Raw genomic sequence first — 190,315 nt, forward strand, 5'->3', positions numbered from 1 at the left:
CGCGTAGTAAGAGGAGCGGGCCACATGCAGAACCCGGCACAGCAGAACTCAATCGTCTGCTGCTGTTCGCGGTTCTCCCGCCGCAGCAGCTTGAGCTCCTCGCGTTCGTCACCGCTCAAGTCGCCGGGAGTGCCCTCGCCCCGGTTCGCCTGGGCCTTGCGATACCTGCCACGCAGGGACTGGGAGCTGATGCCGAGTTCCCGGGCGACCGCCGTGACCGTCTTTCCCGAAGAGTCGACGAGCGCGATCGCGTCCCGCCTGAACTCATCGGTGTACCGCTTCGTGTACTTGCTTCCCACCTGGTGCTACTTCCTCTGGAACCTCAAGATCCCAGTCTCCAGGTGTCCAAGATCCAGGGGAAGCTTCAGTCTTGGCTGATCAAGGATTCTGTTGCGCGACTTGGGAGCAGCGTTCGTCGGCAGTGTGCGCGGTGATGTTCGCGCTGAGGTGTCGGCCCTCGTTCAGTTCGAATATCACGGTGAAGCAGCGGTCGACCGTTGCTTCGGATGAGCCGAACAGGACCAGCGAGCGCTCGTAGGAGCGGGTGAGCTGTATGACGACTTCAGTACGGCTCTTGGTGGGCTCCATCGAGAAGAGGAGGCCGTTTTTGTTGTCTGTGGAGGTGTCCAGAGCCGTTTGGATGTCCTGCCGTTCGGTGGGCAGGGTGTTGCGCTGGGCGACGACGCTGTCGGCGAAGCGCTGCGCATCCGTTCGGGTCGCCTCGAAGGCTGAGTGTTCGCGGTCGGTTTCCCGCGAGCTGCCGATGCTGTAGGCGACGATGATGGCCGCGAGCAGGGCAAGAAGGACCGCCCCTAAGGCTTTCGCCCATGGGGCGGTCCGTCCGGTCTGACTGGTCGTCATCGCTGCCTAGAGGTTGTTCACCGCACGGCGGAACGCCTGGGCGTATGCGGAAGTGCCTACGCCGTTGGGATGATAGCTCTCACGGCTGATGCACCATGTTTGCCCGAGGGTGCAGGTGAAGTCGCCGTCGCCTTGCTGAGCCTTCACAATCTTGTTGATGCCCTCGTTGGAGTCGCAGGCCCGCTTACCCTCGAAGTCGCTGTCGGGTGACTCGAAGCTCACAGGCAGCCCTTGTGCCTTGAGTGTTTCGACCAGTTGCTTCTGTTGGGCGGTCATGTAGTCGCCCATGTAGTTCAGCCGGTTCATCCCGGCTCCTCCGACGCCGCTGATGCACGTGGTGGCGCTGGCGTTGAAGAGCCGTGGATACCCCATCAGAACGATCTTGGCGTTGGGTGCGGCTGCTTTGATCTCACGCAGCACGCTTTCAACCCTGGGGATGGTGTTGTCGATGTCACGCTTGACGTCAGCTTCGGCTGGACAGCCAGTCGTGGCACACATCTGCATCACCACCGGGAAGCCGGCGTCGTTGCCGCCGATGGTCAGAGCCACGAGGGTGGTGTCGGCGCTGAGGATGCCGGAGTCGATCTGAGCTTTCTCGCGGAAGTTGCCGTCCCGGCCCCACGGGGTTGGGTCACCGGGTGTGACTCGATTGGTGAAGGCGCCGGAGCAGGAGACGTTTTGCATGTCGAGAGAGGCGTCGTAGGAATCGGTCAGCTGGCCTATGGTGGAGGAGTACCCGGGCAGGGTGGTCTTACGGGCCCAGGAGTTCTGGCTGCGTCGGCAGGCGTTCCATTGGCGGTCACCGTTGGGGTCGTAGTCCTTGTTGCTTTCTGCGGAGTAGACGCCCGCGCCCTCGCCGGAGGTGTAGGAGTCTCCGAGGATGGCGACGGACTGCTTGGGTTTGCTGCCGATGGGCTGGAATGCGACAGCGTCCCAGGCGACGTCATCGTCGCCGGTGCCGTCGCTGGCCTGGCTGGCCAGCTGGACGCGAGGAGTACCGCTGATCTTGTAGACGCCGAGTGTCACCCAGGTGTTGGCACCGTATTCCTGCCCGATGTAGCGGTGGCGCGTGAAGGCACCGGTGCCGGTGTCGATGTCATAGCGGGCTTGCTGGGTGTGGGCCCCGTGGTCGGGGGTGTGGACCATGATACGAACCCACTGGTCAAGGGTGCGGCCAAGTGTCCAGGTCCCGGTGGTCTTCAGCCGATCTCCGTCGGTAGTGCCGTTCGGACGGGTGTGGGTGAACCAGAAGTGGTTGCCGTAGCCGGCACCGATCTGATGGAGGTCGATCTTGCCGGGATAGGTGCTGTTCCAGGCGGTGAAGTCGAACTTGAAGGTGCCCGCCGAGGAGATGGCGCCGCACGTATGGCCCGATGTTCCGGCTGGTCTAGTTCCGTTGGGGACGTCGTCGACGACGAGGGCGCCCGTGGGCAGGCCGGAGTTGGAGGCGCAGCGGGCCGGATAGGAGGCGTCCTGGTTGGGCTGCTCGGGGTAGTCGGTGTCGTTGAAGCGGTGGATGGGGTTGCCGCATGCGGCAGCCGCGTCACAGTCCTTCCACTTCACGGCCTCATGCCACCAGCACTTCAGGTACAGCGGGTCGGTTTCGCTGGGGTCTCCGGGCAGCTTGCACGGACCCTTGCCGGTCTGGTTCGACGCACCGTCACTGATCTTGGAATTGTCGCAGTCGTTCGAGGTGGTGCAGAAGATCATGATGGGCGGCTTGGCCTGGGTGCGAGCCTGATTGTTGTTCCACCAGGCGGCCCGGTAGCCGGGCTGCATGTCGCCAGGCTTGAACATGGCGGAGATCGGCCGGGCGGCCCAGCCGATGACCTTCTCCTGGTAGGGCCAGTCCTGCGGATGGGCGGCGTGGCTGTAGTCATCTCCGCCGCTGGCTGATTCGAGGAAGGGCAGCCGGTTTTCCTTCCACAGCGGGTTGGCCGGGTTGTTGGTCCAGCCCACGCCCCACTTGCCGCTGTTGCTGGAGGCCGCGGACTTCGGGTGGTAGCCGGAGTTGTAGGCCCATAGGGCGAAGAACCAGTTCTCGATGTACTTCGGCTTGCCGCCGTTGACGATCAGTCCGTCCTTGCGGGTCTCGTTCCACTTCGAGGTGAGGATGTCCGCGCCGTAGGCGATGTTCGCGGTGTAGTCGAGGGCCGCGGCTTCCTTCTGCTCGTTCGACAACGCGGTGCTGGACTTGCGCATGCCGTCGGTGACCTGGGTGATGCCGTATCCGCAGTCGGATGAGGCCCAGTTGATCGCCCATGGGTCGCCCTGGCTGCCGTCGGCGGCGTACTTGATGCCGTAGTAGTTGCCGATCAGCGAGTTCCCGGTCAGGCCGGGCACCACGGTCCGGGCGGCCTGCCACATGTTGGATTCCTGGGCGGTGATGCCGAGGAGGACCTGCGAGGGGATGTGCCACTCGTCCGCGCGGTCGATCACCCCGTTGGGATCGCCTTCGAGTACGTGCAGCGGGAACAGACGGCTCTGCGGACTGTAAGCGATCATGCCGGTGCCGTTCCAGTTCGCCGGCCGACTGATCCAGTTGTCCAGTTTGTTGATGACGGTCTGGTTCACGGCCCACTCCACCTGCCGCGGAGTGGGCTGCAGGGCCTGCTTGGTGAGGCTTCCTCGCGGGACGGCACAGGTGCGTTCGTCCTCGACCGGGTTGTTGGGGTCGGCGGCCAGCAGGTTCGCCTGGGGAGCAGGCGCGGGTGCCTTAAGGGCAGGTGAGATGGCGGCGCCCTGCCGTAGGCGCGGCGCGGACACGGGCCGGGCGCCGGGGGTCGTGGTGAGGCGAGTGCTGTGGCCGGTGGCAGCGGTGTCGATCTGGGTCGTCACCGGACGGGTGGCGAGGATGTCGGTGCCTTTGGGCGGGCGCTTGGCGTGTTGCCACTGTGTGCGCACCAGGGCCTCGCCGTGGGTGGATGCTGTTGCGTCCTTTGCGGCACCGGAGTTCTTCACACTGCCCGGCAGGAGGGCGGTGATTTTGGCCTTGCCGGTGATGAAAACGGTCCCGTCAGCCGAAGCCGTCAGGTCCATGTCCGCGAGCCGGCCCTGGGCCAGGGTGGTGGTCTTTCCGGCGTGGGCCCGTTTGACGCTGCTCCTGTCGCTGGCAGTGCGGTCCAGGAAGACCAGTCCGCCGTCGCGGTCGCTGCGCAGCTGGAACGGCACACCGGATGCGGCAGCGAGTGGAGCTCGTTTGCCGTCTGGGCTCACCTTCACTACGCGGTAGCCGTCGGCCGCAGCGATCCCGTCTTGGTACGGAATGGCGGAGGTGACCTGTCCGTCGAGTCTGAGGGGGCGGCCGGCGGTGCCGGCGAGGGCATCGACAGCGACCAGCCGTGTGGCGTTGTGGGCGGAGCTGTCATCGGTGAACTGCGAGACGACGGCCTTCTCACCGCGACCGCAGCCGGGTGAGAAGTAGGCGAGGGAGGACTGCACCGCGAGCTTGGTGACCTTACCGCTGGTCAGGTCGACGATCGCAGTGAAGGCGCCGCGGGTCATGAGCTCGGGCTCGTTGGTGAAGGTGCGTGGCGCGTAGACGGCGATGGCCCGCTTACCCGAGGCGGTGACGCAGGCGTTGCCGATCCACGCGTCGGCGTCGAAGCCGGGCTCCGACAGGGTGGCCGCGGTCTTCCACGTGTAGCCGGTCTTCTTGTCGGCGGTGAGGAGGTGGAAGCCGTTCGCGTCCGAACTGGTTGTCCACACGCGGTCGGTGGAGGATTCCCAGTTCTCGCCGAGTACGTCCGCCCTTTGTCCGCGGGGAACGGCTGGCGGCGAGTCGGTTGTGCCCTGGCCGGTGGGTGCAGGCGCTGTTGCTGCTGGGGAGGGGAGGCTGTCAGCCACGGCGGCGGTCTGAATGAGCCCGGTCAGGACGGCGGCGGCCGCGAGGCCGGCCACCCCCGCGCGGGCAGGTCTGAGCACTCTCAACGGGACTTCCCTCTCGCATCTGGAGACGCTGGACAGGGCATATCGCGGTCGGCCGCCGCAGGGTGTACGGGAATCTTGCGGCGGTCGGCCGCAGGGCAGAGCCGCCGGCGCGAATGGCAGCAACCGAGCGTCAGCGGCTAACCGATGGCGCGCCAAGGCATGCCGCCTGCCGGTGCTGCTGCAGGTTCACCGGCAGGCGGCGTAATAGTGCAACCGAGAGATCTAGCGGTCGGCGGCCTTGGCCTTGGCCACGGCCTGGGCGGTGGCGGCCTTCACGTCGTCGAGTTCGTCCTGGTGCTGGGCGATTGCCGTCTGCTGCAACTTGGCCTCGGCGTCGAACCAGACCTTCTCTACCTGGTACTTGTCCCGGCAGGCGACATCCGCGGTGGCCGTGGCGATCTCCGTGCTGCTGATCGTGTAGGGGTCGGCGAAGGCGGGGTCGTCGTTGGCGTCCATGGGCTTGGCGTACGTGTAGCCCTTGGCCTTCATACAGGACGCCCACTGGTTGAAGACGGCCACCACATTTGTGGCCTGATCGGCCCCGCGGAAAGCGTCGCCGCTGATCTGCTGGACCAGATCGACAACTGGACTCGCCGGTGCCACCCCATCGACCTGGGAGACGCAGGCGCGCACCGCGGAGTCGTCGGCACCGGACTTGTCGACGGCGCCGACGCTAGCCGCCTCGTCGTAGGCGGCCTGCTGCGCCGGGTCCGGGTGGTAGCCGTTCTTGGCCGCGAGAGCGGCGTCGTGGATGCCGTAGCGCCAGTCCGTCAGAGTCTTACCGCCCACTACGGGCAGGTCCGGCGGCGGCGTCCAGGCGGGGTAACCGGCCTTGTCCATGCACGCGTCCAGGAGGTCATCGCGCGTTCCGGAAATCAGACGGGTCTGGGCCTGCGTCGGCATGTACGCCTCGATGGGCAGCCTCCACGTCGCAGGGTCCTCGGGGTCAGCGGCCACGGCCTGCTGCGGGGCGGCCTTCGGGGCGGATCCCCCGCTCGGCGGCTTCGCAGCACGGGTGGGCGAGGTGTCCGGCAAGCTGGTCGAGAATGCTACGGCGCCCACTGCGACGGCGACCAAAGCGGGAACTCCGGCCTTCGCGAGGGTCCTCATTCGTGCGTTCATGCTGCTTCCCCCCGGCCTCAGCTCGTCCACTGGAAGGACGCGTTCTCGTTGTAGACATTACGGAAACGGTCGATGTACTGGTACGGGGCCATCACGTCCTGGGCGCCCTTGTAGCCGCTGTTGAAGTACACATGCGCGGTGTATCTCGGGTGTGTGTTCTCACCCGAGGCGGCGTTGTTCTTGATGCGCGTGCCAGCCCCCGCCGGTGGGGTGCTCGCTGAGTCTGTCAAGCAGAACTTGAGCTGATAGGTGCCCGGGTTGCTGCCGCCAGGCCGCAGTACGTCGAAGTTGTAGACGCGGTACCCGATGTTCCTCCAGGCACCCTTCTGCACGGAGTTGTAGTAGATGTGGAACTTGAAGGCAGATTCCTCGGGAAACTTCGAGCAGGCCTCCACGCTCATCAGGTTTTCGTCGTCCCACTCGTTGTCATCCGCTGTAGCCTGGGGCATGGCCAGGCACAGTAATGCCACGGCTCCCGCCACGCTTCCTAACGCTCTTCGCAATGTTCCTCCTGTCGTTGCGTGCTCCAAATGCGGAGCACGGATGAGAAGCCAGAAGAGCCCTCACCGGCAGCTTTGGCTGCCCTTGCCACATCTAGCACAAGGGGCTCCCTGGTACGCGTGTATCTGGTGTCTGGCTACGGCATCGGCTTGGACTGGCTCAGAGTCATCGGCTTGAACTACACCGAATCCGCTCGAGCGTTGCAGGCGTTTCGGCCGGAGGTGAATAGACCCAGCTCTTGGGCTCGAGCGCCCAGCGCTACACGGCCCGTGGCGCCGAGATGGTGCATCAGGTTACCTACGCGCCGCTGAACGGTCCGATGCCCGATACCTAACTGACGTGCAACCACAGCATCGTTGAGTCCTTGATGCAGCAACTCAAGGATCTGGTGATCAATTTCCTCGATGTGCGTCCCCGTGGCACCCAAACATCCCCCTCATCAAGTAGCCGTTTGCCGCTACTTGATGAGGATTCTATTAATATCACACAGGAAACAACAGCCCATCAAGTCACACCAAATCAGACAGATAGGAGGATCGGGTGTGGCGTATTTGCGCCATACCGGCTACCGGCGCATGGGTGAGTACATCGAGAGGAACGGAGAAATCCCTGATCAAGCCGCGCGTGAGGCTGGCACCTGAATTCATCCTAGCGAGTCAGCCGCTTTGGCACTGTGCAAATTTGCGCCGTCCGGAATGGCCAATTCCTAGTGATAGTCCCGGCGTGATTCGGGGGTGCGCCGTCAGGCACCGTCCTGGTGGAGGATCGTCATGACATCCCCGGATGTGACGGTCTGCTCGCCTTCCGGCAGATGGACTGTGACGGGCTTGCCGACATCCTTGAACTGCATCGAGAATGACCGGCCCCCCTCGACCTGGTACTCGGCAAGCACGGCCTTCGGGCTGCCCTGCGCCGGGACATAGACCCGGATCGTCACCGGCCCCTTGGTCTTGGAAAGAGAACGCAGACGTTGCCCGTCGCGCACTGTCACCGGCCCGGAGGTCACGTCGCCGACGGCCGTCGCGGCACCTGCGAGCAGCAACCCTGTCTGGCACACCGGCGCGATACCTTCCGTCTCCGGCACGTCGCCGGGCAGAGTGGTGACCATGTACGCGCCGCGCAGCAGCTCGGTCGCAGCCCACTGCGGGTCCTGCGTCAGGTCTGCCGCGGGATCGACTACGGCGACCTCCGAGTCTCCTGCCAGCCTGCTCACGGCCTCAGGCAGCGCGCTGTCGGCCCAGCGGGTCCATACCTGCTTGCCGACCAGGACACTCTCCGCGCCTCCGACTGTTCCCGCGCAGCCTCTGCGGCCGTCGAGGGCTGCTTCGAATCGGACTTTCGCTCCGCCGGAGCTGTGAAACTCCCCAGTCATCCGGAACGACTTCGCCTGATGCAGTGGCTGAAGCGCGTCCTCGAACGCCTGAACCTCCCTGCTGCGCCCGTCGACTGTGCACGATGCCGCCAAGGCAACCGCTGACGCCACTGCCATAGACACCCGGCCACCACGCACCATGCGCACCTGCATCTCCCCGCCCTGACGACCCATCGCACTCAACTCTCCTACAAGACTGCACACTTCACTACTTCGGCCTGTTTTAGGAAGCGGCAGCCCTGCCAGCTATGCGACGGCGTCTGTCGGAAGAGGCGGCGGTGCCGTGTGGCCTGCGCTCATCCAGTTCTCCCTGGAGGTCGTCCATTCACCGTCGTGGCAGACAGGGATCTGGGGCTAGCCACAGCAAAAGAGACGGGCTTGACTGCAGCGGCAGTTGTATGCCGAGGGATGCCGCTCGGGTGGCAACCGGTGGATAGGCCGTGGCGACCGGAAATGCCCTGGCCTCGGCAGCCCGTGTCGGTGTCAGGGCCCTGTTGCTGGTGTGGTGGTTGGTGTCATCCCGTCAGCGCGGGTGGTTAAAGTGCAGATCGGTGCTATGTCGGGTCCCGTTATTGGGTATCGTCTTGTCATGGAAGTTCAGATCACACGTAATGTCGCCCGTGTCCTGAAGGTGTTCACCGAGGATCCGGGCACGCCCCGCTTCGGCATGGAGCTCATGAAGTTGATGGCCATGTCGAGCGGCACCCTGTATCCCATCCTCACCCGTCTGGCCAAGGCCGGATGGATCGACGCACACGATGAGGACGTCGACCCGAGCACCGCCGGACGGCCGGCCCGCCGCTATTACACGATGACCGGCGAACAGGCCCGACAAGCTCGGCTGGAACTCGCCCAGTTCACTTCCGAAATCAGCCCCTACCCCGCGCGGCCTCTGGGATGGACTCCCGGTGCAACCGACGTCACCGGAGGCCTCCGGTGACGATGGAGAACACGATGCCGGGCTACCTCTCCGCCGCAGCGGCCACGGCTGAAGGCGGCCCCACCTTCCTGGGCGAGGACTGGACGGGCTGGAGGACCGCGTTGATCGCGGCGGTCGTAGCGGCCCTCGCCTACGAGGCCACCCTCGCCTTACTGCGCGTGTTCAAGCCCCGAGCTGTCCGGTTCGTGACGCTGCGCCTGCCGTTCCTGCTGCTTGCGACGGCCCGGCTCACCGTGCCGCCAACCGCGTGGAAGGAGCTCTACGGGCCGTTGAAGGCCGACCTGTGGGACGTCCTCGACGACGGCGAACGCAGCGCCATAGGCCGTTTCGCAGCTGGTATGGCCTTCTCCGCCTCGCTCGTCTTCGGCGGCGCGGTGCGCACGGCCCGGGCCATGGACATCACGAAGCCGGAAACCAAGGCGAAAGGGCAGTCCCCGCGGACTCGGGAAAGCTCACGGAGGGCGCGACGCCTCGCCATCGGCACCGCCGTCACCGTCGCCCTTGCCGGCATGAACGGCCCCTGGCTGTACAGGTATCTCAGCCAAGACGACGGGTCCTTCTTGGGGACGCTTCTCCTCATGGTCAGCGTCGGGGGAGCCGTTGTCACCGCTGTGACGGCAATGCTGTCTGCACGGAGCGCCCTTAAGACGGCCAAGCTGATCTCAGCTGCTGACAGGCTGGAATCGGCTCGACGCGTACCTGAAGACCAGCCGAAAAAGTGAGCCGTGTCCTCAACCTGGAGGCGCCGTCGTCCTTCCAGGCCGGGGACACTCCCGAGTCGGTAGCACCAGGTGAACCGGACCGCTCCGAATTTCTGGAACAACCCGGACTGCAAATCCGCCGCTGCTGCCGCGCACATGAAGCGCTCCGGGTCTGGTGGAGGCTCCGGACTGTCCTGAGTTGGGTGGAGTCGAGGTGCTTGGTTTCAAGCTGGTGGGGTGCGGAGTTCGTACTCCACCGGGCTGAGCATGCCCAGTGCGGAGTGTCTGCGCTGTCGGTTGTGGAAGATTTCCAGGTACTCGAAGAGCGCGGTGGACAGCTCCAGACGGGTCCGCCATCGTCTGCGGTTGAGTAGTTCAACCTGGACTCGGGCCCAGAAGGACTCCATCATCGCGTTGTCCACGCAGTCCCCGATAGAGCCCATCGAGGGCAGCAGGCCGGAGGCCCTCGCGCGCTGGGTGAACGCCCAAGATCCGAACTGCACTCCGTGATCGGAGTGGATGATGGTGCGGCCCGGTCGCGGGGAGCGGTTGCCGCGGGAGTCGTACGCCTTGTCGGCCCGCCCCCGGTCCGGCCGCTTGCGCGGCCTGCCGAGCCCCACCCTCGGAACCCAGATGGCCTCCAGGACCGCTTCGAACTGCAGGGAATCGCTCCGCTGCCCGGCCGTGATCACGACCGACAAGGGCTTTTGCCCCTGCTCGACCGCGAGGTGGATTTTGCTGGTCAGCCCGCCGCGGGCGGGATCGCTTTTGCCGTCCTGTCCGCTTTGTTCCTCGGACGTTCCCCCCTTTTGTGAGACCGCCTCCTCCAGCGCCGCCAGGGTCTGTTCGCTGACCCGCATACCAGCCGCATCAAGATGGGCCCGTGTGGTGGTGGAGTCCGCGCTGACAGGGAGATGTCGATCTCGTCCTTGCGGGTGGCCTTGGCGATCGCCTCTTCCAGCAGGGCCACAAAGACGCCCGCGTCGCGCCCACGCATGAAACGGTTGTAGACGGTCTGCCAGGCGCCGAACCGCTCGGGGTACGGGCCGAGCCTGCCTACCGGCAGAGACGGCCCGATGAACTCCCACTTGCTGTCGGTGAGTTGCGCACGCGTCCCAACACAGTCCTAGGGGAACTGCGGGATCAGCCCCACGACCCGCAGTCGCCCATCAGCCGACTTGCCCCATACCTGCGGCGTTGGGCCAACTCTGCGCATTCGGCCACCCGGTGGCCGGCGCAGCGGAGAGCTCCTCCGGGGCTCCCGGCGCAGGGGCCGTCATCCCCCGGACCTGCGCGGCCGTGAGCCCCCCTCGGGCCGGAACTCCCGGCGGAGTGGGCCCACTCGGCGTACCGAAGGGCATCTGGGCCGGAGCGGGCGGGGCGGGTGCGGGCATCTGCATGGGGGCGGGAGCCGGGACCGGGGCGGGCGCCGGAACCGGCGCCGGCATCTGGGCCGGCATCGGCATCCCCGCTCCCATGGACTGCGCGCCCATGGAAGGCGCCGCCATCGCCACCGGCTGGGCGACCGGCATCGGAGCGCCGACGCCACCGACCATCCCCCCGCCGCCTACGGCCATCGCCGCGAGGCCCTGCATACCGGCGCCGTTGGTCTGGCCGACCAGCCGGTCCACTGCCGCCGTACCCGAGCTGTAGCTGGTCCCTTGAGCGAGCTCGGGCACGGCGGCTCCCCTCCTGGTCCCGTAGAGCACCTGTTCCAGGCCGGACACCAGGCGACGCACGTCCACCTGGGGGCGCACCACGAGCCGCAGGAAGCGGCTGGAGGACCCGATCTTGTTGCCGCACTCGCGGACGAGGATCCGGTGCTCGGTGAGCATCCGGTCCCGGACCACGGTGCCCTCGGCGCCCACGGGCAGGCGCACGAAGAGGAAGTTCCCCTGCGAGGGGTAGACGGTCAGACCGGGCAGCGCGGCGAGCTGGCTCGCCATGTCGAGCCGGTCCCGGCGGACCTGGTGGAGGCTCTGCGCGTACTCGGCGCCGTGCTCCTTGAGCATGAACACCACGTACTCGGCGAAGGCGTTGAGGTTCCACTTCGGCAGCATCGAGCGGACCCGGCCGGCCAGCGAGGGGTTCGCGACCATGTAGCCGAAGCGGATGCCGTGCAGGCCGAAGTTCTTGCCGAGGCTGCGCAGCACGATCACGTTGGGCCGGATCATCGCCTCCTGGACGACGCTCGGCTCCTGCTCGGCGTCCGCGAACTCCAGGAACGACTCGTCGATGACGATGAGGTCCAGGTCGGCCATGGCGTCCATGAACTGCACGAGCGCGTGCTTGTGGAGGAAGCCGCCGTCGGGGTTGTTCGGGTTGCAGATGACCGCGACCCGTGTCCCCCGGGTGCGTATGAACTCGGCGTACTGCGCGAGGTCCAGGGCGAATCCGCTGGACTCCTGGAGCGGGAACATGTCGACCCGCTTGCCGGTCTCCATCGGCTGGTCGGTCCAGCGGCCGAAGGTGGGGACCGGGACGGCGAGGGACTCACGGACCAGCAGGTGGTCGATCCAGGTGATCAGTTCGGTGGAGCCGTTGCCCATCGCCACGGCCTGCGGCGGGAGTTGGAGCAGATTGCACAGCTCCGCGGTGATCGTGTCGGCACTGCTGGGGTAGTAGGTGATGATGTCCTTCAGCCGCGCGGCCATGGTGTCCATCATCGCCGGAGTGGGAAAGTAGGGATTGCAGGGGATACAGAAGTCCACCGGCCCCGTCCCGTCACCGCCCTCTCGCGCCAGCGCCGCCATGGACGGGCTGTGCGCAGTGGTGCTGCGGAACAACGAGGTGACGTTGTCGGCCATCGAACCTCCGTATGGGGCGGGCCCGGCGGGGACGACCGGGCCCGTCGTCATTGGGTGGCCCGCGCGGGGGAGCACGGGCCGCCCTTACATACGGATGCCTGCGTGGCGCTGTTCAACGGGTGTGAAAGAAGTGTGAGTTCGGGAACCCCACGCCCGATCCCGACGTCTCAGCAGGTCAGGCGCCGAACGAGTGGACCGTCGTCGTCCTGTACGTCTGTCCCGGGCGCAGCACCGTCGAGGGGAACGACGGGTGGTTCGGCGAGTCCGGGAAGTGCTGTGTCTCCAGGCACAGGGCGTCGCCCTGGCGGTAGGTGCGACCGCTGGTGCCGGTGAGGGTGCCGTCGAGGAAGTTGCCCGAGTAGAACTGGAGGCCGGGCTCGGTGGAGGCGATCTTCAGGGTGCGGCCCGAGCGCGGGTCGCGCAAGGTCGCCACGTGCTCCGGTTCGGCCGTGATCCCCTTGTCGAGGATCCAGTTGTGATCGAAGCCCTGGGCGGCGAGGAGCTGGGGGTGTCCGGTGCGGAGGTCCCGGCCGATCGGCTTCGCCTCGCGGAAGTCGAACGGCGTGCCGCTCACGGAAGCGAGTTCACCGGTCGGGATGAGGCCCGCGTCGGTGGGGGTGTAGCGGGACGCGGCGATCTCCAGCTCGTGGTCCTCGACGGTGCCGGTGCCCGCGCCGCCGAGGTTCCAGTACACATGGCTGGTGAGATTGACGACGGTGGCCCTGTCGGTGGTGGCCTCGTAGTCGATGCGCCAGTCGCCCCGGTCGGTGAGGGTGTACGTCACCTTCACCCGGAGCGTGCCCGGGTACCCCATCTCGCCGTCGACGGACGTGCGGGAGAGGTGCAGGCCGACGTCGGAGCCCTCGGTGAACGGCTCGACGTCCCACACCCGCTTGTCGAAGCCCTGGGTACCGCCGTGCAGGCTGTTGACGCCGTCGTTGACGGAGAGCTGGTGGCTCTCGCCGTCCAGCGTGAACCGCCCCTGGGCGACGCGGTTTCCGTAGCGGCCGATCAGCGCGCCGAAGTACGGGGACCGGGTGGCGTAGTCCTCGATGGTGTCGAGGCCCGCGGAGACGTCGGCGTGGTGCCCGTGCCGGTCGGGGAGTTCCAGGGACTGCACGACACCGCCCCAGGACAGGACCTTGAGCCGGGTGCCGCCGTTGGCCAGCGACCAGATGTGCACCTTCGTGCCGTCGGTGAGGGTCCCGAAGAGCCTGCTCGACGGTGTGGGGGTGCGGGCCCCGCCGGTCGTTCCGGCGGGGCCCGACAGGTGCGTCATGAACCGGACTTGCGCTTGTTCCACACGTCGAAACCGACCGCGGCCAGCAGGGCGAGACCCTTGATGACCTGCTGCCAGTCGGTGCCGACGCTCAGGAGGTTCATGCCGTTGTTCAGCACGCCGAGGACCAGACCACCGATGATCGCGCCGAGGACGGTACCCACGCCGCCGCTCATGGACGCGCCGCCGATGAACGACGAGGCGATGGCTTCGAGTTCGAAGTTCAGGCCCGCCTTCGGGGAGGCCGCGTTCAGCCGGGCGGCGACCACCAGACCCGCCAGGGCCGCGAGCACGCCCATGTTCAGGAAGACGAGGAAGGTGACCTTCTTGTCCTTGACGCCGGACAGCTTCGCGGCCGGCAGGTTGCCGCCGATCGCGTAGATGTGCCGGCCGAAGACCGCGTTGCGCATGACGTAGCCGTAGCCGACCACCAGCGCGCCGAGGATGATCAGGATGATCGGGGCGCCCCGGTAGCTGGCGAGCAGCATCGTGACGGTGAGGACCGCGGCGGAGATGGCGACGAGCTTGATCAGGAACAGGTTCCTGGGCGCCACCTCCAGGGAGAACTCCTGCTGACGCTTGTGGTCCCGGATCTCCTGGAGGAGCACGAAGGCCAGCACGACGAAGCCCAGCAGCAGGGTGAGGTTGTGGTAGTTGGTGTCGGGGCCGACCTCCGGGAGGAAGCCGTTGCCCATCTTCTGGAGGCCGTCGGGGAAGGGGCCGAGGGTCTGGCCCTTCAGGAAGATCTCCGTCAGACCGCGGAAGATCAGCATGCCCGCGAGGGTCACGATGAAGGACGGTATGCCGAAGTAGGCGATCAGGAAGCCCTGTGCCGAGCCGGCCACCGCGCCCACGGCCAGGCACAGGAGCAGTGCGACGGGCCATGGCACATGGTGCTGCACCGTCAGGACGGCCGCGAAGCCGCCCACGAACGCGGTCAGCGAACCGACCGACAGGTCGATGTGGCCCGCGATGATCACCAGCATCATGCCGATCGCGAGGATCAGGATGTAGCTGTTCTGGAGCACCAGGTTGGAGACGTTGCGCGGCAGCAGCAGGTCGCCGTCGGTCCACACCGCGAACAGCACGACGATCAGACCGAGCGCGATCAGCATGCCGTACTGGCGCATGTTGCGGCGCAGGCCGTTCAGCATCAGCTGGAGCAGGCCGTCGGAGGCCGAGTCCCCGCTCTTGCCGGGCGGCGCCGAGGCCGGGATCTTGGTCACATCGGTGCTCATCGCGTTACCTCTTTGTCCTTCGTCATCTGGCGCATCAGCACTTCCTGCGTGGCCTCCGCCCGCGGGACCTCACCCGTCAGCCGCCCGGCGGACATGGTGTAGATGCGGTCGCACATGCCGAGCAGCTCCGGCAGCTCGGAGGAGATGAAGACGACCGCCTTGCCCTCGGCGGCCAGCTGGTCGATGACCGTGTAGATCTCGTACTTGGCGCCCACGTCGATACCGCGCGTCGGCTCGTCCAGGATCAGCACGTCGGGACCCGCGAAGATCCATTTGCTGAGGACGACCTTCTGCTGGTTGCCGCCGGACAGCCGGCCCACCGTCTCGAAGACGGTCGGCGCCTTGATGTTCATGGACTTGCGGAAGCGCTCGGCGACCTTGCGCTCCTCGTGCTCGTCGACCACACCGCGCTTCGCGACCTTGCCCAGGGCGGTCAGCGAGATGTTGCGGTTGATGTTGTCGATGAGGTTGAGGCCGTAGTGCTTGCGGTCCTCGGTGACGTACGCGATGCCGTGCTCGACCGCCTCGGCGACGGTCTTCGTACGGATCTCCTCGCCGTCCTTGAAGACCTGGCCGCCCGCGTGCCGGCCGTAGGTGCGCCCGAACACGCTCATCGCCAGCTCGGTGCGTCCCGCGCCCATGAGTCCCGCGATGCCGACGATCTCACCGCGGCGCACGTGGACCGACACGTCGTCGACCACCTTGCGGGTCTGGTCGATCGGGTGGTGGACCGTCCAGTTGCGGATCTCAAGGGCCGGGGCCGCGTCCGACTCGCCCTCGTAGGGGGTGCGGTCGGGGAAGCGGTGGTCGAGGTCGCGCCCGACCATGCCCGTGATGATCCGGTCCTCGGTGGTCTCCGGGGCCTTCACGTCCAGGGTCTCGATCGACTTCCCGTCGCGGATGATCGTTACCGAGTCGGCGACCCGGCGGATCTCGTTGAGCTTGTGGGAGATGATGATCGAGGTGATGCCCTGCTTCTTCAACTCCAGGATGAGATCCAGGAGTTTGCCGCTGTCCTCGTCGTTCAGAGCCGCGGTCGGCTCGTCGAGGATGAGCAGCTTCACCTTCTTGGACAGCGCCTTGGCGATCTCCACCAGCTGCTGCTTGCCCACGCCGATGTCGGCGATCCGGGTCTCCGGGTGGTCGCTCAGACCCACCCGGCGCAGCAGCTCGGTGGCGTGCTTCAGCGTCTCGTTCCAGTTGATGAACCCGCCCGAGGCGTGTTCGTTGCCGAGGAAGATGTTCTCCGCGATCGACAGGAACGGCACCAGGGCCAGTTCCTGATGGATGATCACGATGCCGTGCTGCTCGCTCGCCCGGATGTCCTTGAACGAGACGACGTCTCCCTCGAAGAGGATGTCGCCCTCGTACGTGCCGTGCGGATGGACGCCGGAGAGCACCTTCATCAAGGTGGACTTACCGGCGCCGTTCTCACCGCAGATGGCATGGACCTCGCCCTGACGGACGGTCAGAGTGACGTCCGACAGCGCTTTGACGCCGGGAAAGGTCTTGACGATCGAGCGCATTTCCAGGACGGGTCCCGCCATGGTCGTGCCTTTCAATCAGGGGGATGGACCGACAGGGGAGGGACCGGCTAGTTGAGCTCGCTCGCCTTGTAGTAGCCCGTGTCGACCAGTTCCTTGGTGTAGTTGCTCTTGTCGACGCTCACCGGCTGGAGCAGGTAGGCCGGGACGACCTTGGAGCCGTTGTCGTACGTCTTGGTGTCGTTGACCTCGGGCTTCTTGCCGTTGAGGACGTCGTCCACCATCGTCGAGGCGACCTCGGCGAGCTTGCGGGTGTCCTTGTAGACGGTCTGCGTCTGCTGGCCCGCGATGATCGACTTCACCGAGGCGAGCTCGGCGTCCTGGCCGGTGATGACCGGGAGCGCCTTGCTGCCGGAGCCGTAGCCGTCCGACTTGAGCGCGGCGAGGATGCCGATGGAGATGCCGTCGTACGGCGAGAGGACCGCGTCGACCTTGGCGCTGCCGTAGGTCGAGGTGAGGATGTCCTCCATGCGCTTCTGGGCGGTCGCCCCGTCCCAGCGCAGGGTGGTGACCTGGGTGAGCTTGGTCTGGCCGGACTTGACGACGAGCTTCTTGCTGTCGATGTACGGCTGGAGCACGCTCATCGCGCCGTTGAAGAAGTACTTGGTGTTGTTGTCGTCGTTGGAGCCGGCGAACAGCTCGATGTTGAAGGGGCCCTTGCCGCTCTTCAGGCCGAGCTTGTCGACGATGTAACTGGCCTGGAGCTCACCGACCTTGGTGTTGTCGAACGACGCGTAGTAGTCGACGTTCGGCGTGCCGAGGATCAGCCGGTCGTAGGCGATGACCGGGATCTTGGCGTCCTTGGCCTGCTGGAGCACGTTGTTCAGCGACTTGTTGTCGATGGCCGCGACGATCAGGCCCTTGACGCCCTGGGTGATCAGGTTCTCGATCTGCGAGACCTGCTGGTCCGGGTCGTCCTCGCCGTAGACCAGCTTGGTCTTGTAGCCCTTGGATTCGAGGTTCTTGACGACGTTGTTGCCGTCGGCGATCCAGCGCTCGGAGGACTTGGTCGGCATCGCGATGCCGATCGTGCCCCCCTTCGAGCTGCCGGTCGACTCCTTGCTGCCGCCCTCGCTGTCCTGGCCGCAGGCGGAGAGGGTGAGGGCGAGGGAGGCGGCGCCGGCTATGGCGGTGAGTGCGGCTCGACGAGTGCGCATGATCATCATCCTTGATGTCGTGACCGAGAACAGGTGTGTGGGATTGTGTGCGGCTGCGTCTGCTTCTGTGAAGAGGCGTTGCCTGGAACGTTATGAGGGTGTTCCGAACCGTTGCAGTGCGCCCGGCAGCCGGGAGCCGAGCGGCGCCATGTCGCCGTCCGCTCCGTGCCGCGCGAGCAGGTCCAGAGCGAGCCGCCCCCGCCGCACCCGTTCCCTGGCCGTGTTCAGGGTCAGGTCGCGCATGTGGTGGCCGTAGGGGTAGATCCCGGGAGCCTTGGACAGGCCGAACTTCAGGTAGAGCGGTGCGCCGCGCCGGATCAGCTCGGCGACCTCGTACATCCGCACATAACCGCCGAGGTCGTCGGGGGCCTCGATGTACATGTCCATCGGGGCGGCCGACACCCGCCGGATCTCGGTGAGGTGATCGAGCGTCAGATCGCTGGGCACGTTGATGGAGTCGGCGCCCAGGTTCTCGTAGACCGCGAACGAGACCGGGTTGACCGGACCGACGAGCGCGCTCAACTTCAGTGTGGTGTCGGCCGGGATGATGCCCGCGGCGCGCGCCCGGTGCAGCGTCCACAGCACGCCCTCGTCGGCGACGAGCAGGCACTGGACGCCCAACTCCGTTGCCCGGACGGCGTCTTCGACACATCCGGCGACCGCGTCGTGGCCGCGGGCCCGCAGGCCGCCGCCGCGCGAGTCGGTCCGGACCGAGCCGCCGATGTCCCAGGTGCCGCGCGGGCCGGTGAACAGGCAGAGCTCGATGTCGCGTTCGCCGGTCGCCTCGACCATCTCGGTGATCTCGGCGTCGGTCAGCATCCACACACCGCTGCCCTGGCTGATCCGGTGGATCGGCACATCGAGCCGCGAGGCTTCCTTCAGGACGACGGCCAGCGCTTCGGGACCCTCGCACGAGGGGATCTCGGTGCGCCACTTGCCGCCGCCGGGGAAGGTGTGCGGCGAGGCGTCGGCAGGGTCGAGGGCGGGCGCGCCCAGGCCGAGCGCGGTGAGGGCCTGCTCACCGGGTCGGCGGGCCTCCGTGGCGGAAGCGTCGGTCGTCACAAGGTGTCCTTCGGGTTCGATATTTCGGACAAGGTTCGCGGCCTGATGTGTGCGGGGCTTGGGGTACGCCGGTACGGAGTGGTCAGGACACCCCGTACCGGCGTACGTCTAGGGGCGGAGCAGTACCTTGCCCACCTTCGGATCACCGGACCCGACCAGCTCGATCGCCTCCGGGAACCGGTCGAGCGCCAGCTCGTGCGTGACCAGCGGCAGCGGGTCGAGCAACCCGGCGCCGAAGACCCGCACGGTGTGCGCCCAGGCGTCCGGGGGTGCCCCGAACACGGTGTGCACCTCCAGCTGCCGTACGACGAGGTCCGTCGGGTCCAGGCCCTCGGCGCCCGGCGCCGGGATGCCCGTCAGGACCAGACGGCCGCCGCGCCGGAGCAGGGAGGCCGCGGTGCGCGCGGCGGACGCGGACCCGGCGGTCTCGATCACGACGTCGAAGTCGTCGGGGAGCTCCTGGTCCCGGGTACGGAAGTCCGTGGCGCCGAAGGCCTTCGAGAGCTCCGCCCGGTCGGGCCGGGTGCCCACCACGAGCAGTTCGGACGGCGAGCCCGCCTTCAGGAACTGGACGGCGAACATCCCGAGCGTCCCGGTGCCCACGACGGCCACCCGCTCGCCGGGAACGGCGTTCGCCTTGAGCGCGGCGGCCGCGATGCAGGCGGCCGGCTCCAGCAGGGCCGCGGCGGTCAGGTCCGCGTCGTCCGGCAGGACATGGAGCAGGCGCGCGGGCAGCGTGAGCGTGCCGGCCATCGCGCCCGGCTGGGTGAACCCCGTCTCCTCGTACCCGGAGGTGCACAGCGTCGTCTCGCCCGCGTGGCAGCGGTCGCACACCTGGCAGTTGCGGAAGCCCTCACCGACGACCTTGCGGCCGACGAGGGTGGTCGGCACACCGGTGCCGACCGCCTCCACCGTCCCGGACCACTCGTGGCCCGGCGTGAGCGGGTAACGGACGTACCCCTCGGGCCGGTTGCCCTGGTAGACCTCGCGGTCGCTGCCGCAGATGCCGACGGCGTGCACGCGCACCAGCGCCTCGCCCGCCTCCGGCTGCCGAGGGTCGTGCGGGTCCAGGCGATGCTCGCCCGGCGCCTCGATGACGACTCGTGTGCTCACTGGGAGCCCTTCGGCTTGCGCTGCTCCCAGCCCTCGGCCCACAGGTCGAACCGGGCCTGCTGCTGCGGGAACTCCGCCGCCGCGTCCACGTCCAGCTCGACGCCGAGGCCGGGCGCGTCGGAGAGGTGGAAGTAGCCGTCCACGACCTCGGGCGCCCCCTTGACCACCTTCTTGATCTCCGCGTCCGCGAAGTCGTTGAAGTGCTCCAGGATCTTGAAGTTCGGGGAGGTGAAACCGACCTGGAGCGAGGCGGCGGTCAGCACCGGGCCGCCCACGTTGTGCGGGGCGACGAGCACGTAGTGCGTCTCGGCGGTCGCGGCCAGCTTGCGGGTCTCCCAGATGCCGCCGATGTGGCCGACGTCGGGCTGGATGATGTCCACGGCCTGGCTCTCGAAGAGCTCGCGGAACTCGATCCGGTCGTGGATGCGCTCACCGGTGGCGACCGGGATGTCGACCTTGGCGGCGACTTTCTCCAGCGCCTTCAGGTTCTCCGGCGGGCAGGGCTCCTCCAGCCACGCGGGCTTGAAGGGCGCGAGGTCCTTGGCGAGCCGCACGGCGGTGGCGGGGGAGAAGCGGCCGTGCATCTCCAGCATCAGCTCGGCGTCCGGGCCGATGGCGTCGCGGACGGCCTCGATCAGGGAGACGGCGTACAGGCTCTGCTCGTGGTCCAGCTCGAAGTGGCCGGTGCCGAAGGGGTCGATCTTCAGCGCCTTGTACCCGCGCTCCATGACCCCCTGAGCGGCCTTGTGGTACGCCTCGGGGGTGCGCTCGGTGGTGTACCAGCCGTTGGCGTACGCCTTGACCTTGTCGGTGACCTTGCCGCCGAGCAGCTGCCAGACGGGGACGCCGAGGGCCTTGCCCTTGATGTCCCAGCAGGCCATCTCGATGACGGCGATGCCGGACATGACGATCTCTCCGGCCCGGCCGTAGTCGCCGTACTTCATCCTCTTGACGAGGTCCTCGACAGCGAACGGGTCGGAACCGAGAATGTGGTTGGTCTCGGCCTCCCGCAGATAGCCGAGCAGGGCGTCGGTGTGGCCCAGCATGCGGGTCTCGCCGACGCCGGTGAGCCCCTCGTCGGTGTGCACCTGGACGTAGGTCAGGTTCCGCCACGGCGTCCCGACCACGTGCGTGCTGATTCCCGTGATGCGCACGGTACTCCCTAGTCCTCTTTGGATTGTTCGAGATTTCGTCACTTGTTCGAAATGCTGTCGCGACAGTAAGGAGGACCGGGCGGGGGTGTCAATGGTCCGGACGTAGAACCCTGTGGGTGTCTTGGACGGCCGCCGTCCGTTCCCACATCGCGGGGCGACACCCCTGTCACCCTTTGTCTGCCGCGTTATCCAACCGTGACGGCCCCCTTCGCGCAGCCCTCTTGACCGCCGTTGATTGTTAGCGCTCACAATGACGTCCGCATTCGCCGGTCGTCACCGGGCGACAACCTGAGGGGGTCGATGGCGAAGCAACAGCGGTCCAGACCAAGGGACTTGTCCGCAGCCGAACGTCAAGGGGGTGCAGCCGTGGGCCACTTGCAGACCGATGTACCGCAACGGCCGCCCACCATGGCCGATGTGGCCCGGCTGGCCGGGGTGTCCCACCAGACCGTGTCCCGGGTGCTGGGGGACCACCCCAACGTGCGGGACGAGACCCGGATCCGGGTGCAGCGCGCGATCGAGGAGATGGGCTACCGCCGCAACTCCTCCGCCCGTGCCCTGGCCACCCGGCGCACCCGCACCCTCGGGGTCGTCGCCTCCGACACCACGCTCTACGGGCCCGCCAGCACGCTGTTCGCGCTGGAGGAGGCGGCGCGCGCCGAAGGGTACGTGGTCTCGACGGTCGGTCTGCGCAGACTGACGGTGGAGACGGTGGCCGAGGCGCTGGACCACCTCAGCGAGGGCGGGGTGGAGGGGGTGATCGCCCTCGCCCCGCAGCGCTCCGCGGTCGAGGCCCTCATCGAACTCCGCCGGCCCTTTCCGGTGGTGGCCGTGGGGACCGGCTCCGGTGTGGAGATCCCCAGCGTCAACGTGGACCAGTGCGCCGGCGCCCGGCTGGCCACCGGCCATCTGCTCGCCTCCGGCCACCGCACGGTCTGGCATCTCGCCGGGCCGGAGGACTGGCAGGAGGCCGTGGACCGGGCCGACGGCTGGCGGGCGACCCTCGAAGAGGCGGGTGTCGCACCGCCGGTGCCGCTGGGGGGTGACTGGAGCCCGCTGTCCGGCTACCGTGCGGGCCAGGAACTGGCCGGCTGGGTGGGCCGCGGTCTCACCGCCGTCTTCGTCGCCAACGACCAGATGGCGCTGGGGGTGTTGCGGGCGCTGCGGGAGGCGGGGGTGCGCACCCCCGAGGACGTCGCGGTGGTCGGCTTCGACGACATCCCGGAGTCGGAGTTCTTCGCTCCGCCGCTCACCACCGTCCGGCAGGACTTCGCGACGGTGGGCAAGCGGAGCATCGGCCTCCTCCTCGACCTCATCGAGGGCCGCACGCCCGACGAGTCCTCCCGGATCGCCATCGAGCCCCAACTCGTCGTCCGCGCCAGTACTTTCCCGTACCTCCCGCAACCGGGCACCGCTCCCGGCTGACCCGGCACCACCGGCACCGACTGATCGACTTCCCCTCCCGTATGTCCGATATCTCGAACGATGATCGACAGGCTGGACGCAGTGCGGCCGGTCCCATCGAGCACCAGTGGTCCGGCCCCGGACCGGCTCTTCAAAGGAGAAGAACATGCTCAGCAGAAGGAACTTCCTCACCGCGGCGGTCGGCGTGGCGGCGGCGACGGGCCTGGCGGCCTGCGCCAAGGAGGACGACAGCTCCTCCACCGGCTCCGGCGGCAGCAAGGCGCTCGTCCTCGGCTTCTCCCAGGTCGGCTCCGAGAGCGGCTGGCGCAGCGCCAACACCGACTCGGTGAAGGCCGCCGCCAAGGACGCGGGCTACACCCTCAAGTTCTCCGACGCGCAGCAGAAGCAGGAGAACCAGATCTCCGCGATCCGCAGCTACATCACCCAGGGCGTGGACGTCATCGCCTTCTCGCCGGTGGTCGTCACCGGCTGGGACGCGGTGCTCAAGGAGGCCAAGGCCAAGAAGATCCCGGTGGTCCTCACCGACCGCTCCGTCGAGACCTCCGACGAGTCCCTGTACGTCACCCTGGTCGGCTCCGACTTCACGGACGAGGGCCGCCGCGCCGGCAAGATCCTGGAGAAGGTCATCGCGAAGGCCGGCCTCAAGGGCGACGTGAAGATCGCCCAGCTGGAGGGCACCACCGGCGCCGCCCCCGCGATCGAGCGCGCCAAGGGCTTCAAGGAGGTCATGGAGGCCGACCACGCGGACGACTGGAAGATCGTCGTCAGCCAGACCGGTGACTTCACCCGCGCCGGCGGCAAGCAGGTCATGGCCGCCTTCCTCCAGTCCAACCCGGACATCAACGTCCTCTTCGCGCACAACGACGACATGGCCATCGGCGCCATCCAGTCCATCGAGGCGGCCGGCAAGAAGCCCGGCAAGGACATCCTGATCGTCTCGATCGACGGCGTGAAGGACGGCTTCGTGGCCATGTCCGAGGGCAAGATCAACGCCATCGTCGAGTGCAACCCGCTGCTCGGCCCCCAGCTGATGGAGGTCGTCCAGAAGGTCAAGGACGGTCAGTCGGTCGAGCGCTGGATCAAGACCAAGGAGGGCGACTTCATGCAGGACCAGGCCGCCGCCGCCCTCCCCACCCGCAAGTACTGACCGACCGCGTTCATCCCGGGGAGTCCCCACGCACGGGGGCTCCCCGCGGGCCTGAACCAGATCCAAGATCCAAGAGGAGCGCTGCCATGGCAGAGCCGCGGCCCGTCCTGGAGATGACGGGCATAGTCAAGGAGTTTCCGGGGGTACGGGCTCTGTCGGGTGTCGACTTCCGGCTCTTCCCCGGCGAGATACACGCCCTGATGGGCGAGAACGGCGCCGGCAAATCCACCCTGATCAAGGTGCTGACCGGCGTCTACTCGCTGGACGGCGGAACCGTCACCCTCGACGGGAAGTCCGTCCGCATCGCCAGCCCCCTCCAGGCGCAGCAGGCCGGCATCAGCACCGTCTACCAGGAGGTGAACCTCTGCCCCAACCTCTCGGTGGCGGAGAACATCTTCATCGGCCGTGAGCCGACCCGCTTCGGCCGCATCCAGTGGAAGCAGATGCGCAAGGAGGCCGCGGAACTCGTCGACCGCCTCGGCCTCGACATCGACGTCACCGCGCCGCTGTCCTCGTACCCGCTGGCCGTGCAGCAACTGGTCGCGATCGTACGGTCGGTGGGCACCGGCGACAGCGACGGCGCCGGAGCCGGCACCAAGGTGCTGGTCCTCGACGAGCCGACCTCCAGCCTCGACCGCGACGAGGTCCTCGAACTCTTCCGCCTGATGCGGCAGTTGAGGGACGAGGGCGTGGCGATCCTCTTCGTCTCGCACTTCCTCGACCAGATCTACGAGATCTGCGACCGCATGACCGTCCTGCGCAACGGCACCCTCGTCGGCGAGCACATGGTCAGCGACCTGGACCAGGTCGGCCTGATCCAGCTGATGATCGGCAAGGCCATGGACCAGCTGGAGGGGCTCCACGAGCACCAGCTGCACGCCGAGGTCGGCGAGCCGCTGGTCCGGGCGGACGGTCTCGGCAGGAAGGGCGGCATCGACCCCTTCGACCTGGAGGTCAACAAGGGCGAGGTCGTCGGCCTCGCCGGTCTCCTCGGCTCCGGCCGAACCGAACTCGCCCGGCTGCTCTTCGGCGCCGACCAGCCCGACAGCGGCAAGGTCACCATCGACGGCAAGCAGGTCTCGATGAGCGCCCCGAACGACGCCATCGGCGCGGGCGTCGCCTTCTGCTCGGAGAACCGCAAGACCGAGGGCCTGGTCCCCGACCTCACGGTGCGGGAGAACATCATCCTCGCCCTCCAGGCGGCCCGCGGCTGGACCCGCCCCATCCCGGCCGCCCAGCGCGACGAACTCGTCGCCAAGTACATCAAGGCCCTCGACATCCGCCCCGCCAACCCGGAGGCCCGAGTAGGGCAGTTGAGCGGCGGCAACCAGCAGAAGGTGCTCCTGGCCCGCTGGTTGATCACCCAGCCGAAGCTGCTGATCCTCGACGAGCCGACACGCGGCATCGACGTCGGCGCCAAGGCGGAGATCCAGAAGCTCGTCGTCTCGCTCTCCGAGGACGGCATGTCCGTGCTGTACATCGCGGCCGAGCTGGAGGAAGTCCTCCGGCTCAGCCACACCATCGGCGTGCTGCGCGACCGCAAGCTGGTCGCCCGGATCGCCAACGGGCCGGAGATCACGCCCACCCGGATCCTGGAGACCATCGCGAGCGGAGAGCACCAGTGACCACCACGCCCCGTTGGCGAGCGCTGACGCAGCACCACCTGTTCTGGCCGGTGGCCGTGCTGGTCCTCCTGCTGCTGATCAACGTCCCCTTCACCCCCGACTTCTTCGCGATCAAGATGACGGACGGCCACCTCTACGGCAGCCTCGTCTCCATCGTGCTGTTCGGCTCGCCGCTGATCCTGGTGGCGGTCGGCATGACCCTGGTCATCGCGACCGGCGGCATCGACCTCTCCGTCGGCGCGGTCGTCGCCATCACCGGCGCCCTGACCTGCTCGTACATCAGCGACCAGTCGGACCAGGGCGCCCTCGCCGGAGTCTTCCTGGCGATGGGCATCGGCCTGGTGGCGGCGGTGGTCTGCGGTCTGTGGAACGGCTTCCTGGTCGCCCGGATGGGCATCCAGCCCATCATCGCCACGCTGATCATCATGGTCGCGGGCCGCGGTGTGGCCCAGCTGATCACCGACGGCCAGATCATCACCATCAACAGCGAGCCGTACAAGCTGATCGGCGGCGGCTACTGGCTGACCCTGCCCTTCTCCATCTTCGTGGTCGCCGCGGTCGTCGCCGTCACGGTCGCCCTCACCCGCAGGACCGCCCTCGGCCTCCTCGTCGAGGCGGTCGGCGGCAACGCCGAGGCCAGCCGTCTGGTCGGCATCCGCTCCCGCCGTATCAAGATCATGGTGTACGTCTTCTGCGCCCTGTGCGCGGGCATCGCGGGCCTGATGATCAGCTCCAACACCTCGGCGGCGGACGGCAACAACGCCGGCCTGTGGATCGAGCTGGACGCGATCCTGGCCGTCGTCATCGGCGGTACGTCCCTGCTCGGCGGCCGGTTCTCGATCGGCGGCACGGTGGTCGGGGCCCTCGTCATCCAGACCCTGACCACCACGATCTACACCATCGGCGTACCGACCCAGACCAACCTGGTCTTCAAGGCCGCCGTCGTCATCGTCGTCTGCCTGCTCCAGTCCCCGAAGTTCCGCGCGAAGGTCTTCGGCGCCAGGTTCGGCGCCAAGGGCGGCGGCAAGCCGTCCGCCACCCCGACGGACACCACCCCTTCGACCGCGACGGCCCCCAAGATGGAGGTGTCGTGATGAGCACGGCCACCCAGACCCCCACGGCCACCGACAGCGGTCGTACGCCGTCCAGGGCCACGCGGCTGCTCGGCGACCGGCGCCTGCCCGTCCTGGTGACCGCCACGCTCTTCCTCGTGATGTACGGCGCGGGCCTGAGCCGCTACACGAACTACGGCTTCGGCGAACCCCAGGTCTTCCTCAACCTGTTCATCGACAACGGCTATCTCCTGGTCGCCGCCGTCGGCGCCACCTTCGTGATCCTCTCCGGCGGCATCGACCTGTCGGTGGGCTCGGTGATCGGCTTCACGACCATGCTCACCGCATGGCTGGTGGAGAAGCAGGGCCTGCCCATCCTGGTCGTCGTCCCCATCGCCCTGGGCGTGGGAGCCTTCGGCGGCTTCCTGATGGGCTATGTGATCCACAACTTCGAGATCCAGCCCTTCATCGTGACCCTCGCGGGACTCTTCCTCTTCCGGGGCCTGTGCCTGGTCATCAGCAAGGAGTCGATCTCCATCGGCGACTCCACGGTGAGCAGCCTGGCGCAGGCGCAGGCGTCGCTGGGGGTGGGCTTCCTGTCGGTCGGCGCCATCGTCTCGCTCGTCGTCCTCGCAGTCGCCTTCTACGTCCTGCACTACACACGCTTCGGACGGCGGGTGTACGCCATCGGCGGCAACGAGCAGTCGGCCCTGCTGATGGGCCTGCCGCAGGGCGGCACCAAGATCGCCGTGTACACGGTGAGCGGCTTCTGCTCGGCCCTGGCCGGGCTGCTCTTCACCCTGTACATCCAGTCCGGCGACCCGCTGCACGCCACCGGCATGGAACTCGACGCGATCGCCGCGGTCGTGATCGGCGGCACGCTGCTGACGGGCGGCTCCGGCTATGTCCTCGGCACCCTCTTCGGCGTCCTCGTCCTGGGCCTGATCAAGAGCATCATCCAGTTCGAGGGCACGCTCAGCTCCTGGTGGACGAAGATCGCCACCGGTGTGCTGCTGTGCGCGTTCATCCTGATCCAGCGCGCCATGACGGCCCGCAAGAAGACCTGACCCGGACCGGAGCGGTCGCTCGCGGAGTACCCGCGCGAGCGACCGCTCCGGTGCGTCGGGAGGGAGATGGTGCGGAATGGTGCGCCTTGACCTCAACTGCGCTGACGCGAACCGCCAGTTCCGCACCGAACCTTCACGGGAATCCCTAGGTGCGCTCCCTGAGCGGAACTTATTCTTCCCGCGTCATGGACTACTGCCACCCGTGCCGACGGCACCTCAACGGCGCCCTCGCCTGCCCGGGGTGCGGCACCTTCGCCGAGCAACTGAGCACGTACGCGGCCCAGCCCTACGTGCCCGCGCAGGCTCACTACCAGCCACAGCAGGTACTGCCGACGCCGGTACCGGTCGGCACGGGCGGATACGCCGACGGGGCTGTCCCGTACAACGGCCACGAGGTCGTCCCGTACACGGGCGTGCCCGAACAGCGCGGACCGGCGGAGATCCAGGTCACGGGGAGCGGCGCCGAGATCCGGGGTCACGACGACGTCCGGGGTTACGACGACTCCGCGGGCCCCGGCGACGGGGGAGGCGGCGACGACGGCCGGGGCGGTGGCCACGGCAGCGGCGGCGGCGGTGGCGGTGGCGAGGGCCGCGACGATCACGACGACTTCGACGATGACGACCCGGACGACTCCGACGACCCCACGGCGGGCGCGAGCCGACGTGACCGCAAGGCCGCGGCCCACCGCCGCCGCCGTCGCAGAACCCTCCTGGTGGCCGCCGGATTCGTCCTCGCGGCGGGCGGCCTCAGCCTCGCGGAACTCGGCATGGACGCACCGGGCAGCTCCACCAAGCCGGCCGCGGCGGGCGACGACACGACCGAGGACGACGCGAGTTCGACTCCGAGCAAGTCCGCGGAACCGGTCTCCGACCCGAGCGGAATCGTTCCGTCGACCTCCCCCGACGGGGAGCCTTCGGAGTCCCCGTCCCCGTCGGCCTCGAAGAGCGAGGACGCGGACAAGGTGAACGCCACCAGGTCCCCCCAGTCGGCCCCGACATCAGCCGCGTCGACCCCGACCGGCACGAACACCCCCACGACCGCACCGACTTCGGCATCCCCGACCCCGGAGCCTTCGCCGTCGGAGACGTGTACGCAGTTCCTGTGGTGGTGCAGCTAGGGCGCCATGACGGGTGAAGGCCGCTGCGCAGCAGCGCCTTCAGGGGCGCGGGGCTGTGTCGATTTGCGGCTCCGCCGCGGGGCGCGACCAGCCACGACGCGGCCGCAGACGAAAACGGAGTTCAGCGAACGCTCACGCCTCCAGCATCCGCCGCAAAAGATCCCGCAACGACTCCTGCTCGCCCCGCGACAACCCGGCCAGCGGCTCACGGGCGAACCGCAGCCCCTCCCGCAGCCCGCGCGCAACGGCCCGCCCGGACTCCGTCGCCGCCGCCACCTTCACCCTCCGGTCCGCCGGATCCGGCCGCCGCTCCACGAGCCCCCGCGCCTCCAGCCGGTCCACGATCCCCGTGACGTTCGACGGCTCGCACCTCAGCTTCCGGGCCAGCTTGCGCATGGGCAGCGGCTCCAGGGACAGCAGACTCAGCAGCCGCGCCTGCGCCCCGGTCAGGGCGTGCTCCGCGGCCGCGTCCTCGTAGTCCGAGTAGAAGCGGGCCACCACATCGCCGATGAGTTCCACGACTTCCATGGTCAGCGCGTCCGGCCGGGTCTTGTGAGGAGTGGACATGGGCTCCAGGGTACCCCGTTACTTGACAACCTGAAATATTCAGAGGCATGGTTGTTTCAGGTACTGAAGTAAATGGAAAGGTCCAGGCATCATGATCAACCGCGAATGGCACCTCCTCTCCCGCCCGGTCGGCGTGCCCAAGCCCGAGGACTTCGCCCTGGTCGAAGCCGAGGCCCCGACCCCCGGTGAGGGCCAGGTGCTGGTCCGCAACAAGTACCTCTCGGTCGACCCGTACATGCGCGGCCGTATGAGCGCCGCGAAGTCGTACGTCGCCCCCTTCGAGCTCGGCAAGGTCATGCAGGGCGGCGCGGTCGGCGAGGTCGTGGAGTCCAACGTCGAGGGCATCGCGCCCGGCGACCACGTCCTGCACTTCCTCGGCTGGCGCGAGTACGCGGTCGTACGCGGCGAGAACGCCGTCAAGGTGGACGCCGACGCGGCGCCCCTGTCGACGTACCTCGGCGTCCTCGGCATGACCGGCCTCACCGCCTACGCCGGCCTGCTGCGCACCGCGTCCTTCAAGGAGGGCGACTCGGTCTTCGTCTCCGGCGCCGCGGGTGCAGTCGGCGGCCAGGTCGGCCAGATCGCCAAGCTCAAGGGCGCCTCCCGGGTCATCGGCTCGGCCGGCTCGGACGAGAAGGTCAAGCTGCTCGTCGAGGAGTACGGCTTCGACGCGGCCTTCAACTACAAGAACGGCAAGGTCAGCGAGCAGCTGCGCGAGGCGGCCCCGGACGGTGTCGACGTCTACTTCGACAACGTCGGCGGCGACCACCTGGAGGCCGCGATCGGCCAGCTCAACCAGGGTGGCCGGATCGCGGTCTGCGGCATGATCTCCGTCTACAACAACACCGAGGCCGCGCCCGGTCCGCGCAACCTCGCCCGGCTGATCCAGACCCGTGGCCGCATCGAGGGCTTCCTGGTCGGCGACCACTACGACCTCCAGCCCGAGTTCGTCGCCGAGGTCGGCCCGTGGGTGGCCTCCGGACAGCTCAAGTACCGCGAGACGGTCGTCGAGGGCATCGAGAACAACGTGGAGGCGTTCCTCGGGGTCCTGCGCGGCGACAACACCGGAAAGATGATCGTCAAGCTGTAGCCCTGTGCGAGATTTCCGACATGCGGTAACTTCTTTCCGAATTCCGTCGTCGATCGTGGGCGCGAGTCGCGGCGGACCGAGAAGGAAGACAACCGCATGCCGGAAATCCAGCAGTCCGACGTCCTCTACACCGCCGTCGCCACCGCCGAGAACGGCCGCGACGGCCGGGTCGCCACCGATGACGGCCGACTCGACGTGGTCGTGAACCCGCCCAAGGAGATGGGCGGCAACGGCAACGGCACCAACCCCGAGCAGCTCTTCGCCGCCGGTTACAGCGCCTGCTTCCAGGGCGCCCTCGGCGTCGTCGCCCGCCAGGAGAACGCCGACATCTCCGGCTCCACGGTCACCGCGAAGGTCGGCATCGGCCGCAACGACGACGGCTTCGGCCTGATCGTCGAGATCTCCGCGACCCTCCCGAACACCGACGCGGCCACCGCCAGGGCCCTCCTTGAGAAGGCCCACCAGGTCTGCCCGTACTCGAAGGCGACCCGCGGGAACATCTCCGTGACCCTCGTCTGACGGAGCCCGCCGGTCGCACCGGACGGAGGCGGCACCCCTGGACGTGGGGTACCGCCTCCGTCTCCGTCATTCGGCCGGAGCCGTTTCCGTCATACGGCCAGAGCCGCCTGGTGCACGGCCCGCACGAACCGCTCGTTCTCCGGCGCGGCCCCGCCCGGGAACGCCATCCGGCGGCGGGTGTAGCCGTAGGCCAGGCCGCTGCGCGGATCGGCGAAGGCCTGGGAGCCGCCCGCGCCGCTGTGGCCGAAGGCCCCGGCGCCGAGGAACGGGTACCACATGTCGGCCGTGGCCTGGAAGCCCAGGCCGTACGACTTGTGGGCGCGGGCCACCAGGTCGTGGCCGATGGAGTGGATCTGGCCCACCTCCGCGATGGTGTCCGGCTTCAACAGGGGCGGCCGCTCGGCGACTTCGCTGATCGCCGCCGCGTACATCCCGGCGAGCCCCCGAGCCGCCGCGACCCCGCCCGCCGACGCCGGGCCCTTCGCCCGTACGGCACGGGAGTTGGCGTAACCGACGAGGTCCCCCGGATTCGGCACCTGCTGGTTGAAGGCGATCGAGGCCAGGGTGTGCGGCCCGGTCGGCACCGCGTCCAGCAGGGCCTGCTGCTTGGCCGTCGGAGCCATCGGCTGCACCGGGCGGTAACGCGGTTCGAGGGACTCGGGCAGGCCCAGGTGGAAGTCGAGGCCGTACGGTGCCCGGATCCGCTCCTCGTACACCTCCTGGAGGGTGCGGCCCGTCGCGCGCCGCACGATCTCCCCGGTCAACGCCCCGATCACCAGGGCGTGGTAGCCGAACGCCGTGCCCGGACGCCAGAACGGCCGCTGGTCCGCGAGCCGTTCGGCCATCGCCCGGTCGTCCGTCAGCTCCTGCGCGGTGAAACCGGAGTCGAGCCCGACCACCCCGGCCCGGTGCGCCAGCAGATCACGCAGGGTCAGCTGCCCCTTGCCCTCGGCCCCGAACTCCGGCCAGTAGTAGGTGACTTTGCGGTCCAGCTCCAGCGTGCCCTCCTGCACGAGGAGCGCGACCACCAGATGGGCGGCACCCTTGGTCGACGAGAACACGCCGTGGAGGGAGTCCGGTCCGGCGCCCTCGCCGGCCCACAGGTCGACGACCTGCCTGCCGTTCACGAACGCGCTCAACTGCCCCTCGTAGTCGGGCCGTTCGCCTGCCACGAACGCGGCGAACTCCTCGCGCGCCGCTTCGAAGCCGTCCGCGACGGTGCCGTGGATCTCCTGCGTCATCCGCTCTCCTCAACTTCAGCCGCTGCTCGCGTGTGCCATGGTGAACAATGCCCGCCCGACCTGGGCGAACTCCCCTTTCGGATGGTTCCGGAAGAGAGGCTCGGTACCGAACAGGACGGCTCGCGGACCGCTGATCACAGAGGCCCGCCCGGCCGCCGCCGAGGGCCCGCCGGAGCCGTCCGGCAGGGGCCGCCAGTGCCCGGAGACCAGCGGGTTCCCGGTGGCGTACGACTGCTCGACCCGCACCCCCGGGCCGAGACCGGTGAACCAGACCGGCGCGTAGACGAACCCGTGGTCCGGGGCGCCGTCGGTCACCGGGCCCGAGTTCCGCACCCGCACCACCCCGTTGGCGTCCCCGTTGCCCTCCACCGCCGTAGCCGCCAACAGACCCGTGGCGGCGCTCAGTTCGGCACCCACGCTCCCGCGCCCGACGAGCCCGTGCCCGGCGCCCAGGAAGGCGTCCAGGGCCGTGCGGGCGCCCGTGGTGAGGGAGTCGCGGTCGAGGCCCGCCGACACGAACAGCACGTCCACCGCCGACCAGTCGAAACCGGCGTTCAGGACGGCCGTCGACACCGGCACGGCCTCGAAGCCCATCTCCCTGAGCGCGAACAGCTCCCCGGAGGTCACGGCGGCGGCCACCCGCGTGCGGCGGAACTCCGCGGTGCCCTTCTGCCGCGTCGCCTCGAACACCACGTCGTGGACGCGAGCGGCCTCGGCGGCCAGGGCGCGCGCGGACGCGGGCACGACCGCACTGCCGTCGGCGGCCCGCCGTACCGGAACACCCTGCTGGAGAAGGGAGTTGAGCGCCGCGATCTCCTGCGGGTCGGTCAGCCGCAGCCGCAGGTCCCCGCGCGCGGCCACCCGCCCCACGTCCGAGGCGGCCCGGACCGGCCGCAGCGGCACCCCGGCCAGGCTCCCGGACGGCACCGGCGTGACCTTCGCGCCCCACAGCCGGCCCAGGCTCCAGCCCGAGATGTCGTACATCACCGAGACCTTGCCGCTGATGTCCCGCCCGTCCGCGAGCAGCGAGTTGGCCAGACCCCGCTTGGGCTGGCGCATGTCGACGACGTACGACCCCTTCGCGTACGACCGTCCGCCGAGCCGGAAGTCACCGGCCGCGCGGCTCACACGGACGTCGTCGGCGATCAGGTGGTCGACGAGCCGGGCGGCGGCGGTGTCGTTCCCGCCCGCCGGAATCACGTACGCGCGCGGGAACTCGGTGGTGTACACGTCCTCGGGCCCGATGCCCGGCACCCCGGGGACCGTCGCCTCGGACACCGGCACCTGGGCGGCCCCCGCCGCACCGCGCCGGAAGACCTCGATCTGGTCGGCGATCAGCGAGGTCCGCCGCTTCCGCACGAAGTCGAGCGTGGCGTCGACGGCCGCGCCCGCCACGGCCGTGTTGATCGCGGACCGCCGCCGCAGCTCGGCCACGGGCAGGCTGTCGTAGAGGGAGTTGTTCACGGCCAGCGGGATCTCCACGGTGTGCGCGGCGACCGTGCCGTGGAAGGCCGCGTACTGCGGGGTGAAGATCGGCGGCCAGTCGTCCCAGCCCTCCTCCTGGTCCCGGAAGGGGATCTGCGCGGGCTCCACACCGTCCTTCGCGGGCGTGTAGTCGAGGCCGTTGACGGCGGACTCCATGCCGAGCGCGTTGGCGTAGGTGTTCTTCAGGAAGAGGTCGTACTCGTAGTTCTCGCCGTGCGGGGGAGTGGTCGGCTCGATCAGGGTGCCGTTGACGTAGCCGTGCAGGTCGAGCAGCACGGCGGGCTGCTTGTCGATCTCGATCTGCCGCATCGCCCGTGTCTCGGGCTGCGAGGCGGTCACGAAGTCCCGGTTCAGGTCGAAGCCGTTGGCGTTCGCGCGGGTCCCGGCGATCCGGCCGTCCGGGTTCGCCGTGATGTTGAAGTACAGCCGGGAGTGGGCGAGAAGATCCTCGGTGCGGGCGTCCGTCGCGGTCGCGAGCCGCTCCACGGCCTTCAGGGAGGCGTCCGTGCCCTCCCACTCGTTGCCGTGGATGTTGTTGTTGACGAAGACCGGCGTCTTGTAACCCGCCCTGATCTCCCGGGACTTGGCGGCGGTCGCGGGCGCGTTCTCGATCAGCTCGCGCATCCGCTCCTGGGCGCGTGTCTGCGCGGTCGTCTCCGGTGCGGTCACGGTGACGAGGTAGAGCCGGTGCCCGCCCGCCGAGCGCCCCGCGACCTCGACGCTCACCCGGTCGCCGAGCCGCTGGAGGGCGTTGAGTCTCGGGGCGATCGAGTGGTACGGGGTGAGGCCCAGCTTGATGGACCTGTCGGCCGGGTTCTCCGGGTCGGGGGTGAGCACCTGTTCGCGCGGATAGCCGCGGGTGGTGCCGGTGAAGCCGGTGGCCGGGGCGGTGAGCGCTCGTAGCGCCGCGCTCTCCGGGGCCCGGGCCGGGCCTTGGTCGCCCGCCCTCTCACGGGTGGGGGGTTCGGGGTCCGCGGTCGCGCCATTCGGGACGAGCAGCAGCGAGCCGGTGAGGGCGATGAGCAGGACGGGTCTCGCAGAAACGGTTCTCGTGGTGTGCACGCGTACCTCCTCCGGAGCTTCCTGAGATCGGTACGGCGAGATGTACCTGTTCGACTCAACCGCAACAAGAGGGAGTTCGTGGCGCGGATGCCCCGGATGGCGCATCTCGTGCCGCCCGGACGGGGCATGCTGAGGGGGTCGGAAGCGGGCGGCGAGCGATTCCCACAGCGATTCCACAGGAGAAGCCCATGGCCACGATCCCTTCGCTCCCCAGCAGGGACGACGTCCTGCGCATGGCACGCAGCACCACCGACATCACCGGCCAACTCCTCGACACGGCCGGGAACATCACCAGGATCGCGATCAACACCCTCGACCCGCGCGACGGTTCGGGCGCCGAGGCGCTGCGCGTGCTGCGCGAGACGACGGCGGAACTGGCCGAGGCGAGCGCCTCCCCGCAGGCCCAGGAGGCGTTCTACCGGATCGTCGACACTCTCACCCGCCTCGGCACCACCGGCGCCCCGCTCGCGGTGCACCCGGTGAGCGAACCGGCCCAGGCCCTGCTCGCCGCCCTCGGCGACAGCCTGCTGCCCGTCCTGGACGCGGTGGAACCCGCGGTCGAGGAGTTCGCGACCGCGCTCGGCGAGCTGGTCGAGGCGACGTCACCGCTGCTCCCCGCGGCGGCGGGCGTGGCCGCCGGAGCCCTCCTCGCCCTCACCCCGCTGATCCGTGCCGCGACCGGGGTGCTGGAGGACTCCACACCCGAACTCCGCCGGGTCGCCGACGCGTTGACGGCCGCGCTGGCCCCGCTGATGCCCCTCCAGGTGGCGCTGGCCGAGCGTGCTGCCGCCGCCGGCGCCGGGGTCGTACGCGCGACGCTCCCGCCGCTCGCCGACCTGACGGACGCGGCGGCGGCCACCGCGAAGGCGGCCCGTCCGGTGCTGATCGCCGGTGAGGAACTGTTCGTGTCGGGCCTGGAGCGGCTCCAGCCCGCGCTGCTCGCCGCCGCCTCCCGCACCGGCGGCGTGGCCCGGGCGGTGGCGGTCAGGGTGTCCGCGGCGGTGGCCCCGGCGGCGGACCGGGGGGTCGTGGTGGCCGTATCTCCCGCGTGACGGGCACCCGATAGGGTTCTGGCCATGCGTGATCTTGCGGCGGGCTTCCAGTACCTCCTGAAGGGCCAGCGCTGGGTGGCCCGGCACGGCAGGCAGTACGGCTTCGGCCTGATCCCGGGCCTGATCACCCTCGTGCTCTATGTGGCGGCCCTGGTGGCGCTCGCGACCTGGGGCGGGGACGCGGTGTCCTGGGCGACGCCGTTCGCCGACGACTGGTCGAGCCCGTGGCAGGGCCTGTTCCGCGGCTTCCTCACGGTCGTGCTCTTCGCGCTGGCCCTCCTCCTCGCGGTGCTCACCTTCACGGCGGTCACGCTCCTGATAGGGCAGCCCTTCTACGAAAGCCTCTCCGAGCGGGTCGACCGGGACGTCTCCCCGGACGGCACGGCCCCCGAGTCCGGCCTCCCGCTCTGGCGCGACCTGTGGATCTCCGCGCGGGACAGCCTCCGCATCGTGATCCGCGCCCTCCTGTGGGCCGTGCTCCTCTTCGCCCTGGGCTTCGTCCCCTTCGTCGGCCAGACCGTGGTCCCGGTCGTCGGGTTCTTCGTCACCGGCTTCTTCCTCACCGAGGAACTGACCGCGGTCGCCCTCCAGCGCCGCGGTGTCGACCTTCGCGCCCGCCTGACCCTCCTCCGCTCCCGCAAGCCCCTGATCTGGGGCTTCGGCACCCCGCTCGGCCTGGCCTTCCTGGTCCCCTTCGTGGCGGTCTTCCTGATGCCGGGCGCGGTGGCGGGAGCGACACTGATGGCCCGCGACCTGCTGGGGGAGGAGACGCAGGACGAGGAGGACCCCGAGCAGGAGCCGACCCCGGACGAGCCGGCTCCCGGCTGAATCCGTAGCACGCCCTAGGCGTCCGCCCCCAGCGCCACCGCCACGATCGCCCGCACCTGCGCGATGATGTCCACCCGGTTCCTCACGAACCCCGGATCGGTCACCGTCCCCGTCGCCGGGTCCGTGTTCCCCGCCCCGAACTCCAGGACAGGCGTGTGCACATGGCCGCCCGGCAGCACGTCGTGCAGCCCGAGCCGGTCCCGCAGCAGCGTGGCCCGGTAGGCGATCTCGTTGGACAGGTAGTCCCCGCCGCCCCCGGCCCGCGCGGCGGACCCCTCGGTCGGTCCGTCCGGCTGCACGACGGGCTGTGTGCCGCCCGCCGGGATCTCGGTCACACTCGTGTGGTCGTACACCGGGAACCGCCCGGTGCCGGCGGCGACGATCTTCTCGTACGGCAAGGTCGTGGTCGTCCACTGCGGCTGCGAGGCCGGGTCGGAGACCGGCACCAGGCCCGTCACCCCGACGTTGTCGTTGTCCGGGAACCCGCCCCGCCAGGCCCCGTTGGTCCGCTCCACGTCGAAGCGCCCCACCCGTCCCTGACTCACGGTCGTGAAGAGGTCCACCTGCTTCAGATACGGCCGCAGCGCCCGCTCCACCGTCCCGTCGGTGAAGTCCCGCCACCGCACGGGGAACACCACGGTCTCCACCCGGGCGGGCCCCGCCGCGGTCTCGACGACCGTTCCGTCGAGCGCGAGCGCGGTCGCCCCGGACGGGTTGGAGATCCGGATGTCCCGGTCCAGCGTGAACGGATCGAACCCGGTGACGAGCACCCGCTTCAGCCCGTGCCGGTGCGGGAAGCGCACCGAGGTCTGCCCGCGCGAGGTCCGCTCCAACTCGTCGAGCAGGGCGGCCCGTTGGGGGGCCGACAGCCCGAACGACGGCTCCCAGGTGCGCACTTCACGGGTCATCGTCAACCGCGCCCAGTACAGCGGCCGGTCGTCGTCCCGGCTCAGGTCCCCACCGGCGGGCCCCCGCCCCTGCGCCCGGTCGACGGCCCGCTGCCACAGCCCGGCCCCCTGCCGTTCGACGACCTTCCTGGCCTCGGCGTACGACCCGGCCGCCCCGAGCGCCCGGCTGAAGCGGAGCGTCACGGCGTCGAACCCGGACCGCTCCAGGATCTCCCGCGGTACGGCCTTGTCGAGCCGTTTCTCCTCCACCGTCGGCGAGGGCGCGGCCGTGGCGGCGGCTGCCGGGGTCACGGGGGCGGCCAGTCCCGCCAGCAGGGCCAGTCCGAGGAATCCGATCCGAACGCGTAGGGATCTCAAGGCAGTTCAGGCCTTCCGTCGCTGTGGGGCGCGAGTGGTGCCGGACGACCGCAGTATCGCGTGGGGAAGTGGTCTACGCCAGCGTGGCGGGCGTGCGCGGAATCCGCCCCGCCGCCTCCCGCAGCGCCCCGACGAACGCCTCCGCCGCCGGTGGCAGGGACCGCCCGCGTACCGTCGCCGCGTACACCGCCCGCGCCGGAGCCCCCTCGTCCAGCACGGGGAGCAGCGCGATGTCCGGCCGTACGGACTCCGCGGCCAGCGCCGGGACGAGGGCCACGCCGAGCCCGGCGGCGACGTACCCCTGCTTGGCGGTCCACTCGCCGACGACATGCGCGATCCGCGGCCGGAACCCCTGCCGCAGCGCCGCGTCGAGCAGCGTGCCCTCGGGCCGCGGGCTCCCGGAGATCCAGTCAGCGCCGGCCAGCCGCCCGAGCCGCACGGGACCGCCGCCCGCCAGCGGATGCCCGGCCGGGACGGCGACGTACAGCGACTCGTCGAGCAGATGGCGGAGTTCGTACGACGACAGCGGCGCGCCGCTCGTCGTGGAGACGACCGCGAGATCCAGCCGCCCCTCGACGAGCCGGTCCAGCAGCGCCGGCGTGAGCCCCTCCTCACGGGACACCCGCACCCCGGGGTGGCGGCTCCCGAAGACGCCGAGGGCGTGCGGGACCAGCGCCGCGTCCGCCGTCGGGAACGCCCCGAACCGCAGCCGCCCGCCCGCGAGTTCACGCAGCGCCGCCAGCTCGCGCGCGGCCGTGTGCAGGGCCCCGGTGACGGCCTCGGCATGCGGCACGAGCGCCCGCCCGGCCTCCGTCAGCCGCACCCCTCGCGGCAGCCGGTCGAACAGCGGCGCCCCGCCCAACGCCCCCTCCAGCGAGGAGATCTGCCGGGACACCGCCGACTGCGTCCAGCCGAGCGCACGCGAGGCCACGGTGAACGAGCCGTGCCGGGCGACCTCCAGGAACACCCGCAGCCAGACGGTGGACAGGTCGGGGACGTCGGTGCGATGCGGATTCGGCATGCCGCCCATGCTGGACATTCGCTTGTCGCATCGCAAGCGCGGACCTAGCGTCGACGGCATGCGGATCACCCTCGACAACCCCGCCGGCGCGCCCCGGCCGCTGAGCCCCTACTACTCTCAGGTCGCCCGGGTCGAACAGGCCGACGGCAGCGCCCTGTTGTTCGTCTCCGGCCAGATCGCCGAGGGCGGCACACTCGCCGACCAGACCCGCGCAATCTTCGAGACCCTCACCGCCCTCCTGGCCGCCCACGGCGCGGCCCTGTCCCATGTCATCAACATCCGCACCTACCTCACGGACATCTCGGAACTGGAGCAATACGGCACGGTGAGAAGGGAGTTCCTCACCGGCACCCCGCCCACGAGCATGACCTTCGAGGTCCCCCGCCTCTTCCGCCCGGAGGCCCGGATCGAGATCGAGATCGTGGCGGCGGTCCCGGCGGCCGGGTGATACTGCCGTCCATGAAGGCAGTCAACCTGGGCGTTCTCTTCCTCGTCGAGCTGGGCGCTCTGGCGGGCGCCTCGTACTGGGGTTTCACCCGGCACGTCGCCACCCCGCTGACCTGGTTGCTGGGCCTGGCCGCCCCCGCGCTGCTGATCGCCCTGTGGGCGCTGTTCGGGGCGCGGAAGGCGCCGTACAAGACGCGCGGTCTCGCCCGGGTCGGCTTCGAGGCGCTGTGGTTCGGGGCCGGGGTGCTCGCGCTGGTGGCCGCGGGGGACACCGGCGGGGCGGTGCTGCTCGGGGCTCTCGTCGTGGTGAGCAAGAGCCTGGCGGCGGTCTGGAAGCAGTGAGTTGACGGGCCGTCAGTCCGTTGGTTCGCCCAGCAGGTGCAGGAAGTCGCGGAACGCGCCCGGCATGTCCACCGACTCCGGGTCCAGGAGCCACTGGTACTGGAGTCCGTCCATCACGGCGACGAGCAGCGGGGCCGTGCGCTCCGGGGTGAGGCCGTTGGGGAGGCGGTCGCCGTACTCGGAGCGCAGGGCCAGGGCCATCGTGTCGCGGACCCGGGTGTAGCGGTCGGTGAAGTACGCACGGGCCGGGTGGCCCTCCGTCACGCTCTCGCCGAGGAGCGCCGAGAAGGTCTGGATGATGCCGGGCCGCATGGCGTTGTACTCGACCAGCGAGGCGAGCAGATCGATCCGCCAGCTGCCGTCCGGCACCGCGTCCCACTTGTCCCGCTCCTCCAGGACCGCGACCAGCAGCGCGTCCTTCGTCGGGAAGTGGTGCAGCAGCCCCTGCTGGGTCAGCCCGACCCGCTCGGCCACCGCCGCCAGACTCGCCCCCCGGTAGCCGCGCTCGGCGATGACCTCCAGGGCCGCCCGGACGATCTCCGCCCGGCGCTCCTCGCTTCTGGTCCTGGTGCTCATGGCGTCACCGTACGGCATCCCGACGAGCCAAATATAACGGCAGAATAACGAAACCTACCGCTCGCCAGGTAAACGATGCACGATGAGACGAGAGGACCGCACGGACTTCAACGAGGAGGCACCGCCATGGCGGAACCCGAGGCACCCCAGGGGACCACCCCCGCCGACCAGGCCCGCGAGGCCGCCGTGGAGACGGCCCTCGCCGCGCTCGACCTGGACGCCAAGGCGGGCCTGCTGTCCGGCCAGGACATGTGGACCCTGCCCGCGCTCCCGGAGATCGGCCTGGCCTCCCTCGTCATGTCCGACGGCCCGATCGGCGTCCGGGGCGTGCGCTGGAGCGCCGACGACCCCTCGATCGCCCTGCCCTCCCCGACCGCGCTGGCCGCCACCTGGGACCCGGAACTCGCCCGCAGGGCCGGCCGGCTGCTCGCCCAGGAGGCCCGCCGCAAGGGCGTCCACGTCCTGCTCGCCCCCACCGTCAACCTCCACCGCTCCCCGCTCGGCGGCCGCCATTTCGAGGCCTACAGCGAGGACCCGTACCTGACGGGCCGGATCGGCGCCGGGTACGTGAACGGCGTCCAGGAGGGCGGAGTCGGCACCACCGTCAAGCACTTCGTCGCCAACGACGCCGAGACCGACCGCTTCACGGTGAACAACCTGGTCTCCGAACGCGCCCTGCGCGAGCTGTACCTGGCGCCCTTCGAGCACATCGTCGAGAACGCCCACCCGTGGGGCATCATGACCGCCTACAACACGGTCAACGGCACGACGATGACCGAGCACCACTACCTCGTCAACGAAGTCCTGCGCGGCGAATGGGGCTTCGACGGCTACAACGTCTCCGACTGGATGGCCGCCCGCTCCACCAAGGCCGCCGTCGAGGGCGGCCTCGACGTCGCCATGCCCGGCCCCCGGACCGTCTACGGCGCGCCCCTCGCACAGGCCGTGCGCGACGGCGACGTCGAGGAGTCCTCGGTCGACACCGCCGTACGCAATGTGCTGCGGCTCGCCGCCCGCGTAGGCATCCTGGCCGGCGCCGAACCCGTCGTCACCGAACTGCCCGAGAGCGTCGACGGCATCGGACTGGCCCGCGAGATCGCCCGCCGCTCCTTCGTCCTGGTCCGCAACCAGGGGGCGCTGCCCCTGCGGCAGGGCACGGTCGCCCTCACCGGCGCCGCCGCCCGCGACGCCCGGGTCCTCGGCGGCGGCTCCGCCACCGTCTTCCCGGACCGGATCGTCTCCCCGCTCGAAGGCCTCACCGCCGCCCTCCCCGAGGGCGCCCTGACCTACACCGTCGGCGCCGATCCCAACACCGAACTCGCCGTCGCCGACAAGGGGTTCGGCCTGAGGGCGGTCTGCCGTGACGCGGCCGGCACCGTCATCGGCACCGCCTCCGCGCCCAACGGCCAGATCCAGTGGATGGGTTCGGACCTCCCCGAGGGTGTCACCCACGACCGCCTGCACTCCGTAGAGCTGACCGGCACCTTCACCCCGCGCGAGACCGGCACCCACACCTTCGGCACCAAGGGCCTCGGCGCCTTCCGGTTGGTGGTCGGCGGCACCACGTACTACGACGACGTCCAGACCACCGACGAGGACGACCCGTTCGTCTCCTTCTTCGGCGCCCCCGAGCCGCGCGCCCGGGTCGAACTGACCGCGGGGGAGCCGGTCGAGGTCTCCCTGACGCACACCGTGGTCTTCCCGGACGACGTCCCGATGAAGGTCGTCGGCTTCTCCCTCGCCCACCAGGAACCGCGGCGCGACCCCGACGAACTGATCGCCGAGGCCGTCGAGTCGGCACGCGGCGCCGACACCGCCGTCGTCGTGGTCGCCACCACCGACCGCGTCGAGTCCGAGGGCTACGACCGCAAGGACCTGACCCTGCCGGGACGCCAGGACGACCTGGTCCGCGCGGTCGCCGCCGTCAACCCGAACACCGTCGTGATCGTCAACTCCGGCTCCCCGGTGGAGCTGCCCTGGCGCGAGGACGTCGCCGCCGTCCTGCTCAGCTGGTTCCCCGGCCAGGAGGGCGGCGCGGCCCTCGCCGACGTGCTGACCGGCGCCGAAGAGCCCGGCGGCCGCCTCCCCACCACCTGGGGCACCCTGGCCGCCGCCCCGGTCACCCGGGTCACCCCCACCGACGGCCAACTCCCTTACGAGGAAGGCGTGTTCATCGGATACACCGCCTGGGAGAAGGCGGGCCGCGCTCCGGCGTACCCCTTCGGCCACGGCCTCGGCTACACCGACTGGACCTATGAGTCCGTCGAGGTCCAGGGCGCCACCGTCCGGGTCCGGCTGCGCAACTCCGGCACCCGCCCCGGCCGCGAGGTCGTCCAGGTCTACCTGGCCCCCGCCGAGCCCGACGCCGAGCGCCCGGCCCGCCGGCTCGCCGGGTTCGCGGGCGCCGAGGCCGGTCCCGGCGACAGCGTCGAGGTCACCGTCGAGATTCCGCGCAGGGCCTTCGAGATCTGGGACGAGAAGACCTCATCGTGGTCGTATGTGAAGGGTTCGTACGAAATCCAGGTCGGACGCTCGATCGAGGACCGTCGGGTGACCGCGACGATTAACGTCTGATCCCAGAGGGCACAGCCCTCGCACAAGCAGCCCCGGCCCGGGACCTGACCCCTGGGCCGGGGCTCGTTTCTTTCACCGGCCGCAAAGCCCTGCCGGCAGGAAGCCCTACCAGCTGGAAAGCCCTACCGGCTGGAGAACCCGTACACCGTCTCCGAGCGGTAGACCTCGCCCGGCCGCAGCACGGTGCCGGGGAACTCCGGGCGGTTCGGGGAGTCCGGGAAGTGCTGGGTCTCCAGCGCGATGCCGTCGCCGGGCGCGAAGGGCTCGGTCAGATGGTCCGCGGTGTACAGCTGGAGCCCCGGCTCGGTGGTCGCCACCGTGAGCACCCGCCCGGACGCGGGGTCGTACAGCTCGGCGACCTCCAGGGCCTGCTGGGTGACCCCCTTGTCGAGCACGAAGTTGTGGTCGTAGCCCGCCCCGGCCTTCCGTGCCTCGCGGAAGTCGAAGCGCGTGTCCGCGACCTCCTCGACACCCGTCGGGATCAGGTCCGCGTCGACCGGCGTGAACCGCGAGGCGTCGATCCGCAGTTCGTGCCCGCCCGCGTTCCCGGACCCGGCCAGGTTGAAGTAGCTGTGGTTGGTCAGGTTCACCGGGGTCGGCGCGTCGGTGACCGCCTCGTACGCGATCCGCAGCGCCCCCGACTCGTCCAGCGAGTACGTCCCCGAGACCTCCAGCCGCCCCGGGAAACCCTCCTCGCCGTGCTCGCTGACCCGGCTCAGCCGCACCCCGAACTCCCCGGCGGGCGCCATGTCCCAGACCCGCTTGTCGAAGCCGTGCTCGCCGCCGTGCAGGGAGTTGGGCGCGTTGTTGGGCGCCAGCGCGTACGTCAGCCCGTCCAGCTCGAAGCGGGCGCCCGCGATCCGGTTCGCGTACCGCCCGATGAAGGCGCCGAGATACGGACCGGAGTGCTCCAGGTACCCCTCCAGGTCGGCGAACCCCAGCACCACGTCGGCCGTACGCCCGTCCCGGTCCGGGACCTCGACGGACTGCACGATCCCGCCGTACGACAGAATGCGCACCCGGACACCGGCGCGCTCCAGCGTCCAGCGGTGGACCTTCGTGCCGTCGGAGAGTGTGGCGAAGAGTTCGTTCATGTGCGGAACTTTAGGTCACGGACGTGATCCGGCGATACGCGATCTCGGCCAGCCGCGCCTGTCCGTCCACACTCGGATGGAACCAGTCCCAGTGGCTGAGCTGGTCGGTGCCGAACCGGTAGTCGTACACCGCGCCGCCGTCGTACCGGCACCGCTCGTCCTTCGCGCACACCGCCTTCAGTACGGAGTTGTAGGCCTCCACCCGGTCCTGCACGGTGTCCCGGCGCGCGGTCGCCGCCGCGTCCAGGGAGTCCGCGTCGGCGAGCATCGACGGACACAGGCCCAGCTTCCACACCTGCTTGCCCACCGGGTTGGTGCGCCCCTCGGACCACAGCCGCTTGAGGTTCGGCACGCTCGCCACGTACACCTGCGCCTTGGGCGCCTTCTCGCGCAGCACGCTCAGCGCGTCCTCGAAGCCGGCCCGGAAGTCGGCCACCGAGGTCATCGCCGCCGTGGAGTCCCGGCAGGCGTCGTTGGCGCCCGCCATCACCGTGACCAGACCCGGCGCGCGTGAGGCCGCCTGTGCCATCTGCGTGGACAGGTCGGCCATCCGCGACCCGGACACCGCGTAGTTCCAGCTCCGCTCGGCCGCCTTCGCGCGCCCCAGCAGCCGTACGGCGAGCGAGTCGACCTTGGTACTGGCGCCGGTCGCCCAGGACACCTCGGGGCAGTCGGTGAGCACCGAGCAGGCGTCGAAGCCGCGGGTGATGGAGTCGCCCACCGCGGCCACCGAACCCGGGCTGCTGTCCCACGCGGGCGTCGGCCTGGCCGAGGGACTGGGCTTCTGGGTGGGGCCCGCCGAGTCGCCCCCCACCGCGTCGCAGCCGGCGACGCCCAGGAGAGCCGCGGTCAGGACGGCGACGCCGGCCCGCGAGCGGTGGCCCTGCTTCCGCATCCGTGGTGATCCCCTCGTGAAATGGTCGTCCTCCTATGACAACGCACGGGAGTTCCCGACGGCCCCGAGGGAACGATCGGGACCCGTACTAGCGTCCTGCCGGGTGAATGGCGGGCGTTTCGGGGCATCGGGACCGACGGTACGTCACACTCCTTGCGCCGCCGCACGGTAGCCTCGCCATCAACGTGGCTGCCTGCCATCGCCGCCATGCCAGCCAGCAAGACTTGTCCCGCTCTGCCCGGAGGTCCCGGTGACGACACGTGGAGTTCTGTACGTGCACTCCGCGCCGCGCGCGCTGTGCCCGCACGTCGAGTGGGCCGTCGCCGGGGTGCTCGGCACGCGCGTCAACCTCGACTGGATCCGGCAGCCGGCCGCGCCCGGCACCTGGCGCTCCGAGTTCTCCTGGAAGGGCGAGGTCGGCACCGCGTCCAAGCTCGCCTCCGCCCTCAGAGGCTGGCACCTGCTCCGCTTCGAGGTCACGGCCGAGCCCTGCGCCACCGCCGAGGGCGAGCGCTACAGCTGCACCCCCGACCTCGGCATCTTCCACGCGGTGACGGGCATCCACGGCGACATCCTGATCCCGGAGGACCGCCTGCGCGCCGCGCTCACGCGCTCACAGCAGGGCGAGACCGACCTGGAGTCGGAACTGTCCAAGCTGCTGGGCAAGCCCTGGGACGACGAACTGGAACCGTTCAGGTACGCGGGCGAGGGCGCTCCGGTCCGCTGGCTGCACCAGGTCGTCTGAGTCTCCCGGTCGTCCGAGTCTCCCGGGCATCCGAAGGGCCCCCACCGACCGGTGGGGGCCCTTCAGTTGCGTACGGACGATCCTCAGACCGTGCGGAACGCCAGCACCACGTTGTGCCCACCGAAGCCGAACGAGTCGTTCAGCGCGGCGATACGGCCCTCCACGGGCAGCTTGCGGGCCTCGCCGCGGACCACGTCCGCGGCGGCCTCGGCCTCGGGGTCGAGGTTCTCGACGTTGATGGTCGGCGGAGCCACCCGGTGGTAGAGCGCGAGCACGGTCGCGACCGTCTCCACGCCACCGGCACCACCCAGCAGATGGCCCGTCATGGACTTGGTGGCCGAGACCGCCATGTGGTCGGCGTCGTCCCCGAACACCTTGCGCAGGGCCTTCAGCTCGGCGATGTCACCGGCGGGCGTCGACGTCGCGTGCGCGTTGACGTGCACGATCTCCGCCGGGTCCAGGTCGGTGCGGTCCAGCAGGTGCTGCAGAGCGGCGGAGATGCCCCGCCCCTCCGGCTCCGGCTGCACGATGTCGTGGCTGTCGGCGGAGATGCCCTGACCGACGGCCTCGGCGTACACGCGGGCCCCGCGCGCCGCCGCGTGCTCCGCGGACTCCAGGACGATCACACCGGCGCCCTCGCCCATGACGAAGCCGTCACGGCCGACGTCGTAGGGGCGCGAGGCGCCCTCGGGGTTCTCGTTGTTCTTGGACATCGCCATCATGTTGCCGAACGCGGCGATGGGCAGCGGGTGGATCGCCGCCTCCGTGCCACCGGCGACGACGACGTCGGCCCGGCCGGTACGGATCATCTCGATGGCGTAGCCGATGGCCTCGGCGCCCGACGCGCAGGCGGAGACCGGGGTGTGCACACCCGCGCGGGCGCCGACGAGCAGACCCACGTTGGCGGACGGGCTGTTGGGCATCAGCATCGGCACGGTGTGCGGGGAGACCCGGCGAACGCCCTTCTCCTTCAGCACGTCGTACTGGTCGAGCAGCGTCGTCACACCGCCGATGCCGGAGGCGATGACGGCGCCGAGGCGGTCGGGGTCGACCTTCTCGTCGTCACCGGCCTTCGCCTCGAAACCGGCGTCGGCCCACGCCTCCTTGGCCGCGATCAGCGCGAACTGCGCCGAGCGGTCCAGACGGCGGGCCTGCGGCCGGGGAATGACCTCGGAAGGTTCCACGGCGATCTGTGCGGCGATGCGGACCGCCTGATCGGCGGCCCACTCCTGCTCCAGGGGCTTGACGCCGGACTTGCCGGCGACGAGACCCTCCCAGGTAGAGGCTGCGTCGCCACCCAGCGGTGTGGTTGCGCCGATACCGGTGACGACCACGGTGCGATTGGTCGGGCTCACGGGAAATCTTTCTCCAACGGTACGAGGATTAAGCGGCGCCACCGCCGGGTGGCGGGGCCGGTCAGCGTCCGGCCCAAGCAGTGGCTCAGGCCTGGTGCTTGAGGATGTAGTCGGTCGCGTCGCCGACCGTCTTGAGGTTCTTGACGTCGTCGTCCGGGATCTTGACGTCGAAGCGCTCTTCGGCGGCGACGACGACCTCGACCATGGACAGCGAGTCGACGTCCAGGTCGTCGGTGAAGGACTTGTCCAGCTGGACGTCCTCAACCGGGATGCCGGCGATCTCGTTCACGATGTCGGCGAGACCGGCGACGATCTCTTCCTGAGTGGCGGCCATGTTGGCGCTCCTTCGTTTTCTTATCCAGAGGGTTGGCAGTGCTTCCCGCACCGGACCGGGTGATCCGGCACGGAGTGCCTAGGGGAGGGTAACGACAGTGGCGGCGTAGACGAGACCCGCCCCGAATCCGATGACGAGCGCGGTGTCGCCGCTCTTCGCCTCGCCGGTCGCCAGGAGCCGCTCCATCGCGAGCGGGATCGAGGCGGCCGAGGTGTTGCCGGTGGTGCGTACGTCACGCGCGACCGTGACATGCTCCGGCAGCTTCAGTGTCTTCACCATCGAGTCGATGATCCGCTCGTTGGCCTGGTGGGGAATGAAGACGTCCAGGTCGTCCGGGCTGATCCCGGCCGCGTCCAGCGCCTGCTGGGCGACCTTCGCCATCTCGAACACGGCCCAGCGGAACACCGCCTGGCCCTCCTGCGTGATCGCGGGGAACTTGACGTTGCCCTCGCTGTCCAGCGGGAGCTTGGAGACGTCGCCGAGCCGGAACTCGTTCCACGCCACCGTCTGCTTGATGGTCTCGGACTTGTCGCCCTCGGAGCCCCAGACGGTGGGGCCGATGTGCGGCTCCTGCGAGGGACCCACGATCACCGCGCCCGCGCCGTCCCCGAACAGGAAGGCGGTGGCCCGGTCCTCCAGGTCGGTCAGGTCGGAGAGCCGCTCCACGCCGATGACGAGGACGTACTCTGCCGAGCCCTCGACGATCATGCCCTTGGCGAGGGTGAGCCCGTAGCCGAAGCCCGCGCAGCCCGCCGAGATGTCGAAGGCGGCGGCCTTGTTCGTGCCCAGCTTGTCGGCGATCTCGGTCGCGACGGCCGGGGTCTGCTTGAAGTGCGAGACCGTCGAGACGATCACGCCGCCGATCTGCTCGGCGGAGATCCCGGCGTCGGCGATCGCCTTGCCGGACGCCTCGATCGACATGGCGGCGACGGTCTCCTCGTCGTTCGCCCAGTGCCGGGTCTGGATGCCGGAGCGCGAGCGGATCCACTCGTCGGACGAGTCGATCGTCTCGAGGATCACCTCGTTGGGCACGACCCGGGTCGGACGGTAGCCGCCGACGCCGAGGATGCGCGCGTACGCGGCGCCCTTGCTGGGCTTGATCTTCGACATGCTCTCGTGCTCCTTCTCAGGCACCGTGCTCGGCGATGAGCTCGCGAGCAGCGTCGAGGTCGTCGGGGGTCTTCAGGGCCAGCGTCGGTACGCCCTTCATCGCGCGCTTGGCGAGACCGGTGAGCGTGCCGCCGGGGCACACCTCGATCAGCGCGGTCGCGCCGAGGGCGGTGAACGTCTCCATGCACAGGTCCCAGCGCACGGGGTTCGCGACCTGGCCGACCAGCCGCTCCAGCACCTCGGCACCGGTCGCGACGGTCTGCCCGTCCTTGTTCGAGACGTACGGGACCGTCGGGTCGCCCGGCGTCAGACCGGCGGCGGCCTTGGCGAGCACGTCGACCGCGGGGGCCATGTGATGCGTGTGGAAGGCGCCGGCGACCTTGAGCGGGACGACCTTGCGGACGCCCTCGGGCTTGTCGTCGTTCAGCACGGCGAGCTGCTCCAGCGTGCCCGCGGCGACGATCTGCCCCGCGCCGTTGACGTTCGCCGGGGTCAGCCCCAGCTTCTCCAGATGCGCGACGGAGACCTCGGGGTCGCCGCCGAGCAGCGCCGACATCCCGGTCTCGGTGATCGCGGCGGCGTCGGCCATGGCCAGACCCCGCTTGCGTACGAGGGTGAGGGCGGCGGTGTCGTCCAGGACACCCGCGAACGCGGCGGCGGTGATCTCGCCGACGGAGTGCCCCGCGACCGCACCAGGAGTGACGGCACCGAGTGCCGAGGCGGACAGGAGCCCGGCCGCGACCAGCAGCGGCTGGGCCACGGCGGTGTCGCGGATGGCGTCCGCGTCGGCCTGTGTGCCGTAGTGGGCGAGGTCCAGCCCGATGGCGTCGGACCACGCGGCGACGCGGTCCGCGGCACCGGGGAGTTCGAGCCAAGGGGTCAGGAAGCCGGGCGTCTGGGCGCCCTGGCCGGGAGCGACGAGTACGAGCACTCTCACACTCTCTCTTGAGGGCGGCCCTGGCCGCCCGTGGGGACAGGGACGAAGAACATGAGGGGGTTTTGTGGGCCCCCGACAAAAGCCTAGGGCTGGAGATCTCCGTCGGCCAGACGCCCCAGGATGAGCGCGATCCGCAAGGTGAACGCCGAACGTACATCGGAGGGCGACCAGCCGGTGACGTCAGTCACACGTCGAAGCCGGTAGCGCACGGTGTTCGGATGCACGAAGAGCATCCGGGCCGCGCCTTCCAGACTGGACGCCTGTTCGAGGTAGACGGAGAGTGTCTCCAGGAGCGCGGAGCCGGCCTCCTCCAGCGGTCTGTAGATCTCCTCCACCAACTGCTCGCGCGCGCTGGGATCCCCGGCGATCGCGCGTTCCGGAAGCAGGTCGTCCGCCAGGACCGGGCGCGGGGCGTCCTGCCAGGCCGAACACGCCTTGAGCCCCGCGGCGGCGGCCTGCGCGGACCGGGTCGCGGCCAGCAGATCGGGTACGACGGGACCGGCGACCACGGGTCCGGCCGCATACGGCCCGATCAGCGACTTGGCCACGGCGAGCGGGTTGTCGCTGCCGCCCGCGATGACGACCAGCCGGGTCCCGAGCACTCCGGTCAGGACCTGGAGCTTGGCGTGCCGGGCGGCCCGGCGGATGGCCTCGACGGTGAGCTCGGAGTCCCCGTCGGGGGCGGTGCCCAGCACCACGCACACATGCTCGGGCGCGTTCCAGCCCAGCGCCGCGGCCCGGCTCACGGCACCCTCGTCGGCCTCCCCGCTGAGCACGGCGTTCACGACGAGGGACTCCAGGCGGGCGTCCCAGGCACCGCGTGCCTCGGCGGCCTGGGCGTACACCTGCGCGGTGGCGAAGGCGATCTCACGGGCGTAGACGAGCAGCGCCTCCCGCAGCACGGACTCGTCACCGGGGGCGGCGACCTCGTCGATCGCGGACTCCATGACCTCGATGGTGGTGCGCACCATCTCCACGGTCTGCCGCAGCGTGATGGCCCGGGTCAGCTCGCGCGGAGCCGTCCCGAACACGTCGGTGGAGATCGCCTGCGGGGCGTCGGGATGCCGGAACCACTCCGTGAAGGCCGCGATGCCGGCCTGTGCGACCAGCCCGATCCAGGAACGGTTCTCCGGGGGCATGGCCCGGTACCACGGCAGCGTCTCGTCCATCCGCGCGATGGCCTGCTGCGCGAGAGACCCGGACGACTTCTCCAGCCGCTTCAGGGTCGCGGAGTGGGGATGGGCACCGGGTGCGGTGGGATCGGACTTGCGGAGTTCGGGTTCGGGCACGGGGACAAGACTGCCTTATCCGGACGTCAGTGCGCGCCGCCGGGTACCGACTGCACCGCCACCCGCGGCCCGTCCCGGGACTACGGTGGTCCCGTGACGGACGTACGGCGCGCGGCGGAGCGCTATCCAGGCGGGGACCCCGGGGCGGGCATCGAGTCGTGGCACGCCTTCTCGTTCGGGCCGCACTACGACCCCGACAACCTCCGGTTCGGCGCGCTGATCGCCTGCAACGAGGAGCGGCTGCTGCCCGGCGCCGGGTTCGACGAACATCCGCACAGCCACACCGAGATCGTGACGTGGGTGGTCGAGGGGGAGCTGACGCACCGGGACTCCACGGGCCGCGCGACGGTCGTACGGGCCGGTGACGTCCAGCGGCTCAGCGCCGCCGCGGGCGTCCGGCACGTCGAACGCAACGACGCCGGCACCCCCCTGACCTTCGTGCAGACCTGGCTCGCCCCCCTGGAGCCCGGCGGCGAGCCGTCGTACGAGATCGTCCGCGGCATCGCCGACTCGACGCCGTACGCGATCCCGGAGGCGGGCGCGATGCTCCACGTGCGCCGCCTGACCGCGGGGGAGCGGACCGCGATCCCGGACGCGCGGTGTCTGTACGTCCATGTGGTGCGCGGCGAAGTGCGGCTGGACGGCGAGGAGTTGGGGCCCGGTGACGCGGCCCGGATCACCGGCGCCAAGGAACTGGACGCGGTGACGGCGACCGGGGCCGAGCTGCTGGTGTGGGAGATGTCCTAGAGGCCGGCGAGTACGGCGTCGGTGAAGGCCGGCCACGCCTCGACCGCCCACGGGCCGAAGGCGCGGTCGGTCAGTGCCACGCAGGCCGCTCCCGCGTCCGGGTCGGTCCACAGGAACGTGCCGGACTGGCCGAAGTGGCCGAAGGTCCGGGGGGAGGACGAAGAGCCGGTCCAGTGGGGGGACTTGGAGTCGCGGATCTCGAAGCCGAGGCCCCAGTCGTTGGGGTTCTGGTGGCCGTAGCCGGGCAGGACGCCCTTGGTGCCCGGGTACTGGACCGTCATCGCCTCCGCGACCGTGCGCGGGTCCAGGAGGCGCGGGGCCTGCACCTCCGCCGCGAAGCGCAGCAGGTCCTCGACCGTGGAGACGCCGTCCTTCGCGGGGGAGCCCTCCAGGGACGTCGACGTCATGCCCAGCGGCTCCAGGACCGCCTGGCGCAGGTACTCCGGGAACGGGATGTCCGTGGCCTTCGCGACATGGTCGCCGAGCTGCTCTAAGCCCGCGTTCGAGTACAGCCGGCGCTCCCCGGGCGGTGCCGTCACCCGGTGCTCGTCGAAGGCCAGCCCCGAGGTGTGCGCGAGGAGGTGGCGGACCGTCGAGCCGGTCGGCCCGGCCGGTTCGTCGAGCTCGACCGCCCCCTCCTCGTACGCGACGAGGACGGCGTAGGCCGCGAGCGGCTTGGTGACCGAGGCCAGCGGGAAGCGGTGGGCCGTCGGGCCGTGGGTGCCGAGGACGGTGCCGTCGGCACGCACCACGCCCGCCGCGGCGGTGGGGACCGGCCAGTTCTCGATCAACACGAGGCTCTGCAAGGACATGGCGTCGAGCCTAAGGCGCTCAGAGCCTCAGAATCATCGTGGGGTCCGGCTTGTGGACGAAGCCGAGGTCGGCGTAGAGCGGCTCGGCCTCGGCGGACGCGGTCAGCATGACCTGGCCCGCGCCGCGCTCGCGGAACCACTCCAGGAGTTCGTCCATGCACGCGCGCGCGTACCCGCGCCGCCGTGCGGCCGGGTCGGTGGCGACGCTGAAGACGTATCCGGAGCGCCCGAGCGGGCTGCCCGCCTTCCCGATGCGGTAGTCGATCGTGCCCACGACGAGCGCGCCCAGCGCTCCCGGCCGGTCCGGGTGGTCGACGACGAAGGCCGCGAAGTCCCCGTCGGCCTCGCCGAGCCTCTCCCGCAGGGCCGGCAGCGCCTCCGTGTGCCAGGCCCTGGACGGGTCCCCGCCCGGCAGCGAGTCGATCATCACCTGGCGCAGCCGCAGCACTTCAGCGGCGTCCTCGGTCGTGGCACGGCGTACGAGACTCATGGCCCGCACGCTAGCGACCGCGCCCGCCCGGCGTCCTGGGGATTTCTTACCGGTTCCGCTTGCTTGGAGTGCACTCCAAGGCCATAGCGTTGGGGTCATGACGGTGATGGAGACCACGGGTACCAGGACCGACAGCTGCGCCGCCCCGCCACACCCCCACCGGCGCCCTGCGGGCCAGGACAGCTACACGATCAGCGAGGTCGTCGCCTTCACCGGCCTGACCGCGCACACCCTGCGCTGGTACGAGCGCATCGGCCTGATGCCGCACATCGACCGCTCGCACACCGGCCAGCGCCGCTACAGCAACCGCGACCTGGACTGGCTCGACTTCGTCGGCAAGCTCCGGCTCACCGGTATGCCGGTCGCCGACATGGTGCGCTACGCGGAGCTGGTGCGCGAGGGCGACCAGACCTTCGGGGACCGTTTCGAACTGCTGGAGGCGACCCGCCGGGACGTACTGGCCCGGATCGCGGAGCTCCAGGACACACTCGCCGTGCTCGACCACAAGATCAGCTTCTACGCCGAGGCGGGTCGGGCCGACTGGGAGAAGGAGAAGGCCGGATGACCGACAACAGGATCGCCACCGCACGGCTGGGCGACACCGGCCCGGAGGCCGGCGTCCAGGGCCTCGGCTGCATGGGCATGAGCTTCGCGTACGGCCCCACGGACGCGAACGCGTCCCGGGCCACCCTGGAGCGGGCCCTGGAACTCGGCGTCACGCTGTACGACACCGCGGACGCCTACGGCAACGGGGAGAACGAGAAGTTCCTGTCGCCGTTCTTCAAGGCCCACCGCGACGAGCTGGTGATCGCCACCAAGTTCGCCCTGGCCATCCCGCCGGAGGACCCGACCCGGCGGATCATCCGCAACGACCCGCCCTACATCCGCCAGGCCGTCGAGGCGAGCCTGAAGCGCCTGGACGTCGAGGCGATCGACGTCTACTACATGCACCGGCGCGATGTGAACGTGCCGATCGAGGACTCCGTCGGCACCATGGCCGAACTGGTGCGCGAGGGCAAGGTCAAGCACCTGGGCCTGAGCGAGGTCACCGCGGCGGAGCTGCGCGAGGCGCAGGCCGTCCACCCCATCGCCGCCGTGCAGTCCGAGTGGTCCCTGTTCAGCCGGGACATCGAGGCCCAGGTGGTCCCGGCCGCCCGTGAACTGGGCGTGGCCCTCGTCCCGTACTCCCCGCTCGGCCGGGGCTTCCTCACCGGCTCCTTCACCAACGCCGACAAGGAGCTCACCGCCGACGACTTCCGCCGCCAGCAGCCCCGCTTCACGGGCGACAACGCCACGGCCAACGCGGCCCTCCTGGCCCCGATCCGCACGGTCGCCGAGGCCCACGGCGTCTCCCTGGGCCAGATCGCCCTGGCCTGGGTCCAGCAGCAGGCCGAGGTCCACGGCCTCCCGGTCATCCCGATCCCCGGCACCCGCAAGCCGGGCCGGGTGGCGGAGAACGCGGCGGCGACGAAGATCGAGCTCACGAAGGAGGAGCTGGAACTCCTGGAGCCGATCGCCGGGCAGGTGGCGGGAGACCGGTACGCGGACATGCGGTTCTCGTCGGCGGGCCGGGAGTGAGCTAGAGCTCCGCCAGCAGCTCCGCCTTCTTCACGGAGAACTCCTCGTCGGTGACCAGTCCGGCCTGGTGCAGCTCCCCGAGATGGCGGATCCGCTCGGCGATGTCGGCGGGGTCCCGGCGCGGCGCGGTCGCGGCCGGGACCGCTGCCGCGCCGGGACCCCGCTGCCGTACGGCGGCCAGGACCGCCGCCGCGAACGGCAACGACTCGTGGACGGGCCCGTACCCCAGTCCGAACACGACGGCAGCAGGATCCTGGTCTGCCTGCGCAGGCCCCGACTCCCCGCGCAGCAGCCGCAGATGCCCCTCGAAGACCTCCGGCGAGCGCCACTCCACACCCGTCAGCTCGGACACCGGGAAGCTCTGGTCGCCGGCCTTCCACTTCGCCGAGGACGCCCCCGTCCAGAACCAGCGGAAGTTCACGGTCCGGCCGTCGAAGGACGCCTTGCCGTCGTACGCCTTGAACTGCAACGGCACCTCGGGCGCGGCCACCAGGAAACGTTCCGCCGGTTCGGCGTCCTCCTTCAGCAGCGCGCGCAGCTCGTCCGCGTAGTACTCGGCGAGCGTCTCCTTGTCGGCCGGCAGCACCAGCCGGTACGGATCGCACCCTTCCTTCAGCTGCCCCGCCGCCGCCTCCATGAGCGGATCCGCCCCGGGCCGCGGCTCGGCGTGCAGCACCACCGTGCCCCGCTTGCCGGGCGTCAGCGTCACCCCGGCGATCGCCTCCAGGGGGATCCGGCGTTCCCCCAGCCCCTGGAAGAGCTTGGGTGTTCGAATCCCTCGTTCGTAGCGGATGAGCACGGAGTCGGACTCGAACTCCCAGGCGGCATGAAATCCGGCCAGTACGTCACCCATGCGGCTCATCGTATGCGGCACGAGCTCCTTCGTCCCCTCCCCGCGCAGACCGCAGTTCCTGCAGTCTCTACGCGCGTCCGGCCGTGGCCGTGCCGGACAAACCGGCGCGGCAGGCTTCGTCCTCGTGGGCGCAGTGCACCGAGCGGTATGCGCCAATGCCGATCTCGGCGAAGTTGAGCAGACTCTCCGTTCCGGGTTGGAAGTAGCCGGCGTGGCCGTCGGCGCCCCGCGCGGACAGCACGCGCGCGCCGAACGCGGCGGAGACCGGGTCGGCGCCGTGGCCGAGCCCGCCCACCTCCAGGTACGGCACGTCCTGGATCCAGTCGTCGGTGTCCCGCATCGCCCACACCCGGGCGGACGTCCGCAGGTGGGCGGCGTTCGCGACCCGCATCCCGGGGCTGCCGGCCACCGCGATGTCGGCCACCCGGCCGGGCAGCGCGTGCGCGGCGACCCCGCACACCACGGAGCCGTAGCTGTGGCAGAACAGGGAGACGGGCGCGGCGCCGGGCAGCGCGCGCACCAGCGCGTTCAGCCGGACGGCGCCGTCCTCGGCGCGCATCGCGGTGGCCGAGTCGATGCCCAGTCCGGCGGGCGCGGTGTAGTCGGCCCAGGCGATGACCGCCGTACGCGTCGAAGGGCTCGCCTCGCGCTCCGCCTGGTACAGGGCCTTGGCCATGCCGACCGGCGCGGAGTAGCTGCGGTTGGTGCGCTGGAAGGTCAGCACGTCGGTGTCGACGCCCGGCACGACGACGGAGACCCGCTCCGCCGTGCGCAGGTCGCCGAAGACCTCGGCGACCCGTCCGGAGCCGTCGGGGTCGAAGGCGAGGATGTGGCGGTCAGGGGTCGTGAGCGACTCGAAGCGGTGCATACGGCGGCCCGCCTCCTGCTGGCCGGCGGGCGTGAGCCGGGCGTCGTGCATGCGTTTGCGCTCGACGGTGCGGGCCTGCATCAGCGCCAGCCGGTTGGCCTGGTAGCGCAGTCCGACGGGGGCGCCGTTCATGTTGCCCACCGCCAGCGGGTAGCGCTGGGCGAGCCGGACGCGCTCCGGCGAGGTGAGCGAGGCGAAGAACCGGGCGAGCAGGGCGGGGGAGGCGTCCGGGTCGGGCAGCCGGTGTCCGTGGACCCGGCCGTGCGCCCAGGAATCCAGGGAGGCCTGGAGCGGGGTGGCCTCCCGCTGGTTGCGCAGCGCGGTCCAGCCGGTGGTCGCCAGCATCACGAACACGACGGCCAGCGCGAGCAGTGCGCGCCAGACGTTCAGTTGCGGGGAGGTGTCGAAAGAAGTCACTGAAAGGACACACTAGGAGAACGGGACGGTCTCGGGTTAATCGAGTGACACGGATCACGTTTTGGTGTAAGGAGCCCAGTTGCCGGTCAGCGCGGGACCGAGCAGTTCGAGGTACGACACCGTCAGCTCGCGCATCGCCTCCAGGCTGAAGTCCCCGTCCGTCAGCCACTGGCGTTCCGTCACCCGCATCACCCCGCTGAAGACGGCCACCGTGAGCCGTGGACGCGGGTCGGTGGCCAGGTCGAGCCCCTCCCGGTCGGCGAGCAGGCGCGCGAGGATCTCCTCGACCTCCACGGAGCGCCGCAGATGCGCTGCGAGCAGCACGGGCGTCGACTCGATCACCCGGTACATGCCCAGGAACCGCTCCACCGGCACGACCGACTCCACGACCTCGTGCAGGGTGTCCCAGCCCTGGAGCACGGCCTGGCGCAGCGCCTCCAGCGGTGCCTCGTGCGGCGGGCGGGCGCGGACGGCGTCGACGAAGTTCGCCACCGTCATCGCGTCCAGGGCGAGCGCCGCCTCCTCCTTGCCGGCGAAGTACCGGAAGAAGGTGCGCTGAGAGACACCGACGGTGTCGGCGATGTCGTCGACGGTCGTCCGCTCGTAGCCCCGGGTGGTGAACAGCTGGATGGCGGCCCGCAGCAACGCCTCGCGGGTGCGCTGTTTCTTGCGTTCGCGCAGTGTTTCCATTGGTGTCAGTTACCGACTTGTGAATTGGTTTGTCAATTGTCAGTGGCTGTCATTAGCCTCGATCGCATGACTAGTCAGACGATCGACACGACGGGGTCGGGGGACCGGGCACCATCAGCCCCGTCGGATCAGCCGCCCGCCTCGGGGCTGCGCGGCCACCCTTGGCTCACCCTCCTGACCGTGGCCGTCGGGGTCATGATGGTGGCCCTCGACGGCACCATCGTGGCCATCGCCAACCCGGCCATCCAGGCCGACCTCAAGGCGAGCTTCGCGGACGTCCAGTGGATCACCAACGGCTACTTCCTCGCGCTGGCCGTCGCCCTGATCACCGCGGGCAAGCTCGGTGACCGCTTCGGCCACCGCCAGACCTTCCTGATCGGTGTCGTCGGCTTCGCCGCGGCCTCGGGTGCGATCGGCATGTCGAACAGCATCGCCGCGGTCGTCACCTTCCGCGTCTTCCAGGGCCTGTTCGGCGCCCTGCTGATGCCGGCCGCGCTCGGCCTGCTGCGGGCCACCTTCCCGGCCGAGAAGCTCAACATGGCCATCGGCATCTGGGGCATGGTCATCGGCGCCTCCACCGCGGGCGGCCCGATCCTCGGCGGTGTGCTCGTCGAGCACGTGAACTGGCAGTCGGTGTTCTTCATCAACGTGCCGGTCGGCATCCTCGCCCTCGTCCTCGGCGTCCTGATCCTGCTCGACCACCGCGCCGAGAACGCCCCGCGGTCCTTCGACCTCCTCGGCATAGCCCTGCTGTCCGCCGCCATGTTCTGCCTGGTGTGGGCGCTCATCAAGGCCCCGAGCTGGGGCTGGGGCGCCGGGCTGACCTGGAGCTTCATCCTCGCGTCGGTCGTGGGCTTCGTCCTCTTCGCCTTCTGGGAGACGAAGGTCAAGGAGCCCCTGATCCCGCTCGCGCTGTTCCGCTCGGTGGCGCTGTCGGCGGGTGTGGTCCTCATGGTCCTGATGGCGATCGCGTTCATGGGCGGCCTGTTCTTCGTGACGTTCTACCTCCAGAACGTGCACGGCATGAGCCCGATCGACGCCGGTCTCCACCTGCTCCCGCTCACCGGGATGATGATCGTCGGCTCGCCGCTCGCGGGCGCGATGATCACCAAGCTCGGCCCGCGCATCCCGCTGGCCGGCGGCATGGCGTCCGTCGCGATCGCCATGTTCGGGATGTCCACGCTGGAGACGGACACCGGCAGCGGTGTGATGTCGCTCTGGTTCGCCCTCCTCGGCCTCGGCCTCGCGCCCGTCATGGTCGGCGCCACCGAGGTCATCGTCGGCAACGCGCCCATGGAGCTGTCCGGGGTGGCCGGCGGTCTCCAGCAGGCCGCGATGCAGATCGGCGGCAGCCTCGGTACGGCCGTCCTCGGCGCCGTGATGGCCTCCAAGGTCGACGGCGACCTCGCGGCCAACTGGAAGGACGCGGGGCTGCCCGCGCTCACCCCGGCCCAGCTGGACCAGGCCTCGGAGGCGGTCCAGGTCGGTGTGGCGCCGGTCGCCAAGGGCACCCCGGCGGAGGTCGCGGCGAAGATCGCCGACGTCGCGCACGACACCTTCATCTCCGGCATGAGCCTGGCGTCCCTGGTCGCCGCCGGGGTCGCCGTCGTGGCCGTCTTCGTCGCGCTGCTCACCAAGCGCGGGGCGAACGCCGAGGCCGGGGCGGGTGTGGGCCACATCTGACCGCTGACGGGACGTCAGCGGACTTCGCCTATCAGGGTGAAGGGGCTAAAGATTTCTCGCCCTCGGTACGCGCCGCAGGTCACAGTGGGTCAAGTCCTCCGCACGGAATGGGAGGACGGATCGGCGCTGCGGCGCGCTGCCGGAGGGGGGCGGCGCGCCGCAAGGCCGGAGGATTAACCGCCGGTACCGGGGTACTCGCATCGTTGAACCCGAGACGAACCCAACCAACCAAGGGTGTCAGGGAGTTGATGATGACGGGCTTCGGACACGGAACGCGCAGGTACCCCCGCTCGCGTGGCCGGACGTGGTCACGGACCGGGCCGGATCGCGCGACGCTCGGGATCATCGGAGTCATCTGCGCGGTAGCGGGCTTCTTCGTACTGGGCATCATCCTGGGCCCCGTGGCGATCGTCTGCGGCTGGCTGGCCATGGGCCGCACCTGGTCGGGCGGCAACCGCGCCTGGCCCACACTGGTCGCCTTCGTACTGGGCGCCATAGACACGCTCCTGGCGATCATCTGGATCGTCGGAGCGTCCTCCCCGGGCGGCGGTCTGTTCTGACCCGGGGCGCGTGAGGGGAAGGGCCCCCGGTGGGACGACCGGGGGCCCGTCCGCGTCGTCAGCCGCTCACGGATGTCCTGCGCAGGGCCGCCACTTCCGCCCTCAAGGCCCGGACCTCCTCCGTCAGCGCCCGGATCGCCTCCGTCTGCTGGCGTTCCTCGACGTCGTCCTTCTCGAAGCGTTCGATGAACCAGGCGGCGATGTTCGCGGTGACGACACCGAGGAGGGCGATGCCCGACAGCATCAGGCCCACCGCGATCATGCGGCCCAGGCCGGTCGTCGGGGCGTGGTCGCCGTAGCCCACGGTCGTCATCGTCGTGAAGGACCACCACACCGCGTCACCCAGCGTCCGGATGTTCCCGTTCGGGGAGTCCCGCTCCACCGAGAGCACGGCGAGCGAGCCGAACATCAGCAGCCCGACGACCGCCCCGCCGACATAGGTCGTCACCCGGATCTGCGAGGCCATCCGGGCCCGCCGCCCCACCAGCATCAGCGTGGAGACCAGCCGCAGCAGGCGCAGGGGCTGTATCAGCGGCAGCACCACCGCGCACAGGTCCATCCAGTGCTGCCGTACGAATCCGCGGCGGTCCGGAGAGAGCGACAGCCGCATCAGGTAGTCGACGGCGAACACCCCCCACACCACCCACTCGGCCACCGTGCACGCCGCCGTCAGCGAGTGGCCCGCCGAGGTGTCCACGATCGGCACGGCGTAAGCGACGGCGAACAGCACCGCGAGCGCCAGAAGGGGCCGCTGAGTGTGCTGTTCCCAACGGGCCTGCGCCGACAGTTCTTTCATGCCCGCATCGTAAGGAAACGGTGAAGGGCAGGGGAGCCGAGGCCCACCTGCCCTTCGTTCGTCCGGGTCGGCCGCAGTGGTCAGGCGTCCCCGCCGGCCGCACCGGGATCAGCGGCGGACACATCCAGCAACTGGTACCGGTCGATCGCCTGCTTCAGCACCGACCGGTCCACCTTGCCCTCCCGCGCCAGCTCCGTCAGCACCCCCACCACGATCGACTGCGCGTCGATGTGGAAGAACCGCCGGGCCGCCCCCCGGGTGTCGGCGAAGCCGAACCCGTCGGCGCCCAGCGACTGGTACGTCCCCGGCACCCAGCGCGCGATCTGGTCCGGAACCGCCCGCATCCAGTCGGACACGGCCACGAACGGCCCCTGCGCCCCGGCCAGCTTGCGCGTCACGTACGGGACCCGCTGCTCCTCCTCGGGGTGCAGCAGGTTGTGCGTCTCGCACTCCACGGCCTCGCGCCGCAGTTCGTTCCAGGAGGTCGCCGACCAGACGTCCGCCTTGACGTTCCACTCGTCCGCGAGGATCTTCTGCGCCTCCACCGCCCACGGCACGGCCACACCGGACGCCATGATCTGCGCCGGGATCGACCCGGAGGTGCCCTCGGAGTAGCGGTGGACGCCCTTGATGATGCCCTCGGCGTCCACGTTCTCCGGCTCGGCCGGGTGCTGGATGGGCTCGTTGTAGACGGTGAGGTAGTAGAAGACGTCCTCGCCGTGCGGGTGCTCCTCGGAGCCGCCGTACATACGGCGCAGCCCGTCCTGCACGATGTGCGCGATCTCGAAGCCGAACGCCGGGTCGTACGCCACACAGCCCGGGTTGGTCGACGCGAGCAGCTGCGAGTGGCCGTCCGCGTGCTGAAGGCCCTCACCGGTCAGAGTCGTACGCCCTGCGGTCGCGCCCAGGACGAATCCGCGCGCCAGCTGGTCCGACATCTGCCAGAACTGGTCGCCGGTGCGCTGGAATCCGAACATCGAGTAGAAGACGTAGACCGGGATGAGCGGCTCGCCGTGCGTCGCGTACGCCGAACCCGCGGCGATCAGCGAGGCCGTGCAGCCCGCCTCCGAGATGCCGTCGTGCAGCATCTGGCCGGTCGGCGACTCCTTGTACGCGAGCAGCAGTTCACGGTCCACCGACTCGTACTGCTGGCCGAGCGGGTTGTAGATCTTCGCGCTCGGGAAGAACGAGTCCATGCCGAAGGTGCGGTACTCGTCCGGCGCGATCAGCACGAAGCGCTTGCCGATCTCCTTGTCCCGCATGAGGTCCTTGAGCAGCCGTACGAACGCCATCGTCGTGGCGATCGACTGGTGCCCGGAGCCCTTCTTCACGGTCGCGTACGTCTTGTCGCCCGGCAGCGCGAGCGGCTTGGAGCGCACCACGCGCGTGGGGACGTAACCGCCGCAGCCCTTGCGGCGGTCGTGCATGTACTGGATCTCCTCCGAGTCCCGGCCCGGGTGGTAGTAGGGCGGCGCGCCCGACTCCAGCTCCTTGTCGGAGATCGGCAGGTGCAGCCGGTCGCGGAAGCCCTTGAGGTCGGCGACCGTCAGCTTCTTCATCTGGTGCGTGGCGTTGCGGCCCTCGAAGTTGGGACCCAGCGTCCAGCCCTTGACGGTCTTCGCGAGGATGACCGTCGGCTGGCCCTTGTGCTCCACGGCCGCCTTGAACGCCGCGTAGATCTTCTTGTGGTCGTGACCACCGCGCCCCAGGTGCAGGATCTGGTCGTCGGTCATGTTCTCGACCATGGCGCGCAGCCGCTGGTCGTCGCCGAAGAAGTGGTCGCGGATGTACGCGCCGGACTCGGTCGCGTACGTCTGGAACTGGCCGTCCGGCGTGGTGTTCATCCGGTTGACGAGCAGGCCGTCGCGGTCCTGCGCGAGCAGCGGGTCCCAGGAGCGGTCCCAGATCAGCTTGATGACGTTCCAGCCGGCGCCGCGGAAGACCGACTCCAGCTCCTGGATGACCTTGCCGTTGCCGCGCACCGGGCCGTCGAGGCGCTGGAGGTTGCAGTTGACGACGAAGGTGAGGTTGTCGAGGCCCTCGCGCGCGGCGATGGTCAGCTGGCCGAGCGACTCCGGCTCGTCCATCTCGCCGTCCCCGAGGAACGCCCACACGTGCGACTTGCTGGTGTCCGCGATCTCGCGCGCGTGCATGTAGCGGTTCATCCGGGCCTGGTAGATCGCGCCGATCGGGCCGAGGCCCATCGACACGGTCGGGAACTCCCAGAAGTCCGGCATCAGCCGCGGGTGCGGGTACGAGGACAGGCCGTGCGGCGCCTTCGACTTCTCCTGGCGGAACGCGTCGAGGTTGTCCTCGCTGAGGCGGTCGAGCAGGTACGCGCGTGCGTAGATGCCCGGTGAGGCGTGGCCCTGGAAGAAGACCTGGTCGCCGCCGTCGCCCTCGTCCTTGCCGCGGAAGAAGTGGTTGAAGCCGACGTCGTAGAGCGAGGCGGAGGACGCGAAGGTGGCGATGTGGCCGCCGACGCCGATCCCGGGACGCTGGGCGCGCGAGACCATCACGGCCGCGTTCCACCGGGTGGCGTTCAGGATCTTGCGCTCGATCTCCTCGTTGCCGGGGAAGAACGGCTCCGCCCTGGTCGGGATGGTGTTCACGTAGTCCGTGCTGCGCATCTCGGGCACGGCCACGCGCTTCTCACGGGCTCGCTCGATGAGCCGGAGCATGAGGTAGCGGGCCCGCTCCCGGCCGCGCTCGTCCACGGCGGCGTCGAGGGAGTCGAGCCACTCCTGGGTCTCCTCGGGATCGAAGTCAGGAACCTGACTCGGAAGGCCGCCAATGATGATCGGGTTGCGATCGGATCCGGAAGCCACGCTGTTCCTTACCTGTCAGAGGGCCTTATTTCTGTATGTCTGCACCGCTCCCCATCGTGTACCTCGGGGGGCCAAACGTCATCTCTACTCCGGGGTAACCCGGGGGTGAGCGCCCGGGTATGGTTCCCAAACACGCAAAGGGGGCAGAAAGGTGTGGCATGTGTCACCCGGAGGCCGTGATGATGTGTCTGGAGTTGCGGTGACACCGTCAGGAACGTCACCGTTTCGGCGGTCTGAACGGCCGGGTACTTGCGCGATCCGCCCCGCCCGTGTGGACTACGGCCAATGCTTCGCGCGTGCGCGAAGCTGAGACACTCATCAAGACATGATCAGGAGGCAACCCGTGAGCGCGACCGCGGACCACGCGGAGACGAGCCCTGCCGTGAGGCTGGGGTTCCAGCCCGAGCAGGTGGTCCAGGAGATCGGCTACGACGACGACGTAGACCAGGAGCTCCGCGAGGCCATTGAGGAAGTCATCGGCAGCGACCTTGTGGACGAGGACTACGACGACGTCGCCGATGCCGTGGTGCTCTGGTTCCGCGACGACGACGGCGATCTGACCGATGTACTGGTGGACGCCACCACGTACATCGAGGAGGGCGGCTCGATCCTGCTGCTGACGCCGAAGACCGGCCGTGACGGCTACGTGGAGCCGAGCGACATCTCCGAAGCCGCGACGACGGCAGGGCTATCCGCCTCCAAGAGCGTCAGTGTGGGCAAGGACTGGAGCGGCAGCCGGCTGGTGACGCCGAAGGCGGCCAAGTCCAAGAAGTAGCCCCGTGGACGGACGGGCCGGCGCGAACCGGCCCGTCCGCTTCTCTGCGGTGATCGCTGCGTAGGGTGGTTGCGTCACCCGAACAGCCCCCGAAGGGACATCCACGCGATGGCGATCCAGGTCGGCGAAAAGGCCCCCGGCTTCGAGCTCAAGGACAACCACGGCAGGACCGTGAAGCTGTCCGACTTCCGCGGCGACAAGAACGTCGTGCTGCTCTTCTACCCCTTCGCCTTCACCGGCGTGTGCACCGGTGAGCTGTGTGAGCTGCGTGACAACCTGCCGCAGTTCTCCGACCGTGACACCCAGCTGCTCGCGGTCTCCAACGACTCCATCCACACCCTGCGCGTCTTCGCCGAGCAGGAGGGCCTGGAGTACCCCCTGCTGAGCGACTTCTGGCCGCACGGCGAGGTCTCCCGCGCCTACGGTGTCTTCGCCGAGGACAAGGGCTGCGCGGTGCGCGGCACCTTCGTCATCGACAAGGAGGGCGTGGTCCGCTGGACCGTCGTCAACGCCCTGCCGGACGCCCGTGACCTGAACGAGTACGTGAAGGCGCTCGACACCCTGTGATTGTTCGGGCCCAGGGACTGCGTGGGCCGGGAACCCGTCACTAGGATCGAATCGTTGATCCGGCAGCATCTTCAAACAGCAAACCTATGGAGGACTCGTGGGAGTCAGCCTCAGCAAGGGCGGCAACGTATCGCTGACCAAGGAGGCCCCGGGCCTGACCGCGGTCATCGTCGGTCTGGGGTGGGACGTCCGCACCACGACCGGCACCGACTTCGACCTGGACGCCAGCGCACTGCTGCTGAACTCGGCCGGCAAGGTCGCCAGTGACGCGAACTTCGTCTTCTTCAACAACCTCAAGAGCGCCGACGGCTCCGTCGAGCACACCGGTGACAACATCACCGGCGAGGGCGAGGGTGACGACGAGCAGATCAAGGTCAACCTCGCCACGGTCCCGGCCGACGTCGACAAGATCGTCTTCCCGGTCTCGATCTACGACGCCGAGAACCGCCAGCAGTCCTTCGGCCAGGTACGCAACGCGTTCATCCGCGTCGTGAACCAGGCCGGCGAGGCGGAGATCGCCCGCTACGACCTCTCCGAGGACGCGTCCACGGAGACGGCGATGGTCTTCGGCGAGCTGTACCGCAACGGCGCGGAGTGGAAGTTCCGTGCCATCGGCCAGGGCTACGCCTCCGGCCTGCGCGGTATCGCCCAGGACTTCGGCGTCAACGTCTAGGACCACCCTGCACACCTCGTCCGGCGCCGCGCGGTTTGCGTGCGGTGCCGGACGTGCAGGTACAGCACAGAAGCACACTCTCGGGGAGGGAACAGCACATGGGCGTCACGCTCGCCAAGGGAGGAAACGTCTCCCTGTCCAAGGCCGCACCCAACCTCACCCAGGTGATGATCGGGCTCGGCTGGGACGCGCGCTCCACCACCGGAGCCGACTTCGACCTCGACGCCAGCGCCCTGATGTGCGCCGACGGGCGGGTACTGGGTGACGAGTACTTCGTCTTCTACAACCAGCTCAAGAGCCCGGACGGCTCGGTCGAGCACACCGGCGACAACCTCACCGGTGAGGGCGAGGGCGACGACGAGTCGATCCTGATCGACCTCTCCGCGGTGCCGGCCCGGTGCGACAAGATCGTCTTTCCGGTCTCCATCCACGACGCCGACAACCGCGGCCAGACCTTCGGCCAGGTCAGCAACGCCTTCATCCGGGTGGTCAACCAGGCCGACGGCCAGGAACTCGCCCGCTACGACCTCTCCGAGGACGCCTCGACCGAGACCGCGATGATCTTCGGCGAGGTCTACCGCTACCAGGGCGAATGGAAGTTCCGGGCGGTGGGCCAGGGCTACGCGTCGGGCCTGAGGGGCATCGCACTCGACTTCGGAGTGAACGTCTCATAGCGCGATATGAGCAAAAGCCGGGGCCTGGTGGGGTGCGGAGGCCGCCGGACTACACTTCGCTTCAAAGTTTCGTAAAGCCGAGTGCGGCACGGGGGCACCCCGTACACGTACGGATTGGGTAGCCAGTGGTTCTCAAAACCTTCGGCTGGTCGTTCGCGGTCACCGCGCTCGGCCTGGTCGCCGCCGTCTTCTACGGGGGGTGGGAGGGCTTCGGCATCGTGGCGATCCTCTCCATCCTCGAGATCTCCCTGTCGTTCGACAACGCGGTGGTCAACGCCGGAATCCTGAAGAAGATGAATGCCTTCTGGCAGAAGATCTTCCTCACCATCGGCGTCCTGATCGCCGTGTTCGGCATGCGGCTCGTCTTCCCCGTCGTGATCGTCGCGATCAGCGCCAAGATGGGGCCCATCGAGGCCGTCGACCTCGCGCTCAACAACAAGGACCACTACCAGGAGCTGGTCACCGACGCGCACCCGGCGATCGCCGCGTTCGGTGGCATGTTCCTGCTGATGATCTTCCTGGACTTCATCTTCGAGGACCGGGACATCCAGTGGCTGCGCTGGATCGAGCGACCGCTGGCCAAGCTCGGCAAGGTCGACATGCTGTCGGTCTGCATCGCCCTGGTCGTCCTGCTGGTCACCGCGTTCACCTTCGCGACCCAGGCCCACCAGCACGGCGGGACCCATGTCGACAAGGCGCAGACGGTCCTGATCTCCGGTATCGCGGGACTGATCACCTACATGATCGTCGGCGGTCTCTCCGGCTACTTCGAGGACAAGCTCGAAGAGGAGGAGGAACGCGAGCACGAGGAGGAGGAGCGCGCCGAGCGTGAGGGCAAGCCCAAGTCCGCGGTGCTGATGGCCGGCAAGGCCGCGTTCTTCATGTTCCTCTACCTGGAAGTGCTGGACGCCTCCTTCTCCTTCGACGGCGTGATCGGCGCCTTCGCCGTCACCAACGACATCGTGCTGATGGCCCTGGGCCTCGGTATCGGCGCGATGTACGTGCGGTCGCTGACCGTGTACCTGGTCCGCCAGGGCACCCTCGACGACTACGTCTACCTGGAGCACGGCGCCCACTACGCGATCGGCGCCCTCGCGGTGATCCTGATGGTCACCATCCAGTACCAGATCCACGAGCTCATCACGGGCCTCGTAGGTGTCGTCCTGATCGGCTGGTCCTTCCTGTCCTCCGTCCGCCGCAACAAGGCACTCGCGGCCGCGGAGGGAAAAGCCGAGGGCTCGGACGAGAAGACTGAGGTCTCGTCCGGGGTGTGACACCCTTCCTGGTGAGGAACGCTCTGAGCGGGGCGGCCGGCCTCCGGCCGCCCCGTCGGGCTTTTCATGAGTGGACGTGGGGGCGGGAATGGGCTTCTTGGACGGACTCCGAGGCGGCCGCGAGGTCGACTTCGACTCGGGCAGCGCGGCCAGCAACGCGATCGAACTGACCAAGCGGCACAACCGGGTCTCGCTCACCAAGCAGGGCGCGGCGACCGGGAACCTGCGCGTCAACCTGACCTGGCGGATGCGGACGTCCGACATCGGGGGCTCACAGCGGGAGTCGCTGCTGCGCCACCCCTTCAAGGCGCTCAAGCCGCCGGAGGTCATGGGGCACAGCCAGAGCATGGTCAACGTCGACCTCGACCTCGGGTGCCTGTACGAGCTGGCCGACGGCACGAAGGGCGTCGTACAGCCGCTCGGCGGGCTGCTGGGGGACGTCAACGCGCCACCGTACGTGAAGCTCAGCGGGGACGACCGGTTCGGGTCGGCGTCCGGCGAGACGATGTACGTGAACCTCGATCACCGGGAGCAGATCAAGCGGCTGCTGGTCTTCGTGTACATCTACGACCAGACGCCGGCGTTCGACCGTACGCACGCGATCGTGACGCTGTATCCGAGCAACGGACCGCGGATCGAGATAGGTCTCGACGAACGGCATCCGCAGGCTCGGTCCTGCGCGGTGGTGATGATCGAGAACGTGAAGGACGAGCTGATCGTGCGGCGCGAGGTGCAGTTCGTGTACGGGTTCCAGGGGGAGCTGGACCGGTTGTACGGGTGGGGGTTGCAGTGGGGGCGGGGATACAAGGCGAAGGCGGACAGGTGAGTTGCCGACTGTCGGTCGTCGGTGGCTGGTCGCGCCGTTCCCCGCGCCCCTGAATGTCCCTACCGTCCGATGAACTGCGGGCCTTGCGGGGGCATGCGGAACTCTCCCGCCGGGACCGGGACCGGGGCCAGCGGAGGGGGGTAGCCGTAGCCCGATGCCGGGGCCGTGGCCGGTGGGGTGGTCGGCTGGGGGTAGCCGTAGGCCGGCTGGGTCGGGACCGAGGTGGCCGACTGGGCGGGCTGTTCCGGGGGGAGGGGCATGGACGTGGGCTCGGGGTCCGCGGGCTCCGTCTCGTCCACCGTGATGCCGAACTCCGTGGCGAGGCCCTGGAGGCCGTCCAGGTAGCCCTCGCCCAGGGCACGGAACTTCCAGGACTCGCCGCGGCGGTACAGCTCGCCGCAGATCAGGGCCGTCTCCTCGCCGGTCTCCGGCTTGATGTCGAAGTAGGCCAGCGGCTCGCTGCCGGCGGCCGTGGCGTCGTACAGCAGGATGCGCAGGCCCTGTACGCGGTCGAAGGTGACGCCCTCCGCCGAAGCGACCAGGAGAATCTGGCTGACGTCGGGCTCGACACCGGTCAGATCTGTCTGGATCGTGTCGGTGGGGCCCTCGGCGACGCGTTTCTTGCCGAGGAGCCAGACCTTGCCCGAGGGGTGCCGGGGCTGGTTGTAGAAGACGAAGTCCTCGTCGGAGCGCACACGGCCGTCGGGGCCGAGGAGCAGCGCCGAGGCATCCACGGCCGGGACCCCCTGCCCGGGCGCCCAGCGCAGCACGGCGCGTACCGTGGTGGCCTTCAGCGGGACGTTGGACCCCTTCTGCATCGCGTGCGTCATGCGGTCATCCTGCCCTCTCGGTCCTGGTCACGACAACGCGGGGGTGGCGGTCGCCGGTTCATGTCGTACCGGCGTCGACATGGCCGTGTATGTCTGCGTTACCTGAAATTCATGCCCGGTGGGAACCTCGGACATGGGTCTCTACGTACTATTACCGGCCACCTGTGAACCGTTCACAGGTTGCACCGCAGCCACGGGGGAGTCATATGCGTCATTTCGGGCACGTAGCCCCTGAGGTGCGTCAGCGCCTCTTCCACCAGGAGCCCTGCGCGTTCACCGCGGACTCCCCGGCCCGGCTGCTCTCCGCGGCCCTGGGCGCCACGCTCTACAGTCCGGCGACGCGGCCCCGGCTGGCCGACGACATCGTGAAGCAGACCGAGCGCGGCGTGGTCTCGATGGTGCTGTGCCTGGAGGACTCGATCGGTGACGACGACGTCGCCGAGGGCGAGGAGAACCTCGTCCGGCAGTTCGCCGACCTCGCGGAGCGGGCGGTGGACCTGCCGCTGCTCTTCATCCGGGTCCGTTTCCCCGAGCAGATCCCCGATCTCGTACGACGCCTCGGTCCCGCCGTCCGGCTGCTGTCCGGGTTCGTGCTGCCGAAGTTCACCGAGGAACGCGGCATCCCCTTCCTGGAGGCCCTCTCGGCCGCCGAGGCCGCGAGCGGACGCCGGCTGTTCGCCATGCCCGTCCTGGAATCCCCGGAGCTGCTGTACCGGGAGACGCGCGTAGAAACCCTGGAGGGCATCGCCCGCGCGGTCGACAAGTACCGCGACCGGGTCCTCGCGCTGCGCCTCGGCGTCACCGACTTCTGCTCCTCCTACGGCCTGCGCCGCGCCCCCGACATGACCGCCTGGGACGTCCAGATCGTCGCCTCCGTGATCGCCGACGTGGTGAACATGCTGGGCCGCGCCGACGGCACCGGCTTCACCGTCACCGGGCCGGTCTGGGAGTACTTCCGGGTCCAGGAGCGCATGTTCAAGCCGCAGCTGCGCCGCAGCCCCTTTTTGGAGGGCCAGGCCGAGGAGCTGCGCGAGGCGCTCATCGAGCACGCCATGGACGGACTGCTGCGCGAGATCACCCTCGACCAGGCCAACGGCCTGCTCGGCAAGACCTGCATCCACCCCTCCCACGTCCTGCCCGTGCACGCGCTGTCCGTGGTCAGCCACGAGGAGTTCAGCGACGCGCAGGACATCCTGCGGCCGGAGCGCTGCGGCGGCGGTGTGCTGAGGTCGCAGTACACGAACAAGATGAACGAGGTGAAGCCGCACCGGGCCTGGGCCGAGCGCACCCTGCTGCGCGCCGAGGTCTTCGGGGTGGCCAACGAGGACATCGGCTTCGTGGAGCTGCTCGCCGCCGGAATACCCGGCTGACCGATCCGTGGACACCAAGGGACGCATGAACAAGGCAGTGAACGACGGGACACCGGGCGAGGTCTGGTCGGGGACGTGGGTCGCCGACCGGCTCGGCGTCGAACTCGTGGGCGACGCCCGACTGACCGACCTGCTGGGCCTGGCCCTGCGCCGCAACCCCAAGCGAGCGCATCTGCTGGTCTCCAACGTGCTCGGCAAACACGTCCCGCAGTCCCCGTCGGTGGTCTACGGCCAGGGCTTCGCGCTGGGCCGAAGGGTCCGTGACCTGCTCGGCGACGAGGAGGCGGCCCGCGCGGTCGTCCTCGGCTACGCGGAGACGGCGACGGGACTCGGCCACTCGGTGGCGGACGGCATCGCCCTCGCCCCCTACCTCCACTCCACCCGCCGCCCCGTCCCCGGCGTGGCCCCCGCGGGCGGCTTCGAGGAGTCCCACTCCCACGCCACGAGCCACCTCCTGCTCCCGGAGAACCCCGCACTCCTCGCCGGCGAGGGCCCCCTGGTCCTGGTCGACGACGAGTTCTCGACGGGCAACACGGTCCTGAACACCATCTGGGACCTGCACGAGAGGTATCCCCGGGACCGCTATGTCGTGGTCGCCCTGGTGGACATGCGCTCGGAGGCGGACACGGGTCGGCTGGAGTCCTTCGCGCGGGAGATCGACGCGCGGGTGGACCTGGTCGCGGCGGCATCGGGCACCGTACGCCTGCCGGAAGGCGTGCTGGAAAAAGGGCAGGACCTTGTAGCGAGGTATGAGGACGCCGGCCTGGGGGCGCGGGGCTGTAGTGAATCTGCGGCTACCGCCGCGCGGGCGCGACCAGCCCTCACGCACCCGCACCCGGCAATCCACCGCGTAGACCTGATGTGGCCCCGGGACCTCCCCGACGGCGGTCGCCACGGCTTCACCCCGGCACACCGAATACGCCTGGAGAACGCCCTCCCCGCAATGGCCGCCCGCCTGGCCGAAGCTCTCCCGGCCGATGCGGACCGCGTACACATCCTCGGCTTCGAAGAGCTGATGTACGCCCCGCTGAGACTCGCCCGCGAACTCGAACAGGTCGCTCAGGACACCGAGTTCACCTACTCCACCACCACCCGCTCACCCGTGCTCGCCGTGGACGACCCGGGTTACGCGATCCGCACCCGCCTCACCTTCCCCGCCCACGACACCCCCGCGGACGGCCCCGGCGACCGCTACGCGTACAACGTCGCCGGCGCCCGCTTCGACGCCGTGGTCGCCGTCGTCGACGACACCGCCGACACTCCCGAACTGCACGCCCCCGACGGCCTGTTGGCGCAGCTCGCCGAGCACGCCCCGCACGTCGTCCTCGTGGTGGTCCCCAGCCACACCCCCGAAAGGCCCCCCATGCTCCCCGAGCCCCTACGCGGCCCCGCGTTCTCCTCCTACGCCCCGGAGGACGTCGGCTGGCTGCTCCAGGACCTCTCGGACGTGACGCTGGAGGCGCCGACCGAGGAGCGCGAGGAGGCCATCCAGAGCGGCGGCGCGCACTACGCGGAGTCGCTGCCGGTGGAGTACCAGCCGAGCGACCACTACCAGGAGCTGTTCCAGGCGGCCCTGACGGAGTCCTCCGCGAGGCTCGCCCAGGCCGTCGGCGCGGTCACGGAGATCGTGCTCCAGGAGCGCTCGCCGCACCCCGTCCTCGTCTCCCTGGCCCGCGCGGGCACCCCCGTCGGTGTCCTGATGCGCCGCTGGGCGCAGTTCCGCCACGGCCTCGACCTGCCGCACTACGCGGTCTCCATCGTCCGCGGCCGCGGCATCGACGCCAACGCCCTGCGCTGGCTGGCCGAACACCACGACCCCGCCGACGTCGTGTTCGTCGACGGCTGGACCGGCAAGGGTGCGATCACCCGCGAACTGACCGAGGCGATAAGGGAGTTCGAGGCGCAGGGCGGCCCCGTCGGCTTCGACCCGGAGATCGCCGTACTGGCCGACCCGGGTTCGTGCGTGCGGACGTACGGCACCCGGGAGGACTTCCTGATCCCCTCCGCGTGCCTCAACTCCACGGTGTCGGGTCTGATCTCGCGTACGGTCCTGCGCGCTGACCTGGTCGGTCCGGATGACTTCCACGGCGCCAAGTTCTACCGCGAACTCGCGGGCGCGGACGTGTCGGTGGACTTCCTGGACGCCGTGGCCGCCCGCTTCCCCGAGGTCGTCGAGGCGGTCGGCGCGCAGGCCAAGGAGCTGCTGGCCGGGGACCGGGAGCCGACCTGGGAGGGCTGGGCGGCCGTCGAGCGGATCAGCGAGGAGTACGGCATCCACGACGTGAACCTCGTCAAGCCGGGCGTCGGCGAGACCACCCGGGTGCTGCTGCGCCGGGTGCCCTGGAAGATCCTGGCGCGGGCCGGGGCGGGCGCCGACCTGGACCATGTACGCCTGTTGGCCGAGCAGAGAGGTGTCCCGGTGGAAGAGGTCGCCGAACTCCCGTACACCTGCGTGGGGTTGATCCACCCCAAGTACACGCGGGGCGCCACCGGCGCCGACGGCAGGGCGGTGGCCCTCTGATGTCCGCCCAGGCCCCGGTGCTCGTCGCCAGCGACCTCGACCGCACCCTCATCTACTCCGCCGCCGCCCTCGCCCTCACCATGCCCGACCCGCGCGCGCCCCGGCTGCTGTGCGTCGAGGTGCACGAGAGCAGGCCGCTGTCGTACATGACGGAGACGGCGGCCCAACTGCTCGCGGATCTGGGGGACTCGGCGGTCTTCGTGCCGACGACGACCCGTACCCGCAAGCAGTACCAGCGCATCAACCTCCCCGGCCCCGCGCCGACTTACGCGATCTGCGCGAACGGCGGCCACCTGCTCGTCGACGGCGTCAGCGACCTCGACTGGCACGCCCGGGTCACGGCCCGGCTCGCCGACGAGTGCGCGCCGCTGGACGAGGTGCGTGCCCATCTGGAGGAGACGGCCGATCCGTTGTGGCTGCGCAAGCTCCGGATCGCCGAGGACCTCTTCGTCTACCTCGTCGTCGAGCGCGAACTGCTGCCCGAGGACTGGGTGAAGGAGTTCGCGGTCTGGGCCGAGGAGCGCGGCTGGACGGTCTCGCTCCAGGGCCGCAAGATCTACGCCGTCCCCAAGCCGCTCACCAAGAGCGCGGCCATGCGCGAGGTGGCCCGGCGCACCGGGGCCTCCCTGACGCTGGCCGCGGGCGACTCCCTGCTCGACGCCGACCTGCTGCTCGCCGCCGACCGGGGCTGGCGGCCGGGCCACGGCGAGCTGGCGGACGCCGGCTGGACCGCCCCGGCGGTCAGCGCGCTGCCCGAGCGGGGTGTGCTGGCGGGGGAGCGGATCCTGCGGGAGTTCCTGCGGGGGGCGCGGCAAGGGGCGGTCTGAGGGGTCTGAGCGTCCGGGGGCCTGGCGTACGCCGGGGGACGGTGGCTGGGGCTGGGGCTGGGGCTGGGGCTGGGGCTGGGGCTGGGGCCGGGGCCGAGGGCTGGGTTCCGGTCCCTGGGCCCGTCCGCCTACGACACCGGCTCCACGGACTCGCGTTCACGCCCCGCGTCCGTCGCCCCCGCCGCGCCCGCCCTGCGCCGCCCCGTCCCCGGGCGCCGGGACAGCCGTACCGCGACGAAGACCGCCACGGCCAGGACCGCCGCCACGAGAACCACCTTCGAGTACGCCGACACGACCTCGGTGACCTGGGCCCAGTTGGCGCCCAGGGCGTGGCCCGCGAGGACGAACGCCGTGTTCCACAGGGCGCTGCCCAGGGTGGTCAGTGTCAGGAACACCGGCAGCGGCATGCGTTCGACGCCGGCCGGTACGGAGACCAGGCTGCGGAAGACCGGGATCATGCGGCCGAAGAACACCGCCTTGGTGCCGTGCCGCAGGAACCAGGCCTCGGTCCGCTCGATGTCCGAGACCTTCACGAGGGGCAGCCGGGCCGCGAGCGCCACCGTGCGGTCACGGCCGAGGAGTGCGCCGACGCCGTAGAGCGCGAGGGCGCCGATCACCGAGCCCGCCGTCGTCCACAGCAGCACGGCGACCAGGCTCATCCGGCCGGTGCTCGCCGCGAAGCCCGCGAGCGGCAGGATCGCCTCGCTCGGGATGGGCGGGAAGAGGTTCTCCAGGGCGATGGCGACCCCGGCGCCGGGCGCGCCCAGCGTGTCCATGAGGCCGTTGACCCACTCGATGGCTGACATGGGCCCACGCTAGGGAAGCGGACCTGAAGCCAACCTGAAGAGGCTTTCGTACGGCGGTCAGCCGCAGCAACCGCCGCCGCAGCACCCTCCGCCGCCGCCCGCCTGCGGGGCCGGAGCCGACGCGGACGCCGAGCCGCCCACCGCGACCGTCGACAGCAGCTTCACCGTGTCGTCGTGGCCGGCCGGGCAGTCGGCGGGGGCGGAGGACTCGGCCATGGGGCGGCTGAGTTCGAAGGTGTCGCCGCAGGTCCGGCAGCGGTACTCGTAGCGAGGCATGGGGACAGGTTAGCCGTGCGCGCCGCCGCGCTCCTCACGGATCTGGGAGACCACCCGCGCCACCGACTGCCGTACCGCCTCCGTCTCGGTCAGGAAGTGCCAGTAGTCGGGGTGGCGGCCCTCCAGGGAGGCGACCGCCCGGTCCAGGCGGGCCACCGAGTCGTCCAGGGGGCGGGCATGCCGTGGGTCGGGGGTGTTGCGGCCGCTCATGGCGAGGCGCTGGGCGTCCCGGATGGCGAAGCGGGTGCGGTCGATCTCCTGCTGGGGGTCCTTCTGCACGGCGTTGAGGCGGCGCAGCCGGTCGCCGGCGGCGGAGACGGACTCGTCGGTGGTGTTGAGCAGCGCGCGGACCGTGGAGAGCAGGGAGGTCGCGTCCGGCCAGCGCTGTTCGTCGCGCGCGGTCCTGGCCTCGCGGAGCTTCCGCTCGGCCTGCCGGACGTTCTCCGCGGCCTGGTCCGGGACGTGCTGGAGGTCCTGCCAGCAGGCGGCCGTGAAGCGCCGGCGCAACTCGCTGAGCACCGGGTCGACCTGGCCCGCGCGCGTGGTGAGGGCCTCGGCGCGGGTGCGCAGGGAGACCAGCCGGTGGTCGATCTCCGCGGCCCGCTCCGGCAGCCGCTCGGCCTCCACCCGGATCGACTCGGCCTCCCGGGCGACCCGCTCGGCCCGCTCCAGGGTCGTCGGCACGCCGTGCTGTCCGGCGCCCTGGTTGAGCTTGGTCAGCTCGGGGCCCAGGGCGGCCAGCCGGGCGGCGAGGCCGTCGGCCTTCAGCCCCGACTCCCGTACGGCGTCCAGGGCGTTGGAGGCCGCCAGCAGACCCTGCCGGGCGCGCTCGACGGCCGGGGCGAGCCGGGCCAGCTGGGTCTCGGCCTTGCCGAGGAGCGGGCCGAGGCTGTCGCCGAAGCGGTCCAGCTCCTTCTTGACGTTGCCCAGGTCGTCCTTGGCCTGGGTGAGTTCGGTGCGCGCCTGGACGGCGACCGAGGCCTCCAGGTCGTCCCGGTCGAGGTCGTGGGCGTCGACGGCCTCGATGTAGCGGTGGCTGGCCTCGTCGATCCGCCCGCTGACCGCCGCGAAGTCGGCGACCGCCCGCCGGGCGGCGGGGGAGTCGTCGACGGCCGTGATGGTCTCTATCGAGATCCGCAGGTCCCGCTGGGCGGTGTCCAGTTCGTAGAACGCGGCCGCGGCGGCGTCCTTCGCCGCCTGCGCCTCGGCCCGCTGGCTCTCCGCCCGGCCGCCGAACCAGCGCCGGGTGCCGCCGCCGGCGAACGCGGCCGGCAGCGCGAGCGCGGCGAGCAGTGGCAGACCGACGAGGGTGAGGGTGTCCTTGAGCGCCCGGCGCTGTGCGCGCGGCACCGATGACGAGTACGGCTGCGATGGAATCGCCGTCACATCCCTCTCCCGTGCTGTGTTCCGTCCTTGCGGTGCCCGGTGTCATTCTCCCACCGGTGAAGGACGAACACACGGGCCGGTCAGTTCGCGGTTCGCACCGTGACCTTCCCGTCTCCGCTCTGGGCGGACACGAGGTGGTCGCTGGAGTCGGAGCGGGGCACGGACACGTCGACGCCGCCGTCACCGGTCTTCGTGTCCACGCGGTAGGTGGCCTTCGGCAGCTCGACGGTCACCGAGCCGTCGCCGCTGCGGGTCTCCACGCGGTCCGGTACGGCGGCCAGGCGCAGGTGGACCGAGCCGTCGCCGGTGCGGGCGGTGACCTGGCGGGAGGTGACCTCCGCGCGCATCGAGCCGTCGCCGGTGCGCAGCTTCAGGGGGCCGCTGGAGTCGGTGACCCGCACGGAGCCGTCTCCCGTGCTGATGTCGAGCGGCTGGGTGAAGCCGCGGGCCCGCACGCTGCCGTCGCCGTCCTCGACCTTCACGGCGATGTCCCGGGGCACCTCGATGCGGTGCTTGGCGGCGCAGTCGGCTATGACGCCGCTGCACTTCATCCGCAGCTTGAGCCGGTCGCCCCGCATCGACCAGGTCACCTCGGGATCCTTGCCGACCGCGACGGTGCCCTGGAACCAGCGGGTGACCTCGACTGTGCCCGACTTGTTCGAGTCGGCGGCGACGATCTCCAGCGCCGAGTCGTCGGAGTCGATGGTGAGGGTGCGGCCCTCAAGGGCGAAGGACTTGTGGTCCGGGGTCTTGTCGTCCCCGGCGGAGGCACCGCAGGCGGTGGCCCCCGCGACGACGAGCGCGACGACCCCGGCCGCGGCGGCGGCACGTGCGGGAACGGAACGGACCATGACGATCTCCCCCTGATCTGGGCCCCGGACGGGGCCGGTCGCGGGCACTCCGCGACCCTTGCTCCGACCCTAGGGACCGGGGCGGTGACCGGGGATCCGGGTCGCTCCCGGATTCGGGGTGGGGTTTTCCCCCGTACCGACCCTGAGTCCGCCCGGACCCCCGAGTAAGGGTTTGCAGGACAGGGCCCAGGGCAAGGTAGGCTGTCGACTCGTCTCGGGTGCGTAGCTCAGGGGTAGAGCGCCTGCCTTACAAGCAGGATGTCGGCGGTTCGAAACCGTCCGCGCCCACACCGAAGAGGACCCCGGCCGATCTCGGCCGGGGTCCTTCGGCGTTCACCCGGTCCGCTCCTCCCGGGGTTCGTGCGCGTGCTTCAGGCTGCTGCGGGCTTCGACGCGCTCCGGGTCGGCCACGTCCGTCCAGAAGCGGTGGGTGGTGACGAAGACCGCGAGTTCGTGTTCGCGCTGCCGGAGCTTCTCCACCTCGGCCTGTTCGTCCGGGGTCCAGCCGGGGGAGGCGGGGCGCTCCACCTTCCGCCAGCCGTTGGTGTCGCTGAAGCCGTCCAGGGGCGCGACCGACCAGGGGAGCCGCTTGAGCAGGGCCGACAGCTCGGCCCGGACCTGATGCAGCTCCTCCTGACCGGCGAGGAGGTCACTCGGAAAGTCATAGGTCTTAGCCACGCCACAATGCTACGCCTGTTCGATTTTGGGTTGCGAGTGTCTTCTGGAGGTTCATGCGAACGGACGGCACCGCCCGGCTAGCGTGGCCCCTCATGACGCACTCGGAGATCGAGATCACCGCGGAACTGGTCCGGGAACTGCTCCTCGAACACCATCCCGACCTGGCCGGACTCCCGGTGCGGCTCGGTGCGCGGGGCTGGGACAACCAGGTGTGGCGGGTCGGCGACGATCTCGCCGTACGGCTGCCCTGGGCGACGCCCACCGCGGACGAACTGCTGCGCAAGGAGCACGCCTGGCTGCCCGTGCTCGCCCCCGGGCTGCCGCTGCCGGTTCCCGTCCCGCGCCGCCTCAGCGAGCCCTCCGAGCGGTTCCCGCGGCCCTGGACCGTCACCACCTGGGTGCCGGGCACGCCCGCCGACCTGGCGCCCGCCACGCGCGCGGAGGCGGCCGCCGACAGCCTGGCCGCGTTCCTGACGGCCCTTCACCGGCCCGCCCCCGACGGGGCACCGGTCAGCCGTGACGGCCGGGGCGGGCCGCCGGCCGAGCACGCCGAGGGGTTCGCCCGGGGCCTGGCCGCGGTCACCGAGGCGGGGCTGATCCCCGACCCGGACGCCGTCCGCGCGGTGTGGGAGGACGCCGTCACCGCGCCCGTGTGGACGGGCCCGGCGATGTGGTTGCACGGCGATCTGCACCCGGCCAACGTCCTCACCGCGGACGGCACCTTCTGCGGGGTGATCGACTTCGGCGACCTCTGCACGGGCGACCCGGCCTGCGACCTCTCCGCCGCGTGGAGCCTCCTGCCGGACGGCGCCGTCGACCGCTTCCACGCCGCGTACCGGCCGGCCCCGGACCCGGCGACCCTGCGCCGCGCCCGCGGCTGGGCCGTACTGCGCGCCTTCGGCGGCCTCCTCATCGGCGAGGCCGGCCGCAAGGGCCGACCCGGAGGCAAGCCGACATGGGGTCCGCCCGCCGAGGCCGCGCTCAGGAGGCTTGTCGGGACGGCCCGTGCGGTCGGCCGCTGATGGGTGCTCGGGGTGGTGGGGGCGATGGGGGCGCTCGGGGCGCTCGGGGCGATGGGAGTGGCGGGTCGGCGGCGTCGGGCGGACCGGACGAGCCCGTGTCCGTCCATGGCGGTCCCATGCCCGTCCATGGCGGGTTCGTGTCCGTCCACGGCGGGCTCGTGTCCGTCCACCGCGGGCTCGTCGTGCTGGTCGGTCCGCCCGCCTCCGGCAAGACCGCCTTCCGCCGTGAGCTGGTCGCCCAGGGGCGGATCGACCCGGAGGCCGTCGTCTCCAGCGACGACATCCGCGCGGAGCTCTTCGCCGGTTCGCCCTCCGCCGACCCGGAGGTCTTCGACGAGCGGGACCGGCGGATCGGCGCGAGGCTCGCGGCCGGGCTCGTCGCCGTGGCCGAGTCGACGAACGTCACCCCCGAGGCACGCGCGCGACTGGCGGCCCTCGCACGGCGGTTCGGGGCCCCGGTGACCGTGCTGCGGTTCGCCCAGGACGAGGACGTACTGCTCCGGCAGCACGAGGAACGGGCGCGGGACGACATGTCCGCCGCGGACGTCAGCGCGTACGCCGCGGTCATGCGGCGGCACGCGAGCCGGGACCAACTGCTCGCGGAGGGCGCGGCGTTCGTCCACGACGTGCCCGGACGCGGCCAGGGCGTCACGGCCGCGGAGGCCGCCCGGAGGTTCACCTTCGGACGGCCCTAGGACACGGGGCGGCGGGCGGGCACGGTCAACGACCAGGTCTGGTCAACGAGCAGGCCCGGTCAGCGGCGGCCGCCGAACTCCCAGTCGTGCACCTCGACCGCGGCGTACCGGACCGGATCGAGGACGGCGCGGGCCCGCTCCGGTCCCGGGGCCCGGACCAGTGCCGCCGTGCCCAGCCAGGTGTCGCCGTCGTCGGAGAGCAGCGGGCCGAACGCGATCAGGTCGTCCCGGTCGGACGGTACGGCGAGTTCGGCGGGGTGTGCCGGGCCGAGCCCCAGGACCAGGTACCGGTCGCCCCCGGTACGGCCGCCCGGGAAGTCCCACATCGTGCGGCCCAGCAGATCGCGCCAGCGCCGCAGCAGCACGTCCCGGTACGCGCCCGCCTGGTAGTTGGGCTCGTCGAAGGCGAACGCCCGCGCGGCGGCGGGATCGGGCAGCTCGACGATGTGCACGCTCCCGGTGGGCGTCTCGCCGTCGGCGCCGAACGTCGGCCCACGGGCGATCAGTTCGGCCTCGTAGCCGTCCATGTAGGACCAGTGCGCCTCCCCCAGCTCCTCGCGCAGCGGCAGCGAGCCGGGCCGGTCACGGTGGTAGCAGAAGAACTCCATGACCCCAGAGCCTCGTCCACCGTACGACGGCTTCTCAACGGCATTTGGCGCAGCCTTCGTCCAAGTGCCGCCGTTCCTTTGTCCATGGACCCGGTGCGCCGCCGGGGGCGAGGGTCGGTGCATGAGCGTGGATCTTCAGAGGCACCGTGCGTAGGCGGGCGTACCGTGCGTAGCCGAGCACACCGTGCCTAGGCGGGCGGCCGGGCGGAACCCGATGCCGGCCGGGCTCTTCGCGCTGGCCCTCGGCGGGTTCGGCATCGGCCTGACGGAGTTCCTGATCGCCGGGCTGCTGCCGCAGGTGGCGTCCGGCTTCGGGGTGTCCGAGGCGGCAGCGGGGCGGCTGATCTCCGGGTACGCCCTGAGCGTCGCCATCGGTGCGATCGCGTTGACGGCGGCCACGGCACGGCTGCCCCGCAAGCGGGTCCTGGTCGGACTGGTGGGCCTGTTCGTCGTGGGCAACCTGCTGTCCGCTGTCGCGCCGAACTATCAGGTGATGCTGCTCGGGCGGATCGTCGCGGCGCTGTGCCACGGCTCGTTCTTCGGCATCGGCTCGCTCGTCGCGAGCGGACTGGTCGCACCGGAGCGGAGGTCCCGTGCCGTGGCGGTCATGTTCGCCGGACTGACCCTCGCGAACGTCCTGGGCGTGCCGTTCGGCGCGCTCGTCGGCGAACGGTGGGGCTGGCGGGCGGCCTTCTGGGCGGTCACCGCGATCGGCGTGCTCGCGCTGGTGGGGATCGCCGCCCCGGGGGCGGTGGGGGCGGGCGGGACGGCGCCGACAGGGGGGTCCGCCTCCGGGCTGCGGGCCCAGCTCGGGGCGTTCCGGTCCGGGCAGGTCTGGCTGACGCTGGCGGCGACCGCGCTCGGCTACGGCGGGATGTTCGGGGCGTTCAGCTACCTCGCCTACACCTTCACCGAGGTCGGCGGATTCGCCCCGGGGGACGTCGCCTGGCTGCTCATGGTCTACGGCGTCGGCCTGGTCGTGGGGAACCTGATCGGCGGGCGCGCAGCCGACCACGACCGGGACCGCGCGCTGGTGCTCGCGCTGGCCGGTCTCGCCGTCACCCTGGCCGTGTTCGGGCTGCTGGCGGGGAGCGCTCCGGCGTCGGTGGTGCTGGTGTTCCTGACCGGGTTGTTCGGGTTCGCCGGGGTGCCCGGCATGATCACCCGCGTCACCGACCACGCCCGGGGCGCGGCCCTGGCCGCCAGTGCCAACGTCTCCGCGTCCAACATCGGCAACGCCCTGGGCGCCTGGGCCGGCGGCCTCGCGATCTCGGCGGGCCTCGGCTACACCGCACCGCTGTACGTCGGTGCCGGGATCGTCCTGGCGGGCGCGGCCGTCATGGTCGTAGCGGCGAAGCTGGTCCCTTCCAGCGATGAGTTTCCGGCGCGGGCGGGGTCGTACGAAGGGTCCTACGAGGGACCAGGAGTGTGACCGGAGAGGGTTGAACATGGCCGCAGGACAGGGCACGCGGCGGGTCGGCACGGGGTTGCCGGAGCCGGAACCGCAGACCGCCGCAGGCAAGCTGCTCTGGCACTTCACGATGTCGCTGGACGGGTTCGTGGCGGGGCCGGAGCACGGGATGGACTGGATGACGGGGTGCTCGTTCCGGGACGGGCTCGTCGAGGAGTACGCCGGGACGACCGGGGCGATCCTCGGCGGCCGGAACGGCTGGGACGCCTTTCCCGACGTCAGCGGCGTCTACGGCGGTGCCTGGCAGGGACCGGTGTTCGTCCTCACCCACCACCCCGAGGACGTCGGGCCCACGACCGGCGTGACCTTCCTCGACTGTGACGTGGCCGAGGCCGCCCGGATCGCCCTGGAGGCCGCCGCCGGAAAGAACGTCGAGGTGTTCTCCGCCGACGTGGGCCGCCAACTCCTCGACCGCGGCCTCCTCGACGAGATCGACCTGCACATCGCCCCGGTCCTCCTCGGCACCGGCGTCCGGCTCTACGACAACCCCGACGGCACCCCGGTCCGCCTGGAACTGCTCAACGGCGGCGACCGGACCGCCGCCGTGAGCGTCCGCTATCGGCCCGCTCCGAGGGACCCCAGCCAGTCCGTGAGGTGACGGTTCACCTCCTCGGGACGCTCCTGCTGGATCCAGTGCCCGCAGCCGTCCAGGAGATGGGCGGCGTACAGGCCCGGGAGGGTGTCGGGGAAGGCGTCGATCGCGTCGGCGAGCCAGGTCGTGGAGGCGTCCAGGGTGCCGCCGAGGAAGAGCGAGGGCTGCCGGACGGGCGCGCCCGCGTGACCGGCCAGGTCCTCCCAGTCCAGGTCCATCGCGCGGTAGCGGTTCAGGGCACCGGTCAGCCCCGTGCGCTCGAACTCCCCGGCGTAGACGTCGAGATCGGCGTCGGTGAGCCAGGTGGGGAGGCGGTCGGTGGGGAAGCGGTCGCGGAGGCGGGCGCCGGGGGTGACGAAGTGGGGGTCGGGGAGCTGGGACCGCTGGTCCGCCGTTCGGCGGGGGTCGCCGGGCAGGGCCTGCCGGTCTGCCTCCCGGTGCGGTTCGGCGGGCATCGATCGCAGGTCGGCAGCTGGGCGCGTGTCGGGGGAGAGGGCCGTGTAGAAGCCGGCCAGCCAGCCGCGTACGTCCGGTTCGATCTCGCGCTCGGCGCGGCCCGGCTCCTGGAAGTAGGAGACGTAGAACTCCTCCTCGCCGCCCATCCGCGCGAAGACCTCGCTGGGGCGGGGGCCGCCGGGCGGGGTGTACGGCACGCTCAGCAGGCCGACCGCGTGGAAGACGTCCGGCCTCAGCAGCGCCGAGTGCGCGGCGATCGTGGCACCCCAGTCGTGCCCGACGACCACCGCGGAACGCTCGCCGAGTGCCTCCACGACGGCCACGTTGTCCGCCACCAGCTCGGTCGCCCGGTACGCCGACACCGCCGCCGGCCTCGATGAGCGGCCGTATCCCCGTACGTCCACCGCCACCGCGCGGTACCCGGCCGCGGCCAGCACCGGCAGTTGGTGGCGCCAGGAGTACCAGGACTCCGGGAAGCCGTGCAGAAGCAGGACCAGGGGCCCGCTGCCCTGCTCCACGAGATGGATCCGGCCGGCGGGACCGGGGATCAGTCGGTGGGTGGGGTGGGGCATGTGTCCTCCCTGCGTACGGCTGGTGCGCTACGGCGATCCTGTGCCGTACGGCGGCGCGGCGCGAGGTGTGTTGCCGGTTCGGCAACAAGGGGTGTGCCGCGGGGGCGGGGAGTGGGCCTCCACGGGGCCCGCATCGGGACCGGGGCACTGTCGGACCCGGCGTCTACTGTGGCGGTATGGATGAGCAGACGGTGCGGCTGGTGGGGTGGGGCGAGGAGGACTTCTGGCTGTTGGAGAGGGTCAACAGTCCGGAGATGACCGAGCACTTGGGCGGGCCCGAGAGTGCGGAGAAGCTTGTCGCGCGGCATCGGCGGTATGTCGAGCCGGGCTCGGGGCGGATGTACCGGGTCACGCTCGCGGAGGGCGGCGAGACCGTCGGGTCGGTGGGGTTCTGGGAGCGGGAGTGGCGGGACTCGCTGGTGTGGGAGACCGGGTGGGGGATCCTGCCGGAGTTCCAGGGGCGGGGGCTGGCCGCGCTGGCGGCCCGCGCCGTCGTGGTCGAGGCGCGGGCCGCTGGGGAGCACCGTTATCTGCACGCGTTCCCGAGCGTGGAGCACACCGCGTCGAACGGCGTCTGCCGCCGGGCCGGTTTCACGCTGCTCGGACAGGCCGAGTTCGAGTACCCGAAGGGGCACTGGATCACGTCGAACGACTGGCGGTTCGATTTGACCGACGGCCAGGGGTGAGAGGTGAGGGGTGAGCGGTGCCCTCGCCCTCGGGGCCCGTCAGCTGTCGTCGGCCGTCAACTCCCGTACCACCCTGGTCGTTACCGGTGCCGGCACGCCGTGCCGCTGCGCCGCGCGCAGCAACGCCCCGCCGATCGCGTCCAGTTCGAGCGGGCGGCCCGCTTCCGCGTCGCGCTGCATGGACGACTTGGTCCCGGGCGGGAAGGCGTCGTAGCGGGCGAGGGCCTGGGCGGGGTCGGAGGGGCCGCCGTTCGCCGCGCTGACCGCGGCCGTCTCCTCGACCAGGGCGGTCAGCTCCTCGCGGTGGTGCGTGCGGACGTCGCCGAGGGGGAGGCGGTGCAGGGTGGTCAGGAGGGCGAAGGGGGCGAGGAACGACATCTTGGCCCACAGGGTCGCGGACTCGTCGTCCAGGACCCGGGTCCTCGGACCGGCCGCGGTGAGGGCGGCGGCGAGGGTGTCGAGGCGGGCGCGCGGGACGGTGTCGCCGGTGAGGTCGATCTCGGCGAAGGGGCTGCCGTGTTCGATCACGCCGGGGGACACCCGGGTCGACTCGACGCGGATCACCGCGGGGGCGACCTGGTCCGGGCGGTAGCGGGCGCGGAGGGTCGCGGGGTGTTCGACGCCGTTCAGGAGCGGGACGAGCAGGGTGTCGCCGAGGGTCTTGGGCGGGACGCGGTCGAGGGCCTGGTCGAGGGTGGTGTGCTTGACGGCGATCACACAGGCGTCGACCGGTCCGCGGAGTTCGGTGTCGGCCTCGACGGGGGTGGTGAAGTCGCCGTAGAGGCCGCTGCGGAGGTGGATGCCGGTGGTGCGGAGCGTGGCCGCCGTCTCGTCGCCGGCCAGGCAGATCACCCGGTGGCCGGCCCGTGCGAGGAGTGCGGCGAGGAGGCCGCCGGTGCCGCCGGGGCCGAGTACGGCGACGGTGAGCTGTTCTTGTGCCAAGTCGTGCGTCATGCGCGGGTGTTCCTCTCGTGGGTCGGCCCCCGTGGTGGGTGGCCGCCGCTGAAGCAGGGGCGAGTTCTCTCTCCCGGAGGCAGACTTGTCGTCATGTGCCGAAGTATCAAGACGCTCCGTCCGCCCGTCCTGCCCGAGGAGGCCACGGAGGAGGAGATCCGGGCCGCCGCCCTCCAGTACGTCCGCAAGGTCTCCGGCTTCCGGGCCCCGGCCGCGCACAACCAGGAGGTCTTCGACCGAGCCGTCTCCGTCATCGCGGAGGCCACGGCCGAACTCCTGGCGGGGCTGGAGGTCCGGGGGACTCCACGCCGCGAGGCAAGCTGACCAGATCAGATCTGGCCTGCCTGACGTGTGCTCGGTGCCGAGGCGGCCCGGGGTCGGTTCCGCCCGCCCGCACCGGCGCGGCGCCACTTCCATAGGCCGCGAGCAGCGCCACGACTGCCCGCGGCTACGGCGGCATGTCGACAACCGGCGACCTCAACCCACCCAGGGGCGCGGGGAACGGCGCGACCAGCCACGACGTACCCGCAGAGGCGCGAGAACCGGACCCGGCACTACCACCCTGCCGCCGCCGACACCCGCACCCGCACTACCTACCCCGCCACCGGCCGCCGCCGCATCACGAACGCCGCCCCCGCCACCGCCCCGAACAACGCCGCCACGGACACCCCCGTGGCCAGCCACGTCGCTCCCAGCCAGTGCGCGCCGAAGTAGCCGAGGGCGACGCTGTACGCCGCCCAGGAGAGGCCCGCGAGGGCGGACCAGGGGAGGAAGTCACGGGCCCGGCGGTGGGCGGTGCCGGCCAGGAGGGAGACCACGGAACGGCCCGCGGGGGCGAAGCGGGCGAGGACGACCAGCGCCCCACCACCCGCGGAGAGCGCCTCGCCGAGACGTTCCTGCGCGGTGGTGAGCCGACGGGAGCGCGCGATGGCCCGGTCGAGCCGTTCACCCCCGCGCCAGGCGAGCCGGTACGCGGCCAGGTCACCGAGCACGGACGCCGTCGTCGCGCACAGGATCAGCGCCATCACGTCCGGCACCCGCCCCGTCGCCGCACCTCCGGCCGCCGCACTGCCCGCCGCGGCGGCCGTCGCGGCCGTGATGACCAGCACCCCGCTCGGCAGCAGTGGCACGAACACGTCGAGGAGCACCGACAGCGCGACCATGGCGTAGATCCATGGACTGCCGGTCAGCGACCCCAGATTCTCCAACACCGCGACTCCCCGTGCATTCCCCCGTAGACAGCCATACAGCGTACGCCTGGGGTGGGACAGGAGATTCACGGGGGGCTCATGGGATGGGCGCGACATGTTCACCCGGCTGGCGCGTCCCGGGGGCGGCCAGGGGGCTCGTCCCGTAGCACGGAGAACGGGCGATCACCCGACCGTCCCACCCGCACGCGAACGCAAGGGACGGTACAGATCATGGTGGCAGGCATATGCGCGAGCGCCCTCGCCGCGGCCGTACTCGCAACAGGCCCCTCCGGACCGGACGGCTACTGGATGAGGACCGACGCCCGCTTCGCACCCCCCACCGCCCTCCTCCCGTCCGCCGCCGTCACGTACGACATGGACCTGGTCCCGGCCGCCGCCTGGATCGAGGTGAGCCAGCGCACCGAGGAACAGGGCGCGACCACCGTGCGGCTGAGGGTGGCGGGACTGCGGCCCGGTCACGCGTACGGCGTCCACGTGCACCAGAAGCCCTGCGCCGCCGACCCCGCCGCGGCGGGCGGCCACTACCAGCACCGCCCCTCCACGGACCCCGCCGACGTCAACGCCGACAACGAGGTCTGGCTCGACTTCACGGCCGACGACGACGGTGCGGGCGAGGCGAGCGCCCGGCACGGCTGGGGTTTCCGCCGGGGCGAGGCGTCCTCGGTCGTCGTCCACGACATGCCCGGCACCCACGGCACCCGCGTGGCCTGCTTCACGGTCCCCTTCGGCTGGACCGCCGGCACCTCCTGAACGGGACCGGACACACCGGTGCCCTCCCCACGAACGCGGAGGAGGGCACCGTACGCGATGGACTCGGACGGCCACCGTCTCAGACAGCCACCGGCTCCGCCGCCGGCCTCCGCTCCCGCACCGCCCGCTTCACGAACAGCCGGTCCAGGCCGAACGCGCCGGAGCCGGTGAAGACCAGCAGCAGGAAGGCCCAGCAGAACATCGCGGAGGCCTCGCCGCCGTTCTCCATGGGCCACAGGCCCATCGGCTGGTGGACCTTGAAGTACGCGTACGCCATGGAACCCGAGGCGACGAACGCGGCGGCGCGGGTGCCCAGGCCGAGCAGGACGAGGCCGCCGCCGACGAGCTGGATCACGGCGGCGTACCAGCCGGGCCAGGTGCCGGCTTCGACGGTGCCGCCGTCGGTGCCCGCGGCGCGGCCGAGGACGCCGAAGAGCGAGGCGGCGCCGTGACAGAGGAAGAGCAGGCCGACGACGATGCGGTAGAGGCCGAGGGCGAATGGCTGGGCGCTGTTGAGGCGTCCGGTCATGTGGGGGACTCCTTCGGTCGGCCGGTCCCATAGGGGTCACCTAGAGCGTGTCTCTTTGATGGGTTGGTCGGTTGATCGGATATGCCTGTCCGGTTAGTGATCACTGATGCGATGTGGGACCGGATCGAGCCGCTCATGCCGGCCGATCCGGCCCGGGGTCGAAGGTGGGCCGACCACCGTCGAACCCTTGAGGCCATCGCATGGAAGTACCGCACCTGCTCCCCATGGCGGGATCTTCCCTGTGAGCTGGGCTCGTTCCAGACCGCGCATAAACGCCTGCTCAGATGGGCCGTTGACGGAACCTGGGAACGGATTCTCTCGGCAATTCTCGCCGCAGCGGACGCCGGTGACGACGTGGGCTGGACGGTGTCGGTGGACTCAACTATCTGCCGGGCCCACCAGCACGCAGTCGGTGCCAGGAAAAGGGGGCAGCCGAACGATCAGAACCTCACGATCATGCGCTCGGACGCTCCCGCGGTGGCCTGAGCACGAAAGTCCACCTAGCCAGTGACAGCCGGGCGCGGCCGTTAGCCCTGCACGTCACCGCTGGACAGGCCGGTGACGCCCCGGCCTTCGAGGCAGTCATGGCCAGAATCCGGGTTCCAAGAACGGGACTTGGCAGACCGAGGACTCGACCGGCACTCGTCCTCGCCGACCGGGCCTACTCCTCCCGCGCAATCCGCACGCATCTCCGCCGCCGCGGCATCCGAGCCGTCATCCCGCAGCCTGCCGACCAGATCGGTCACCGCCTCAGGCGAGGCCGCGCTGGAGGCCGTCCACCAGGCTTCGACGGCGAGGCATACAAAGAACGCAACAGCGTCGAACGCTGCATCGCGCGCCTCAAACAGTGGCGGGGCCTGGCCATGCGGACCGACAAACTCGCCCTTGCCTATCAGGCCGCACTTCACCTTGCCGCCATCCTCATCTGGACCAGCAGCTGACCTCCGACGATTACGGGAACGCCTCACAGAGGCGGACAACGGCGCGCGAAGATGAGCGCATGGACGACCTCCTGAAGTTCCTCCGTGCTCGCATCGAGGAGGACAACCACGCCTACGCCTACGTCGCCCAGACGTTCGGCGGCGAAGCACTGCTCGACAGTCACCTGCCCATGCTCGACCTAATCGACATGCTGGTACGGGACTACACGGCCATGGATCCTGAAGACCCGCGTCACGAGGGCCTCACCTATGCGATTCGTCTCCTTGCCCAGTCGTATGCCGAGCACCCCGCCTACCAGCCGGAGCGGCACTCTTAGAAATCTTCGAGGAGACAGGCCCTAGGGGGGTGGGACCGGATGAGCCATCCACGTTAGGCAGGCCTAATCAACGCTTGCAAGTTCAACATTCGGCCATGAGTTCGCCTCAGGTTTCCCCTCCGTCCCGGCGGTGGCCGCACGTAGAACCGCTCTCGCCACCGCGTCCGCGTCCGAAAGTGTGACCGAATCCACGCCCGGACGGGCGCCCGCCGCGGTCACCCAGTGCACGCCCTCCGTGGGCACCCCGAACGCGAACCGCCTTGTGTGGGAACGTCCTTGACGGTCTATCAGGTGATACGGGCGCCGGCTGACGTCCAGTCCGCCGGTCTCGTGGCCGTCCACGGTGTGCGGTCGGCACTGGCCCGTCTTCAGCAGCCGGGCGAGCAGGTCGTCGGCAGTGCGGCGCAGGTCGGGCTCCGGGAGCCGGGCCTCGACGAGGGTGGTCACGCGTACGGCGGACCCCGGCACCTCGGGCGACCGCGCGAGCCAGCCCCCGTGCTCCTCGCGCACCTCCAGGCGGGGGCCCAGCACCTCGACCACGCCCGCCTCGACCAGCGCGGCCAGCTCCTCGATCCGGCGGCGGGGCGGGCCGATGGAGAGGAAGGCGTTGAGCGGGGTGTACCAGCGGTCCAGGTGGTCCCGGCGGGAGGGGCCCGCGAGGCCGCCGTGGTCGACGATCCGCCGCAGTTCGTTGCGCAGGTCGCGCAGCACGTCGAGGGCGGCCTTCAGCGGGCCGTCGACATTGCCGCGGGCGGCCTCGGCGGCGTCCTGCCGGAGATGGCCGAGCAGCCAGGTCCGCCAGCCGTCCGGGTCCGTGAAGACCTGTCCGGCGTACGGCCGTGAAATCCGGTCCCAGGACCAGCGGTCGGCGTGCGGGACGCCGAACTCGTCCAGTACGGCGGCCTCTTCGGGACCGCGGTGGTCCGCGGCGAGGAAGCGGTCCCGGAACTCCCCTTTCCTCACCAGGGCTTGGTAGTAGACCGTCTCCACCTCCTTCGCCACCAGCGGCCATATCTCCGTCAGGAAGTCGGGGGCCTCGCCGGAGTCGGCGCGTTTGCGGAAGCGGGCGATGGTCTCCTCGGTGAGGACGAGGGGGAGGTGGCGGCCGTAGGGCCCCTTGGTGTTGTCGCCGCGCGCCTGGTACGGCACGCCACGGCGTGAACCGGCGTACAGGCGCGGCTCGTTGCCCGAGGGGAGGTAGCGCGGGGCGCCGGTGGACGAGCGGACGAAACGGCCGCCGCGGCCGGTCGTGAGCAGGGCCATGTGGTCGAAGAAGTTCAGGCCGAGGCCGCGCAGGAGCACCGGCTCGGCAGGGCGGACGCGGGACAGGTCCACGTCGGCGGGGTTGGCGGGCGGGACGTGCAGCAGGCCGTGCCGCTCGGCGTGGGCGCCGTGCCGCCGCTGCGCCGCGTCGGCGACGACCGGCAGATGCCCCTGGGCGAGCACCACGGCGGACAGGCCGCCCAGCACGCTCCCGTCGTCCAGCGTCAACTCCTGCCGTCCGTCGGGCCGTTCGTCGAGCCGTACGGCCCGCGCGGGGTGCGTCCGAACCGCCACCGTCCCGGGCGCCTCCGACACGACCCGAGCGAACACCCACTCCAGGTAGCGCCCGTACCGGGCCCGCGTCGGATAGTCGTCAGGCCCCAGCCGCCCCTCGCACCCCAGCCGCCCCTCCGGCTCCCCGCGCGCCCACTCCCACAGGCTCGGCCCCGGCCGTACCGGTCCCGAGCAGTCCACGCTGTCGTCCGTGAACAGGGTCACCTGGGAGGCCACCGTGTTCATCAGCAGGTCGGGGGACTGGGCGGGGCGCCACACGCGGCCGGGGCCCGGTGGGGACGGATCGACGACATGGACCGTCAAGTGGGTGCCGGGCGGGAGGAGTTCGGGGGCGGAGGCGCAGAGGCGTTCCAGGACGCTGGTGCCGCGGGGACCGGCGCCGACCAGGGCGACGGAGACGGGCACGGGGTCCGGAGTCGGTGCGGGCAAGGGGAGGACTCCCGGGCGTGTGGGGCGCGTGGCGGAGCCGTGGAGCTTCGCCGGAAGCGGACGGTCCGCCTCATCATGCCGTCGGGAGCAGGGGGTGCCGGGGCCGGGGCGCGGGGCTGTGGGATGCGTCACGAGCATCCCGTGCCACGGGCACAGCAAAGGGCCGGAACAGGTCGATCAGCGGGTGATTCGGGACTTCTTGTGCCCGCTCTCACCGGTGAGTTCGGACTCGGAGACGGTCCGCAGCCGTACCCGCCCGTCCGTCTCACGGGCCTGTTCGAGCCGCAGCCGGGCCGAACGCCCGCTCAGCGTCAGGGTCATGAGCTGGTTGCCGAACCAGGGGCCGCCCGTGTGCCGCCAGGACACCGGCGGTCGCTCGCAGCGGCCGTGCCGGGCGAGCCGCCGCCCGAGCGCCCGGGCCGTCGCGCTCCAGCCGAAGCGGAAGCCGAACCGTATCCAGCGCGGCACGGAGTTGTGGACGGGGGAGCAGGTGAGCTGGAGGACCCGGGCGTCGGGCCCGCCGGTGTACCACTTCGGCTCGGCCACGTACGCGTGGTGCACGTCCCCCGACAGCACCAGGACCGTCGCGGGCGCCTCGGGCCCGGACCCGGCCTCGGCGATCAGATCCGCCAGTGCCGTGAAGGACTTGGGGAACGCCGCCCAGTGCTCCAGGTCCGCCTTGCGCCGCAGGTCCTCCCCGAACCGGGCCCAGCGCGCCCCGCGTTCACCCCGGCACAGCGCCGCGTCCCACGCCTCGGCGTCGTGCACCAGGTGCGGCAGCAGCCAGGGCAGGGAGGTGCCGATCAGGAGGTGGTCGTAGGAGACGCGGTCCGCCAGCACCTGTTCGCGCAGCCACTCGGCCTCGCCGGGGTCCAGCATCGCGCGGTTCGCCTCGTCGAGGACACGGGCCGCGCGGGAGTCCACCATGAGCAGCCGCACCCGCCCGAAGTCGCGCCGGTAACTCCAGCGCACGGCGGCCGGGTCGGCGTCGGCCTTGCAGGCGAAGGCGCGCAACTCGTCGGTGCCGTCGGGGGATTGGCGTACGGCGGCGTAGAGCGGGTCGGTGGCCAGCTCGGCCGGGGCGAGGTTGCCCAGGTGCTGGTAGACCCAGTACGACATCAGGCCGCTCAGCAACCGCTCCCGCCACCAGGAGACGGCGCGCATGTCCTCGACCCAGGACGCGGAGGTGTTCCAGTCGTCGATGATGTCGTGATCGTCGAAGATCGCGCAGCTCGGCACGGTGGACAGCAGCCAGCGCACCTCGGGATCGAGCCAGGACTCGTAGTAGAGGTGGGTGTACTCCTCGTAGTCCGCCACCTGGTCGCCCGGCGGCTCGCGCAGATCGCGACGGGCGGCCAGCCATGCGCGGGTGGCCGGGGAGGTCTCGTCGGCGTAGACCTGGTCGCCCAACAGCAGGAGCACGTCCGGGCGTTCGCCGTCCGGGTCGGCGGCGATCCGGGCCGCGAGGGTGTCCAGGGCGTCGGGTCCGACGGGGTCCTTCTCGCCCTCGGGCGGCGCGGCCCAGCGGCAGGAGCCGAAGGCGACACGGACGGTGGCGTCCGCGGCGGGGGTGTGGATGACGGACGGCGGGAAGGGCGCGTCGGGCAGCGGCCACACGCGGGTGCCGTCCAGGAAGACCTCGTACGACCGCTCGGTGCCCGGGGTGAGGCCGTCGACCGGGACGAGGGCGTAGTAGTGGCCGGCGACCTGGAAGGTCCGGGCCTCCCCGCGCACGCCGTCCGAGCAGCGCACCTCGGCGGCGCACGGACGGCTCGTCTCGACCCACACGGTCGCGGACGAGCCGTCGACGTACCTCAGCAGTGGGCCCAGTCGCAGATCCGCCACGTGATCCTCCTCCGTCGCCCCGTACGGTACGGAACGACGGAGGTCCGCGGGGAGGTTCCGTTACTGAATCGTCAGCAGTTGGCGAGGTAGCCGGTGAGGGCGCTCTTCTCCGCCGAGTCGACCGAGAGGTCGTAGTAGTACTTCACCTGGACCCAGGCGCGCACGTAGGTGCAGCGGTACGAGGTGAGGGACGGCATCCAGGTCGCCGGGTCCTGATCGCCCTTGGACTGGTTCACGTTGTCCGTGACGGCGAGGAGCTGCGGGCGGGTGACGTCGTTGGCGAAGGCCTGGCGCTGGGCGGTGGTCCAGGCGCTGGCGCCGGAGTCCCAGGCCTCGGCGAGCGGGACCAGGTGGTCGATGTCCACGTCGGAGGCGGCGGTCCAGGTGGCGCCGTCGTACGGGGAGTACCAGCTGCCGCTGGTCGCGGTGCAGGCGGAGTTGGTGACGACGTTCGAGCCGTCGCGCTTGAGGATGTACTCACGGGTGTTGCAGGTGCCGCTGATCGTGATCCACGTCGGGAACAGGTCGCGGTCGTAGCCGGTGCGGCTCTCCGTCGCCACGGTGAGCTGCGAGAGGTAGCTGCGGGCGGTGGCCGCGCTGACCGGGGTGGGGAGGGCGGCGGAGGCGGACGGGCCGTTGAGGACGGCGACGGAGGCTATGAGGGCGGTCAGTGCACCGAGTATGCTGAGCCGTCGACGCGCGTAGAACTTCGACATGCGAACTCCCTTGCGGGGTGGGGGTGTTGGAGCGCGGGCGAAGGAATGCTCGCCGCGCCGTGTTGCCGGGAGGTGTGCGCCCGGTAAGAAGTTAGTGACGCGTACATGACACGACAAGGTTTATCGCGAAACGATCACGTAGACTGGTCGGAGTTGAAGGGGAGTAGCTCTTCGCCGGACCGTCGACATACTGCTCAGCTCGTCTGAGCCGGCGCCCGGAGGCGGACCCGCGTGACGGGGGTCGGCCAGCGAGACCTTCGGCAAGCAGTGCACGCCCGTGCCACCCCTAGCTCGGGTGCCGTGTGTGCTGCCGTGCCGAGGTGTCTTCGTGTGAGGTGCAGCACTCTCGGTGGGGCAGCCCGACCGATTGAGGACCCTTGATCAGCTTCACCGTGACGGCCGTCGTGTTCGGCGTCGTCTTCCTCGCCGAACTGCCCGACAAGACCGCGCTCGCCGGCCTCGTCCTCGGCACCCGCTACCGCGCGTCCTACGTCTTCGCGGGCGTCGCCGCCGCCTTCGCCCTCCATGTGGCGCTCGCCGTCGCGGCCGGCAGCGTGCTGACCCTGCTGCCCCAGCAGATCGTCCAGGCGCTCACCGGTGTGCTCTTCCTCGGCGGCGCGGCCGTCCTGCTCCTGAAGAAGGACGACGGCGACGAGGAGATCCGCAAGCCCGAGGACCAGTCCTTCTGGAAGGTCGCCGGGGCCGGGTTCATGCTCATCCTGGTCGCCGAGTTCGGGGACCTCACCCAGATCATGACGGCCAACCTCGCGGCCCGTTACGACGATCCGCTCTCCGTCGGCCTCGGCGCGGTGCTCGCGCTGTGGGCGGTCGCCGGACTCGGCATCGTCGGCGGAAAGGCCCTGATGAAGCGGGTCCCGCTCAATCTCATCACCAAGGTCGCCGCCCTGCTGATGCTCGCCCTCGGACTGTGGAGCCTCTGGGAGGCCGTGGCCGGCTGAGCTGAACGGTGAGTGAACTGTTCCGGGCGGATCCCGGGGGCGGTGGCGGAAACCCGTCCCGGTTTTGTACCGTAGAGAAACAAAGTGGCTCCCGCCCGTTCTCCCTGACCGGCGGGCGGGGCCGCCTTGTCTCTTCCGTCCCGCCCTTGGAGTTGCCGATGCCGGCCCCCACCGTGCTCACCGCCCGCGCCCTCCTGCTCGACATGGACGGCACCCTCGTCAACTCCGACGCCGTCGTGGAGCGCATCTGGCGCGGCTGGGCCGAGCGGCACGGCCTCGACCCCGACGAGGTCATGAAGGTCGCCCACGGCCGCCAGGGGCACGCCACGATGGCCGCCCTGCTCCCCGACCGCCCCGTGGAGCAGAACCTCGCCGACAACACCCGCATGCTCGCCGAGGAGACCGCCGACACGGACGGCGTCGTCGAGATCCCCGGCGCCGCGGCCTTCCTCGCCTCCCTGCACGGACTGCCCCACGCCCTGGTGACCTCCGCCGACGTCCCGCTCGCCACGGCCCGCATGGCGGCCGCCGGCCTCTCGCTCCCCGAGATCCGCATCACGGCGGAGTCGGTGGGCGCGAGCAAGCCGGACCCGGAAGGCTTCCTTAAGGGCGCGGCGGAACTGGGCGTGGCACCGGCCGACTGCGTGGTCTTCGAGGACTCGGGCGCGGGGATCGCGGCCGGAAAGGCGGCGGGGATGCGCGTGGTCGGCATCGGCCCGCGGGCGGGCTTCCACGGCCCGGACGTGACCGTGCGCGACCTGACCCAGGTGAAGGTGGAAGCCGGAGCGGACGGCACGATCCGGCTCCACGTGGGGTAAGTGCCTTCAGCGCCGCGGGGAGCGGTGCGACAACCCTTTACGGGTCCCGCACCCTACGGCTCCGTCGTCTCGGACTCCAGCCGCTCCCGGGTCACCAGGTCGTACACCCCGTACTCCGCCGGCTGAATCCCCCGAGCCCACTGGTACCGGCTCACCGCGTCCTCGACACCCTCGTTGTAGTGCCCGCTCGCCTTGCGCGTGTACAGCTGCGGCTGAGTGACCTGGGCGAGCCGCAGCTCCAGCTCCACGACCTCGGGCCCCTCCGACCCCCGCCGAAGAGCCGGCGGTACGGCCTCCCGCTCCGCGTCGGACTGGCTGGCCGGACCCTCCGTCGCGCTGGACGCCGTAGGAGTCACGGAGGGCTCGGCCGACAGGGACGGCGTGGGCGAGGCGCCGGACGGGGATGGGGACGGCGAGCCCGACGGACCGGCGCTCCCGGCCGCCGACGGCGACGCGGAGGACGGTGACACGGGCGCCGACGGCACCACGGCCGTGGACGGGGAAGCCGAGGCAGCGGTCGTGGTCATGTCCGGCACCGCGGGCCGCAGATCCCCCGGCCCGGCGGAGTCCCGGGACGGCGGCTCGTAGGCGAACAGCCCACTGGCGAACCCGGCCGCCGCGACCACGGCGACGACGGCTCCGGCGGTGGCGGCGAGGAGCAGCCCGCGCCGCCGAGGACGCTTCTCGCCGGAGAGGGGTGCTGCTTCCGTGTCGAACGGGCTCGGATCGACGGAAGCGGGCGGAGCGGGGACGGCACGCAAAGGCATGGTGGCGTCGGAGACGACGGGCACCACGTCCGTGGCCGCGGGCGCGGAGTTCTCGCCCTCCAGCTCCACATAGGGCCGTATACGCAGCGGATCGAAGTCCTCCGCCGCGGCCGCCTCCGCCGTACGCGCTTCCCGCAGCGCGTCCGACGCGCGCTGTGTGCACCCGCAGGACGGGGTGTTGTCGGCGCCTCTGGGTGCCCCGCACTCCGGGCACTGATGGCCGTTCGTATCCGCCATGTGTTCGTCCCTCCCCTCGCAAACCCCAGAGATTATGCAGAACCCCTTCACAGGCATGGTGAGGAAGCCCCCGGAATACCGGCTTCCAATGGGACTCGACAGGCCATAAACGGTCACACCGACCACGATGGAAAGGTAACGAGAGCCCCGGGAGGTCTTCATGACCGCGGATGCGCACGGTATGACGGGGAATGTGCGAGACACGCGAGATCCACAGGTGTCCGGCAACGTCCTCGTCTCGATCGGGGCCCTGCTGCTCGGGATGCTGCTGGCCGCGCTCGACCAGACGATCGTGTCCACCGCGCTGCCCACCATCGTGAGCGACCTCGGCGGCATGGAGCACCTGTCCTGGGTGGTCACCGCGTACCTCCTGGCCTCCACAGCGGCCACACCGCTGTGGGGCAAGCTCGGCGACCAGTACGGACGGAAGCGGCTGTTCCAGACCGCGATCGTCATCTTCCTGATCGGGTCGGCGTTGTGCGGAATGGCCCAGGACATGACCCAGTTGATCGCCTTCCGGGCTCTCCAGGGCCTGGGCGGCGGCGGGTTGATGGTGCTGTCGATGGCGATCGTCGGCGACCTCGTGCCACCCCGTGAACGCGGGCGCTACCAGGGCCTGTTCGGCGCGGTCTTCGGCGCGACGAGCGTGCTCGGTCCTTTGCTGGGCGGGCTGTTCACCGAGCATCTGAGCTGGCGGTGGGTGTTCTACGTCAACCTGCCGGTGGGCGCGGTCGCGTTGGCCGTGATCGCCGTGGTGCTGCGGATTCCGCGCAAGTCGAAGAAGCATGTCATCGACTACCTGGGAACGTTCCTCATCGCCGCGGTGGCCACCTGCCTGGTCCTCGTGGCATCACTGGGCGGCACGACATGGGGATGGGATTCGCCCCAGATCATCGGACTGTCTCTGCTGGGAGTATTGCTGGCGGTCGGGTTCGTGTGGGCCGAACGCCGGGCCGCCGAACCGGTGTTGCCCTTGAAACTGTTCCGGGTGCGGACCTTCGCGCTGTCCGCCGTGATCAGTTTCATCGTCGGTTTCGCGATGTTCGGCGCGATGACCTACCTCCCGACCTTCCTCCAGGTGGTGCAGGGCGTCTCACCGACGATGTCCGGCGTCCACATGCTGCCGATGGTGTTCGGACTGCTCCTCTCCTCGACGGTGTCCGGGCAGATCGTGAGCCGCACCGGGCGGTGGAAGGTCTTCCCGGTGGCGGGGACCGGGGTGACGACACTCGGCCTGCTGTTGCTGCACCGGCTCGACGAGAACAGTTCCACGTGGGTGATGAGCGCGTACTTCCTGGTCTTCGGGCTGGGACTCGGCCTGGTCATGCAGGTGCTGGTGCTGATCGTCCAGAACGCCGTGTCGTACGAGGACCTCGGCGTGGCCACGTCCGGCGCGACCTTCTTCCGTTCCATCGGGGCGTCGTTCGGAGTGGCCATCTTCGGAACGGTCTTCGCCAACCGGCTCGGGGACAAGCTCGCGGAGGCACTGCGCGGCACCCAACTCCCGCCCGGCGTCTCGGTGTCCGGCATCGAGTCGGACTCCCGGGCACTGACGGAACTCCCCGCCGCCCTGCGCCCCGCGGCGCTGCACGCCTACGCCTCCTCCATCACCGACGTCTTCCTCTACGCCGCTCCCGTCGCGTTCCTCGGCTTCGTGCTGGCGTGGTTCCTCAAGGAGGACCGTCTGCGGGGTTCCGTCATGGCCCCCGACGTCACCGAGACCCTCGCCTCCAACCCCGTCGAGCGGTCGTCCTACGACGAGGTGTGCCGGGCGCTGTCCCTGCTGGGCACCCGGGAAGGACGGCGGGAGGTCTACGAGAAGATCACCCTCCGCGCGGGGTACGACCTGCTGCCGGCGGCGAGCTGGCTCGTACTGCGCATGCGCAAGTTCGGCTGGGTGGAGCCCGCGCTGCTCGCCGAGCGCACGTCGGTCCCGGTCACCGTGATCATCGAAGGTGCCCGACAACTAGAGGAACGCGGCCTCGCCGAACGCACCGGCCTCGAACTCCTCCTCACCGCCCGCGGCCGAGAAGTCGCCACAGACCTCGCTTCGGCCCGGGAAGCGTCTCTGGCCGAGCTGTTGGGGGACTGGTGGGGTCCGGATCGACCTACCGATCTGACGGATCTGGTACGCGAGCTGAACGACGAGCTGTGCGGGTCTGATCGGGAGCGGCCGGGTGGGGGGAGTGTGGCGCGGTTGTAGGGTGCCGGGTTCGGTTGTTTGGCGTGTGCGGGTGCGTCGTGGCTTGTCGCGCAGTTCCCCGCGCCCCTGAGGAGTTGCAGCTGGCCTGCGCCGATACACGCTCCCCTCGACCGCGGCGCCCCACGCGCGCCACCACGGGCCGCTGGTCGCCGACGGCGCGCAGGGGACGGGGTGGGGGGTGTCCGCCCGCAGCGGCCGGCGTCCATAACCGAGCACCTCTTTGAGTGACCGAGCCGCCGGACCGAGGACGGATACCCCCCACCCCGGCCCCGACCCCACCACCGGACCGAACGCGCTACAGCAGGCCCCACCGGGGCCGAGCGGGCCGCCGCAGGCCCCAGGGGCGCGGGGAACTGCGCAAAACGCCCGCCCCCACCGAACCCGCAGACACAGACGCGTACTTGTCGGCATGGCCCGATTCTGGCGCACACACATGCGGAGGCGGTTTGAATAAATTGTTCAGGGCAACCCGGCAGACATGTCAACAGGCCTGATCATCGCTTTGATCGTGATCGTGGCGGCCGTCCTCGTCGTGGCGGCCGTAATCACCCTACGCACCCGCCACCCCCAGCACGGCCGCAGCCTGAAGCGCCGCTTCGGACCCGAGTACGACCGGACCGTGGCCCGGCACGACGGGGACGAGAAGGCCGCCGAGCGCGAGCTCACCGAGCGCGTGGAGCGGCACGGATCCCTGCGCGAGCAGCCGCTGGAGCCGGCGGAGCGCCAGCGGTACGAGGCCCGCTGGACCGCCGCCCAGGAGCGCTTCGTCGACTCCCCGAGGGAAGCCGTCGCCGAGGCCGACCGGCTGCTGGCCGAACTCGCCGAGGCCCGGGGTTTCCCAGGCGGCGGGAAGTACGACGAGCAGTTCGCTGCGCTGTCCGTCCACCACGCACACCATGTGCACGGGTACCGGAGGGTGCACACGGCTGACGGCGGGACGGAGACCGAGGACATGCGCGCCGCCATGGTCGAGGCACGGGCCCTGTTCGAGGACCTCGTCGGGGCGCCGGGCAAGCGCGAGGAGTCCCGTACGCCCACCGACGGGGCCCATCCGGACGCGGGCCAGCCGCGAGACGGTCGCAGCGACAGTCGGGGCCATCTGCCGTGGGCATTCAACAGGCGTCAGGCGAAGGGAAGTTGAACGGCATGGCCGACAAAGCCACGGAAGGACACAGCCCCCTGGTGACCCCCACCCAGTCGGAGGCCCCCACCACCGCCCGCGAGACCGAGACCGCACCCCCCGGCCGAACCCCCTTCGGCAAGGAGACCGACCGACACCACGACACCCCGACGGGCAAGGGCACCCGCACCAACACCAACACACCCACCGGAACCCCCGACCACACCTCCCCTCTCCTCCCTCACGACGAGTCCGACAAGCTCACCACCCGCCTCCACCAAGCCGTCGCCACCTTCGTCGACGAACCCCGAACCGCCGTGGAGGAGGCGGACCGCGTCCTGGAGGAAGCCGCCACCCGCTTCGCGGACGCGCTGAAGCAGCGCCGCGGCACCCTGCGCACCTCCTGGGAGACCGGCAACGACAAGGCCGCGACGGCCGCCGACACCGAGCAACTGCGGCTGGTCCTGCGGGACTACCGCGAGCTGGCGGAGCGGCTGCTGCGCGGCTGACGTACACCGCACGTGCGACCGGCTCGCCGCCCTTGGGGAGGCCGCGGGCCGGTCGTACACGTGCGTTGGCGCCGGACACCGCCGGACACCGCCGTGCCGGGCGATTTATCATGCGGCGGCGGTGGTCCAACGGGGGCGCCGCGCAAGGAACGTTCAGGAGGAGCGCACGTGCTCGAACTCACCATGGCCGTCGTCACCGCGGCGGAGGAGGGTGCCACGGCCGGGATGCAGATGGCCGAAGCGCCCAGTGACCCGGGCACCGTGCTGCGTGTGGGCCGGGACCAGTCCGTGTGCCGGCTCTCGACGCCGGACGACTGGCTGTTCGTCTCCAGAGTGCATCTGGAGTTCCTGTGCGGCCCTGAGGGTGTCTGGCAGGTGACCTGGCTCCAGGGCTCGCAGCCCGATCCCTCGTCCGAGGTACAGCTGGTGGCCGGCGCGTACGCGCAACCGCTCGTCTACGGCGGCAGCGTGACCCTGCCCCGGGGCGGCAACGGCGAGATCATCATCCGCGACCGCACCGCCCCGCGCAGCGTCAACGTCGGCTTCTATCACGAGACCTGACCGGGAACCCCGACCACGAGACCTAGGCCAGCACCCGCGCCAGCGCAAACCCGTCGTACCCCTTGCTGCCCACCGTCTGGATCGCCGTGGCGCTCAACTTCGGGTGGCGGCCGATCAGTTCGAGGGCGGTGCGGGTGCCCTGGACGTCGGTGGCCGGGTTGGCCGGGTCGGCGACCCGGCCGCCTCGTACGACGTTGTCCACGACGATCAGGCTGCCCGGAGCGGTCAGCTTGATCGCCCACTCCAGGTAGTGCGGGTTGTTGCCCTTGTCGGCGTCGATGAAGACGAGGTCGAAGGGCGGCGGGTGCTGCTCGGCCAGGCGGGGGAGGGACTCCAGGGCCGGGCCCACCCGTACCTCGACGACCTTGTCGAGGCCGGCGCGGGCGAGGTTGCGGGTGGCGACCTCGGCGTGGACCGGGCTGTACTCCAGGGAGACCAGGCGGCCGTCGGCGGGCAGGGCGCGGGCCAGCCAGATGGTGCTGTAGCCGCCGAGCGTGCCGAGTTCCAGGACCGTGCGGGCGCCCTGGATCTGGGCCAGGAGCTGGAGGAGCTTGCCCTGGGGCGCGGTCACGGCGACGGGCGGCAGCCCGGCGGCCTCGCTGTCGCGGACGGCCGCCCGCAGCGCCTCGTCCTCGGGTGCCAGGTGGGTGGTGAAGTAGTCGTCGACGTCGTCCCAGAGCTGCGACTCGCTCATGCGCCTGCGCCTTTCGTGTGGCCGGCCACACCGGTAGTTAGGTCAGCTAACTAGTGGCGCTGACGAATATAGCCCGGCGGTCACCGCTGCGGGGGCGAACCGGGCAGCGGCCGTCCCGCCGACTCCGTCATGAACCACACCGCCACACCGCCGATCACGGCCGCGGCCATCATGTAGTAGGCGGGCATCATCATGTTCCCGGTCGCGCCGATCAGGGCCGTCACCACCAGCGGGGTCGTCCCGCCGAAGAGGGACACCGAGATGTTGAAGCCGACCGACAGGGAGCCGTAGCGCACCCTGGTCGGGAACAGGGCGGGGAGCGCGGACGGCATCGCCGAGGTGAAGCAGACCAGGAGCAGGCCCAGCGCGCCCATGCCGAGCGCGATGGCGAACAGGCTGCCCTGGCGGATCAGCAGCAGCGCCGGGACGGAGAGGCACAGGAAGCCCGCGCAGCCCGCGGCGATCACGGGACGGCGGCCCACCCGGTCGGTCAGTGCGCCCGCGAACGGCTGGACGATCATCATCAGCGCCATCACGGCGAGGACGACCAGCAGGCCGTGCGTCTCGTCGTACTTGAGTTCGCTGGTCAGATAGCTCGGCATGTACGACAGCAGCATGTAGTCGGTGACGTTGAAGACCAGCACCAGACCGACGCAGAGCAGCAGCGCCCGCCACTGGCCGGTGATCATCTCGCGCAGCGGGACCTTCGGGCGGCTCGTCTCGGCCTTCTCGACCTCGGCCGCGAACGCCGGGGTCTCCTCCAGGCGCAGCCGCAGATAGAGGCCCACGACGCCCATCGGGCCCGCGATCAGGAACGGGATCCGCCAGCCCCAGGACACCAGGTCCTCGGTGGACAGCAGGGCCGTCATGAGGGTGACCAGGCCCGCGCCGCCGATGTAGCCGGCCAGCGTGCCGAACTCCAGCCAGCTGCCGAGGAAGCCGCGCCGCTTGTCGGGGGCGTACTCGGCGATGAAGGTCGACGCGCCCGCGTACTCGCCACCGGTCGAGAAACCCTGGACTAGACGGGCCAGGAGCAGCAGCAGGGGCGCTCCGACGCCGATCGTGGCGTACGACGGGATCAGGCCGATCGCGAAGGTGCCCGCCGCCATCATGATCATGGTCAGCGCGAGGACCTTCTGGCGGCCCACGCGGTCGCCCAGCGGGCCGAAGACCAGGCCGCCGAGCGGGCGGACCAGGAAGGCCGCGGCGAAGGCGCCGAACGTCGACAGCAACTGCGCCGTCGGGTTGCCGGACGGGAAGAAGACCTTGCCCAGCGTGACGGCGATGTAGCTGTAGACGCCGAAGTCGAACCACTCCATGGCGTTGCCCAGCGCCGCCGCCTTCACCGCGCGCTTGACGAGCGCGGGGTCGACGACGGTGGGTTCGGGGGTGCGGACGGGGGGCGCGAGGACCGGAGCTGCCGGCAAGGCTGCGCTCACCTGCCTTTCGACGGGGACACGGACGGTGGTGCCGTGTCCGCCTGCCCGGTGACCGGTCGGGAATGCGTCTTTCCTGGCCACATGTGATCCATCTCGCGCCCCGGGTGCGGGACGACTCTCCTGGGCGGACTATCGTCATTCGGACAAAAGGTAGGCGGCTGTCAGGTGAAGCGCGGGTTTCCCGCGTCTCACCCCGGGGACGCGTACCGAAGCGAGCGGGAGGCCGACGCGGCGTGGCTAATGCGGAGCACAGTGGGCGACCGGTGACGACTGTCCAGGCGCGGCTGCGCGCGGCCAGACTCGTCCTGTGGCTGGTGGCGGCCGTCCTCGCCGCGAGACAGCTGGCCGTCGTCCTCAGGACCCCCGAGGGCGACCGGCTGACGGACCTGGAGACCTGGGTCGGCCCGGACGGCGTCCTGCACGTGAAGGGGGCGCTGTACGACACGACGGAGTTCACCGGCACCCCTTTCGGGGGACTCGTCCTCAAGCCGCTCACCCGGGCCGCCGAGCAGGCCCTCGGCTGGGGCTGGACCTTCGGCACGCTCCTGCTGGTCGTCGCGCTCGGTCTCGTCGTCGCCCGCGCCCTGCCCCAGCCGGTCACCCGCCGGGCCTCGCTGCTCGCCGCGCCCGTCGCGCTCAGCCTCCTCATGCTGTCGCTGCCGGTGCGCAACACGCTCTACCTCGGGCAGACCAGCGTCATCCCGGTCCTGCTGGTCCTGGTCGCCTGCTTCACCGTCCGCGGGGAGCGGCTCAGCGGTGTGCTGATCGGCCTCGCCGCCGCCCTCCAGCCGACAGTCCTGCTCTTCGCGCCCCTGCTCTGGTTCACCGGCCGCCGCCAGGCCGCCCTCACCACGGGGGTGACCTTCGCCGCGAGCACCGCGCTGGCCTGGGCCGCGATGCCGCACGACTCGTACACCTACTGGGTGCACCACATCGCCGGGACCGGGCTCGGCGGCTCCGCCGACGACCTCGCGAACCAGTCGCTGCACGGCCTGCTGCTGCGCCTCGGCGTCTCCGGGCCGCTGGAGATCGGGCTCTTCCTGGCCCTCGGCGCGGGCGTCGCCGTGCTGGGCGTGCGCCGGGCCGTGCGCTACGCGCGCGACGGACAGCTGCTGCTCGCCGTCGCGATCACCGGGTGCGCGGCGATCGCCGTCTCGCCGACGACCTGGCAGCACCAGCTGCTGTGGGTGCTGCTCGCGGTCGTCGGGCGGGTCGGCAAGCGGGCCTCCGACCGGCTGGTGTGGCCGGTCGCGGTCGTCGTGGTGATGACCCTGCCGGCGAAGATGCTGCTGCCGCACATCTCGGCGCTCTACACCCTGCGGGACAACGTGGTGCTGCTGGCCGCGCTCGCCGCCGCCACGGTGATCCCGTTCCTGTCCCGGACCTCCCCGTACTACCGGACGCCGATCCCCACGGAGTACGCCGCCCCGGTCCCGGCGCGGCTGCGCTGGGTGCCGTTGCTGCCGTTCCTGCGGCGGGTGCTGACGCGTCCGAACCTCCTTCTCGAGTTGATGCTTATTCGTGTCACCTACGCCGCGTACCAGCAGGTGCGGCTCGCGGCGACCGGGGGCAGCAACTCCGCGGGGCGGCTGACCGCCGAGAAGCACGGCCACCAGATCCTGGACATCGAGCGGTGGCTGCACATCGACATCGAGCACTGGGTCAACCACGCGGTGGTCAAGGTCGACTGGCTGCGGAACTTCTTCGACTTCTACTACGAGTCGTTCCACTTCGTGGTGCCGCTGAGCGTGCTGGCCGTCCTGTACTGGCGGCGGCCGGTGGACTACCGGTGGGCCCGGGCGTCGCTGGGGTTCACGACGCTCCTGGCCCTGGTCGGGTTCTGGCTCTATCCGCTCGCCCCGCCGCGCCTGATGCCGGAACTCGGGATCATCGACACCGTGCACGGCGTGCAGGACTTCTCGAAGCCGGACTACGGGACTCTGACCGCGCTGACGAACCAGTACGCGGCGATGCCCTCGCTGCACTTCGGGTGGTCGCTGTGGTGCGGGGTCGTGATCGCGGTCATCGCGCCCAAGTGGTGGATGAAGGCGCTGGGGTTGCTGCATCCGTTGTTCACGGTGTCGGCGATCGTGGCCACCGGGAATCACTGGGTGCTGGATGCGGTGGGGGGTGCGGTGGTGGTTGCCGGGGGGTTCGGGTTGTCTTATGTGTTTCAGGGGCCTCGGGCTCGGTCGGAAGGTGCGGCGCCGTCGTGGCTTGTCGCGCAGTTCCCCGCGCCCCTAAAAGACAAAAGACAGAAGACCTCAACTGAGCGTGACCTGTAGCTCCTTGACCCCGTTGATCCACGCCGAGCGCAGGCGGCGGGGGTCGCCCGCCGGGCGTAGGTTCGGCATGGCGTCGGCTATGGCGTTGAAGATCAGGTCGATTTCCAGGACGGCCAGGGACTTGCCGAGGCAGTAGTGGGGGCCTCCGCCGCCGAAGCCGAGGTGGGGGTTGGGGTCCCGGGTGATGTCGAAGACGTCGGGGTCGGTGAAGACCTCGGGGTCGTGGTTGGCGGCGGCGTAGAAGATGCCCACCCGGTCGCCCTTCTTGATCTGCTTGCCGCCGAGCTCCGTGTCCTGGGTCGCCGTGCGCTGGAAGGCGTTGACCGGGGTGGCCCAGCGGACGATCTCCTCCGCCGCCGTCGAGGGGCGTTCGGACTTGTAGAGGTCCCACTGGTCGGGGTGGGTGAGGAAGGCGTGCATGCCGTGGGTGATGGCGTTGCGGGTGGTCTCGTTGCCCGCCACCGCCAGCATCAGCACGAAGAAGCCGAACTCGTCGGAGTTCAGGTTGCCTTCGTCCTCCGCCGCCACCAGCGTGGTGACGATGTCCTTCGCCGGGCACTGCTTGCGGTCGGCCGCCATGTTCATCGCGTAGGCGATGACCTCCATGGCCGACTCCTGCCCGACCTCCTCGCTGATCGCGTACTCCGGATCGTCGTACGAGATCATCTTGTTGGACCAGTCGAAGATCTTCGCCCGGTCGTCCTGCGGGATGCCGATGAGCTCGGCGATGGCCTGGAGGGGCAGTTCGCAGGCGACCTGGGTGACGAAGTCGAAGGAGTCGCCGGGGTGCGCACGGGCCGCCTCGACGATCGCGTGGGCGCGGTTGCGCAGGCGTTCCTCCAGGGCGCGGATGGCCCTCGGCGTGAAGACCCGCTGGACGATCCCGCGGACCCGGGTGTGCTCCGGCGGGTCCATGTTCAGCAGGATCAGGCGCTGCGCGTCGATCGCGTCCCGCTCGATACGGTCGTTGAAGCGGATGATCGCCGTGTTGAGGTACGACGAGAAGATCTCGGGGTGCGTCGAGACGAACTTGACGTCCGCGTGCCGCGTCACCGCCCAGTACCCCTCGTCCTGGAAGCCGGCGAGATTGCTCGACTGCGGGATCCAGCGCACCGGTTCGGCCCGGCGCAGTTCGGCGAACTCCGGCAGCGGCACTCGGCTCTGGAGCAGGTCGGGGTCGGTGAAGTCGAATCCGTCGGGGAGCGCTGGACAGGTCATCGGCAACTCACTCCAGCTGTCTGGAAGCTTTCTGACGATCCATCAGGAACAGAGCTGCCGTGAAGGTAGTAACGGGTTCTACAAGAGGCAAGGGGTGCGGAGACCCCAATTGCCTGCAAGACCCTTGCGGTGGTGGCCGGATCGTCAGCAGACTGCAAGCAACGCGCTAACTAGAACACGTACTAGTTCCAGGGATCCGTTCGGAGGAGAGGACCCGCACCCATGGCCGCCGAACCCGTGATCGTCGAAGCCGTCCGCACCCCCATCGGCAGGCGCGGCGGCGCGCTCGCCAATCTCCATCCCGCCTATCTGCTGGGCGAGACCTACCGTGAACTCCTCGGCCGCACCGGCATCCCCGCCGACGCGGTCGAACAGATCGTCGGCGGTACGGTCACGCACGCCGGCGAACAGTCCATGAACCCCGCGCGCACCGCCTGGCTCACCGTCGGGCTGCCCTACGAGACGGCGGCGACGACGGTCGACTGCCAGTGCGGCTCCTCCCAGCAGGCCTCCCACATGGTCGCCAACATGGTCGCGGTCGGTGTCATCGACGTCGGCATCAGCTGCGGTGTCGAGGCGATGTCCCGGGTGCCGCTGGGGTCCGGCTCCAAGCACGGGCCCGGGAAGCCGTTCCCGGACGAGTGGAACGTCGACCTCCCGAACCAGTTCGAGGCAGCCGAACGCATCGCACGGCGCCGGGGGTTGACCCGGGAGAACGTCGACTCGCTCGGGCTCATCTCCCAGGAGCGGGCGGCGGGCGCCTGGGCGGAGGAGCGGTTCAAGCGGGAGACGTTCGCCGTCCAGGTGCCGACGACCGAGGACGAACAGCGGGCCGGACAGGGCATGTGGCGGCTCGTCGACCGGGACGAGGGGCTGCGGGACACGTCCATGGAGGCGCTGGCCGGACTCAAGCCGGTCATGCCGACGGCGATCCACACGGCGGGCAACTCGTCCCAGATCAGCGACGGCGCCGCGGCGATCATGTGGGCGTCCAAGCGGATGGCGCGGGCGCTGAAACTGAAGGCACGGGCCCGGATCGTCGCGCAGGCGCTGGTGGGGGCCGACCCGCACTTCCACCTCGACGGACCGATCGACGCGACCCGTGCGGTGCTGGGCAAGGCGGGGATGTCCCTCAAGGACATCGACCTCGTCGAGATCAACGAGGCTTTCGCCTCGGTGGTGTTGAGCTGGGCCCAGGTCTTCGAACAGGACCTGGAGAAGGTCAACGTCAACGGCGGTGCGATCGCGCTCGGGCACCCGGTGGGGTCCACCGGGGCCCGGCTCATCACGACGGCCCTGCATGAACTGGAGCGCGCGGACAAGGAGTTCGCGCTGATCACGATGTGCGCGGGCGGCGGACTCGCCACCGGCACGATCATCCAGCGCTTGTAGACGTCCAGTTGACGAAGGTGGTGAACATGGCGGGGTCGATCGTGAGGATCGGTCCCGCCGGGGTCTTGGAGTCGCGGATGGCTACGGTGGTGGTCGCTTCGGCCACCTCTACGCAATCGCCGCCCTGGTCACTGCTGTACGAGGACTTGTGCCAGGAGAGGTCTCCGAGTGGCATGCATTCGACGCACTCGCCGCCCTGGTCGCCGCTGTAGCTCGACTTACGCCACTTGCTCGCCATATCGGTCCTCCATCACGCGCCGCATCAACTCCGCCGAGTCCTTGAGGGATAGAGCGGCGGCCCGGAGATGATCGTAACGGAGTGAGCAGTCCTTGACGCTGTCCGGGTTCGCGGTCGGATGCCCGCTGCTGTACCCCTCGGTGTAGACAATCGTTGGGTCGCTGGAGAAGCGGAAGAGGGTGAACGAGCCTTGCAGGCCCGCGTGAGAACCGACCGAGAACGGCAGCACCTGGACGTTGATCCGGGGGTTGTCCTCGAAGGCCAACAGGTGTGCCAGTTGACCCCGCATGGTGTCCTTGCCGCCGATCTCCTGGTAGAGCGCACCCTCGCTGATGACCATCCAGAAGATGGGCGGCTCCTCCTTCTCGAAGATGCGCTGGCGGGCCAGTCGTACGGTGGTGCGGTCGTCAAGGTTGGTCCGGTCGAGCGCGCCGAGCACCCCGCGGGCGTAGTCGTCGGTCTGGAGCAGACCGTGGATCATGTGGGTCTGGAAGGTGGAGATCTCGATGGCCCGTGCCTCAAGCTCCGCAACTTGCTGAAACCAGCCCGGCAGTTGGCTCCGCAGCACCAGCTGGACGAGTCGCGACAGTAAGCCGTCCGACCCCAGCGCCGCGTCCGCCCGGACGCTGAACTCCGGTGTGGGGATCTTCCTCGCCGTCTCGATCTGGCCGACCATCGAGGCCGTGTAGTTGACGATTCCGCCTAGTTGACGCTGTGTCAGATGGGCCGACTCGCGCAGTCGTCGCAGTTCGTAGCCGTAGTAGTCGAGCGGGGACGCGCCGGGGTCGAGTGCGTGGATACCGGTCATGTGAGGTCCCCTCTCGGGCGGGTGGAGCGGACTGCCGCACGGGTTGTATCTGTTCGGTAGCCCAGGGTAGTTCTGGCAGATCAGGCTCGTCCCGTGAACTCATACATTTCCCACTGGCGCCTGGCGCTCACCGCGGGCGCCCACTCCGCCTACCACATCCGCCGTATCGTCCGCTCGCTGCTGATCGAGTGGGAGCTGGCGGAGCTGTCCGAGGCCGCCGAGCTCGGTGTGACCGAGCTGGTCGCCAACGTCGTACGCCATGTTCCGGACCGCAGGTGTGTGGTCGTACTGCTGCGGCTGCCCGGCGGAATCCGGGTGGAGGTGGGGGACGACCACCCTCAACTGCCGCTCATGGCATCCGAGTTGTCTCTGGAGTCGGAGGGCGGCCGGGGGCTCGCGCTGCTGGACGCGGTGGTGGACAAGTGGGGGGTGGGGCGGCGGTCGGGCGGGGGCAAGACGGTGTGGTTCGAGTGCGCGGGGAGTCCGTTGCCGGAAACACCCGGGCGGGGATGAGTACGCGCACTCATGCCGGGGCGTGCGCGCCGGTCCATCGTGAGGGGCATCGACCCGGACCGACCCGAAGGACCACCGATGCCGAACTCCCTCCGACCGCAGCTGCGCCGCCTGTTCGCGCTCGCCACGGACAACTGGCTCGCCCGCGGCTATCTGGCCGTGGTCGCCGGTTCCGTCCTGGTCATGCTGCTCTTCCCGGACAGCGTGCTGGCGCCGGGCCCGCTGCTGCTCACGGCGCCGCTGTCCTTCGTGACGGTGATGTTCCCGTTCGGGCCGGGCACCGAGGGCGGCGGGGCTGCCGAGGTGGCGGCCGTCGCCTTCTGGGTCGTATGGCTGCTCGGGTGCGCCTTCGTGAACGCGGCGGTGCTCGGGGCGCTGGCGGCGAGGTCGACGACCGCCGCCGCCCGGCCGCGGGTCCGGGACACGGGCCGGGACGCGGGCCGGGTGCGGACGTTGCTGGCGCCCGCCGTGGACAACTGGCTCGCCCGCGCCTACCTCGCCGTGGTCGCGGTGGCGCTGGGGTTCTTCCTGGTCGCGGTGTACGTGCTGCCGGACCCGGGGTTCGCCGGGATCTGGCCGCTGATGGCCACGGCGCCGTTCAGCTTCGTCGCGTTCCTGGTGTCGATACCCGGCGAGTACTCCTCGCTGGACTGGCTGAACACGGTCGTCTTCACGGTCGGGTCGGCGCTGTCCGGGCTCTTCAACGCCGTGCTGATCGGCCGGCTCGCCCACCGGATGCGGCCCGAGGGGGGTGCCGGGGCGGCGGTCGTACCGGCTCACCGATGAGTCCGGCCGGGGCACCGGCCCGGTCGATGCCACGGCCGGTGCCCCCGCTGATGGTGTAGCGGGCTACACCCGGAGTCCGGGAGCGCGGTCCATCGTGGCGGCGGGCGCGGGACGGGATGGTGGATCACGGATCGAAAAGGTCCGTCCTCCCAGGTCATCCCACCGTTTCCCACCGTTAAGGAAGATCCCGTGTCCTCTGCGCTCGCCTCCGTGAAGTCCTTCCTCGCCGACCTTCTGCTGTGGACCTTCTTCGTCGCCGGCCTCGCCGCGAGCGGCGCCGCGGGCTCCGTCCTCGACGGCACGCAGAAGGACGTGGCGACCTACGCAGGCGGTGTCGTCGCCCTGATCGCCGGATCCCGGATCGCGAAGAAGCCCAGGATCAAGGCCTTCCTGTCCCGCCCCGGCACCCTGTGGTTCCTCTTCCTCTTCAACGGCGCCATGGCCGTCACCCTGTACTTCGCCCTCGGCGGCGTCGAGGGCGTCATCGCCGCCTCCGCGATGGGCGTGGTCTCCCTGGGCGCGGGCGGCGGCCTGATCGCGGGCCGACGCAAGCGGGCGGAGGAGGCGGCGGCGACTCGGCGGTCGGCTCCTGAGGCTCCTTGGGCCTGAGGTCCGCGTGACGTCCGCGTACTCGTCCGTGTACTCGTCCGCATGCTCCTCCCGTACGACTCCCGTACGACTCCCGTGCGACTCCCGTACGACGACGAGGCAGGGCCTGTCCGGCCGGCGGGGACTGGGACCGGACAGGCCCTGGGATTCGGGGGCGCCCGCTACACCGCGAGCCAGGCCGCCTGGTCCGGGGCGAGGCGGCCGTCCTGGACGGGACCGCTGGTCAGCAGGACCGAGGTGTGGCTGGGGAGCGGGTACGGCTCCGACGACAGGTTGACCACGCACACGAAGCCGGGCTCGCGGCGGAGGGCGAGGACTCCGGCGGGGGCGTCCAGCCAGGTGAGGGTGCCGTCGCCGAGGGCGGGGTGCTCGTGCCGCACCCGGAGAGCGGCCCGGTAGAGCTCCAGCATCGAGGTCTCGTCACCGGTCTGGCGCTCCACCGTGCGCGGTGCCCAGTCGGTGGGTTGCGGCAGCCAGGGTGAGGTCGCGGAGGCGTCGGGTGCGTCGGGTGTCTCGGGTGCGTCGGGGCTGAAGCCGTACGGCGGGGCCTCCCCGGACCAGGGGAGCGGGACACGGCAGCCGTCGCGGCCGCGGTCGGTGTGCCCGGAGCGTTCCCAGACGGGGTCCTGGAGCACGGCGTCGGGCAGGTCCTCGACCTCGGGCAGGCCCAGCTCCTCGCCCTGGTAGACGTAGGCGCCGCCGGGGAGGGCGAGGGTGAGGAGGGCGGCGGCGCGGGCGCGCCGGGTGCCCAGGGTGAGGTCGCCGGGGCCCGCCGGGACGTAGGACTCGTTGGCCACCCACTTCCTGGCGGCTCTACGGCCGTAGCGGCTGACGTGGCGCATGACGTCGTGGTTGGACATGACCCAGGTGGCCGGGGCGCCGACCGTGCCGAGCGTCGCGAGGGTGTCGTCGATGACGGCCCGCAGGTCCTCGGCGTTCCAGTCGGTCATGAGGTAGTCGAAGTTGAAGGCGGTGTGCAGGCCGCCGGGGCGGAGGTAGGCGGCGAGGCGTTCGGGCGTCTCCGTCCACGCCTCGGCGACGAAGGCGCGGTCGCCGGGGTACTCGTCGGCGACCTTGCGCCAGGCGCGGTAGATGTCGTGGACCTCGTCGCGGTCCCAGAAGGGGTGCGCGCCGCCGATCCGGCCCGCCAGGTCGGGCAGTTCGGGGTCCTTGACCAGCCCGTGGGCGACGTCGATGCGGAAGCCGTCCACGCCCCGCTCGAACCAGAACCGCAGGACGGACTCGAACTCCCCGTGGACGTCCGGGTGCTGCCAGTTGAGGTCCGGCTGCTGAGGCGTGAACAGGTGCAGGTACCACTCGCCGTCCGCCACCCGGGTCCAGGCCGGGCCGCCGAAGCGGGAGTCCCAGTCGTTGGGCGGCAGGGAGCCGCCGGGTCCGCGCCCGGGGCGGAAGACGTAGCGCTCGCGCTCGGGGCTGCCGGGGCCCGCCGTCAACGCCGCCCGGAACCAGGCGTGTTGGTCGGAGGAATGATTCGGGACGATGTCGGAGACGATGCGGATGCCGTGCGCGTGCGCCTCCTCGACGAGCCGTTCCGCCTCGGCCACCGTGCCGAAGAGCGGGTCGATCTCGCGGTAGTCGGCCACGTCGTAACCGTGGTCGGCCATCGGGGACTTGTACCAGGGGTTGATCCAGAGGGCGTCCACACCCAGGGACTTGAGGTACGGCAGCCGGGAGCGGATGCCGGCGATGTCGCCGACCCCGTCACCGTCGCCGTCGGCGAAGCTGCGGATGTAGACCTGGTAGATGACGGCGCTGCGCCACCAGGGGGCGGTGGGAGACACGTTCGTATCGCTCCTCGGGCGTTCTGAGGTGGGGGAGTTACTGGGCCGGGCCGGTGGTCAGGGTGTGGCGGCCCTGGCTGTCCGTGCTCGGTGTGAGGCCGTGGTAGATCCGCGGCGCGCCGTCGAGGGTCAGCGTCACGCTGCCTCCGGTGACGGGGAGTTGGCGGCTCCGCCCGACCGCGTCCACCTCCTTCACGGGGGCGCTGGCGGCGGCCACCAGCGGGGTCTTGGTCGGCCAGGGGTCGGTCCACATCTCGGGGGCCGGGAAGTGCCAGTCGGCCCGCTGGCCCTGGGTGTTGAGCAGATAGCCGTCGGCGCGGTTCCACAGCACGACCGCGGGGCCGTCCGGGGTGTCGAACCACAGGCCGAAGGTCTTCGGGTCCGGGAAGGTCAACCAGCCCTGGAAGGTGGCCTGGTCGAGGGTGCGGGCCGCGGTCGCGTAGGCGAGGAGCGACGGCTTCGGGCTGAGGTCGCGGTTCATCAGGCCGTAGTGGTACTCGACGTTGTCGGGGTCGGCGACCTGCGGCATGCCGAGCACGCTGTCGTGGAACTGGTACCAGCACACGCACCGGACCCCCTCGGCCTTGGCCAGCGCGAGGGTGAGGAGCACGTTCTCGGCGGCGTGCCGGTAGGTGTCGTGCCACCAGCTGTTGGGCTTGGTCGGCGCGTACGCCTCGGTCAGCCAGATCTCCTTCGCGCCGTGCGCGGCCATCAGCGTCTTCAACTGGCGCAGACCGCCGTAGAAGTTCCAGTAGGTGCCGTCGCCGTCGGTGGTCCAGGTGTCGCCCGGCGGTATGTAGTCCGGGGTGAAGTTGCCGCGCCCCGGGTGGTAGGCGAAGGCGTCGATGAGGTCCCAGCCGCCGGCCGCGACGAAGTTCTCCACCCACGGCTTGTCCATCCCGGCAAGGCCGTTGTTCATCAGCTTGACGGTGTCCCCGGTGACCGCCCGCCGGTCGAAGACCGGCCGCAGCGCCTTGTCCAGGTACGCCTGCGCGGCTGTGCCGGTGTTGAACGGTCTGTTCAGTTCGTTGCCGACCTCGAAGTAACCGGCACCGGCTCCGGCCGCCACCGCCAGATTGTCCGCGGCCCAGGTGGCCGCCTGGGTGTCGCTGACGGTCAGCGAGGGCTGGAGCTCGATGTTGTGCCGCATCCCGCGGGCGTCGAAGGCGGAAGGCGGCAGCCCGGGACCGCCGTCGTAGGCGATCCGGACCAGGCCGATGCCGACCTTCTGCCACAGGTCCAGCAGCGCGTCGGCGCTCGGGCGTTGCAGCCAGGGGTAGTTGGCGATCCCGAACATGCTGTCCGCGCCCGCCTGGTAGTCGTACGGCGGCAGCACCGCGAGGTTGGTGCGGGCGAACGCCTCGTCGTCGCCCGAGCCGACGACCACTTCGGCCAGGGCGATTCCGGCGGCGGGGGCGGTCAGGGTGAAGGTGTGCTGCCAGGTACCGGCCGCGGGGACGCTGCCGGTCACCGTCGTGGCGGCCAGTTGCGTGCCGTCGAAGTCGCGTGCCCACAGGGCCAGTTCGACCGACTTGGCGGTGCTGCCGCCGTTGGCCACCAGGGCGGTCAGCGCCATCGGCTCGCCGGGGGAGTCGTACAGGTTGAAGTCGCTGTCCGTGGTGAGTTCGAGACCGAGTTCGCGGCCCGTGCCGATGGTGGCGGTGGCCGATGGGCGGGTCTCGGAGAAGAAGAAGTCGGCCCGGCTGGTCCAGCCGCCGGCCGGGTCGACGACACCGGGCGAGTGGATCCAGGTCGCGTTCGTCCAGGCCTGGCGGGAGCGGTCGAGCAGGAACAGGCCGTGCAGCGCGCTTCCCCACGTGGAGGTGTGGGCGACGCCGAGGGTGTCCTCGTAGGGGATGCCGCCGCCCGCGTCGCGGACCCACTCGGTGATCGCCACGTAGTCGTCGGGCGCGGTCGGCGCCTGGATGGCCCGGCTGAACAGGAACCCGTCCGGGACCAGCGTGTCCGCGCCGGTGACCCGCCACTCCAGTACGGCGTGGGAGGTGCCGACGCTGAACCAGCCGGTGACGGTGGTCGCCCCGGCGGCGGAGTCGAAGGTGTAGTCCATGCGGATCGCCGGGGTGCCGTCCGCGAGCGCGCTCAGCGTCGGGGTGCCGCCGGTGGAGACGTGGATGCCGGTGGCGCTGTCCTTGACCTGGAACTTCGACCCGGCCGACCGGGTGACACCGGCCGCGTCCCGGATGGCGAGCCTGCCGCCCACGCTCGCCAGCAGGCTGATCCCGCCGCCGGTCAGGGTGACATCGCCGGCCGCCGCGTGCGCGACGGTCGGGGCGGACCCGGCGACGAGCACGACACCGGTGGCGAGGGCCGCGCCCAGGAAGTTCCGGCGGTTGGGGGTGGGGCGTGAGAAGGCCTCGGAGGTCATGGTCCGCTCCTGTCCGGCACTCATGGGCGCCGTCTCTGATAATGCCTATCTTCAACTCCGTGAACGACACGTTTCCAGGCCGCTACTTTGATGTCAACGGGTACTTGCCCTGTCGACTCCCATGGATTACGGTCATCGCTCAGAGATGAAGATAGGCATTATCAAGATGGCCAGTCATGATGGAGGAGCGATGTCGTCGAGACCTCGCCGTGTCACGCAACGCGAGATCGCGGAGCTGGCGGGCGTCAGCCAGACCACCGTGTCGGTGGTGCTGAACGACCGCGACGGCTCGAACGTACGGGTCCCCGAGGCCACCCGGGCGCGGGTCAAGCAGGCCATGGAGCAGCTCGCCTACGTCGCCGACCCCGCGGCCCGCCGGCTCGCCGGCCTCGACAACCAGATCATCGGCGTCTTCACCTACGAGGCCGCGCTGTCCCCGGAGAGCATGGACTTCTACGGCCCACTGCTCAACGGCATCGAGCGGGCGGCCGAACAGATCGGCTGGGACCTGCTGTTCTTCACCTCCTCGCCGGTCGAGAACGGCACGCGGAGCCTCTTCCACCGCAAGACCCGGCTGCGGCTGACCGACGGCTGTGTCCTGCTCGGGCAGCAGATGGTCGCCTCTGAACTGGAGCGGCTGGTCGCCGAGCAGTTCCCGTTCGTCGCCATCGGCCGCAGGGACGAGACCTCGGCCGCGGTGCCGTATGTGGCCATCGACTACACCACCCCGACCACCGCGCTGATCGACCAGGCCGCGGCCGACGGGCACCAGCAGGCGCTGTACGTCCACCGCGGCCGGGACACCCCGACCGCGCGGGACCGGCGGGACGCGGTCGAGTCCGCGTCGGCGGCGGGCCGGCTGGCCTTCCTGCTGGTCGGCGAGGAGCGCATCGCCGATCTGGCCCGGCTGGCGCGGGCGACCGAGGCCACCCTGATCATCGCGGAGGACGCGTTCCTCGCGGAGGACGTCGCGCACGCGCTGTCCGGCGCCGGGGTCGCCGTACCGGAGGAGATCTCGCTCGCCGCCCTCGGTGAGGTGCGCGGGCACCGGGTGGAGGGGCGGACGCTGGCCGGATTCCACGTCCCGAGGCAGCGGTTGGCGGCCGAGGCGCTCGATCTGCTGCAACTCCTGATCGGTACCGAGCCGCAGGAGTGGGGCGGTCTGGAGAGGGAGCGGTTGCTGGTGGCCGAGGTCGAGCCCGGGGACACGATTGTCGCGCGGACGGAGTCGGGGGCATGACTGATCGGCGCACGGATGACCGGCTGTCGGGAGGCCGGCTCACCACCGAGGTGGCGATCGTCGGCGGCGGCCTCGGCTCCGTCGCCGCCGCGCTGGCGCTCCTCGAGCGGGGCCGTCGTGTCGTACTGACCGAGGAATTCCCTTGGCTTGGCGGGCAGTTGACCTCGCAGGCCGTGCCGCCTGATGAGCACGTCTGGGTCGAGCAGTTCGGTGTCACCGCGCGCTACCGGGCGCTGCGGGAGGGCATCCGCCGCTACTACCGCGACCACTACCCGCTGACCGCCGCCGCGCGCGCCGACCGGGAACTCAACCCGGGCCGCGGCCGGGTCAGCAGACTGTGCCACGAACCCCGGGTGGCCGACGCGGTGATCACCGCCCTGCTCGCGCCGTACCGCTCGACCGGACGGCTCACCGTCCTCCAGCCCGCCGTACCCGTCGCGGCCGAGGTGCGCGACGAAGTGGTCCGGTCCGTCACCGTCGCCGACCCGCGCACCGGTGCCGAGACCGTGATCAGCGCCGAGTACGTCATGGACGGGACCGAGACCGGAGACCTGCTGCCGCTCACCGGGACCGAGTACGTCGTAGGGGCCGAGGCGCACTCCGACACCGGGGAGCCGAGCGCGCCCGAGAGAGCCGATCCGGCCAACGTGCAGTCCATCGCCTGGTGTTTCGTCTTCGACCACGTCAGCGGCGACCACACCATCGCGAGGCCGGACGACTACGACTACTGGCGCTCCTTCGAACTGCCCTACTGGGGCGCGCCGATGCTCTCCTTCACCGCGCCGAACCCCCGCACGCTGGTGCCGGAGGAACGGACCATGAACGTCAACCCGGCCGCCGACGTCACCGGGGACCCACGGTTCGACGCGGGCGACCAGGACCTGTGGCAGTTCCGGCGGATCGCCGCCCGGCAGAACTTCGCCGACGGCTTCTACGACAGCGACATCGTGCTGGCCAACTGGCCCCAACTCGACTACGTCGGCGGCTCGATCATCGACACCGACGACCGCCGGCTTCACCTCGCCGCCGCCAAGGCCCAGTCCCGTGCCTACGTGCACTGGCTCCAGACCGAGGCACCCCGCCCGGACGGCGGCCGGGGCTGGCCCGGACTGCGGCTGCGCGGCGACCTGGTCGGTACGGACGACGGGTTCGCGCAGGCGCCGTACATCCGCGAGTCCCGCCGGATCAGGGCGCTCACCACCGTGCGCGAGCAGGACATCTCGGTGAAGGCGCGCGGGGACGCCGGACCGGCCCGGTTCGAGGGCTCGGTCGGGGTCGGCATGTACCGCATCGACCTGCACCCCTCCACCGGCGGCGACAACTACATCGACGTCGAGTGCGCCCCGTTCGAGATACCCCTCGGCGCCCTCGTCCCGGTGGCCACCCGGAACCTGGTCCCGGCCGCCAAGAACATCGGCACCACCCACATCACCAACGGCGCCTACCGGCTGCACCCGGTCGAGTGGAACGTCGGTGAGTCGGCCGGGGAGTTGGTGGCGTACTGCCTCGAACTCGGCCTGAGCCCACGGCAGATCGCGACCGACGACCACCTGGTCGACCGGCTCCAGGGCAGGTTGACCGAGGCCGGGGTCGAGCTCCATTGGCCGCGGATCGTCGGCTATTAGCCCCAACCCCGAGGCGCGGTACGCGCCTAGAGTGCGAAGGAACCAAGCACCATGAACAGAGCGAGAAAGCTGGTCGGCGCCCTCGCGCTGACGACCGCGCTGACGCTGACGGCGGCCTGCGGGGCGTCCGGCGACGGGGCCGGGGGGACCGACGCCAAGGACGTCAAGCTGCGGATGACGGTCTGGACCTCGAACGCGGACCAGCTCAAGTTGTTCGACTCGATCGCCGCCGCGTACCGGGCCAAGCACCCCGAGATCTCCTCGATCACCTTCGAGAGCCTGCCCTTCGAGGACTACAACACCACCCTCACCACCCAGATCGCCGGCGGCAACGCCCCCGACCTGGCGTGGATGGGCGACCTGTCCAGGGACCTCATGGCCTCCGACGCGCTGGTCGGCCTCACCGACAAGCTGAAGGCGACCGCCGGTTGGCAGTACGACGACCTGGAGGCCAGCGCGACCAAGGAGTTCAGCGAGGACGGCACGCTGTACGCCTACCCGTTCTCGACCTCGCCGTACGCGCTGTACGTCAACACCGACCTGCTGGCGAAGGCCGGTCAGAAGATCGACCCGAAGAACCTCACCTGGGACCAGGTCGCCGCGGCCGGCGCGGCCGTCCACGCGGACACCGGGAAGGCCGGTTTCGTCGTCCGGGACTTCGACTACAAGTCGTGGAACATGCTGGCCACGGTATGGACCGGCTTCGGCGCGACCGCCTGGAGCCAGGACGGCAAGACCTGCACCTTCGACAGCCCCGAGATGCAGAAGGCGTTCACCTTCCTGCACGACTCCGCGTTCAGGACGAAGGCCATGCCGGGCCCCGGCACGACGGCCGACTTCTTCGCCGGTGACGCCGCCTTCACCGTGGCCCAGGTCTCCCGCGCCTCGCTGCTCACCGACAAGTTCAAGTACGCGCTGTACCCGCTGCCGGCGGGCCCGGCCGGCAAGTACTCCGTCATCGGACAGGCCGGCGTGGGCGTCCTCGCCGCGGGCAGGCACAAGACCCAGGCCACCGACTTCCTCGCCTATCTGACGAACCCGGCGAACTCCGAGAAGCTTGCGCGGTTCTTCCCGCCGCCCCGCAAGTCGATGCTCACCGGCGCGAAGCTCGCCGCGGGGAGCAAGGTGCTGACCGCCGCGCAGCTCCAGGAAGCCGTGGTCGACCAGCTGCCGAACGCCGTCACTCTGCCCAACCACACCAGCCCGGCCGAGATCGCCCAGAAGGGCAAGACCGCGCTGGACGCGATGTGGAAGGCCGACGCGGACGTCCCCGCCGTACTGAAGTCGGTCTGCTCCGCGATCGATCCGATCCTGGCCAAGTGACCATGGCCACCCTCACGAAGGCCCCCGCCCGGGAGGAGGCCAGGACCCGGGACACCTCGGGCCCGCCGTTCTGGACGACCCGGCGCCGGGACGTGCTCGCGGGCTATCTGTTCATCGCGCCGCAGCTCATCGGGGTCGTACTCTTCGTGCTGATCCCGGTCGGACTGGCGGTCTGGTACAGCCTCAACGACTGGAACGTCTTCTCCGGCGAGCAGACCTTCGTCGGAGCCGACAACTACAAGGCCCTCGCCGACGACCCCCAACTCCCGTCCGTACTGGGCGCGACCGCCCTCTTCTGCGGCGGGGTCGTGGTCCTGAACATCGGCCTGGGACTCCTCCTGGCCGTCCTCCTCAACCGGCGCTTCCGGGGCGCGACCTTCTTCCGCACCCTGTTCTTCTCCCCGGTCGTCGTCTCCGTGGTCGCATGGACCCTGGTCTGGGGCTTCCTGCTCCAGGACAACGGCGGCGTCAACGCCGTGCTCGACACGGTCGGCATCGACGGCCCGAACTGGCTCCAGCACGGCGACACCGCGATGATCTCGGTGATCGTCACCCAGGTGGTCCGCAGCGTCGGCGTCAACATGGTGCTGTTCCTCGCCGCGTTGCAGGGCGTGCCGGCCCAACTCTACGAAGCCGCCCGGCTCGACGGCGCGGGAGGCAGGGTGGTCTTCACCCGGATCACCCTGCCGCTCATCTCGCCCACGGTGCTGCTGACCGCGATCATCACCGTCGTCGGGGCGTTGCAGTCCTTCGCGCAGATCGCCGTACTGACCAGCGGCGGCCCGGAGTTGAGCACCACCGTGCTCGTCTACTACGTCTTCCAGCAAGCCTTCGAGTTCAACCACATCGGTTACGGCTCGACGCTGGCCCTGATGCTGCTGTCCTTCGTCATGCTGCTCACGCTGGTGCAGTGGCAGTTGCGCCGTAAGTGGGTGTTCCATGAGGAGTGAGTCGCGTCCCGTCCTGCGGCGGGTGTCCCTGCTGATCGCGCTCGGCGTCCTGGCGATCCCGTTCGTGGTGCCCACCGTGTGGATGGTGGCGGCCTCCGTCAAGCCGCTGCCCGAGATCTTCAAGTCCCCGCCGACGCTGTGGACTTCGGACCCCACGCTGTCCGCGTACCGCGAGGCGTTCAGCTTCCAGCCGTTCGCCCGGCAGTACGTCAACAGCGTCTACATCGCCGTCCTGGTCACCCTGATCACCCTGCTGGTCTCCAGCCTCGCCGGATACGCCTTCGCCCGGATCCGCTTCCCCGGCGCGAACGCCCTCTTCCTGGTGGTGCTGGTCGGCCTGCTGGTGCCCAGCGAGGTGACGATCGTGCCGCTGTTCCAGATGTTCAAACGCGCCGGGATGATCAACACGCACTGGCCACTCATCCTGGTCACTGCACTGGCCGGGCCCTGCGTCCTGGCCACCTTCATCATGCGGCAGTTCTTCATCGCGCTGCCGGCCGAACTGGAGGAAGCGGGCCGCCTGGACGGCCTCGGCCGCCCCGCCCTGTGGTGGCGCATCTTCCTCCCGCTGGCCAGACCGGCGCTGTCCGCCGTCGCGATCCTGACGTTCCTCACCTCCTGGAACCTCTACCTGGAACCGACGGTCTACCTCACCTCACCGGACCTGTTCACCCTGCCCCAGGCCCTCACCCGCTTCACCGACTCCTACGGCGCCGAGATGTGGAACACCCAGCTGGCCGCCGCCACCATGACCGTCCTGCCGGTCCTCGTCGTCTTCGTCATCGCGCAACGCCAGTTCGTCGAGGGTCTGGCTCATTCGGGGCTCAAGTGAGTCCCGAGCCGGACGCCCGGAGATCCACTGGTAGTCACCCGAGCCGGACACGATGACTCCCATGACTCCTATGACTCCCATGACTCCTGTGACGATCACCCCGGGCACCGTGTCCCCGCCCCCGCGCAACTCCCTCGTCGCCCTCGCCCGGGGAGTCCTGACGGGAGGGGTCGTTGGGGCGTCGCTTGCCGCCCTCGTCGTCGGCGCCCTCATCGAGAGCGTGCCGCTGTTCGTCACGGGCCTGGTCCTGCCCGTCGCCTACATCCTGCTCGTCCTCCTGGCCGGGGTGCCGAGGCTGGCCCGGGAGTCGGCGATCGCCCCGCTCACGGCGCTCGCGATGATCGAGAGCCGGAAGGCCGTCGGGGGCGAGGCGACGAGCGACGTGGCGGTGCGGTTCGACCTCACCGTCGCGCCGGACGACGTACCGGCCTACCGGGTCGCGTTCACACAGGACATCAATCTCGTGGACCTGGCCCACTACCCGCCGGGTGCCGTCGTGGTGGTCCAGTATCCGCCGGACCAGCCGTGGCGGGTGAGGATCGTGCAGCCTCCGACACCCCCGTGGGAGGAACGGGTGGCCGGCGCACGCCTCGACTCGGCGCCCGGTCCGGTCATGGTGAGCGAGACTCCCAAGAGCTGTGCCAGAGGTCTCGTCATGCTGGCGGCCATGCTGCTCGCCGCGGCCGGTGTGGTGCTGGGCTTCCGCACCGAGCTGTTCGACGAGGCCGCCTCGGACCGTCCGTCCGTCTCCTCCACCTCGTCGACCACGGTGGTGTCGTCGGCCTCCACCACGGTCACCCTCGGCCCCGGCCAGTCGTTCCTCGACAAGGGCGAGCTGCGCAAGGCCGTCGGCTCGCTCCCCAAGGGCACGGACGCACGCACGGCGCTCACCGTCGTCGTACGGGAACGGCAGCTGTCGGTCGTGTACGCGCCCACCGGTTCCCAGGCACCGACGTTCGCCCTGGACTCCCTGCCGTACGACCGTCTCCCCGCCCTGGTCGAGGAGGCGAGGACCGGCCTGGGCACCGGCTCCCCACAGACCTGGCAGATCACGGTGGAACGCCTCACGGGCACGCTCACCGTCAAGGTGGGGGTGACGGGGCCGGAGGGGGCGGGGTCGTTGGAGGCGGACGGGGACGGGAACGTGGTGCGGCGCACGGGTGCTCGCTGAGGGGCGCTGAGGGGCACTGAGGGTCACTTAGGAGAAGGGGGACGGTCGGGCCGGCACGGACACCAGCACCGGCCAGGAGCCGTTGTTCCGCACCTGCTTCACCGAAGTGGCCGCGCTCGCCGGGCTCAGGCGAGCTTCTTCAACTGCGCTTCGATGATGTCCACGGGGATGATCGGGGGCTGGAAGGGGTTGAGGGACGTGAAGGTGGCGATGGTGGAGCCTTTGCGGACGACCAGGACGGTGACGGGGATGCTGGGTCCCCCGGAGCTGACGAACTGGGTGGCGTCGAAGGCGAGAGCTTCGTCCCCGTAGTCGGAACCCGGTCCGGGCCGGGCATCGGAATACCCCAACCCGGCACCGGGGTTGGCGGCGGACGGACGCATCTCGGCAGTGGCGCACTTCGGCAGTGCTGCCCGCAGTTCGGTCATCACCGTCCGGGCGTGGGCGGGGGCGTAAGACGTCAGGCTGACACTCGCGTGCTGCCCGAGATCGTCGGAGGTGGACACGATGTCCTGGCTGACACGGGCTGTGAAGTCCTGCAGGCTGCCCAATTGCGCGGCCGCGTAGACGGCTCGGCAAGGAGCGGGCGTGACGGCGCGGTAGGTCGCGAGATCGTCGTGAGTCACCGGCTCTCCCTGGCCCGTGACGGCGTTGACCGTGTAGCCGTCGACGTCGCGTGCGGTAAGCGCCAGACCGTCGAGCTCCTTCTGGGCGAGACCGGTCCCGTCCGCAGAGGTCCGACTGCTCCCGCTGCCCTCACTGCTCCCGGCGGCCTCCCCACTGTCCCTGCCGCACGCGCTGGTCAGTGCCAGCACGGACAGGACGGTCATCGCCGCGGCGACGCATCTCCCTGCCCTGGAAGCACTCGTCACTCGCCCATCCCCCTTACTTTCCCCAACTTGCCGAAGTTGGCGGGGAGCTTAGCGGAGACCGGCGAACTGCCTTTGTGCTGCTGTGATGTGAGAGGGAATCTGATCGCCAGGCAAGACGCCTTTGTGAAGTACATCACTCAACAAGTTGGCTTCATTGCCCCCATCTGTAACTTACGTACACCTGTGAGTCCCTAGTAAGAAAGCTGTGAATGTCTTACGTTGCGATCCGATCGCCGGACTGAACACGTTCGTCCGTGGTCCAACTCATCTTCATACGGGGGCAGTTCGCATGAGTCTGTACGGGGGCGGACGAGGGCGTCGAAGAGTCGGCGTCGCACTCGTCACGGTCATGGCGCTAGCCGCAGGAGTATTCGGCGCCACAGCAGAGGCGGCCACGGCGAAAGCCGGCAACCCGGCCGCCGACGCCACCGGCGCTGACGCCACCGCCGCCGACGCGCTCGGCGGCGCGGCCGAGACCGGTGCGGGGGCCGGAGCAGGGGCTGGAACGGGCGAGGACGCCCAGGCGCTGGCGGAGGCCGAACGCACCGGCAAGCCTGTCGAGATCACCTCGCTGCGCGGCGAGAGCAGCGAGGTGTTCGCCACGCCTGAGGGGACGCTGGAGGCCCGGGAGCATCTGCGTCCGGTACGGACCAGGGTGGACGGCGAGTGGCGGGACATCGACACCAGTCTGGTCAGGAGAGCGGACGGGACGGTGGCCCCCGCTGTCACGGCCGTCGGCCTCGCGTTCTCGGGCGGCGGGTCCGCCCCGCTGGTGCGGATGACGAAGAGCGGCCGTGCACTCGCGCTGTCCTGGCCCGGGCAGCTTCCGTCTCCTGAGCTGAACGGGGACACGGCCACTTATCCGGACGTACTCCCCGGGGTCGACCTGCGCATGACGGCGCAACAGGACAGCTTCACCCAGCTTCTGGTCGTCAAGTCGGCCGAAGCCGCGGCGAGCACGGAACTGAGCGAACTGCGTCTCGACCTGGATGCCGACGGCATGCGGGTGGAAGAGACCGCCGACGGCGGCCTGGCGGCGATCGACGAGGGCGCGGGCAGCCCGGTCTTCGAGGCGCCTCGTCCCATGATGTGGGACTCCAGCACCCGGACACCCACGGGCACCGCCGAGCGGTCGGCCACCGCCAAGAGCACCGCCAGGAGTTCCGCCGCGGTGACCGTCGCGGCTGCGGGCACCGAGGCCGGCGCGAACTCCTCCGAGGCGGCAGCCTCCGAGTCCGCCAACATGGCCCCGGTCGGCGTCGACGTTCCTGCCGCGCAGAATGCCCTGGTCCTCACACCCGACAGCGATGTGCTGCGCGGCGAGGACACGGTGTACCCGGTGTTCATCGATCCCCAGTGGTACTCCCCGAAGGCCACGGCCTGGACGATGGCCTCCAAGTACTGGGCGTCCTCGCCGCAGTGGAAGTTCAACGGCGACTCGGACCAGGGCATGGGCTACTGCAACTGGTCCTACTGCGCGCCGCACGACACCAAGCGGCTCTTCTACCGCATCCCGACCTCGAAGTTCGCGGGCCGCAGCGTGATCCAGGCGGAGTTCGTCGTCCGCAACACCTGGTCGGCGTCCTGCTCGGCGCGGAGCGTGGAGCTGTGGCGCACCAAGGGCATCTCCTCCTCCACGACCTGGGACTCGCAGAACGCGAGCGGCTTCTGGATCGACCATCTGCGGACCGAGTCCTTCGCCTACGGCTACACCGGATGCGCCGCGAAGGACGCGGAGTTCGACGTGAAGTCCGCGGTGCAGCAGGCGGCGGACAAGAAGTGGTCGACGATGACCTTCGGCCTGAAGGCGTCGAGCGAGACCGACGGGTACGGGTGGAAGCGGTTCTCGGACGACGCCTACCTGCGCGTGGAGTACAACCGTCCGCCGCCGCAGATCAAGATGTCTCAGCTGACCATGGAGTACGGCGGCACGTGCAAGAAGCCCGCCTCCGCCGCACGGGTGCGCACCCTGGGCAAGATCTACGCGAATGACGTCACCGACCCGGACGGCGACTCGGTGTCGGTGGAGTTCTGGGCGAGCTGGGACGCCGGTGACGGCAAGGGCTTGATCACCCGCTGGAAGTCGGGACGGACGACGGCGAAGAAGTCCGGCTCGGACTTCGCGATCAGCCTGCCGTCCTCCATTCCCGCGAAGAAGACGGTGAATTGGTACGTCCGTTCCTACGACGACGCTCAGTACTCGCCGTGGTCCCACGCGGGCGACGCGACCGCCTGCTACTTCGTGTACGACACGGATGTACCGAAGGCGCCCACCATCTCCTCGGCCATCTATCCGGCGAAGAACGCCGAGGACCCTGACGACCCCTGGTACGACGGAGTCGGCCAGTACGGCGACTTCGTGATCACCGGCGCTGTCTCCGACGTCACCAAGTACTGGTTCGGCCTCAACAACGACCCCGTCTCCACCAACACCGTCACCACGTCCGGCGGGGCTGCCAGAACCGTGCCGGTCCTGCCGGTCAAGCCGGGCCTGAACACCTTCACGGCGCGGTCCTTCGACGCGGCCGGCAACGCCTCCGAGATCCACACCTACCAGTTCCGCGTCAAAGCCGGACAGCGCGAACGCGCCGCCTGGTCCATGGACGAGACGGCGGGTGCCACCCAGGCCGCGGGCAGCGCACCCGAGCAGACCGCGACCCTCCACAACGGCCCCGTCCCCAATGCCGCGGGCAAGTTCGGCACGGCGGTGCAGTTCGACGGCGTCGACGACTACGCCGCCACCGATCTCGCCACCATCAACACCGACGTCAGCTTCTCGGTGTCCGCCTGGGTGAAACTCTCCGCGCTGCCGTCCGGAGCGGCGGTCGCGGTCTCCCAACGCGGCAACCATGCCCCGGGATTCGAGCTGTACTACTCCAAGGGCTACGACCGCTGGGTGTTCAACCAGTACAGCTCCGACAGCACGGACGCCACCCCGGTCCGAGCCATGCAGGCCGCCGCCGGCGGGGTCAAGGCCGGGGAGTGGACGCATCTGGTCGGCATCTACGCCGCCGGTGAGAAGCTGCTGAAGCTGTACGTCAACGGCGCGCTGGCCGGGACCACGGCGTACAGCACGGCGTGGAACGCACGGCGTGGCATGACGATCGGCGGCAGCTTCCTGGACGGGGCGGCTGTGCCCACCTCGCTCTTCCCCGGCGCCGTCGACGAGGTGAAGACCTTCGAGAAGCCGCTGTCGGCGACCGAGGTCTCCACCCTCTACGGTTCCAACACCATCGGTGGCGGCCGCCCGGCCCGCGCGGTCTTCTCCATGGACGACGCCGCCGACGCGACCGCGCTGAGCGGCCGGGCCGATGTGAACCCCGCGGTCCTCAAGGGCGGCGCCGCCACCGGCTCGGCCGGGATCGACGGCAACGCGCTCACCCTGGACGGCACCGACGACTACGCCACCACCGGCGGCCCGCACATCAACACCTCCTACAGTTTCGCCGTCTCGGCCTGGGTCAAGCTGCCGAAGACGAAACCGGCCCACGCGGCGACCGTCGCCTCACAGATCGGCACCACGGTGACCGGGCCGGAGCTGTACTACTCCAACAGCTACGACCGCTGGGTGTTCAACCAGCACAGTGCCGACACCGCCGACTCCACGGTGGTGCGCGCCATGCAGCCCACCGGCACCACCGCCTACGGTGGTGAGTGGACACACCTGGTCGGCGTGCAGGACACCGTGGCGGACACGCTCGCGCTGTATGTGAACGGGAGCCTGGCCGGCACCGTCGCCCTGCCCTCCACCTGGTACGCCGGGGGAGCGGTGCAGATCGGCGCCAGCGCGTTCCAGGGCGTGGCCACCTCGTTCTTCCCCGGACAGATCGACGACGTACGGCTCTTCGACCGGCCGGTGTCCGCGGGCGAGGTGCAGCAGCTGTTCAAACAGCGCGCGGTGGTCAAGGGCCGGTGGAAGTTCGAGACGGCGAGCGGCTCCCCGCTGACCTCACCCGACGCCTCGGCCTCGGGCAACGCCATGACCCTCTACAACGGCGCCGCCGCGGGCTCCGGCCTGGTGGACGGTTCCATCGACGGTGCCGTCGTCCTCGACGGCGTCGACGCCTACGCCGCCGCTCCCGTCGTACCGGTCGACACCAGCGCCAGCTTTACCGTCAGTGCCTTCGTCCAGACGGCGGCTGTCCCGACCGGTCCTGTCACCGTCATCAGCGCACCCGGGGCAGCGAAGAGCGCGTTCGCGGTGCGCTACGAACCCAGTGCCGACCCGGCCGCCGATCCGGGCCGCTGGCGGATCGCCACGGCCGACACCGACAGCGCCGGCGCCACGGTCTCCGACATCGGAAACGGGCTGTTCTTCGGCCCTACCGAGTGGAACCACCTGGCGCTCGTCTACGACGGCTTCTCCAAGGGGATCAGCCTCTACGTCAACGGCCAGCTCCAGGAGACGGCCTGCGCCGACACCGACGAGGACGGGACGCAGGACGACGCGAGCTGCGCCGAGACCGTCTCGTGGTCCGACGACGTGCTGATGTACAAGGCCACCAAGACCCTGCAGCTGGGCCGGGACACCGTCGGGTCCACGCCCGGCCGGTACTTCCCCGGTGCGCTCTCCGACGTCTGGGTGTTCCAGGGCGCGCTGACCGAGACACAGATCGCACACCTCTCCGCAGGCATGCCCGGTGTGGAGACCTCGGTCCCCAGCGGCGACTGACCGGCACGGCAGCCGGGGACGGTCAGGCCCGTCCCCGGCCCGCTCACTTCACCGCGCGAGGCGCGGTTCCCCGCTGCCGCGGAGCACTCAACGGGAGGAAGACGAACGCACATGAAGACCAGATCCCGCTCCAGAGCGATCCGGCCGTGGCGCACGGTCGCCGTCACCACGGCCGCCCTCCTGACCGCGACGCTCCTCCAGACGGCGGGGGCGCCCGCCGTCGCCGAGGGCTGGCGGATGCCCGCCGTGCCGCAGGCCGAGTCGCCCGTCCCCAGCGTCCCGGTGGGCAAGGTGGTTCCCCGCAAGGTCACCAAGGGCCCCCGGACGCCCGCCGAGGCACCGGCCACGGACTGGCCGAAGGCAGCCGAGACGAAGGTGACGCTCCATCAGAAAGCAGCCAGGGTAAAGGGATCGCCGCTGACCCTGGCCGCCGAGCGGGACACCACGACCTACACCGTGCGCACGCTGTCGCGCGAGGCCTCGCGCAGGACGGGTGTGGACGGACCGGTCTTCACGCTGAGCCCCCGCGAGGACACCGCCCAGCGGCCATCGAAACTGCGTGCCGGACTGGACTACTCCTCGTTCGCAGGCCTGTACGGCGGCGGCTACGCCTCCCGGCTGACCCTGGTCAGTCTCCCGGAGTGCGCGCTGACGACCCCGCAGAAGAAGCAGTGCCGTACGGCCACCCCGGTGAAGACCGTCAACGACACCGAACGGCAGACGCTGACCGCGAACTCGGTTCCCCTGAGCGCGAGTTCGGCGACCGTGCTGGCGGCGACCGCCGCGGCGAGCAGCGACAAGGGTGACTACAAGGCCACCTCCCTGACCGCCTCGTCGACCTGGAACACGGACCTGAGCAGCGGTTCGTTCGCGTGGTCGTACGCCATGCCGGTGCCTCAGGTGCCCGGCGGGCTGACCCCGCAGGTGGGGCTGTCGTACTCCTCCGGCGGTGTCGACGGTCGCACCGGCGACACCAACAACCAGTCCTCCTGGGTCGGCGACGGCTTCGACCTGGCGCCGGGCTTCATCGAGCGCAAGTACAAGAGCTGTGCCGACGACGACGTCACCAACGCCGACGGCAAAGAGCCGGCTGATCTGTGCTGGGCGTACGACAACGCCACGCTGTCGCTGAACGGTTCGGGCGGGGAACTGGTGCCCGACGGCACCAACTCCTTCAAGCTGCAGAACGACGACGGCACGAAGGTCGACCGGATCTACGGCAGTTCCTCCGACGTGCGCTCCAACGGCGCGCGCAACGACGAGTACTGGCGGGTGACCACCCCCGACGGCACCCAGTACTACTTCGGCTACAACCGGCTGCCGGGCTGGGCGAGCGGCAACGAGACCACCGACTCGGCCTGGACGGTGCCGGTCTTCGGCGACGACTCCGGCGAGCAGTGCAACGCCTCGACCTTCGCGGCCTCCTGGTGCCAGCAGGGCTGGCGCTGGAACCTGGACTACGTCGTGGACCCGCACGGCAACGCGGTCGCGTACTACTACGACAAGGAGACCAACTCCTACGGCCGGAACCTGACCGCCGCCGACGACACGCCGTACGTACGCGGCGGCACCCTGGACCGGATCGAGTACGGGCTCAAGTCCAACGCCGTGTACTCGGCGAAGGCACTGGCCAAGGTCGACTTCACCAACAGCGAGCGGTGCCTCCCCGACAGCGCGACCACCTGTTCGTCCATCTCCACGGACGCCCAGTACTGGTACGACACTCCGTGGGACCTGAACTGCGCGGCGGGCACCGACTGCGACAACGGCCGTTTCTCCCCGGCGTTCTTCACCCGCAACCGGCTCACCTCCGTCGCCACCCAGGTGCTGGTGTCCGGTTCCTACAGCAACGTCGACGGCTGGAAGCTCGCTCACCGCTGGGGCATGGCCGACACCGACTACCAGCTGCTGCTGGACTCCGTCCAGCGCACCGGCTACGGCACCGGTGGCACCTCGATCACCCTGCCGAAGGTCACCTTCGGCTACACACAGTTGGCCAACCGGCTCGACAAGACCGGCGACGGCTACGCCCCGTTCATCAAGTCCCGGCTGTCCGGGGTCGCCGACGAGTCCGGCGGCCAGATCGACGTCGGCTACTCGGCCTCGGAGTGCGACTTCGCCGCGCTGCCCACCCCCGAGACCAACAAGACCCGCTGTTTCCCGCAGTACATCGGCGGCAGCACCAGCGCCGACCCGGACCTTCAGTGGTTCAACAAGTACGTGGTCGCCACGGTCACCGAGACCGACCGCACCGGAGGCTCGCCCGACCAGGTCACCAGGTACGACTACCTCGACGGAGCCGCCTGGCACTACGACGATGACGACGGGATGACCAAGGAGAAGTCCAAGACCTGGTCGCAGTGGCGCGGTTACGGCCATGTCCGGGTGCGCACCGGCGGCCAGGGCGGCGCCTCGGCGATGAAGTCGCAGGAGGACACGTACTTCCTGCGCGGCATGGACGGCGACCGCAAGAACTCCTCCGGCGGAACCAAGAGCGTGTCCGTCACCCTCGACTCCGGCGAGGGCGAAGCGATCACCGACCACGAGTCGCAGTCCGGCTTCGCCTACAAGACGGTCACCTACTCCGCCCCGGACGGCAAGGTACTGGCCAAGACCGTGAACCGGCCCTGGTACCAGCAGACCGCGAAGAAGGTCCGCGACTGGGGCACCGTCACCGCCAACCTCACCGGCAACGCCTCCAGCAAGTCCTGGACCTCGCTGGACGACGGAGCGGGCAGCAAATGGCGTACCACCTCGACGGCCGACACCCACGACACCACCACCGGCCTGGTCACCCAGACCAACGACCTGGGTGACACCGGCACCGCGGCCGACGACCGGTGCACCCGCACCACCTACGTTTCCGGCAGCGTCCCGCAGGGTGCTCCGGCTCGGGTCGAGACCGTCGCCAAGGCGTGCGACGCCACCACCAGCCGGCCGGACGACGTCGTGTCCGACGTCCGTACCGCCTACGACGGCGGGGCCTACGGGGCCGCGGCCACGAAGGGCGATGTCACCAGGACCGCGAAGCTCAAGACCTACAGCGGCACCAGCGCGGTGTACCTGGAGAGTTCGTCCACCTACGACGGCTACGGCCGGGCGCTGATCACCACCGATCTGACCGCCGACGTCACGGCCACCTCCGCGGGCGCGGTCACCAGGGCGGTCCGCACCGACGGACGGGCCACCACCACCGCGTACAACCCGACCACGGGCTTCCCGGCCGGCAGCACGGTGACCACACCACCCGCCACGCCCGGGACGAGCACGACCGCGCAGACGTCGACCACCGCCTACGAGACCCTGCGAGGACTGCCGCTCACCGAGACCGACACCAACGGCAAGGCCACGAACTACGCGTACGACGCACTGGGACGCACCACCAAGGTGTGGCTGGCCGACCGCCTCACCGGCCAGACCCCCAGCTACGAGTTCGGCTACACCATCACCGACGATCAGCCGGTCGTCGTCTCCACCAAGACGATCGGGAACTCGGACACCCAGGACACCTCGTACGCCTTCTACGACGGTTTCCTGCGCCCCCGCCAGACCCAGGCCCCCGGTCCCGAGGGCGGAACCCTGCTGGCCGACACCTTCTACGACGAACGTGGCCTGGTCAGCAAGGAGTTCGCCACCTACTTCACCAAGGACACGGCACCCTCGACCACGCTCCTGAAGCCTGAGAACGCACTGAGCGTGGAAACCCAGACCCGGCACACCTACGACGGCCTGGGCCGCGAGACCGAGGTCCGGCAGATCGCCGGAAACGGCGACGGCGGCACTGTCCTGGGTATCACGAGGACGATCCACGGCGGCGACCGCACCACGGTCATCCCGCCGGTGGGCGGCACCGCCCGGACCACCGTCACCGACGCCCGCGGCAACACCAGCGAACTGCGTCTGCTGCACACCCGCGCCCCCGAGGCCGCCTACGACACCACCACCTACGGCTACAGCCCCCGCGGTGAACTCACCAAGGTCACCGATCCGGTCGGCAACGCCTGGACCTGGACGTACGACCTCATGGGGCGGCTCACCGACACCACCGACCCGGACAAGGGAGCCACCCACAGCGACTACGACGACCGCTCCCAGCTGACCAGCACCAAGGACGCCCGGGACACCGTCCTCGCCTACACCTACGACGGACTGGGCCGCAAGACCGAACTCAGAGACGGCTCGGCCACCGGCCCGCTGCGCGCCAAGTGGGTCTACGACACCGTCAGCGGAGCCAAGGGCCACCTCGCGTCCAGCACCCGCTACAGCGGGGGCCAGGAGTACACGTCGAGTGTCGTGTCGTACGACCGGCTGTACCGGCCGTTGCGTACCCAGGTGACCATCCCGGCCAGTGAGGGCAAGCTGGAGGGCGCGTATCTGTCGGTGGCCGCCTACAACACCTCGGGAACGGTGCGGAGCGTCGGCTACCCCAAGGCGGGTGACCTGGCCGCCGGCACCGTCGCCTACACCTACGAGGACCGGACGCAGCGGCCCGTCAAGGTCAGCGGCCCCCTCAACCTGACCGCGACCACCGCCTACAGCTACGTCGGCAAGCCGCTGCAGTACGAGATGTACGCGAACGGTGGGAAGACCACCTACGAGAACAACACGTACCAGTGGGGCACCCAGCGGCTCGCCACCTCGACGATGGGCCGCCAGGACGTCGCGGGAACCGACCAGGAGAACACCTACTCCTACGACGAGGCGGGCAACGTCCTGTCCGTCTCGGACACCTCCCGCTCCGGCACCGACAACCAGTGCTTCACCTACGACTGGCTCGGCAGGCTGACCGAGGCCTGGGCCCAGCCGTCCAAGGTCTGCGCCACCACCCCCAGCACCGCCGTACTGGGGGGCCCGGCCCCGTACTGGGCGTCCTACTCCTACGACAAGGTGGGCAACCGGCTCACCGAGACCCAGCACGCCACCGGCGTCGGCGCCTCGGACACCGAGCGCAGCTACCACTACCCGGACCCGGGCGCGGTCCGGCCGCACACGCTCACTTCGGTGGACACCACCACCGGGACGGTGAAGTCCACCGACAGCTTCGGCTACGACAAGGCGGGCTACACCCACACCCGACAGCTCGGCGACGGCACGTCCCAGACCCTCGACTGGGATGCCGAGGGCCATCTCGCCAAGGTCACACAGCCGGTGGAGGGCGGCAGCGACAAGGTCACCGAGTACCTGTACGACGCCGAGGGCAACCGTCTGATCGGCCGTACCCCGACGGAGACCACGCTCTACCTGGGCTCGACGGAGGTCACTCTCGCCAAGGGCGCCACCAGTGCGAAGGGCACCCGCTATTTCGACCTCGGCGGCGGCCACCAGGCGGTCCAGTCCAACAACGGAAGCATCGCCTTCAACCTGGCCGACCATCACGGCACCGCCCAGCTGTCCGTCAACGCCGACACCCAGGCACTGACCCAGCGCCGCACCCTGCCCTTCGGCGGACTGCGCGGCGCCGAGCCGAACTCCTGGGCCGGCACCAGGGGCTTCGTCGGCGGCACCGCGGACACCGCCACGGGTCTCACCCACCTCGGGGCGCGTGAGTACGACCCGGCGACCGGACGTTTCCTATCGGTCGACCCGGTCTTCACCGCGGCCGATCCGCAGCAGATGCACGGCTACAGCTACGCCGACAACAACCCTCTGACCTATTCCGACCCGGCCGGCACGGAGATCGGCTCACGGCCCAACTCCTGCCAGTACTCCCTGGCGAACTGCAGCAAGCACACCCAGAAGGAAGTCGGCTACGACGCGAAGACCGGTACGACGGACTACCGGCGCGGGAACATCTACAAGCGCTCCCAGGCGGCGAAGAAGCACTGGGTCGCCGCGTACACCCCGGTCACGAACGACGTCGACACGTTGTCGGACTACTTCTCCAGAAGCATGATCGGGGAATTCTCGGGCGACTTCTGGGACAACCCCGTCTACGAGAACTCGGGGGCGGGTCAGGCATGTTACGGCCGAGAAGGCTGCCGCCAGGCATACCTCTACATCCTGGGCAAGGACAAACGAGGTGAGGTCGCCGACGCCGGGGTCGCCAAGGAGATCGCGGCCACCTACTGCGTCTACAACGCGGACGAATGCAGCGAGAAGGCCGAGGAGGTCGCCCGCGGCGGCAGGATCCGGGACGCCTTCAACTCGGCGGTTCTCGGCCTTCTGACCGGCGGGGTCGGGGCGAGATCCTGCAACAGCTTCGTTCCCGGTACTCAAGTCCTGATGGCGGATGGCACGACCAGACCCATCGAGGATGTCAGGACCGGCGACAAGGTCCTCGCCACCGACCCGAAGACCGGCCGCACGACTGTCAAGACAGTCACCGCTGAGATCCTCGGCAAGGGATTGAAGAAGCTGGTCAGGATCACCCTGGCCACCGAGGCCGACGGCAAGAAGCACACCTCTGTCATCACCGCGACGGATGGCCACCCGTTCTGGGTCCCGGAGATCGCGGCCTGGGTGGATGCCACGAACCTGTCCAAGGGCGAAGAACTCCGCACGCCCAGCGGGGAAGTGGTCCGCATCACCGAGGTGCGTCGCTGGACCGAGTCTGCGATCGTGCACAACCTCACCGTCGCCGACTTCCACACGTACTATGTGCTGGCAGGCGATGCGCCGGTTCTGGTTCACAATGCCACGCCCACTCCGCCGCCCGGTGTCGTCTACCTTCGTACGGATTTGACCACCGGACTGGAGTACGTCGGCCAGGCGAAGAGTTGGAAACGCTATCTGAAGAGACAGGCCGAGCATGCCAAGAGCAATCCTGGCTCTGCGTACACTTTTGAAGTACTTGGCCGGGCAAAGCCAGGAACTGACTTGGATGTACTGGAAGAGAGCTGGATGCGCGCCGGTGGTGGAAAGTACATCCTGGAGAACAAGCGCGTTCAGATGAGTGATGCTCGCTACAGAGCAGCTGGAGGTACCGTCTCGTGCCCGTGAAGTATCGACAAGGTGACGTCTTTTCCATCCCTGTAGCGGACGGGATGCCGGCCGCAGGGCGTGTTGTCCTGAAAATGCGCGGGGGAAATATCCTGGTGGCCGTGTATCCGGAGCGTTCGGAGACGGTCGACAGTGTCGACCTGGAGCGGCTTTCGGTTTCTCGGCCAGTTTTTACCGTTGAAACGATGGATCTTTTCATCAAGAACGGTAACTGGCCGGTGCTGGGAAAGTGGGCGCCGGCCGTGGAGTCGCCCATTCCGGTGTACAAGACCCAATTCGAGCCGGGTGGCCCCTTCTACGAGCAGCACATCGACGGGACCATCGGTGGTCAACTGACCGATGAGGAGGCCGTTCACCTCAAGAGGCAGAAGTCCTTCTCGCCGGCTCTCGTGGAGAAGGCTCTCCGGGCGCTTCAAGGTCTTGAGCCATGGCTCCCTGTCTTTGACGAGATGCGATCCGGTGAGGCTGTGTGAGGTCAGAGAATGTGGCAGTCATCGGTCGAGATGTTCGATCGCTGTCCTCGTCTCCGTCGCCGCTGCCAAGTCGCCCACGGCCAGGAACAGTTCGTGTGCCCGGGTGAAGTGGGTGTGCGCCTCGGTGAGTTCGCCGGAGTTCTTCAGGGCCGTCGCGAGGCCCGTGAGGGTCTGGGCGTGGAGGCGGTCGAGGTGGGCGCGGGCGAGGGGGGTGGTGACGGTTCGGTAGGTGGCGATCGCCTCCGGCCAGCGGTTCAGGGCCAGTAGGTCGTTCGCTATCTCGTGGCGGAGGAGGACCTGGACGAGCTCGTTGAGGCCGGGTACGTCTCCGGCGTGGAGGTCGAGCAGGGCCCGGTGCAGGCTCAGCGCCTCCTCCGCGCGGCCGGACTCGCGGAGTGCCTTGCCGAGGACCCGTTGGGCGACCGCCCTGCCCGCGGTGTCGTCGATCGACTCGAAGAGCCGGGCCGCCCGGGTCGCCGCCTCCGCCGCGGCTTCCGGCTGCCGTCGGCTCATGCAGGCTCCGCTGATGTACGACCACGACCACGCCTGCTGGCCCGGGTCGCCGGTCTCGGTCGCCAACTTCAGGGCCTGGCGGGCCAGTTCCTCGGCGTGGTCGTACTCGTAGGCGCCGACCGAGTGGGCCCAGGCCAGGCAGTTGAGCTGTTCGGCCTCGGCGGTCCGGTCCCCGAGGGCCGCCGCGGACCGGGCGCCGTGCGAGAAGAGGGTGCGCCACTCGGGCCACTGGTTCCAGCGGTCGGAGAACCAGTACAGGGTGCGCGCGGTGTGCAGGATCTCCTCGTGCCGGTCCGCCGCGAACAGCACCGGCAGTGCGCCCGCCCAGTTCGCGCGCTCGGCGGTGAGCCACTCCTCGGCCTCCTCGGTGGAGCCGGGGGTGAAGGCGTCGGGTTCGCCCGGCCACGGCTGAGGAGCGCCGGGCGCCTCGAAGAGACGGCCTGCCGCGGACGCCGACCGCAACAGCCAGTCCGCCATGCGTAGTTGGACCTCCCCGACGTCGGCCCCGGCCGCCGTCCCCGGCTCCTCCGCCTCAAGGCGCTCGCGCGCGAAGAGCCGTACGAGATCGTGCAAGGCGTACCGACCCGCCGCCGTCTCCTCCAACAGGCCCCGGTCGACCAGGAGATCGAGGGAGTCCTCGGTGGTGAGCGGGTCGGCGTCCGTCAGTACCGCGGCGAGGTCCGGGCCGGTGTCGTGGCCCGGCAGCAGGGGGAGGCGGCGCAGCAACAGGCGGTGCGAGTCGGTGAGTTGGCCGTAGGAGAGGGCCAGGGCGCTGCGGACCGCCAGATCACCCGCGACCAGGCCGCTCAAGCGGCGCTCCTCGTCGGCCAGTTGGCCCACAAGGCGGGCCGGGGTCCAACTCGGGCGGCTGGAGAGGCGGTTGCCCACGATCCGCAGGGCCAGCGGGAGATGGCCGCACAGTTCGGTCAGCCGGGTGATCGCCGCGGACTGGCCGTCGGTGCGCGGGGCGCCGAGGATGCGCTCCAGGAGCCGCGCCGACTCCCCGCCGCTGAGCCCGCCGAGCCTGATCCGCCGTACGCCTTCGAGGCCGGCCAGCGGGCGTCTGCTGGTGACCAGGACCAGGCTGCCCTCGGCGTCCGGCAGCAGCGGCCGGGTCAGGGTCTCGTCCGCCGCGTCGTCCAGGACGACCAGGGCGCGGCGGGTGGCGAGCGTGGCCCGGTACACGGCCTCGCGGGCGACCGGGTCGACCGGGATCCGGTCCGGCGGATGGCCGAGCGCGGTGAGCAGCAGGACCAGCGCCTCGGCGGCCGGCACTGGCGAGTCGCTCATGCCGTGCAGCTGGACGCAGACACAGCCGTCGGGGAAGGCTCCCGCGAGCCGCCGTACCGCCTCCGCCGCCAGGGTCGTCTTGCCCTGTCCGCCCGGCCCGAACAGCACCACCGCCCGGGTACGGCTGCCGGTGGCGAGCGCCTCCAGCTCCGCCAGTTCCTGCTCCCGGCCGGTGAAGTCCGGGACGGTCCGCAGGAGATACGGCGAGGGCGGCGCCCCGTCCCGCTGCGCCCCACCCCGCTCCCGGCCGGCGTCGGCCAGCCGCTGGAGGCGCTCGCGCTGCTCTGCGTTGAGCCGGAGAGCGGCGGCGAGCGCGTCGACCGTACGGCGCTGCGGGCCACGGCTGCGGCCACGCTCCATGTCGCCGAGCGCGCGGACACTGACCCCGGACGCCACGGACAGCTCCTCCAGGGTCAGGCGGGCGGCCCGGCGCAGGGAGCGGAGGGTGACACCGAAGGGGGTGGTGGGGCAGGGGGTTCGACTGGTCATCACGACAATGAGAACAAGCGTCGGCCGCTCGATACTTCCGCCTGCACTTCTGCCTGGCGGCAACCGCTCCCCGCTGGTGTGCTGGAGTCTCCGACCCAAGTCCGGCCCAAGTCCGACCCAAGTCCGACCCATGGAGGAAGAACCGACATGCCGTACATCACCGTTGGCGAAGAGAACTCCGCGCCGATCGAGCTCTACTACGAGGACCACGGCACCGGACAGCCCGTCGTCCTGATCCACGGCTACCCGCTCGACGGCCACTCCTGGGAGCGCCAGGTCCCGGCCCTGCTGGAGGCCGGCCACCGGGTCGTCACCTACGACCGGCGCGGCTTCGGCCGCTCCTCGCAGCCGACCACGGGCTACGACTACGACACCTTCGCCGCCGACCTCGACAAGGTGATCGAGGAGCTGGACCTGACCGACGCGGTCCTCGTCGGCTTCTCGATGGGTACCGGCGAGGTGGGCCGCTACCTGGGCACCTACGGCTCGGGGCGGGTCGCCAAGGCCGTCTTCCTGGCCTCGCTCGAACCCTTCCTGCTGAAGACCGACGACAACCCGACCGGCGTCGACCAGTCCGTCTTCGACGGCATCCTGGCCGCGGTCACCAAGGACCGGTACGCCTACTTCAGCGCCTTCTACCAGGACTTCTACAACCTGGACGAGACGCTGGGCAGCCGGATCAGCGAGGAGGCCCTGCGCAACAGCTGGAACGTGGCCGCCGGCTCCTCCGCGCACGCCTCCGTGGCCTGCGTGCCGACCTGGATCACCGACTTCCGGGCCGACGTCGCCAAGGTCGACGTACCGTCGCTCATCGTGCACGGCACCGGCGACCGCATCCTGCCGATCGACGCCACCGGGCGCCCCTTCCGCACGCTGCTGCCCTCCGCCGAGTACGTCGAGATCGAGGGCGCCCCGCACGGGCTGCTGTGGACCCACGCGGAGGAGGTCAACGCGGCGCTGCTGGCGTTCCTCGCCAAGTAGCCGCCGCCAGTAGTCGCCGCGAGGAGCCACCGCCAGTAGTTGCTGCGAGGAGCCACCGCCGGTAGTCACCGCCAGTAGTTACCGGAGGCGGTCACCCGAAGGCAGGACTCACTCGCGCCCCGAGGCGACCACCGCCAGCACCGCCACCAACCCCGCCGCGACGGCCAGCGGAATCCCGAGACCGTGATGGAGCACCAGCCACGCGCCCAGCGCGGCCCCGGCGACCATCGCGATCACGGACGCCGTACGGCGCGGGGAACGGGTGCCGGGGCCGCCGCCCGCCCTGGAGTCGGCGGCGAGGCCGGTCAGCGTCATGGTCAGCACGGTCGTCGTCAGGTCAGGGACGCCGAGCCTGCGGACCGTGGCGTTGCGCAGGCCCATCGCGAAGGCGGTGACCGCGATCAGGGTGTACACGGTGACCGTGGCACCGGGCGCGGCGAACGCGACCACCGCCGAGGCGCCCAGCAGCAGCGCCTCGGCGGCGAGCGTGAGCCGGGCCCAGGTGCGGCGGGAACCCCCGCCGAGCCGTACGGCGACCCGCCCGCCCGCGACCGCGCCCACCACGAAGGACGCCAGCGAGGTCAGGGTGTGCGCCACCGAGAAGCCGGGGGCGCCGGCGGCGGCGAAGCCGAGCACGACCACGTTCCCGGTCATGTTCGCGGTGAAGACGTGCTCCAGGCCGAGATAGCTGACCGCGTCGATCAGTCCGCTGACCACAGTCAGCCCCAACAGCACGGCCACCAGGCGCAGTCCGCGCCCCTCGCGGTCGTCGGCTGCCTTCGTGTCGGCGCTGCTCTGTTCGCTCATCGAGTCTCCGGGCGGCCGGACGGACGGGGTGCACTCAAGTCCACCACGGATGCGGGGGACTCTCGGATGTCGGCACGACCCGCGCGTCCTTAGCGTCGAGGACATGAGTGATGAGACGCGCAAATCCCATGAGAAACGGGCGAGTTGGCGGACGCGCAGGGGGCTCGCCGGAGCGGCGGCCCTGGTGCTCGCCGGGCTGACCGCACTCGCCGTGACCCCGGTGGCCGCCGCTGAGCAGACCTGGCAGCCGCGACGCGGCGACCTGGTCTCCGTCACCCCGGTCGCCGACCGGAGCGCCGGGCAGGTCAGGTCGTTCCTGAGCGGGCGGGACGTCGCCGCGGACCCGGTGCGGTACGGCGTACGGGCGTACCGGCTGACGTACCGGACCGTCGACCTGTACGGCGGCCCCACCACCGCGACCGGCCTGCTGACGCTCCCCAAGGGCGGCGCCCACCGCCTCGACCTGGTCTCCGACACCCACGGCACGATGGTCGACCGCGACTACGCGCCCTCGGCGAGCGAGGACTTCGGGCGGATACCGTCGTATCTCCATGCGAGCGCGGGACGTGCCGTGGCCGCCCCCGACTACCTCGGCCTCGGCGAGGGCCCGGGGCTCCACCCCTATATGGACACCGCCTCGTCGGTGACCGCCTCGCTCGACATGCTGCGCGCGGCGCGGACGGCCGCGGACCGGCTCGGCCGCCCGCTCACCGGCGACCTGTACGCGACGGGCTTCTCACAGGGCGGCCAGGTCGCGATGGCGCTCGGCAAGGCGCTCGACGCGGGCGCCGACCGGCACTTCCGGCTGCGGGCCCTCGCGCCGGTCAGCGGCCCGTACGACCTGGTGGGCCAGGAGACGCCCGCGCTGTTCGACGGCCGGGTCAACGACGTCAGCGGGGTCCTCTACATCTCGTACTGGCTGGTCGCGCAGAACCGACTGCACCCGATCTACCAGGACCCGTCCGAGGTCTTCCGCGCGCCCTACGCGAGCCGGGTGGAGGGCCTCTTCGACGGCGGCCACGAGCAGGAGGACGTCATCAGGCAGCTCGCGCCCTCGGTGCGGCAACTGCTCACCCCCGCGTTCTACGACCGTCTGCGGCACCCGTCCGGAGCCGTGCTGGACGCGCTGCGCGCCGCCGACCGCACCTGCGCCTGGAAGCCGGACGTGCCGGTGCGGCTGTACGCCGGCGCGGGCGACACCGACGTGCCCCTCGGCAACACCCGCACCTGCGCCCGCACCCTCGCAGGTCAGGGGGCGAGGGTGCGGGTGGTCGATCAGGGAGCCGTGGACCACTTCGGTTCGCTGGTGGTGTCGGCCCCGCAGGTGGTGCGGTTCTTCGACGGCGTACGGCGGTGAGGTGCGTCGGCGTAGGGCGGTGATCGGTACCGCGTACGGCGGTGATTCGCGCGGCGGCTCAGTACCAGCCGTTGGCCTGCCAGAAGGCCCAGGCGCCGGTCGGGCTGCCGTAGCGGGAGTTCATGTAGTCGAGGCCCCACTCGATCTGGGTCGCGGCGCTGGTCTTCCAGTCGGAGCCGGCGGAGGCCATCTTGGAGCCCGGCAGGGCCTGGACCAGGCCGTAGGCGCCGGAGGAGGAGTTCGTGGCGTCGACGTCCCAGCCGCTCTCGTGCTCGACGATCTTGCTGAACGCGGCGTACTGGGCGGCGTTCGGGATCATCTTGTGCGCGATGGCCTTGGCGGAGGCGGACGAGGTGGTGGTGGCCGCCTGGGCCGGCGCCGCGGTCAGGACCAGGCCGGCGGTGGCGGCGGCCATCGCGACGGTGGTGATGGCCTTCTTGGGGGAGGAGATGCGGCGGGCGATGCGGGAGACGGACACGAGGAACCTTTTCGTCGGGGACAGTGCTGTCGCTCGCGGTCCCGGGGGACATGCGTCGGCGCCGAGGCCCGTGGGCTTGTCGGCGCCGTGCGACGTCGTCCAGAGAAACAGGCTCGCAGCGTGTCCGCAATGACCCCTTTTACTAGTTATGGTCGCATCTGGGGTTGGCCGGTGCCGTGTGACCTGGCTCTCAAAGTGCAGGTCAGGGTCATGATTGGCGTGGACATGGCGTCCGTTATGCACTACTAGGGTGACTAGTGGGTGATGTGGGTCATGTGGGGTGGTTCACCGGTCAACGAGGCTCGAATGTGACCGCGGTCTCGAAGGCCGCCCGCCGGGTCGCTCTGCGTAGCGCCCTGAGCACGACCGGGCCGAGGGTGAGGGTGAGGACGACCGTCACCAGGGCACGGCCCAGGTCCCAGCCCAGGGAGGTGGCGAGGCAGTACGCGACGAAGCGGGCCAGATTGGCGGGGACACCGGCGTCCGGGTCGAAGGCGATGTTCGAGGCGAGCGCGCCCATGAAGGGCCAGCCGGCCAGGTTCATCGCGGTGCCGTAGGCGAAGGCGGCGAGGAAGCCGTAGACCGCGAGGAGCCTGACCTCGGTACGGCCCCGCCCGTCCCCGGGGACCGGCAGCAGGCCCGCGCCCATCGTGAACCAGCCCATCGCCAGCATCTGGAACGGCATCCACGGGCCCACCCCACCGGTGAGCAGCGCCGACGCGAACATCGTGACGTTGCCGAGCACGAAGCCGAAGCCCGGGCCGAGGACCCGGCCGCTGAGCACCATCAGGAAGAACATCGGCTCGATCCCCGCGGTGCCCGCGCCGATGGGCCTGAGCGCGGCGCCGGTCGCGGCCAGCACGCCGAGCATCGCCACCGCCTTGGGGCCCAGGCCGGACTCCGCGATCGCCGCCGCGACCACCGCGACGAGCAGGACGAGGATGCCGGCGAAGAGCCAGGGGGCGTCCTGGGTGTGGGTGCCGACCTGGGAGGTGGGCGGGGCGAGGAAGGGCCAGCCGAACGCGACCACGCCCACGGCGCTGACGAGGGCCAGGGTGAGGAGGGAGCGGGGGCCCAGGCGTACGGCGTGGGTTGTTCCAGTCATGCGAGGGCCTGCTCGACCTGGGAGACCGTGAGCCACGGCTGGGGGGCGAGGATCTTGCTGACCTGCGGGGCGAAGGAGGGGGAGGAGGTGATGACCTCCGCCGCCGGGCCGTCCGCGATCACCTCTCCCTCGGCCAGGAGGATCACCCGGTGGGCCAGTTCCGCCGCGAGTTCCACGTCGTGGGTGGCCAGGACGATCGCGTGGCCCTTCGCCGCGAGACCCTGGAGGAGGTGGACCAGGCGGGCCTTCGCCGCGTAGTCCAGGCCCCGGGTCGGCTCGTCCAGCAGCAGGAGGGGCGGGCGGGCGGTCAGGACCACGGCCAGGGCGAGCGCCAGGCGCTGGCCCTCCGAGAGGTCCCGGGGGTGGGTGTCGTCGGTCACGCCCGGGAGCAGGTCGTCGACCAGGGCGCGGCAGGTGCCGGGCTCCGCGGTGGCGTCCTTGTCGGCGGCTCGGCATTCCGCGGCGACGGTGTCCGCGTAGAGGAGGTCGCGGGGTTCCTGGGGGACCAGGCCGACCCTCTTGACGAGGTGCTGGGGGGTGGTGCGGTGCGGGGGCGTGCCGCCTGTCTCGACCGTGCCGGTGGTGGGTTCGGTGAGGCCCACCAGGGTGTTGAGGAGGGTGGACTTTCCGGCGCCGTTGCGGCCCATGAGGGCGATGGTCTCGCCCGGGGTGATGGTGAGGGTGACGTGGTTGAGGGCCTGGATCCGGGCTCGGCGGACGGAGAGGGCGTCGGTCCGGGCGAGGTGGTCGGGGGTGGGTGCGGTGGGTTGCCGGCGGAAAGGCCGCCTGCGGCGGGCCTTTTGGCCGTTCCCACCCGCACCACCCGTTTCGCTTTCACGGTCGGGTGCGAGTGGCCCCTGTGGGGCGTGATCGCCGTCGGCGGCCGCGGGCAGTCCGTCGGGGGGTTCGGGTACCGGCAGGATCGGTGCTGTCGGTACCGCCGGTGCCGTCCGCGCCGTCGGTGGTGTCACCGCCGCCAGCCGTCCCCGGAGTTCCCCCGCCCTGCGCCTCGCGTCCCGGACCGTCAGGGGGAGCGGGGTCCAGGCGGCCAGGCGGCCCAGGGCGACCACCGGGGGGTACACCGGGGACACGGCCATCATCTCGGCCGGGGTGCCCAGCAGTGGGGGTGTGCCCGGGGCGGGGAGGAGGGCCACCTGGTCGGCGTACTGGATGACTCGTTCCAGGCGGTGCTCGGCCATGAGGATCGTCGTGCTGAGGTCGTGGACCAGGCGTTGGAGGACGGCCAGGACCTCCTCCGCCGCCGCGGGGTCCAGGGCCGAGGTGGGTTCGTCGAGGACCAGGGCGCGGGGGTGCGGGGTGAGGACCGAGCCGATCGCCACGCGCTGCTGCTGGCCGCCGGAGAGGGTGGCCAGCGGGCGGTCGCGCAGGGACGCCAGGCCCAGGAGGTCCAGGGTCTCCTCCACCCGGCGGCGCATCACCGTCGGGGAGAGGCCCAACGACTCCATGCCGTAGGCGAGTTCGTCCTCCACCGTGTCCGTCACGAAGTGCGACAGCGGGTCCTGGCCCACCGTGCCCACCACGTCGGCCAGTTCGCGCGGCTTGTGCGTGCGGGTGTCGCGGCCGGCCACCGTGACCCGGCCGCGCAGGGTGCCGCCGGTGAAGTGCGGGACCAACCCGCTGACCGCGCCCAGGATCGTGGACTTGCCGACCCCCGACGGGCCCACGAGCAGCACGAGTTCACCCTCGGGCACCTCGAAGTCGACGCCCCGGACGGTGGGTTCGGCCGCCCCGTCGTACGTCACGGAGACATCCTCGAAGCGGATCACGACGACTGCTCCTCGCGGAGGGAAGGGGCGGAACGGGCAGAGGGGACGGCGGGGGCCGGTGCCAGGAAGGCCGGCAGCAGGCCCAGGAGGATCGCCGCGCCGGGCCAGAGGGGGAGCGTGGGCGCGACCAGCGGGACCACACCGGGGTGCAGGGCCGCCGGATCGGCGGCGCCCGCGACGAACATCGCCGCCGCCACGGCCGCTCCGGAGACGGCGACCAGCACCGAACGCGGGGTCCAGCGGTCCGGACGGTACCGCGTACGCGGGGTACGGCGGCCGCCGAGACGCAGGCCCGCGAGCGCGGCGGCGAGTCCGGCCAGCAGGACGGGCATGCCGTACGTGCCGCCTTCGGCGGTGAGGAGGCCGTACGTTCCCGCGCAGACGCCGAGCAGGCCGCCGAGGGTGAGCGCGGTGGTCGTACGCCGGACCCGGTCCGGGACCTGTGCCGTACGGCCGTAGCCGCGGGCGTCCATCGAGGCGGCGAGGGCCACCGATCGCTCCAACGCCCCCTCCAGGACCGGGAGTCCGACCTGGAACAGGCCTCTGACGCCGGAGTCGGGGCGGCCCCGCAGACGGCGGGCCGCGCGCAGGCGCTGGACGTCGGCGATCAGGTGGGGCGCGAAGGTGAGCGCCACGACCACGGCCACGCCGAGTTCGTAGAGGGCGCCGGGCAGGGACTTGAGGAGACGGTGGGGGTTGGCCAGGGCGTTCGCCGCGCCCACGCAGATGAGGAGCGTGGCCAGCTTCAGGCCGTCGTAGAGCGCGAAGACGAGCGATTCGGCGGTCACCCTGCCGCCGAGGCGGATGCCCTGGGCCCAGTCGGGGAGCGGGAGTTCGGGGAGGGTGACGACGGTGTGGGTGCCGGGGACGGGGGAGCCGAGGGTGATCGCGAAGAGGAGGCGGATGAGGAGGACGGCGAGGGCGAGCCTGACGAAGGCGGAGTAGGAGCGGGACCAGGGGGTCGGGTGGCGGCAGGTCGCCACCACGTACGCGGAGACGGCGATGAGGAGGGCGAGCAGCAGGGGGTTGGTGGTGCGGGTGGCCGCGGTGCCGAGGGACAGGGACCAGAGCCACCAGGCGCCGGGGTGCAAGGGGGTGCCCGCCGGCCCACTCGGAGTGCTACGACTGCGCATTTCGGCGCCGTCGCGTCTGCCACACCGCTGCCGCGCCCAGCGCCGCGACGGCCGCCACGCCCGCGAACAGGCCCACGGACGGGCCTCCGCCGTCCGAACCGCTGTCCGAGCCGCCGTCCTTGGCGCCGGGCTGCTGCGAACCCGTCTCCTCCGAACCGGCCTCCTTCGAACCCGTCCCCTTCCCCGCCACCTGCTCCCCGCACCCCGTCTCCGGGTAGCCCGCGATGGCGCACAGCAGGGCGTTCGTGTCGTAGCGGAGGGGCTTCGCGACCATCGCCAGGGCTTCCGCCGTGGTGGCGTCGCCGGGGACCGACGCGCACGCGGTGCGCACGGGCGGCGGTCGCTCGCCGGACGGCGCGTCCGAGGCGGTGCCGAAGTCGAGGACCAGGGCCACGCGCTTGCGGTTCGCCTTCGACGGCGTGCTCCCGCAGATCTTCGCGAACGACGCCTCGCCGCGCGGCTTCGTCGCGTCCCCCGAGTCCTCGCTCACCGCGAAGCGGAAGCCCTGGACGTCACCGTCGGAGGGGACCGCGGTGGACGGGCCCTGCGTGGCGTACGTCCAGGCCGTGCCCGTGCGGTCCCAGAAGGACCAGTAGCGGTACCCGGTGGCCTGGGCGGCAGGGGCCGTGAGGATCAGCAGGGCGCCGGTCAGGAGGGACAGGAACGTCACCGCTCGGCGGGGCGTCACGGCTGCCGCTTCTTCTTGTTCCGGGCGCTGATGAGGAAACCGATGCCCGCACCGGCGGCGAGACCCGCGCCGACTGTCCACCACACGGAGGTGCCGGAGCCGTCGGAGTCGTCGTCCTCGGACGCCTTGGCCGCCTCGGACGCCTTGGCCGGTGCCGGGCCCGACGCGGTCAGCCGCTTCACCAGGTCCGTGCCGCCGAAGTCGCTCGGGTCGGCGCCGCCCGCGTCGGCGGCGAGGATCAGTTGGGCGTACGCCGCGGGACCGCCCTGCGCGGCCCACTTCGCGGAGTTCCGCTCCAGCCAGTCCAGGGGCCCGCGCGCGGCCTCGGTGCCGCCCTGCACGGCGAGCGCCACGACCGCGTCGGCCGTGTTGCCGTAGTCGGGCTGGTTCTCGGAGCCGGGGAGCGTGGAGATCAGGTGGCCGTTCTCGGCGACCGCCTTCGCCAGGTAGGAGGCTCCGTTGGCCGCGGCCCGCGCCGGGGTGAGGTCCGGCGCGTCGGCGCACGTGCTCTGCCCCCGGTCGCCGGCCCGCGCCGTCAGGGAGCCCATCCCGGACGCGGCGACGACCGCTGCCGCCGTCGCGTCCGCGTTGGCCGTGAGCTTGCCCTGCTTGTCGGGCTGGTAGGCGAACGCGCCCCCGTCGGCGCACGGCAGGGAGAGCTTCAGCAGGGCGTCGTAGGGCGACTTTCCGCCGGTGCGGATCTTCGGCACGGGGGTGTCCTGGGTGACGAGCGCGCCGATCACGACGGACGTCGAGTTGGCGTCGCTGGCCCCGCCGGGCGCGTAGCCCCAGCCGCCGTCCTTGTTCTGGACGGACCTGAGCCAGGCCACCGCCTTGGTGACCGCGCCGCCGTGTCCGCCGGCCGCGGCCAGGGCGTGGACGGCGACGGCCGTGCTGTTGGTGTCGACCATGACCTTGGCGTCGCAGGCCTTGGCGGGGGCCGCCCGGAACGCCGCGAACGCCCCGCTCGCGCACTGCTGGCCGGCCAGCCAGTCGACGGCCGCGGCGGGCGGCCGCACGTCCACCCGGTGCTGGGCGATCAGGGCGAGGGACTGCCGCCACACCCCGTCGTACGTGGGGTCGCCGCTGCCGTACAGCGCGGAGGGCAGGGATGGCGACGGGGAGGGGGACGGTGAGGCGGCGACGGCGGGCGCGGCCGTGCCGATCACGACGGTGGCGGCCAGGACCGCGGCGCTGCGGCGGACGTACATGATCGGCGGTTGCCCTTCTCCCTGCGGAGAGCCGGGCAGCACGGGAGGACCCCCGGGCGGCTCGGCTCCGTATACCTCGACGGTGCCGCGCACCGGCCGGTCGCCGATGCACGTGAGCCGGTCACGAACCGTACGGGGCAGTCCGGCTCACCGCCTCTTGGGCGGTTTACGGTTGCGGGTCAGCGCCGGATTTGCACCGGCTTCCCCCTGTACGGGTGTGATACGACCTGGCCACTCTACTCGCCCGTACGGAACCGGCTGTGAGCCGCCCGTGCGCTCAGACCGCCACGTACGTCACCGGGTCGCTGCCCGGTACCGCCTCCGCGCGGCCCAGCTTCACCAGGCGGCGCAGGTGGGCCTCGGCCTCCGAGACCGCGATGTTCCTGGAGCCGTAGGGGATCTGCTCCCAGGGGCGGTTCCACTCCATGCGCTCGGCGAGCTGCCAGGGGGTGAGGGGCTCGGCGAGGAGGGAGCGCAGGTCGGTGAGGCGCTCCTCGTGGTGGTCGAGCAGCTCCCGCACCCGGGCGGGCGCGTCGGTGAAGACGTACTGGTGGGCGGGGAGGACCTCGGCGGGGGCGAGGCGGCCGACGCGCTCCAGGGAGTCGAGGTAGTCGCCGAGCGGGTCGGTGACGGTGGCGTCCTCGGGGTCCTCGTACAGGCCGATGTGCGGGGTGATCTCGGGGAGCAGGTGGTCGCCGGAGAACAGGCGTCCGTGGCCCGGGAGTCGGGCGGGGTGCTCCTCCTCCAGATGCAGGCAGACATGGCCGGGGGTGTGGCCCGGGGTCCAGATCGCGCGGAGCCTGCGGCCGGGGAGGTCGAGGAGTTCGCCGGGGACGATCTCGCGGTCGGGCAACGCGGGGGAGAAGCCCGGGAGTTCACGGCGGCGCGCGGTGCGCAGCGGGGCCACGTGCTCCTCGGGGGCGCCCGCGGCCACCAACTTGGCCGTCATATAGGTGAACCAGCGCTCGGCCCGGGTCTCGCGGGTGCGCCGTACGATCGCGGAGTCCGCCGCGTGCATCGCGATCCAGGCGCCGGACGCCTCGCGCACCTGCCCGCAGAGGCCGTGGTGGTCGGGGTGGTGGTGGGTGACGACGACCCCGTGGATCTCGCTGACGTCGGTGCCGCACGCGGTCAGTCCCTCGGCGAGGGTGTCCCAGGAGGCCGGGTCGTCCCAGCCGGTGTCGACCAGCACCGGACCCCGGTCGGTCTCGACGACGTACACCAGCGTGTGGCCGAGGGGGTTGTCGGGGATCGGCACCTGAACGGACCGGACACCGCCGCCGTGGTCGTACACCTGCGCCATGAGCTCCCCAATCCCCGCGTCCCGGCCACTATAACTAGAACGGGTTTCGACGGTAGCCCGAGGTCACCAACAGCCGTGGTGTGCGGCCCGTGGACTCCTCCGAGTGGAACTGGTATCAGTTCCGTATCTGATGGATCGTCAGTAAGCCGCCCCAGGGAGGCAGTCGCCATGGCCGAGCTCGTGGAACACGGACAGCTGTTCATCGGCGGGGAGTTGACCGACCCCCTGGGCAAGGACGTCATCGAGGTGATCTCCCCGCACACCCAGGAGGTCATCGGACGGGTCCCGTACGCCTCCCGGGCGGACGTGGACGCGGCCGTCGCCGCCGCGCGCACCGCCTTCGACGAAGGCCCCTGGCCGCGCATGTCGTTGGACGAGCGCATCGAGGTCGTCACCAGGATCAAGGACGCCATCGCGATACGGCACGAGGAGATCGCCCGCGTGATCTCCTCCGAGAACGGCTCCCCGTACTCCTGGAGCGTCCTCGCCCAGGCCCTCGGCGCGATGATGGTCTGGGACACGGCGATCACGGTCGCACGCGACTTCACCTACGAGGAGCAGCGCGACGGAGTCCTCGGCCGCATCCTCGTGCGCCGTGAACCGGTGGGGGTCGTGGCGGCCGTAGTCCCCTGGAACGTCCCGCAGTTCGTGGCCGCCGCCAAGCTCGCGCCCGCGCTGCTGACCGGCTGCACGGTGGTGCTCAAGCCGTCGCCCGAGTCGCCGCTGGACGCGTACATCCTGGCCGAGATCACGAAGGAGGCCGGGCTGCCGGAGGGCGTCCTGTCCATCCTCCCGGCCGACCGCGAGGTCAGCGAGTACCTGGTCGGGCACCCGGGCATCGACAAGGTCTCCTTCACCGGCTCGGTGGGCGCGGGCAAGCGCGTGATGGAGGTCGCGGCACGCAATCTCACGCGCGTGACACTCGAGTTGGGCGGCAAGTCGGCCGCGGTCGTGCTGCCGGACGCGGACGTCGAGGCGGCCGTGGCCGGGATCGTCCCGTCGGCCTGGATGAACAACGGACAGGCCTGTGTGGCCCAGACCCGCATCCTGCTGCCCCGCTCCCGCTACGACGAGTTCGCCGAAGCCCTTGCGGCGGCGGCGAGTTCACTGGTCGTGGGCGACCCGCTGGACCCGGCGACCCAGGTGGGCCCGCTGGTCGCGGAACGCCAGCAGCGGCGCAACCTCGACTACATCAGGATCGGCCAGGAGGAGGGCGCGAAGATCCTCACGGGCGGTGGACGCCCCGCCGGTCTGGACCGCGGCTGGTACGTCGAGCCGACGCTCTTCGGGGACGTCGACAACTCCATGCGGATCGCGCGGGAGGAGATCTTCGGCCCGGTGATCTGCCTGCTGCCGTACGGCGACGAGTCCGAGGCGGTGAAGATCGCGAACGACTCCGACTACGGCCTCTCCGGCAGCGTGTGGACGGCCGACACGGCCCACGGCATCGAGATCGCGAAGCAGGTCCGCACCGGCACGTACTCGGTCAACACCTTCAGCCTCGACATGCTCGGCCCGTTCGGCGGCTACAAGAACTCGGGCCTGGGCAGGGAGTTCGGCCCGGAGGGCTACGGCGAGTACCTGGAGCACAAGATGATCCACCTCCCGGCCGGCTGGGAGGCCTGACCCGATGGGAGACCGCTGGCACATCGAGGTCGACCGCTCCCTCTGCATCGGCTCCGCCCAGTGCGTCCACACCGCCCCGGACGGCTTCCACCTCGACACGGCCCGCCAGTCCCACCCCGCGGACGCGGAGACCGACGCCAACGAGAAGGTCCTGGCGGCCGCGGAGAACTGTCCGGTCGAGGCCATCATGATCTCCCTGCTGGGGAGCGGGGAGCCGGTGTTTCCGCCGGAGGAGTAGGGGGAGCGGTCTTGGGCGGTGCCCGGCGGGGGACCAGGGTGTGGGAATGACGGACCATCGATCCTCCGCCGCACCAGCCGTAGTGCGGCTCCCTCAGTACACGAAGGCGGACCAGGAGCAGATCCTCGGCGACGGCGACGATCCCTTCGGCGTCACCTCGGCCGGTCTGACCTGGCTGCCGAAATCCGAACACTTCGGCATCTTCCGCGCAGGCCGGCTCGTGGCGCCGTGTCCATCGACCAGCCCGAGAGCGGGAAAATCGGCGAGCGCGCCCTTTCCCCCACGCACCGCGGCCGGCACTCATCGGCACCGGCAGGCTGTACGCGTCGGCAGGCGCACGGCATCGTCCTGGCCCGGCGCGCCGAGGAGGCCACCGGCCCGGCACGTCATCCCACCGGACCCACGGACCCGGTCGACGCCCTGGACGGCAGCTAGGGTGGCAGACGTGTCGTACGCAGGCCCCGACTTCGGTCCTCCCCAGCCCCGCCGCTCCCGGCGCCGCCCGCTGACCGTCGCCCTCGCCGTGCTCGTGCCGGGCGCGCTGCTCGGGTGGCTCGTCTACGAGGGGGTGGGCGGGGCGGCCGACGGCAGCGGGTCGCCGGCCGGCGCTCCCCCGGCCGTCTCGCCGAGCGCTCCCCCGACCGCCTCCTCGACCACCGCCGACGACAAGGAACCCGCCACCCCGCTCAAGGGCAAGGTCGTCGTCATCGACCCCGGTCACAACCTCACCAACTTCGAGCACACGGCCGAGATCAACCGCAAGGTGGACATCGGCACCAACCGCAAGGAATGCGACACGACCGGGACGTCCACCAACGCCGGTTACGCGGAGGCCGCGTTCACGCTGGACGTGGCCCACCGGCTGCGCGCGCTGCTGGAGAAGCAGGGCGCGACGGTGCGGTTGACGCAGGACGGCGACCGGCCCTACGGCCCCTGCGTGGACGAGCGGGCCCGGATCGGCAACAACGCGAAGGCCGACGCGGTGGTGTCGATCCACGCGGACGGGGCGGGTGCGGGCCAGCGCGGCTACCACGTCATCCTCCCGGGCCGCGTCCACAAGGGCATCGCCGACACCCGCCGCATCGTCGCCCCCTCCGCCACGCTCGGCAGGCTCGTCGCGACCGACTTCGGCCGCGCGACGGACACCGAACCCTCCAACTACATCGGCGACGGCACCGGACTCGTCACCCGCACGGACCTCGGCGGCCTCAATCTGTCAACGGTCCCCAAGGTGTTCATCGAGTGCGGCAACATGCGCGACAGCAAGGACGCCGCCCAACTCACGAGCGGCGCCTGGCGGCAGAAGGCCGCGCAAGGAATCTCTGAGGGAATCGTGAGTTTCCTGCGCGGGTGACGATCAGCGTTCTGATCCCGTCGTACGCTCCGCAAGGGCGGACGATAGGGTCTACCGACGACGAGACGACCTACGAAGGATCTGAAGTGAATATCCGCTCCCTCACTCGAGGTGACGGCGTGCTGATCGGGGCAGCGGTTTTGCTGTTGATCGCGTCGTTCCTCGACTTCTACTCGGTCGACGGGGCCTCCGACGACGCCGATCTCCCCAGCGCCTGGGCGAGCGGTCCGTTCGTGATGGGGGTCATCCTCGCGGGCCTGATCGGCACCGCCCTCGTCGTCGTGTCGCGCGGCATGCCGCAGCTGCCCAAGCCGGCCGGGCTCGACCTCGGTCAGGTGGGCACCGCGTTCACGATGTTCGCCGCCTGGAGCGCGCTCGGGAACATCTTCGACCCGCTGAGCGCCGCCGACTACGGCTCGAGCTCGGACACCATCAGCGCGGGCATCGGCCTGATCCTCTCCTTCGTCGCGACGCTCCTCATGGCCGGCGCCGCGGTGGCCACCCCCCTCGTGCCGGCGCTCCAGGCAGGTCTGGTGCCGGCTCCCAAGCCGCCCCAGCCGCAGCCCTACGGCGCCCAGCCGCCCACCGGTTACGGCTACCCCGGTGCCCAGCAGCAGCCGGGTCAGCCCGGGCAGCCGGGGCAGCCGTACGGTGGACAGCCGCAGCCCGGGCAGCCGTTCGGGGCGCAGCCGCAGGCACCGCAGCCGCCCGCGGCGGAGTTCTCTCCGTTCTGGTTCGCCGTGCCGGTGCCGCGGCCGCTGTTCGCGGAGGACGGTTCGCCGACGCCGATCGCCGAACTCGCGCCGGGCACCTGGTACTTGGCCGTCGAGCAGCGCGGTCCGGGTCTGGTCGCCCAGACGCAGGACGGGCGCCGCGGGGTGCTCCAGGACACGAGCGGCATCCAGCGCGGCTGAGCGCCTTCGAGGTCGTACGACGGCCCCTCGCCCTTCCGGGTGAGGGGCCGTTGCCGTACATTCGCGAACCCCGGTGGCTGACACACCGTCAGGAGGCGTCGTGCGACTCGGTCTTGCGCTCGGTTACTGGGGCCGTGGCCCCTCCCCCGACCATGTGCCGCTGGCCCAGGAGGCCGAGCGGCTCGGCTATCACTCGGTGTGGACGGCCGAGTCGTGGGGCTCGGACGTGTTCACGCCGCTCACCTGGATCGCGGCGCGGACGTCGACGATCAGGCTGGGTACGGCGGTTGCGCAGATGGCCGCCCGATCACCGACCACCACCGCCATGCACGCGCTGACCCTGGACCATCTCTCCGGCGGCCGGGTCATGCTCGGCCTCGGGCTGTCCGGGCCGCAGGTCGTGGAGGGCTGGTACGGCCGTCCGTTCCCCAAGTCCCCGCTGACCGCGACCCGGGAGTACGTCGAGGTCGTACGGCAGGTGCTCAGGAGGGAGGGGCCGGTCGCGCTGGACGGCCGTTTCCACTCCCACCCCTACCGGGGCGCGGACGGCACCGGGCTCGGCAAGGCGCTCAAGCCGATCACACACCCGCTCCGTGCCGAACTGCCGATCCTCCTCGGCGCCGAGGGGCCGAAGAACATCGCCCAGACGACCCGGATCGCCGACGGCTGGCTGCCGTTGTACTGGTCGCCGAACCGGCCCGAGGTCTACGAGGCCTCGCTCGCCGACGCCCCCGAAGGCTTCCTGGTCGCACCCATGGCGCAGGTGCGGGTGTGCGACGACGTCGCCGAAGGGCTGCTGCCCGTCAAGACGATGCTGGGCTTCTACATCGGCGGAATGGGCCACGCGGCCCGCAACTTCCACGCCGATCTGATGGCCCGCATGGGCTACGAGGAGGAGGCCCGCCGTATCCAGCGGCTCTTCCTCGAAGGCCGCCGCGAGGAGGCCGTGCTCGCCGTTCCCGACGCCTTCGCCGACGAGATCTCGCTGGTCGGCCCGCGTGAACGGATCGCCGAGCGGCTCGAGTCGTGGCGCAAGGGCCCGGTGACGGACCTGCTGGCGCTGGCGCCCGATCCGCACAGTCTGCGGGTGCTGGCGGAGCTCAACGCGTGACAGCGGGACGTGACGGCAGGTTTCGACGGGGAATTCGGGGCCATTCGAACACCATGTCCACTGAATCTCGCCGTGGTGCCAATTCCGCCGGGACGGTCATCGCGATCGTCGCCGACATCATGGCCCTCATCCTGGGCCTGTGGATCCTGATGTACCTGCTGGACGCCAACCGTGCGAACGACTTCGTGCAGTTCATCCACGACGCCGCCCGCTGGCTCGCCGGCTGGTCCTACGACCTCTTCACCTTCGACGAGGCCTGGGCCCGAGTGGTGGCGGGCTACGGTCTGGCAGCGGTGGTCTACCTGTTCGTCGGCCACGCCATCGCGAACCGGGCGCATCGTCATTGAGGAGTGCCACACCCGACCCGCACCCACCGACGTACCGACAGGACCGTGTTCTCAGGCGCAGCAGTCCGGGTCGAGCCCGGTCGGCAGACGATCGCCCCCGAACACCGCACAGGTCGCCTCGTGTCCCCCCAGCGCGGCGACGGCCAGCAGCAACGACCCCGCGGTCCACGTGGTCAGCTCCCGCGGCCAGATCGCGGAGTCCTCGAACACGAACCCGGTCCAGTACAACCCGCTGTCCGCGTCCCGCAGATGCTGGATGGACTGGAGGATCTCCAGCGCGCGGTCCGACTCGCCCATCGCCCAGAGGGTGAGGGCGAGTTCGGCCGACTCCCCGCCCGTGACCCACGGGTTGGGGACGACGCAGCGCACACCGAGACCGGGCACGACGAACTGCTCCCAGCCTTCCTCGATACGGGACTTGGCCTCCGTGCCGGTCAACGCGCCGCCCAGGACCGGGTAGTACCAGTCCATCGAGTAGCGGTCCTTGTCGAGGAAGCGCTCGGGGTGGCGGCGGATCGCGTGCCGCAGGGCGCCGAGGGCCAACTCCCAGTCCGGCTGCGCCTCTTCACGCTGTTCGGCGATGGCGAGCGCGCACCTCAGCGCGTGGTGGATCGACGACGAACCGGTGAGCAGCCCGTCGGGGACGTCCCTGCCGTCGTCCTCCCGCTTCCACCCGATCTGCCCGCCCGGCTGCTGGAGCCCGAGCACGAACTCCGTCGCCGCGTAGACCGCAGGCCACATCCGGTCGAGGAACGTGTCGTCGCCGGTGGAGAGGTAGTGGTGCCACACTCCTACGGCGATGTAGGCGACGAAGTTGGTCTCGCGCCCCCGGTCGGTGACCTCCGCGAAGTCCCCGTCCTGGTAGGCCGCGTACCAGGAACCGTCGTCGTTCTGGTGCCGGGCGAGCCAGTCGTAGGCCCGGTCGGCGGCCTCGTGCTCGCCCGCCGCGTCCAGGGCCATCGCGGCCTCGGTGTGGTCCCACGGGTCCAGGTGGTGCCCCCGGAACCACGGGATCGCCCCGTCCTCCCGCTGCACGGCCAGGATCCCGGCGACGGTCGCGGCGGCCTGCTCGGCGGTCAACACCCCGGGCAGGACCAGGTGTTCGGTTCGCGGAGTCGTCACCGCGCGTCCACGGAGGACACGGCGGACACCGCGGAGACGGCGGGCAGGTGCGGCTTGGTCGCGTACGCCACGAAGCTCTTGCCGATCAGCGGGTTGAGCGCCTGCTCGGCGACCCTCGTGGCCAGCGGCTTCTTCATGATGTCCCAGACCAGCAGCTTGTGGTACGCCTGCACCGGCAGCGCCTTGTCGTTGTCGACGCCGAACGCGCACTTCAGCCACCAGTACGGCGAGTGCAGCGCGTGCGCGTGATGGGTGCCGTACGGCTTCAGCCCGGCCTCCCGGATCTTCGCGAGCAGTTCGTCCGCCTTGTAGATGCGGATGTGGCCGCCCTCGACCTCGTGGTAGGCGTCGGAGAGGGCCCAGCAGACCTTCTCGGGGCCGTAGCGCGGGACGGTGATGGCGATCCGGCCGCCGGGCTTCAACACCCGGACCATCTCGGCGAGTACGCCCTTGTCGTCGGGGATGTGCTCCATCACCTCGGAGATGATGACGACGTCGAAGGACTCGTCCGGGAAGGGAAGGGCGAGCGCGTCCCCCTCCATCGCGGTGGCGGTGGCACCCTCGGGCGCCTCACCGGCCTCCTTCATCGCCGCGAACCACTTCGCGACCTCGCGGATTTCGTCGGCGTTCTGGTCCAGGGCCACGACCTGCGCACCACGCCGGTAACACTCGAACGCGTGCCGGCCGGCCCCGCAGCCGAGGTCCAGAACGCGGTCACCCGGCGCGAGCGGGAACCGGGAGAAGTCGACGGTCAGCACGTGGCCCTGCTTTCGGGATAGACACCGGTGTCACTGGTGGAGGCTGCGGGGGCAGCGGTCTTAGAGGTCGCGGAGGCGGCGGCACCCGTCTCCCCGACACCCCCCACGGCTTCCGCCTCCCGGCCTCCGGGGGCGGCGGAACGGCCGTGGCCGGGAAGCGGGTTGCGGGCCGGGTCTGCGTCCGCGCGGCCGTGGTCCTGGAGGTGATGGCGGGCCGGGGCCGAGGCCGTGAGCGGGTCGGCGTCCGGGGTCGCGTCCGGGCGGCCGTGGTCCGGCACCGCGCCCTGGACCGGGGTCGGGCCCGCGAGCTGGTTGCCGGTTGGGTCCGTGTCCGTACCGCCGTGGTCCGGGAGTTGGCTGTGGGACGGGGCCACGAGCTGCATACCGGTCGGGTCCGTGTCCGCACGGCCGTGCTCCGACACCCCGCCCCGAACCGGAGACGGGCCCGTGAGTTGGTTGGCGTCCGGGGTCGCGTCCGCACGGCCGCCCTCCGGCACCGCGCCCCGGACCGGAGCCGCGAGCTGATTGCCGACCGGGACCTCGTCCCCGCCGCCGTGGTCCGGTACCGCGCCCCGGGCCGGGACAGGGAGTTGGATGCCGGCCGGGACCTCGTCCGCGTCGCCGTGCTCGGGTACCGCGCCCCGGGCCGGGACCGGAAGCTGTATGCCCGCCGGGGCCGCGTCCGTGCCGCCGTGGCCCGGGACCGCCCCCCGTCCCGGCGCCGTCGCTCGGCGTGCGGACCCCGTCACCGTTGCCGCGATGGCCTCCCGGTACCGCGCCGCCGTTCCCTCGGCGGCGCGGGCCCAGGTGAAGTGGGCGAGTACGCGGGCGCGGCCCGCCGCTCCGAGACGGGAGCGGAGGTCCGGGTCGCCGAGGAGGCGGCCGAGGCCCACCGCCAGGGCGCCGGAGTCGCCGGGGGGCACCGCGAGGCAGGTCTCGCCGTCGCGGCCGGCCACCTCGGGGATCGCGCCGCCCGTCGTCGCGACCAGGGGGGTGCCGGTCGCCATGGCTTCGGCGGCCGGGAGGGAGAAGCCTTCGTAGAGCGACGGTACGCAGGCGACCTCCGCCGAGCGGACCAGGTCGACCAGTTCGGCGTCCGAGATGCCCTTGACGAAGTCGACGGCGCCTTCGAGGCCGTAGCGCTCGATCGCGGCGGCGACGGGACCCTCGGTGGGTCGCTTGCCGACGACCACGACATGCGCGCCGGGGTGTTCGGTGCGTACCTTCGCCAGCGCCTCGACGAGGAAGACCAGGCCCTTGAGCGGGACGTCGGCGCTGGAGGTGGTGACGATCCGGCCGGGTACCACCGGCACCGACGGATCCGGCTTGAACAGGTCCGTGTCCGCGCCGATGTGGACGACGTGGATACGGCCGTCACGGACCCCGAGGTGGTCGACGATCTCCTGGCGGGAGGTGCCGGAGACGGTGAGCACGGAAGGCAGCCGGCGGGCCACCCGCTTCTGCATGCGCGTGAAGGCGTACCAGCGGCGCTTGGACAGCCGCTGCTGCCAGCCCTCGGCCGCGTCCAGCTCCAACTGCCGGTCCACGGTGATGGGGTGGTGGATGGTGGTCACCAGCGGGGCGCCGACGTCGCCCAACAGGCCGTAGCCCAGGGTCTGGTTGTCGTGCACCACGTCGAACTCACCACGGCGGGCCCGGAGATGACGTCGGGCCCGCAGGGAGAAGGTGAGCGGTTCGGGGAAGCCGCCGGTCCACATCGTGGCGACTTCGACCGCGTCGATCCAGTCCCGGTACTCGTCGCGTTTCGGGGTCCGGAAGGGGTCCGGGGAGCGGTACAGGTCGAGGCTGGGCAGCTCCGTGAGCGGTACGCCCTCGTCGAGGACGGGGTACGGCTGGGAGCCGATGACCTCGACCCGGTGGCCGAGGCGGGCCAGTTCGCGCGAGAGGTGCCGTGTGTAGACCCCTTGGCCCCCGCAGAACGGGTTCCCCTTATAGGTGAGGAGCGCGATACGGAGCGGTCGCTCGCCGTCAGCGGCCAGGTCCTCGGAAGACCCCGCCTGACTGGCCTCAGCGGTCACTCTGGGCCCCCTTCTGCCTGCACTGTCCCGCGAGATTACGCCGGGACGCTAATCTAGAACAAGTTTCAGACTTGATCGTCCGGGAGGCTCTGAATCTACCGGCAGGTAGGACACCTGTGAGCAGTGGATCAGGTGATTCACGCCACGGCGCACGCCCTGCCATGCTGAGTGATCACACGTGATCACACCCCCTCACCGACTGTCACGGAACCCAAGGTGGACAAGGTGTCCAAGCCGCCCAGAGTGGAAGCCAGTACCCCGCGACCCGACTCCGCGCCGCTGACCGAGCGGCAGGAGGCGCGGCGCCGCCGCATCCTGCACGCGAGCGCGCAGCTGGCGAGCCGGGGCGGGTTCGACGCGGTGCAGATGCGGGAGGTCGCGGAGTCCTCGCAGGTCGCGCTCGGCACCCTGTACCGGTACTTCCCGTCCAAGATCCATCTGCTGGTCGCGACCATGCAGGACCAGCTGGAACACATGCACGGCACGCTCCGCAAGAAGCCGCCGCAGGGCGAGACGGCGGCGGAGCGGGTCGCGGAGACGCTGATGCGGGCCTTCCGCGCGCTCCAGCGCGAGCCGCATCTCGCGGACGCGATGGTCAGGGCGCTGACCTTCGCGGACCGCAGCGTGAGCCCGGAAGTCGACCAGGTCTCCCACCAGACCACGCTGATCGTCCTGGACGCGATGGGCCTCCAGGACCCGACCCCCGAGCAGCTCTCCGCGGTCCGGGTCATCGAGCACACCTGGCACTCGGCCCTGATCACCTGGCTCTCCGGCCGCGCCTCGATCGCCCAGGTGAAGATAGACATCGAGACGGTGTGCCGGCTGATCGACCTCACGGAGCCGGACGAGTAATCGGGTCGCCGGCGGTAGGGGCTCCATGACACGGGCCCTACGGCACGGGCCTTACGGCACGGGCCTTACGGCACGGGCCTTACGGCATGGGTTCTACGACACGGGCCCTACGGCATGGGTTCTACGACATGTCCTCCACGACCGCGAGCCCGCTCCAGCTCCGTCCGCCCGCCGCCTCCCCCGCCCACCGCTCCAGCAGTCGCCGGGCCTCCTCCTCGGGGGCGGCGAGGGAGACCTGCTGGGCGCCGGCGCCGGCGCCGACGCTGCGCTCCTGTTCGTGGGTGCCCTCGCTGCAACAGGCGCACAGCATGCGGACGCTGCTCGCGGGTTCGGCGCCGAAGTCGTGGTCGGTGAACAGTTCGACGAGGGCCTCCAGGTCGGCCGCCTCGCCCGCGGTCACCGTGACTTCCAGGGTGGGCAGTTCGGAGGACTCGAAGAGGAGGAGTTCGTCGAAGACGGGGTAGGTCGAGCCCTCGACCACCCGCTCGCCCTTGGGTTCGCCGTCGTGGACGACGACCTCGCCGTAGCGCCGGCCGCCGGTGACGGGCACGTTGACGATCCGGCCGCGGGTGGGGCACAGCCGCTCGATCCATACGACCTCGCGCTCACCGCCGGTGTCGAGCCGCACACAGGCCTGCCCGAACCCCCCGTCGATCTGCCCCTCCCCGTCCGGGATCCGGATCCCGAACCCGCTCCAGGCGTCCCGCGCGGTGGCCCAGTCCCGCTGGATGGTCGCGGCGATGCCGAGATTCCAGTACGCCGGATCCCCCTCGCCCCGCGGTGAGCGGGCCGCGGCCTCCCGCCCCAGCTCGTACGCCTTGGCCCAGTTCCGCAGGAACTTGTGCGCGAGCGCGGCGTCGTACCACCACACCGCGCTCACCTCCAGATCCGGGAAGTGCGCAAGCACCCGCTCGTACAACTCGGCGGCCCGCAACCACTCTTCGGCCTCCCAGGCACCCCGCGCCCGCTCGACCAGCTCCCGGGCCTCAGCCTTCTCCACGCTTCCCCACTCCCACGACCTGCACGACAACCGCAGGAGCCTAGGCGCCGGCGCGGCCGGCGGGAACACCGGCTCCCGGTCTCGGCCGGCCGCGAGATCTGCGCTCCGACACCGCAAGTCAACCGCTGCGTCGGGTCTTTCTCGCCCCCACAGGCAGGAAGGGGGGTCTGGCAATACCTGTATCACCAGGGTCTCCCCGACGTTCCCCACGCCTGTCAACCTGCTTGAGTCGAAAGCGCCGACAACAATCCATGGAAACGCACCGCAGCTTTACCGTCATCATTAAATTCAGCTGCCTCGAATACGCGACCGTGTCGGCGCATTCTTTTACCACGGAAGGGACGGAGAGCAGTGGCGGAGAATCAGTTCACCACTCACACGGAACTTTTTGACCTGAGGGGAAAGCGCGCCCTCGTCACTGGCGGCACCAGAGGAATTGGGATGATGATTGCGCGCGGCCTTCTCCAGGCGGGCGCCCGCGTCGTCATCAGCTCACGCAACCCGGACACGTGCGCGGAGGCGCAGCGTCTACTGTCCGAATTCGGCGACGTACGAGCATTCCCCGCCGACCTTTCCAGGCACGACGAGTGCCGGCGACTCGCTGACCTTGTCCTGGCAGACTCGGAACGTCTGGACATCCTTGTCAACAACGCGGGAGCGATGCGGCGCGAGCCGCTGGCGACGTTCCCGGACGAGGCCTGGGACGCAGTGCTCGACCTCAACCTCAAGTCGCCGTTCTGGCTGGTGCAGGCACTGCTCCCGGCACTTCGAAAGGCGGGCACCGCCGATGATCCCGCACGGATCATCAACATCGGCAGCATCGCCGCCATCCACGTCGCCCAGTCGCCCAACTACTCGTACGCCGGCAGCAAAGCGGCACTCCATCAACTCACCCGGGTACTTGCCAGGGAGCTGGGCCCACAGCACGTCACGGTGAACGCGGTAGCACCGGGAGTGTTCCCGTCGCAGATGATGGACTCCACGCTCGATGCCATCGGCGACACGATCGCGGCGTCGGCCCCCCTGCGCCGGCTCGGCCGCGACGACGACATGGCGGGTGCCGCCGTGTTTCTCGCCAGCCGGGCCGGGTCCTACCTCACGGGCGCCATCATCCCGGTGGACGGCGGTACCGCAACGACCGCATCGGGCATCCATTAGGCTGCGGGACGGCCTTACGGTGAGGAGATGACCGTGATGGATCTACGCACCGAGATCCGGGAGTTCCTCAGCTCACGTCGCGCCCGCATCGCACCCGAGCAGGCGGGCCTGCCCGCTTACGGCGGCAACCGCCGGGTCAAGGGTCTGCGCCGCGAGGAGGTCGCCCTACTGGCGGGGGTATCGGTCGACTACTACGTACGCATGGAACGCGGCGGCCTCGCCGGTGCCTCCGACGGCGTGCTCGACGCGTTGGCCTCCGCCTTGCAACTCGACGAAGCCGAGCGCGACCATCTGTTCCACCTCGCGCGCCAATCCAGGGCGCCCCGCAGCCCACGCCGGCGCAAGCCCGCCATGACGGTGCGCTCGACGCTGCAGCAGATGCTCGACGCGATCTCCGGTGCGCCGGCCTGGATCGGTAACGGCCGCTATGACGTGCTCGCCATGAACCAACTCGCTCGCGCGCTGTATTCACCGGTGCTGGCCGACCCGCGACGGCCCGCGAACACAGCGCGGTTCGTCTATCTGAACCCCGAGGCGGCCAGGGATTTCTTTGTCGACTACGACCAGGTGGCCGGTGACGCGGCCGCGAAGCTGCGCATGGCAGCCGGCCGCAGTCCGCACGACGAGGAGCTGATCTCCCTGGTCGGCGAACTGTCAACGTGCAGTGAGCTGTTTCGGCAGCGGTGGGCGTCTCAGGACGTGCGGCTGCACCGGTCCGGACGCAAGCGGGTGCACCATCCGATCGTGGGCCGGCTCGACTTGGACGTCGAGTCCCTGGAACTGCCCGCCGAACCAGGCCTGCACCTCAACGTCTACACCGCGCCCGCGGGCACGCCGACCGCTGACAATCTGACGCTCTTGGCGTCATGGGCGGCCACCCGACAGACACCGACCCTTCAGCCGTACCAGGGTCCGGGTCCGTCTCCCTGACCAGCGATCAGGTTCGGGTCAGCCGTGTCGCTCGGCGGCTCCGAGCCCCGAGTGCGCTCAGGGGCAGTGCTCCCCGTACTTGACCGCGGTGAATTCCACCGGCTGGCCCGACAACTCGGTGTCCGCCTTCGGGCTTTGGGTGCACACCTGCCAGTTCGACTCCACGAGGACCAGCCGGTCGTCGCCCGTTGCGTCCTTCACCGTGATGGAGGTACTTGAGTCGAGCGCGGCACGGGCGGCTTTGACGGACTTCCCCTTGAAGTCGGGCATCGCCGCGCCGGCTGCCGTCGGTCCGTTCTGATCCTTCGCGGGGCAGTCCTCCTCCAACTTCACCGCGCCGAAGTCCAGTCGGGTGTCCACCGGCACCGTCTTCCCCGCCGCGAGGTTCTGCGAGCAGACCTTCCAGTTCCGGTCGAAGGCCTGGAAGCGGTCGCGGCCGAGGGCGTCGTGCGAGGCGAGGTTGTAGAACCCGGCGGCCTGCGCCTCGTCCTGCGCGGACTGAAGGCCCTTGCCGACGAAGCTCGGGACGGTCTTCTTCTCGGCCGGTGCGCCTGCTGCGGTACTCGCGGTCGGCGTGCCGGTGGTCGTGCTCGTGCTTGTGCTCGTGCTCGGGGTTGAATCGGCCCCGCTGCCCGTGCTGTTGTCGGGTCCGCAGGCGGTCGCGGTGCCGCCGATGACGAGCACGGCGGCCGCGATGGCCCCGACGAGTCTCCAATTGGCCATGATTGCTCCCCCATTGGTGCAAGACGTGATGGAGGGGGAGCGTACGGTCGGATGCCGCCATGCGTGAGGTATCTGGTGGGTCTGTGACCTGAACGGGTGGCGTGAGCAGCAGGCGGAGTGGGCGCTGCGTTCAGTCCTGGCGTGAGGATACGGGCGGGGTGGGAGGCGTCGGCCAACGGTCTCTCAGATCCCCGCCCCCACCCGCCGCAGGACACGCAAGGAGTCGGTCGCCGAGACCTCCGTGAACGCGTCGGACGCGAGGGCTCGTAGGTAGATCCGGTAGGGGGCCTGGCCGGTGAACTCGTCCTCCGGGTCCGGGAACACGTCGTGGATGACGAGCAGGCCGCCCTCGGCGACGTGGGGCGCCCAGCCCTCGTAGTCGGCGTTGGCGTGCTCGTCGGTGTGGCCGCCGTCGATGAAGACCAGGCCGAGCGGCGAGCCCCAGACCTTCGCGATCTGCGGGGAGCGGCCGACGACGGCGACCACGTGCTCCTCCAGCCCGGCCCGGTACAGCGTCCTGCGGAAGGTCGGGAGCGTGTCCATCACACCGAGCTCGGCGTCCACGGTCTCCGGATCGTGGTACTCCCAGCCCGGCTGCTGCTCCTCGCTCCCGCGGTGGTGGTCGACGGTCAGCGCCACCACCCCGGCCTCCCGGGCCGCGTCCCCGAGCAGGATCGCGGAGCGGCCGCAGTACGTCCCGACCTCCAGCAACGGCAGCCCGAGCCGTCCGGCGTCCAGGGCCGCTTCGTACAGCGCCAGCCCCTCGCCCAGGGGCATGAACCCCTTCGCGGCCTCGAAGGCGGCCAGGATCTCGGGCTTGGGTGCCGCGGCCATGGGGTTCCTCTCGGTCGTACGTGCGGGTGGGCGTCGTACGGCCGTCGTCTCGCCGTCGTGTCCCGCGCCCTTCCGGAGAGCCCATGCTGCCGCACGGTCCTGCGGAGGGGGACAGGGGGTGGGCGGATGGCATGCCGGGGGCACCGGCGGTCTCGCGAGGGCGGCAGCCCGGGTTCGGCGACCGCGAGCCGCACGCCCGGCCCCCTGCCCTACGGTCATCCTCGCGCCCCACGCGACGCGCCCCCGCCCTCGATCCGGGGCGGGGGCGCGTCGGCTGTGGACCGGTCAGGCCGTGACCGTCTCGCTCGGGAGCGCCAGGTCCAGGTCGATCGGGCGGTTGTCGCCCGTGTGGGTGGCCGAGGAGGCCAGGGGGCCGTGGCCGGTGGCGCGGGCCGCGAGGACGTAGGCGCCCTCACGGGGTACGCCGAGGACGTAGGTGCCGTCGGTGTCGGAGAGCGTGGCCCCCGCCTGCCGGCCGCGCCGGTCGATCAGCGTGACCTTGGCGCGGGCGACCGGGGCTCCGGAGGCGTCGAGGACGCGCCCGCGGAAGCCCCGTAGGACCTCCTCGGCGTGGGCCAGGTTGGCCTCCTCCTCGCTGCTCGCGCGCAACTGCGGCGCACGGTTCGGCTTCGGCAGGAACAGGGCCATCAGGAGGCCGACGGCGACCGCGCCGGTCGCGATCAGGAAGGAGACGCGGAAGCCGTGCATGGTCGGGATCGCGACGCCGCCCACGTTGTTCGCCGTGTTCGCCAGCACCATGCCGATCACGGCGCTCGACACGGACGTACCGATGGAACGCATCAGGGTGTTCAGGCCGTTCGCCGCGCCCGTCTCCGACGCCGGTACCGCGCCCACGATCAGGGCGGGCAGGGAGGAGTAGGCGAGGCCGATGCCCGCGCCGAGCACCACGGCGATCACGAGGCTCTGCCAGGCCGCGCTCATCAGGCCCAGGCCGGCGCCGTAGCCGATCCCGATGATCAGCATGCCGAGGATGAGGGTGACCTTGGGGCCGTACTTCGCGGAGAGGCGGGCGTACACCGGTGCCGTGAACATCATCGTCAGGCCCAGCGGGGCGACCAGGAGGCCCGCGGTGACCATCGACTGGCCGAGGCCGTAGCCGGTCGCCTTCGGGAGCTGGAGCAGCTGGGGAAGGACGAGCGAGACGACGTAGAACGAGACACCGACCATGATCGACGCCAGGTTGGTGAAGAGGACCGCGGGGCGGGCGGTGGTGCGCAGGTCGACCAGCGGGGCCTTCAGGCGCAGCTCCATGACGCCCCACAGGACGAGGACGACCGCGGAGGCCGCGAAGAGTCCGAGCGTGGTGCCGGAGGACCAGCCCCAGTCGCTGCCCTTGGTGATCGGCAGGAGGAAGAGGACGAGTCCGATGGAGAGGCCGATCGCGCCCAGGACGTCGAAGGTGCCCTCCGCGCGCGCGGGAGACTCCGGTACGACGAGGAGGGTGAGGACGATCGAGAGCGCGCCGAGGCCCGCGGCGCCGTAGAAGAGGGCGTGCCAGTCGGCGTGCTGGGCGATCAGGGCGGCGAGGGGGAGGGCGAGTCCGCCGCCGACGCCGATCGAGGAGCTCATCAGGGCCATCGCCGAGCCGAGCTTCTCGCGGGGCAGCATGTCGCGCATCAGGCCGATGCCGAGCGGGATCGCGCCCATGGCGAAGCCCTGGAGGGTGCGGCCGGCGATCATCGTGAGGAGATCGCTGGTCAGGGCGCTGACGAGGGCGCCGACGACCATCACGGCGAGGCTGAGGATCAGCAGGCGGCGCTTGCCGTAGAGGTCGCCGAGGCGGCCCATGATCGGGGTGGCGACGGCGCCCGAGAGGAGGGTGGAGGTCAGGACCCAGGTGGCGTTGCTGGGCTCGGTGTCCAGCAGTTGCGGCAGGTCCTTGATGACCGGGACGAGCAGGGTCTGCATCACCGCGACCACGATGCCCGCGAAGGCGAGCACCGGGACGACAGCGCCGGACGCTCTCCGGGTGGGCTGGTCGGTCGGCGTGTGCGTCATGTGAGGGAGGCCTCCGGGCCTGGAGATCGGGATGGGTGCTGCACCGGGATGTGCGCTGCGTGGACTCTGGTTACGTGTGTCCTGAACTACGTATGCATGGGCAACTATTCCGATGCTTCGGCGTACTAACGATTTCTTTATATTCTCTTGGGGAAGTCGGCCCGGGTTGAGACCATGACAGCCATGCTCGAAGCCACCGGCGTCACCCACGGATCCCGTCGTACCGGCCTGCGTCCGCCCGCGTGGCTGGTGGTGGCGCTGGCGTGCGCGGGCCAGTTCCTGGTCGTGCTCGACGTGTCCGTCGTCAATGTGGCGCTGCCCTCCATACGCACCGACCTGGGCATGAGCCAGTCCGGCCTCCAGTGGGTCGTGAACGCCTACTCGATCGCCTTCGCCGGGTTCATGCTGCTCGGCGGCCGGGCCGGTGACCTCTACGGCCGCAAGCGGATGTTCCTGGTCGGCCTCGGCCTGTTCACGGCCGCCTCGCTGGCCGGCGGCCTGGCCCAGCAGGGCGGCGAACTGCTCGCCGCGCGGGCCGCGCAAGGGCTCGGCGCCGCCGTACTGGCCCCCTCGACGCTCACCATCGTGACCTCCGCCGTCCCGGAGGGCCCCGCGCGGGCCCGGGCCATCGCCACCTGGACCGCCGTGGGCGCGGGCGGCGGCGCGGCCGGCGGCTTCTTCGGCGGCCTCCTCGTCGACACCCTGTCCTGGCGCTGGGTCCTGCTCATCAACGTGCCGGTCGGCGCGGTCGTCCTGCTCGGCTCGCTCCTCTGGCTGACCGAGAGCCGCAACGGCGACGGACGGCGCCTGGACCTGCCCGGCGCCCTGCTGGTCACCGGGGGCCTCGCGGTATTGGCGTACGGCATCTCGCAGACCGAGGCCGAGGGGTGGACGGCGGCTGCCACCCTGGTCCCGCTGGCCGTCGGGCTCGCGCTCGTCGGCGGCTTCCTGCTCGTCGAGTCCCGTACGGCCGCCCCGCTGATGCCGCTCGGACTGCTGAAGGTGCGGGCCGTGGCGTCGGCGAACGCGGCGATGTTCCTCAGCGGCTCCGCCCTGTTCTGCACCTGGTACTTCATCACGCTCTACGCCCAGAACGTCCTCGGGTACTCCCCGCTGGACGCCGGACTCGCCATGCTGCCCAGCTCGCTCGCGATCGTGCTCGGCTCCAAGCTCGCGCCCCGCCTCATGCACCGGCTCGGGGCCCGCCGGGTGGCGGTCCTGGGGACACTCGTCGCGCTCACCGGGTACGGCTGGCAGTCGACGATGAGCGCGGACGGCGGCTACGTCACCTCGATCATGGGTCCCGGGATCCTGATGATGCTGGGCGCGGGCCTCGCCTCGACCCCGCTCGCCTCGCTGGCCACCTCCGGGGCGGCGCCGGGGGAGGCCGGGCTGGTGTCCGGGCTCGTCAACACCTCCCGCACGATGGGCGGCTCACTGGGGCTCGCGGTGCTGTCGACGCTGGCCGCGGCCCGGACGGGGGGCGGAGGGTCGGCGGCGGCGCTGACGGAGGGGTACGCGCTGGCGTTCCGGGTGGGGACCGGGGTGCTGGTGGCCGGGGTGCTGCTCATGCTGGTGTGGCTGCCACGGAGAATTTCGGTGATGTGAGGCAACGGTCCGGGCCGCTCATGGACTCCTTTAGACATCTAGGAGGTGCCCATGGGGGATCGGAAACAGGCTCGGGACGAGGAGTTCCAGAGCTTTGTCATCGGCCGCTGGCCGCGGCTGATGCGGACGGCATTTCTCCTCACGGGGGAGCAGCACGCCGCGGAGGACCTCGTCCAGTCGACGCTCGAACAGGCCTATGTGGCCTGGCGCAGGGTCGGCTCGGCGGACGATCCGGAGGCGTACGTACGGCGCGTGATGATCAACGCACACGCGCGCAAGCACCGCAGGCGGCTCAGGGAGTTCCTGGCGCCCAAGGACGACTCGGGACTGGCGCGCGAGATCGCCGACACCGGTGACCGCATCAGCCAGGCCGAGGACCGCAGCGCTCTGCTCGGAGCGCTGGCCCAACTGCCGCCCCGGCAGCGGGAGGCGGTGGTCCTGCGGTACTGGGAGGACCTCACCGAGACCCAGACGGCCGAGGCGATGGGCTGCTCGGTCGGCTCGGTGAAGAGCAACGCGGCCAAGGGGATCGCGAAACTTCGCGCCATACCCGGACTGGCCGACATGGTGACGCAGGGAGGGCGGAAGTGATGAGCGCGGACCGGGAGAACCACGACATGAGCAACGGCGACATCGCCCTCCTGCTGGCCGACGCCGCCGACGAGGTTGAGATCGGTATAGCCCCCTACGAGTCGGTGATCCGCGGCGGCCGCAGGCGCCGGGCCCGTCGCTGGGCCGTCGCGGCGGCCACGGCACTGGTGCTCGCGGGCTCCTCGGCGACCCTCGCGGTGGCGGGGCTGCCGGGCGGGGACGGGGGACGGGTGGCACCCGCGGCCACCCAGCCGGGTACGCCCCTGCCGGACGGCTTCGAGACCAGGCCGCACCGCACCACGCTGGCGTCCGGCACCGACGACGGCAAGCGGTGGCGGGTCGTCATCGACGTCTGGGACGCACCTCGCGACCGGAAGGAGGCCGATTCCCAGCGCGCCGCGATGGCCGAGCGCGGCGAGTCCCCGGAGATCGGCAAGGCCTCCGAACTGGTCGGCAAGATCAGCTACTTCGTGTACCGCGGCTACGGCGACGAGACGACGAAGGTCATGGAGAACACCGTCCCGAAGTCGGACACCATGACCGGCACCGACCTCATCTCCGGCTCCCTGCCCCTCCGGCCCGACGCCAAGGCGGACGTACGTCTCGTCATCGGGTACGTCGCCAGGACCGCCGAGCGCGTCAACTGCACCTGGACGAACGAGACGGCGACGGTGGTGGAGCGGGCCCCCGCGGGCACGGAGACGGCCTCGGACGACCCGGTGATCCGCACGCCGGACGGCTCGCCCTACGACTGGTTCGTGTGCGTGGCGCCGAAGGGAGCGGAGTACAAGTCGGCGGAGGTGATCAAGTAGGGGCGATCAGGCAGGCGGGGCTGAGGGCGATCAGGGCAGGGCCGAGGGTGATCGCGGCAGGCGCTCACAGCCAGCCCTGCTGCCGGGCCTGGCGGACGGCCTCCATGCGGTTGCGGGTGCCGGTCTTGCCGATGGCGGAGGAGAGGTAGTTGCGGACGGTGGACTCCGAGAGGTGCAGCTTGGCGGCGATGTCGGCGACCGTCGCGCCGTCCGTGGACGCCTTGAGGACGTCGCACTCCCGGGCGGTGAGGGGGTTCGGGCCGGCGCTGAGGGCGGCCGCGGCGAGCGCGGGGTCGACCACCGTCTCACCGGTCAGCACCCGGCGGATCGAGGCGGCCAGCTCCTCCACGGGGCCGTCCTTCACGAGGAAGCCGGCGGCCCCCGCCTCCATCGCCCGGCGCAGATAGCCGGGCCTGCCGAAGGTCGTCAGGATCAGCACCCGGCAGTCCGGCGCCTCGTCCCGCAGCTCGGCGGCGGCGTCCAGACCGCTCTTCCCGGGCAACTCGATGTCGAGCAGCGCCACGTCCGGCCGGTGCGTGAGAGCGGCGTCCACGATCGCGTCCCCGGCGGCCACCTGAGCCACCACCTGGATGTCCGGCTCCATACCGAGCAACAGGGCGAGCGCGCCCCGCATCATGCCCTGGTCCTCGGCGAGCAGCACACGGATGGATCTGGAGGGGCGGTGATCCCGGGGCATCTCGTTCACGGGCCAAGAGTAGGGGGCCGGGGGGTGCGGGGCGGTGTGGCGCGGTGTGCTTGGAGCGCGTGGTCCTTGAGAACTGAAGAGTGGGGGAGTGCGGGTGTGCGGAAGTGCTGGTGGTGAGACTCAGTGACGGAGTGGGCAGGGCCGTCGAGTCGGTGGTCCTTCCCGGGTCACCCCGCCGCGTCACCGGCCCGGACGCCTCGACCGGCTCCCACCGACTCCTCGCCCCTCGCCGGCTCCACCGACTCGACCGGCAGCTCGGCCCGCACCACGAACCCGCCCCGTGGACCCGGCCCGGCCTCCAACCGCCCGCCCGCCGCGGCCAGCCGCTCGGCGAGACCTTTGAGACCGGTGCCGCCGATTACGGGGGACGGGGGGTCGGTGCTGTCGTACTCGTTGGTGACCGTTTGGGCGGTGGGTGTGGTGGGTGGGGGGGGTGCGGTGGGTGCGGTGGACCCGGTGGACTCGTAGGACCTGGTGACCGCGGCCGGCCCCGCATCAGTCCCCTCCGCCGCCTGAGTGACGGCAGCTGTCCCCAAGAGCTGCCCCGAACCCACCACCGGCTCCGAACCCACCACCGGCTCCGCCCCCACCCCCCGCCCGTTGTCCCAAACCCGCAACCGCACCCGTTCCGCCGACCCCGCCACCGAGATCTCGCACCGCCCCGCCCCGCTGTGCCGCACGGTGTTCGTCACCGCCTCGCGGACCACCCAGCCGAGCAGGGTCTCCGTCTGGGCGGCGAGGGGTGGGCCGGAGCGGTGGACGGTGGGTTCGATGCCGGCGGCGCGGAGGGCCGAGGTGGCTCGGTCGAGGTCGGTGGTGAGGCTGCCCTCGCGGTAGCCCGTCACCGCCTCGCGGATCTCCGTGAGGGCCTGGCGGCCGACGGACTCGATGTCGGTGACCTGGAGGAGCGCCGCGTCCAGGTCGCGCGGGGCCAGCCGGCGGGCCGCCTCGGACTTGACCACGATCACCGAGAGCGTGTGGCCCAGCAGATCGTGCAGGTCGCGGGAGAAGCGGAGCCGCTCCTCCTCCACCGCACGCCGGGCCAGTTCCTCACGGGCCTCCCGCAGCTGCCGTACCGCCTCGGTGAGGGACATGATCGCGGCCGTCACCATCGTGGAGATCCATGTGGCGTACGCGGTGTCGAGGCCGCCCCAGCCGTCGCGGAACACGGAGGCTGCCCCGGCGACCACGGTCACCACCATGCCGACCCAGCGCAGATGCGGCAGCCGCACCACCGCACCGGTCGCGAGCCCGAACAGCGGGAAGAACAGCAGCCAGTTGCCGCCGTATCCCAGGGCCAGAGCGCAGGTCACCAGCCCCAGCACGACCAGCGCCACCCGGGTGGAGAGCGCATCCCGGGTCTTCTGGTGGAAGGCGCGGAAGGCCACGTAGATGTAGAGCGAGTTGAAGGTGAGCAGCCCGAGGCCGCCGATCCAGGCGTTCGGGGTCTCGCCATGGAAGAGGTTGGAGAAGGCGCCCATCCCCAGCAGCAGCCACGGCAGCAGGCCGAAGCCGTTGCCGCCGACGACCGCGTTCGCGGGGATCTCCCCGGCCTTCTGCGCGGCCTTGTACTCGGCGTTGAGGCGCTTCTTGTTGGCCTTGTAGTACCGCTGGTGCTCCCGCGCCGCGCGGACCGCCTCGCGGGTCTCGTCCACGCGGCACGAGAGCTTGCGCGACCAGGACATGACGTTCCTCCGCTCAGAGGTTCCCGGCGTGGCGCCGGTACGACAGAACAGCGTACGAACCGAACAGCAGCAGCCACACACCAAGGACCAGGACCGCGCCGGCGGTGGGCGCGTGGCCGGTCGCGACCGAGCCGCCGAGCTGGGCGAAGCGGTTGGTGGGGGTGTACGCGGAGAGCGTGCGCAGCCAGTCGGGGAAGAGGGTGACGGGGAACCACAGGCCGCCGAGGACCGCGAGGCCCAGGTTGCAGATCATGTTCGCCACGCCGGTGGTCTGCCCGGTCAGCCGGTAGCCGTTGCCGAGGCCCAGCAGGGTGAACGGCACCGAGCCCAGCCACAGCAGCACCGCGAGCGCCGCCCACTGCCACACGGCGAGCCGGACGCCGTTGACCAGCCCGCCCGCCGCGAGCACCGCCACGATCGCCGGAAGGACGGTCACCGAACCGGTCAGGGCCCGGCCGAGCACCACCTGGCGCGGCGGCATCGGCGTCACCCGCAGCTGCCGCAGCCAGCCGATCGCCCGGTCCTCGGCGACCCCGCCGCCGGTGTTGAGGGCCGAGCCGACGGCACCGTAGGCGGCCATGCCGACCATCGCGCCGGTCTTCCAGCCGGACTCGTCGCCGCCGAGGTTGGTGAAGAGGAGGTACATCATCACGGGCATCGCGATCCCGCCGATCACGAACCCGGTGTCCCGCAGGGTCCGGCGGATCTCCAGCCGTATGTAGTCGAGCATCACACCGCCTCCGCGACCCGTGAGGTCAGCGCCAGGAACGCGTCGTCCAGGGAGGCCGGAGCGACCTCCAGGCCGCGGATCGCCCCCAGTCCGGCCAGGGCGACCACGGTGGCGTCGGAGTCGTCGGTGCGCAGCCGGGCCCGCCCGCCCCGCACCTCCATCGACCGCACCCCCGGCAGCAGCGCCAGGCCGTCGGCGTCCCGCCCGGCCAGGTCGACGACGACCAGGTTCCCGCCGGCCGACCGCCTGAGCTGCTCACCCGTGCCGTCCGCGATGATCCGGCCCCGGTCCACGACGAGGATGCGGTCGGCGAAGGCGTCGGCCTCCTCCAGGTGGTGGGTGGAGAACAGCACGGTGTGGCCGCGCAGCGCGTAGCCCCGCATGGAGGCCCAGAAGGCGTGCCGTGCCTCCACGTCCAGGGCGGCGGTGGGCTCGTCCAGGACGATCAGCGAGGGGTTCCCGGCGAGCGCGACGGCGAACCGCACGCGCTGGGTCTGGCCGCCGGAGAGCCGGTCCACGCGGCGGTCGGCCAGTTCGGTGATGCCGGCCAGCTCCAGGGCCTCGGCGACGGGCAGCGGCGCGGGGTAGCGGCCGGCCACGAAGGCGACCAGTTCGCGCACGGTGACCCGCGGGACCGCCCGGGCCTCCTGGAGCATCGCGCCCACCCGGCCGGTCCGCACCGCCTCGGAGGGGGCCGCGCCGAAGAGCCGCACCGTGCCCGTGTCGGGCTCGTTCAGGCCGAGCAGCAGGGAGATCGTCGTCGACTTGCCGGCGCCGTTGCGGCCGAGCAGGGCGACGGTCTCGCCGGGGGCGATCTCCAGGTCGATGCCGTCCACGGCGCGTACGGCGCCGAAGGTCTTGACCGCGCCGCGGAAGGCCACGGCCGCTTCCGTCCCCTGGCTCATGCCGATGTCCTCCGTGTCGTGACCGAAGTCCCTCGTGTCGTGGCCGATGTCCCCCGTGCCGTGACCGAAGTCCTCTGTGCCGTGGCCGATGTCCCCCGTGTCATGACCGAAGCCCCCTGTGTCGTGACCGATGTCCCGTGTCATACCGACGACGCTACGAACCCGCCCCGCCCGCCCGGCAGATGCGCTTGTACGCAATCCGGCAGGACAAATGTCACGGGTGCCGGAACCGGGAGGGACCGGCCACCGGACACCGTCACCTGACACCGCCACCTGACACCCCGTCAGGAGCCTTCACAAGTGCGGTGCGCTGGGCTATACAGAGGGCGCCGGACTGGAACGCGTTCTAGATCGGCCCGCGACGACCTCGGTGCGGCCGACGGTGCGGACGGCCGTACCGGGGTCTTGACTCCGCCACTGTCAGGAGCCGTATGCCCATCGACGCAGCCAAGGCCCTCGCCGCCGAGCCCCGGACCGGTGAGATCTCCTGGAACTCCAAGGACGTCCAGCTCTACCACCTCGGCATCGGAGCGGGCGTTCCCGCCACCGACCCCGACGAACTGCGCTACACCCTGGAGTCCCGGCTGCACGTCCTGCCCAGCTTCGCCACCGTCGCGGGCTCGGGCTCGCCGGGAGTGATCAGCGGACTGTCCATGCCGGGCATCGAGGTCGACCTCGCCAAGGTGCTGCACGGCGGCCAGGCGCTGACCGTGCACCGGCCCCTCCCGGTGACCGGCACCGCGACCGCCACCAACCGGATCGCCGCCGTGTACGACAAGGGCAAGGCGGCCGTCCTGGTCCTGCGGACCGAAGTCGTGGACGCCGAAGGCCCGTTGTGGACCAACGACGCCCAGATCTTCGTACGGGGGGAGGGCGGCTGGGGCGGCGACCGCGGCCCCTCCGCCCGCCTCGAACCGCCCGTCGGCGAGCCCGACCGGACCGTCGAGCGCCCGATCCGCGAGGACCAGGCCCTGCTCTACCGCCTCTCCGGCGACTGGAACCCGCTGCACGCCGACCCGGAGTTCGCCAAGGTCGCCGGGTTCGAACGGCCCATCCTGCACGGGCTGTGCACCTACGGCAGCACGCTCAAGGCGGTCGTCGACACCCTGCTCGGCGGTGACGTGACCCGGGTGAAGTCCTACGTCACCCGGTTCGCCGGGGTGGTCTACCCGGGGGAGACCCTGCGCATCCGGATGTGGCACACACCGGGCACGGCACCGGGCAGCACCCGGGTCGCCGTCAGCGCCGTCGAGCGGGACGACGCGCCCGTCCTCGCCGACACCGTCGTCGAACACTCCTGAGAACCCACCTGAGAACCCGCCCGAGATCACTCTGAACCAGCACGCCGTACGAGGGGAGCCGCACCATGCGCGCAGCCGTACTGCACGAGATCGGCCAGGAAAAGCTCGAAGTCCTCGATGACGTCGAGGCGGTGGGGTTCGGGCCCGGCAGGGTGCGGATCCGGGTACGGGCCACCGGGCTGTGCCACTCGGACCTGTCCGCGATGAACGGGGTCCTCCCGCAGCCGGCGCCCTTCGTGCCCGGACACGAAGGCGCGGGGGAGATCGTCGAAGTCGGCGAGGGCGTCAGCCACTTGAAGGCGGGCGACCGGGTCGTGGTCTGCTGGCTGCCCGCCTGCGGCACCTGCGCCGCCTGCAAGCGCGGCCAGACCGAGCTGTGCCTGGCCGGGTTCATGAACGCGGGCACCCCCAACTTCCGCCGCCCCGGCGGCGATGTGTTCGGCTTCGCGGGCACCGGCACCTTCACCGAGGAGGTCGTCGTCGACGCGGGCTGCGCGGTGCCGATACCCGACGACGTGCCCTTCGACATAGCCGCCCTGATCGGCTGCGGGGTCACCACCGGACTCGGCGCCGCCCTCAACACCGCTGATGTGGAGGCCGGTTCGTCGGTCGCCGTCATCGGCTGCGGGGGCGTGGGCATCTCGGCGATCCAGGGCGCGCGGCTCAAGGGCGCCGCCGAGATCGTGGCCGTGGACCCGGTGGCCTCGCGCCGGGAGGCCGCGCTGGAGTTCGGCGCCACCCGGGCCGTCTCCCCGGACGAACTGGCCGACGCCAAGCAGCAGGTGACCGCGGGCGAGGGCTTCGACTACGTCTTCGAAGTCGTCGGCAAGTCGGCCACCGCCAGGACCGCGTACGAGACCACCCGGCGCGGCGGCACCCTCGTGGTCGTCGGCGCGGGCGCCATGGACGACAACCTCCAGCTCAACATGTTCGAGCTGTTCTTCGACGAGAAGCGCATCCTGCCCTCCCTGTACGGCGGCGGGGACGTGCTGCGCTCCTACGAGCGGACCATCGCCCTGTGGCGGGCGGGCCGCGTCGACCTGGACGGCCTGATCACCCACCGGGTGCCGCTGAGCGAGATCAACGAGGCGCTCGACCAGATGCGGACGGGCACCTCGCTCCGCACCTGCATCGAGATCTGAGGGCCCCGGATGACTGAGGCAGGACTGCCCCTGGAGGGGCTCGCGGCGATCGTCACCGGCGCGGGCCGGGGCCTCGGCCGGGCCGAGGCGCTGGAGCTGGCCCGGCTGGGTGCGGCCGTGGTGGTCAACGACTACGGACAGCCGGGCCGGGACGGTTCGGGCGAGGCCTCCGAGGGCCCCGCCGAGCAGGTCGCCGAGGAGATCAGGGCCGCGGGCGGCCGGGCGGTCGCCCACACCGGGGACGTGGCCGACCACCAACAGGCGGGAAAGCTCGTCGAGTTGGCGGTCGAGGAGTTCGGCAGGCTCGACGTCCTCGTCAACAACGCGGGCATCCTGCGCGACCGCATGGTCTTCTCCATGACCGAGGGCGAGTGGGACGCGGTGATCCGGGTCCACCTCAAGGGTCACTTCAACACGACCCGGTTCGCGGCCGCACACTGGCGCGAGCGGTCCAAGGCGGCGGGTGCGCCGGTGTACGGCCGTATCGTCAACACCTCCTCGGAGGCGTTCCTCGCCGGGTCCGCCGGGCAGCCCAACTACGCCGCCGCGAAAGGGGGAATCGTCGGGCTCACCACCTCGACGGCCCTCGCGCTCGCCAAGTACGGCGTCACCGCCAACGCCATCTGCCCGCGCGCCCGTACCCGGATGACCGAGGACGTGTTCTCGGGAGCCGGGTTCGAGCAGCCCGAGTCGGGGCTCGACCCGCTGGCCCCCGAGCATGTCGCCCCGCTCGTCGGCTACTTGGCCTCACCGGCCGCCGGGCGCGTCAACGGCCAGCTGCTCGTCGTGCACGGAGGGATGGTGGTCGTCGTCGAACGACCGCGGGTGCAGGCCAAGTTCGACAGCAAGCAGGACGCGTTCACCTACGACGAGCTGGACGCGCTGCTCACCCCGCACTACGCGCGGCGGCCGGAGGGGGAGACCTTCGCGGCGGCCGAAGTGCTGGGGCTCAAGCGGGAGTAGACGCGCGACGGCCCCGCCCCTCAGGTGAGGGGCGGGGCCGTGTCTCCGCTGCCGTCAGGCCGCGGCCTCGGTCTGCTCGACCGACTTGCGGTGACGGCCACGCGGGGCCGTCTCGCTGTCCTGGACCGAGACCGGGCCCCGGTGCTTACCGTGGCCAGTGGACTCCTGGACGTCGGCAGTCGGCTGGTTCGTGCTGGCGTCGCTCATCGGAAGTAATTCACCCCGTCAACATGATCTTTCTTACAGCGGGGCGAGTTTAACCGGCGCACCACGGGGCGGATCCAGACGGCCGGGCCAACCGGCACTAGTTCGTTACAAGATTGCCCAACGGGGCTTGCTGCAAAGGCACCGGACGGGCCACGACAGGCTCCGGAGGATCCGATTCCGGCGACCGCGCGGTCCTGCCGCCGCCCTCCGGATCCTCCGGGCCCGCGTCCCCCGCCCCCGTGCCCCCCGTGCCCCCCGTGCCCCCCGTTTCCCCCGGGCCCCCCGCTTCCCCGAAGGGGGCCCCGTCCCCGGGAGCCGCCGTCCACCGCACCACCCCGCACGGCGCGTCCGCCGTGGCGTACGGCAGCAGCAGCTCCCCGTCCTCGGTCCACAGCCCGGCACCCGCCAACCACCCCTCGGGCGCCGGGAGATGCTGGACCTGCCGGGCGGCCGGCCGCCACACGCCGACCCAGCTGCCCATCGGGCCGTCGATCCGCAGCGCCACCCCGCAGCTCTCCGGCATCAGCACCTGCCCCGGCTGGATCGCCAGCGGCGTCACCGCGCAGTCCGGCACCCGCAGGCACTCCGGGAAGCGGATCGGCAGCGTGCTGCCCAGCACCCCCCAGCCCAGCCGCTCCCGGCCAGGCGACGCCGCGTCCGAGGAGATCAGCAGCAGCCCGCTGTCCGGGTCGGCGAGCAGCAGCCGGTCGTCGCTGTCGTCGGCGATCTGGAGCAGCGGCGAGACCTCGCCGCCCCGCTCCAGATCGACCACGATCGCCTTCGTACGGCCGCCGACCTCCCGGTCGAGCACCAGCATCCGCCCGCTCCGGTCCAGCCACACCCCGCCCGAACAGCGCCCCGGGATCTCCGCGAGATGCTCGGGCCCGAAGGCGCCGCCCGCCACCAGCCACACGGCACTGGAGCGCCGCCCCACGGCGAGGGCGTACGCCTTGTCGCCGCCCGGCGCCGGCGGCAGCAGCCGTAGCGTCGTCCCCCGGTCCGGGCACTCGACCGCGCCCAGCGGCAGCTCGCCGGTCTCGGGGCCGGTCGGGTAGAGCAGCGAGAAGTTGTGCCGCCCGTCCGCGAACCGCCTGATCAGCACCCGTCCGTCAGCCATGGGGTGCACCTCGGTGCCGGGCTCCTCGGGCTGGTTGCCGGGCAGCGGCACCGCGTACGGCTCGGGGCCGTCCAGGGTCCAGCGCTCCGGGAACCAGGAGTCCCCTTCCCGGGCGAGACGGGCCGCGTAGGAACCGTCGACGGTGATCACGCACTCCGTGCGCGGGCTCTCCCCGTCCGCCTCCGTGCGCCGGCTCTCCCCGTCAACCTCCGTGCGCGGGCTCTCCCCGTCCGCCTCCGTGCGCAGGCTCTCCCCGTCCGCGTCACCGTCGCCGTCCTCGTCCGCCGCCGTGGGCTCGATGGCACAGGCCGTCATCGTCTGATCACCTCCGGCGACGAAACTAGTTTTCGCACGCACGGTCGTGGGACGGGCGGGCTTCCGCTTCACACAAAGGGGTGGCCCAGGAACGATTCGCCTGAGGAAAACGGGGCGACTGTGCTGAGCGGGACGGCCGTGGGCGGCTCAGGTTCAGCCGGACAGACCAGGCAGGTAGCCTTTCCCCGTGCCCCGTCTGTCTGAAGTCATCGCCGCGCTGGAGAACCTGTGGCCCGCCGCGCGGGCCGAGTCCTGGGACGCGGTCGGCACCGTCGTGGGCGACCCCGACCAGGAGGTCACGCGGGTCCTGTTCGCCGTCGACCCGGTCCGGGAGATCGTCGACGAGGCGGTGAAGCTGGGCGCGGACCTGCTGGTCACCCACCACCCCCTCTATCTGCGCGGCACGACGACCGTGGCGGCCTCCCACTTCAAGGGCCGGGTCGTGCACACCCTCATCAAGAACGACATCGCGCTGCACGTCGCCCACACCAACGCGGACACCGCCGACCCGGGCGTCTCCGACGCGCTCGCGGGCGCGCTGGACCTCCGTGTCGTACGGCCGCTGGTGCCGGACCCGACGGACCCGTCGGGGCGCCGGGGCCTCGGGCGCGTGTGCGAGGTCGATCCCCCGCTGACCGTCCGCGACCTCGCCGCCCGTGCCGCCGAGCGCCTGCCCGCCACCGCGCAGGGCATCCGCGTGGCCGGCGACCCCGAGGCGCTCGTCCGCACGGTCGCCGTCAGCGGCGGCTCCGGCGACAGCCTCTTCGACCAGGTCCGCGCGGCCGGTGTCGACGCCTTCCTCACCGCCGACCTGCGCCACCACCCGGTGTCCGAAGCGGTCGCCCACAGTCCCCTCGCGCTGCTCGACGCGGCGCACTGGGCCACCGAGTGGCCCTGGTGCGAGCTGGCCGCCGCCCAGCTCGACGAGATCTCCGACCGCCACGGCTGGGACCTGCGCGTGCATGTCTCGAAGACGGTCACCGACCCCTGGACCGCCCACGCGGCGTCCAACCCGACCTCTAGCGCAATGGGAGCCCCCAACTGAACGCCGCGCCCGCCGACCAGATCCGACTCCTCGACGTCCAGGACCTCGACGTCCGCCTCCAGCAGCTCGCGCACAAGCGCAGGTCGCTGCCCGAGCACGCCGAGATCGAGTCGCTCACCAAGGACGCCACCCAGCTGCGCGACCTGCTCGTCGCCGCGCAGACCGAGGAGAGCGACACCGCCCGCGAGCAGACCAAGGCCGAGCAGGACGTGGACCAGGTGCGCCAGCGCGCCGCCCGCGACCAGCAGCGCCTGGACTCCGGTGCCGTGACCTCCCCGAAGGACCTGGAGAACCTCCAGCGCGAGATCGCCTCCCTCGCCAAGCGCCAGGGCGACCTGGAGGACGTCGTCCTGGAGGTCATGGAGCGCCTGGAGTCCACGCAGGAGCGGGTCGCCGAGCTGACCGGGCGGGTCACCTCCGTCCAGTCGAAGATCGAGGACGCGACCGCCCGCCGGGACACCGCCTTCGGGACGCTCGACGGCGAGATCGCCTCGGTGACCAAGGAGCGCTCGGTCATCTCCGGCTCTGTCCCCGCCGACCTGCTCAAGCTCTACGACAAGCTCCGCGAGCAGCAGGGCGGCATCGGCGCGGCCAAGCTGTACCAGCGCACTTGCCAGGGCTGCCGCCAGGAGCTCGCGATCACCGACATCAACGAGATCCGCGCGGCCGCCCCCGACACCGTGGTGCGCTGCGAGAACTGCCGCCGCATCCTGGTGCGCACCTCCGAGTCCGGCCTGTAAGGAGCGTTCGGCGTGCGGGAGTTCATCGTCGAGGCCGACGGCGGCTCGCGGGGCAACCCCGGCCCGGCCGGGTACGGCTCCGTGGTGCTGGACGCGGCGACGGGGGAGACGCTGGTCGAGGCGTACGAGTACCTCGGCGTCGTGACGAACAACGTCGCCGAGTACCGGGGCCTGCTGGCCGGGCTGCGCGCCGCGCACGACCTGGACCCCGCCGCGCGCGTCCACGTCCGCATGGACTCCAAGCTCGTCGTCGAGCAGATGTCGGGGCGCTGGAAGATCAAGCACCCGGACATGAAGCCGCTGGCCCTGGAGGCGGGGCGGGTCTTTCCGCCCGGCCGGGTTACGTACGAGTGGATCCCGCGCGAGCGGAACAAGCACGCGGACCGGCTGGCGAACGAGGCGATGGACTCGGCGGCGTCGGCGAGTTCGGTGCGCAAGCCGACGCCCGCAGCAGCCGAGGCCGACACCGAAACCAAGTCCAAGGCCGACGCCGGGACCAAGGCCGAGACCAAGGCCGAGACCAAGGCCGAAGCCGACGTGCGTGCCGCGACAGCCGTCGCCAGTCCCGGCTGGGCCCCGGCCGACATGGGCGCTCCGGCCACCTTCGTGCTGCTGCGGCACGGGGAGACCCCGCTCACGCCCCAGAAGCGGTTCTCGGGGAGCGGCGGCACGGACCCCGCGCTCTCCGAGGTGGGCCGGGAACAGGCGGAACGCGCGGCGACCGCGCTGGCCAGGCGCGGCACGATCCAGCACGTCCTCGCCTCGCCGCTGACCCGTACCCGGCAGACCGCGGCCGCCGTCGCCGACCGGCTCGGGATCGAGGTCACCGTCGAGGAAGGGCTCATCGAGACCGACTTCGGCGCCTGGGAGGGCCTCACCTTCGGCGAGGTGCGCGAGCGCTACCCCGACGACCTGAACACCTGGCTCTCCGACCCCGAGGCCGAACCCACCGGCGGCGGCGAGAGCTTCGCGGCCACCGCGACCCGGATCGCGGCGACGAGGGACCGGCTCGTGGCGGCGTACGCGGGCCGCACGGTCCTGCTCGTCACCCACGTCACCCCGATCAAGACGTTCGTACGCCTCGCCCTGGGCGCCCCGCCCGAGTCCCTGTTCCGCATGGAACTCTCGGCGGCCTCGCTCTCGGCGGTCGCGTACTACGCCGACGGCAACGCGAGCGTACGGCTCCTCAACGACACCTCACACCTGCGGCCGTAGCCGGGACGCCTCGCGGGCCAGCTTCTCGACCCGCTCCCAGTCCCGGGCGGCGAGCGCGTCGGCGGGCAGCATCCAAGTCCCGCCCACGCAGCCGACGTTGGGCAGGGCGAGGTACTCGGGCGCGTTGCCGGCCCCGATCCCGCCCGTCGGGCAGAACCGCGCCTGCGGCAACGGCCCGGACAGCGACTTCAGATACGCGGTACCGCCCGCCGCCTGGGCCGGGAAGAACTTCATCTCCGTGACGCCCCGCTCCAGCAGCGCCACGACCTCCGACGTGGTCGACACCCCGGGCAGGAACGGCACCCCGGACTCCCGCATCGCCGCCAGGAGTACGTCCGTCCAGCCCGGGCTGACCAGGAAGCGGGCGCCGGCCGCCACCGAGTCCCGCACCTGCTCCGGCGTGATGACGGTCCCGGCCCCGACCACCGCGTCCGGCACCTCGGCGGCGACGGCCCGTATCGCGTCCAGCGCGACCGGCGTCCGCAGCGTCACCTCGATCGCCGGCAGCCCGCCCGCGACCAGGGCGCGGGCGAGCGGAACGGCGTCGGACGCGTCCTGGAGGACGACGACGGGGACGACGGGCGCGAGGTCGAGGAGCGAGGCGTGCGAGGAGGGGGCCATGGCGTCATCCTGCCGAAGGGGTGCGCTGGGCGCAAAGGCCGTTGCACACCCTGCAACGCAACCTCAGTGGATCTCGTCCACCAGCACATCCAACGCCCACGCCTGCCCCGCCTTCGCGGGCGCCTCCGCCTCCACCACGTACCCGAGCCCGCGCAGCGCCTCCACCAGCTCGGCCGGGCTCTTCGGCGCGAGGCCCGACGTCAGCAGGCCGCGCACCATCCGCCCCTTCGTCGCCTTGTTGAAGTGGCTGACGACCTTCCGGGTCGGCGCGTGCAGCACGCGGACGGTCGCCGTCCGCCCGGCGACCTCGCCCTTCGGCTTCCACGCGGCCGTGTACGCGGAGGACCGCAGGTCGAGCACGAGCCCGTCCCCGGCCGCCTCGGTGAGCACGGAGGCCATGGGCGCACGCCAGTGCGTGCCCAGCGCCCCGAGCCCGGGCAGCTTCACGCCCATCGAGCACCGGTAGGAGGGAATCCGGTCGGTCACCCGCACCGCCCCCCACAACCCCGAGAACACCAGCAGCGAACGGCCGGCACGCCGCTTCGCGGCCGTGTCCAGGGAGGCCAGGTCGAGGGCGTCGTAGAGCACACCGGTGTAGATCTCCCCGGCGGGCCGCGCCCCGGCCGTCCTGAGCTCGACGTTCTTCGCGACCTCGCCCCGCAGCCCCTCGCTCAGCCCGAGCACCTCGCGCGCCTTCTCCTCGTCCGCGGCGCACAGCTCGACGAGCGCGTCGAGGACCGCCTCCCGGCCCTCGGTGAGTCCCGGCAGCGACAGCGACTCCAGCTTCAGCGGGGCGCCACGGCCGGAGGACGCCTTGCCTTCGGAGGGAGGCAGCAGGACCAGCACGGAAGATCTCCTTCTGTTGAGCTCCGCCACAGCGTACGGCGTGCCCACCGGTGAGCCCGGACCTACGCTCGCTGTATGCCCCGCCGCCACATCCGGGTGACCGGCGTCCCCCTCGCGGACGCCTTCACCGCCCTGCGCACCGAACTCGGCGTGCCGTCGGACTTCCCGCCCGAGGTGCTGGCGGAGGCGGCCGGTACACCCCCGCCAAAGGCGTACGACGACGCCACCGACCTGCCGCTCTTCACCATCGACCCGCCCACCTCCATGGACCTCGACCAGGCCATGCACCTCTCCCGGCGGGGCACCGGCTACCGCGTCCGGTACGCCATCGCCGACGTCGCCGCCTTCGTCGTACCCGGATCGGCGCTGGACGCGGAGACGCACCGGCGCGTGATGACCCTGTACTTCCCGGACTCCCGCGTTCCGCTCCATCCGCCGGTGCTCGGCGAGGGTGCCGCGAGCCTGCTCCCGGACCAGGTGCGTCCGGCCGCGCTCTGGACGATCGACCTCGACGCGGACGGCCGTACGGTCGCCGCCGACGTCCGCCGCGCCCTGGTCCGCAGCCGGGCCAAGCTCGACTACGAGGGTGTGCAGCGGGCGATCAACTCCGGTACGGCCGAGGAACCGCTTCTCCTGTTGAGGGAGATCGGCGAGGCGCGGGAACGGCTGGAGGCCGAGCGCGGCGGCATCTCCCTGCGGGTCCCCGAGCAGGAGATCGTCGAACGGGACGGGACGTACGAGCTGACGTACCGCGCCGGGGTGCCCGCCGACGGCTGGAACGCCCAGATCTCCCTGCTCACGGGCATGGCCGCCGCCGACCTGATGCTGGCGTACGGCACAGGGGTGCTCCGCACGCTCCCCGCGGCCCCCGACGGCGCGGTGGGCCGACTGCGCCGCACCGCGCACGCCCTGCACATCGACTGGCCGCACCATGTGTCGTACGCGGCGCTGGTGCGTTCGCTGGACCCGCGCGAACCCCGTCATGCGGCCTTCCTCCAGGAGTGCACGACCCTGCTGCGGGGCGCGGGCTACACGGTCTTCCGCGACGGCGTGCTCCCGGCCATCACCACCCACGCGGCCGTCGCCGCCCCCTACACCCACTGCACGGCCCCGCTGCGGCGGCTGGTGGACCGCTACACCTCGGAGATCTGCCTGGCGGTGTCCGAGGGCAAGGCCGTACCGGAGTGGGTGCTCGCGGCTTTCGAGGCGCTGCCCCGCGAGATGTCCGAGGGCGGCCGGCTCGCCGCGAAGGCCGAGCGGGCGTGCGTGGACATCGTCGAGGCGGCGCTGCTGAAGGACCGGGTGGGGGAGGTGTTCGAGGGCTGCGTGGTCGAGGTGGAGGAGCACCGGCAGCCGGACGTGGGGACCGTGCAGCTGGAGTCGCCGGCGGTCATCGGGCGGATCGACGGGGAGGGGCTGGTGCTGGGGGAGCGGCTGCGGGTGCGGGTCGTCCGGTCCGACCCGGGTACGTCTGCGGGGGTCGCGAAGGTGCGCTTCGCGCCTGCTTGATCGCCTGTACGAGGCGGTCGGCGTCGTCGGCGTGGAAGCGGACGGTGTGGATGTCCCGGCGGCGGCCGAGGAAGGTGAAGTGGGCGACCGGCTGGGCCAGTTGGAGGGTGAGGGAGGTCTGGGAGCCGACGGGCAGGTCGAGTTCGCCGGTGCCGCGGGTGTCATGAGTGGCGCGCAACTCCCGTCGTACGCCCTGCACTTGGTGGAGCGGAATCCGCAGGTCGACGTGCACACCCCGCCGGATCCGCAGCTCCTCGGCGTCCAGCAGATGCGGCCGGACCACGTTCGCCGCGTGCAGCCCGACGACGAACGCGACGGTGTACACGTCCAGGAAGAGCACGACCCGGTGCACGGCCGGCAGATCACGCAGCAGCACGGACATGGTCAGCGTCTCGACCAGGCACACGAACGCGAACCCGAACATCACCGGGCCCTGACCGCGGGCGTACCCGAAGGCGGTCCCGCCCTCCGTCCCATGCGACCTGCGGGCCATCCAGAGACCGAGGCTGACGAACAGCCGCAGCTCGTGCCGGAGGAGAACGCAAGCGGTCCTCACGGCTGTCGCTGCCTCTGCACGAGAATCCGCAGCGCACGCCGGACCGCCTCCGCCTGGGCGGGGGCGAAGTCCCGTGCATCCGGCAGGAGTTCGGGCGGGGTGAAGTCGGCGAGACGGCTGGCGGCCCTGTCGATGCGGGGGTCGTCCAGGGGCGCGTCGGCTAGGGCGTCGAGAAGGCCGTAGACCTCGTTGGCGCGGGCGACGCCTTCGGGGGACCGGGCGACGGCGTGCAACGCCGCCATCAGGCGCTCGCGTTCCGCGGGCGAGGCGGCGGTCTCGATGAGTGCGAGGACCTCGCGGTCCTTGGTGGCCATGGGGGAGTCGGAGAGCGGCGTCAACTCGCTGAACAGAATGGCGAGTTCAGGCGACACCGGCCCCTCGGCGGGCAGCGGGCCGGCCGCCAGCAGTGCTCGCAGCCGACTGCGCCGCTCCCGGATGGCGGCCTCCTGCCGGGCGAGATCCTCGTCCAGCTCGCCGAGCACCTCGACGAGATCCTTCCCGGCGTCCTCGGCGAGCACGTCCTTGATCTCGGCCAGCCCGAGCCCCAGCTCCGCCAGCCGTCGGATCCGGGCGAGCGTGACGGCGTGCCGCAGCGAGTAGTCCCGGTAGCCGTTGCTCAGCCGCTCCGGTTCCGGCAGCAGCCCCTGCTGGTGGTAGTGGCGCACGGCCCGCGTGGTGACGCCGACGGTGGCGGCGAGTTCTCCGATCCGCATGGGGACAGTAGAGACGTTGACGTTGCGGCAGGGTCAAGGGGCGGGGGCGGTGGGCGGGGTCGGCGGGCACCCTTCCCTTTGGAGGCCGCGGATGGAGGCCGAGGACTTTCTCCGGCCGCCGAGGCGTTGCACCCTGAGGACGAGGGACAGGGGGCGGCGGGCGCATGGAACAGGCACTGTGGACGAGGGCGCGGCTGGGGCGCTGCGGTCCGCCGCTCGATCTCCTCACCGCCCGCTTCGACCGCCACGTCTACGCCCCGCACGCCCACGACGAGTACACGATCGGCGTCTGCGTCGGCGGGTCGGAGGTCATCGACTACCGGGGCGGGCACATCCGTACCGGTCCGGGATCGATCGTGGTGCTGGCTCCGGGGGAGATGCACACGGGCGGTCCGGGGACGGCGACGGAGGGGTACGCGTACCGGGCGCTGTACGCGGCGCCGGCCCTGCTGACCGATGCCTCTCCGGTCGCTCCCCATTTCCGGGACCCCCTCCTCGACGACCCGGAACTGGCCGCGGCCCTCGTCTCCGCCCACTGCGAACTCAGCGTCTGCCCCGACCCGTTGGAGGCGGAGTCCCGCTTCCCCTGGCTCCTGGCGGCCCTGGCCTGCCGCCACTCGACGGCCCGGGTGGCGACCTGCGTGATCCCCGGAGCGGAGGCCGTGGCGAGAGCCGTACGCGACCGCCTGGCCGACGAGTTGCTGTCCCCTCCCGCCCTCGCCGACCTGGCCGCCGACCTGGGGTTGTCCCGCTACCAACTCCTCCGGGCCTTCCGTACGACGATGGGGATACCGCCGTACGCCTGGCTGGCCCAGTACCGGGTCGGCAGGGCCAGGGGGCTCCTGGAATCCGGTCTGCGCCCCTCGGAGGTGGCCGCCCTGGTGGGCTTCGCGGACCAGGCACACCTGACGCGCTGGTTCCGCCGTGTGCTGGGGGTGACCCCGGCGGCGTACCGCAACAGCGTTCAAGACGGAAGCCGCTGACTCCGCCGACGATGTCCGCATGACTGCACGCGGCTGGTTCCTGTTCTCCCTGATGGGAGTGGTGTGGGGCATCCCCTACCTGATGATCAAAGTGGCGGTGGACGCCCCGCTGTCGGCCCCGTTCGTGGTGTTCGTACGCTGCGCCGTGGGCGCGCTGCTCCTGTTGCCGTTCGCTATCCGTCAGGGTGGTCTGTCCTCGACCGTACGGTCGCACTGGCGCCCCATGCTGGCCTTCGCGGTCATCGAGATCATGGGTCCCTGGTACACGCTGACGGACGCCGAACGGCACCTGTCCAGCTCGACGGCGGGCCTGCTGATAGCGGGCGTACCGATCGTCGGGGTGGTCCTGGCCCGCTTCTTCGGGGACACGGAGCGGCTGGGCGTGCGGCGGGTGACGGGCCTGGCGCTGGGCCTGGCGGGCGTCGGCGTGCTGACGGTCCCGCATCTGACGGGAGGGGACGCGAAGTCGATGGCGGAGGTGCTGGTGACGGTGGTGGGGTACGCGACGGCGCCCCTGATCGCCGCGCGCCACCTGAAGGACGTACCGTCCCTCCAGCTCACGGCGCCCTGCCTGGCCCTGGCGGCGCTGGTGTACGCCCCGGCGGCGGCCGTGACCTGGCCTTCTTCCGTCCCCTCGGCCTCGGTCCTGGCGTCGCTGGCCGGTCTGGGGGTGATCTGCACGGCGGTGGCGTTCGTCGCCTTCCTGGAACTGATCAAGGAGGTCGGCCCGACGAGGGCGACGGTGATCACGTACGTCAACCCGGCGGTGGCGGTGGTGGCGGGGGTCCTGTTCCTGGGGGAGTCGCTCACTGTGAGCGTGGGCCTGGCCTTCGCCCTGATCCTGACGGGCTCGGTCCTGGCCACGGCGGGCCCGGTTCGCCTGACCGCCGAACCGTCCTGCCCCGAGTCCCCGGTAACATGGTCCGCACGGCAGACGAGCCGGGCGGGCGGCCGCGTGGAATCCCCTCACGGGGGACTCCCCGAGGAACGTCCGGGCTCCACAGGGCAGGGTGATGGCTAACGGCCACCCGGGGTGACCCGCGGGACAGTGCCACAGAAAACAGACCGCCGGGGACCTCGGTCCCCGGTAAGGGTGAAACGGTGGTGTAAGAGACCACCAGCGCCTGAGGCGACTCAGGCGGCTAGGTAAACCCCACCCGGAGCAAGGTCAAAAGGGAGCGCCTTGGCGCTCCTGCGCGGACGTTCGAGGGCTGCCCGCCCGAGTCCGCGGGTAGACCGCATGAGGCCGGCGGCAACGCCGGTCCTAGATGGATGGCCGTCGCCGAGGGGTTCGCGAGAACCCCCCGGAACAGAACCCGGCGTACAGCCCGACTCGTCTGCCGCTCTTTATTTCCGCAGGTCAGAGGCCATGTTTTCTCGCTGAATAAACTGGCCGGCCCGAATCCGGGTCGAATTCGGGCCGTTCGGCTGGGTGACAGTGTGGCGATATACGGCTCGTATTGTCCATCCTGTACGGCAGATAAGGGGCGTGGTGGGCATATGGGGCACCTGTCGGGTGCAGGGTGCGACCCCTAGTCAGTGGCCAGCGAGTTGGGACGCTTCGAACGTCTTCGAAAGTATCGTCCGGTGTGTCTCCCTGCTGGCGGGACTGGGTGCAGGTTATTCCGTCCGCTGTGACTCGCTGGTGGATCCGCTTTCTGGGGGTGCTTGCTTCACGCGTTGTGCTGTGTCGAGGTTTACCTCGATCGTCAGGTTCTCGCGGTTGTCGTTGATCCTCGCGGCGAGTGCCTGGATGGAGGTGGCGTCGAACCGGTATCGCGGTGGCCAGTCGAGTATGGGATTGGCCGGCGGCCAAATCGGCACGACAGAACCGTGAAAGTCCTCTAGGGGAGCGAGGTCTCCATCGAGGAAGGGGATGAGGACCTGGAACGCGACCTTGACCACTGAGAAGGTGACGCACAGGCCGAGGAAGTCGTCACTTGAATCGTTCATCGGCATGTAGATCGGGCGCGACACCACAGCCAGCGGGTTTACGTCGTGGTACGCGGCGATCCAGACCCGCATCCCGTGGTGCGGTTGGCGGAAGACCTCCAGGCTCTGCCCGGCGCCGTGAGGAACGATGCTGCTGCCTATCGCATCAAAGAGGATGGCCATCTTGGCGGCCCACAGGGCGAGCCGGCCTTGGGCGTGCTCGTCCAGCGATCTCACGTGGAAGAACATCGGGACGAGGATGTCCTTGACGTCGTTCTCCAGCGTTGACATCCAAGTGTTGTTGCAGTGTTGGCAGACAGGTGTTGTCGGCCAGTTGATACGCCGCCGATGGGGATCCGAGCTCCGCACGCCGTGGCGCTTCATCTCGCGCACGAGCCACTTGGGGTAGATGTCCTCGTCGGTGGGCTGGGCGTGTGGGTCCTGGCAGAAGGGGCAGCGGCCTGGTGGGGCCATCCAGTTCGTGTGGGCCTGGCCTTCGAGAATCGTGTCGATATCCATCGTGGTCAGGATGTCGGCCAGTTGGGCTCTGCCCGCGCGGAGGAGTTGGACAGCCGTTCCGAGGCAAGCGCGGTGAGCCGCCCCCAACATATAGAGCGGTTCGTCGTTCGGTGGTGGAAGGGGATCCGAGAACATGCGTCCTATGTCGACGCGTGTTCCGATCAACCAGCTCCCAGAGCGCGTGCCGCCGATCTCCACCCATGAGTCGCGGGCGCGCTTGACGAGCTCGCCGCAACCAGCGAGGCAGTCCAGCCTGCGCCAGTCCCAACTCCATGAATTCCATGCAGTCGCCATGGCTAAGCGTGACAGGGGTTGAGCTGATCTGTCCCGAAGATTTCTGCTGACAGCATTTGCCCGCAAGCCGAATCCGAAAGGCGGCAGAGCTTCAGTGCCTGCCAGCAGCGGTGTGGGGCAGTCGACACCTATCGGCAGCCGGGCGTGGTGCCAAGGTCGCGTAGCTGGCGGCGAGGTAAGCGGCAGGGATGGGACATGCCCAGAATTGCTCGGACGTGACCCACCGGCTGGCGCTTGGTAGTTAGTGATCGGGTTTTTGACGCCGCTCAGTGAGCCTTTTCAGCGGTGCCGCTCCAGGGTGAGGATGGCGGCTGCGATTGACGACATGCGGTTGGGACTGCACCGGGCTTTGCGGAAGATCCGCCAGGACTTCAGGCGTGCGACGCCGCGCTCGACCGGGGCGCGTGCTGCCGACAGCGCGTGGTTGACGGTGTGCTGGGTTGGTGTGAGGCCGCGGCCTGGTGGGCGTCTGCGTGGTGTTGTCACCCATGGGCCGGCTCCGATGTAGGCGCGGTCGGCGAGGATCGGGATGCCCTGGCGTTCGCAGATTCGGATGATCCGGTGAGTGCGGGCCGCGGTCAGGTCGTGCGCGCGGCCGGGCAGTGCGGGCGAGATCCACAGCAGTCGTCCGGTCGGATCGGTCACCACCTGCACGTTCACGCCGTGGCGTCGGTGTTTTTGGGAGAAGTCGGCCCGGCTGTCGCCCACCCGGTCGCACTCGGCGAGGGTGCCGTCCAGCAGGACGTAGTCGGGGTCGGCCTCGCGCAGGCTCCGCAGGAGCCCGGGTGCGCGGTCGGCGAGCAGGCTGATGACAGCTGCCGTGTAGGCGTGGGCGGTGCCGACGGAGATGCCGAAGCCCGCCGCGAGTTGGGCGAGGGTGTCGTGGCGGCGCAGGTACACCAGGGCGACCAGCGCACGCTGGTGCGGCGGGAGTTTGCACCGTCGGTCACCCTCGCGGGTGACGATGAGCAGGGTTACCCACTCGACCAGGGCGTGCGGCAGGTCGAGTGCGGCATGATACGGAACCAACGCGGCTCCTGTGCCTGTGGGTTGAGACTTCGAACACCTCCCCCAACGGCACGGGAGCCTCGTGCGTTGCGCACGCCACCCGCGTCACCCGATCGATGGCCGAGCTGAAATGGCTCACTGGCTGCACATCCTCACCGAGATCAAGAACCGCGGCGTGAGCGATGTGCTGATGCTGGTCTGCGACGGACTCAAGGGCCTGCCCGAGGCGGTGGAGACGGTCTGGCCGCGGACGATCGTGCAGACCTGCGTGGTCCACCGAAGCCGTAAAGAATCAACTCGTTGCTTTCATAGGACAAGATCGTTGCTCTGGTATGAGCTTCGCCGCCGACGTTCTGGATCAGCTTGCACTGCGGTTCCAGGTCGTGTTGCCGCACCTGAACGAGCGTCAGCGGCGTCTGACGCTGGGGCAGGAAGCGCGACTGCTCGGACACGGTGGAGTACGGGCCGTTGCGCGGGTGGCCGGGGTGAGCGAGAGCACGGTTCGCAACGGTGTGTTCGAGCTGGAGGCCGGTGAGGATCCGCTGCCCAACGGCTGCGTCCGGCGCCCAGGGGGTGGCCGCAAGCCCGCCGAAGAACAAGATCTTTCCCTGGTTCCGGCGTTGCTGAAGCTGGTGGAGCCGGACGAACGGGGTGATCCGATGTCGCCGCTGCGCTGGACCACCAAGTCCCTGCGCAACCTCGCCGAGGAGCTGACCAGGCAAGGGCACCCGGTCTCCGCTCCGACCGTCGGCCGGCTGCTGAAGGGACAGGGCTTCAGTCTGCAAGCCAGCGCCAAGACGCTGGAGGGCAAACAACACCCCGACCGGGACGCGCAGTTCCGCTACATCAACGAACAGGTCAAGGAGCACCAGGCGGCAGGACAGCCGGTGATCAGCATCGATGCCAGAAGAAGGAGCAGCTGGGTCAGCTGCCGAACCCCGGACGGCAATGGCGCCCCGCCGGAGATCCGGTGCAAGTGGAGGACCACAGCTTCTACTTCATCGGCCCCGACGTCGACGTGGCGATACCCTTCGGCATCTACGATCTGGCCCATGACAGGGGCTGGGTGAACGTCGGCACGGATCACGACACGTCGGTTTTCGCCGTCGAGTCGATTCGCCGCTGGTGGCACGCCCGGGGCCGGGTGGACTACCCAAATGCCGACCAGTTGCTGATCACCGCGGACTGCGGAGGGTCCAACAGCTACCGCTACCGGTTGTGGAAGGCCGAACTCGCCGCGTTCGCCGCCCAGACGGGCCTCACGGTGACCGTCTGCCACTTTCCGCCGGGCACCTCGAAGTGGAACAAGATCGAGCACCGGCTGTTCTCCCACATCACCCTGAACTGGCGTGGCAGGCCCCTGACCAGCCACGAAGTCGTGGTCAACAGCATCGCCGCGACTCGCACCCGCACGGGCCTGCGCGTTCACGCCGAGCTGGATACCGGGACCTACCCGGTGGGACTCTCCGTCAGTCGCGAGCACCTGCGCTCACTACCGATCACACCCCATGACCGGCACGGATCCTGGAACTGCACGATCGCCCCGGCCGGTGCCACCGGCGACTGCGTGATCAGTACCAGCGACCGTGATCACACCAGGTCCCAGGTCCTGGCGATGCTTGCCGACCCGCGCCTGAGCGGCATGACCTCACCCGAACTGGACGCGCTGTGCGCCCAGTTGGCTCCCGCGCAGGCTGCCCGGGCCGAACAGCGCAAGTTCCAGCAGCGCGGCGGCCGACGCCTGAAGGCCCCCCGGAGCACACGGCAGGCCCCTGCTCTCCAACGCCGACCGCATCCTGATCACGGTGATCTACCTGCGCCGCATCTGCTCGCAGAAGGTCCTGGTCGACCTGCTCGCCATCAACCCGGTCACGATCGGCCAGGTCATCGGCGAGACCCGCACACTCATCGACGCGCAGAAGATCACCGTCTCGCAGACCGCGCACTATTTCTCCTCCACCCAGGAGCTGCTCGCCTGGGCGCAGGACGGCGCGACCACCAGTCGAATGAATCTCTCCCAGACCCTGTCCCACCCCGCACTCACCGGCATGTCCCGACCGGACTTCCAGGCGCTCATCGACCGGATCACCGTGCCCTACCAAGCCACGATCGAACAACGCCGCCATCGCAAACGCGGTGGCGATCGGCGCCCGGGAACCCGTGGCGGCATCTTCCGTCAAAAGATCACCGACGCCGACCGGATCCTGGCGACGGTCCTTTCTCAGCGAAATCTGTGTGACCAGCAGACTCTGGCCGACCTGTTCGGTGTCAGCCGCGGCACCATCCGCAACGCCATCGAGGACGTCCGTCCCCTCCTCGAACAAGACCCGTACATCCCGACGCTCGCCCAACGACGCTTCACCACGGCCGCCGACGTACTCGCATCCGTCGCAGAAGACAGCGAAACACCATGTTGAATCCTTACGGCTTCACCTGCTGCGGAACTCCTTCCGCTATGCCGCCCCCCCTGAGCTGTACTGAGATTTGTGGAGTCCCTGATGCCAGGGTTACGGTCCTGGCGAAGGAGAACCACATCAGTGCCGGCACCACGGAAGTACCCCGACGAGCTGCGTGAGCGCGCGATCCGCGAGGTC

At 70.5% G+C, this 190,315-nt stretch carries 170 protein-coding genes, 1 tRNA gene, 1 other RNA gene, 3 pseudogenes and 1 riboswitch (1 of these 176 running past the window's edge); of the genes and pseudogenes, 87 read left to right on the top strand and 88 right to left on the bottom strand.

The window, feature by feature from the left end; translation table 11 throughout:
- The 7 genes from G3I78_RS52890 to G3I78_RS25970 all read right to left on the bottom strand — a co-directional run.
- Window positions 1-24 carry the 5' end (the start) of an IS3 family transposase gene (locus tag G3I78_RS52890; RefSeq protein ID WP_343243848.1) on the bottom strand. Its footprint begins 177 nt before the window's first position, so 24 of the gene's 201 nt are visible here — the first part of the coding sequence; its start codon is at window positions 22-24; the stop codon falls past the left edge of the window.
- Between the two features lie 354 nt (window positions 25-378).
- Entirely contained in the window at window positions 379-861 is a 483-nt protein-coding gene (locus tag G3I78_RS25945) for a hypothetical protein (protein WP_164428666.1), read from the bottom strand.
- Window positions 862-867: 6 nt separating this feature from the next.
- Window positions 868-4,785 carry an SGNH/GDSL hydrolase family protein gene (locus tag G3I78_RS25950; RefSeq protein WP_343243854.1) on the bottom strand — a complete coding sequence of 1,306 codons (3,918 nt, stop codon included), beginning with the start codon at window positions 4,783-4,785 and terminating at the stop codon, window positions 868-870.
- Between the two features lie 228 nt (window positions 4,786-5,013).
- Window positions 5,014-5,913 (bottom strand): hypothetical protein, encoded by a 900-nt coding sequence (locus tag G3I78_RS25955; protein ID WP_164428668.1) that lies wholly within the window; start codon window positions 5,911-5,913, stop codon window positions 5,014-5,016.
- A gap of 17 nt (window positions 5,914-5,930) precedes the next feature.
- Entirely contained in the window at window positions 5,931-6,362 is a 432-nt protein-coding gene (locus G3I78_RS25960; RefSeq protein WP_164428670.1) for a hypothetical protein, read from the bottom strand.
- A gap of 230 nt (window positions 6,363-6,592) precedes the next feature.
- On the bottom strand, window positions 6,593-6,841 hold the full coding sequence (locus G3I78_RS25965; RefSeq protein ID WP_203615535.1) for a LuxR C-terminal-related transcriptional regulator: 249 nt from the start codon (window positions 6,839-6,841) through the stop codon (window positions 6,593-6,595).
- Between the two features lie 315 nt (window positions 6,842-7,156).
- Window positions 7,157-7,960: a hypothetical protein gene (locus tag G3I78_RS25970; protein ID WP_164428672.1), complete on the bottom strand. Its 804-nt coding sequence runs from the start codon at window positions 7,958-7,960 to the stop codon at window positions 7,157-7,159.
- 415 nt (window positions 7,961-8,375) lie between these two features.
- Here G3I78_RS25970 and G3I78_RS25975 point away from each other — a divergent pair, with 415 nt between their 5' ends.
- Window positions 8,376-8,726 carry a helix-turn-helix transcriptional regulator gene (locus G3I78_RS25975; protein ID WP_203615536.1) on the top strand — a complete coding sequence of 117 codons (351 nt, stop codon included), beginning with the start codon at window positions 8,376-8,378 and terminating at the stop codon, window positions 8,724-8,726.
- A complete protein-coding gene (locus G3I78_RS25980) occupies window positions 8,723-9,448 on the top strand; it encodes a hypothetical protein (RefSeq protein WP_164428516.1) in 726 nt (241 codons plus the stop codon). Before G3I78_RS25975 ends, G3I78_RS25980 begins: the two co-directional genes overlap by 4 nt.
- 203 nt (window positions 9,449-9,651) lie before the next feature.
- On the opposite strand, the pseudogene G3I78_RS53235 reads toward G3I78_RS25980, so the two are convergent.
- The 9 genes and pseudogenes from G3I78_RS53235 to G3I78_RS26025 all read right to left on the bottom strand — a co-directional run.
- A pseudogene (locus G3I78_RS53235) lies at window positions 9,652-9,975 on the bottom strand (integrase core domain-containing protein); the annotation flags it as partial.
- Between the two features lie 621 nt (window positions 9,976-10,596).
- On the bottom strand, window positions 10,597-12,234 hold the full coding sequence (locus tag G3I78_RS25990; RefSeq protein WP_164428677.1) for a histidinol-phosphate transaminase: 1,638 nt from the start codon (window positions 12,232-12,234) through the stop codon (window positions 10,597-10,599).
- 175 nt (window positions 12,235-12,409) lie between these two features.
- Window positions 12,410-13,513 carry an aldose epimerase family protein gene (locus tag G3I78_RS25995; RefSeq protein WP_164428679.1) on the bottom strand — a complete coding sequence of 368 codons (1,104 nt, stop codon included), beginning with the start codon at window positions 13,511-13,513 and terminating at the stop codon, window positions 12,410-12,412.
- Entirely contained in the window at window positions 13,510-14,751 is a 1,242-nt protein-coding gene (gene mmsB / locus G3I78_RS26000) for a multiple monosaccharide ABC transporter permease (RefSeq protein WP_164428681.1), read from the bottom strand. The genes G3I78_RS25995 and mmsB overlap by 4 nt, the downstream gene beginning before the upstream one ends.
- On the bottom strand, window positions 14,748-16,298 hold the full coding sequence (gene mmsA, locus G3I78_RS26005; RefSeq protein WP_164428683.1) for a multiple monosaccharide ABC transporter ATP-binding protein: 1,551 nt from the start codon (window positions 16,296-16,298) through the stop codon (window positions 14,748-14,750). Before mmsA ends, mmsB begins: the two co-directional genes overlap by 4 nt.
- 47 nt (window positions 16,299-16,345) lie before the next feature.
- Window positions 16,346-17,452, bottom strand: coding sequence for a multiple monosaccharide ABC transporter substrate-binding protein (chvE, locus tag G3I78_RS26010; RefSeq protein WP_164428685.1), 1,107 nt, complete (start codon window positions 17,450-17,452; stop codon window positions 16,346-16,348).
- Between the two features lie 90 nt (window positions 17,453-17,542).
- A complete protein-coding gene (locus G3I78_RS26015; protein WP_164428687.1) occupies window positions 17,543-18,514 on the bottom strand; it encodes a hypothetical protein in 972 nt (323 codons plus the stop codon).
- Window positions 18,515-18,622: 108 nt separating this feature from the next.
- On the bottom strand, window positions 18,623-19,627 hold the full coding sequence (locus tag G3I78_RS26020) for an alcohol dehydrogenase catalytic domain-containing protein (protein WP_164428689.1): 1,005 nt from the start codon (window positions 19,625-19,627) through the stop codon (window positions 18,623-18,625).
- Entirely contained in the window at window positions 19,624-20,781 is a 1,158-nt protein-coding gene (locus G3I78_RS26025) for a mandelate racemase/muconate lactonizing enzyme family protein (RefSeq protein ID WP_164428691.1), read from the bottom strand. The genes G3I78_RS26020 and G3I78_RS26025 overlap by 4 nt, the downstream gene beginning before the upstream one ends.
- Window positions 20,782-21,189: 408 nt before the next feature.
- Between G3I78_RS26025 and G3I78_RS26030 the strand changes: the two genes are divergently transcribed.
- The 6 genes from G3I78_RS26030 (at window position 21,190) to G3I78_RS26055 (ending at window position 28,215) form a co-directional block, all read left to right on the top strand.
- A complete protein-coding gene (locus G3I78_RS26030) occupies window positions 21,190-22,206 on the top strand; it encodes a LacI family DNA-binding transcriptional regulator (protein WP_164428987.1) in 1,017 nt (338 codons plus the stop codon).
- Between the two features lie 145 nt (window positions 22,207-22,351).
- Complete coding sequence (locus G3I78_RS26035; protein ID WP_164428693.1) at window positions 22,352-23,353, top strand: ABC transporter substrate-binding protein; 1,002 nt, start codon at window positions 22,352-22,354, stop codon at window positions 23,351-23,353.
- A gap of 86 nt (window positions 23,354-23,439) precedes the next feature.
- Entirely contained in the window at window positions 23,440-24,978 is a 1,539-nt protein-coding gene (locus G3I78_RS26040; RefSeq protein WP_164428695.1) for a sugar ABC transporter ATP-binding protein, read from the top strand.
- Window positions 24,975-26,072 carry an ABC transporter permease gene (locus G3I78_RS26045; RefSeq protein ID WP_031056051.1) on the top strand — a complete coding sequence of 366 codons (1,098 nt, stop codon included), beginning with the start codon at window positions 24,975-24,977 and terminating at the stop codon, window positions 26,070-26,072. The genes G3I78_RS26040 and G3I78_RS26045 overlap by 4 nt, the downstream gene beginning before the upstream one ends.
- Window positions 26,072-27,097, top strand: coding sequence for a galactofuranose ABC transporter, permease protein YjfF (gene yjfF / locus G3I78_RS26050; RefSeq protein ID WP_164428697.1), 1,026 nt, complete (start codon window positions 26,072-26,074; stop codon window positions 27,095-27,097). Before G3I78_RS26045 ends, yjfF begins: the two co-directional genes overlap by 1 nt.
- 185 nt (window positions 27,098-27,282) lie before the next feature.
- Window positions 27,283-28,215: a hypothetical protein gene (locus tag G3I78_RS26055; protein WP_164428699.1), complete on the top strand. Its 933-nt coding sequence runs from the start codon at window positions 27,283-27,285 to the stop codon at window positions 28,213-28,215.
- Window positions 28,216-28,347: 132 nt separating this feature from the next.
- Here the strand turns inward: G3I78_RS26055 and G3I78_RS26060 are convergent, their stop codons facing one another.
- Window positions 28,348-28,782: a MarR family transcriptional regulator gene (locus G3I78_RS26060; RefSeq protein WP_164428701.1), complete on the bottom strand. Its 435-nt coding sequence runs from the start codon at window positions 28,780-28,782 to the stop codon at window positions 28,348-28,350.
- 91 nt (window positions 28,783-28,873) lie between these two features.
- On the opposite strand from G3I78_RS26060, the gene G3I78_RS26065 reads away from it, so the two are divergent.
- Entirely contained in the window at window positions 28,874-29,872 is a 999-nt protein-coding gene (locus G3I78_RS26065; protein WP_164428703.1) for an NADP-dependent oxidoreductase, read from the top strand.
- 96 nt (window positions 29,873-29,968) lie between these two features.
- Complete coding sequence (locus tag G3I78_RS26070; RefSeq protein WP_164428705.1) at window positions 29,969-30,391, top strand: organic hydroperoxide resistance protein; 423 nt, start codon at window positions 29,969-29,971, stop codon at window positions 30,389-30,391.
- Window positions 30,392-30,480: 89 nt separating this feature from the next.
- On the opposite strand, the gene G3I78_RS26075 is transcribed toward G3I78_RS26070, so the two are convergent.
- Complete coding sequence (locus tag G3I78_RS26075) at window positions 30,481-31,632, bottom strand: serine hydrolase domain-containing protein (RefSeq protein ID WP_164428707.1); 1,152 nt, start codon at window positions 31,630-31,632, stop codon at window positions 30,481-30,483.
- A 15-nt stretch (window positions 31,633-31,647) separates the two neighbouring features.
- Entirely contained in the window at window positions 31,648-34,179 is a 2,532-nt protein-coding gene (locus G3I78_RS26080) for a M14 family zinc carboxypeptidase (protein WP_343243849.1), read from the bottom strand.
- A gap of 188 nt (window positions 34,180-34,367) precedes the next feature.
- On the opposite strand from G3I78_RS26080, the gene G3I78_RS26085 reads away from it, so the two are divergent.
- Entirely contained in the window at window positions 34,368-35,231 is an 864-nt protein-coding gene (locus G3I78_RS26085; protein ID WP_164428711.1) for a hypothetical protein, read from the top strand.
- 24 nt (window positions 35,232-35,255) lie between these two features.
- Window positions 35,256-36,059 carry an EI24 domain-containing protein gene (locus G3I78_RS26090; protein WP_164428713.1) on the top strand — a complete coding sequence of 268 codons (804 nt, stop codon included), beginning with the start codon at window positions 35,256-35,258 and terminating at the stop codon, window positions 36,057-36,059.
- A gap of 14 nt (window positions 36,060-36,073) precedes the next feature.
- Here the strand turns inward: G3I78_RS26090 and G3I78_RS26095 are convergent, their stop codons facing one another.
- The gene (locus G3I78_RS26095) at window positions 36,074-37,324 is read right to left on the bottom strand and encodes a pyroglutamyl peptidase (RefSeq protein WP_164428715.1); all 1,251 of its coding nucleotides are present in this window, start codon (window positions 37,322-37,324) and stop codon (window positions 36,074-36,076) included.
- Window positions 37,325-37,397: 73 nt separating this feature from the next.
- Window positions 37,398-38,345 carry a LysR family transcriptional regulator gene (locus tag G3I78_RS26100; protein ID WP_239158047.1) on the bottom strand — a complete coding sequence of 316 codons (948 nt, stop codon included), beginning with the start codon at window positions 38,343-38,345 and terminating at the stop codon, window positions 37,398-37,400.
- Between the two features lie 58 nt (window positions 38,346-38,403).
- On the opposite strand from G3I78_RS26100, the gene G3I78_RS26105 reads away from it, so the two are divergent.
- Together G3I78_RS26105 and G3I78_RS26110 are read left to right on the top strand one after the other, a co-directional pair.
- Entirely contained in the window at window positions 38,404-38,793 is a 390-nt protein-coding gene (locus G3I78_RS26105; protein ID WP_164428717.1) for a RidA family protein, read from the top strand.
- An 11-nt stretch (window positions 38,794-38,804) separates the two neighbouring features.
- A complete protein-coding gene (locus G3I78_RS26110; protein ID WP_164428719.1) occupies window positions 38,805-39,134 on the top strand; it encodes a YrdB family protein in 330 nt (109 codons plus the stop codon).
- Between the two features lie 12 nt (window positions 39,135-39,146).
- On the opposite strand, the gene G3I78_RS26115 is transcribed toward G3I78_RS26110, so the two are convergent.
- On the bottom strand, window positions 39,147-39,728 hold the full coding sequence (locus tag G3I78_RS26115; protein ID WP_164428721.1) for a TetR/AcrR family transcriptional regulator: 582 nt from the start codon (window positions 39,726-39,728) through the stop codon (window positions 39,147-39,149).
- A 108-nt stretch (window positions 39,729-39,836) separates the two neighbouring features.
- Between G3I78_RS26115 and G3I78_RS26120 the strand changes: the two genes are divergently transcribed.
- The gene (locus G3I78_RS26120; protein WP_164428723.1) at window positions 39,837-42,284 is read left to right on the top strand and encodes a glycoside hydrolase family 3 C-terminal domain-containing protein; all 2,448 of its coding nucleotides are present in this window, start codon (window positions 39,837-39,839) and stop codon (window positions 42,282-42,284) included.
- A 122-nt stretch (window positions 42,285-42,406) separates the two neighbouring features.
- Here the strand turns inward: G3I78_RS26120 and G3I78_RS26125 are convergent, their stop codons facing one another.
- Both G3I78_RS26125 and G3I78_RS26130 read right to left on the bottom strand, forming a co-directional pair.
- A complete protein-coding gene (locus G3I78_RS26125) occupies window positions 42,407-43,378 on the bottom strand; it encodes an aldose epimerase family protein (protein ID WP_164428725.1) in 972 nt (323 codons plus the stop codon).
- A 10-nt stretch (window positions 43,379-43,388) separates the two neighbouring features.
- The gene (locus G3I78_RS26130; RefSeq protein ID WP_164428726.1) at window positions 43,389-44,273 is read right to left on the bottom strand and encodes an SGNH/GDSL hydrolase family protein; all 885 of its coding nucleotides are present in this window, start codon (window positions 44,271-44,273) and stop codon (window positions 43,389-43,391) included.
- 250 nt (window positions 44,274-44,523) lie between these two features.
- Here G3I78_RS26130 and G3I78_RS26135 point away from each other — a divergent pair, with 250 nt between their 5' ends.
- Window positions 44,524-45,018 (top strand): DUF3145 domain-containing protein, encoded by a 495-nt coding sequence (locus tag G3I78_RS26135; RefSeq protein WP_164428728.1) that lies wholly within the window; start codon window positions 44,524-44,526, stop codon window positions 45,016-45,018.
- An 83-nt stretch (window positions 45,019-45,101) separates the two neighbouring features.
- On the opposite strand, the gene fabF is transcribed toward G3I78_RS26135, so the two are convergent.
- The 5 genes from fabF to fasR all read right to left on the bottom strand — a co-directional run bounded on the left by fabF (window position 45,102) and on the right by fasR (window position 50,043).
- Window positions 45,102-46,373 carry a beta-ketoacyl-ACP synthase II gene (gene fabF, locus G3I78_RS26140; RefSeq protein ID WP_164428731.1) on the bottom strand — a complete coding sequence of 424 codons (1,272 nt, stop codon included), beginning with the start codon at window positions 46,371-46,373 and terminating at the stop codon, window positions 45,102-45,104.
- Window positions 46,374-46,458: 85 nt separating this feature from the next.
- Window positions 46,459-46,707 carry an acyl carrier protein gene (locus tag G3I78_RS26145; RefSeq protein ID WP_007381745.1) on the bottom strand — a complete coding sequence of 83 codons (249 nt, stop codon included), beginning with the start codon at window positions 46,705-46,707 and terminating at the stop codon, window positions 46,459-46,461.
- Window positions 46,708-46,785: 78 nt separating this feature from the next.
- A complete protein-coding gene (locus G3I78_RS26150) occupies window positions 46,786-47,817 on the bottom strand; it encodes a ketoacyl-ACP synthase III (protein WP_164428732.1) in 1,032 nt (343 codons plus the stop codon).
- 16 nt (window positions 47,818-47,833) lie between these two features.
- Window positions 47,834-48,748 (bottom strand): ACP S-malonyltransferase, encoded by a 915-nt coding sequence (locus G3I78_RS26155; RefSeq protein WP_164428734.1) that lies wholly within the window; start codon window positions 48,746-48,748, stop codon window positions 47,834-47,836.
- 89 nt (window positions 48,749-48,837) lie between these two features.
- On the bottom strand, window positions 48,838-50,043 hold the full coding sequence (gene fasR, locus G3I78_RS26160; protein ID WP_164428736.1) for a fatty acid biosynthesis transcriptional regulator FasR: 1,206 nt from the start codon (window positions 50,041-50,043) through the stop codon (window positions 48,838-48,840).
- A 93-nt stretch (window positions 50,044-50,136) separates the two neighbouring features.
- On the opposite strand from fasR, the gene G3I78_RS26165 reads away from it, so the two are divergent.
- Window positions 50,137-50,790, top strand: coding sequence for a pirin family protein (locus tag G3I78_RS26165; RefSeq protein WP_164428738.1), 654 nt, complete (start codon window positions 50,137-50,139; stop codon window positions 50,788-50,790).
- Here G3I78_RS26165 and G3I78_RS26170 read toward each other — a convergent pair.
- Both G3I78_RS26170 and G3I78_RS26175 read right to left on the bottom strand, forming a co-directional pair.
- A complete protein-coding gene (locus G3I78_RS26170) occupies window positions 50,787-51,602 on the bottom strand; it encodes a serine hydrolase domain-containing protein (RefSeq protein WP_164428740.1) in 816 nt (271 codons plus the stop codon). The genes G3I78_RS26165 and G3I78_RS26170 overlap by 4 nt on opposite strands.
- Before the next feature lie 19 nt (window positions 51,603-51,621).
- The gene (locus tag G3I78_RS26175; RefSeq protein ID WP_164428742.1) at window positions 51,622-52,092 is read right to left on the bottom strand and encodes a GNAT family N-acetyltransferase; all 471 of its coding nucleotides are present in this window, start codon (window positions 52,090-52,092) and stop codon (window positions 51,622-51,624) included.
- A 97-nt stretch (window positions 52,093-52,189) separates the two neighbouring features.
- Between G3I78_RS26175 and G3I78_RS26180 the strand changes: the two genes are divergently transcribed.
- Window positions 52,190-52,657 (top strand): MerR family transcriptional regulator, encoded by a 468-nt coding sequence (locus G3I78_RS26180; protein WP_164428744.1) that lies wholly within the window; start codon window positions 52,190-52,192, stop codon window positions 52,655-52,657.
- Window positions 52,654-53,670, top strand: a complete 1,017-nt coding sequence (locus tag G3I78_RS26185; protein WP_164428746.1) for an aldo/keto reductase — start codon at window positions 52,654-52,656, stop codon at window positions 53,668-53,670. Before G3I78_RS26180 ends, G3I78_RS26185 begins: the two co-directional genes overlap by 4 nt.
- Window position 53,671: 1 nt before the next feature.
- On the opposite strand, the gene G3I78_RS26190 is transcribed toward G3I78_RS26185, so the two are convergent.
- From G3I78_RS26190 to G3I78_RS26200, 3 genes are read right to left on the bottom strand one after another with little or no spacing between them, the layout of a single operon-like run.
- The gene (locus G3I78_RS26190; protein ID WP_164428991.1) at window positions 53,672-54,532 is read right to left on the bottom strand and encodes a DUF4429 domain-containing protein; all 861 of its coding nucleotides are present in this window, start codon (window positions 54,530-54,532) and stop codon (window positions 53,672-53,674) included.
- A gap of 58 nt (window positions 54,533-54,590) precedes the next feature.
- Entirely contained in the window at window positions 54,591-55,808 is a 1,218-nt protein-coding gene (locus tag G3I78_RS26195) for an alpha/beta hydrolase (protein WP_164428748.1), read from the bottom strand.
- 54 nt (window positions 55,809-55,862) lie between these two features.
- The gene (locus G3I78_RS26200; protein ID WP_164428750.1) at window positions 55,863-56,498 is read right to left on the bottom strand and encodes a TetR family transcriptional regulator; all 636 of its coding nucleotides are present in this window, start codon (window positions 56,496-56,498) and stop codon (window positions 55,863-55,865) included.
- A 66-nt stretch (window positions 56,499-56,564) separates the two neighbouring features.
- Between G3I78_RS26200 and G3I78_RS26205 the strand changes: the two genes are divergently transcribed.
- Together G3I78_RS26205 and G3I78_RS26210 are read left to right on the top strand one after the other, a co-directional pair.
- Window positions 56,565-58,181 (top strand): MFS transporter, encoded by a 1,617-nt coding sequence (locus G3I78_RS26205; protein WP_164428752.1) that lies wholly within the window; start codon window positions 56,565-56,567, stop codon window positions 58,179-58,181.
- A gap of 248 nt (window positions 58,182-58,429) precedes the next feature.
- Window positions 58,430-58,741 carry a small hydrophobic protein gene (locus tag G3I78_RS26210; protein ID WP_164428754.1) on the top strand — a complete coding sequence of 104 codons (312 nt, stop codon included), beginning with the start codon at window positions 58,430-58,432 and terminating at the stop codon, window positions 58,739-58,741.
- A 58-nt stretch (window positions 58,742-58,799) separates the two neighbouring features.
- Here the strand turns inward: G3I78_RS26210 and G3I78_RS26215 are convergent, their stop codons facing one another.
- Both G3I78_RS26215 and aceE read right to left on the bottom strand, forming a co-directional pair.
- The gene (locus tag G3I78_RS26215) at window positions 58,800-59,537 is read right to left on the bottom strand and encodes a potassium channel family protein (protein WP_164428756.1); all 738 of its coding nucleotides are present in this window, start codon (window positions 59,535-59,537) and stop codon (window positions 58,800-58,802) included.
- 80 nt (window positions 59,538-59,617) lie between these two features.
- Window positions 59,618-62,365, bottom strand: coding sequence for a pyruvate dehydrogenase (acetyl-transferring), homodimeric type (gene aceE, locus G3I78_RS26220; protein WP_164428758.1), 2,748 nt, complete (start codon window positions 62,363-62,365; stop codon window positions 59,618-59,620).
- A 343-nt stretch (window positions 62,366-62,708) separates the two neighbouring features.
- Between aceE and G3I78_RS26225 the strand changes: the two genes are divergently transcribed.
- The 6 genes from G3I78_RS26225 to G3I78_RS26250 all read left to right on the top strand — a co-directional run bounded on the left by G3I78_RS26225 (window position 62,709) and on the right by G3I78_RS26250 (window position 67,154).
- Window positions 62,709-63,140 carry a DUF3052 domain-containing protein gene (locus G3I78_RS26225; RefSeq protein WP_164428760.1) on the top strand — a complete coding sequence of 144 codons (432 nt, stop codon included), beginning with the start codon at window positions 62,709-62,711 and terminating at the stop codon, window positions 63,138-63,140.
- Between the two features lie 108 nt (window positions 63,141-63,248).
- On the top strand, window positions 63,249-63,707 hold the full coding sequence (locus G3I78_RS26230) for a peroxiredoxin (protein ID WP_164428762.1): 459 nt from the start codon (window positions 63,249-63,251) through the stop codon (window positions 63,705-63,707).
- A gap of 97 nt (window positions 63,708-63,804) precedes the next feature.
- Window positions 63,805-64,380: a calcium homeostasis/redox stress adaptation protein gene (locus tag G3I78_RS26235; RefSeq protein ID WP_164428764.1), complete on the top strand. Its 576-nt coding sequence runs from the start codon at window positions 63,805-63,807 to the stop codon at window positions 64,378-64,380.
- 98 nt (window positions 64,381-64,478) lie between these two features.
- Complete coding sequence (locus G3I78_RS26240) at window positions 64,479-65,054, top strand: TerD family protein (protein WP_164428766.1); 576 nt, start codon at window positions 64,479-64,481, stop codon at window positions 65,052-65,054.
- A gap of 125 nt (window positions 65,055-65,179) precedes the next feature.
- Window positions 65,180-66,328, top strand: a complete 1,149-nt coding sequence (locus G3I78_RS26245; protein WP_164428768.1) for a DUF475 domain-containing protein — start codon at window positions 65,180-65,182, stop codon at window positions 66,326-66,328.
- A gap of 88 nt (window positions 66,329-66,416) precedes the next feature.
- On the top strand, window positions 66,417-67,154 hold the full coding sequence (locus G3I78_RS26250) for a Tellurium resistance (protein ID WP_164428770.1): 738 nt from the start codon (window positions 66,417-66,419) through the stop codon (window positions 67,152-67,154).
- A 59-nt stretch (window positions 67,155-67,213) separates the two neighbouring features.
- Here the strand turns inward: G3I78_RS26250 and G3I78_RS26255 are convergent, their stop codons facing one another.
- A complete protein-coding gene (locus G3I78_RS26255) occupies window positions 67,214-67,984 on the bottom strand; it encodes a TerD family protein (RefSeq protein WP_164428772.1) in 771 nt (256 codons plus the stop codon).
- 206 nt (window positions 67,985-68,190) lie between these two features.
- Between G3I78_RS26255 and G3I78_RS26260 the strand changes: the two genes are divergently transcribed.
- The 3 genes from G3I78_RS26260 to G3I78_RS26270 are packed head-to-tail and all read left to right on the top strand — an operon-like array spanning window position 68,191 to window position 72,702.
- Window positions 68,191-69,354 (top strand): HpcH/HpaI aldolase/citrate lyase family protein, encoded by a 1,164-nt coding sequence (locus G3I78_RS26260; RefSeq protein WP_164428774.1) that lies wholly within the window; start codon window positions 68,191-68,193, stop codon window positions 69,352-69,354.
- 25 nt (window positions 69,355-69,379) lie between these two features.
- Window positions 69,380-71,875, top strand: a complete 2,496-nt coding sequence (locus G3I78_RS26265; protein ID WP_164428776.1) for a phosphoribosyltransferase — start codon at window positions 69,380-69,382, stop codon at window positions 71,873-71,875.
- Window positions 71,875-72,702, top strand: a complete 828-nt coding sequence (locus G3I78_RS26270; protein ID WP_164428778.1) for an HAD family hydrolase — start codon at window positions 71,875-71,877, stop codon at window positions 72,700-72,702. Before G3I78_RS26265 ends, G3I78_RS26270 begins: the two co-directional genes overlap by 1 nt.
- Window positions 72,703-72,830: 128 nt before the next feature.
- Here G3I78_RS26270 and G3I78_RS26275 read toward each other — a convergent pair whose 3' ends face one another.
- The 4 genes from G3I78_RS26275 to G3I78_RS26290 all read right to left on the bottom strand — a co-directional run bounded on the left by G3I78_RS26275 (window position 72,831) and on the right by G3I78_RS26290 (window position 76,021).
- Window positions 72,831-73,508 (bottom strand): DedA family protein, encoded by a 678-nt coding sequence (locus G3I78_RS26275; protein ID WP_164428780.1) that lies wholly within the window; start codon window positions 73,506-73,508, stop codon window positions 72,831-72,833.
- A gap of 57 nt (window positions 73,509-73,565) precedes the next feature.
- Complete coding sequence (locus tag G3I78_RS26280; RefSeq protein ID WP_028807445.1) at window positions 73,566-73,784, bottom strand: zinc ribbon domain-containing protein; 219 nt, start codon at window positions 73,782-73,784, stop codon at window positions 73,566-73,568.
- Between the two features lie 9 nt (window positions 73,785-73,793).
- A complete protein-coding gene (locus tag G3I78_RS26285) occupies window positions 73,794-75,170 on the bottom strand; it encodes a hypothetical protein (protein ID WP_164428782.1) in 1,377 nt (458 codons plus the stop codon).
- 80 nt (window positions 75,171-75,250) lie between these two features.
- On the bottom strand, window positions 75,251-76,021 hold the full coding sequence (locus G3I78_RS26290; protein ID WP_164428784.1) for a DUF4097 family beta strand repeat-containing protein: 771 nt from the start codon (window positions 76,019-76,021) through the stop codon (window positions 75,251-75,253).
- 216 nt (window positions 76,022-76,237) lie between these two features.
- On the opposite strand from G3I78_RS26290, the gene G3I78_RS26295 reads away from it, so the two are divergent.
- Window positions 76,238-76,309 (top strand) — tRNA-Val (locus G3I78_RS26295).
- 45 nt (window positions 76,310-76,354) lie between these two features.
- Here G3I78_RS26295 and G3I78_RS26300 read toward each other — a convergent pair.
- Complete coding sequence (locus G3I78_RS26300) at window positions 76,355-76,699, bottom strand: hypothetical protein (protein WP_164428786.1); 345 nt, start codon at window positions 76,697-76,699, stop codon at window positions 76,355-76,357.
- A 92-nt stretch (window positions 76,700-76,791) separates the two neighbouring features.
- Between G3I78_RS26300 and G3I78_RS26305 the strand changes: the two genes are divergently transcribed.
- Entirely contained in the window at window positions 76,792-77,721 is a 930-nt protein-coding gene (locus G3I78_RS26305) for an aminoglycoside phosphotransferase family protein (RefSeq protein WP_164428788.1), read from the top strand.
- Between the two features lie 116 nt (window positions 77,722-77,837).
- The gene (locus G3I78_RS26310; RefSeq protein WP_203615538.1) at window positions 77,838-78,416 is read left to right on the top strand and encodes an AAA family ATPase; all 579 of its coding nucleotides are present in this window, start codon (window positions 77,838-77,840) and stop codon (window positions 78,414-78,416) included.
- Window positions 78,417-78,475: 59 nt separating this feature from the next.
- Here G3I78_RS26310 and G3I78_RS26315 read toward each other — a convergent pair whose 3' ends face one another.
- A complete protein-coding gene (locus G3I78_RS26315; protein WP_164428793.1) occupies window positions 78,476-79,024 on the bottom strand; it encodes a YciI family protein in 549 nt (182 codons plus the stop codon).
- 214 nt (window positions 79,025-79,238) lie between these two features.
- On the opposite strand from G3I78_RS26315, the gene G3I78_RS26320 reads away from it, so the two are divergent.
- Both G3I78_RS26320 and G3I78_RS26325 read left to right on the top strand, forming a co-directional pair.
- On the top strand, window positions 79,239-80,456 hold the full coding sequence (locus G3I78_RS26320; RefSeq protein WP_164428795.1) for an MFS transporter: 1,218 nt from the start codon (window positions 79,239-79,241) through the stop codon (window positions 80,454-80,456).
- Window positions 80,457-80,472: 16 nt separating this feature from the next.
- A complete protein-coding gene (locus G3I78_RS26325) occupies window positions 80,473-81,093 on the top strand; it encodes a dihydrofolate reductase family protein (protein ID WP_164428798.1) in 621 nt (206 codons plus the stop codon).
- Here G3I78_RS26325 and G3I78_RS26330 read toward each other — a convergent pair.
- Complete coding sequence (locus tag G3I78_RS26330) at window positions 81,051-82,115, bottom strand: alpha/beta hydrolase (RefSeq protein WP_164428800.1); 1,065 nt, start codon at window positions 82,113-82,115, stop codon at window positions 81,051-81,053. The two genes, G3I78_RS26325 and G3I78_RS26330, sit on opposite strands and share 43 nt — an antisense overlap.
- Window positions 82,116-82,291: 176 nt before the next feature.
- Here G3I78_RS26330 and G3I78_RS26335 point away from each other — a divergent pair, with 176 nt between their 5' ends.
- Window positions 82,292-82,801 carry a GNAT family N-acetyltransferase gene (locus G3I78_RS26335; protein WP_164428802.1) on the top strand — a complete coding sequence of 170 codons (510 nt, stop codon included), beginning with the start codon at window positions 82,292-82,294 and terminating at the stop codon, window positions 82,799-82,801.
- Between the two features lie 39 nt (window positions 82,802-82,840).
- Here the strand turns inward: G3I78_RS26335 and G3I78_RS26340 are convergent, their stop codons facing one another.
- Window positions 82,841-83,755, bottom strand: coding sequence for a 2-dehydropantoate 2-reductase (locus G3I78_RS26340; protein WP_164428805.1), 915 nt, complete (start codon window positions 83,753-83,755; stop codon window positions 82,841-82,843).
- Window positions 83,756-83,848: 93 nt separating this feature from the next.
- Between G3I78_RS26340 and G3I78_RS26345 the strand changes: the two genes are divergently transcribed.
- Window positions 83,849-84,079, top strand: coding sequence for a DUF2277 domain-containing protein (locus tag G3I78_RS26345; protein WP_164428807.1), 231 nt, complete (start codon window positions 83,849-83,851; stop codon window positions 84,077-84,079).
- Between the two features lie 269 nt (window positions 84,080-84,348).
- Here G3I78_RS26345 and G3I78_RS26350 read toward each other — a convergent pair whose 3' ends face one another.
- Window positions 84,349-84,918, bottom strand: a complete 570-nt coding sequence (locus G3I78_RS26350; protein WP_203615565.1) for a VTT domain-containing protein — start codon at window positions 84,916-84,918, stop codon at window positions 84,349-84,351.
- A 258-nt stretch (window positions 84,919-85,176) separates the two neighbouring features.
- Between G3I78_RS26350 and G3I78_RS26355 the strand changes: the two genes are divergently transcribed.
- Window positions 85,177-85,716, top strand: coding sequence for a superoxide dismutase family protein (locus G3I78_RS26355; RefSeq protein WP_164428811.1), 540 nt, complete (start codon window positions 85,177-85,179; stop codon window positions 85,714-85,716).
- Window positions 85,717-85,795: 79 nt separating this feature from the next.
- Here the strand turns inward: G3I78_RS26355 and G3I78_RS26360 are convergent, their stop codons facing one another.
- On the bottom strand, window positions 85,796-86,245 hold the full coding sequence (locus G3I78_RS26360) for a DoxX family protein (protein ID WP_164428813.1): 450 nt from the start codon (window positions 86,243-86,245) through the stop codon (window positions 85,796-85,798).
- A gap of 81 nt (window positions 86,246-86,326) precedes the next feature.
- On the opposite strand from G3I78_RS26360, the gene G3I78_RS26365 reads away from it, so the two are divergent.
- Both G3I78_RS26365 and G3I78_RS26370 read left to right on the top strand, forming a co-directional pair.
- Window positions 86,327-87,186, top strand: a protein-coding gene (locus G3I78_RS26365) for an IS5 family transposase (protein ID WP_164428814.1) whose coding sequence is annotated in 2 segments (ribosomal slippage) — window positions 86,327-86,675 and window positions 86,675-87,186 — 861 coding nt in all. Because the reading frame shifts where the segments join, the coding sequence is not laid out codon by codon here.
- A 59-nt stretch (window positions 87,187-87,245) separates the two neighbouring features.
- Window positions 87,246-87,503, top strand: coding sequence for a hypothetical protein (locus tag G3I78_RS26370; RefSeq protein ID WP_164428519.1), 258 nt, complete (start codon window positions 87,246-87,248; stop codon window positions 87,501-87,503).
- 63 nt (window positions 87,504-87,566) lie between these two features.
- Here G3I78_RS26370 and G3I78_RS26375 read toward each other — a convergent pair whose 3' ends face one another.
- The 3 genes from G3I78_RS26375 to G3I78_RS26385 form a co-directional block, all read right to left on the bottom strand.
- Complete coding sequence (locus G3I78_RS26375) at window positions 87,567-89,489, bottom strand: FAD/NAD(P)-binding protein (protein ID WP_239158048.1); 1,923 nt, start codon at window positions 89,487-89,489, stop codon at window positions 87,567-87,569.
- 177 nt (window positions 89,490-89,666) lie between these two features.
- Entirely contained in the window at window positions 89,667-91,334 is a 1,668-nt protein-coding gene (locus G3I78_RS26380; RefSeq protein ID WP_164428818.1) for an alkaline phosphatase D family protein, read from the bottom strand.
- 71 nt (window positions 91,335-91,405) lie between these two features.
- Window positions 91,406-92,050 (bottom strand): HNH endonuclease family protein, encoded by a 645-nt coding sequence (locus G3I78_RS26385; protein WP_164428819.1) that lies wholly within the window; start codon window positions 92,048-92,050, stop codon window positions 91,406-91,408.
- Between the two features lie 377 nt (window positions 92,051-92,427).
- Here G3I78_RS26385 and G3I78_RS26390 point away from each other — a divergent pair, with 377 nt between their 5' ends.
- Both G3I78_RS26390 and G3I78_RS26395 read left to right on the top strand, forming a co-directional pair.
- Entirely contained in the window at window positions 92,428-93,009 is a 582-nt protein-coding gene (locus G3I78_RS26390; RefSeq protein WP_164428821.1) for a TMEM165/GDT1 family protein, read from the top strand.
- Window positions 93,010-93,167: 158 nt separating this feature from the next.
- On the top strand, window positions 93,168-93,827 hold the full coding sequence (locus tag G3I78_RS26395) for an HAD-IA family hydrolase (protein ID WP_164428824.1): 660 nt from the start codon (window positions 93,168-93,170) through the stop codon (window positions 93,825-93,827).
- A 53-nt stretch (window positions 93,828-93,880) separates the two neighbouring features.
- Here G3I78_RS26395 and G3I78_RS26400 read toward each other — a convergent pair whose 3' ends face one another.
- Window positions 93,881-94,831, bottom strand: coding sequence for a peptidoglycan-binding domain-containing protein (locus tag G3I78_RS26400; protein ID WP_164428826.1), 951 nt, complete (start codon window positions 94,829-94,831; stop codon window positions 93,881-93,883).
- Between the two features lie 160 nt (window positions 94,832-94,991).
- Between G3I78_RS26400 and G3I78_RS26405 the strand changes: the two genes are divergently transcribed.
- The 4 genes from G3I78_RS26405 to G3I78_RS26420 all read left to right on the top strand — a co-directional run bounded on the left by G3I78_RS26405 (window position 94,992) and on the right by G3I78_RS26420 (window position 99,224).
- On the top strand, window positions 94,992-97,034 hold the full coding sequence (locus tag G3I78_RS26405; RefSeq protein WP_164428828.1) for an MDR family MFS transporter: 2,043 nt from the start codon (window positions 94,992-94,994) through the stop codon (window positions 97,032-97,034).
- 478 nt (window positions 97,035-97,512) lie between these two features.
- Complete coding sequence (locus G3I78_RS26410) at window positions 97,513-98,175, top strand: hypothetical protein (protein ID WP_164428830.1); 663 nt, start codon at window positions 97,513-97,515, stop codon at window positions 98,173-98,175.
- 5 nt (window positions 98,176-98,180) lie between these two features.
- On the top strand, window positions 98,181-98,663 hold the full coding sequence (locus G3I78_RS26415; RefSeq protein ID WP_203615539.1) for a hypothetical protein: 483 nt from the start codon (window positions 98,181-98,183) through the stop codon (window positions 98,661-98,663).
- A 168-nt stretch (window positions 98,664-98,831) separates the two neighbouring features.
- Window positions 98,832-99,224, top strand: coding sequence for a hypothetical protein (locus tag G3I78_RS26420; RefSeq protein ID WP_164428833.1), 393 nt, complete (start codon window positions 98,832-98,834; stop codon window positions 99,222-99,224).
- A gap of 22 nt (window positions 99,225-99,246) precedes the next feature.
- Here the strand turns inward: G3I78_RS26420 and G3I78_RS26425 are convergent, their stop codons facing one another.
- Window positions 99,247-99,918, bottom strand: a complete 672-nt coding sequence (locus G3I78_RS26425) for an O-methyltransferase (protein ID WP_164428835.1) — start codon at window positions 99,916-99,918, stop codon at window positions 99,247-99,249.
- Window positions 99,919-99,998: 80 nt separating this feature from the next.
- The gene (gene proP / locus G3I78_RS26430) at window positions 99,999-101,345 is read right to left on the bottom strand and encodes a glycine betaine/L-proline transporter ProP (protein WP_164428837.1); all 1,347 of its coding nucleotides are present in this window, start codon (window positions 101,343-101,345) and stop codon (window positions 99,999-100,001) included.
- A 245-nt stretch (window positions 101,346-101,590) separates the two neighbouring features.
- On the opposite strand from proP, the gene G3I78_RS26435 reads away from it, so the two are divergent.
- Window positions 101,591-103,642: a bifunctional glycosyltransferase 87/phosphatase PAP2 family protein gene (locus tag G3I78_RS26435; RefSeq protein ID WP_164428839.1), complete on the top strand. Its 2,052-nt coding sequence runs from the start codon at window positions 101,591-101,593 to the stop codon at window positions 103,640-103,642.
- Here G3I78_RS26435 and G3I78_RS26440 read toward each other — a convergent pair.
- Window positions 103,622-104,860 (bottom strand): cytochrome P450, encoded by a 1,239-nt coding sequence (locus G3I78_RS26440; protein WP_164428841.1) that lies wholly within the window; start codon window positions 104,858-104,860, stop codon window positions 103,622-103,624. The genes G3I78_RS26435 and G3I78_RS26440 overlap by 21 nt on opposite strands.
- Window positions 104,861-105,082: 222 nt before the next feature.
- Between G3I78_RS26440 and G3I78_RS26445 the strand changes: the two genes are divergently transcribed.
- Entirely contained in the window at window positions 105,083-106,252 is a 1,170-nt protein-coding gene (locus tag G3I78_RS26445; RefSeq protein WP_164428843.1) for a steroid 3-ketoacyl-CoA thiolase, read from the top strand.
- Here G3I78_RS26445 and G3I78_RS26450 read toward each other — a convergent pair.
- Window positions 106,236-106,490, bottom strand: a complete 255-nt coding sequence (locus G3I78_RS26450; RefSeq protein WP_164428845.1) for a DUF397 domain-containing protein — start codon at window positions 106,488-106,490, stop codon at window positions 106,236-106,238. The two genes, G3I78_RS26445 and G3I78_RS26450, sit on opposite strands and share 17 nt — an antisense overlap.
- A complete protein-coding gene (locus G3I78_RS26455; protein WP_164428847.1) occupies window positions 106,471-107,298 on the bottom strand; it encodes a helix-turn-helix transcriptional regulator in 828 nt (275 codons plus the stop codon). Before G3I78_RS26455 ends, G3I78_RS26450 begins: the two co-directional genes overlap by 20 nt.
- A 93-nt stretch (window positions 107,299-107,391) precedes the next feature.
- Here G3I78_RS26455 and G3I78_RS26460 point away from each other — a divergent pair, with 93 nt between their 5' ends.
- The 3 genes from G3I78_RS26460 (at window position 107,392) to G3I78_RS26470 (ending at window position 109,206) form a co-directional block, all read left to right on the top strand.
- Window positions 107,392-107,811: an ATP-binding protein gene (locus tag G3I78_RS26460; protein ID WP_164428849.1), complete on the top strand. Its 420-nt coding sequence runs from the start codon at window positions 107,392-107,394 to the stop codon at window positions 107,809-107,811.
- A gap of 78 nt (window positions 107,812-107,889) precedes the next feature.
- A complete protein-coding gene (locus G3I78_RS26465) occupies window positions 107,890-108,597 on the top strand; it encodes a hypothetical protein (RefSeq protein ID WP_164428851.1) in 708 nt (235 codons plus the stop codon).
- Window positions 108,598-108,786: 189 nt separating this feature from the next.
- A complete protein-coding gene (locus tag G3I78_RS26470; RefSeq protein ID WP_164428853.1) occupies window positions 108,787-109,206 on the top strand; it encodes a hypothetical protein in 420 nt (139 codons plus the stop codon).
- Window positions 109,207-109,367: 161 nt separating this feature from the next.
- On the opposite strand, the gene G3I78_RS26475 is transcribed toward G3I78_RS26470, so the two are convergent.
- Together G3I78_RS26475 and G3I78_RS26480 are read right to left on the bottom strand one after the other, a co-directional pair.
- The gene (locus tag G3I78_RS26475; RefSeq protein WP_164428855.1) at window positions 109,368-111,008 is read right to left on the bottom strand and encodes a glycoside hydrolase family 13 protein; all 1,641 of its coding nucleotides are present in this window, start codon (window positions 111,006-111,008) and stop codon (window positions 109,368-109,370) included.
- Window positions 111,009-111,045: 37 nt separating this feature from the next.
- Window positions 111,046-113,394 (bottom strand): twin-arginine translocation signal domain-containing protein, encoded by a 2,349-nt coding sequence (locus G3I78_RS26480; protein ID WP_164428857.1) that lies wholly within the window; start codon window positions 113,392-113,394, stop codon window positions 111,046-111,048.
- Between the two features lie 190 nt (window positions 113,395-113,584).
- On the opposite strand from G3I78_RS26480, the gene G3I78_RS26485 reads away from it, so the two are divergent.
- From G3I78_RS26485 to G3I78_RS26510, 6 genes are all read left to right on the top strand, one after another.
- Window positions 113,585-114,634: a LacI family DNA-binding transcriptional regulator gene (locus G3I78_RS26485; protein WP_164428859.1), complete on the top strand. Its 1,050-nt coding sequence runs from the start codon at window positions 113,585-113,587 to the stop codon at window positions 114,632-114,634.
- Complete coding sequence (locus G3I78_RS26490) at window positions 114,631-116,259, top strand: FAD-dependent oxidoreductase (protein WP_164428861.1); 1,629 nt, start codon at window positions 114,631-114,633, stop codon at window positions 116,257-116,259. The genes G3I78_RS26485 and G3I78_RS26490 overlap by 4 nt, the downstream gene beginning before the upstream one ends.
- A 51-nt stretch (window positions 116,260-116,310) precedes the next feature.
- Entirely contained in the window at window positions 116,311-117,582 is a 1,272-nt protein-coding gene (locus tag G3I78_RS26495) for a sugar ABC transporter substrate-binding protein (RefSeq protein ID WP_164428863.1), read from the top strand.
- 2 nt (window positions 117,583-117,584) lie between these two features.
- Complete coding sequence (locus G3I78_RS26500; RefSeq protein ID WP_164428993.1) at window positions 117,585-118,532, top strand: sugar ABC transporter permease; 948 nt, start codon at window positions 117,585-117,587, stop codon at window positions 118,530-118,532.
- Complete coding sequence (locus G3I78_RS26505) at window positions 118,522-119,364, top strand: carbohydrate ABC transporter permease (protein ID WP_164428865.1); 843 nt, start codon at window positions 118,522-118,524, stop codon at window positions 119,362-119,364. The genes G3I78_RS26500 and G3I78_RS26505 overlap by 11 nt, the downstream gene beginning before the upstream one ends.
- 79 nt (window positions 119,365-119,443) lie before the next feature.
- Complete coding sequence (locus G3I78_RS26510) at window positions 119,444-120,535, top strand: hypothetical protein (protein ID WP_164428867.1); 1,092 nt, start codon at window positions 119,444-119,446, stop codon at window positions 120,533-120,535.
- Window positions 120,536-120,660: 125 nt separating this feature from the next.
- Here the strand turns inward: G3I78_RS26510 and G3I78_RS26515 are convergent, their stop codons facing one another.
- Window positions 120,661-121,365, bottom strand: coding sequence for a hypothetical protein (locus G3I78_RS26515; protein WP_164428868.1), 705 nt, complete (start codon window positions 121,363-121,365; stop codon window positions 120,661-120,663).
- Window positions 121,366-121,756: 391 nt separating this feature from the next.
- Here G3I78_RS26515 and G3I78_RS26520 point away from each other — a divergent pair, with 391 nt between their 5' ends.
- From G3I78_RS26520 to G3I78_RS26530, 3 genes are all read left to right on the top strand, one after another.
- Window positions 121,757-126,079, top strand: a complete 4,323-nt coding sequence (locus G3I78_RS26520; RefSeq protein ID WP_164428869.1) for a LamG-like jellyroll fold domain-containing protein — start codon at window positions 121,757-121,759, stop codon at window positions 126,077-126,079.
- 111 nt (window positions 126,080-126,190) lie between these two features.
- Window positions 126,191-133,018: a polymorphic toxin-type HINT domain-containing protein gene (locus G3I78_RS26525; RefSeq protein ID WP_164428870.1), complete on the top strand. Its 6,828-nt coding sequence runs from the start codon at window positions 126,191-126,193 to the stop codon at window positions 133,016-133,018.
- Window positions 133,015-133,491, top strand: coding sequence for an Imm26 family immunity protein (locus G3I78_RS26530; protein WP_164428871.1), 477 nt, complete (start codon window positions 133,015-133,017; stop codon window positions 133,489-133,491). Before G3I78_RS26525 ends, G3I78_RS26530 begins: the two co-directional genes overlap by 4 nt.
- An 18-nt stretch (window positions 133,492-133,509) precedes the next feature.
- Here the strand turns inward: G3I78_RS26530 and G3I78_RS26535 are convergent, their stop codons facing one another.
- Window positions 133,510-135,783: a helix-turn-helix domain-containing protein gene (locus tag G3I78_RS26535; RefSeq protein WP_164428872.1), complete on the bottom strand. Its 2,274-nt coding sequence runs from the start codon at window positions 135,781-135,783 to the stop codon at window positions 133,510-133,512.
- Window positions 135,784-135,930: 147 nt separating this feature from the next.
- On the opposite strand from G3I78_RS26535, the gene G3I78_RS26540 reads away from it, so the two are divergent.
- A complete protein-coding gene (locus tag G3I78_RS26540) occupies window positions 135,931-136,764 on the top strand; it encodes an alpha/beta hydrolase (protein WP_164428873.1) in 834 nt (277 codons plus the stop codon).
- 108 nt (window positions 136,765-136,872) lie between these two features.
- Here the strand turns inward: G3I78_RS26540 and G3I78_RS26545 are convergent, their stop codons facing one another.
- Window positions 136,873-137,571, bottom strand: a complete 699-nt coding sequence (locus G3I78_RS26545; RefSeq protein ID WP_164428874.1) for a YoaK family protein — start codon at window positions 137,569-137,571, stop codon at window positions 136,873-136,875.
- Between the two features lie 103 nt (window positions 137,572-137,674).
- Between G3I78_RS26545 and G3I78_RS26550 the strand changes: the two genes are divergently transcribed.
- A complete protein-coding gene (locus G3I78_RS26550; RefSeq protein WP_164428875.1) occupies window positions 137,675-138,928 on the top strand; it encodes an alpha/beta hydrolase in 1,254 nt (417 codons plus the stop codon).
- Window positions 138,929-138,986: 58 nt separating this feature from the next.
- Here G3I78_RS26550 and G3I78_RS26555 read toward each other — a convergent pair whose 3' ends face one another.
- From G3I78_RS26555 to G3I78_RS26585, 7 genes are all read right to left on the bottom strand, one after another.
- Window positions 138,987-139,406 carry a transglycosylase SLT domain-containing protein gene (locus tag G3I78_RS26555; protein WP_164428877.1) on the bottom strand — a complete coding sequence of 140 codons (420 nt, stop codon included), beginning with the start codon at window positions 139,404-139,406 and terminating at the stop codon, window positions 138,987-138,989.
- Between the two features lie 292 nt (window positions 139,407-139,698).
- The gene (locus tag G3I78_RS26560) at window positions 139,699-140,511 is read right to left on the bottom strand and encodes an ECF transporter S component (protein WP_164428879.1); all 813 of its coding nucleotides are present in this window, start codon (window positions 140,509-140,511) and stop codon (window positions 139,699-139,701) included.
- Complete coding sequence (locus G3I78_RS26565; RefSeq protein ID WP_164428881.1) at window positions 140,508-142,298, bottom strand: ABC transporter ATP-binding protein; 1,791 nt, start codon at window positions 142,296-142,298, stop codon at window positions 140,508-140,510. The genes G3I78_RS26560 and G3I78_RS26565 overlap by 4 nt, the downstream gene beginning before the upstream one ends.
- Window positions 142,295-143,431, bottom strand: coding sequence for an energy-coupling factor transporter transmembrane component T (locus tag G3I78_RS26570; protein ID WP_164428883.1), 1,137 nt, complete (start codon window positions 143,429-143,431; stop codon window positions 142,295-142,297). Before G3I78_RS26570 ends, G3I78_RS26565 begins: the two co-directional genes overlap by 4 nt.
- The gene (locus G3I78_RS26575) at window positions 143,418-144,101 is read right to left on the bottom strand and encodes an SCO2322 family protein (RefSeq protein WP_343243855.1); all 684 of its coding nucleotides are present in this window, start codon (window positions 144,099-144,101) and stop codon (window positions 143,418-143,420) included. The genes G3I78_RS26570 and G3I78_RS26575 overlap by 14 nt, the downstream gene beginning before the upstream one ends.
- A gap of 14 nt (window positions 144,102-144,115) precedes the next feature.
- Window positions 144,116-145,330, bottom strand: coding sequence for a prenyltransferase/squalene oxidase repeat-containing protein (locus G3I78_RS26580; RefSeq protein WP_164428887.1), 1,215 nt, complete (start codon window positions 145,328-145,330; stop codon window positions 144,116-144,118).
- Window positions 145,331-145,445: 115 nt separating this feature from the next.
- Window positions 145,446-145,595, bottom strand: a riboswitch (cobalamin riboswitch).
- A gap of 12 nt (window positions 145,596-145,607) precedes the next feature.
- On the bottom strand, window positions 145,608-146,633 hold the full coding sequence (locus G3I78_RS26585; RefSeq protein WP_164428888.1) for an MBL fold metallo-hydrolase: 1,026 nt from the start codon (window positions 146,631-146,633) through the stop codon (window positions 145,608-145,610).
- Window positions 146,634-146,801: 168 nt separating this feature from the next.
- Here G3I78_RS26585 and G3I78_RS26590 point away from each other — a divergent pair, with 168 nt between their 5' ends.
- The 7 genes from G3I78_RS26590 to G3I78_RS26620 all read left to right on the top strand — a co-directional run bounded on the left by G3I78_RS26590 (window position 146,802) and on the right by G3I78_RS26620 (window position 152,223).
- Window positions 146,802-148,259, top strand: coding sequence for an aldehyde dehydrogenase (locus tag G3I78_RS26590; protein WP_164428890.1), 1,458 nt, complete (start codon window positions 146,802-146,804; stop codon window positions 148,257-148,259).
- Window positions 148,260-148,263: 4 nt separating this feature from the next.
- Window positions 148,264-148,497 (top strand): ferredoxin, encoded by a 234-nt coding sequence (locus G3I78_RS26595; RefSeq protein WP_164428892.1) that lies wholly within the window; start codon window positions 148,264-148,266, stop codon window positions 148,495-148,497.
- A gap of 228 nt (window positions 148,498-148,725) precedes the next feature.
- Complete coding sequence (locus G3I78_RS26600) at window positions 148,726-148,932, top strand: hypothetical protein (RefSeq protein ID WP_164428894.1); 207 nt, start codon at window positions 148,726-148,728, stop codon at window positions 148,930-148,932.
- A gap of 10 nt (window positions 148,933-148,942) precedes the next feature.
- Complete coding sequence (locus G3I78_RS26605) at window positions 148,943-149,851, top strand: N-acetylmuramoyl-L-alanine amidase (protein ID WP_164428896.1); 909 nt, start codon at window positions 148,943-148,945, stop codon at window positions 149,849-149,851.
- An 86-nt stretch (window positions 149,852-149,937) separates the two neighbouring features.
- A complete protein-coding gene (locus tag G3I78_RS26610; RefSeq protein WP_164428898.1) occupies window positions 149,938-150,765 on the top strand; it encodes a hypothetical protein in 828 nt (275 codons plus the stop codon).
- A 100-nt stretch (window positions 150,766-150,865) separates the two neighbouring features.
- Window positions 150,866-151,876 (top strand): LLM class F420-dependent oxidoreductase, encoded by a 1,011-nt coding sequence (locus G3I78_RS26615; protein WP_164428900.1) that lies wholly within the window; start codon window positions 150,866-150,868, stop codon window positions 151,874-151,876.
- A gap of 53 nt (window positions 151,877-151,929) precedes the next feature.
- Entirely contained in the window at window positions 151,930-152,223 is a 294-nt protein-coding gene (locus tag G3I78_RS26620; protein ID WP_057615136.1) for a hypothetical protein, read from the top strand.
- Between the two features lie 51 nt (window positions 152,224-152,274).
- Here G3I78_RS26620 and G3I78_RS26625 read toward each other — a convergent pair whose 3' ends face one another.
- The 3 genes from G3I78_RS26625 to G3I78_RS52155 are packed head-to-tail and all read right to left on the bottom strand — an operon-like array spanning window position 152,275 to window position 156,142.
- On the bottom strand, window positions 152,275-153,345 hold the full coding sequence (locus G3I78_RS26625; protein ID WP_164428902.1) for a prenyltransferase: 1,071 nt from the start codon (window positions 153,343-153,345) through the stop codon (window positions 152,275-152,277).
- Window positions 153,342-154,103, bottom strand: coding sequence for a class I SAM-dependent methyltransferase (locus G3I78_RS26630; protein ID WP_164428904.1), 762 nt, complete (start codon window positions 154,101-154,103; stop codon window positions 153,342-153,344). Before G3I78_RS26630 ends, G3I78_RS26625 begins: the two co-directional genes overlap by 4 nt.
- Window positions 154,097-156,142 carry a glycosyltransferase gene (locus G3I78_RS52155; RefSeq protein WP_343243850.1) on the bottom strand — a complete coding sequence of 682 codons (2,046 nt, stop codon included), beginning with the start codon at window positions 156,140-156,142 and terminating at the stop codon, window positions 154,097-154,099. The genes G3I78_RS26630 and G3I78_RS52155 overlap by 7 nt, the downstream gene beginning before the upstream one ends.
- Window positions 156,143-156,358: 216 nt before the next feature.
- On the opposite strand from G3I78_RS52155, the gene G3I78_RS26640 reads away from it, so the two are divergent.
- Complete coding sequence (locus G3I78_RS26640) at window positions 156,359-156,994, top strand: TetR family transcriptional regulator (RefSeq protein ID WP_343243851.1); 636 nt, start codon at window positions 156,359-156,361, stop codon at window positions 156,992-156,994.
- Window positions 156,995-157,115: 121 nt separating this feature from the next.
- Here the strand turns inward: G3I78_RS26640 and G3I78_RS26645 are convergent, their stop codons facing one another.
- Window positions 157,116-157,994 carry a tetratricopeptide repeat protein gene (locus G3I78_RS26645; RefSeq protein ID WP_164428906.1) on the bottom strand — a complete coding sequence of 293 codons (879 nt, stop codon included), beginning with the start codon at window positions 157,992-157,994 and terminating at the stop codon, window positions 157,116-157,118.
- Window positions 157,995-158,345: 351 nt separating this feature from the next.
- Here G3I78_RS26645 and G3I78_RS26650 point away from each other — a divergent pair, with 351 nt between their 5' ends.
- Entirely contained in the window at window positions 158,346-159,152 is an 807-nt protein-coding gene (locus G3I78_RS26650) for an SDR family oxidoreductase (protein WP_164428908.1), read from the top strand.
- Window positions 159,153-159,188: 36 nt separating this feature from the next.
- A complete protein-coding gene (locus G3I78_RS26655; RefSeq protein WP_203615579.1) occupies window positions 159,189-160,082 on the top strand; it encodes a helix-turn-helix transcriptional regulator in 894 nt (297 codons plus the stop codon).
- A 57-nt stretch (window positions 160,083-160,139) separates the two neighbouring features.
- Here the strand turns inward: G3I78_RS26655 and G3I78_RS26660 are convergent, their stop codons facing one another.
- From G3I78_RS26660 to G3I78_RS26670, 3 genes are all read right to left on the bottom strand, one after another.
- A complete protein-coding gene (locus G3I78_RS26660; RefSeq protein WP_164428912.1) occupies window positions 160,140-160,805 on the bottom strand; it encodes a PASTA domain-containing protein in 666 nt (221 codons plus the stop codon).
- Window positions 160,806-160,988: 183 nt separating this feature from the next.
- Complete coding sequence (locus tag G3I78_RS26665; protein WP_164428913.1) at window positions 160,989-161,639, bottom strand: class I SAM-dependent methyltransferase; 651 nt, start codon at window positions 161,637-161,639, stop codon at window positions 160,989-160,991.
- Between the two features lie 285 nt (window positions 161,640-161,924).
- Window positions 161,925-163,658 carry an MFS transporter gene (locus G3I78_RS26670; RefSeq protein ID WP_164428915.1) on the bottom strand — a complete coding sequence of 578 codons (1,734 nt, stop codon included), beginning with the start codon at window positions 163,656-163,658 and terminating at the stop codon, window positions 161,925-161,927.
- Window positions 163,659-163,832: 174 nt separating this feature from the next.
- On the opposite strand from G3I78_RS26670, the gene G3I78_RS26675 reads away from it, so the two are divergent.
- The 3 genes from G3I78_RS26675 to G3I78_RS26685 are packed head-to-tail and all read left to right on the top strand — an operon-like array spanning window position 163,833 to window position 166,669.
- On the top strand, window positions 163,833-165,266 hold the full coding sequence (locus G3I78_RS26675; RefSeq protein WP_164428917.1) for an MFS transporter: 1,434 nt from the start codon (window positions 163,833-163,835) through the stop codon (window positions 165,264-165,266).
- A 51-nt stretch (window positions 165,267-165,317) separates the two neighbouring features.
- Entirely contained in the window at window positions 165,318-165,857 is a 540-nt protein-coding gene (locus G3I78_RS26680) for a SigE family RNA polymerase sigma factor (protein ID WP_164428919.1), read from the top strand.
- Entirely contained in the window at window positions 165,857-166,669 is an 813-nt protein-coding gene (locus tag G3I78_RS26685; protein ID WP_203615542.1) for a hypothetical protein, read from the top strand. Before G3I78_RS26680 ends, G3I78_RS26685 begins: the two co-directional genes overlap by 1 nt.
- Window positions 166,670-166,733: 64 nt before the next feature.
- Here the strand turns inward: G3I78_RS26685 and G3I78_RS26690 are convergent, their stop codons facing one another.
- The 4 genes from G3I78_RS26690 to G3I78_RS26705 form a co-directional block, all read right to left on the bottom strand.
- Window positions 166,734-167,366, bottom strand: a complete 633-nt coding sequence (locus tag G3I78_RS26690) for a response regulator transcription factor (RefSeq protein WP_164428998.1) — start codon at window positions 167,364-167,366, stop codon at window positions 166,734-166,736.
- A gap of 176 nt (window positions 167,367-167,542) precedes the next feature.
- On the bottom strand, window positions 167,543-169,060 hold the full coding sequence (locus tag G3I78_RS26695) for a histidine kinase (RefSeq protein ID WP_164428923.1): 1,518 nt from the start codon (window positions 169,058-169,060) through the stop codon (window positions 167,543-167,545).
- A gap of 13 nt (window positions 169,061-169,073) precedes the next feature.
- Window positions 169,074-169,790, bottom strand: a complete 717-nt coding sequence (locus G3I78_RS26700) for an ABC transporter permease (RefSeq protein WP_164428925.1) — start codon at window positions 169,788-169,790, stop codon at window positions 169,074-169,076.
- Window positions 169,790-170,695, bottom strand: coding sequence for an ABC transporter ATP-binding protein (locus G3I78_RS26705; protein WP_203615580.1), 906 nt, complete (start codon window positions 170,693-170,695; stop codon window positions 169,790-169,792). The genes G3I78_RS26700 and G3I78_RS26705 overlap by 1 nt, the downstream gene beginning before the upstream one ends.
- A 431-nt stretch (window positions 170,696-171,126) precedes the next feature.
- Between G3I78_RS26705 and G3I78_RS26710 the strand changes: the two genes are divergently transcribed.
- From G3I78_RS26710 to G3I78_RS26720, 3 genes are all read left to right on the top strand, one after another.
- Complete coding sequence (locus G3I78_RS26710; protein ID WP_164428927.1) at window positions 171,127-171,996, top strand: MaoC/PaaZ C-terminal domain-containing protein; 870 nt, start codon at window positions 171,127-171,129, stop codon at window positions 171,994-171,996.
- Between the two features lie 65 nt (window positions 171,997-172,061).
- On the top strand, window positions 172,062-173,138 hold the full coding sequence (locus G3I78_RS26715; protein ID WP_164428929.1) for a Zn-dependent alcohol dehydrogenase: 1,077 nt from the start codon (window positions 172,062-172,064) through the stop codon (window positions 173,136-173,138).
- Between the two features lie 9 nt (window positions 173,139-173,147).
- Window positions 173,148-174,101, top strand: coding sequence for a 3-oxoacyl-ACP reductase (locus tag G3I78_RS26720; RefSeq protein WP_164428931.1), 954 nt, complete (start codon window positions 173,148-173,150; stop codon window positions 174,099-174,101).
- Between the two features lie 54 nt (window positions 174,102-174,155).
- Here G3I78_RS26720 and G3I78_RS51265 read toward each other — a convergent pair whose 3' ends face one another.
- Together G3I78_RS51265 and G3I78_RS26725 are read right to left on the bottom strand one after the other, a co-directional pair.
- Entirely contained in the window at window positions 174,156-174,308 is a 153-nt protein-coding gene (locus tag G3I78_RS51265; RefSeq protein ID WP_203615543.1) for a hypothetical protein, read from the bottom strand.
- Between the two features lie 97 nt (window positions 174,309-174,405).
- Window positions 174,406-175,740 carry a hypothetical protein gene (locus tag G3I78_RS26725; RefSeq protein WP_164428933.1) on the bottom strand — a complete coding sequence of 445 codons (1,335 nt, stop codon included), beginning with the start codon at window positions 175,738-175,740 and terminating at the stop codon, window positions 174,406-174,408.
- Between the two features lie 187 nt (window positions 175,741-175,927).
- On the opposite strand from G3I78_RS26725, the gene G3I78_RS26730 reads away from it, so the two are divergent.
- The 3 genes from G3I78_RS26730 to G3I78_RS26740 are packed head-to-tail and all read left to right on the top strand — an operon-like array spanning window position 175,928 to window position 178,740.
- Window positions 175,928-176,785 carry a Nif3-like dinuclear metal center hexameric protein gene (locus G3I78_RS26730; RefSeq protein WP_164428935.1) on the top strand — a complete coding sequence of 286 codons (858 nt, stop codon included), beginning with the start codon at window positions 175,928-175,930 and terminating at the stop codon, window positions 176,783-176,785.
- A complete protein-coding gene (locus tag G3I78_RS53240) occupies window positions 176,782-177,525 on the top strand; it encodes a C4-type zinc ribbon domain-containing protein (RefSeq protein ID WP_164429002.1) in 744 nt (247 codons plus the stop codon). The genes G3I78_RS26730 and G3I78_RS53240 overlap by 4 nt, the downstream gene beginning before the upstream one ends.
- Window positions 177,526-177,537: 12 nt before the next feature.
- The gene (locus G3I78_RS26740; protein WP_164428937.1) at window positions 177,538-178,740 is read left to right on the top strand and encodes a bifunctional RNase H/acid phosphatase; all 1,203 of its coding nucleotides are present in this window, start codon (window positions 177,538-177,540) and stop codon (window positions 178,738-178,740) included.
- Here the strand turns inward: G3I78_RS26740 and eda are convergent.
- On the bottom strand, window positions 178,723-179,361 hold the full coding sequence (gene eda, locus G3I78_RS26745) for a bifunctional 4-hydroxy-2-oxoglutarate aldolase/2-dehydro-3-deoxy-phosphogluconate aldolase (RefSeq protein WP_164428939.1): 639 nt from the start codon (window positions 179,359-179,361) through the stop codon (window positions 178,723-178,725). The two genes, G3I78_RS26740 and eda, sit on opposite strands and share 18 nt — an antisense overlap.
- Window positions 179,362-179,424: 63 nt before the next feature.
- A complete protein-coding gene (gene yaaA, locus G3I78_RS26750) occupies window positions 179,425-180,207 on the bottom strand; it encodes a peroxide stress protein YaaA (protein WP_164428941.1) in 783 nt (260 codons plus the stop codon).
- Window positions 180,208-180,282: 75 nt separating this feature from the next.
- Between yaaA and G3I78_RS26755 the strand changes: the two genes are divergently transcribed.
- Window positions 180,283-181,716, top strand: a complete 1,434-nt coding sequence (locus tag G3I78_RS26755) for an RNB domain-containing ribonuclease (protein ID WP_164428944.1) — start codon at window positions 180,283-180,285, stop codon at window positions 181,714-181,716.
- On the opposite strand, the gene G3I78_RS26760 is transcribed toward G3I78_RS26755, so the two are convergent.
- Both G3I78_RS26760 and G3I78_RS26765 read right to left on the bottom strand, forming a co-directional pair.
- A complete protein-coding gene (locus G3I78_RS26760; protein WP_343243852.1) occupies window positions 181,598-182,272 on the bottom strand; it encodes a hypothetical protein in 675 nt (224 codons plus the stop codon). The genes G3I78_RS26755 and G3I78_RS26760 overlap by 119 nt on opposite strands.
- A complete protein-coding gene (locus G3I78_RS26765) occupies window positions 182,269-182,985 on the bottom strand; it encodes a MerR family transcriptional regulator (RefSeq protein WP_164428946.1) in 717 nt (238 codons plus the stop codon). The genes G3I78_RS26760 and G3I78_RS26765 overlap by 4 nt, the downstream gene beginning before the upstream one ends.
- A gap of 164 nt (window positions 182,986-183,149) precedes the next feature.
- On the opposite strand from G3I78_RS26765, the gene G3I78_RS26770 reads away from it, so the two are divergent.
- Window positions 183,150-183,968: an AraC family transcriptional regulator gene (locus G3I78_RS26770; protein ID WP_164428948.1), complete on the top strand. Its 819-nt coding sequence runs from the start codon at window positions 183,150-183,152 to the stop codon at window positions 183,966-183,968.
- Window positions 183,969-184,148: 180 nt separating this feature from the next.
- On the opposite strand, the gene G3I78_RS52165 is transcribed toward G3I78_RS26770, so the two are convergent.
- Window positions 184,149-184,778: a hypothetical protein gene (locus G3I78_RS52165; protein ID WP_239158049.1), complete on the bottom strand. Its 630-nt coding sequence runs from the start codon at window positions 184,776-184,778 to the stop codon at window positions 184,149-184,151.
- 125 nt (window positions 184,779-184,903) lie between these two features.
- On the opposite strand from G3I78_RS52165, the gene rnpB reads away from it, so the two are divergent.
- Window positions 184,904-185,308: RNase P RNA component class A (gene rnpB / locus G3I78_RS26785), an RNA gene on the top strand.
- Window positions 185,309-185,588: 280 nt separating this feature from the next.
- Here the strand turns inward: rnpB and G3I78_RS26790 are convergent.
- Entirely contained in the window at window positions 185,589-186,419 is an 831-nt protein-coding gene (locus tag G3I78_RS26790) for a hypothetical protein (protein WP_164428950.1), read from the bottom strand.
- A gap of 573 nt (window positions 186,420-186,992) precedes the next feature.
- On the bottom strand, window positions 186,993-187,742 hold the full coding sequence (locus G3I78_RS26795; RefSeq protein ID WP_164428952.1) for a transposase family protein: 750 nt from the start codon (window positions 187,740-187,742) through the stop codon (window positions 186,993-186,995).
- A gap of 112 nt (window positions 187,743-187,854) precedes the next feature.
- Here G3I78_RS26795 and G3I78_RS26800 point away from each other — a divergent pair.
- From G3I78_RS26800 to G3I78_RS52175, 3 genes and pseudogenes are all read left to right on the top strand, one after another.
- A pseudogene (locus tag G3I78_RS26800) lies at window positions 187,855-188,007 on the top strand (transposase); the annotation flags it as partial.
- A gap of 46 nt (window positions 188,008-188,053) precedes the next feature.
- A pseudogene (locus G3I78_RS52170) lies at window positions 188,054-189,270 on the top strand (ISAzo13 family transposase); the annotation flags it as partial.
- A 256-nt stretch (window positions 189,271-189,526) separates the two neighbouring features.
- Complete coding sequence (locus G3I78_RS52175) at window positions 189,527-190,138, top strand: hypothetical protein (RefSeq protein WP_239158069.1); 612 nt, start codon at window positions 189,527-189,529, stop codon at window positions 190,136-190,138.
- Window positions 190,139-190,315 lie beyond the last annotated feature (177 nt).

Origin of the sequence: Streptomyces sp. SID13726 (assembly GCF_010548375.1) — a bacterium.
Classification (GTDB): domain Bacteria; phylum Actinomycetota; class Actinomycetes; order Streptomycetales; family Streptomycetaceae; genus Streptomyces.

What these genes read in the sequence shown, in the direction of transcription:
- G3I78_RS25945 (WP_164428666.1), bottom strand. Translation starts at nt 861, where the DNA reads ATGACGACCAGTCAGACCGGACGGACCGCCCCATGGGCGAAAGCCTTA.
- G3I78_RS25955 (WP_164428668.1), bottom strand. Translation starts at nt 5,913, where the DNA reads ATGAACGCACGAATGAGGACCCTCGCGAAGGCCGGAGTTCCCGCTTTG.
- G3I78_RS25960 (WP_164428670.1), bottom strand. Translation starts at nt 6,362, where the DNA reads ATGCCCCAGGCTACAGCGGATGACAACGAGTGGGACGACGAAAACCTG.
- G3I78_RS25970 (WP_164428672.1), bottom strand. Translation starts at nt 7,960, where the DNA reads ATGGGTCGTCAGGGCGGGGAGATGCAGGTGCGCATGGTGCGTGGTGGC.
- G3I78_RS25975 (WP_203615536.1), top strand. Translation starts at nt 8,376, where the DNA reads ATGGAAGTTCAGATCACACGTAATGTCGCCCGTGTCCTGAAGGTGTTC.
- G3I78_RS25990 (WP_164428677.1), bottom strand. Translation starts at nt 12,234, where the DNA reads ATGGCCGACAACGTCACCTCGTTGTTCCGCAGCACCACTGCGCACAGC.
- G3I78_RS25995 (WP_164428679.1), bottom strand. Translation starts at nt 13,513, where the DNA reads ATGACGCACCTGTCGGGCCCCGCCGGAACGACCGGCGGGGCCCGCACC.
- mmsB (WP_164428681.1), bottom strand. Translation starts at nt 14,751, where the DNA reads ATGAGCACCGATGTGACCAAGATCCCGGCCTCGGCGCCGCCCGGCAAG.
- mmsA (WP_164428683.1), bottom strand. Translation starts at nt 16,298, where the DNA reads ATGGCGGGACCCGTCCTGGAAATGCGCTCGATCGTCAAGACCTTTCCC.
- chvE (WP_164428685.1), bottom strand. Translation starts at nt 17,452, where the DNA reads ATGCGCACTCGTCGAGCCGCACTCACCGCCATAGCCGGCGCCGCCTCC.
- G3I78_RS26030 (WP_164428987.1), top strand. Translation starts at nt 21,190, where the DNA reads ATGGCCGATGTGGCCCGGCTGGCCGGGGTGTCCCACCAGACCGTGTCC.
- G3I78_RS26035 (WP_164428693.1), top strand. Translation starts at nt 22,352, where the DNA reads ATGCTCAGCAGAAGGAACTTCCTCACCGCGGCGGTCGGCGTGGCGGCG.
- G3I78_RS26040 (WP_164428695.1), top strand. Translation starts at nt 23,440, where the DNA reads ATGGCAGAGCCGCGGCCCGTCCTGGAGATGACGGGCATAGTCAAGGAG.
- yjfF (WP_164428697.1), top strand. Translation starts at nt 26,072, where the DNA reads ATGAGCACGGCCACCCAGACCCCCACGGCCACCGACAGCGGTCGTACG.
- G3I78_RS26055 (WP_164428699.1), top strand. Translation starts at nt 27,283, where the DNA reads ATGGACTACTGCCACCCGTGCCGACGGCACCTCAACGGCGCCCTCGCC.
- G3I78_RS26060 (WP_164428701.1), bottom strand. Translation starts at nt 28,782, where the DNA reads ATGTCCACTCCTCACAAGACCCGGCCGGACGCGCTGACCATGGAAGTC.
- G3I78_RS26065 (WP_164428703.1), top strand. Translation starts at nt 28,874, where the DNA reads ATGATCAACCGCGAATGGCACCTCCTCTCCCGCCCGGTCGGCGTGCCC.
- G3I78_RS26070 (WP_164428705.1), top strand. Translation starts at nt 29,969, where the DNA reads ATGCCGGAAATCCAGCAGTCCGACGTCCTCTACACCGCCGTCGCCACC.
- G3I78_RS26075 (WP_164428707.1), bottom strand. Translation starts at nt 31,632, where the DNA reads ATGACGCAGGAGATCCACGGCACCGTCGCGGACGGCTTCGAAGCGGCG.
- G3I78_RS26085 (WP_164428711.1), top strand. Translation starts at nt 34,368, where the DNA reads ATGGCCACGATCCCTTCGCTCCCCAGCAGGGACGACGTCCTGCGCATG.
- G3I78_RS26090 (WP_164428713.1), top strand. Translation starts at nt 35,256, where the DNA reads ATGCGTGATCTTGCGGCGGGCTTCCAGTACCTCCTGAAGGGCCAGCGC.
- G3I78_RS26100 (WP_239158047.1), bottom strand. Translation starts at nt 38,345, where the DNA reads ATGCCGAATCCGCATCGCACCGACGTCCCCGACCTGTCCACCGTCTGG.
- G3I78_RS26105 (WP_164428717.1), top strand. Translation starts at nt 38,404, where the DNA reads ATGCGGATCACCCTCGACAACCCCGCCGGCGCGCCCCGGCCGCTGAGC.
- G3I78_RS26110 (WP_164428719.1), top strand. Translation starts at nt 38,805, where the DNA reads ATGAAGGCAGTCAACCTGGGCGTTCTCTTCCTCGTCGAGCTGGGCGCT.
- G3I78_RS26115 (WP_164428721.1), bottom strand. Translation starts at nt 39,728, where the DNA reads ATGCCGTACGGTGACGCCATGAGCACCAGGACCAGAAGCGAGGAGCGC.
- G3I78_RS26120 (WP_164428723.1), top strand. Translation starts at nt 39,837, where the DNA reads ATGGCGGAACCCGAGGCACCCCAGGGGACCACCCCCGCCGACCAGGCC.
- G3I78_RS26125 (WP_164428725.1), bottom strand. Translation starts at nt 43,378, where the DNA reads ATGAACGAACTCTTCGCCACACTCTCCGACGGCACGAAGGTCCACCGC.
- G3I78_RS26130 (WP_164428726.1), bottom strand. Translation starts at nt 44,273, where the DNA reads ATGCGGAAGCAGGGCCACCGCTCGCGGGCCGGCGTCGCCGTCCTGACC.
- G3I78_RS26145 (WP_007381745.1), bottom strand. Translation starts at nt 46,707, where the DNA reads ATGGCCGCCACTCAGGAAGAGATCGTCGCCGGTCTCGCCGACATCGTG.
- G3I78_RS26150 (WP_164428732.1), bottom strand. Translation starts at nt 47,817, where the DNA reads ATGTCGAAGATCAAGCCCAGCAAGGGCGCCGCGTACGCGCGCATCCTC.
- G3I78_RS26170 (WP_164428740.1), bottom strand. Translation starts at nt 51,602, where the DNA reads ATGTCCTTGCAGAGCCTCGTGTTGATCGAGAACTGGCCGGTCCCCACC.
- G3I78_RS26175 (WP_164428742.1), bottom strand. Translation starts at nt 52,092, where the DNA reads ATGAGTCTCGTACGCCGTGCCACGACCGAGGACGCCGCTGAAGTGCTG.
- G3I78_RS26180 (WP_164428744.1), top strand. Translation starts at nt 52,190, where the DNA reads ATGACGGTGATGGAGACCACGGGTACCAGGACCGACAGCTGCGCCGCC.
- G3I78_RS26185 (WP_164428746.1), top strand. Translation starts at nt 52,654, where the DNA reads ATGACCGACAACAGGATCGCCACCGCACGGCTGGGCGACACCGGCCCG.
- G3I78_RS26190 (WP_164428991.1), bottom strand. Translation starts at nt 54,532, where the DNA reads ATGAGCCGCATGGGTGACGTACTGGCCGGATTTCATGCCGCCTGGGAG.
- G3I78_RS26200 (WP_164428750.1), bottom strand. Translation starts at nt 56,498, where the DNA reads ATGGAAACACTGCGCGAACGCAAGAAACAGCGCACCCGCGAGGCGTTG.
- G3I78_RS26205 (WP_164428752.1), top strand. Translation starts at nt 56,565, where the DNA reads ATGACTAGTCAGACGATCGACACGACGGGGTCGGGGGACCGGGCACCA.
- G3I78_RS26210 (WP_164428754.1), top strand. Translation starts at nt 58,430, where the DNA reads ATGATGACGGGCTTCGGACACGGAACGCGCAGGTACCCCCGCTCGCGT.
- G3I78_RS26215 (WP_164428756.1), bottom strand. Translation starts at nt 59,537, where the DNA reads ATGAAAGAACTGTCGGCGCAGGCCCGTTGGGAACAGCACACTCAGCGG.
- G3I78_RS26230 (WP_164428762.1), top strand. Translation starts at nt 63,249, where the DNA reads ATGGCGATCCAGGTCGGCGAAAAGGCCCCCGGCTTCGAGCTCAAGGAC.
- G3I78_RS26240 (WP_164428766.1), top strand. Translation starts at nt 64,479, where the DNA reads ATGGGCGTCACGCTCGCCAAGGGAGGAAACGTCTCCCTGTCCAAGGCC.
- G3I78_RS26250 (WP_164428770.1), top strand. Translation starts at nt 66,417, where the DNA reads ATGGGCTTCTTGGACGGACTCCGAGGCGGCCGCGAGGTCGACTTCGAC.
- G3I78_RS26255 (WP_164428772.1), bottom strand. Translation starts at nt 67,984, where the DNA reads ATGACGCACGCGATGCAGAAGGGGTCCAACGTCCCGCTGAAGGCCACC.
- G3I78_RS26260 (WP_164428774.1), top strand. Translation starts at nt 68,191, where the DNA reads ATGCGTCATTTCGGGCACGTAGCCCCTGAGGTGCGTCAGCGCCTCTTC.
- G3I78_RS26265 (WP_164428776.1), top strand. Translation starts at nt 69,380, where the DNA reads ATGAACAAGGCAGTGAACGACGGGACACCGGGCGAGGTCTGGTCGGGG.
- G3I78_RS26270 (WP_164428778.1), top strand. Translation starts at nt 71,875, where the DNA reads ATGTCCGCCCAGGCCCCGGTGCTCGTCGCCAGCGACCTCGACCGCACC.
- G3I78_RS26275 (WP_164428780.1), bottom strand. Translation starts at nt 73,508, where the DNA reads ATGTCAGCCATCGAGTGGGTCAACGGCCTCATGGACACGCTGGGCGCG.
- G3I78_RS26280 (WP_028807445.1), bottom strand. Translation starts at nt 73,784, where the DNA reads ATGCCTCGCTACGAGTACCGCTGCCGGACCTGCGGCGACACCTTCGAA.
- G3I78_RS26290 (WP_164428784.1), bottom strand. Translation starts at nt 76,021, where the DNA reads ATGGTCCGTTCCGTTCCCGCACGTGCCGCCGCCGCGGCCGGGGTCGTC.
- G3I78_RS26305 (WP_164428788.1), top strand. Translation starts at nt 76,792, where the DNA reads ATGACGCACTCGGAGATCGAGATCACCGCGGAACTGGTCCGGGAACTG.
- G3I78_RS26310 (WP_203615538.1), top strand. Translation starts at nt 77,838, where the DNA reads ATGCCCGTCCATGGCGGGTTCGTGTCCGTCCACGGCGGGCTCGTGTCC.
- G3I78_RS26315 (WP_164428793.1), bottom strand. Translation starts at nt 79,024, where the DNA reads ATGGAGTTCTTCTGCTACCACCGTGACCGGCCCGGCTCGCTGCCGCTG.
- G3I78_RS26320 (WP_164428795.1), top strand. Translation starts at nt 79,239, where the DNA reads ATGCCGGCCGGGCTCTTCGCGCTGGCCCTCGGCGGGTTCGGCATCGGC.
- G3I78_RS26325 (WP_164428798.1), top strand. Translation starts at nt 80,473, where the DNA reads ATGGCCGCAGGACAGGGCACGCGGCGGGTCGGCACGGGGTTGCCGGAG.
- G3I78_RS26330 (WP_164428800.1), bottom strand. Translation starts at nt 82,115, where the DNA reads ATGCCCCACCCCACCCACCGACTGATCCCCGGTCCCGCCGGCCGGATC.
- G3I78_RS26335 (WP_164428802.1), top strand. Translation starts at nt 82,292, where the DNA reads ATGGATGAGCAGACGGTGCGGCTGGTGGGGTGGGGCGAGGAGGACTTC.
- G3I78_RS26340 (WP_164428805.1), bottom strand. Translation starts at nt 83,755, where the DNA reads ATGACGCACGACTTGGCACAAGAACAGCTCACCGTCGCCGTACTCGGC.
- G3I78_RS26345 (WP_164428807.1), top strand. Translation starts at nt 83,849, where the DNA reads ATGTGCCGAAGTATCAAGACGCTCCGTCCGCCCGTCCTGCCCGAGGAG.
- G3I78_RS26350 (WP_203615565.1), bottom strand. Translation starts at nt 84,918, where the DNA reads ATGGTCGCGCTGTCGGTGCTCCTCGACGTGTTCGTGCCACTGCTGCCG.
- G3I78_RS26355 (WP_164428811.1), top strand. Translation starts at nt 85,177, where the DNA reads ATGGTGGCAGGCATATGCGCGAGCGCCCTCGCCGCGGCCGTACTCGCA.
- G3I78_RS26360 (WP_164428813.1), bottom strand. Translation starts at nt 86,245, where the DNA reads ATGACCGGACGCCTCAACAGCGCCCAGCCATTCGCCCTCGGCCTCTAC.
- G3I78_RS26370 (WP_164428519.1), top strand. Translation starts at nt 87,246, where the DNA reads ATGGACGACCTCCTGAAGTTCCTCCGTGCTCGCATCGAGGAGGACAAC.
- G3I78_RS26385 (WP_164428819.1), bottom strand. Translation starts at nt 92,050, where the DNA reads ATGTCGAAGTTCTACGCGCGTCGACGGCTCAGCATACTCGGTGCACTG.
- G3I78_RS26395 (WP_164428824.1), top strand. Translation starts at nt 93,168, where the DNA reads ATGCCGGCCCCCACCGTGCTCACCGCCCGCGCCCTCCTGCTCGACATG.
- G3I78_RS26400 (WP_164428826.1), bottom strand. Translation starts at nt 94,831, where the DNA reads ATGGCGGATACGAACGGCCATCAGTGCCCGGAGTGCGGGGCACCCAGA.
- G3I78_RS26405 (WP_164428828.1), top strand. Translation starts at nt 94,992, where the DNA reads ATGACCGCGGATGCGCACGGTATGACGGGGAATGTGCGAGACACGCGA.
- G3I78_RS26410 (WP_164428830.1), top strand. Translation starts at nt 97,513, where the DNA reads ATGTCAACAGGCCTGATCATCGCTTTGATCGTGATCGTGGCGGCCGTC.
- G3I78_RS26415 (WP_203615539.1), top strand. Translation starts at nt 98,181, where the DNA reads ATGGCCGACAAAGCCACGGAAGGACACAGCCCCCTGGTGACCCCCACC.
- G3I78_RS26425 (WP_164428835.1), bottom strand. Translation starts at nt 99,918, where the DNA reads ATGAGCGAGTCGCAGCTCTGGGACGACGTCGACGACTACTTCACCACC.
- G3I78_RS26440 (WP_164428841.1), bottom strand. Translation starts at nt 104,860, where the DNA reads ATGACCTGTCCAGCGCTCCCCGACGGATTCGACTTCACCGACCCCGAC.
- G3I78_RS26445 (WP_164428843.1), top strand. Translation starts at nt 105,083, where the DNA reads ATGGCCGCCGAACCCGTGATCGTCGAAGCCGTCCGCACCCCCATCGGC.
- G3I78_RS26450 (WP_164428845.1), bottom strand. Translation starts at nt 106,490, where the DNA reads ATGGCGAGCAAGTGGCGTAAGTCGAGCTACAGCGGCGACCAGGGCGGC.
- G3I78_RS26455 (WP_164428847.1), bottom strand. Translation starts at nt 107,298, where the DNA reads ATGACCGGTATCCACGCACTCGACCCCGGCGCGTCCCCGCTCGACTAC.
- G3I78_RS26465 (WP_164428851.1), top strand. Translation starts at nt 107,890, where the DNA reads ATGCCGAACTCCCTCCGACCGCAGCTGCGCCGCCTGTTCGCGCTCGCC.
- G3I78_RS26480 (WP_164428857.1), bottom strand. Translation starts at nt 113,394, where the DNA reads ATGACCTCCGAGGCCTTCTCACGCCCCACCCCCAACCGCCGGAACTTC.
- G3I78_RS26485 (WP_164428859.1), top strand. Translation starts at nt 113,585, where the DNA reads ATGTCGTCGAGACCTCGCCGTGTCACGCAACGCGAGATCGCGGAGCTG.
- G3I78_RS26490 (WP_164428861.1), top strand. Translation starts at nt 114,631, where the DNA reads ATGACTGATCGGCGCACGGATGACCGGCTGTCGGGAGGCCGGCTCACC.
- G3I78_RS26495 (WP_164428863.1), top strand. Translation starts at nt 116,311, where the DNA reads ATGAACAGAGCGAGAAAGCTGGTCGGCGCCCTCGCGCTGACGACCGCG.
- G3I78_RS26500 (WP_164428993.1), top strand. Translation starts at nt 117,585, where the DNA reads ATGGCCACCCTCACGAAGGCCCCCGCCCGGGAGGAGGCCAGGACCCGG.
- G3I78_RS26505 (WP_164428865.1), top strand. Translation starts at nt 118,522, where the DNA reads ATGAGGAGTGAGTCGCGTCCCGTCCTGCGGCGGGTGTCCCTGCTGATC.
- G3I78_RS26510 (WP_164428867.1), top strand. Translation starts at nt 119,444, where the DNA reads ATGACTCCTGTGACGATCACCCCGGGCACCGTGTCCCCGCCCCCGCGC.
- G3I78_RS26515 (WP_164428868.1), bottom strand. Translation starts at nt 121,365, where the DNA reads ATGACCGTCCTGTCCGTGCTGGCACTGACCAGCGCGTGCGGCAGGGAC.
- G3I78_RS26520 (WP_164428869.1), top strand. Translation starts at nt 121,757, where the DNA reads ATGGCGCTAGCCGCAGGAGTATTCGGCGCCACAGCAGAGGCGGCCACG.
- G3I78_RS26525 (WP_164428870.1), top strand. Translation starts at nt 126,191, where the DNA reads ATGAAGACCAGATCCCGCTCCAGAGCGATCCGGCCGTGGCGCACGGTC.
- G3I78_RS26535 (WP_164428872.1), bottom strand. Translation starts at nt 135,783, where the DNA reads ATGACCAGTCGAACCCCCTGCCCCACCACCCCCTTCGGTGTCACCCTC.
- G3I78_RS26540 (WP_164428873.1), top strand. Translation starts at nt 135,931, where the DNA reads ATGCCGTACATCACCGTTGGCGAAGAGAACTCCGCGCCGATCGAGCTC.
- G3I78_RS26545 (WP_164428874.1), bottom strand. Translation starts at nt 137,571, where the DNA reads ATGAGCGAACAGAGCAGCGCCGACACGAAGGCAGCCGACGACCGCGAG.
- G3I78_RS26550 (WP_164428875.1), top strand. Translation starts at nt 137,675, where the DNA reads ATGAGTGATGAGACGCGCAAATCCCATGAGAAACGGGCGAGTTGGCGG.
- G3I78_RS26560 (WP_164428879.1), bottom strand. Translation starts at nt 140,511, where the DNA reads ATGACTGGAACAACCCACGCCGTACGCCTGGGCCCCCGCTCCCTCCTC.
- G3I78_RS26570 (WP_164428883.1), bottom strand. Translation starts at nt 143,431, where the DNA reads ATGCGCAGTCGTAGCACTCCGAGTGGGCCGGCGGGCACCCCCTTGCAC.
- G3I78_RS26580 (WP_164428887.1), bottom strand. Translation starts at nt 145,330, where the DNA reads ATGTACGTCCGCCGCAGCGCCGCGGTCCTGGCCGCCACCGTCGTGATC.
- G3I78_RS26585 (WP_164428888.1), bottom strand. Translation starts at nt 146,633, where the DNA reads ATGGCGCAGGTGTACGACCACGGCGGCGGTGTCCGGTCCGTTCAGGTG.
- G3I78_RS26590 (WP_164428890.1), top strand. Translation starts at nt 146,802, where the DNA reads ATGGCCGAGCTCGTGGAACACGGACAGCTGTTCATCGGCGGGGAGTTG.
- G3I78_RS26595 (WP_164428892.1), top strand. Translation starts at nt 148,264, where the DNA reads ATGGGAGACCGCTGGCACATCGAGGTCGACCGCTCCCTCTGCATCGGC.
- G3I78_RS26620 (WP_057615136.1), top strand. Translation starts at nt 151,930, where the DNA reads ATGTCCACTGAATCTCGCCGTGGTGCCAATTCCGCCGGGACGGTCATC.
- G3I78_RS26655 (WP_203615579.1), top strand. Translation starts at nt 159,189, where the DNA reads ATGGATCTACGCACCGAGATCCGGGAGTTCCTCAGCTCACGTCGCGCC.
- G3I78_RS26660 (WP_164428912.1), bottom strand. Translation starts at nt 160,805, where the DNA reads ATGGCCAATTGGAGACTCGTCGGGGCCATCGCGGCCGCCGTGCTCGTC.
- G3I78_RS26665 (WP_164428913.1), bottom strand. Translation starts at nt 161,639, where the DNA reads ATGGCCGCGGCACCCAAGCCCGAGATCCTGGCCGCCTTCGAGGCCGCG.
- G3I78_RS26670 (WP_164428915.1), bottom strand. Translation starts at nt 163,658, where the DNA reads ATGACGCACACGCCGACCGACCAGCCCACCCGGAGAGCGTCCGGCGCT.
- G3I78_RS26675 (WP_164428917.1), top strand. Translation starts at nt 163,833, where the DNA reads ATGACAGCCATGCTCGAAGCCACCGGCGTCACCCACGGATCCCGTCGT.
- G3I78_RS26680 (WP_164428919.1), top strand. Translation starts at nt 165,318, where the DNA reads ATGGGGGATCGGAAACAGGCTCGGGACGAGGAGTTCCAGAGCTTTGTC.
- G3I78_RS26685 (WP_203615542.1), top strand. Translation starts at nt 165,857, where the DNA reads ATGAGCGCGGACCGGGAGAACCACGACATGAGCAACGGCGACATCGCC.
- G3I78_RS26690 (WP_164428998.1), bottom strand. Translation starts at nt 167,366, where the DNA reads ATGCCCCGGGATCACCGCCCCTCCAGATCCATCCGTGTGCTGCTCGCC.
- G3I78_RS26695 (WP_164428923.1), bottom strand. Translation starts at nt 169,060, where the DNA reads ATGTCCTGGTCGCGCAAGCTCTCGTGCCGCGTGGACGAGACCCGCGAG.
- G3I78_RS26700 (WP_164428925.1), bottom strand. Translation starts at nt 169,790, where the DNA reads ATGCTCGACTACATACGGCTGGAGATCCGCCGGACCCTGCGGGACACC.
- G3I78_RS26705 (WP_203615580.1), bottom strand. Translation starts at nt 170,695, where the DNA reads ATGAGCCAGGGGACGGAAGCGGCCGTGGCCTTCCGCGGCGCGGTCAAG.
- G3I78_RS26710 (WP_164428927.1), top strand. Translation starts at nt 171,127, where the DNA reads ATGCCCATCGACGCAGCCAAGGCCCTCGCCGCCGAGCCCCGGACCGGT.
- G3I78_RS26715 (WP_164428929.1), top strand. Translation starts at nt 172,062, where the DNA reads ATGCGCGCAGCCGTACTGCACGAGATCGGCCAGGAAAAGCTCGAAGTC.
- G3I78_RS26720 (WP_164428931.1), top strand. Translation starts at nt 173,148, where the DNA reads ATGACTGAGGCAGGACTGCCCCTGGAGGGGCTCGCGGCGATCGTCACC.
- G3I78_RS51265 (WP_203615543.1), bottom strand. Translation starts at nt 174,308, where the DNA reads ATGAGCGACGCCAGCACGAACCAGCCGACTGCCGACGTCCAGGAGTCC.
- G3I78_RS26725 (WP_164428933.1), bottom strand. Translation starts at nt 175,740, where the DNA reads ATGACGGCCTGTGCCATCGAGCCCACGGCGGCGGACGAGGACGGCGAC.
- eda (WP_164428939.1), bottom strand. Translation starts at nt 179,361, where the DNA reads ATGGCCCCCTCCTCGCACGCCTCGCTCCTCGACCTCGCGCCCGTCGTC.
- G3I78_RS26755 (WP_164428944.1), top strand. Translation starts at nt 180,283, where the DNA reads ATGCCCCGCCGCCACATCCGGGTGACCGGCGTCCCCCTCGCGGACGCC.
- G3I78_RS26765 (WP_164428946.1), bottom strand. Translation starts at nt 182,985, where the DNA reads ATGCGGATCGGAGAACTCGCCGCCACCGTCGGCGTCACCACGCGGGCC.
- G3I78_RS26770 (WP_164428948.1), top strand. Translation starts at nt 183,150, where the DNA reads ATGGAACAGGCACTGTGGACGAGGGCGCGGCTGGGGCGCTGCGGTCCG.
- G3I78_RS26790 (WP_164428950.1), bottom strand. Translation starts at nt 186,419, where the DNA reads ATGGATATCGACACGATTCTCGAAGGCCAGGCCCACACGAACTGGATG.